The sequence below is a fragment of the Arthrobacter sp. D1-29 genome, assembly GCF_054130585.1.
The window spans coordinates 1,652,896-1,883,581 of record NZ_CP096383.1; the positions used below are offsets into that span (position 1 = coordinate 1,652,896).

At 64.2% G+C, this 230,686-nt stretch carries 214 protein-coding genes, 1 tRNA gene and 3 rRNA genes (1 of these 218 cut by a window edge); 156 read left to right on the forward strand and 62 right to left on the reverse strand.

What is annotated here, in order from left to right:
* Window positions 1–431: 431 nt before the first annotated feature.
* From M1E17_RS07665 to M1E17_RS07675, 3 genes are all read left to right on the forward strand, one after another.
* Complete coding sequence (locus M1E17_RS07665; protein WP_457966575.1) at window positions 432–2,243, forward strand: proline--tRNA ligase; 1,812 nt, start codon at window positions 432–434, stop codon at window positions 2,241–2,243.
* Between the two features lie 12 nt (window positions 2,244–2,255).
* Window positions 2,256–3,050: a sulfite exporter TauE/SafE family protein gene (locus M1E17_RS07670; RefSeq protein WP_457966576.1), complete on the forward strand. Its 795-nt coding sequence runs from the start codon at window positions 2,256–2,258 to the stop codon at window positions 3,048–3,050.
* Window positions 3,051–3,150: 100 nt separating this feature from the next.
* Complete coding sequence (locus tag M1E17_RS07675) at window positions 3,151–4,548, forward strand: pyridoxal phosphate-dependent decarboxylase family protein (RefSeq protein WP_457966577.1); 1,398 nt, start codon at window positions 3,151–3,153, stop codon at window positions 4,546–4,548.
* A 76-nt stretch (window positions 4,549–4,624) separates the two neighbouring features.
* On the opposite strand, the gene M1E17_RS07680 is transcribed toward M1E17_RS07675, so the two are convergent.
* From M1E17_RS07680 to M1E17_RS07690, 3 genes are all read right to left on the reverse strand, one after another.
* The gene (locus M1E17_RS07680) at window positions 4,625–5,722 is read right to left on the reverse strand and encodes an aminoglycoside phosphotransferase family protein (protein WP_457966578.1); all 1,098 of its coding nucleotides are present in this window, start codon (window positions 5,720–5,722) and stop codon (window positions 4,625–4,627) included.
* A 111-nt stretch (window positions 5,723–5,833) separates the two neighbouring features.
* A complete protein-coding gene (locus M1E17_RS07685; RefSeq protein ID WP_457966579.1) occupies window positions 5,834–6,607 on the reverse strand; it encodes a VIT1/CCC1 transporter family protein in 774 nt (257 codons plus the stop codon).
* 301 nt (window positions 6,608–6,908) lie between these two features.
* Window positions 6,909–8,177, reverse strand: a complete 1,269-nt coding sequence (locus tag M1E17_RS07690; protein WP_457966580.1) for a DUF4439 domain-containing protein — start codon at window positions 8,175–8,177, stop codon at window positions 6,909–6,911.
* A 106-nt stretch (window positions 8,178–8,283) separates the two neighbouring features.
* Here M1E17_RS07690 and M1E17_RS07695 point away from each other — a divergent pair, with 106 nt between their 5' ends.
* The 7 genes from M1E17_RS07695 to trxA all read left to right on the forward strand — a co-directional run bounded on the left by M1E17_RS07695 (window position 8,284) and on the right by trxA (window position 15,415).
* Window positions 8,284–8,901 carry a ribosome maturation factor RimP gene (locus tag M1E17_RS07695; RefSeq protein ID WP_457966581.1) on the forward strand — a complete coding sequence of 206 codons (618 nt, stop codon included), beginning with the start codon at window positions 8,284–8,286 and terminating at the stop codon, window positions 8,899–8,901.
* Window positions 8,901–9,881, forward strand: a complete 981-nt coding sequence (gene nusA, locus M1E17_RS07700; RefSeq protein WP_457966582.1) for a transcription termination factor NusA — start codon at window positions 8,901–8,903, stop codon at window positions 9,879–9,881. Before M1E17_RS07695 ends, nusA begins: the two co-directional genes overlap by 1 nt.
* Before the next feature lie 216 nt (window positions 9,882–10,097).
* The gene (locus M1E17_RS07705) at window positions 10,098–10,460 is read left to right on the forward strand and encodes a YlxR family protein (protein ID WP_457967633.1); all 363 of its coding nucleotides are present in this window, start codon (window positions 10,098–10,100) and stop codon (window positions 10,458–10,460) included.
* 152 nt (window positions 10,461–10,612) lie between these two features.
* A complete protein-coding gene (gene infB, locus M1E17_RS07710; protein WP_457966583.1) occupies window positions 10,613–13,576 on the forward strand; it encodes a translation initiation factor IF-2 in 2,964 nt (987 codons plus the stop codon).
* Window positions 13,577–13,823: 247 nt separating this feature from the next.
* Window positions 13,824–14,333, forward strand: coding sequence for a 30S ribosome-binding factor RbfA (rbfA, locus tag M1E17_RS07715; RefSeq protein WP_457966585.1), 510 nt, complete (start codon window positions 13,824–13,826; stop codon window positions 14,331–14,333).
* Between the two features lie 114 nt (window positions 14,334–14,447).
* A complete protein-coding gene (locus M1E17_RS07720) occupies window positions 14,448–14,969 on the forward strand; it encodes a nucleoside deaminase (RefSeq protein ID WP_457966587.1) in 522 nt (173 codons plus the stop codon).
* A gap of 2 nt (window positions 14,970–14,971) precedes the next feature.
* Window positions 14,972–15,415 carry a thioredoxin gene (trxA, locus tag M1E17_RS07725; protein WP_457966589.1) on the forward strand — a complete coding sequence of 148 codons (444 nt, stop codon included), beginning with the start codon at window positions 14,972–14,974 and terminating at the stop codon, window positions 15,413–15,415.
* Window positions 15,416–15,453: 38 nt separating this feature from the next.
* On the opposite strand, the gene M1E17_RS07730 is transcribed toward trxA, so the two are convergent.
* Window positions 15,454–16,656, reverse strand: coding sequence for a pyridoxal phosphate-dependent aminotransferase (locus tag M1E17_RS07730; protein WP_457966591.1), 1,203 nt, complete (start codon window positions 16,654–16,656; stop codon window positions 15,454–15,456).
* Window positions 16,657–16,735: 79 nt separating this feature from the next.
* Between M1E17_RS07730 and truB the strand changes: the two genes are divergently transcribed.
* The 10 genes from truB (at window position 16,736) to M1E17_RS07780 (ending at window position 26,842) form a co-directional block, all read left to right on the forward strand.
* The gene (truB, locus tag M1E17_RS07735) at window positions 16,736–17,677 is read left to right on the forward strand and encodes a tRNA pseudouridine(55) synthase TruB (protein ID WP_457966593.1); all 942 of its coding nucleotides are present in this window, start codon (window positions 16,736–16,738) and stop codon (window positions 17,675–17,677) included.
* A 2-nt stretch (window positions 17,678–17,679) separates the two neighbouring features.
* The gene (locus M1E17_RS07740; protein WP_457966594.1) at window positions 17,680–18,033 is read left to right on the forward strand and encodes a hypothetical protein; all 354 of its coding nucleotides are present in this window, start codon (window positions 17,680–17,682) and stop codon (window positions 18,031–18,033) included.
* A gap of 19 nt (window positions 18,034–18,052) precedes the next feature.
* Window positions 18,053–18,520 carry a hypothetical protein gene (locus M1E17_RS07745; RefSeq protein ID WP_457966595.1) on the forward strand — a complete coding sequence of 156 codons (468 nt, stop codon included), beginning with the start codon at window positions 18,053–18,055 and terminating at the stop codon, window positions 18,518–18,520.
* Between the two features lie 148 nt (window positions 18,521–18,668).
* Window positions 18,669–19,652, forward strand: coding sequence for a bifunctional riboflavin kinase/FAD synthetase (locus M1E17_RS07750; RefSeq protein ID WP_457967635.1), 984 nt, complete (start codon window positions 18,669–18,671; stop codon window positions 19,650–19,652).
* A gap of 48 nt (window positions 19,653–19,700) precedes the next feature.
* The gene (gene kynA / locus M1E17_RS07755; protein WP_457966596.1) at window positions 19,701–20,555 is read left to right on the forward strand and encodes a tryptophan 2,3-dioxygenase; all 855 of its coding nucleotides are present in this window, start codon (window positions 19,701–19,703) and stop codon (window positions 20,553–20,555) included.
* On the forward strand, window positions 20,552–21,811 hold the full coding sequence (kynU, locus tag M1E17_RS07760) for a kynureninase (RefSeq protein ID WP_457966597.1): 1,260 nt from the start codon (window positions 20,552–20,554) through the stop codon (window positions 21,809–21,811). The genes kynA and kynU overlap by 4 nt, the downstream gene beginning before the upstream one ends.
* A gap of 306 nt (window positions 21,812–22,117) precedes the next feature.
* On the forward strand, window positions 22,118–22,387 hold the full coding sequence (gene rpsO, locus M1E17_RS07765) for a 30S ribosomal protein S15 (protein WP_247048644.1): 270 nt from the start codon (window positions 22,118–22,120) through the stop codon (window positions 22,385–22,387).
* Window positions 22,388–22,634: 247 nt separating this feature from the next.
* Window positions 22,635–24,896: a polyribonucleotide nucleotidyltransferase gene (locus M1E17_RS07770; RefSeq protein ID WP_457967637.1), complete on the forward strand. Its 2,262-nt coding sequence runs from the start codon at window positions 22,635–22,637 to the stop codon at window positions 24,894–24,896.
* Window positions 24,897–25,000: 104 nt separating this feature from the next.
* Window positions 25,001–26,344, forward strand: a complete 1,344-nt coding sequence (locus M1E17_RS07775) for a M16 family metallopeptidase (protein WP_457966598.1) — start codon at window positions 25,001–25,003, stop codon at window positions 26,342–26,344.
* A gap of 33 nt (window positions 26,345–26,377) precedes the next feature.
* The gene (locus M1E17_RS07780) at window positions 26,378–26,842 is read left to right on the forward strand and encodes a DUF1579 family protein (protein WP_457966600.1); all 465 of its coding nucleotides are present in this window, start codon (window positions 26,378–26,380) and stop codon (window positions 26,840–26,842) included.
* A gap of 40 nt (window positions 26,843–26,882) precedes the next feature.
* On the opposite strand, the gene M1E17_RS07785 is transcribed toward M1E17_RS07780, so the two are convergent.
* The gene (locus M1E17_RS07785) at window positions 26,883–27,164 is read right to left on the reverse strand and encodes a hypothetical protein (protein WP_457966602.1); all 282 of its coding nucleotides are present in this window, start codon (window positions 27,162–27,164) and stop codon (window positions 26,883–26,885) included.
* 187 nt (window positions 27,165–27,351) lie between these two features.
* Here M1E17_RS07785 and M1E17_RS07790 point away from each other — a divergent pair, with 187 nt between their 5' ends.
* Window positions 27,352–28,506, forward strand: coding sequence for a helix-turn-helix transcriptional regulator (locus tag M1E17_RS07790; RefSeq protein WP_457966604.1), 1,155 nt, complete (start codon window positions 27,352–27,354; stop codon window positions 28,504–28,506).
* Between the two features lie 151 nt (window positions 28,507–28,657).
* On the opposite strand, the gene M1E17_RS07795 is transcribed toward M1E17_RS07790, so the two are convergent.
* The 8 genes from M1E17_RS07795 to moaA form a co-directional block, all read right to left on the reverse strand.
* Window positions 28,658–29,092 (reverse strand): DUF6896 domain-containing protein, encoded by a 435-nt coding sequence (locus M1E17_RS07795; RefSeq protein WP_457966606.1) that lies wholly within the window; start codon window positions 29,090–29,092, stop codon window positions 28,658–28,660.
* Window positions 29,093–29,148: 56 nt separating this feature from the next.
* Complete coding sequence (locus M1E17_RS07800) at window positions 29,149–29,775, reverse strand: transposase (protein ID WP_457966608.1); 627 nt, start codon at window positions 29,773–29,775, stop codon at window positions 29,149–29,151.
* A gap of 28 nt (window positions 29,776–29,803) precedes the next feature.
* Window positions 29,804–30,133, reverse strand: coding sequence for an IS110 family transposase (locus M1E17_RS07805; protein ID WP_457966610.1), 330 nt, complete (start codon window positions 30,131–30,133; stop codon window positions 29,804–29,806).
* A gap of 48 nt (window positions 30,134–30,181) precedes the next feature.
* The gene (locus tag M1E17_RS07810; RefSeq protein ID WP_457966612.1) at window positions 30,182–30,376 is read right to left on the reverse strand and encodes a hypothetical protein; all 195 of its coding nucleotides are present in this window, start codon (window positions 30,374–30,376) and stop codon (window positions 30,182–30,184) included.
* A gap of 263 nt (window positions 30,377–30,639) precedes the next feature.
* Entirely contained in the window at window positions 30,640–32,352 is a 1,713-nt protein-coding gene (locus M1E17_RS07815) for a DUF222 domain-containing protein (RefSeq protein ID WP_457966613.1), read from the reverse strand.
* A gap of 2 nt (window positions 32,353–32,354) precedes the next feature.
* Window positions 32,355–32,645 carry a hypothetical protein gene (locus M1E17_RS07820; RefSeq protein WP_457966615.1) on the reverse strand — a complete coding sequence of 97 codons (291 nt, stop codon included), beginning with the start codon at window positions 32,643–32,645 and terminating at the stop codon, window positions 32,355–32,357.
* A 193-nt stretch (window positions 32,646–32,838) separates the two neighbouring features.
* Window positions 32,839–33,105, reverse strand: coding sequence for a MoaD/ThiS family protein (locus M1E17_RS07825; protein ID WP_457966616.1), 267 nt, complete (start codon window positions 33,103–33,105; stop codon window positions 32,839–32,841).
* A gap of 5 nt (window positions 33,106–33,110) precedes the next feature.
* Window positions 33,111–34,238: a GTP 3',8-cyclase MoaA gene (moaA, locus tag M1E17_RS07830; RefSeq protein WP_457966617.1), complete on the reverse strand. Its 1,128-nt coding sequence runs from the start codon at window positions 34,236–34,238 to the stop codon at window positions 33,111–33,113.
* Window positions 34,239–34,370: 132 nt separating this feature from the next.
* Between moaA and M1E17_RS07835 the strand changes: the two genes are divergently transcribed.
* The 9 genes from M1E17_RS07835 (at window position 34,371) to M1E17_RS07875 (ending at window position 42,273) form a co-directional block, all read left to right on the forward strand.
* Window positions 34,371–35,120 (forward strand): response regulator transcription factor, encoded by a 750-nt coding sequence (locus M1E17_RS07835; protein ID WP_457966618.1) that lies wholly within the window; start codon window positions 34,371–34,373, stop codon window positions 35,118–35,120.
* Window positions 35,107–36,315 carry a sensor histidine kinase gene (locus M1E17_RS07840; protein WP_457966619.1) on the forward strand — a complete coding sequence of 403 codons (1,209 nt, stop codon included), beginning with the start codon at window positions 35,107–35,109 and terminating at the stop codon, window positions 36,313–36,315. The genes M1E17_RS07835 and M1E17_RS07840 overlap by 14 nt, the downstream gene beginning before the upstream one ends.
* A gap of 257 nt (window positions 36,316–36,572) precedes the next feature.
* Window positions 36,573–38,072 carry a molybdopterin-dependent oxidoreductase gene (locus M1E17_RS07845; RefSeq protein WP_457967639.1) on the forward strand — a complete coding sequence of 500 codons (1,500 nt, stop codon included), beginning with the start codon at window positions 36,573–36,575 and terminating at the stop codon, window positions 38,070–38,072.
* Entirely contained in the window at window positions 38,072–39,439 is a 1,368-nt protein-coding gene (locus tag M1E17_RS07850) for a molybdopterin molybdotransferase MoeA (RefSeq protein ID WP_457966620.1), read from the forward strand. The genes M1E17_RS07845 and M1E17_RS07850 overlap by 1 nt, the downstream gene beginning before the upstream one ends.
* Window positions 39,427–39,921 carry a cyclic pyranopterin monophosphate synthase MoaC gene (gene moaC / locus M1E17_RS07855; protein ID WP_457966621.1) on the forward strand — a complete coding sequence of 165 codons (495 nt, stop codon included), beginning with the start codon at window positions 39,427–39,429 and terminating at the stop codon, window positions 39,919–39,921. Before M1E17_RS07850 ends, moaC begins: the two co-directional genes overlap by 13 nt.
* On the forward strand, window positions 39,918–40,454 hold the full coding sequence (locus M1E17_RS07860; protein WP_457966622.1) for a MogA/MoaB family molybdenum cofactor biosynthesis protein: 537 nt from the start codon (window positions 39,918–39,920) through the stop codon (window positions 40,452–40,454). Before moaC ends, M1E17_RS07860 begins: the two co-directional genes overlap by 4 nt.
* Complete coding sequence (locus M1E17_RS07865) at window positions 40,444–40,908, forward strand: molybdenum cofactor biosynthesis protein MoaE (protein WP_457966623.1); 465 nt, start codon at window positions 40,444–40,446, stop codon at window positions 40,906–40,908. The genes M1E17_RS07860 and M1E17_RS07865 overlap by 11 nt, the downstream gene beginning before the upstream one ends.
* A gap of 111 nt (window positions 40,909–41,019) precedes the next feature.
* Window positions 41,020–41,790 (forward strand): 4-hydroxy-tetrahydrodipicolinate reductase, encoded by a 771-nt coding sequence (gene dapB / locus M1E17_RS07870; protein WP_457966624.1) that lies wholly within the window; start codon window positions 41,020–41,022, stop codon window positions 41,788–41,790.
* Between the two features lie 3 nt (window positions 41,791–41,793).
* Window positions 41,794–42,273 (forward strand): hypothetical protein, encoded by a 480-nt coding sequence (locus M1E17_RS07875; RefSeq protein WP_457966625.1) that lies wholly within the window; start codon window positions 41,794–41,796, stop codon window positions 42,271–42,273.
* 6 nt (window positions 42,274–42,279) lie between these two features.
* On the opposite strand, the gene M1E17_RS07880 is transcribed toward M1E17_RS07875, so the two are convergent.
* The gene (locus M1E17_RS07880; protein ID WP_457966626.1) at window positions 42,280–43,518 is read right to left on the reverse strand and encodes a heparan-alpha-glucosaminide N-acetyltransferase domain-containing protein; all 1,239 of its coding nucleotides are present in this window, start codon (window positions 43,516–43,518) and stop codon (window positions 42,280–42,282) included.
* 125 nt (window positions 43,519–43,643) lie between these two features.
* On the opposite strand from M1E17_RS07880, the gene M1E17_RS07885 reads away from it, so the two are divergent.
* From M1E17_RS07885 to M1E17_RS07920, 8 genes are all read left to right on the forward strand, one after another.
* Window positions 43,644–44,132, forward strand: coding sequence for a hypothetical protein (locus M1E17_RS07885; RefSeq protein ID WP_457966627.1), 489 nt, complete (start codon window positions 43,644–43,646; stop codon window positions 44,130–44,132).
* Window positions 44,133–44,141: 9 nt separating this feature from the next.
* Complete coding sequence (locus M1E17_RS07890; protein WP_457966628.1) at window positions 44,142–44,783, forward strand: carbon-nitrogen hydrolase family protein; 642 nt, start codon at window positions 44,142–44,144, stop codon at window positions 44,781–44,783.
* Window positions 44,784–45,034: 251 nt separating this feature from the next.
* Window positions 45,035–45,943, forward strand: coding sequence for a 4-hydroxy-tetrahydrodipicolinate synthase (gene dapA / locus M1E17_RS07895; protein ID WP_457966629.1), 909 nt, complete (start codon window positions 45,035–45,037; stop codon window positions 45,941–45,943).
* A gap of 41 nt (window positions 45,944–45,984) precedes the next feature.
* Complete coding sequence (locus tag M1E17_RS07900) at window positions 45,985–47,676, forward strand: ribonuclease J (protein ID WP_457966630.1); 1,692 nt, start codon at window positions 45,985–45,987, stop codon at window positions 47,674–47,676.
* Window positions 47,677–47,854: 178 nt separating this feature from the next.
* Window positions 47,855–50,797, forward strand: coding sequence for a DNA translocase FtsK (locus M1E17_RS07905; protein WP_457966631.1), 2,943 nt, complete (start codon window positions 47,855–47,857; stop codon window positions 50,795–50,797).
* Window positions 50,798–50,820: 23 nt separating this feature from the next.
* Window positions 50,821–51,459: a CDP-diacylglycerol--glycerol-3-phosphate 3-phosphatidyltransferase gene (gene pgsA / locus M1E17_RS07910; protein WP_457966632.1), complete on the forward strand. Its 639-nt coding sequence runs from the start codon at window positions 50,821–50,823 to the stop codon at window positions 51,457–51,459.
* Window positions 51,460–51,500: 41 nt separating this feature from the next.
* The gene (locus M1E17_RS07915) at window positions 51,501–51,995 is read left to right on the forward strand and encodes a CinA family protein (protein WP_457966633.1); all 495 of its coding nucleotides are present in this window, start codon (window positions 51,501–51,503) and stop codon (window positions 51,993–51,995) included.
* A 137-nt stretch (window positions 51,996–52,132) separates the two neighbouring features.
* Complete coding sequence (locus tag M1E17_RS07920; protein WP_267278475.1) at window positions 52,133–52,585, forward strand: helix-turn-helix domain-containing protein; 453 nt, start codon at window positions 52,133–52,135, stop codon at window positions 52,583–52,585.
* A 128-nt stretch (window positions 52,586–52,713) separates the two neighbouring features.
* On the opposite strand, the gene M1E17_RS07925 is transcribed toward M1E17_RS07920, so the two are convergent.
* Window positions 52,714–53,271 carry a MarR family winged helix-turn-helix transcriptional regulator gene (locus M1E17_RS07925; RefSeq protein WP_457966634.1) on the reverse strand — a complete coding sequence of 186 codons (558 nt, stop codon included), beginning with the start codon at window positions 53,269–53,271 and terminating at the stop codon, window positions 52,714–52,716.
* Window positions 53,272–53,312: 41 nt separating this feature from the next.
* Here M1E17_RS07925 and M1E17_RS07930 point away from each other — a divergent pair, with 41 nt between their 5' ends.
* From M1E17_RS07930 to dapF, 6 genes are all read left to right on the forward strand, one after another.
* Window positions 53,313–53,537, forward strand: a complete 225-nt coding sequence (locus M1E17_RS07930) for a DUF3046 domain-containing protein (protein ID WP_457966635.1) — start codon at window positions 53,313–53,315, stop codon at window positions 53,535–53,537.
* Window positions 53,538–53,728: 191 nt separating this feature from the next.
* The gene (gene recA, locus M1E17_RS07935) at window positions 53,729–54,787 is read left to right on the forward strand and encodes a recombinase RecA (protein ID WP_457966636.1); all 1,059 of its coding nucleotides are present in this window, start codon (window positions 53,729–53,731) and stop codon (window positions 54,785–54,787) included.
* Window positions 54,788–54,989: 202 nt separating this feature from the next.
* Complete coding sequence (locus M1E17_RS07940) at window positions 54,990–55,505, forward strand: regulatory protein RecX (protein ID WP_457967641.1); 516 nt, start codon at window positions 54,990–54,992, stop codon at window positions 55,503–55,505.
* A gap of 54 nt (window positions 55,506–55,559) precedes the next feature.
* Entirely contained in the window at window positions 55,560–57,119 is a 1,560-nt protein-coding gene (miaB, locus tag M1E17_RS07945; protein ID WP_457966637.1) for a tRNA (N6-isopentenyl adenosine(37)-C2)-methylthiotransferase MiaB, read from the forward strand.
* 3 nt (window positions 57,120–57,122) lie between these two features.
* On the forward strand, window positions 57,123–58,034 hold the full coding sequence (gene miaA / locus M1E17_RS07950; RefSeq protein WP_457966638.1) for a tRNA (adenosine(37)-N6)-dimethylallyltransferase MiaA: 912 nt from the start codon (window positions 57,123–57,125) through the stop codon (window positions 58,032–58,034).
* Between the two features lie 131 nt (window positions 58,035–58,165).
* A complete protein-coding gene (dapF, locus tag M1E17_RS07955; RefSeq protein WP_457966639.1) occupies window positions 58,166–59,110 on the forward strand; it encodes a diaminopimelate epimerase in 945 nt (314 codons plus the stop codon).
* Here dapF and M1E17_RS07960 read toward each other — a convergent pair.
* Complete coding sequence (locus tag M1E17_RS07960; RefSeq protein ID WP_457966640.1) at window positions 59,091–59,705, reverse strand: class I SAM-dependent methyltransferase; 615 nt, start codon at window positions 59,703–59,705, stop codon at window positions 59,091–59,093. The two genes, dapF and M1E17_RS07960, sit on opposite strands and share 20 nt — an antisense overlap.
* Before the next feature lie 433 nt (window positions 59,706–60,138).
* Here M1E17_RS07960 and hflX point away from each other — a divergent pair, with 433 nt between their 5' ends.
* Complete coding sequence (gene hflX, locus M1E17_RS07965; RefSeq protein ID WP_457966641.1) at window positions 60,139–61,707, forward strand: GTPase HflX; 1,569 nt, start codon at window positions 60,139–60,141, stop codon at window positions 61,705–61,707.
* Window positions 61,700–63,763, forward strand: a complete 2,064-nt coding sequence (locus M1E17_RS07970; RefSeq protein ID WP_457966642.1) for an ATP-dependent DNA helicase — start codon at window positions 61,700–61,702, stop codon at window positions 63,761–63,763. Before hflX ends, M1E17_RS07970 begins: the two co-directional genes overlap by 8 nt.
* A 166-nt stretch (window positions 63,764–63,929) precedes the next feature.
* On the opposite strand, the gene lexA is transcribed toward M1E17_RS07970, so the two are convergent.
* On the reverse strand, window positions 63,930–64,685 hold the full coding sequence (gene lexA / locus M1E17_RS07975; RefSeq protein WP_457966643.1) for a transcriptional repressor LexA: 756 nt from the start codon (window positions 64,683–64,685) through the stop codon (window positions 63,930–63,932).
* 332 nt (window positions 64,686–65,017) lie between these two features.
* Here lexA and M1E17_RS07980 point away from each other — a divergent pair, with 332 nt between their 5' ends.
* The 8 genes from M1E17_RS07980 to M1E17_RS08015 all read left to right on the forward strand — a co-directional run bounded on the left by M1E17_RS07980 (window position 65,018) and on the right by M1E17_RS08015 (window position 71,401).
* Entirely contained in the window at window positions 65,018–65,434 is a 417-nt protein-coding gene (locus tag M1E17_RS07980) for a LysM peptidoglycan-binding domain-containing protein (protein ID WP_457966644.1), read from the forward strand.
* A gap of 112 nt (window positions 65,435–65,546) precedes the next feature.
* Window positions 65,547–66,665: a histidinol-phosphate transaminase gene (locus M1E17_RS07985; protein ID WP_457966645.1), complete on the forward strand. Its 1,119-nt coding sequence runs from the start codon at window positions 65,547–65,549 to the stop codon at window positions 66,663–66,665.
* Window positions 66,666–66,733: 68 nt separating this feature from the next.
* On the forward strand, window positions 66,734–67,360 hold the full coding sequence (gene hisB, locus M1E17_RS07990) for an imidazoleglycerol-phosphate dehydratase HisB (protein ID WP_457966646.1): 627 nt from the start codon (window positions 66,734–66,736) through the stop codon (window positions 67,358–67,360).
* Window positions 67,357–68,109, forward strand: coding sequence for an imidazole glycerol phosphate synthase subunit HisH (gene hisH, locus M1E17_RS07995; protein WP_457966647.1), 753 nt, complete (start codon window positions 67,357–67,359; stop codon window positions 68,107–68,109). The genes hisB and hisH overlap by 4 nt, the downstream gene beginning before the upstream one ends.
* Window positions 68,110–68,268 (forward strand): hypothetical protein, encoded by a 159-nt coding sequence (locus M1E17_RS08000; RefSeq protein ID WP_457966648.1) that lies wholly within the window; start codon window positions 68,110–68,112, stop codon window positions 68,266–68,268.
* Between the two features lie 46 nt (window positions 68,269–68,314).
* The gene (priA, locus tag M1E17_RS08005) at window positions 68,315–69,061 is read left to right on the forward strand and encodes a bifunctional 1-(5-phosphoribosyl)-5-((5-phosphoribosylamino)methylideneamino)imidazole-4-carboxamide isomerase/phosphoribosylanthranilate isomerase PriA (protein ID WP_267278491.1); all 747 of its coding nucleotides are present in this window, start codon (window positions 68,315–68,317) and stop codon (window positions 69,059–69,061) included.
* 9 nt (window positions 69,062–69,070) lie between these two features.
* On the forward strand, window positions 69,071–69,967 hold the full coding sequence (locus M1E17_RS08010) for an SseB family protein (protein ID WP_457966649.1): 897 nt from the start codon (window positions 69,071–69,073) through the stop codon (window positions 69,965–69,967).
* Window positions 69,968–70,024: 57 nt separating this feature from the next.
* Window positions 70,025–71,401: an MFS transporter gene (locus M1E17_RS08015; protein ID WP_457966650.1), complete on the forward strand. Its 1,377-nt coding sequence runs from the start codon at window positions 70,025–70,027 to the stop codon at window positions 71,399–71,401.
* Window positions 71,402–71,559: 158 nt separating this feature from the next.
* Here the strand turns inward: M1E17_RS08015 and M1E17_RS08020 are convergent, their stop codons facing one another.
* Window positions 71,560–71,946, reverse strand: a complete 387-nt coding sequence (locus M1E17_RS08020; protein WP_267278494.1) for a DUF1844 domain-containing protein — start codon at window positions 71,944–71,946, stop codon at window positions 71,560–71,562.
* A gap of 383 nt (window positions 71,947–72,329) precedes the next feature.
* On the opposite strand from M1E17_RS08020, the gene infC reads away from it, so the two are divergent.
* From infC to M1E17_RS08040, 4 genes are all read left to right on the forward strand, one after another.
* Window positions 72,330–73,385: a translation initiation factor IF-3 gene (infC, locus tag M1E17_RS08025; RefSeq protein WP_457966651.1), complete on the forward strand. Its 1,056-nt coding sequence runs from the start codon at window positions 72,330–72,332 to the stop codon at window positions 73,383–73,385.
* 117 nt (window positions 73,386–73,502) lie between these two features.
* Window positions 73,503–73,697 carry a 50S ribosomal protein L35 gene (rpmI, locus tag M1E17_RS08030; RefSeq protein WP_009358635.1) on the forward strand — a complete coding sequence of 65 codons (195 nt, stop codon included), beginning with the start codon at window positions 73,503–73,505 and terminating at the stop codon, window positions 73,695–73,697.
* A 118-nt stretch (window positions 73,698–73,815) separates the two neighbouring features.
* Window positions 73,816–74,271 carry a 50S ribosomal protein L20 gene (gene rplT, locus M1E17_RS08035; protein ID WP_267278496.1) on the forward strand — a complete coding sequence of 152 codons (456 nt, stop codon included), beginning with the start codon at window positions 73,816–73,818 and terminating at the stop codon, window positions 74,269–74,271.
* 56 nt (window positions 74,272–74,327) lie between these two features.
* Complete coding sequence (locus M1E17_RS08040) at window positions 74,328–75,239, forward strand: TrmH family RNA methyltransferase (RefSeq protein ID WP_457966652.1); 912 nt, start codon at window positions 74,328–74,330, stop codon at window positions 75,237–75,239.
* A gap of 101 nt (window positions 75,240–75,340) precedes the next feature.
* Here the strand turns inward: M1E17_RS08040 and M1E17_RS08045 are convergent, their stop codons facing one another.
* Entirely contained in the window at window positions 75,341–75,616 is a 276-nt protein-coding gene (locus M1E17_RS08045; RefSeq protein WP_457966653.1) for a GlsB/YeaQ/YmgE family stress response membrane protein, read from the reverse strand.
* Between the two features lie 259 nt (window positions 75,617–75,875).
* On the opposite strand from M1E17_RS08045, the gene M1E17_RS08050 reads away from it, so the two are divergent.
* The 7 genes from M1E17_RS08050 to M1E17_RS08080 all read left to right on the forward strand — a co-directional run bounded on the left by M1E17_RS08050 (window position 75,876) and on the right by M1E17_RS08080 (window position 80,328).
* The gene (locus M1E17_RS08050; RefSeq protein WP_457966654.1) at window positions 75,876–76,634 is read left to right on the forward strand and encodes a prolipoprotein diacylglyceryl transferase; all 759 of its coding nucleotides are present in this window, start codon (window positions 75,876–75,878) and stop codon (window positions 76,632–76,634) included.
* Window positions 76,631–76,987: a hypothetical protein gene (locus M1E17_RS08055; protein ID WP_457966655.1), complete on the forward strand. Its 357-nt coding sequence runs from the start codon at window positions 76,631–76,633 to the stop codon at window positions 76,985–76,987. Before M1E17_RS08050 ends, M1E17_RS08055 begins: the two co-directional genes overlap by 4 nt.
* A 229-nt stretch (window positions 76,988–77,216) precedes the next feature.
* On the forward strand, window positions 77,217–77,570 hold the full coding sequence (locus M1E17_RS08060) for a hypothetical protein (protein ID WP_457966656.1): 354 nt from the start codon (window positions 77,217–77,219) through the stop codon (window positions 77,568–77,570).
* 1 nt (window position 77,571) lies between these two features.
* The gene (locus M1E17_RS08065) at window positions 77,572–78,513 is read left to right on the forward strand and encodes a radical SAM protein (RefSeq protein WP_457966657.1); all 942 of its coding nucleotides are present in this window, start codon (window positions 77,572–77,574) and stop codon (window positions 78,511–78,513) included.
* Window positions 78,514–78,641: 128 nt separating this feature from the next.
* Window positions 78,642–79,175 (forward strand): hypothetical protein, encoded by a 534-nt coding sequence (locus tag M1E17_RS08070; RefSeq protein WP_457966658.1) that lies wholly within the window; start codon window positions 78,642–78,644, stop codon window positions 79,173–79,175.
* Between the two features lie 19 nt (window positions 79,176–79,194).
* Window positions 79,195–79,569, forward strand: coding sequence for a hypothetical protein (locus M1E17_RS08075; RefSeq protein WP_457966659.1), 375 nt, complete (start codon window positions 79,195–79,197; stop codon window positions 79,567–79,569).
* Between the two features lie 51 nt (window positions 79,570–79,620).
* Window positions 79,621–80,328 carry a hypothetical protein gene (locus M1E17_RS08080; protein ID WP_457966660.1) on the forward strand — a complete coding sequence of 236 codons (708 nt, stop codon included), beginning with the start codon at window positions 79,621–79,623 and terminating at the stop codon, window positions 80,326–80,328.
* A gap of 19 nt (window positions 80,329–80,347) precedes the next feature.
* On the opposite strand, the gene M1E17_RS08085 is transcribed toward M1E17_RS08080, so the two are convergent.
* Window positions 80,348–81,553, reverse strand: coding sequence for an MFS transporter (locus M1E17_RS08085; RefSeq protein WP_457966661.1), 1,206 nt, complete (start codon window positions 81,551–81,553; stop codon window positions 80,348–80,350).
* Window positions 81,554–81,692: 139 nt separating this feature from the next.
* Between M1E17_RS08085 and M1E17_RS08090 the strand changes: the two genes are divergently transcribed.
* On the forward strand, window positions 81,693–82,145 hold the full coding sequence (locus M1E17_RS08090) for a (deoxy)nucleoside triphosphate pyrophosphohydrolase (protein ID WP_457966662.1): 453 nt from the start codon (window positions 81,693–81,695) through the stop codon (window positions 82,143–82,145).
* Between the two features lie 71 nt (window positions 82,146–82,216).
* On the opposite strand, the gene M1E17_RS08095 is transcribed toward M1E17_RS08090, so the two are convergent.
* Genes M1E17_RS08095 through M1E17_RS08105 form a run of 3 tightly spaced genes read right to left on the reverse strand, consistent with a single transcriptional unit; the run spans window position 82,217 to window position 84,464 of the window.
* The gene (locus M1E17_RS08095) at window positions 82,217–83,344 is read right to left on the reverse strand and encodes an Rv2578c family radical SAM protein (RefSeq protein ID WP_457966663.1); all 1,128 of its coding nucleotides are present in this window, start codon (window positions 83,342–83,344) and stop codon (window positions 82,217–82,219) included.
* Window positions 83,345–83,376: 32 nt separating this feature from the next.
* Window positions 83,377–84,012 carry an SIMPL domain-containing protein gene (locus M1E17_RS08100; protein WP_457966664.1) on the reverse strand — a complete coding sequence of 212 codons (636 nt, stop codon included), beginning with the start codon at window positions 84,010–84,012 and terminating at the stop codon, window positions 83,377–83,379.
* Entirely contained in the window at window positions 84,009–84,464 is a 456-nt protein-coding gene (locus M1E17_RS08105) for a hypothetical protein (protein ID WP_457967643.1), read from the reverse strand. The genes M1E17_RS08100 and M1E17_RS08105 overlap by 4 nt, the downstream gene beginning before the upstream one ends.
* 263 nt (window positions 84,465–84,727) lie before the next feature.
* Between M1E17_RS08105 and pheS the strand changes: the two genes are divergently transcribed.
* Both pheS and pheT read left to right on the forward strand, forming a co-directional pair.
* Entirely contained in the window at window positions 84,728–85,789 is a 1,062-nt protein-coding gene (gene pheS / locus M1E17_RS08110; RefSeq protein WP_267278508.1) for a phenylalanine--tRNA ligase subunit alpha, read from the forward strand.
* A 2-nt stretch (window positions 85,790–85,791) separates the two neighbouring features.
* On the forward strand, window positions 85,792–88,335 hold the full coding sequence (gene pheT, locus M1E17_RS08115; protein WP_457966665.1) for a phenylalanine--tRNA ligase subunit beta: 2,544 nt from the start codon (window positions 85,792–85,794) through the stop codon (window positions 88,333–88,335).
* A gap of 104 nt (window positions 88,336–88,439) precedes the next feature.
* Here the strand turns inward: pheT and M1E17_RS08120 are convergent, their stop codons facing one another.
* Together M1E17_RS08120 and M1E17_RS08125 are read right to left on the reverse strand one after the other, a co-directional pair.
* Window positions 88,440–89,405, reverse strand: coding sequence for a quinone oxidoreductase family protein (locus tag M1E17_RS08120; RefSeq protein ID WP_457966666.1), 966 nt, complete (start codon window positions 89,403–89,405; stop codon window positions 88,440–88,442).
* 140 nt (window positions 89,406–89,545) lie between these two features.
* Entirely contained in the window at window positions 89,546–90,640 is a 1,095-nt protein-coding gene (locus tag M1E17_RS08125) for a fatty acid desaturase family protein (protein WP_457966667.1), read from the reverse strand.
* Window positions 90,641–90,823: 183 nt separating this feature from the next.
* Between M1E17_RS08125 and argC the strand changes: the two genes are divergently transcribed.
* The 9 genes from argC to M1E17_RS08170 all read left to right on the forward strand — a co-directional run bounded on the left by argC (window position 90,824) and on the right by M1E17_RS08170 (window position 100,566).
* Window positions 90,824–91,855, forward strand: a complete 1,032-nt coding sequence (gene argC, locus M1E17_RS08130; RefSeq protein WP_457966668.1) for an N-acetyl-gamma-glutamyl-phosphate reductase — start codon at window positions 90,824–90,826, stop codon at window positions 91,853–91,855.
* Window positions 91,852–93,018 carry a bifunctional glutamate N-acetyltransferase/amino-acid acetyltransferase ArgJ gene (argJ, locus tag M1E17_RS08135; protein ID WP_457966669.1) on the forward strand — a complete coding sequence of 389 codons (1,167 nt, stop codon included), beginning with the start codon at window positions 91,852–91,854 and terminating at the stop codon, window positions 93,016–93,018. Before argC ends, argJ begins: the two co-directional genes overlap by 4 nt.
* A gap of 36 nt (window positions 93,019–93,054) precedes the next feature.
* A complete protein-coding gene (argB, locus tag M1E17_RS08140; protein ID WP_457966670.1) occupies window positions 93,055–94,032 on the forward strand; it encodes an acetylglutamate kinase in 978 nt (325 codons plus the stop codon).
* Window positions 94,029–95,333, forward strand: a complete 1,305-nt coding sequence (locus M1E17_RS08145; RefSeq protein ID WP_457966671.1) for an acetylornithine transaminase — start codon at window positions 94,029–94,031, stop codon at window positions 95,331–95,333. Before argB ends, M1E17_RS08145 begins: the two co-directional genes overlap by 4 nt.
* Window positions 95,330–96,355 (forward strand): ornithine carbamoyltransferase, encoded by a 1,026-nt coding sequence (gene argF / locus M1E17_RS08150; RefSeq protein ID WP_457966672.1) that lies wholly within the window; start codon window positions 95,330–95,332, stop codon window positions 96,353–96,355. The genes M1E17_RS08145 and argF overlap by 4 nt, the downstream gene beginning before the upstream one ends.
* Window positions 96,355–96,888 carry an arginine repressor gene (locus tag M1E17_RS08155; RefSeq protein ID WP_457966673.1) on the forward strand — a complete coding sequence of 178 codons (534 nt, stop codon included), beginning with the start codon at window positions 96,355–96,357 and terminating at the stop codon, window positions 96,886–96,888. The genes argF and M1E17_RS08155 overlap by 1 nt, the downstream gene beginning before the upstream one ends.
* Before the next feature lie 97 nt (window positions 96,889–96,985).
* On the forward strand, window positions 96,986–98,191 hold the full coding sequence (locus M1E17_RS08160) for an argininosuccinate synthase (RefSeq protein ID WP_457966674.1): 1,206 nt from the start codon (window positions 96,986–96,988) through the stop codon (window positions 98,189–98,191).
* A 5-nt stretch (window positions 98,192–98,196) separates the two neighbouring features.
* Entirely contained in the window at window positions 98,197–99,624 is a 1,428-nt protein-coding gene (argH, locus tag M1E17_RS08165; protein WP_457966675.1) for an argininosuccinate lyase, read from the forward strand.
* Window positions 99,625–99,762: 138 nt separating this feature from the next.
* Window positions 99,763–100,566 carry a maleylpyruvate isomerase family mycothiol-dependent enzyme gene (locus tag M1E17_RS08170; RefSeq protein ID WP_457966676.1) on the forward strand — a complete coding sequence of 268 codons (804 nt, stop codon included), beginning with the start codon at window positions 99,763–99,765 and terminating at the stop codon, window positions 100,564–100,566.
* Between the two features lie 30 nt (window positions 100,567–100,596).
* Here M1E17_RS08170 and M1E17_RS08175 read toward each other — a convergent pair whose 3' ends face one another.
* Both M1E17_RS08175 and M1E17_RS08180 read right to left on the reverse strand, forming a co-directional pair.
* On the reverse strand, window positions 100,597–101,091 hold the full coding sequence (locus tag M1E17_RS08175) for a methylated-DNA--[protein]-cysteine S-methyltransferase (RefSeq protein WP_457966677.1): 495 nt from the start codon (window positions 101,089–101,091) through the stop codon (window positions 100,597–100,599).
* Complete coding sequence (locus tag M1E17_RS08180; protein WP_457966678.1) at window positions 101,088–102,584, reverse strand: DNA-3-methyladenine glycosylase 2 family protein; 1,497 nt, start codon at window positions 102,582–102,584, stop codon at window positions 101,088–101,090. Before M1E17_RS08180 ends, M1E17_RS08175 begins: the two co-directional genes overlap by 4 nt.
* Window positions 102,585–102,711: 127 nt before the next feature.
* Between M1E17_RS08180 and M1E17_RS08185 the strand changes: the two genes are divergently transcribed.
* The 13 genes from M1E17_RS08185 to recN all read left to right on the forward strand — a co-directional run bounded on the left by M1E17_RS08185 (window position 102,712) and on the right by recN (window position 120,504).
* On the forward strand, window positions 102,712–103,356 hold the full coding sequence (locus M1E17_RS08185; RefSeq protein WP_457966679.1) for a DNA-3-methyladenine glycosylase: 645 nt from the start codon (window positions 102,712–102,714) through the stop codon (window positions 103,354–103,356).
* A 179-nt stretch (window positions 103,357–103,535) separates the two neighbouring features.
* On the forward strand, window positions 103,536–105,764 hold the full coding sequence (locus tag M1E17_RS08190; protein ID WP_457966680.1) for a HelD family protein: 2,229 nt from the start codon (window positions 103,536–103,538) through the stop codon (window positions 105,762–105,764).
* A gap of 120 nt (window positions 105,765–105,884) precedes the next feature.
* A complete protein-coding gene (gene tyrS / locus M1E17_RS08195; RefSeq protein ID WP_457966681.1) occupies window positions 105,885–107,198 on the forward strand; it encodes a tyrosine--tRNA ligase in 1,314 nt (437 codons plus the stop codon).
* A 60-nt stretch (window positions 107,199–107,258) separates the two neighbouring features.
* Window positions 107,259–107,429 carry a hypothetical protein gene (locus M1E17_RS08200; protein ID WP_267278527.1) on the forward strand — a complete coding sequence of 57 codons (171 nt, stop codon included), beginning with the start codon at window positions 107,259–107,261 and terminating at the stop codon, window positions 107,427–107,429.
* A gap of 267 nt (window positions 107,430–107,696) precedes the next feature.
* Window positions 107,697–109,220 (forward strand): 16S ribosomal RNA (locus M1E17_RS08205).
* Window positions 109,221–109,760: 540 nt separating this feature from the next.
* Window positions 109,761–112,885, forward strand: a 23S ribosomal RNA gene (locus M1E17_RS08210).
* Window positions 112,886–113,104: 219 nt separating this feature from the next.
* A 5S ribosomal RNA gene (gene rrf / locus M1E17_RS08215) occupies window positions 113,105–113,221 on the forward strand.
* Together the 16S, 23S and 5S rRNA genes form the textbook arrangement of a ribosomal RNA operon.
* Window positions 113,222–113,568: 347 nt before the next feature.
* Entirely contained in the window at window positions 113,569–115,677 is a 2,109-nt protein-coding gene (locus tag M1E17_RS08220) for a hypothetical protein (RefSeq protein ID WP_457966682.1), read from the forward strand.
* Window positions 115,678–115,682: 5 nt separating this feature from the next.
* Entirely contained in the window at window positions 115,683–116,672 is a 990-nt protein-coding gene (locus tag M1E17_RS08225) for an HAD-IIA family hydrolase (RefSeq protein WP_457966683.1), read from the forward strand.
* A gap of 9 nt (window positions 116,673–116,681) precedes the next feature.
* Window positions 116,682–116,906 carry a hypothetical protein gene (locus M1E17_RS08230; RefSeq protein ID WP_457966684.1) on the forward strand — a complete coding sequence of 75 codons (225 nt, stop codon included), beginning with the start codon at window positions 116,682–116,684 and terminating at the stop codon, window positions 116,904–116,906.
* Between the two features lie 2 nt (window positions 116,907–116,908).
* Window positions 116,909–117,721, forward strand: coding sequence for a TlyA family RNA methyltransferase (locus M1E17_RS08235; RefSeq protein ID WP_457966685.1), 813 nt, complete (start codon window positions 116,909–116,911; stop codon window positions 117,719–117,721).
* 14 nt (window positions 117,722–117,735) lie between these two features.
* Window positions 117,736–118,761: an NAD kinase gene (locus M1E17_RS08240; protein ID WP_457966686.1), complete on the forward strand. Its 1,026-nt coding sequence runs from the start codon at window positions 117,736–117,738 to the stop codon at window positions 118,759–118,761.
* Between the two features lie 3 nt (window positions 118,762–118,764).
* Window positions 118,765–120,504: a DNA repair protein RecN gene (recN, locus tag M1E17_RS08245; RefSeq protein ID WP_457966687.1), complete on the forward strand. Its 1,740-nt coding sequence runs from the start codon at window positions 118,765–118,767 to the stop codon at window positions 120,502–120,504.
* A gap of 31 nt (window positions 120,505–120,535) precedes the next feature.
* On the opposite strand, the gene M1E17_RS08250 is transcribed toward recN, so the two are convergent.
* Window positions 120,536–121,066 carry a DUF2867 domain-containing protein gene (locus M1E17_RS08250; protein WP_457966688.1) on the reverse strand — a complete coding sequence of 177 codons (531 nt, stop codon included), beginning with the start codon at window positions 121,064–121,066 and terminating at the stop codon, window positions 120,536–120,538.
* A gap of 78 nt (window positions 121,067–121,144) precedes the next feature.
* On the opposite strand from M1E17_RS08250, the gene M1E17_RS08255 reads away from it, so the two are divergent.
* The 9 genes from M1E17_RS08255 to M1E17_RS08295 all read left to right on the forward strand — a co-directional run bounded on the left by M1E17_RS08255 (window position 121,145) and on the right by M1E17_RS08295 (window position 128,229).
* A complete protein-coding gene (locus M1E17_RS08255; protein ID WP_457966689.1) occupies window positions 121,145–122,929 on the forward strand; it encodes a CTP synthase in 1,785 nt (594 codons plus the stop codon).
* Between the two features lie 28 nt (window positions 122,930–122,957).
* Window positions 122,958–123,620 carry an NUDIX domain-containing protein gene (locus M1E17_RS08260; protein ID WP_457966690.1) on the forward strand — a complete coding sequence of 221 codons (663 nt, stop codon included), beginning with the start codon at window positions 122,958–122,960 and terminating at the stop codon, window positions 123,618–123,620.
* Window positions 123,620–124,633, forward strand: coding sequence for a site-specific tyrosine recombinase XerD (gene xerD / locus M1E17_RS08265; RefSeq protein ID WP_457966691.1), 1,014 nt, complete (start codon window positions 123,620–123,622; stop codon window positions 124,631–124,633). The genes M1E17_RS08260 and xerD overlap by 1 nt, the downstream gene beginning before the upstream one ends.
* 150 nt (window positions 124,634–124,783) lie before the next feature.
* A complete protein-coding gene (locus M1E17_RS08270; protein WP_457966692.1) occupies window positions 124,784–125,029 on the forward strand; it encodes an RNA polymerase sigma factor in 246 nt (81 codons plus the stop codon).
* A 33-nt stretch (window positions 125,030–125,062) separates the two neighbouring features.
* Window positions 125,063–125,260, forward strand: a complete 198-nt coding sequence (locus tag M1E17_RS08275; protein ID WP_457966693.1) for an RNA polymerase sigma factor — start codon at window positions 125,063–125,065, stop codon at window positions 125,258–125,260.
* A 2-nt stretch (window positions 125,261–125,262) separates the two neighbouring features.
* Window positions 125,263–126,051: a hypothetical protein gene (locus M1E17_RS08280; RefSeq protein ID WP_457966694.1), complete on the forward strand. Its 789-nt coding sequence runs from the start codon at window positions 125,263–125,265 to the stop codon at window positions 126,049–126,051.
* A 47-nt stretch (window positions 126,052–126,098) separates the two neighbouring features.
* Window positions 126,099–126,584, forward strand: coding sequence for an 8-oxo-dGTP diphosphatase (locus M1E17_RS08285; RefSeq protein WP_457966695.1), 486 nt, complete (start codon window positions 126,099–126,101; stop codon window positions 126,582–126,584).
* Between the two features lie 134 nt (window positions 126,585–126,718).
* Window positions 126,719–127,228, forward strand: coding sequence for an RNA polymerase sigma factor (locus M1E17_RS08290; protein ID WP_457966696.1), 510 nt, complete (start codon window positions 126,719–126,721; stop codon window positions 127,226–127,228).
* A gap of 2 nt (window positions 127,229–127,230) precedes the next feature.
* Window positions 127,231–128,229, forward strand: a complete 999-nt coding sequence (locus M1E17_RS08295) for a hypothetical protein (protein ID WP_457966697.1) — start codon at window positions 127,231–127,233, stop codon at window positions 128,227–128,229.
* Window positions 128,230–128,382: 153 nt separating this feature from the next.
* Here M1E17_RS08295 and M1E17_RS08300 read toward each other — a convergent pair whose 3' ends face one another.
* The 6 genes from M1E17_RS08300 to M1E17_RS08325 all read right to left on the reverse strand — a co-directional run bounded on the left by M1E17_RS08300 (window position 128,383) and on the right by M1E17_RS08325 (window position 135,148).
* A complete protein-coding gene (locus tag M1E17_RS08300; protein ID WP_457966698.1) occupies window positions 128,383–129,522 on the reverse strand; it encodes a bifunctional 2-methylcitrate synthase/citrate synthase in 1,140 nt (379 codons plus the stop codon).
* 63 nt (window positions 129,523–129,585) lie between these two features.
* On the reverse strand, window positions 129,586–130,488 hold the full coding sequence (gene prpB / locus M1E17_RS08305; protein ID WP_457966699.1) for a methylisocitrate lyase: 903 nt from the start codon (window positions 130,486–130,488) through the stop codon (window positions 129,586–129,588).
* Window positions 130,489–132,009: an MmgE/PrpD family protein gene (locus M1E17_RS08310; protein WP_457966700.1), complete on the reverse strand. Its 1,521-nt coding sequence runs from the start codon at window positions 132,007–132,009 to the stop codon at window positions 130,489–130,491.
* A 10-nt stretch (window positions 132,010–132,019) separates the two neighbouring features.
* Entirely contained in the window at window positions 132,020–132,661 is a 642-nt protein-coding gene (locus tag M1E17_RS08315; RefSeq protein WP_457966701.1) for a GntR family transcriptional regulator, read from the reverse strand.
* A 130-nt stretch (window positions 132,662–132,791) separates the two neighbouring features.
* Entirely contained in the window at window positions 132,792–133,511 is a 720-nt protein-coding gene (locus M1E17_RS08320; RefSeq protein ID WP_457966702.1) for a response regulator, read from the reverse strand.
* Window positions 133,508–135,148 carry a sensor histidine kinase gene (locus tag M1E17_RS08325; protein WP_457966703.1) on the reverse strand — a complete coding sequence of 547 codons (1,641 nt, stop codon included), beginning with the start codon at window positions 135,146–135,148 and terminating at the stop codon, window positions 133,508–133,510. The genes M1E17_RS08320 and M1E17_RS08325 overlap by 4 nt, the downstream gene beginning before the upstream one ends.
* Before the next feature lie 141 nt (window positions 135,149–135,289).
* On the opposite strand from M1E17_RS08325, the gene M1E17_RS08330 reads away from it, so the two are divergent.
* From M1E17_RS08330 to M1E17_RS08375, 10 genes are all read left to right on the forward strand, one after another.
* On the forward strand, window positions 135,290–136,636 hold the full coding sequence (locus M1E17_RS08330) for a cation:dicarboxylate symporter family transporter (RefSeq protein WP_457966704.1): 1,347 nt from the start codon (window positions 135,290–135,292) through the stop codon (window positions 136,634–136,636).
* A gap of 246 nt (window positions 136,637–136,882) precedes the next feature.
* Complete coding sequence (locus M1E17_RS08335) at window positions 136,883–137,782, forward strand: ParA family protein (protein ID WP_267278549.1); 900 nt, start codon at window positions 136,883–136,885, stop codon at window positions 137,780–137,782.
* Between the two features lie 7 nt (window positions 137,783–137,789).
* Window positions 137,790–138,602, forward strand: a complete 813-nt coding sequence (locus tag M1E17_RS08340; protein WP_267278550.1) for a segregation and condensation protein A — start codon at window positions 137,790–137,792, stop codon at window positions 138,600–138,602.
* Window positions 138,603–138,763: 161 nt separating this feature from the next.
* Window positions 138,764–139,333 (forward strand): SMC-Scp complex subunit ScpB, encoded by a 570-nt coding sequence (gene scpB / locus M1E17_RS08345; RefSeq protein WP_457967645.1) that lies wholly within the window; start codon window positions 138,764–138,766, stop codon window positions 139,331–139,333.
* A 111-nt stretch (window positions 139,334–139,444) separates the two neighbouring features.
* Complete coding sequence (locus M1E17_RS08350) at window positions 139,445–140,701, forward strand: pseudouridine synthase (RefSeq protein ID WP_457966705.1); 1,257 nt, start codon at window positions 139,445–139,447, stop codon at window positions 140,699–140,701.
* 3 nt (window positions 140,702–140,704) lie between these two features.
* A complete protein-coding gene (locus tag M1E17_RS08355) occupies window positions 140,705–141,814 on the forward strand; it encodes a prephenate dehydrogenase (protein ID WP_457966706.1) in 1,110 nt (369 codons plus the stop codon).
* Window positions 141,814–142,527 (forward strand): (d)CMP kinase, encoded by a 714-nt coding sequence (cmk, locus tag M1E17_RS08360; protein ID WP_457966707.1) that lies wholly within the window; start codon window positions 141,814–141,816, stop codon window positions 142,525–142,527. Before M1E17_RS08355 ends, cmk begins: the two co-directional genes overlap by 1 nt.
* Before the next feature lie 31 nt (window positions 142,528–142,558).
* Entirely contained in the window at window positions 142,559–143,239 is a 681-nt protein-coding gene (locus tag M1E17_RS08365) for a lysophospholipid acyltransferase family protein (RefSeq protein WP_457967647.1), read from the forward strand.
* Between the two features lie 10 nt (window positions 143,240–143,249).
* A complete protein-coding gene (gene der / locus M1E17_RS08370; protein ID WP_457966708.1) occupies window positions 143,250–144,800 on the forward strand; it encodes a ribosome biogenesis GTPase Der in 1,551 nt (516 codons plus the stop codon).
* 147 nt (window positions 144,801–144,947) lie between these two features.
* Window positions 144,948–145,024: transfer RNA gene (locus M1E17_RS08375), tRNA-Pro, on the forward strand.
* Between the two features lie 161 nt (window positions 145,025–145,185).
* Here the strand turns inward: M1E17_RS08375 and M1E17_RS08380 are convergent.
* The 3 genes from M1E17_RS08380 to M1E17_RS08390 form a co-directional block, all read right to left on the reverse strand.
* A complete protein-coding gene (locus M1E17_RS08380) occupies window positions 145,186–146,805 on the reverse strand; it encodes an SLC13 family permease (RefSeq protein WP_457966709.1) in 1,620 nt (539 codons plus the stop codon).
* 111 nt (window positions 146,806–146,916) lie between these two features.
* A complete protein-coding gene (locus M1E17_RS08385) occupies window positions 146,917–147,786 on the reverse strand; it encodes an Fpg/Nei family DNA glycosylase (RefSeq protein ID WP_457966710.1) in 870 nt (289 codons plus the stop codon).
* A gap of 4 nt (window positions 147,787–147,790) precedes the next feature.
* On the reverse strand, window positions 147,791–148,438 hold the full coding sequence (locus M1E17_RS08390) for a hypothetical protein (RefSeq protein ID WP_457966711.1): 648 nt from the start codon (window positions 148,436–148,438) through the stop codon (window positions 147,791–147,793).
* A gap of 119 nt (window positions 148,439–148,557) precedes the next feature.
* Between M1E17_RS08390 and gcvH the strand changes: the two genes are divergently transcribed.
* From gcvH to M1E17_RS08415, 5 genes are all read left to right on the forward strand, one after another.
* Window positions 148,558–148,944: a glycine cleavage system protein GcvH gene (gene gcvH / locus M1E17_RS08395; RefSeq protein ID WP_457966712.1), complete on the forward strand. Its 387-nt coding sequence runs from the start codon at window positions 148,558–148,560 to the stop codon at window positions 148,942–148,944.
* A gap of 153 nt (window positions 148,945–149,097) precedes the next feature.
* On the forward strand, window positions 149,098–149,574 hold the full coding sequence (locus M1E17_RS08400) for an FHA domain-containing protein (RefSeq protein ID WP_267278561.1): 477 nt from the start codon (window positions 149,098–149,100) through the stop codon (window positions 149,572–149,574).
* 23 nt (window positions 149,575–149,597) lie between these two features.
* Complete coding sequence (ftsR, locus tag M1E17_RS08405) at window positions 149,598–150,314, forward strand: transcriptional regulator FtsR (protein ID WP_267278562.1); 717 nt, start codon at window positions 149,598–149,600, stop codon at window positions 150,312–150,314.
* The gene (locus M1E17_RS08410) at window positions 150,314–150,817 is read left to right on the forward strand and encodes a bifunctional nuclease family protein (protein ID WP_267278563.1); all 504 of its coding nucleotides are present in this window, start codon (window positions 150,314–150,316) and stop codon (window positions 150,815–150,817) included. Before ftsR ends, M1E17_RS08410 begins: the two co-directional genes overlap by 1 nt.
* A gap of 234 nt (window positions 150,818–151,051) precedes the next feature.
* Window positions 151,052–151,648 (forward strand): MerR family transcriptional regulator, encoded by a 597-nt coding sequence (locus tag M1E17_RS08415; protein ID WP_267278564.1) that lies wholly within the window; start codon window positions 151,052–151,054, stop codon window positions 151,646–151,648.
* A 116-nt stretch (window positions 151,649–151,764) separates the two neighbouring features.
* Here the strand turns inward: M1E17_RS08415 and M1E17_RS08420 are convergent, their stop codons facing one another.
* Window positions 151,765–152,586: a ParA family protein gene (locus tag M1E17_RS08420; RefSeq protein ID WP_457966713.1), complete on the reverse strand. Its 822-nt coding sequence runs from the start codon at window positions 152,584–152,586 to the stop codon at window positions 151,765–151,767.
* 300 nt (window positions 152,587–152,886) lie between these two features.
* Here M1E17_RS08420 and M1E17_RS08425 point away from each other — a divergent pair, with 300 nt between their 5' ends.
* On the forward strand, window positions 152,887–156,285 hold the full coding sequence (locus M1E17_RS08425) for a pyruvate carboxylase (protein ID WP_457966714.1): 3,399 nt from the start codon (window positions 152,887–152,889) through the stop codon (window positions 156,283–156,285).
* A gap of 102 nt (window positions 156,286–156,387) precedes the next feature.
* On the opposite strand, the gene M1E17_RS08430 is transcribed toward M1E17_RS08425, so the two are convergent.
* A complete protein-coding gene (locus tag M1E17_RS08430; RefSeq protein ID WP_457966715.1) occupies window positions 156,388–158,199 on the reverse strand; it encodes an AMP-dependent synthetase/ligase in 1,812 nt (603 codons plus the stop codon).
* 177 nt (window positions 158,200–158,376) lie between these two features.
* Here M1E17_RS08430 and M1E17_RS08435 point away from each other — a divergent pair, with 177 nt between their 5' ends.
* Window positions 158,377–159,468 (forward strand): ROK family glucokinase, encoded by a 1,092-nt coding sequence (locus M1E17_RS08435; protein WP_457966716.1) that lies wholly within the window; start codon window positions 158,377–158,379, stop codon window positions 159,466–159,468.
* A gap of 60 nt (window positions 159,469–159,528) precedes the next feature.
* On the opposite strand, the gene M1E17_RS08440 is transcribed toward M1E17_RS08435, so the two are convergent.
* From M1E17_RS08440 to M1E17_RS08450, 3 genes are read right to left on the reverse strand one after another with little or no spacing between them, the layout of a single operon-like run.
* Window positions 159,529–160,152 (reverse strand): hypothetical protein, encoded by a 624-nt coding sequence (locus tag M1E17_RS08440; RefSeq protein ID WP_457966717.1) that lies wholly within the window; start codon window positions 160,150–160,152, stop codon window positions 159,529–159,531.
* Complete coding sequence (locus M1E17_RS08445; RefSeq protein ID WP_457966718.1) at window positions 160,145–160,981, reverse strand: alpha/beta hydrolase; 837 nt, start codon at window positions 160,979–160,981, stop codon at window positions 160,145–160,147. The genes M1E17_RS08440 and M1E17_RS08445 overlap by 8 nt, the downstream gene beginning before the upstream one ends.
* On the reverse strand, window positions 160,978–161,781 hold the full coding sequence (locus M1E17_RS08450; RefSeq protein ID WP_457966719.1) for an alpha/beta hydrolase: 804 nt from the start codon (window positions 161,779–161,781) through the stop codon (window positions 160,978–160,980). The genes M1E17_RS08445 and M1E17_RS08450 overlap by 4 nt, the downstream gene beginning before the upstream one ends.
* A gap of 112 nt (window positions 161,782–161,893) precedes the next feature.
* Here M1E17_RS08450 and M1E17_RS08455 point away from each other — a divergent pair, with 112 nt between their 5' ends.
* Complete coding sequence (locus tag M1E17_RS08455; protein WP_457966720.1) at window positions 161,894–162,703, forward strand: lysophospholipid acyltransferase family protein; 810 nt, start codon at window positions 161,894–161,896, stop codon at window positions 162,701–162,703.
* A gap of 71 nt (window positions 162,704–162,774) precedes the next feature.
* On the forward strand, window positions 162,775–164,166 hold the full coding sequence (locus tag M1E17_RS08460) for a class II 3-deoxy-7-phosphoheptulonate synthase (protein ID WP_457966721.1): 1,392 nt from the start codon (window positions 162,775–162,777) through the stop codon (window positions 164,164–164,166).
* Window positions 164,167–164,227: 61 nt separating this feature from the next.
* Here M1E17_RS08460 and pknB read toward each other — a convergent pair whose 3' ends face one another.
* Window positions 164,228–166,294 carry a Stk1 family PASTA domain-containing Ser/Thr kinase gene (gene pknB / locus M1E17_RS08465; protein WP_457966722.1) on the reverse strand — a complete coding sequence of 689 codons (2,067 nt, stop codon included), beginning with the start codon at window positions 166,292–166,294 and terminating at the stop codon, window positions 164,228–164,230.
* 114 nt (window positions 166,295–166,408) lie between these two features.
* Window positions 166,409–167,821, reverse strand: a complete 1,413-nt coding sequence (locus M1E17_RS08470; RefSeq protein ID WP_457966723.1) for a LysM peptidoglycan-binding domain-containing protein — start codon at window positions 167,819–167,821, stop codon at window positions 166,409–166,411.
* 358 nt (window positions 167,822–168,179) lie between these two features.
* On the opposite strand from M1E17_RS08470, the gene M1E17_RS08475 reads away from it, so the two are divergent.
* On the forward strand, window positions 168,180–168,533 hold the full coding sequence (locus M1E17_RS08475) for an Rv2175c family DNA-binding protein (protein WP_457966724.1): 354 nt from the start codon (window positions 168,180–168,182) through the stop codon (window positions 168,531–168,533).
* 18 nt (window positions 168,534–168,551) lie between these two features.
* Here the strand turns inward: M1E17_RS08475 and M1E17_RS08480 are convergent, their stop codons facing one another.
* Entirely contained in the window at window positions 168,552–169,646 is a 1,095-nt protein-coding gene (locus M1E17_RS08480; protein ID WP_457966725.1) for a polyprenyl synthetase family protein, read from the reverse strand.
* The gene (locus tag M1E17_RS08485; protein WP_457966726.1) at window positions 169,643–170,170 is read right to left on the reverse strand and encodes a hypothetical protein; all 528 of its coding nucleotides are present in this window, start codon (window positions 170,168–170,170) and stop codon (window positions 169,643–169,645) included. Before M1E17_RS08485 ends, M1E17_RS08480 begins: the two co-directional genes overlap by 4 nt.
* Window positions 170,171–170,244: 74 nt before the next feature.
* On the opposite strand from M1E17_RS08485, the gene dinB reads away from it, so the two are divergent.
* The 23 genes from dinB to dnaE all read left to right on the forward strand — a co-directional run bounded on the left by dinB (window position 170,245) and on the right by dnaE (window position 197,189).
* Window positions 170,245–171,471, forward strand: a complete 1,227-nt coding sequence (gene dinB, locus M1E17_RS08490; RefSeq protein WP_457966727.1) for a DNA polymerase IV — start codon at window positions 170,245–170,247, stop codon at window positions 171,469–171,471.
* A 260-nt stretch (window positions 171,472–171,731) separates the two neighbouring features.
* Window positions 171,732–172,103, forward strand: a complete 372-nt coding sequence (locus M1E17_RS08495) for a DUF3040 domain-containing protein (RefSeq protein WP_457966728.1) — start codon at window positions 171,732–171,734, stop codon at window positions 172,101–172,103.
* A 412-nt stretch (window positions 172,104–172,515) separates the two neighbouring features.
* The gene (gene mraZ, locus M1E17_RS08500) at window positions 172,516–172,944 is read left to right on the forward strand and encodes a division/cell wall cluster transcriptional repressor MraZ (RefSeq protein ID WP_267278579.1); all 429 of its coding nucleotides are present in this window, start codon (window positions 172,516–172,518) and stop codon (window positions 172,942–172,944) included.
* Window positions 172,945–173,111: 167 nt separating this feature from the next.
* On the forward strand, window positions 173,112–174,104 hold the full coding sequence (gene rsmH, locus M1E17_RS08505; RefSeq protein ID WP_457966729.1) for a 16S rRNA (cytosine(1402)-N(4))-methyltransferase RsmH: 993 nt from the start codon (window positions 173,112–173,114) through the stop codon (window positions 174,102–174,104).
* Window positions 174,101–174,802, forward strand: a complete 702-nt coding sequence (locus tag M1E17_RS08510; protein WP_457966730.1) for a hypothetical protein — start codon at window positions 174,101–174,103, stop codon at window positions 174,800–174,802. Before rsmH ends, M1E17_RS08510 begins: the two co-directional genes overlap by 4 nt.
* Window positions 174,803–174,843: 41 nt before the next feature.
* Window positions 174,844–176,640: a peptidoglycan D,D-transpeptidase FtsI family protein gene (locus M1E17_RS08515; protein ID WP_457966731.1), complete on the forward strand. Its 1,797-nt coding sequence runs from the start codon at window positions 174,844–174,846 to the stop codon at window positions 176,638–176,640.
* A gap of 84 nt (window positions 176,641–176,724) precedes the next feature.
* Window positions 176,725–178,365 (forward strand): UDP-N-acetylmuramoyl-L-alanyl-D-glutamate--2,6-diaminopimelate ligase, encoded by a 1,641-nt coding sequence (locus M1E17_RS08520; protein ID WP_457966732.1) that lies wholly within the window; start codon window positions 176,725–176,727, stop codon window positions 178,363–178,365.
* Window positions 178,366–178,371: 6 nt separating this feature from the next.
* Window positions 178,372–179,838, forward strand: coding sequence for a UDP-N-acetylmuramoyl-tripeptide--D-alanyl-D-alanine ligase (locus tag M1E17_RS08525; RefSeq protein WP_457966733.1), 1,467 nt, complete (start codon window positions 178,372–178,374; stop codon window positions 179,836–179,838).
* On the forward strand, window positions 179,835–180,944 hold the full coding sequence (gene mraY / locus M1E17_RS08530; RefSeq protein ID WP_457966734.1) for a phospho-N-acetylmuramoyl-pentapeptide-transferase: 1,110 nt from the start codon (window positions 179,835–179,837) through the stop codon (window positions 180,942–180,944). Before M1E17_RS08525 ends, mraY begins: the two co-directional genes overlap by 4 nt.
* Window positions 180,926–182,503 (forward strand): UDP-N-acetylmuramoyl-L-alanine--D-glutamate ligase, encoded by a 1,578-nt coding sequence (gene murD, locus M1E17_RS08535; protein ID WP_457966735.1) that lies wholly within the window; start codon window positions 180,926–180,928, stop codon window positions 182,501–182,503. The genes mraY and murD overlap by 19 nt, the downstream gene beginning before the upstream one ends.
* Before the next feature lie 2 nt (window positions 182,504–182,505).
* Window positions 182,506–183,894: a putative lipid II flippase FtsW gene (gene ftsW, locus M1E17_RS08540; RefSeq protein ID WP_457966736.1), complete on the forward strand. Its 1,389-nt coding sequence runs from the start codon at window positions 182,506–182,508 to the stop codon at window positions 183,892–183,894.
* Window positions 183,895–183,900: 6 nt separating this feature from the next.
* Window positions 183,901–185,001, forward strand: coding sequence for an undecaprenyldiphospho-muramoylpentapeptide beta-N-acetylglucosaminyltransferase (gene murG, locus M1E17_RS08545; RefSeq protein WP_457966737.1), 1,101 nt, complete (start codon window positions 183,901–183,903; stop codon window positions 184,999–185,001).
* Window positions 184,998–186,374, forward strand: a complete 1,377-nt coding sequence (gene murC, locus M1E17_RS08550) for a UDP-N-acetylmuramate--L-alanine ligase (RefSeq protein ID WP_457966738.1) — start codon at window positions 184,998–185,000, stop codon at window positions 186,372–186,374. Before murG ends, murC begins: the two co-directional genes overlap by 4 nt.
* Window positions 186,367–187,251 (forward strand): cell division protein FtsQ/DivIB, encoded by an 885-nt coding sequence (locus tag M1E17_RS08555; RefSeq protein ID WP_457966739.1) that lies wholly within the window; start codon window positions 186,367–186,369, stop codon window positions 187,249–187,251. Before murC ends, M1E17_RS08555 begins: the two co-directional genes overlap by 8 nt.
* Window positions 187,252–187,439: 188 nt before the next feature.
* Window positions 187,440–188,681, forward strand: coding sequence for a cell division protein FtsZ (ftsZ, locus tag M1E17_RS08560; RefSeq protein ID WP_457966740.1), 1,242 nt, complete (start codon window positions 187,440–187,442; stop codon window positions 188,679–188,681).
* An 8-nt stretch (window positions 188,682–188,689) separates the two neighbouring features.
* Entirely contained in the window at window positions 188,690–189,379 is a 690-nt protein-coding gene (locus tag M1E17_RS08565) for a polyphenol oxidase family protein (protein ID WP_457966741.1), read from the forward strand.
* Between the two features lie 10 nt (window positions 189,380–189,389).
* Window positions 189,390–190,112, forward strand: a complete 723-nt coding sequence (locus tag M1E17_RS08570) for a YggS family pyridoxal phosphate-dependent enzyme (RefSeq protein ID WP_457966742.1) — start codon at window positions 189,390–189,392, stop codon at window positions 190,110–190,112.
* An 87-nt stretch (window positions 190,113–190,199) separates the two neighbouring features.
* Window positions 190,200–190,730: a cell division protein SepF gene (locus M1E17_RS08575; protein WP_457966743.1), complete on the forward strand. Its 531-nt coding sequence runs from the start codon at window positions 190,200–190,202 to the stop codon at window positions 190,728–190,730.
* Between the two features lie 123 nt (window positions 190,731–190,853).
* Window positions 190,854–191,141: a YggT family protein gene (locus M1E17_RS08580; RefSeq protein WP_267278594.1), complete on the forward strand. Its 288-nt coding sequence runs from the start codon at window positions 190,854–190,856 to the stop codon at window positions 191,139–191,141.
* A 176-nt stretch (window positions 191,142–191,317) separates the two neighbouring features.
* Entirely contained in the window at window positions 191,318–192,013 is a 696-nt protein-coding gene (locus M1E17_RS08585; protein ID WP_457966744.1) for a DivIVA domain-containing protein, read from the forward strand.
* 90 nt (window positions 192,014–192,103) lie between these two features.
* Window positions 192,104–192,676, forward strand: coding sequence for a signal peptidase II (gene lspA, locus M1E17_RS08590; RefSeq protein ID WP_457966745.1), 573 nt, complete (start codon window positions 192,104–192,106; stop codon window positions 192,674–192,676).
* On the forward strand, window positions 192,669–193,595 hold the full coding sequence (locus M1E17_RS08595) for an RluA family pseudouridine synthase (RefSeq protein WP_457966746.1): 927 nt from the start codon (window positions 192,669–192,671) through the stop codon (window positions 193,593–193,595). Before lspA ends, M1E17_RS08595 begins: the two co-directional genes overlap by 8 nt.
* 36 nt (window positions 193,596–193,631) lie before the next feature.
* Window positions 193,632–197,189: a DNA polymerase III subunit alpha gene (gene dnaE, locus M1E17_RS08600; RefSeq protein WP_457966747.1), complete on the forward strand. Its 3,558-nt coding sequence runs from the start codon at window positions 193,632–193,634 to the stop codon at window positions 197,187–197,189.
* 30 nt (window positions 197,190–197,219) lie between these two features.
* On the opposite strand, the gene M1E17_RS08605 is transcribed toward dnaE, so the two are convergent.
* Window positions 197,220–197,678 (reverse strand): flavin reductase family protein, encoded by a 459-nt coding sequence (locus tag M1E17_RS08605; RefSeq protein WP_457967649.1) that lies wholly within the window; start codon window positions 197,676–197,678, stop codon window positions 197,220–197,222.
* Window positions 197,679–197,857: 179 nt separating this feature from the next.
* Here M1E17_RS08605 and M1E17_RS08610 point away from each other — a divergent pair, with 179 nt between their 5' ends.
* From M1E17_RS08610 to nrdR, 3 genes are all read left to right on the forward strand, one after another.
* Window positions 197,858–198,421 (forward strand): hypothetical protein, encoded by a 564-nt coding sequence (locus M1E17_RS08610; protein ID WP_457966748.1) that lies wholly within the window; start codon window positions 197,858–197,860, stop codon window positions 198,419–198,421.
* A gap of 9 nt (window positions 198,422–198,430) precedes the next feature.
* Window positions 198,431–199,813 carry a histidinol dehydrogenase gene (hisD, locus tag M1E17_RS08615; protein ID WP_457966749.1) on the forward strand — a complete coding sequence of 461 codons (1,383 nt, stop codon included), beginning with the start codon at window positions 198,431–198,433 and terminating at the stop codon, window positions 199,811–199,813.
* 215 nt (window positions 199,814–200,028) lie between these two features.
* On the forward strand, window positions 200,029–200,544 hold the full coding sequence (gene nrdR / locus M1E17_RS08620) for a transcriptional regulator NrdR (protein WP_457966750.1): 516 nt from the start codon (window positions 200,029–200,031) through the stop codon (window positions 200,542–200,544).
* A gap of 153 nt (window positions 200,545–200,697) precedes the next feature.
* Here nrdR and M1E17_RS08625 read toward each other — a convergent pair whose 3' ends face one another.
* The 3 genes from M1E17_RS08625 to map all read right to left on the reverse strand — a co-directional run bounded on the left by M1E17_RS08625 (window position 200,698) and on the right by map (window position 203,218).
* On the reverse strand, window positions 200,698–201,450 hold the full coding sequence (locus tag M1E17_RS08625; RefSeq protein ID WP_457966751.1) for an SDR family oxidoreductase: 753 nt from the start codon (window positions 201,448–201,450) through the stop codon (window positions 200,698–200,700).
* Between the two features lie 17 nt (window positions 201,451–201,467).
* Entirely contained in the window at window positions 201,468–202,271 is an 804-nt protein-coding gene (ppgK, locus tag M1E17_RS08630; RefSeq protein WP_457966752.1) for a polyphosphate--glucose phosphotransferase, read from the reverse strand.
* A 68-nt stretch (window positions 202,272–202,339) separates the two neighbouring features.
* On the reverse strand, window positions 202,340–203,218 hold the full coding sequence (gene map / locus M1E17_RS08635) for a type I methionyl aminopeptidase (RefSeq protein WP_457966753.1): 879 nt from the start codon (window positions 203,216–203,218) through the stop codon (window positions 202,340–202,342).
* A 121-nt stretch (window positions 203,219–203,339) separates the two neighbouring features.
* Here map and M1E17_RS08640 point away from each other — a divergent pair, with 121 nt between their 5' ends.
* Complete coding sequence (locus M1E17_RS08640; RefSeq protein WP_267278606.1) at window positions 203,340–203,507, forward strand: SPOR domain-containing protein; 168 nt, start codon at window positions 203,340–203,342, stop codon at window positions 203,505–203,507.
* A gap of 17 nt (window positions 203,508–203,524) precedes the next feature.
* Here the strand turns inward: M1E17_RS08640 and panB are convergent, their stop codons facing one another.
* Window positions 203,525–204,430 (reverse strand): 3-methyl-2-oxobutanoate hydroxymethyltransferase, encoded by a 906-nt coding sequence (gene panB / locus M1E17_RS08645; RefSeq protein WP_457966754.1) that lies wholly within the window; start codon window positions 204,428–204,430, stop codon window positions 203,525–203,527.
* Between the two features lie 274 nt (window positions 204,431–204,704).
* On the opposite strand from panB, the gene glnA (M1E17_RS08650) reads away from it, so the two are divergent.
* From glnA (M1E17_RS08650) to M1E17_RS08670, 5 genes are all read left to right on the forward strand, one after another.
* Window positions 204,705–206,045: a type I glutamate--ammonia ligase gene (gene glnA, locus M1E17_RS08650; RefSeq protein ID WP_457966755.1), complete on the forward strand. Its 1,341-nt coding sequence runs from the start codon at window positions 204,705–204,707 to the stop codon at window positions 206,043–206,045.
* Window positions 206,046–206,054: 9 nt separating this feature from the next.
* Window positions 206,055–209,066 (forward strand): bifunctional [glutamine synthetase] adenylyltransferase/[glutamine synthetase]-adenylyl-L-tyrosine phosphorylase, encoded by a 3,012-nt coding sequence (locus tag M1E17_RS08655; protein ID WP_457966756.1) that lies wholly within the window; start codon window positions 206,055–206,057, stop codon window positions 209,064–209,066.
* Window positions 209,067–209,122: 56 nt separating this feature from the next.
* Window positions 209,123–209,566: a VOC family protein gene (locus tag M1E17_RS08660; RefSeq protein WP_457966757.1), complete on the forward strand. Its 444-nt coding sequence runs from the start codon at window positions 209,123–209,125 to the stop codon at window positions 209,564–209,566.
* A 6-nt stretch (window positions 209,567–209,572) separates the two neighbouring features.
* Window positions 209,573–210,109, forward strand: a complete 537-nt coding sequence (locus tag M1E17_RS08665) for a GNAT family N-acetyltransferase (RefSeq protein WP_457966758.1) — start codon at window positions 209,573–209,575, stop codon at window positions 210,107–210,109.
* Between the two features lie 378 nt (window positions 210,110–210,487).
* Window positions 210,488–210,673, forward strand: a complete 186-nt coding sequence (locus tag M1E17_RS08670) for a hypothetical protein (RefSeq protein ID WP_457966759.1) — start codon at window positions 210,488–210,490, stop codon at window positions 210,671–210,673.
* A 134-nt stretch (window positions 210,674–210,807) separates the two neighbouring features.
* Here the strand turns inward: M1E17_RS08670 and glnA (M1E17_RS08675) are convergent, their stop codons facing one another.
* Window positions 210,808–212,232, reverse strand: coding sequence for a type I glutamate--ammonia ligase (glnA, locus tag M1E17_RS08675; protein ID WP_267278615.1), 1,425 nt, complete (start codon window positions 212,230–212,232; stop codon window positions 210,808–210,810).
* A 261-nt stretch (window positions 212,233–212,493) separates the two neighbouring features.
* Between glnA (M1E17_RS08675) and M1E17_RS08680 the strand changes: the two genes are divergently transcribed.
* Complete coding sequence (locus tag M1E17_RS08680) at window positions 212,494–212,931, forward strand: RDD family protein (protein ID WP_457966760.1); 438 nt, start codon at window positions 212,494–212,496, stop codon at window positions 212,929–212,931.
* A gap of 115 nt (window positions 212,932–213,046) precedes the next feature.
* On the opposite strand, the gene M1E17_RS08685 is transcribed toward M1E17_RS08680, so the two are convergent.
* The 4 genes from M1E17_RS08685 to lipB form a co-directional block, all read right to left on the reverse strand.
* The gene (locus M1E17_RS08685) at window positions 213,047–213,397 is read right to left on the reverse strand and encodes a DUF3817 domain-containing protein (protein ID WP_457967651.1); all 351 of its coding nucleotides are present in this window, start codon (window positions 213,395–213,397) and stop codon (window positions 213,047–213,049) included.
* A gap of 131 nt (window positions 213,398–213,528) precedes the next feature.
* Window positions 213,529–214,281, reverse strand: a complete 753-nt coding sequence (locus M1E17_RS08690; RefSeq protein ID WP_457966761.1) for a DUF4191 domain-containing protein — start codon at window positions 214,279–214,281, stop codon at window positions 213,529–213,531.
* Window positions 214,282–214,368: 87 nt separating this feature from the next.
* Complete coding sequence (lipA, locus tag M1E17_RS08695) at window positions 214,369–215,376, reverse strand: lipoyl synthase (RefSeq protein ID WP_457966762.1); 1,008 nt, start codon at window positions 215,374–215,376, stop codon at window positions 214,369–214,371.
* Window positions 215,373–216,041: a lipoyl(octanoyl) transferase LipB gene (lipB, locus tag M1E17_RS08700; RefSeq protein WP_457966763.1), complete on the reverse strand. Its 669-nt coding sequence runs from the start codon at window positions 216,039–216,041 to the stop codon at window positions 215,373–215,375. Before lipB ends, lipA begins: the two co-directional genes overlap by 4 nt.
* 138 nt (window positions 216,042–216,179) lie before the next feature.
* On the opposite strand from lipB, the gene M1E17_RS08705 reads away from it, so the two are divergent.
* The gene (locus M1E17_RS08705) at window positions 216,180–218,135 is read left to right on the forward strand and encodes a protein kinase domain-containing protein (RefSeq protein ID WP_457966764.1); all 1,956 of its coding nucleotides are present in this window, start codon (window positions 216,180–216,182) and stop codon (window positions 218,133–218,135) included.
* 111 nt (window positions 218,136–218,246) lie between these two features.
* Here the strand turns inward: M1E17_RS08705 and M1E17_RS08710 are convergent, their stop codons facing one another.
* Window positions 218,247–219,140, reverse strand: coding sequence for a TIGR01777 family oxidoreductase (locus tag M1E17_RS08710; RefSeq protein WP_457966765.1), 894 nt, complete (start codon window positions 219,138–219,140; stop codon window positions 218,247–218,249).
* A gap of 73 nt (window positions 219,141–219,213) precedes the next feature.
* Here M1E17_RS08710 and M1E17_RS08715 point away from each other — a divergent pair, with 73 nt between their 5' ends.
* Window positions 219,214–222,711 carry a S41 family peptidase gene (locus M1E17_RS08715; RefSeq protein WP_457966766.1) on the forward strand — a complete coding sequence of 1,166 codons (3,498 nt, stop codon included), beginning with the start codon at window positions 219,214–219,216 and terminating at the stop codon, window positions 222,709–222,711.
* A 150-nt stretch (window positions 222,712–222,861) separates the two neighbouring features.
* Here M1E17_RS08715 and M1E17_RS08720 read toward each other — a convergent pair whose 3' ends face one another.
* The 5 genes from M1E17_RS08720 to M1E17_RS08740 form a co-directional block, all read right to left on the reverse strand.
* On the reverse strand, window positions 222,862–223,290 hold the full coding sequence (locus M1E17_RS08720) for an OsmC family protein (protein WP_457966767.1): 429 nt from the start codon (window positions 223,288–223,290) through the stop codon (window positions 222,862–222,864).
* A gap of 187 nt (window positions 223,291–223,477) precedes the next feature.
* Window positions 223,478–223,828 carry a hypothetical protein gene (locus M1E17_RS08725; RefSeq protein WP_457966768.1) on the reverse strand — a complete coding sequence of 117 codons (351 nt, stop codon included), beginning with the start codon at window positions 223,826–223,828 and terminating at the stop codon, window positions 223,478–223,480.
* Window positions 223,829–224,017: 189 nt separating this feature from the next.
* Window positions 224,018–225,811, reverse strand: a complete 1,794-nt coding sequence (gene sucB / locus M1E17_RS08730) for a 2-oxoglutarate dehydrogenase, E2 component, dihydrolipoamide succinyltransferase (RefSeq protein WP_457966769.1) — start codon at window positions 225,809–225,811, stop codon at window positions 224,018–224,020.
* Between the two features lie 126 nt (window positions 225,812–225,937).
* The gene (lpdA, locus tag M1E17_RS08735; RefSeq protein WP_457966770.1) at window positions 225,938–227,320 is read right to left on the reverse strand and encodes a dihydrolipoyl dehydrogenase; all 1,383 of its coding nucleotides are present in this window, start codon (window positions 227,318–227,320) and stop codon (window positions 225,938–225,940) included.
* Window positions 227,321–227,572: 252 nt separating this feature from the next.
* Entirely contained in the window at window positions 227,573–229,099 is a 1,527-nt protein-coding gene (locus tag M1E17_RS08740) for a leucyl aminopeptidase (protein ID WP_457966771.1), read from the reverse strand.
* Window positions 229,100–229,357: 258 nt separating this feature from the next.
* Here M1E17_RS08740 and M1E17_RS08745 point away from each other — a divergent pair, with 258 nt between their 5' ends.
* Both M1E17_RS08745 and M1E17_RS08750 read left to right on the forward strand, forming a co-directional pair.
* Entirely contained in the window at window positions 229,358–230,296 is a 939-nt protein-coding gene (locus M1E17_RS08745; RefSeq protein WP_457967653.1) for a proteasome assembly chaperone family protein, read from the forward strand.
* Window positions 230,297–230,367: 71 nt separating this feature from the next.
* On the forward strand, window positions 230,368–230,686 hold the start of the coding sequence (locus tag M1E17_RS08750) for an MFS transporter (RefSeq protein ID WP_457966772.1). It continues 1,031 nt past the right edge of the window; 319 of the gene's 1,350 nt are visible here — the first part of the coding sequence; the start codon lies at window positions 230,368–230,370; the stop codon falls past the right edge of the window.

Consider the following 230,686-nt stretch of genomic DNA (forward strand, 5'->3'; position numbering starts at 1 on the left):
CACCGAGTGGTGAATTAAAACTAAGCCCCCGGCGTCCGGTGGTCAACGGTTCACACGAGGAAAAAAGCTTGCCAACGTGTCGGCTATCACATAAGTTCGATCTAGCTGCGCTGGAGTGGAGTGGGCGGTCTCAGCGGTCCTCTCCGGTAGTCAAAGGCGTCAACGGCCGCAGAGTCACGCCCGGATGCAATGACCAGCCCTATGGGGGGCCAGGGGCTTTGCATCCCGGGCGTGGCTCTTCTGCTTCTTGACGGCCGTGCTTTTGGGGCGGCTCTGCTTTTGGCGGCCCTCCTTTGGGGTCGGTGCCCCAGTGTGTCCCGGCTGGAGCGCCACCGCCGCGGCCAATGGCCGTGCTTGCCGGTAGATTAGTACGCAGACGATTTGCCCCCTCTGCTTTCCAGCAGCATTTCCCCAGAAACGGATACAGACCCTTGGTCCTCAGACTGTCCCAGCTTTTCCTGCGCACTCTTCGCGAAGATCCCGTTGATGCCGAGGTGGCCAGCCACCGCCTCCTGGTGCGGGCAGGCTATATCCGCCGCGCCGCCCCTGGAATCTACACCTGGCTGCCGCTGGGCCTCAGTGTCCTGCGGAAGGTGGAGGCCGTGGTCCGCGAGGAGATGAATGCCATCGGCGCCCAGGAGGTCCACTTCCCGGCGCTGCTGCCGCGTGAACCCTATGAGGCCACCAACCGCTGGACCGAGTACGGCGAAGGGCTCTTCCGCCTGCAGGACCGCAAGGGCGCGGACTACCTGCTGGCTCCGACGCACGAGGAAATGTTCACCCTCCTGGTCAAGGATCTCTACTCGTCCTACAAGGACCTGCCGCTGAGCCTCTACCAGATCCAGAACAAGTACCGTGACGAGGCGCGCCCCCGCGCGGGCCTCCTGCGCGGCCGCGAGTTCATCATGAAGGACTCCTATTCCTTTGATGTGGACGACGCCGGCCTGGACGCCAGCTACATGGCTCACCGCGGCGCCTACCTGAGGATCTTCGAGCGCCTGGGCCTGGAGGTCATTCCGGTAACGGCAACCGCGGGAGCCATGGGCGGATCAAAGAGCGAGGAATTCCTGCACCCCACCGAGATCGGCGAAGATACGTTTGTGCGCTCGGCAGGCGGCTACGCCGCCAACGTCGAGGCCGTCACCACCGTTGTCCCGGCCGGGATCGACTTCACCGATGCCCCGGCAGCGGAAGTCCTGGATACCCCGAACACGCCCACCATCGACACACTGGTGGCCGCCTCCAACGAACTGGCTCCCCGCAGCGAGGCCGACGGCGGCGCCTGGACTGCCGCTGACACCCTCAAGAATGTGGTGCTCGCCGTTACCCTGCCCACCGGTGAACGCCAGCTTGTGGTGATCGGCCTGCCCGGTGACCGGGGCGTTGACCTGAAGCGCGTGGAAGCCAATATCGGTTCCTTCCTGCCCATCGCAGGCGAGATCGGACTCGAAGCAGCCAACGACGAAGACCTCAAGAAGCAGCCCCTCATCGTCAAGGGCTACCTTGGCCCCGGCCTGACGCTGGAGGAGCCCCTGCTGGGCAGCGAAAGCTCAACCAAGCTCCTCTACCTCGTGGATCCCCGCGTTGTCAGCGGCACTGCCTGGGTCACCGGAGCCAACGAGGCGGGCAAGCACGTGTACGGCCTGGTGGCGGGGCGCGACTTCACCTGGGACGGCGTCATCGAATGCACCGACGTCCGCGAAGGTGATCCCGCCCCGGACGGCTCCGGCCCGCTGGAGATCGCGCGTGGAATTGAGATGGGCCACATTTTCCAGCTTGGGCGCAAATATGCCGAAGCCCTCGAGCTGAAGGTCCTGGACCAGAACGGCAAGCAGGTGGTGGTCACCATGGGTTCCTACGGCGTGGGGGTCACCCGGGCGGTGGCTGCCCTGGCCGAATCCAACCACGACGAAAAGGGCCTGGCCTGGCCGCGCGCCGTCGCCCCGGCCGATGTCCATATCGTGGCAGTTGGCCGCGGGGAGGAAATTTTCGCCACGGCCGAGCAGCTGGCCCTGGATCTTGAAGCGGCCGGCCTGGAAGTCATCTACGACGACCGACCCAAGGTGTCCCCGGGAGTGAAATTCGGCGATGCCGAATTGGTGGGTGTCCCCACCATCCTGGCCGTCGGGCGCGGCCTGGTGGACGGCGTGGTGGAGATCAAGGACCGCCGCAGCGGTGACGCCGAAAACGTGGCAGTGGACAAGGCAGTTGACTATGTGGTCAATGCCGTCCGCAACAGCTGACCTTACCTTTCGGTGATTTCGGGTTTTGAGTCGATCGAGCTCACCACTCTCATCCTGATTGTGGTGGCTGGATTCGCTGCCGGCTGGGTGGACGCCGTGGTGGGCGGCGGCGGCCTGATCCAGCTTCCGGCGCTCCTGCTGGTGCCTGGCATCACGCCTGTCCAGGCCCTCGCCACGAACAAGATGGGGTCGATCTTCGGGACGTCCACCAGCGCCGTCACCTTTTACGGACGGGTGAAGCCGGACCTCTGGACCGCCGTCCCTATGGCTCTGATCGCCCTTGCCGGAAGCTTCGGAGGCGCTATCTTGGCGGCGAACCTGCCTTCAAGTGTCTTCAAGCCCATTATCGTGGTGGCGCTGGTCGCCGTCGCGCTCTTTACCGCCCTCAAGCCCAATGTCGGTGACATCACGCTGCTGCGGCACAACGGGCACAGGCACTACGTGGTGGCCTGCCTGATCGGGGGCGCCATCGGATTTTACGACGGCCTGATCGGGCCCGGCACCGGTTCGTTCCTGGTCATCGCGCTGGTCTCCGCCATGGGCTACGCCTTCCTCGAAGCCAGCGCGAAAGCCAAGATCGTGAACATGGCCACAAACGCCGGTGCGCTGCTGTTTTTCCTGCCGCACGGCTCCATCCTGTGGGGTGTTGGACTGGTGTTGGGTGCCGCTAACATGGCGGGCGGATACCTTGGAGCACGGGCTGCGGTGAAGCAGGGCAGCGGGTTCATCCGTGTTGTCTTCCTGCTGGTGGTGAGCGCCCTGATCCTCAAATTGGGGTACGACGTCTGGCAGGAAAACTTCGCCTGACTCCTTCTGCGGACGGCTTTCCCAGTGGACTCGTCCTCAGGCCCGTGTGGGGAACTGTTAAACGCTCGTCCCGGCGCCACGCCAGGCGTAGCATGCTGGTATGTCCGCAGGCGCTGAAACCTATTCGGAAGCATTGGCAGCAGCGGCGCGCCTCGCCGCGGAGTGGCTTAAGAGCCTTCCCGACAGGCATGTCGGTCCTACGTTGACCGCACATGACCTTGTTGCTGATTTCGGAGGCCCGCTTCTTGCCGAGGGTATGCCGCCCGTTGACGTGGTGGAGTACTTGGCCGCCAAGGCTGATCCAGGCCTGATGGCCATGCCTTCGGGCCGTTTCTTTGGCTGGGTGATTGGCGGGACCCTGCCCGCCGCCCTGGCCGCGGACTGGTTGGTAAGTGCGTGGGACCAGAATTCGGGCCTGCGCTATGCCACGCCGGCGATCGCGGCGATTGAGGAAGCGGCCGGGCATTGGCTGCTCCAGCTCCTGCGGCTGCCGGAAGAGTCCGACGTCGGCTTCACCACCGGCGCAACCATGGCCAACTTCACCGGCATGGCAGCTGCACGGTGGCGGCTGATGGCAGATGCAGGCTGGGATATGGACCGGAACGGGCTGGCCGGCGGCCCGCGGATCAGGTGTTTCGTCGGACAGGAACGCCACGAAACCATCGATCTGGGCCTGCGCTACCTCGGCCTGGGCCAACCCACGGCAGTCCCTGTCGATGCGCAGGGGAGGCTGATTACGGGCGAGCTGGACAGGCTGCTCGCGGAGGGTTCCGGCCCTGCCCTTGTATGCCTCCAGGCAGGGAACCTCCATTCAGGAGCCTTCGATCCCTTCGACGCTGCCATCCAGGTTGCCCACAGGCACGGGGCCTGGGTTCATGTCGACGGTGCTTTCGGACTGTGGGCCGCGGCAGTTCCCGAATTCGCCCACCTTACAGCAGGCATGGACCTGGCCGACTCCTGGGGAACCGATGCCCATAAGACCCTCAATGTGCCGTACGACTGCGGCGTCGCAGTGGTGAAGGACTCCCGGGCACTGCGCAGCGCCATGGGATTGCACACCAGCTATCTGGTCCACGACGCAGAAGGCCCCGGCGATCCCTTCGAGAAAGCGCCCGAGCTTTCCCGGCGTGGCCGCGGAGTCCCCGTGTGGGCAGCCCTCCGTTCCCTGGGCAGCGACGGTGTGTCTGACCAGGTCCGCGGTCTGGCGCAGGCAGCGTTACTGATCGCGGAGCGGCTGATTGAAGTGGATGGCATCGAAGTGCTGAATCCGGTGGACTATACCCAGGTTTCCCTCGCCTTCGGGGACGACGCCACCACCCGTGCGGTGACAGCCAGGGTCATCCAGGACGGAAAAGTCTGGATGTCCGGATCACGCTGGCAGGGCCGGGACGTGTTGCGCGTCTCGGTCAGCAACTGGAGCACAGACATGAACGACGTCGATACTGCGGTGGACGCTGTCAGTTCGGCCTTCGCCGCTGTCAATGCCCAAACCGGCTGACTGCTGCTGCGGGATTGCCGGTGACCTGACCGGTCGGGCCCACTGACGGCCACCGGCCGTTGTCACTCGGCCGCTGTCAGAGGGCCGACTGTTCCTCGCCGGGTTCTGGCAGCGAATGCGGGGCGGGAAGTCCGTCCAGCGTCCGTCCAGCCAAGGTACTGGCCACCCAGAGTGATCGCGCAAAATCGCCCTGATGGTACGGCCGGGCGGCGTATGAGAGGGCATTCTCCACCTCCCGTGCAATACCCCATTGCCGGGCAACGTCAGCATCCAGGCCGGCGGCGGAGCTGAAGTCCACGCAGCGCTGCCGCAGACCGGCCTCCGGGCCGCTCCTTGGAAGGTCCGCGATCCGGTTCCACAGCAGGGGCGCCACAGCAAACTCCGGCTCGCCAATCATGGGCTGGGGGTCGATCGCGGCGAACGCCCGGCCGTCCGTCAGGGCTGCGGCATCCTGTTCACCGGACTCGATGCCTGGCTCCGCAATAGACTCTACGATGCCTGCTCTGCCCGTTCCGGTTCTCGCCAGGATGTTCAGGAAATGGAAGTCGGTGTGCACCAGCACATCCCGTCCCGCGCGGCGGCCCACCGCGCCCCGGGTCTGGCAGACTTCAAGGGCCGCCTCCAGCAGCCAGCGCGGAAAAGGCCGGCCCATCTGCTCCCAGTCGGCCGGCAAGTCATCGCTCCACTGCTCGGCCCGTCCGGCAATATGATCGAACTCCTGCCACTGGGGCCTATCATCCGGTATCAGGCTCAGTTGGCGCATCAGTCCGCCCCACACCGTGACGGCATTGTCCATCGGAACTGTCTGCAGAGAGCAGCCCGCGTCCAGGCGTTCCAGCAGCATGGCGCAAGTTCCGGCGTCGGACTCCAGCAACCGCACCGCGCCGCGTCCGGCCCACAACGCCAATGCGTGGCGTTCAACGCGGGCCTCATCGTGCGGGAAGGCAATCTTGAGGGCGGCGGGGGTACCGTCCAGCCGCCGGACCGGAATGACGACGCCGCCATGCCCGTTCCACGGAAGCTCGCCGGGGGCAAGTTCTGCCTCCAGCTCCCAGTGATCCAGGCGCCCGTGCATCAGGCCCGGCAGGGACGCCAGCCACGCCCGGCCCGCACTGCTGCGGCTGTACCGCGCGGTGAGGTCTGGAGGGATCGGCACTCCGGTCTTTTGGCTCATCAGCTCCAGAGTAGTTGACCCGGCAGTAGTTCCGGCCGATCGGTGACTGCAGGGTCGGCGAAGCCGCTCGCATCCCGCCGCCTCTGCCGCGGGGCCACGGGCCGGGTAAACTCACACGACGCCGCTGGCCCCGAGCAGATTGCCGATGGAGAACGTCGCCGCAAGGGCCAAGGCGCCGCCAACCACAACCCTGGCCGCAGCCCGCCACTTCGACCCGCCCCCGATCCACGCGCCCACTGCCCCCGTGAGGGCCAGGGCAAGCAGGACTGCGGCAAACGTCGTCGGAACCCTGATGGCAGGCGGAGGCAGGAGGATGGCCAGCATCGGGAGGACAGCGCCGAGGGTAAAAGCGACGGCGGATGCGAAGGCGGCGGTCCAGGGGCTGACGATATCGGCTTCGTCGATGTTGAGTTCAGCGGATAGATGGGCCGCCAGGGCGTCGTGGTTTGTCAGTTCCACCGCTACAGCGCGGGCGGTTTCGGGGCTGAGGCCTTTGTCCCGGTAGATTGCGGTCAGCTCTGCGAGTTCTTCCTCCGGCTCTTCGGCAAGTTCCCGCCGTTCCTTGTCGATCAGGGCCTTTTGGCTGTCGCTTTGGCTGCTGACGGAAACGTATTCGCCCAATGCCATGGAAACTGCGCCGCCCACCAGTCCGGCTGCTCCGGCGGCGAGGATGGCGCCGGTAGCGGCGGTCGCCCCGGCGACCCCCACCACGATGGCCGCAACGGAGACGATGCCGTCATTCGCTCCAAGCACGCCAGCCCGCAGCCAGTTGAGGCGCTGGGCGATGTCGTTGTCGTGCGGCTCGGTTTCCAGATGGCGTTCCAATCCGGTGTTGTCCGCGCTGGGGGCTGCGTCGGGGGAGTCAGGCGGCTTATGGGCGTCCATGGATTCAGCAAACCACCACTTGCGGTCCGCGGCCAGCCGCCAGGGTTCTTTCGGAGCAACGGCCCCGGGCAACGTGGACGGTCCGGAGCCGCATAAGCGGTGTGGCCCAGCACCGCTTGTGCGGGCCGGGGCCGTTTATGCGCCTGGGTTCACGCCGGTAGCTGCGGCAGCTGGGACTCGTCCAGGGAAGGGCCGCCCGGGAAGGGGATACGGGGCCGCTCCCGCGTGGACGGTCCGGAGCCGCATAAGCGGTGTGGCCCCGCACCGTTCGTGCAGGCCAGGGCCGTTTATGTGCCTGGGTTCACGCCGGTAGCTGCGGCAGCTGGGATTCATCCAAGGAAAGGCCCGGAAGGGGACCCGGGTCAGCTCCCCACTGGACTGTCCTCCGCGCTGCATTCAGTAGGGCGGAGATGGCCCACTGGCGGGTGGCACCCTGGCTCATGGCCACCACGTCACCGTAGACCGGCAAAGTACTGGCCTCGATCCGCCCCAGCCCCGCCGCCGGTGCGTCAAGGAATGCCTGGCTGAGAACGTAGCCAGGCTGTGGGGGTGGAATCGTAGCGCAGTGGATCCTGCTGTAGTACACGCCCCGTTCGACCAGGTCGTGGTGCTGTTCCAGAAGGTCCGACGCCGCGGCCGCCAATGCCGGATCCAGCCGGGTGAGCGCTGCCTGATATCCGTACACCGCTTCCAGCTCGGCTTCCACAGCTGAGGTGAGGGCAGCCGCTAGCTCTGTCCCTGCCGATGGCTCCGCAGTTCCGCAATTGGCAGCCAGCCCCGCTGCACTGTCCCGGCCGGGCGTCCCTTCTTCATCAGGCTCTTCATCAGGCGCGCCTTCAGCTGCTCCCTCCGTTCCGCCGGCCCCCGGAAGTGCGGAAGGAGAAAGTTCGGAAGGAGGAAGTGCTGAGGGAGAAAGCTCAGAGGGAGAAGGTACAGAGTGTGGAACAGCGGACGGAAGTGCCGGGGCCGGAACGCCGGCGAACGCGGCAAGTTCCGTGGCGGCGAGGAGCTGTGCGGCACCGGTGCCGGCAAGAAGCCGGGCCATTCCGCCGTCGGCCATTCCCGCATCGCTGAGGCGCTTGGCCCCGCTGGCCGAGAGCGCGGCCACAAGTTCGGCAGGAGAAGGGGGCACCGGCGCGGCGGCAGTTGGGGAAGGTTCTGCTGACGCTGTCCCGGGTCCGGCTCCCTCTGCGGCTGTTGCTCCTGCCTCTGCAGAGGATCCGTCAGGAGGCAGCATCAGCGCCCTGGCCTGAAACGTCAGCAAAGTCACAACGCGGTCCAGGATCACGTGGCCGGAGGCTCGGCCGGATGCAGGGTCAGGAGTCCCGGAACCAGGGGTGCCGGGATCAGCGGCGGGGCCCGCCAGCTCCATGATTGATGACCGCAATGACACGGCATCAGCGAACGCCGCGGCCCTGGCCTGCTCGGAGAACGGCGGTTCCGGCGGCGGAGGCGGCTCATGGGGGATCAGGGCAATTCCCAGGCTGAGGACCAGAAGGGCTGTGAGCGACAAAACAGCGTAGCGGAAATAGCGCCCACGGGGCCTCTTTTCCTGACTGTCATCGTTCACAACAGACCATGGTGTCACGTCCAGTGCACCCCCGTGTGCACCAAGGCGCCCGGAAAATCGCTACGCTAGTACACACAACATCATCTATCGGGAGGCGGCCGGCATCGTGAGTAATGCAGAAGCCACGACTTCATCAGACCGTACCGGAACGGGTAGGGCTGAAGCTGTGCCTGCCTACAATCCGGAAGCTGCCCGGCTTCGGGCATTGCTTGAACCCGCTGTGCAGGCCAACCGCCTGTACCTGGAGGACGTCACTATTAATGTGGCCGGATCCCACCGAGTGGTCCACGTTGTGGTGGACCTGCCGCAAGAGGAAACCGGCGGCGTGAACCTGGACGTCATCTCGGACATCTCCAAGGTCCTCTCGGACGTTATGGACAACGACCCCGGTGACGACGGACGTCCCTACGATCTCGAGGTTTCCTCCCCGGGAGTTGGGCGCCCGCTGACCGAACCGCGGCACTGGCACCGCGCCAGGGGCCGGATGGTCAAGGTCAACGTCATCCAGGGCGAGAACGTCACCGGCAGGGTCCAGTCCGTGGATGACTCCGGTGTGACCATCGTCCCCGAAATCGCCGTCAAGAAGGGCATGAAGCCCAAGCAGGGCGAGCCCGTGAAACTTCCTTTCGACAGGATCCGCAATGGAAAAGTCGAGATCGAATTCAGCCACCTCGAAGAAGCTGGTCTGGAACCTGAGCACAATGGACCTTCTGAGGAGGCCTGATGGATATTGACATGAGCGCGCTGAGACTCCTGGAGCGTGAGCGCGAAATTCCGCTGGACCTCCTGATCCCTACCATCGAGCAGGCGCTTCTGGTGGCCTACCACAAGTCGCCGGGCGCCTTCGAGAAAGCCCGCGCCGAGTTGGACCGCAAGAGCGGTCACGTCACCATCTGGGCCGTGGAAATCGACGACGACGGTGCCCCCATCGGCGAGTTCGAGGACACCCCTGCCGGCTTTGGCCGCATTGCGGCGAGCACCGCCCGCCAGATCATCCTGCAGCGCCTGCGTGATGTTGAGGACGACAACGTCCTCGGCGAGTTCAAGGGCCGTGAGGGCGAGCTCGTTGCCGGCACCATCCAGCAGGGAAACAACCCCCACATGATCCAGGTCAACCTGGGCACTGTGGAGGCCCTGCTGCCGCCGCCGGAACAGGTGCCGGGGGAGAAGTACATCCACGGCAACCGGCTCCGCGCCTTCGTCATTGATGTTCACCGCGGCACCAAGGGTCCCTCCATCACGCTGTCCCGTTCGCACCCCGGCCTGGTCCGGAAACTGTTCGAACTGGAAGTGCCGGAAATCGCTGACCGCTCGGTGGAGATCGTTGCACTGGCACGCGAAGCCGGTCACCGTACCAAGATTGCGGTCAAGGCGAACACTCCGGGCATCAACGCCAAGGGCGCCTGCATCGGCGAAATGGGGTCCCGCGTCAGGGCGGTCATGACCGAGCTGAATGACGAAAAGATTGACATCGTGGACTACAGCGAGGATCCGGCGACGTTTATCGCCAGTGCCCTGTCTCCGTCCCGTGTGAATTCGGTCACCATCATCGATGAGGCCACCCGGTCTGCACGGGTTGTGGTTCCGGATTACCAGCTCTCGTTGGCCATCGGCAAAGAGGGGCAGAACGCCCGGCTTGCTGCCAAGCTCACCGGCTGGCGGATCGATATCGTCTCCGACGCCGCCGCGCAGCGCGACAGCTAAAGCGGCGGCAAACGAACCTGTAACAGCGTCAACGCGAAGCCCCTCGACCCGCCGTAGTGTCACGCCGGCGGGCAGGGTTTCGGGCAGAACGGCCCCGAGGGGCTAGAATAGACATGACCGCGCCTTACGGCCGGTATTCGTGCGCCCAGAGCGTGCCCGTTCCGCTGACATGCGGTAACAGGCCGGCCGGGGCCGGCAGTTATGAACGTCAGGAAGATGCTCACCGTGGCAGAAGTGCTTCACAGCGAGAATCAACCGCAGCGTACCTGCATCGGATGCCGGAAAAAAGGTTCGCGGTCAGAGTTACTCCGGCTCGTCGCCGAAGGCAGCGGTTCGTCCGCCGTCCTGGTGGATGGACGACGCCGGATGGCTGGCCGGGGTGCATGGCTGCACCCCAGCGAATCGTGCCTGGCCCTGGCGGTCAAGCGGCGAGCATTCGGACGTGCCCTCAACGGCGCAACCGGAATTGCCGCCGTCGAACGCCGGATCAAGCCAGGCACGAGCGCTGCAGGCACGCTGTGGATACCTCCGGTAGGCACAGCACAAACCGTCCAACCTGAAAGCGGGTCAGAAAACTGATGGAAACCCGATGAGTTCCCAGCGATGAGTGCGCAACGATGACAACTTTGTTGCGCTCTGCAATGGGCCCTTCAGCCGCATCCGCGGCGGGGGTCCGCAGTAAGAAGTAGACGGTTCGTGCCTGGCTCGGTGCGGACCGAGACAGGAGAAATGTGGCCAAGGTCCGCGTACATGAGCTTGCAAAAGAGCTCGGTATTACTTCCAAAGATGCAGTGACAAAACTGCAGGAACTGGGCGAATTTGTTCGCTCCGCCTCTTCCACCATTGAGGCTCCGGTGGTGCGGAAACTCCGCAACGCCTACCCCGACGCCGCTGCGAAGTCCGCAGCCCCGGCAGCAGCGCCCAAGGCGCCTGCCCCGTCGGCTGACACACGCTCCGCAGCGCCTGCCCCTTCGGCAGACTCGCGTCCCGCGGCACCCAAGGCTCCGGCTCCCCGGGCAGAAGCACCCGCTGCTGCCCCGGCGCCTGCCGCACCCGCTCCCGCAGCTGCCCCGGCACCTGCAGCGAGTGCCCCAACTGCTGCTCCTACTGCCGGTTCTCCCGCAGGTGGAAGTCCGTTCAGCGGAGCCAAGCCCGGTGCGCGTCCTGCGCCGAAGGCTGAGACTCCTGCCGCTCCCACCCGCTCTGGCGGATCAACACAGGGTGGATCCGGCCAGGGTGGCGCCCCGCGTCCGGGCGGTCCCCGTCCGGGCAACAACCCGTTTGCCACGTCGCAGGGCATGCCCCGCGGCCGCGGCGGCGACGGAGAACGTGCTCCGCGTCCGGGCAATAACCCGTTTGCTCCGTCGCAGGGTATGCCCCGCCCGGGTGGAAGCCGCACCGACGGCGACCGTCCCGGTGGTCCGCGTCCCGCAGCAGGTGCCGGTGGCCCCCGTCCGGGTGGTCCGCGTCCCGCAGCAGGTGCCGGTGGCCCCCGTCCCGGTGGTCCGCGTCCCGCCGCTGGCGCCGGCGCTGGTGGCCCCCGTCCCGCGGGTGGTGCCGGTGGAAACCGTCCTACTCCGGGCATGATGCCCAACCGCACGGAACGTCCCGCACCGGCTGGTGCCGGCGGACGTCCCGGCGGCGGTGGCCGTGGTCCGGGCCGTCCAGGCGGCGCACCGGGCACCGGCGGTGCCCCGGGTGCCGGTGGCGGAGCTCCCGCAGGGGGAGGCTTTGGCAAGGGTGGCCGCGGTCGCGGTGGTACCCAGGGTGCCTTCGGTAAGGGTGGCGCCGGGCGTGGCAAGCAGCGCAAGTCCAAGCGTGCCAAGCGCCAGGAACTTGAGCAGATGAGTGCTCCGTCGCTGGGTGGCGTGAGCGTACCCCGCGGCGACGGCAACACCGTAGTACGTCTTCGCCGTGGCTCGTCCATCACGGACTTCGCCGACAAGATCGAGGCAAACCCCGCCGCACTGGTGACCGTGCTGTTCCACCTTGGTGAAATGGCAACGGCTACCCAGTCGCTGGACGAGGAAACCTTTGCACTGTTGGGCGAAGAGCTCGGCTACAAGCTCCAGGTTGTGTCCCCGGAGGATGAGGAGCGCGAGCTGCTCTCCACCTTTGACATTGACTTCGAAGCAGAGCTCGAGGCCGAAGGCGACGAAGACCTCGAGGCTCGTCCTCCGGTTGTCACCGTTATGGGCCACGTCGACCACGGTAAAACCCGACTGCTCGATGCCATTCGTAAGTCCGACGTTATGGCGGGCGAGCACGGCGGCATCACGCAGCACATCGGTGCCTACCAGGTCACGCACACCCACGAGGGTGAAGACCGCAAGATCACGTTCATCGATACTCCGGGCCACGAGGCGTTCACCGCCATGCGTGCCCGTGGTGCCAAGGTGACTGACATTGCCATCCTGGTGGTCGCAGCGGACGACGGCGTGATGCCGCAGACCGTTGAGGCCCTCAACCACGCACAGGCAGCCAATGTGCCCATCGTGGTGGCCGTGAACAAGATCGACAAGGAAGGCGCCAACCCGGAGAAGGTCCGCGGCCAGCTGACCGAGTACGGACTGGTTCCCGAAGAGTACGGTGGCGACACCATGTTCGTTGAGGTCTCTGCACGCCAGAACCTGAACATCGACGAGCTGCTCGAGGCCGTCCTGCTGACCGCAGACGCTGCCCTGGACATGCGCGCCAACCCGAACAAGGACGCCCGCGGTATCGCTATCGAAGCCAACCTGGACAAGGGCCGCGGTTCCGTGGCCACCGTCCTGGTGCAGTCCGGTTCACTGCGTGTCGGTGACACGATCGTTGCCGGTACGGCCCACGGCCGCGTCCGCGCCATGTTCGACGACGACGGCAGCGCCCTGACCGAGGCCGGCCCGTCCCGCCCCGTGCAGGTACTGGGTCTGTCCAACGTGCCGCGCGCCGGCGACACCTTCTTCGTGACCGCCGACGAGCGCACCGCCCGTCAGATCGCCGAGAAGCGTGAAGCAGCAGACCGCAACGCAGCCCTGGCCAAGCGCCGCAAGCGCATCAGCCTGGAAGACTTCGACCAGGCCGTGGCAGATGGCAAGATCGACACCCTCAACCTCATCCTTAAGGGTGACGTGTCCGGTGCCGTGGAAGCCCTCGAAGACGCACTGCTCAAGATCGACGTCGGCGAAGGCGTGCAGCTGCGCGTCATCCACCGCGGCGTTGGTGCTATCACGCAGAACGACGTCAACCTGGCAACAGTGGACAGCGCCGTTATCATCGGGTTCAACGTCAAGCCGGCCGAGCGGGTTGCCGAACTGGCAGACCGCGAAGGCGTGGACATGCGCTTCTACTCCGTCATCTACGCAGCAATCGATGACATCGAGATGGCCCTCAAGGGCATGCTCAAGCCGGAGTACGAAGAGGTCCAGCTGGGCACCGCCGAGGTCCGTGAAGTGTTCCGTTCCTCCAAGTTCGGCAACATCGCCGGTTCCATCGTTCGCTCGGGTGTTATCCGACGCAACACGAAGGCCCGCATCAGCCGCGACGGCAAGATCATCGGTGACAACCTCACCGTTGAGACGCTCAAGCGCTTCAAGGACGACGCCACCGAGGTCCGCACGGACTTCGAGTGTGGTATCGGTCTTGGCTCGTTCAACGACATCACCGAAGGCGACATCATCGAGACCTTCGAGATGCGCGAGAAGCCTCGCGTCTAGTCTGAGCATTACAGGGTCGGGGGCGTCGGATTTTTCCCGGCGGCCCCGCCCCTACGCTGGGCGGCGAAGGATCTGCGATCCCTCGCCGCCCAGCTTCGGCAGGCCCGATGCCACTCCCAGGCCGCCGGAAAAAATCCAACGCGGGTCCGTCGTTGACTCGCCGTCGTGCGTGGCATCCAAACTTAAACGTGCGTACGTGAGCCGCTGGAGCGCCGTCGTACGTTCCAAATTTTTTTAGGAGTTGTTCATGGCTGATCCCGCACGGGCTGCCAAGTTGGCGCAGCGGATCAAGGTTGTTGTTGCTGAGGCTTTGGGCCGGAAGGTTAAGGATCCTCGGCTCGAAGGCATCACTGTTACCGATGCCCGCGTGACCAACGATCTGCAGCATGCCACCATCTACTACACCGTTTTCGGCGATCAGGCTGTCCAGGCTGATGCTGCCAAGGGCCTGGAGAAGGCCAAGGGTGTGCTTCGTCAGGAAGTGGGGCGCAACGTGACTGTCCGGCTGACTCCCAGTCTTGAATTCGTGGCCGACCAGATTCCCGTGGTTGCATCCAACCTTGAGGAGCTGCTTCGCGAAGCCAAGAAGCGCGACGCCGCTGTGGCCGCCCTGGCTGAAAACGCCAAGCACGCCGGAGACCCCGACCCGTACAAGAGCGACATTCCTGCCGACGTCGAGATCGACGAGGACGACTTCGACGAAGAGGACCTTGACCTCAGCGAAGACGGCGAATTTGAAGAAGACAGCAACAAGTAAGTGGAGGCCGGCGTTTAATAACTCCTGGCCGGAATTTTCAGGCTGAAGGACGGGGACCGAAATGGTTCCCGTCCTTCAGCCGTTTAAATGCCGGCGGCTGACTATGATCAGATCATGGCGGCGTCAGAGGCAGGGCCTGATCCTGTGGTGAATCCCGGTTTTGCCGGCAATCCCAGTCCCGAGGACTATCTCAACTTGGCTGTTCAGACTGCAGTCAGCAACGTGGCCGACGGCGGCGGTCCGTTCGGCGCCGTGGTTGTCACGCCCGACGGCGGGCTGCACTACGGCGTCAACAGGGTGACCCGCGACAACGATCCCACAGCCCACGCCGAGGTGGTGGCGATCCGCCGGGCCGCGGCTGACTCCGGGAACTTCGATCTCAAAGGCTCCGTGCTCTACACAAGCTGTGAGCCCTGCCCATTGTGCCTGGCCGCGGCACTCTGGGCACGCATTGACCGCGTCTACTATGCGGCGGACCGTCACGGCGCCGCCGCTGCCGGGTTCGACGACGCCCTGTTCTACGAATACTTCGGCGGAGCCCGGCCTGATCTCATGCCTGTCACCAGGGGTGATATTCCGACGTCGAACGCCCCGTTCCAGGCCTGGCGGGACTTCGGAGACCGGGTGGAGTACTGACAATGGCCCTGGAACCGACACTGATCACCTGCCCCAACTGCGGAAAGACCAACCGGATCCCCGCAGCGGCGTCCGGCCACCCGCGCTGTGGCAGTTGCCGTCAGGATCTCCCTTGGATTGTCAACGCCGGCGATGACGAGTTCGCGGTTGTCGCCGAGCAGTCGCCCGTTCCCGCCCTGATCGACTTCTGGGCTGCCTGGTGCGGTCCCTGCCGGATGGTCAGTCCCGTGCTGGACAAGTTGGCACGGGAAAAGGCGGGCCGCATCAAGCTGGTGAAGGTTGACGTGGACAGGTCCCCGGGCCTTTCCCGGCGGTTCGATGTGCAGGCGATTCCCACGCTGATGATCATTGTGGACGGCAAGGTGATCGCCCGCCAGGCCGGCGCCGCACCGGCCGGGGTGCTGCGTTCATGGCTGGATGACGCCTTGGCGGCCCATCGCACCTAGCAGACCGCGCCTAGCAGAACCCAGGTCCGGGGAGTACCTCAGGACCGCGCGGGCAGGCGGCCAACACCCTCCACGAGTTCCGGCTGTTTACCGCAGAGCGCAATGCGTACCCAGCCCTCGCCAATGGACCCAAAGGCGGTTCCCGGCGCAAACGACACCCCGGACTCGGCGAGGAACCGGCGGGTCCAGGCACGGACATCGCCGTCGGTGACGTGGCTGACATCCGCCCAAAGATAGAACGCACCCTGCGCGCTGAGGTAAGGGATCCCCTTGGCGTCCAGGACAGCGGAAGCGGCGTCCCTGTTGGCCCGGTAATGCTTATGTGCCTGCTCCACATAGTCCTGGGGACCCGTCAGCGCCGCCAGCGCGGCGTACTGGGACGGTGCGGCGACACAGGAAACGATCGCTTCCATCACATTGTTCATCTTCTGCTCCAGGCCCGGCGGACAGACGAGGGCGCCGATCCTGAGCCCTGTCAGGCCGTAGGTCTTGGAGAGGGTCAACGAGGTGAAGACCCTCGCCTCGCCCGGAACGTCGCTGTCGAACCGGGCGGCGCTGACGTGCGGAACATCGTAGGTAAAGGCTTCATAGCATTCGTCTGAGATGATCCAGAGATCGTGCCGGCGGGCCAGGTCAACGAGGTCGCGGGTCAGGTCCTCACGGAGGACTGCTCCGAGGGGGTTGGACGGGGAGTTCAGCATCAGCACCCTGGTGCGGTCCGTGATGAGGGCCTCCACGTCCTGGAGCCGGGGCTGGAAATTCTGGTCCGGATACAACGGGTACCCCACCGGAACAGCGTTCAGGAGCCGGCTGGTCATGGCGAAGGTGGGGTAACCGGGATTCGGGATCAGGATTTCATCGCCCGGCGCGAGGAGGAGGCTCATGGCAAGGTGCAGGCCCTGCTGGGCGCCGGCCACCACATAGACGCGGTCGGCGGCGATGCTGCTTTGGTTGCCCGCGCCGGTCAGGTGGCCCGCACCGGCCAGGTGGCCGGCACCTAGACCGGCACGGAACCGGTCAGCGAAGGCTTCCCGCAGCGCGGGAATACCGGCGTTTGGTGTGTAGTTGGTCTCGTCCCGGTCCAGGCATGCCATTCCGGCGTCCAGCACATGGCGGGGCAGCGGGAAACCGGGTTCACCGATGCTCAGGACGATCGCTTCAGGATGACGCCAGGCGGCCTCCGTGATTTCGCGGATCTGGTTGACGGGGACGTTCCGCACATGGGCAGCAAGCTCAGGCATGCCAGCCATCCTAGCCGCCCTGTTGGGTCCCGCGACGGGGTGGGCCGGCGGCGGGAGCAGCGCCGATATACTGGGAGGCGTGCTTTCTGGACTGGTGATAGTGGACAAACCGCAGGGATGGACCAGCCATGATGTGGTTGGCCGGATGCGGCGGCTCGCCGGTACCCGGAAAGTGGGGCATGCGGGAACCCTTGACCCCATGGCCACCGGTGTCCTGGTGGTGGGCATCAACAAGGCGACGCGGCTGCTCACCTACATCGTGGGCACGTCCAAGACGTACACGGCAACCATCCGTCTGGGCCAGTCCACCATTACCGACGACGCCGAAGGCGACGTGATCGCATCCATCAGCGCCGCCGCCGTCACCAATGAGGAAATCCACGACGGCGTGGCCGCCCTTACCGGGCAGATCCAGCAGGTGCCCAGCAGCGTCAGCGCCATCAAGGTCAACGGGGAACGGGCGTATGCACGCGTACGGTCCGGCGAAAACGTGAAACTCGCGGCGCGGCCCGTCACCATCCACCGGTTCGAAGTACACAGCATCCGGCGGGAGCCCGCGGGTGGCGTTGTGGACGTCGATGTCACGGTGGAGTGTTCCTCGGGTACCTACATCCGTGCCCTGGCACGGGACCTCGGCGATGCGCTGGGGGTGGGCGGGCATTTGACCGCGCTCCGGCGTACCCACGTGGGCCCGTATTCCCTGGACCAGGCCCGGACCCTGGAGCAGCTGGCCGAAGAACTTCAGGTACTCGAGATGTCCCAGGCCGCCCGCGCGCTGATGCCCAACAGGGAACTCACAGCGGACGAAACCACCGAGATCTCATTCGGCCGCCGGATCCCGGCCGGCTCACCGGCGGGAGATCCGCTGGCGGCAACAGTGGAGAACCCGGCCGCCGCCTTTGCTCCGGACGGGAGCCTGGTGGCGCTGTTGGCTGATTCCGGCAGCTTTGCCAAGCCAGTGCTGGTGTTCGCGCCAGGCAACGCCGCCGCGCCCGGCAATGCCACAAGCCAGGGGACATAGGCGTGGACGCATACTTTTACATCGTTCTTGTGGTCGGTCTTCTCTCGACCGGTATCTGCCTGGTGGCGGGGATCGCCAAAAAAGCCCCCAACGACATCACCATCCTGTCGGTGGCAGCAGTGGAAGCCGCCCTGGTGGTTTACCTCGTCGGATCCATCGTCAGGGTCATTGCGGGTGAGCCGATCGCGGGGGAGGCGTGGGAGTTCTGGGGCTACCTTGCCACCGCAATGCTCCTGCCGCCCGCCGCCGTCTACTGGTCCATCCTGGAACGGACCCGGTGGAGCAATTTTGTCCTGGCCGCCGTCGGCGTCACCGCCCTGGTGATGGCCGCCCGAATGAACCAGATCTGGTACTGAAGTGGAAGAAGCCCGTCCCGTGAAATCACAGCAGCAATCGACCCCGGGGAAAGTATCCGCAGCCGGCAAGGACACGCGCAACACCGGGCCCGGCCGCCTGCTGATTGCTGTCTACGCGGTGTTCGCCATTTCGGCCACCGCCCGCGCCGGCTACCAGATCCTGACGAAATTCTCTGAGGCTCCGCTGGCTTACCTGCTCTCTGCCTTCGCAGCCTTGGTGTACCTGGTGGCCACTGTGTCCCTGGCCAAGCCGGGCCGCACCTGGTTCAAAGTGTCCGTGGCGGCCGTCCTGGTGGAACTCGTGGGCGTGCTGGTGGTCGGCGCCCTGAGCCTCTTCGATCCCGTCCAGTTCCCGCACGAAACCGTCTGGTCCCTTTTCGGCCGCGGTTACGCCTTCATCCCGCTGCTGCTGCCCATCCTGGGCCTGGTATGGCTCTACCGGCGGCGGCCCGGCAGCCGCCCGTCCACAAGTCCCGTCCACCAGTAAGGGTTAGCATCAAAGGCCCGGAGGCGCAGTCCGGGCAGGTGCTGGACACAAGGACTGGCGCAGCGGGCTTTGCGGGTAATCTTAGAGAGTTCCGGCGCCGGCAGGCTTCCGGGACATGTCAATGTCAGGCAGTAAAAAGGCGAGGGTGATGGTCAACATCTGGAACGATCCGTCCGAGGTCCCGGCGGACTTCGGTCCCTCCGTTGTCACCTTCGGCAACTTCGATGGCGTCCACCGTGGCCACCAGCAGGTGCTGTCCCAGCTCATCCGCTCAGCCCGCCTGAACAGGACAAAAGCCGTCGCGGTGACGTTTGACCCGCACCCGGCAGTGGTTCACCGGCCTGAGTCTGCGCCGGAAATGATCATGGGCCTGGAGGACAAGCTGGAGGCGCTGGGGGAGCTGGGCCTTGACGCCATCCTGGTGATGAAATATTCGCTGGAACTCGCCAGCCTCACCCCCGAAGAGTTCGTACGCCAGGTGCTGGTGGACAGCCTTCACGCCAGCCACGTGGTCATCGGCCACGATGCCCGGTTCGGCCGTGGGAACTCCGGCGATCTTGACACCATGAAGAAGCTCGGCCAGCAGTTTGGCTTTGACGTCCAGGTCATCAGCGAATTCGGCTCCGAAGGCTTCCCACTGCACGACGACGACGGGACGGACAGGCGCTGCTCCTCCACCTGGGTGCGCGAGGCGCTGCGGGAGGGCGACGTGGCAACGGCCGGCGCCGTCCTGGGCCGACCGCACCGGATGCGCGGCGAAGTGGTGCACGGAGCTGCCCGCGGCCGTGCCCTGGGATTTCCCACAGCCAACCTGGCCCCGAACGCCAGCGGACTGATCCCCGCAGACGGGATTTACGCGGGCTGGCTTGTTGACCAGGCCGGCACCCGCTGGCCGGCTGCGATTTCCGTGGGGTCAAATCCCACGTTCGACGGCGTCAGCCGCCAGGTTGAGGCGCACGTGATCGACCGTCCGCATGAGGCCGTAGAGGACTTCGATCTGTACGGCCAGACAGTAGTTGTGGAGTTCGTGGCCCGGCTCCGTGGCATGGTGGCGTACCGTGGGCCTGAGGCGCTCGTTGACCAGATGCGCCTGGACGTGATCCAGGCGCACGATCTCCTGGTCCGGCGCTGACTGGCCTGACGGAGATCAACCGCAGCCATCAATGAGGAAGGCAGCACTGTGTCCGTAGAGAAGAACACCAGGAAACTGGATAAAGGCATCGTGCGGGATTTCAGTTCCCGGATGAGCTACGCCTCCTATCTACAGCTGCCCACCCTTCTCAGTGCGCAGCAACCTGTCAGCCGTCCTGAACACCATGACGAGCTGCTGTTCATCATCCAGCACCAGACCACCGAGCTCTGGCTGAAACTGGTGCTGCACGAGCTCAGGAGCGCGGCCGCGTGGCTGCGGGAGGACGATCTCGGCGCCGCGCTGAAGGGCATCGCCAGGGTCAAGCACATCCAGAAGACACTAACCGAGCAGTGGTCCGTCCTGGCAACCCTGACCCCCACCGAGTACTCCCAGTTCCGGGGTTTCCTCGGCAACTCATCGGGCTTCCAGTCCAGCCAATACCGTGCGGTGGAGTTTGTCCTGGGGAACAAAAACCGGAAGATGCTTCCCGTCTTTGAGTCTGACCCGGAAGCACATCAGATGCTGGAAGGGCTGCTCCATGCCCCCAGTATCTACGACGAGTTCCTGGCCTACCTCGCACGGCAGGGCCTGGACGTGCCGCCGGCGGTCCTGGAACGCGACGTCACCCGCGCCCACGAATTCACTCCCGAGCTGGTGCCGCTGTTCAAGCACATCTACGAGAACCCCGCGGAGAACTGGGGTGCCTACGAGGCGTGCGAAGAACTCGTTGACCTGGAGGACAACTTCCAGCTCTGGCGGTTCCGCCACCTGCGCACGGTGCAGCGCACCATCGGCATGAAGACGGGCACCGGAGGTTCCACCGGCGCCGCCTTCCTGCAAAAGGCACTGGAACTGACGTTCTTCCCTGAACTCTTCGCCGTCCGGACGGAGATCGGCCAATGAGCACTGAATCGCAGGCAACGGTGGAAAATTCCGACGCCGGTGCCCTCCTTCGGCGGGCCGGGCAACTGGATGCCCAGGACCCGCTGGCACACTACCGGGACCTGTTCATCGGAACGGACACCGACCTCTCCTACCTGGACGGCAATTCCCTGGGACGCCCGCTCAAGCGGACGCCGGAGGACATCAGCGACTTCATCCATAAAGGCTGGGGCGGCCGGCTGATCCGCGGCTGGGACGAGGAATGGCTGGAGCTGCCGCAGGCCATCGGGGACCAACTGGGCAGGGCAGTGCTGGGCGCCGCTCCCGGGCAGACCATCATCGCCGATTCCACCACCGTGGTCCTGTACAAGCTCATCCGCGCCGCGCTGGCCGCGGTGACCGATCCTGGCCGCAGGGCGATTGTCCTGGACACGGACAACTTTCCCACCGACCGCTATCTCGTGGAGGGCATCGCCCGCGAGGAAGGCCTCTTGCTGCGGTGGATCGAAGCCAATCCGTCGTCCGGCGTGACCCCCGAACAGGTGAGGGAAGCGGCAGGGCCGGATACCGCCGTCGTACTTTTGAGCCATGTGGCGTACAGATCAGGGTTCCTGGCCGATCTTCCGGCAATCACGGAGGCCGCCCACAATGCCGGGGCGCTGGTGGTGTGGGACCTGTGCCACTCCGCCGGTTCGGTGGAGCTGGATCTTGACGGGGCAAACGTAGACTTTGCCGCCGGCTGCACGTACAAGTACCTCAACGGCGGGCCGGGCTCACCGGCATTCGCCTACATCAACAGCCGCCATTTGGCGTCACTCCGGCAGCCAATCTGGGGCTGGATGGGACGCAAGGACGCCTTCGAAATGGGGCCGGGTTATGAACCCGCGGCCGGGGTCCGGGGATTCCTCAGCGGAACCCCGGCAATCTTTGGGATGCTGGCCATGCGCGGCACCCTGGACCTCATTGAAGAAGCCGGAATGGCAGCCGTCCGGGAGAAGTCGCTCAAACTCACCGCCTATGCAGTGGAGCTGTTCGAACAATGGCTTGAACCGCTGGGCGTGCAGCTGGCCTCGCCACGGAATCCGGAGCGTCGGGGCAGCCACATCACGCTGGACCACCCTGAGTTCCGGAATGTCACGGCCACGCTATGGGAGCAGGACGTCATTCCGGATTTCCGGGCTCCGCACGGCATCCGGATCGGACTGTCTCCGCTGAGTACCAGCTATGGCGAAGTCTTCCGTGGCATGGCGGCCATCCGGGAGCAGCTGCGTTCCTAGCGCCGCCCACGCTGCGCCGGCCACGCTCGAGACACGTGTCCTTTTGTGGCCGCCTTTTCCTAGGGCAAGGACCGTTTTCCGGTCAGTGTGGGGTTTTTTCCAGTCAGGGTGCCCTCCTGTTTCGACAAGATTGCAGCCCGGCCGGTAAACTAAACGTTGGATCCGGCTGCAGTCCGTGGCGGCTGGTTCCTGCCATGCGTGAAAAACCCTGGTTTTTGACGGAATTCTGCTTTCCGGGATTCCGCGCTGGCAGACCCGGCAGTGAGTTACTGACTCGGGCCTCACGGCACATCAATAGGAGTTATTGTGGCACTTGACGCCGCTGTAAAGCAGTCCATCATCAAGGATTTCGCAACATCCGAGGCCGACACCGGTTCGCCGGAGGTCCAGGTTGCAGTCCTGACCCAGCGGATCAAGGATCTGACTGAGCACATGAAGGAGCACAAGCACGATTACCACACCCAGCGCGGTCTGCTGGCCATGGTTGGTCGCCGCAAGCGCATGCTCACCTACCTCAAGAACACTGACATCGCCCGCTACCGTGCGCTCATCGAGCGCCTCGGCCTGCGCCGCTAGTCAGGCTTAAGGGGCGGCCCTTTCCTCCATGGAACGGGCCGCCTTCTTCAGAAGAAAACTAAACAGGAGGATCAACCGCATCACGCATTCGCGGTCCTCGGTAGTGATCCCCGGGAACGGCTTCGAAGACTGAAGCCCCGGCCCGTGGGTCTCGATCGATGACCGGGTGCAGTGCAGGCCAGTAGACAGATGCTGGGCTGGGTTGATGCGGCTGGACTTCCGTGAACCAGAAACGGAGGTGACTCTCTTGGAGGGTCCCGAAATCCAGTTCTCAGAAGCAGTCATTGATAATGGCCGCTTCGGCAAGCGTGTAATCCGCTTCGAAACAGGCCGTCTTGCCAAGCAGGCAGCCGGCGCAGCCATGGTGTACATCGATGACGACACCGCGCTGCTTTCCGCCACCACCGCGGGCAAGTACCCGCGTGAGGGCTTCGACTTCTTCCCGCTGACGGTTGACGTTGAAGAGCGTATGTATGCCGCAGGCCGCATCCCGGGCTCGTTCTTCCGCCGTGAAGGACGCCCGTCCACCGAAGCCATCCTGGCTTGCCGCCTGATGGACCGTCCGCTGCGTCCCGCCTTCGTTAAGGGCCTGCGCAACGAGGTCCAGATCGTGGTGACCGTCCTGGCCATCAACCCGGACGAGCTCTACGACGTGGTGGCCATCAACGCCTCCTCCATGTCCACCCAGCTCTCCGGCCTGCCCTTCTCCGGCCCCATCGGCGGCGTCCGCGTTGCCCTCGTTGCCGACGAGAACGGCTCCCAGTGGGTTGCCTTCCCGAAGCACTCCCAGCTGGAGAACTCGGTCTTCAACATGGTGGTGGCCGGCCGCATTGCAGGTGACGACGTCGCCATCATGATGGTTGAAGCCGAAGCCACAGACAACTCCTGGAACCTCATCAAGGAACAGGGCGCCACCGCACCCACCGAAGAGGTTGTCTCCGAGGGCCTCGAGGCTGCCAAGCCGTTCATCAAGGCACTCTGCGACGCACAGTCGGACCTCGCCGCACGCGCCGCGAAGCCCACCGTTGAGTTCCCCGTTTTCCTCGACTACGAGGACGACGTCTACGCAGCGGTTGAGTCCGCTGCCGCTGACAAGCTGGCTGCTGTCTTCCAGATCGCTGACAAGACCGAGCGCAACGACGCTTCCGACGCCCTGAAGGACGAGGTTGTTTCCTCCCTCGCCGGCCAGTTCGAAGGCCGCGAAAAGGAAGTTTCCGCAGCGTTCCGCTCGGTGACCAAGCAGGTTGTGCGCCAGCGCATCCTCAAGGACCAGATCCGCATTGACGGCCGTGGCCTGACGGACATCCGCCAGCTCACCGCCGAGGTTGAGGTTCTGCCCCGCGTGCACGGCTCGGCCATCTTCGAGCGCGGCGAGACCCAGATCATGGGTGTCACCACGCTGAACATGCTGAAGATGGAACAGCAGATCGACTCACTGTCTCCCGTAACGCGCAAGCGCTACATGCACAACTACAACTTCCCGCCGTACTCCACCGGTGAAACCGGCCGCGTGGGTTCGCCCAAGCGCCGCGAAATCGGCCACGGTGCCCTGGCAGAGCGCGCCCTCGTGCCGGTGCTGCCGTCCCGCGAGGAATTCCCCTACGCCATCCGCCAGGTGTCTGAAGCCCTCAGCTCCAACGGTTCGACGTCGATGGGTTCCGTTTGTGCCTCCACCCTCTCGATGCTGAACGCCGGTGTGCCCCTGAAGGCTGCCGTTGCCGGTATCGCCATGGGCCTGGTTTCTGACCAGGTTGACGGCCAGACCCGCTACGCGGCGCTGACCGACATCCTCGGCGCCGAAGATGCCTTTGGCGACATGGACTTCAAGGTTGCCGGTACGTCCGAGTTCGTCACGGCCATCCAGCTGGACACCAAGCTTGACGGCATCCCCGCCTCGGTGCTGGCAGCAGCACTGAAGCAGGCCCGCGAAGCCCGCCTGCACATCCTGGACGTCATCAACTCCGCGATCGACACCCCGGATGAGCTCTCCGAGTTCGCGCCGCGGGTCATCGCGGTCAAGATCCCGGTTGACAAGATCGGCGAGGTCATTGGGCCCAAGGGCAAGATGATCAACCAGATCCAGGAAGACACCGGCGCCGACATCTCCATCGAGGACGACGGCACGGTCTACATTGGCGCCACGAACGGTCCGTCTGCAGACGCAGCACGCTCCGCCATCAACGCCATTGCCAACCCGCAGGTTCCGGAAATCGGCGAGCGTTACCTGGGTACGGTCGTTAAGACCACCACCTTCGGTGCGTTCATTTCCCTGACTCCGGGCAAGGACGGCCTGCTGCACATCTCCGAGCTGCGCAAGCTGGCCAGCGGCAAGCGCGTGGACAACGTTGACGACGTTGTCTCCGTGGGCCAGAAGATCCAGGTGGAAATCACCAAGATCGATGACCGCGGAAAGCTGTCGCTGTCTCCCGTTGTGGCTGAAGAGGAAGGCGCCGGCGAACCCGAGCGCGTTCACGCTTCCGCCGGGGCAGAGGGCGCAGACTCCGAGTAATTCGGACCCTGCACCACAGCATGATCGGCGGGGCCGGTGGATGATCCACCGGCCCCGCCGCTGTTACGATGGCAGCCAGATCGCTGCCCCTTTGAAAGGCCTCAATGACTGTTGTACCCCTGCCGCTTGAGCAGAACCATGCCGGCGACACCCTGGTTCACGGATCCGAGGGCGGCTCCGTCGTCCGGCGGTCGGTGCTGCCCGGCGGCGTGCGTGTGCTCACCGAGGCCATGCCCGGGCAGCGCTCGGCCACCATCGGCTTCTGGGTAGGCGTGGGGTCCCGGGACGAAGCACCGGGCCAGCACGGTTCGACGCACTTCCTGGAGCACCTCCTGTTCAAGGGCACCAAACGGCGTACCGCACTGGAAATCGCTTCGGCATTCGACGAGGTGGGCGGGGAGTCCAACGCGGCCACTGCCAAGGAAAGCACCTGTTACTTCGCCCGGGTACTGGACACTGACCTGCCCATGGCGATCGACGTCATCGCCGACATGATCACCGGTGCCGTCCTGGACCCGACGGAGATGGAGCAGGAGCGCGATGTCATCCTGGAGGAAATCGCCATGGACAGCGATGACCCCACCGACGTCGCCCACGAAAAATTTGTGGCTGCCGTCCTGGGGACACATCCGCTGGGCCGCCCTATCGGCGGTACACCCGCCGCCATCAAGGCCGTGGCCAGGGATTCCGTCTGGGAGCATTACCGCCGCTACTACCGGCCGGATGAGCTTGTCATCACGGCCGCCGGAGGCTTGGAGCACGACGTCGTCTGCAACCTTGTGGTCGACGCTCTTAACGCAGCCGGCTGGTCGCTGGAGCCCGATGCGGCTCCCGTGGATCGCCGCTCGACGGAACGGGCTCAGATCACCGGCACAGCAGGATTGCACGTGGTCAAGCGGGCCGTGGAGCAGGCCAACATCATTATGGGCTGCCCCACGATCGTCGCCACGGATGAGCGGCGCTACGTCATGAGCGTGCTCAACGCTGTGTTGGGTGGGGGCATGTCCTCACGGCTGTTCCAGGAGATCCGTGAGAAGCGTGGACTGGTTTACTCCACGTACTCCTTTGCCTCCTCCTACGCTGACGCCGGCTATTTCGGTATGTATGCAGGCTGCACGCCCTCCAAGGTCCGCCAGGTTCTGGACCTGCTGGGTCTCGAGCTGGACAAGTTGGCCGAGGGCGGGATCTCCGACGACGAACTCCGCAAGGCGGTTGGCCAGCTCTGTGGCGGCATTGTGCTTGCACTTGAGGACACCGGTTCAAGGATGTCCCGTCTGGGCCGGGCCGAGCTGGTGTCCGGTGAATACCAGGACATCGACGAGACGCTGCGCCTGATCAAATCCGTCACGGCCCAGGAGGTCCAGGACCTTGCCAAGGAATTGGCAGCTGCACCGCGGACCGTGACAGTGGTGGGACCCTTTGAGGAATCCGAAACGTTCGGACTCTAATCCAGTGACTGACCAGGGGAGCGCGGAGAGAGCATGAACAATCCGTTGCCCGGCACCGTTCACACCGTGCTGGATAGCTTCCTGGGTCACTGGCGGGGCACCACACGCCTTGCCGCAGGTGCGTGGGGCCCGGAACACATCGCTGATGCCGAAGTGAGCTATACGAGGGCCGCGGGCGGCTACGCAGTAGTCCAAAGTTATCGGCATCAGGAAGCCGACGGTTCCCACTATGAAGGGCACGGCGTTTTTACTGTCGATCCCGATCATAAGGATGTTCTCTGGTACTACGTGGACAGCATGGCCGGCGCGTCACAAGGACCTCCCGCCCGCTGTACCTGCATTGACGGCGTCCTGCGCGTGGAACGGCACAGCGACCGGGGAACCGCCCGTCACGCTTTCCGCGTCGACGGCGGCATATTGACCCATACCGTCGAACTGCGCCTAGGCGATGCCGGCGGTTTTTCCCCTTTTATGTCCTCGGAGTTCCACCGCGCCTAACCGCAGCGCGAATGGACACCTGCGGGCCCTCGGCGCCCGGTCAGCCCGCTGATTCCATAATCCGGGTCTGGGGCGACCCGTTCAGGGCAGGGGCAGCCGTCGGAGAGTTCCACACCCTGTCCTTGAGATTCGCCAACAGTTTCTCGGCCTGCCCGCGTTCATTGAAATCCAGTTCAACCACCACGTAGTGGGAGTCGTCCACTGGCCGGTAGATCCGGTGCGAGAGCACACCTGAGGCGGCGCGGTTCACCGGATCCCGGTCGAAGGCTGCTTTCCACATGTCGAAGTCCCTGATGCCGTGCTCGATCTGCAGCGTATACATAGCTGATTCTCCTTAGATACTGGCCAGCTCTTGAACCGGAACCGTTCCGGTCGCTGTGCCCATTTGTACTGCCAACGTATGCACCCTGTTCTTCTGGCGGTATCCCAGATATCTGGAAGGGCAGTCGTGGACAGTCAGCCCTTTCGGGGCACGTGCTGCCGATCCGGCCGGAGCGCATACTGGGTGAATGACTACGGGCTGGGCAGTGCACCGGAGCCTCGAACGGGTTCGGCTTCTCGGCAATTCGTCACTGCATCATGCGCAGCTGCGCAGAGAGGTGCTCCGCGAGCTGGGCCGGATGTTGCCCTTCAGCGCCTGGGTTTGGCCCCTTTCCGATCCTGCAACGGCAACGGGTATTTCACCCATGGCATGGGTCCCGTGCCCGGAGGAATTGCCGCTCCTCATCCGGCTGAAGTATTTGACGCCTGTAGGCAGGTGGACCCAGTTGGCGGGGAGCGCGTCTCCGGTGGCTTCCTTGCTTGAGGTTAGCCAGGGAGACCCATCCAAGAGCGCGGTCTGGGATGGCGTGCTCAAGCGGTACGGTGTCTCCGATGTTCTGTTCACCGTGTTCGCGGACAAGCAAGGCTGCTGGGGTTGGCTTGACCTGTGGCGAAAACCCGACCAAGGTGCCTTCACTGCCAGTGAAGCGGCCTACCTCGAAGCTGTTACCCACAAAGTAACTCCGGCCCTGCGGCGGTCCATCGCCCGGCAGTTCGGGCTGGAAACATCAGCCGAAGCGGCCAGCCGGGCTGTACTACCGGAAATGCCGTCAGAAGAGCCAGTGCCTCGGAGGGTAGTGGAGAGCGGCAGGGCTGCAGTCATACTTCCACAGCAGGCCGTGCTCACGCTGGACGCGGACCTGGCGGTAGTGGGGGAGACGGCTTCTACACGGGACTGGCTTGAATTGTTGCAGCCCGGGCCGCGCCCGTATCAGGGGGTGCCTGCAGAGGTCCTGAACGTCGCTGCCCAGTTGTTGGCACGTGAGGCAGGCGTCGATGATCATCCCGCTGCCGCCCGGGTACATATTGGGTCTGGAAAGTGGGCGATGCTCCCGGCAAGCAGGATGGATTCGGCACCTTCCGGCGTTACCCCGCCGTTGGCCGTAACTATCCAGGAGTGTCCGCCCGAGGCGCGGCTGGACATCTTCGCCAGGAGCTTCGGATTGACGCCCCGCCAGCGGGAGTTGCTTGAGCTGGCCGCGAAGGGTGCGGACACGGCAGCGATGGCCGCGGCCCAGGGTGTGGCAGCCTATACCGTCCAGGATCAGTTCAAGCAGGTTTTCGACAACTGCGGTGTCCACAGTCGTGCGTCATTGCTGGCCATGGCATGGGGAACCGCGTAGCAACGATGCTCCTATAGGCGTCAAATCGCATATGGCTTCCTGGGACATGGGTCGATGCAACGCGCTTGAAGACTTGTGGCGTTCTGCCCGCTGAGCTACAAACGCGCGTGCAGTGATCACTCGCTTTCCGCTTACTGAGCTTCAGACCGCTTTAGGGGTCCGTCCATGTGAGGTCGTAACGTCGATGCGGCCACGTGAACTGGTCGGGAGCGATCTGAATAATTGACGACGTTTGGCCGGCCGCAGTTTCAAGGTCCTCTATTTTAGTCTTTTGGTCGCCTATCGACTTGGCAAACATGAGGATCCGCCATGAATCGAACACAGCGCGGCCACTGTCGTCCCAGTCAACGTCCAGTGCTTCTCCTGTGTGAAGTTCGAAGCGACAGCCCCGGCCGTGGAGAGCGAATGTTCCCAACCCGTTCAACTGGCCGGACCGAACGGGACCGCTTCCGTCTCGTGGAACCAAGAAAAGGCCGGTCCAGACGGTTGGGCGCTCCGTTCCCGCATGTCGGGTAATGAGAGTGTCCAGGCATCGGGCCGTTAGCCGAACAAACGATTCGACAATTTCATGGGGTGTGCTGCTCATTGGGACATCCTGTCAGAATCCAGCAGTGGAACATTTGGAGTCAGGCTGACTCATGATCAAATCGAGATTCTGACTGTTTGGTCGGTCAACCAATGGCGGTAGGTTGAAGCGAGCTCGTCATTTCGGATGTGGCCTCGTTCCAGTCTCGAAATGATGGAAACCCATTGGCCAAGTTCGCCGGCTACCGTCGTGATGGTGAGCTCGAGTTCGGTCCGCATGCGGCGGAGGTCGGAGTTGTTAGGTGCTGGCCGCGGGTTGGTGATTTGGCGGTAGATTTCGCGGGCTGCGTAGCGTTTGAGGCAGCGCATGATTTCGCGTTTGCCCTTGCCCTCGGAGGTACGTTTAGGCACGTAGTCCTTGGTCCGTTGGCACGAGGCCATGCGGACCAGGACTACCTGATGCAAGGCATTATTGGCGCTGCGGTCCCCGCCTCTGCTGAGCCGGTGGCGGGTTGTCTTGCCGGATGAGGCTGGTACCGGAGCGGCCCCGACGAGCGAAGCGAATTGGGCTTCGTTCCCCAGATGGTCTGGGTTGTCCCCGAAGGTGATCAACAGCTGGCTGGCTACTTCGGTCCCGACTCCTGGTAAATCGCAGAGCAACGGGGCATAGCTATCGAGGATTTCCTTGAGTGCCGTATCAGCAGCCTCGATTTCTGTTGTCAGCGCCTGGCATCGGGCTGCCAACGCCTTGAGGGTCAGGAGGGTTACGTACTCAGGGTCCGCCAGATGTCCCGAAGGGTCTCGTACGCTGCAGGGCAGTAACCAGCGCGGAAGTGCCCAGCGTCCGATATTTCGCCCGGATTTTGTCCTGGACCGAAACGAGGAGTGCCTTGATCTGGTTGATGGCCGCGGTGCGGGCCTTGATTGCTGATGCACGCCCGGAACGTAGGATCCGCAGGCATTCAACGGGGCCGTCCTTGGCCTTCGGGATCGCCTTCGTCCGTCCCTTGAGTACCGACTTGGCCGCCTGGTAGGCATCCAGCGGGTCGGATTTCTCCTTGAGTCGGCGGGCGGCCCGGTTTGGGCGGTTTACCTCCAGCACGGTTAGTCCTTCACCCCGAAGGGTTCTGGCGAGCTCGGCGCCGTAGGATCAGGTTCGTTCGACTCCGACGGCTATGACCGTCCCGTAGGAGGTGATGAAGTCGACGATTTTCCGGTATCCGGATCCCACGGCCAGGAATTCCCTGTCCTCTAGAGGTTTGCCGTGTTCGTTGATAACGGCTACGTGGTGTGTGTCGGCGTGGGTGTCGATACCCGCGATGACTTTTGGTGGTTCACTTGCCAAGATGGAAATTGCCCCTCAGTCGCGTCGAATACTGATTGATCGGGCGCGGGCCAGGTGGGCAGACAAAACGGAAATGGGACTGGTCGTATCAGGCTCCTATGTGGTCATGTCCGCCTGGCTCGACACCCCTTTTAACGGACCTTGAGCCAGCGGACAGATCGTCGGGAAGACGGTGCCGCCCGGCACGTCAATTTTTGGCTGGGTCACGCCGGCTCAAGGACTGTTCCAGTATTACCGTTTTTGGGTTCCGGATTTTTTGGATTTCAAGTCTTGGATTTCTGGTGTTGGAGTCCCAGTTCGTGGGTTTCAGATCCTCCGGAAGGGACTAGATGCCATGGGTGCGAGTCGTGGTCAGCCTCGGGCTCGCGCTCCAGTGTGAAGGCGGTGTCCTGGAGTTCATTCAGGACGTGGTCAGGCCAGGTGGGTGGTTCCCAGTCTTGGTGTTCGCTTTTGTAGTGTCGGCCGGTGGGTGAGGTCCAGCCGGGTGGTTCGTTTTTGCTGGCCGGGGTTGGTTGCCAGGTGGTGTTGTGTTTGAGGTGGTGGTGTTTGCGGCAGGGTTGGCCGAGGTTGTTGATGCCGGTGGTGCCGCCGTTTGCCCAGGCGAGGAGGTGGTCTGCTTCGTTGTCGAGGGAGTGGTTGTTGCAGCCGGGGAAGGGGCATTTGGCGTCGCGGAGTCTGAGCCAGCGGCGCATTGCTGTGGTGAGCCGGTAGCTGGTTCGGCCGATTTCCAGTGGTGCGCCGTCGCGGGGGTCGGTCAGGACGCGGTGGAAGGAGTGGGCTCCGTTGGTGACCAGGTTCCTTGCCATGGAGGCCGGGATGGGGCCGTGGCCGTCCAGGGTGGCAGGTTCGTCGGTCAGGCCCAGGAGCGAGAACACGGGCACGGTGACCAGCACCTGGGCCCGCGGCGGCCGGACCTGCCCGGCAGTGCCTCCTTCGCCGCCATCGCCGCCATCGCCGAGGCTATTTGCGCCCTTGATTCCGCCGCCGTTGATTCCTTCGCTGGCGCTTCCGCCGCCGTTGATCCCTCCGCTGCTGCTACGCCAGCTGGTGGTTTGGCCGCTGGTGCTTCCGGCGCCTATGAGAGTGCCGCTGTTAGTCCCACTATCAAGGAGTGCGCCGCTGGTGCCTCCGGCTCTGTCGCTGCCGGGGTTGCTGATCTCTCGGCAGAGGAGTGCGTTGGCGAGGGTGTCGGCGCGGAGTTGGGTGAGGGTGCGGGGCTCGGTGGGGCCTTGGAGTGCCCGGGCTGTGGTGGTGGTGTGTTCCCAGATGCCGGCGGCCTGGTCTGCGGGCAGGTAGGCGGAGAGCCAGGCCATTCCGTCGCGGTCCGGGGTGTATTCGACCCGGCGGTCCAGGACGCAGTTGGCGTGGCGGGTTTCGATCGAGACGGGGTGGTGGCGTTCGCGCCAGGTCCGGGCCCTGGCGCGGAACCTGGAGGGTGTGAGGTCCCCGGCGAGGCAGGCGCGGGCAGCATTGGCGGTGTCGGGGTCCAGGAAGTGGGTTTCCAGGGCGGCCGCACCGGCGGGGTCAAGGGCGCCTGTCTCGTCCACCATGCAGCGGGCGTGCTGCCAAGAAATCGACCCCGCCTGTAATGCCTGTAAGGTCAGCGGTAATGCCCTGGTGAGGGCATGGGATTCGGCGAGCAGGGCGCCTGCCGCGCGTTCACTGATGGTGAGGACACACGCGACCTCGGCGACGATGGACATCTCTATCGCCATTCGCTCCGGCAGGGATGCCACCGGAGGCGCCATAGCCCTTGTAGTGTCCGTGAATCCGGCTGCGGCCCGGACCGTCAGCGCTGCCGTCTTTGCTTGCAGCTGGGCAGCCTCTGCCAGAATATCCAGCCAGTCATCAGCCTCTTGCCGCATCGGATCAGTGACGGTACCACCCTCGAGTTCCCTACCGCGGACAATCCTGTTCAGCGCAGTTACGGAAGTCTTGATGGCCTCTATTACCTCTGTCGCTGCCGTCTTTTCCATGATCAAAGCATCCCAGGAGCGTCTGACATTAATGGGGCAGCAGATGGGTTATGTGGATATCCTGTGACCAGCCGCTTCTTCAGCGCAGCGACCTTGGCTTCCACCCGGACGATCTCGGCGAGCCCGGCCAAGCAGGCACCCTTTCGGGCCACCGCATCGACGTACGAGCCATATCCTGAAGCCGCCGGACCATTCAGGGGTGCTGCGAATTTCCATTTAATTACGGCGAGCGACGCAATAATCTGCGCCAGAGCTTTTCTGTTTTCAGCATCCCAGGCTGCTCTGCTTTCCATACCTCCAGCATCCCAACGCGGACTGATAGGAGGGAGGCAGCAGATGGCCTATGTGGATATCATCCGACCAACCAGCCTTCGGCCCAATCGTCCGCTCTCCGGAGGGGTGGGAGCCCAAGTGTCCGTTCGCGCCGTGCAGCAGGGCCCTAAGCGTCCGTTCGCGCTCCAACGCCCGCCCCAGTTGGAGGGTGTCTTAGCCCCCGGCAAAAGGCGGCAGCACGTCCACCACATCGCCGGGATTTAACACAGTGGTGCGGTCCCGCACGGCAACCTCGTTCAGCAGGAAGCTGCTCCGGGACAGGATGCGCGGCAGGGGAGGAGTGCCCGCAGGCGGCAGTGACCGTTCCACCCTCAGGACCGCGGCCAGCAGATCCTCCACGGTGGAGCCTGCCGGCAGGTCGAAGCGCTCCTCTTCCACACCCGCGGCGGCGCGTGCGGCAGCGAAGTAACGTACGTTCAAGAAATTCAGCCTCCGATAGCGCTCATGCTGCGGTCCGGCTGGACGAAATCCGGGGCGTCAAGTCCTACGTGGTCCATGCCGTGTGCTTTGGGTTTAACCCACATGGCATCCTGCCACCGTTCAGCAAGTGCCTGGTCGGTGACGCCTTCGCGCAGGAGTCCGAGCAGGTCGAACTCCTCCCGCGAGAACAGGCAGCTCATGATTTTGCCTTCCGCGGTGATGCGCGTCCGGCGGCAATCCGAACAGAACGGCTCCGTAACGGAGGCGATAATCCCCACGGTGCCCAGCACAGGTCCCTGCGGGTCCGCGGACCCGGCCACCCGGCGTCGTACTTCAAAGCGTTCCGCGGGTGCGCCGTCACGGGCCCGGGGGTCCGGGCTGAGGACGTAGTCCACGGAAAGCAGCCCGCGGATCTCGGCTGCAGTAATCATATTCCGGCGGGTCCAGCCGTGGTCCGCGTCCAGCGGCATCTGCTCAATGAACCGCAGTTCGTAGCCTCGGTCCAGCGCCCAGGCGAGAAGAGACGGCGATTCGGCATCATTGATGCCCCGCATTAGCACAGCATTGAGCTTCACCGGTCCCAGCCCCGCTGCCCAGGCGGCGTCAACCCCGGCCAGGACACGGTCGAGGAAGGGCCTCCGGGTCAGCTTGGCGAAGGTCTCCTCATGCAGGGAATCCAGCGAGACATTGATCCGGGTCAGGCCGGCGGCCTTGAGCGCCGCCGCCTTCTTGTCCAGGCCAACACCGTTGGTGGTCATGGAGATGGGGAGCTCCGGGTGGTTGCTCCGAATAGCCGCGATGATGCTTATCAGGTCTGCCCGGACAAGGGGTTCACCGCCGGTAAGGCGGAGTTCCCGAACACCGAGGAGGTCCACACCGATCCGTACGATCCGAACGATCTCCTCCGCGGACATCACTGCCTGCTTGGCCAGCCACTCCAGCCCTTCGGCAGGCATGCAATAAGTACACCGGAGGTTGCACTTGTCCGTGAGGGACAGCCGCATATCGGTGCCCCGGCGGCCGTAGCGGTCAAGGAGGCCAGGCGGTGTGCCGGCGGGCCGGATGGCAAGCTCCGGCTGTCCGGCGGGACCTGACCCCTCCCGCGGTTGCGGCATGCCTAGCTGAACACTCATGAATTCAGGCTACGCCACCTTCAGCCCCAATATCACGCCCGTGACGCGGGGGAATCTTACGGAAGTCCTACGGTTGTGCCCTGGGCCCGATCTTCCAGTGCCGCGGCGCCCCGGCGAACCTATGCTGGAGGAGTGAACAGGTCCCTACCGCCGCAGGACACAGCCGACGTCGGCAATCGCCGCATCCTGCTGGTCGAGGATGAGCAGATCATCGCTGGCGTGGTGCGTGATTACCTGCTTCAGGCCGGCTTCCAGGTGGACCTCGCCAAGGATGGATTCACCGCCCTGGACCTGGCCGCCGCCCGGCAACCCGACCTGGTCATCCTCGACCGGATGTTGCCCGGACTGGACGGAGTGGAGGTCTGCCGCAGGCTGCGGAAGAGCACGTCCGTGCCAGTGATCATGCTGACGGCGCTCGGCACCGAGGACGACAGGATCCTGGGGCTTGAGGTGGGCGCCGATGACTACATCACCAAGCCGTTCTCGCCCCGGGAGCTGGTGCTGCGGGTCCGGTCCGTGCTGCGCCGCAGCCTGCAGGAATTCAGCCCGGAACCACCCGTGGAAGTGGCTGGTTTCCTGCTGGACCCCGGTGCCCGCACGGTAACCCACCACGGCGTCCAGCTGTCCCTGACGGCCCGCGAATTCGATCTCCTGGCCTTCCTGCTCCGACATCCAAACCAGGCGTTCAGCCGGGAGGATCTCATTAAGGCGGTGTGGGGGTGGGATTTCGGTGATCTTTCCACTGTCACCGTCCATGTCCGGCGGTTGCGGGAGAAGATCGAGGCCGACCCCAGGCACCCGGACCTCCTCAAAACCGTCTGGGGCGTGGGGTACCGGCTGGACGTGCATGCACTGAGCGAGGCGGCCGATGCAAGTCAATGAGCTCGTTGTCATCGTTGGCCTGGCACTCCTCTGGGCGCTGGTCATCGGAGCGGGCGCCCTGCTGGTCCTCAAGGCCATGCAGCGTGCCACATTCGCTGTGCAGATCTGCGTCGTGGTCCTTGCCACGGTGGCCGTCCTGACCGCGGGGATGGTCAGCGCTTTCAACGCCATGGTCATTTCCGCCAGGGACCTTGAGGTCATGTGGTACATCCTGGCGATTGCCTCGGCAGTGGCGGTTGCCATCGCCTTGATCCTGGGAGCCAGAGTTTCCAGGAATGCCCGGGCGCTGGCCGAAGCCGCGCGCAGTATCGGCCGGGGCGAAACCTTGACGCTGACGGCCCCGCTGATGGGATCGGAACTCGCTGCCCTGGCGGACGAGCTGGAACTCAGCAGCCGCCGCCTGATGGAATCCCGGGAGCGGGAAGCCGCCGTCGAAAAGTCACGCCGCGAGTTGGTGTCCTGGATTTCACATGACCTGCGGACACCGCTGGCCAGCATGCGGGCGATGGCGGAAGCGTTGGAGGACGGCATGGCCGCTGATCCCTCCGCGTACCACCGCACCATCATTGCGCAGACGGAGCAGATGGCCGTGATGGTGAACGACCTGCTGGAACTCTCCAAAATCCAGGCCGGTACGCTGCACCTGAACGCCGAGCCGCTGGACCTTTACGATCTCGCCAGCGATGCCCTTACCGATCTGGCGCCCCTTGCCGCCCAAAGGAACATCAGGCTCGACGGCGGTGGGCACCGTGAGAGCCTGGCCATCGCCGATGGACCGTCTGTGGGCCGGGCGGTCCGAAACATGCTCCTGAACGCCATCCTCTACAGTCGCCCGGGATCGGACGTTATGGTCATGGTCGGCCGTGATGACGGGAGCGCCTCGGTCACCGTCACGGATGGCTGCGGCGGAATCCCGCCAGAGGACCTTCCGCATGTCTTCGAGACTGGCTGGCAGGGAAATCCGGCCCGCCTGCAGGCAGGGGACGGGGAGCACGCCGGAAGCTTCAGCTACAGCGGCGCGGGTGTGGGGTTGAGCATGGTGGCCGGGATAGCTCGCGCCCATGGCGGGGGCGTCAGCGTGGAAAACGTCGACGGCGGGTGCCGGTTTACACTCCGCCTCCCCGCTGAAGTGGCTCACTGGCTTGATTCGGATGGACCCGCACATTCTGCGAAGGGATCAGGGAACGCACCGTGACGGATAAGACACGCGATGGGCTGACAGAGGCAGCGTCGACGACAGCCGGGTCGACAGAGGCCGGGTCGACTGAGGCAGCGTCCACGAACGCCGGGTCGACAGAGGCAGCGTCCATCCAATCGCCATCGTCCACCCAGTCGCCGTCGAAAGCGCCAAGGAAAACATGGTGGGCTGCGGCCTCGGGGGTTACTGCCGCCGGAACCGGCGTGGTGCTGGGGGAACTGCTGGCAAGTCTTGTCAGCCCGTCAGTATCGCCGATGACAGCGGTGGGCGGGGCCGTGATCGACGCCGTTCCGCCGGCCGTGAAGGACTGGGCCATTGCCCTGTTCGGCACCGCGGACAAGATGGCTCTGCTGACGGGCATGGTGCTGGTCATCGGAGCCCTGGCCGCCCTGGCGGGAATAGTGGAACAGCGCAGGCGGTTTGCCGGCGTGGTGGTGATTGCCGTCTTTGCGCTTGCGGGACTGGCCGCGGTCCTGACCCGCGCACAGGTGACTCCGAACGCGATCGCCGTGCCTTTCGTGGCCGCATTGGTGGGGATGGTGCTGCTGCGCCTGCTGATCCGCCGGCTCCAGGCCTGGAACGCTTCGCCCTCTGACACAGGCGTATCTGACCCAGGCATACTTGACGCTGGCGTACCTGATGCAAACGAATCTGACGCACGTGGGATTCAGGGCGGCCACCCTCCTGCCAGACGGGCCTTCTTGCAGGTCTTTGCGGCCGGTGCCGCCGTTACCACCGTGGGAGGTGTCCTCGCGGCTCTGTGGCGAAGTGCTGCCGCAGGTATCAACGAGGCCCGTGAACGGCTGCGGCTTCCTGCCGCCCAATCGGCAGCGCCAGCCATTCCGGCCGGGGCTGAGGTTGGCCTCGACGGCATGCAGCCGCTCATCACCCCCAACCGCGACTTCTACCGTATCGACACAGCCCTCTCCGTTCCCGCCCTTGATCCGGGCTCCTGGGTTCTGCGGGTAACGGGCATGGTGGACCGGGAAATCGAGCTGGCCTTCGCTGAACTTTTGGCGAAACCCCTGATGGAGCGGCACATAACCATCGCGTGTGTTTCGAATGAGGTGGGCGGTGACCTGATAGGCAACGCCAGGTGGCTCGGCTGGCCGGTGCGGGAGCTGCTGGCGTTGGCAGGACCAAAACCCGGGGCGGACATGGTGCTCTCACGGAGCTCGGACGGCTGGACTGCCAGTACGCCGCTCGACGTCCTCACCGATACCAGGGACGCCTTACTTGCAGTGGGCATGAACGGGGAACCGCTGCCACTGGAACACGGGTTTCCCGTCCGGCTGGTTGTCCCGGGCCTCTACGGCTACGTCTCGGCCACCAAGTGGCTCACGGAGCTCAAGGTGACCACGTTTGCCGACGACACCGCCTACTGGACGCCGCGGGGCTGGTCGGCCCGCGGACCCATCAAGACGTCCTCACGGATCGACGTGCCCCGGAGCGGCCGTCCCGTAACGGCGGGAACTGTGATGTTCGGTGGTGTGGCCTGGGCCCAGCACACCGGGATCGGCACGGTGGAACTTCGGGTCAACCGCGGACCGTGGCAGGCGGCCGAGCTGGCCCCCGGGATCTCGTTGGATACGTGGTACCAGTGGAAGCTGGGCATCGACCTCACCCCCGGGCAGTACGAGGTCCAGGTCCGCGCCACAGATCTCGACGGCGAACCCCAGGACGAGGAACGCCGCCCCGTTGCACCCGACGGGGCTACAGGCTTCCACACGATTAGAGTTGACGTGAAACCCTGATGGCAGCAACCGAAGGCAGGACCATGCACAGCCCTCCGCACCAGCACGGCCACGCCCCGACCCACACTTCGGCCAACCCTGACCAGACTGAACAAACCCAGGCTGAAACAGCCCACCCAGCATCAGCCCAAGCCGAACATGCCCACGCAGCACCAGCCCACACGCCCCGTTCCGTAGCCGGGCACCGCGCCGCCGTGGCACGGCTGCTCGCCGGATTGCGCTCCGCTGACCGGACGGAAACCGTGACCCTGCAGGCGGCCCTGGGCCGGGGGCTTGCCTACGACGTCACTGCTCCCATCAGCCTCCCGCCGTTTGCCAACTCCCAGATGGACGGCTTTGCCGTCAACAGCTCAGACATTCCCGACGACGGGGCGGAGCTGCGCGTGGTGGCCCCCGTCCCCGCAGGTGCCACCCCGGCCGCCCTGGAGCCCGGCACAGCTGCCCCCATCATGACCGGCGCCATGATTCCCGACGGAGCGGACGCCGTCGTCCCCATCGAAAGGGCGGTGCCGGACCGCTTCCCCGCCCCCGGGCAGCGGTCCACAGTCAGGCTTCCGGCAACCGGGGCCGGGACGTTTGTCCGGGCCGTGGGAAGCGATCTCCTCGCCGGAGAACGGGCGCTGGCCGCCGGGACGCACCTGGGTCCTGCGCAGCTGGGGCTCCTGGCCGCGCTGGGCATTGACACCGTGACGGTTCACCGGCAGGTAACTGTCCTGCTTGCCGCAACAGGGGACGAAGTGGTGGAACCCGGCCAGGCGCTGCCCGCCGGCAAGATCTACGATGCCAACGGGACGCTGCTTGAAGGCGCCATGCGGCAGGCTGGCCTGAACGTCATCCGCACGGCTATCTCCGCTGACCGGCCCGAAGAGCTGGAGCTCCTGTTGCGTGAACACGCGCCGGCTGTCGATCTGGTCGTCACCACCGGTGGGGTCAGCAAGGGCGCCTACGAAGTGGTGCGCCAAGCCATGGAAGGGCAGCAGGCCCAATTCCTGCATGTGGCCATGCAGCCCGGCGGGCCCCAGGGGATCGGCACGTTCGATGCCGTCCCTTTCCTGGGCTTTCCGGGCAACCCCGTCAGCTGCCTGGTTTCCTTCGAGATGTTCCTCCGCCCCGTGCTGGCCGGGCTGTTCGGCTCACCGGCACCACGCGTCCCGGTCCGGGCCCGGCTTGCCCACGGACTCAGGTCCCCGGAACATAAGCATCAGGTCCGCCGCGGCACTCTCCACCCGGACGGGACCGTTGGACTTGAAGGCGGCGAAAGTTCGCATCTGATGCACGCCCTGGCGGGTTCAAATGTGCTGGTGCATGTCCCGGAAGGGGTCTCGGCGCTCGCCGAGGGCGATGAAGTGGAAGTATGGATGCTGTGAATGCAGAACAGAGCCCGCCTTCCCTCACCCACCTCCGGCAGGATGGCACCGCCCAGATGGTGGATGTTTCGGCAAAGGCCGAAACCACGCGCCAGGCCACCGCAACCGCCACCGTGACAAGCACCCGGGAGGTTCTGGACCTTCTGGGTTCCGGCGGCCTGCCCAAAGGGGATGCCCTGGCCGTGGCACGGGTGGCAGGCATTATGGCGGCTAAGAAGACTCCTGAACTGATCCCGCTGTGCCATCCACTGCCGCTGTCCAAAGTGACAGTGGACTTCGAACTGGCGGCAGATTCCGTAAACATCCTGGCCACGGTTAAGACGCGCGGCGTCACCGGCGTGGAAATGGAAGCCCTCACAGCGGTGTCCGTCGCCGCCCTGAGCGTGTACGACATGATCAAGGCCGTGGACAAGCACGCCGTGCTTACCGATATCAAAGTGCTGGCCAAAAGCGGCGGCAAGAGCGGGGACTGGACACTATGAGCAGCACCACCGAGAGCACACTGAACATGCCTGAACCGCACCGGCACGGGGAGGTACAGGGGCGGAAGGCCGGCGTGGTTATCGCCTCCACCCGGGCAGCAGCCGGTATTTACGACGACGAGACCGGTCCGGTGATCATCGACTGGCTCAAGGAGCACGGCTTTGAAGCCTTTCCGGCCATGGTGGTGCCGGACGGCGAACCCGTGGGCGCGGCCGTCCGGGCGCTGCTCACCCAGCACCCCGCCGTCGTCATCACCAGCGGCGGTACCGGGCTCAGCCCGGATGACCGCACACCAGAGGTCACGTTGCCCCTCCTTGATCGGGAAATTCCGGGCATCATGGAGGCTATCCGCCGTGCCGGAGCTGCCAAGACCCCGCTGGCAGCATTGAGCCGCGGTTATGCCGGGTCTTCCGGCAAGACTTTTATTGTTAACCTGCCCGGATCACCCAAAGGCGTCATGGACGGGCTGTCCGTCCTTGACCCGGTGATCGGGCACCTGTGCGACCAGTTGGAAGGCGGCCATGGACACTGAATCAGTTTTTGAGGTGGTACGTGCGGTGTTGAGTGCGGAGCCCATCTCCGTGGACCAGGCCATTGCGGCAGTGGAGTCGGACACCGCCGGGGCTGTGGTCAGCTTCAGCGGAGTGGTCCGGAACCACGACGGCGGCAAGGCAGTTGAGCGGCTCAGTTACAGTGCGCACCCCACGGCGCATCAGGTGATGGCCGACGTCGTCGCGCAACTGGTGGCCGAACAGGAGCCGGGGGACGCCGGCGCCGGTCAGCCCGTGCGCATTTGGGCCGCCCACCGGATTGGCATGCTGGAAATCGGGGATCCGGCGCTTGTTTGCGCTGTATCCGCCGCTCACCGTGGCCAGGCTTTTGCGGTGTGTTCGGAACTGGTGGACCGGATCAAGGAACAGGTGCCGATCTGGAAGGAACAGTTCTTTGCCGACGGCTCTGTTGAATGGGTCGGCGCGGGCGCCTGAGCCTGATCATGACTGTGAGCCGGGTCATGACCTTGAGCCGGGCAGCGACTGAGGGGTAACGCACAGCTTCACGTTCCGTACCTCAACGGGGCCGACGGTAGGGTTAACGGCATGACCGAACAACACCCCGCCCCACTGCGCGTCGCCGTGCTGGGCGCCAATGGGCGCATGGGCGCCGAAGCCGTCAAGGCCGTCGAAGCCGCCGCCGATCTCAAGCTGGTGGCCGCCCTGGGCCGCGCTGATTCATTGGATCAGCTGGCCTCTTCCGGAGCCGAATATGTTGTGGACCTGACGGTTCCCGAAAGCACCGAAGCCAACGTCCGGTTCGCCGTCGAACACGGCATGCACGCCGTCGTGGGAACCACCGGCTGGGATGCCGAGCGACTCTCACGCCTGGAGGCTCTGCTGGCGGCTCACCCGGGGCAGGGCGTTTTGATTGCCCCCAACTTTGCCCTCGGATCCGTGCTGGCCTCTGCCTTCGCCGCCAAGGCAGCACGGTACTTCGAGTCCGTTGAAATCATTGAGCTGCACCACCCGGACAAAGTGGACGCGCCCTCCGGCACTGCCATCCGCACGGCCCAGCTCATCGCCGCGGAACGAGCCGACGCGGATGTTCCCCGCAGTCCTGACGCCACCACAACCGAGCGGGCCGGTGCCCGTGGGTCCGACGTGGACGGCGTCCGCGTGCACAGCGTCCGGCTCCGTGGCCTGGTGGCCCATCAGGAAGTCCTGCTGGGAGGCCCGGGGGAGCAGCTGACCCTTCGCCATGACTCGTTCGACCGCGCTTCCTTTATGCCCGGCGTACTGCTGGGCGTGCGCAACGTCGCGGCGCATCCCGGGCTCACCGTGGGGTTGGACGGCTACCTGGACCTGGGGTTCTAGGCCATGGATAATTTCCTGGCCGCGTTCCGGAAGAACCGCACCAAAATCTGGGTGGGCGCCGTAACCCTCCTGCTGGTCTTCTACTTGGTGGTGTCCTTCCAGCGGTCCGTGTTGCTGCTTTTGGACAGCAACCTGACTGCCAAAGCCATCGGCGCGGCCTACCTGGTGCTGCCGGTTATCGGCGCCTGGGCCCTGATCCGCGAGCTGATGTTCGGCGCCCGCACCGAACAGATGGCAAAAGTCCTTGAAGCTGAGGGCGGCCTGCCCGTGGATGACCTGCCGCGCACCCCGGGCGGACGGATCGTTCGCTCTGCCGCGGATCAGGAATTCGAAAAATACCGTATCGAGGCTGAAGACGCCCCGGACGATTGGCGTTCATGGTTCCGGCTGAGCTGCGCCTACGACGCCGCAGGGGACCGCAAACGCGCACGCGCGTCCATGCGTGATGCCATCCGCCTTTTCCGTGGCAAGGTTCCGGCCTAGTCCTGCCTACGGCTTGGCCGTTATGACTCCATGGCGGCCCAGCTGGTTGGCCATGTGCCCGAGCCACTCAAGGGGGCCGCGCCACTTGAGCAGGACAAACACCATCCCCACAATGATCGCGGTTGCGGCGTGGGCAAAATACATCCCGTCCTCTGTCCAGCCGGCAGGCAATGGCTTCAGGTAGAAGCCGGCCACCACCCAGATGTGGACCGTGTACAGCGTCAGGGTCATGGCTCCCGCCCCGCGCAGGGGCAGCAACAGATCCAGGTTCAGCCAGTCGGCCAGTTTGCCGAGCAAAAGGCAGGCCCCCACAACGGCCGCCGCCACGGCAGACGTATGGGCCAGGTCCAGCGTCGTCGCAGAATGCGGCGCTGCGGACGCCAGCCACCACCAGGACCCTTCCTGGTTGATGCCCGTGAGGTTGACCTGCAGGACACTGTCCAAGGGGTAGTTCGGGGCGTTCAATACGTCCTGCAGGGCTTCCCTGCCACCCCAGTTCTCCATCGCGGCCGTGCCAAGGGCCTTGGTCAGGACGGCCACCACCGTTCCACCGACCAGCAGCACCACCGGAACCAAGGCCTTGGTAAGCGCCAGCCGGCCAATCGCCAGCCCCACCAGCAGGTAGGCCACCCACTGAAAAACGGGGTAGTAGCCAGTGAAGAATAAGTCTCCCAGCAGCCGCGAAGGCACCAACAGGTCTTCCCACTTTGGATTGTGGCCAAGCTTCAGGGGCGGGTTCGATGCCATCAGCCACGGGCGCAGCAGGTAGGCAAGCACCGGGGACGCCACGATCCAGCCGGCTGCCCACATGCACAACGCTTTCAGCTTCAGCCCCAGGAATGGCAGGACGCACAGGAACAGCACCGCGTAGTGAACCAGGATAATTGCCAGGTTCACTTCAAGGCCGCCAAGAGTCAGGCCGACGGCGGCAATCACCAGCGCCCGCAGCGCCACGCCGCGGCTGGCTGCACCGAGAGCCTTGCCTTCCAGCGGCACCTGCTTTCCCGTGGAGAGTGCCAGCCCAACTCCGGCCAGCACTGCAAACAGGGCGGCAGACCGGCCGGAGAACGTGAGGCCAATCCAGGTAGGGGTGAGGTTGGCGTTGGCCTCAAATGTAGGCAGCAGATGGGTGGCCATCATGCCCAACAGGGCCAGGCCTCGTGCCGCATCGATGCCCCTGAGCCGGTCCGGCCGCGATGCGCTGCGGGGCGCCCTGGAAGGTCTGGCGGTGGCACGGGAGGTCATGAGCAGATGTTCTCACACCTGACTTGGAACCGCCTGTCAAGCCGGCTTCCAGCCGCCGGACCCAGACAAAACGCAGGGCCAATCCGCCCTTGTATTCGAATATATGTTCGAATACGATGGGGCTCATGCACACTCCATCGCAGCATCCGCAGCCGGGAACACCAGCCGGGTCAGCGCCGCATGTCAGGCGCCCTGGGCTGCCGGACCAGTCCGCCGGGCTGATGAAGGCCATGAGTCCGGGAGTCGTTGACTACCTTTTCAGGCAGCTCGTCGCAGGAGAGCCGCCAGAGGACGTCCAATGGCAGCGGGAGGGCATCACGCTCGCGGCACAGCCCCCGGGAGCGGAGCTGGCACGGCGGCTCAGCGAAACGGACCTCGAGGCCCTCACGCCCACCGAGCTGTTCCACTACGTCAGGGCCGCCCAGCGGTTGGCATCCTGGGCGGAGGGGCTGCGGGAGGCTGCGGTGGCCAGGTACTGCCAGCCCATGGCCGCGCCGGTCGGGCCATATGAAGCAGTGGATAGTGGGAGCGTCCGGCCCGGGGACCAGAATTGTCCCGAGGTGCCGCAGTTTGCGGAGGCAAAACTTCCTGAAATCCGGCGTGAGCTTCCCTAGGATGGTGGGGTGAGTGATGCCCTGACTGTTTCCACCGTCCAGTACCAGGCGCTGGACGGCGGCGTCGCCACCAATGCCATGGAGCATGTGCGCCTGATCGAAGATGCCGAGTCCCACGGCTCCAGGCTGGTGGTTTTTCCCGAACTGTCCCTGACGGGGTATGACCTGCCGCTGCTAAAGGACCCCGGGCAGTGGCTCCAACCGGAGGATCCGCGGCTTGGTGATGTCCGCGAGATCTGCCGCCGGACCGGGATCACGGCAGTTGTCGGGGGCGCCTACCGGGAAGCCGATGGCACGCCCAGGCTCGCTGCACTGGCCATTCATCCTGAAGGCGTCACGGACGTCGCCTTCAAGACGCATCTTCATGGCCAGGAGAAGGACATCTTCGCCCCCGGCGGGGGTGCCGTCGTTCTGGAGCTGGATGGCTGGAAGATTGCGCTGGCCATATGCTTCGATGCCGCCGTCCCCTCCCATTCGGTGCTGGCAGCCGGGTCCGGGGCGGACGCCTATGCGCCGTATCCGCCCTCTACACCCGTGAGGAAGAACACCGGCTCGCTCTTCACCTGGGCGCCCGGGCCATGGACAATCGAATGTTCGGCATCCTGGCGAACCTCGGCGGAACCACCACCCTGGGCCCTTCGTGCGGCCTGAGCGGATTTTGGGGGCCTGACGGCCTGCTGATGAAAAAGGCGGCGGGAACAGGCACGGAGGTGGTCACAGCCATTCTGCAGCGCAGTGCGTTGCGAAAGTTTCGGTGAGGGCTCGCCGGATGAAGACTGGCTTCCCATGGAGGACGCGCGTCTTCTTCGCGGCAGTGACGCGGCGACATGTAGCTGACACTTGACGTTCATCACGCCTTGCCCATTGTCCTAACCAGCCGTGCACAGGGTAACGTTTTTGCCATGGCTGATACATCCGCGAACATCCCTGCTCTTGGTACCCTGCTGACCGCAATGGTCACGCCCTTCACCAAGGACGGCGCTGTGGATTACAAGCAGGCCGCGGAGTTGGCGGTCAAGCTGGTTGATGACGGCTGCGACGGCCTCGTAGTCACCGGAACCACTGGCGAAACCTCCACCCTCACGGACGAGGAAAACCTCGGCATGTTCCGCGCCGTTAAGGAAGCTGTGGGAGGCCGGGCCGCCATCATTGCCGGCACCGGCACCAACGACACTGCTCACTCAGTACACCTTTCCCAGCAGGCCGCAGCGGTGGGCGTGGACGGACTCCTGCTGGTCACGCCTTACTACAACAAGCCAAGCCAGGCCGGCGTCCGGGCGCACTTCGAGACCATCGCGTCATCCGTTGACGTGCCCGTGATGCTCTACGACATCCCCGGCCGGTCGTCTATCCCGATCGAGCCCGAAACCATGATCCGGCTGGCGCAGCACCCGAACATCGTCGCCGTCAAGGACGCCAAGGCCGACTTCGTCGCCGCCACCCGCGTCATGGCAGAGACTGATCTGCTCTTCTACTCCGGCGACGACGGCCTGACACTTCCATGGATGGCCCTGGGCGCAGTAGGGCTCGTAGGTGTGACAACGCACGTCGCTACCCGCCGCTTCAGGGAACTGATCGACGCCATCAACGCGAACGACCTCGGAACGGCCCGCAAGATCAACTTCGAGCTCCAGCCTGTCGTGCGGGCAACGATGACCCGCGTGCAGGGGGCCGTTGCGGCCAAACAAATTCTTAAATGGCAGGGAGTCCTGCCCAACTCGATTGTCCGTTTGCCCCTCGTGGAGCCGGACGAAGCCGAGATCGAAACCATCCGCGAGGACTTGGCGGAAGGAGGGCTGGTCTTTTCCTGAGGGCAAAGACCGGCACCCTTCCGCCTGGAAAGTAGTGCACTATGACCCAAATCGCCCTTCCTGGCCTTGTCACGCCTCCACGCCTGCCGCAAGGCACCCTTCGGATCGTTCCGCTGGGTGGCCTGGGGGAGATCGGCCGGAACATGGCTGTGTTCGAAATCGACGGCAAACTGCTCGTCGTTGACTGCGGTGTCCTCTTCCCCGAGGAAACACAGCCCGGCGTTGACCTGATCCTGCCCGATTTCTCCTATATCGAGGACAGGGTCAACGACATTGTTGCCGTCGTCCTGACGCACGGCCATGAGGACCACATCGGCGCCGTTCCTTACCTCCTGCGGCTCCGCAGCGATATCCCGCTGGTGGGTTCACAGCTCACCCTGGCTCTCATCGAGGCCAAGCTGCAGGAACACCGGATCCGTCCGTATACCCTGACGGTGGCCGAGGGCCAGGTGGAGAAGTTCGGTCCCTTCGAATGTGAGTTCGTTGCCGTCAACCACTCCATCCCGGACGCCTTGGCAGTGTTCATCCGGACAGCAGGCGGCACCGTCCTGCACACCGGCGACTTCAAGATGGACCAGCTCCCGCTGGACGGCCGCATCACGGATCTCCGTCACTTCGCCAAGCTGGGCGAAGAGGGCGTGGACCTCTTTATGTCCGATTCCACCAACGCGGACGTGCCTGGCTTCACCACCGCGGAAAAGGAGATCGGCCCCACGCTGGAACGGCTCTTCGGGCAGGCAACAAAACGCATCATCGTCGCGTCGTTCTCTTCGCACGTCCACCGGGTCCAGCAGGTGCTCGACGCCGCAGCCAAGCACAACCGAAAAGTGGCCTTTGTGGGCCGGTCCATGGTCCGGAACATGGCCATCGCCGACAAGCTGGGCTACCTTGATGTTCCCGAGGGTCTCCTGGTGGACATCAAGAACATCGACAACCTGCCGGACAACCGCGTCGTCCTGATGTCCACAGGTTCCCAGGGCGAGCCCATGGCTGCACTGTCCCGCATGGCCAACGGTGACCACCGGGTGGTGGTGGGGGACGGCGATACCGTCATCCTCGCTTCCAGCCTGATTCCCGGCAACGAGAACGCCGTATTCCGCATCATCAACGGCCTGCTCAAGCTCGGTGCGGACGTTATCCACAAGGGCAACGCCAAGGTCCATGTGTCGGGCCACGCTGCCGCCGGTGAGCTGCTGTACTGCTACAACATCCTGGAGCCTCTCAACGCCATGCCTGTGCACGGTGAGACCCGCCACCTGATTGCCAATGGCAAGATCGCCATCGAGTCCGGCGTCCCCACGGCCAGCGTCATTCTGGCGGACAACGGCACGGTGATCGACCTGAAGGACCACCGCGCCGACGTGGTGGGCCAGGTGGAAGTGGGCTTCGTGTACGTGGACGGCTCCAGTGTCGGAGAAATCACCGACGCCGACCTCAAAGACCGTCGCGTCCTCGGAGACGAAGGCTTCATCTCCATCATCACAGTCATCAACAAGGCCACGGGCAAGGTGGTTTCCGGACCCGAAATCCACGCCCGCGGTGTCGCCGAGGACGATTCAGTCTTCGACGACATCATCCCCAAGATCAACGCGGCGCTGGAAGAGGCAGTGCTGAACCATGCAGACCACACCAGCCACCAGCTCCAGCAGGTTGTCCGCCGTGTTGTCGGCACCTGGGTCAACCGCAAGCTGCGCCGCCGGCCCATGATCATTCCCGTGGTGCTCGAAGCGTAGGAGCCACAGGAACGGCAGGGCCCGGTTCTTCGGAACCGGGCCTGTCCTGTATCCGGCCAAGCAACCTGCCAGGCCTTTCCTGCCAGGCCTTTGAGTGGTGGCAGGGGCGGCAACATGGAGGCCCCTGAAAGCGCGGAAATCCGCGGAAATCAGGCCCGGTTCGGGTACCGTGGCAGGTATGGCCACTCGTACTACGTCCGCGTCCAGAGGCAATTCTGGCGGCACTTCCGGCAGCAAAGCCGGCTCTGCCGCGGGCCGCGGGGCCGGCTCTGCGGCGTCCAAGACCGGCCGGACCACAGGTTCCTCCGGAAGCCCGCGCACCCGCCGGCTTCCCGCCGTCGAACAGCGCGATCCCTGGCTCCTGCGCGTTGTAGGCGGCGCTTGGCTGGGAATCGGCCACCTCGTGGGCGGCGGGGTCCGCAGGATTGGCCACGACGTCAGTGACGTGCCCCCGGAGGAACGCCGCGACGGAGCAGCCCTGTTCAACCTCGCGCTGGGGATCTTCATCGCCACCTTCGCATGGTGGGGGTTGACCGGTTGGTTCCCCGATGCGGTCTACAGCGTGGTCAACGGCACGTTCGGCTGGATGTCCCTGCTCCTCCCGCTCATGCTGTTTGTCTGTGCCTTCCGCCTGTTCCGGCAGCCGGCGGACGGCCGAGGAAACAACCGCGTGGGGATCGGCTTCCTCATCATGACGTTCGCGGGCTGCGGCCTCGCCCATGTCCTGGGCGGACAACCCACCGTTGCCGAGGGCTTCGACGGACTCCGCCAGGCGGGCGGCATGCTTGGTTTCCTGGCTGCATCGCCCTTAGCCGCCATCCATCCGGGGGTGCCACTGGGAATCTACGGCCTGCTGGCATTTGTGTCCCTGCTGATCATCACCGCCACACCATTCACGGCGATTCCGCGGCGTATCCGCGGCGCCTACGAGCACCTCATGGGCATTGACCTGCAGGAACAGGACGAGTCAGGGGACGGCCACGACCGCAGCTACCTCTATGAAACGCCGGCCGCCGCTGCACCCCAGAAGAAGAAGCGCAGGCGATTCTTCGGCAAGGATGAAGAGCCCGACGCCGGTCTGGAGGGGTATGTCGGGGATGAAGCCTTCGAGCATGCCGTCATCGATGACGAGGATGCAGCAGACGCCGCCAAGGGAAGCAAGGCAGCGCGTCCCGCACCCGGGGTACGGCGCCCCACGCAGGCGGAAATCGCCGTCGAAAAGATCAAGGCAGCGCAGGGGCTGGGCAGTGCCGCAGCTTCGGTGGGGGAGAACGCCACCGAGGCCATTCCCCTGGTGACTCCCGGGATGGTGGCAGCCGGCTCGCTCAACCCCGCCCAAACCAGCGTGCCGGCCGCCGTGCCGCACGTACCGGCAAACCCGGTGAGCCCCGCGCCGCCGCCCACGCCCATTCCGCAGCGCACTGAACAGCTTTCCCTCGCCGGCGACGTGACGTACACGTTGCCGTCGTCGGACGTTTTGACCCCCGGCTCCATTCCGAAGGAGCGTACGGAGGCAAACGACGCCATCGTCGCTTCGCTGACGGAAACGCTGAACCAGTTCAACGTGGAGGCCCAGGTTACCGGTTTCAGCCGTGGTCCCACAGTGACCCGGTACGAAATCGAGCTGTCGCCCGGCACCAAGGTGGAGCGGGTCACCGCGCTGTCCAAGAACATCTCCTACGCCGTGGCCAGCTCCGACGTCCGGATCCTCAGCCCCATCCCGGGCAAGTCCGCCATCGGCATCGAGATCCCCAACACAGACCGCGAAACAGTCTCCCTGGGCGACGTGCTGCGCAGCCAGAACGCCCGCCGGACGGACCACCCCATGGTGATGGGAGTAGGCAAGGACGTTGAAGGCGGCTACGTGGTGGCCAACCTGGCCAAGATGCCCCACCTCCTGGTGGCCGGTGCCACCGGTGCCGGTAAGTCCTCGTTCGTGAACTCGATGATCACCTCGATCCTCATGCGGGCGACGCCGGATGAGGTCCGCATGGTGATGGTGGACCCCAAGCGCGTGGAACTGACCGCCTACGAGGGTGTCCCGCACCTGATCACGCCCATCATCACCAACCCCAAGAAGGCCGCAGAGGCGCTGCAGTGGGTGGTCCGCGAGATGGACGCCCGTTATGACGACCTTGCCAATTACGGCTTTAAGCACATCGACGACTTCAACAAGGCGGTGCGGGCCGGCAAGGTCCATCCGCCGGTGGATTCCAAGCGCGTCATCCGGCCCTACCCGTACCTGCTGGTGATCGTGGACGAGCTCGCCGACCTCATGATGGTGGCCCCGCGTGACGTCGAAGACTCCATTGTCCGCATCACCCAGCTAGCCCGGGCCGCCGGCATCCACCTCGTGCTCGCCACCCAGCGCCCGTCCGTGGACGTCGTTACGGGCCTGATCAAGGCCAACGTCCCCTCCCGGATGGCGTTTGCCACGTCCTCCGTAACGGACTCCCGCGTGGTCCTGGACCAGCCCGGCGCCGAGAAGCTCATTGGCCAGGGTGATGCACTCTTCCTGCCCATGGGCGCCTCCAAGGCCATGCGCGTGCAGGGCGCCTGGGTCACGGAGTCCGAAATCCACAAGGTCGTGGAGCACGTCAAGGGCCAGCTTCAGGCCGTCTACCGCGACGACGTCGCCCCCGAGGCACAAAAGAAGCAGATCGACGACGACATTGGAGACGATCTCGAGGTCCTGCTGCAGGCCACTGAGCTGGTGGTCACCACCCAGTTCGGCTCCACGTCGATGCTGCAGCGCAAGCTGCGGGTCGGCTTCGCCAAGGCGGGGCGCCTGATGGACCTGCTGGAATCCCGCGGTGTGGTGGGCCCCTCGGAAGGATCCAAGGCCCGGGATGTGTTGGTGAAGCCTGATGACCTGGCGGCCGTGCTGGCTGCCATGAAGGGCCAGGAGGCGCCGTTGGTCGCTGATTCGCAGACCGCTGCCCTGAGCGAGAATGCCAACGCCAACATTGGGCAGGGCGGCTATGCCGAAGACCTGGTGGCGGCGGATCTTGAAAAGCGTACGCAGAACGTTGAATATTACGACGGCGCCGATTCGCCCCCAGGCTCCTATGGGGACGATGAAGACGGTTCCGAAGACGCCTGGTCGCTCACCGGGCGCTAGCCCAAAGAATGTAGCCTTGGAGGGTGACTAGCACCGAAGCAACCGCCGCCGGCTCCAGCAGTTCCAGGATCTGGAATCTTCCCAACGTCCTGACCATGCTGCGCATCGCGCTGGTGCCTTTCTTCGTCTGGTTCCTTCTTGCGGACGCCCCCGGGCTGCAGAGTGAAGCGGGGCTGTGGCGCTGGGCAGCGGTACTGGCCTTCGCCGTCGCGATTTACACAGACAAGCTCGACGGCGATATCGCCAGGAGCCGTGGCCTTGTCACTGATTTCGGTAAAATCGCCGACCCCATCGCCGACAAACTGCTGATTGGCTCGGCGCTGGTCATGCTGTCCGTCCTGAATGAACTGCCCTGGTGGGTGACAATTCTCATCCTCGTCAGAGAATGGGGCATCACCGGCCTGCGTTTCTTTGTCATCCGCTACGGTGTCATTCCCGCATCGCGTGGCGGCAAGCTCAAGACCGTGGTGCAGACCGCAGCCATCTTCCTGTATCTCCTGCCGCTGGGGGCACTGGCGCCCTGGCTGGTATGGCTGGCCTTCACCGTCATGATGGCGGCGGTGCTGATTACCGTGTGGACCGGGGTGGAGTACGTGGTGGAGGCACTGCGGCTGCGGGCGCAGGGCAAGCGCGCCGGAACGAAAACCATCAACAACCAGTAACTGACCCCCAGTGCGGAACAAACCAGGCAAAAGGAGCCGACGTGACAAACCTCCATCACCTCGCCGAACAGGCCGTTAAGACTGCACTGGATGGGGGAGTCACCGTAGCCACTGCCGAATCGTTGACCGCAGGGATGGTTTCCGCTGTTCTGGCCGACACTGCCGGTGCATCGGGAATGCTTCAGGGCGGGGTGGTCGCGTACCAGAACTCGGTAAAAATGGAGGTGCTGGGGGTTTCGCCTGAACTGCTCGAGGCCGCCGGTTCAGTAGACGGCGATGTGGCCGCGGCCATGGCAGCGGGGGCCCGCAGGCTGTGTGGTTCCGACGTCGGTGTGGCCACCACAGGCGTGGCCGGACCGGAGGAACACGACGGAAAAGCCGTAGGTACTGTCTACATTGGCATTGCGACTCCGGAAGGATCCGGTTCCTTCGAGTATGGCTTTACCGGCAGCCGGGCAGACATCCGCGGCCAGGCCTGCGGGGCTGCCTTGGAAAGACTGCTTGCTGCCCTGGCTTCCGGAAGCTACCGGGCGTAAAGTTGCCGGGAACAAATCCCGATACCCAACAGTTATTACATTGTGTCGCTTCCGGCTAGCGGAGGCGCCTAGGATGAATACACCACCACGGTTCGCTCCAGGGCGGACCGGAACCATGAGGGAGCAAGGCGATACAGATGGTAAAGCAGCCCGTATCCGTAAACGGCGTTGTCCGCTGGAAGGATGTGGGCCTCGCCGATCAGGGCAAGAGTGAACAGAAGGAGCGCAAAATGGTTGTACTTCGTCACGAAATTGGTGATGTCCTGCGCGATGTCCGCCAGCGCCAGGGCCGTACGCTCCGCGAAGTTTCGCACAGCGCCCGTGTTTCCTTGGGATACCTCAGTGAAGTCGAGCGGGGCCAGAAGGAGGCTTCCTCAGAGCTTCTGTCGTCCATCTGCTCTGCTTTGGATGTTCCGTTGTCCAGCATGCTCCGTGAAGTCAGTGACCGTGTTGCTGTCGCCGAGGGCGTTGCCGTTCCGGACACCGTGCCCCAGGAATTCTCCCAGCGTTATGGCCGTGACCTCGACCGCGACCTCAACGCTGAACTCAACAACGAACTCTCGAAGGGCCTGCTCTCCGGCGCACGCTAGCCGCTTGCAGCACCCTGCCAAGTACAAAAGCCTCCGGCCTGTCGCCGGAGGCTTTTTGCTGCCTTGCTGCTTCCCGCCCTGCTGGTTCCCGCCCTGCTAGGTCCCGCGGTTGCTACTTCCCGCCGTTGCTACTTCCCGCCGTTGGCCGGAACGGCGTCAGCCTGAGCGGCATTTGTTGGGGCGGCATCGTCTTTGGGGAAGCCGTCCCGCTCGTAGATCGCATTCAGTTTTGCCATGTATTCGGCGAGCGTCTGCAGCTCCTCAAGTGGCCATTCACCCAGCCGCTCCCTGAAAACCTGCCTCCGCGCGTCCTGGACCAGGTGCATCTTTTCCTCGCCCTTTTCTGTCAGGCGGATGGATTGGGCCCGCCCGTCCAGGGGATCGGCTTCCTTGGACACCAGGCCAACGCTTTCGAGGAAGGCGATCTGCCGGCTAATGGACGGCTTACCCACGCCGATGCTGAGCGCGAGGTCAGTGAGCCTGATGGGTCCCTCCCTGCGGATTACTGTCAGCAGGCCATAGGCGGCCGGTTCCATGTCTGGATGGACCTGGCGGGACAACTGATGCGATACAGACCGCGCGCGACGCCAGAACAGGCTGATCTGATGCTCCACGGTCTTCAGTGCCGCATCTACGGTGTCGTCTGCAGGACCTGCAGCAACAGGAACGTCAGGGGAGTTGCTCATAGCAACAATTCTAGGCTCCGCTGCCGTGAGAGAATCTATTGGTGCGAATTAGTGACTACTGGCGGCTCATGGACGACGAATTTGGCGCAGGCTATTCCAGGGTTCTGAGCAGCACGCTCGTGCTCGCCGGCGTCGGCGGACGCACCGCCGATCAGGCGTTGGCCGCTGGAATAAGTCCCAGGGCCGTGTGGCTGGCCATCTGCGACGTGCAGGATGTGCCGCCGGAGCGCCGCCTGGGACGCGACATCAAACCTCACCGCGACTAAGTCTTCGGACCTTGACACGCCGCAGGATTGTTCGAATATCTGTTCGGGTAAAGCTATGCTTTTCCCAGCGGGTTATCCACATGGCCAATGTCATCCGGCCATAATGTCAGTGGGTGCCATTAGCGTCATTGATGACCAGTTAGCGGCCGCTGAGGCCACTCCACAGCGAGAAAACATTAGAGGTGTGAACCATGGCGGCAGCCCCGGATCGTGAAAAAGCGTTGGAAGCAGCGCTGGCCCAGATTGACAAGCAGTTCGGTAAGGGCTCGGTCATGCGGCTGGGCGATGAAGTCCGGGCCCCCATCGAGGTCATTCCCACCGGATCCATCGCCCTGGATGTTGCCTTGGGCATTGGTGGCCTGCCCCGTGGCCGTGTCGTCGAGATTTACGGCCCGGAATCCTCGGGTAAGACAACCGTTGCGCTGCACGCTGTGGCCAATGCCCAGCGCCAGGGTGGCATCGCGGCGTTTATCGACGCCGAGCACGCCCTGGATCCTGAATACGCCGCAAAGCTGGGGGTGGACACCGACGCACTCCTGGTTTCCCAGCCGGACACAGGCGAGCAGGCCCTCGAAATCATGGACATGCTGATCGGCTCGGGCTCCCTTGACGTTATCGTCATTGACTCTGTGGCTGCCTTGGTTCCCCGGGCGGAAATCGAAGGTGACATGGGAGACAGCCACGTTGGTCTCCAGGCCCGCCTGATGAGCCAGGCCCTGCGTAAGATCACCGGCCGCCTGAGCCAGACCAAAACCACCGCAATCTTCATCAACCAGCTCCGTGAAAAGATCGGCGTCTTCTTCGGCTCGCCGGAAACCACCACCGGTGGTAAGGCACTGAAGTTCTACGCCTCCATCCGCATCGACGTCCGCCGCATTCAGACTCTCAAAGAGGGCGCAGACTCCGTGGGTAACCGGACCAAGGCCAAGATCGTCAAGAACAAGATGGCACCGCCCTTCAAAATCGCCGAGTTCGACATCATCTACGGCCAGGGGATCTCCCGCGAGGGCGGCATTATCGACATGGGCGTCGAGCACGGCATCATCAAGAAGTCCGGTTCCTGGTTTACCTACGACGGCGATCAGCTCGGACAGGGTATGGAGAACTCCCGCAGGTTCCTTCGCGACAATCCTGAACTCGCAGCCGAACTTGAACGTTTGATCAAGGAAAAGCTCGGCGTGGGGGTCCCCAAGCCTGCGGCCGATGAATCCAAAGACACTCCGAAGCTGAAGGCCGTTGACGGGTTCTAGCAGCGAGGCGGGTTCTGGCAGTGCGGCGGGTTGTGACAGCGCCGCGGGGTTCGACAGCGAGGCGGGTTTCAGCAGCGAGGCAGGGTTCAATGGGGGAGCGAGTCACGGGGGCGCTGTAGGTCGCCGGAGTTCGGCACGTTCCCGCGCCGGGGGTGCGGGGCGCCGCCGTCCCCGGCAGGACGGTCCGGATCCGAAGTCATCCATTGCAGGGGACGCAGAGCCGGATCCGGCGTCGGTTGCCCGTGCCATCGTGCTCCGGCAACTGACCAGCTCGGCGAAGAGCCGGCTGCAGCTGGCCCGGAAACTTGCCGAGCGGAACATCCCGGAGGATGTGGCCGAGGCTGTGCTGGACCGCTTCCAGGAAGTCCGTCTCATTGACGACGCCGAGTTCGCGGATATGTGGGTGCGCAGCCGTTCGCATTCACGCAAGCTGGCCAAAGGGGCTCTGCGCCGGGAACTTGAGGACAAGGGCGTCGCTCCGGAGACGGCAGCTGCCGCCTTGGAGCAACTCTCCGATGCCGACGAGGAAACGGCTGCCCGCCAACTCGTGGAGCGGAAACTTCGGCCGGGGACGGACCTCTCAGACCGTGCGGAACGAGACAAGGTCACGCGGCGTCTGGCTTCGATGCTGGCCCGGAAGGGTTACCAGCCGTCCCAGGCTTTCCGGATCGTCAGTGAAGTACTGGACGCCACTGCTGGCGGCCGGCAGGGCGGGTAACCTGGCCGGGCAGCACCAACACCGCCGGCCGTGGGAACCCGGTACCCTTAACAGGTGAGTTTGACCATTCCTTCCCCCGCATCCGGTGTTGCCCCTTCCGCCATCTCTGCTGCTGCGCGCCCACGTACTTATCAGGTACGTACCTTTGGCTGCCAGATGAACGTCCATGATTCGGAGCGGATGGCCGGCATGCTGGAATCTGCCGGTTACGTGCCGGCCGACGGTGAGCAGGCAGACGTGGTGGTGTTTAACACCTGCGCAGTCCGGGAAAATGCCGACAACAAGCTTTACGGCAACCTGGGGATGCTCGCACCCGTTAAGGCCGCCAACCCTGGGATGCAGATCGCCGTCGGTGGCTGCCTTGCCCAGAAGGACCGGGAGACCATCCTGAAGAAGGCGCCGTGGGTGGACGCCGTGTTTGGTACGCACAACGTCGGCGCACTCCCTGCGCTGCTGGACAGGGCGCGCCACAACAACGAAGCCCAGCTGGAGATCCTCGAATCGCTCGATGTCTTCCCGTCCACGCTGCCTACAAAGAGGGACTCTGTCTACTCGGGCTGGGTGTCGATCTCCGTGGGGTGCAACAACACCTGCACGTTCTGCATCGTGCCTGCCCTGCGGGGCAAGGAAAAGGACCGTCGGCCCGGCGACATCCTCGCCGAAATCCAGGCGCTGGTGGATGACGGTGCCATCGAAGTGACGCTCCTCGGGCAGAATGTCAACTCGTACGGTGTGGAGTTCGGGGACAGGCAGGCATTCTCCAAACTGCTCCGCGCGTGCGGCGAGATAGAAGGCCTGGAACGGGTTCGGTTTACCAGCCCGCATCCAGCGGCCTTCACCGATGATGTTATTGATGCCATGGCCGAAACGCCTAACGTGATGCCCCAGCTGCATATGCCACTGCAGTCAGGTTCAGACAAAGTTCTCAAGGACATGAAACGGTCCTACCGGTCCACCAAATTCCTTGGCATTCTGGACAAGGTCCGGGACAAGATCCCACATGCCGCCATCTCCACGGACATCATTGTCGGCTTCCCCGGCGAAACCGAAGAGGATTTCCAGGCCACGCTGGACGTTGTGGAGAAATCACGGTTCGCCACCGCGTTTACCTTCCAGTACTCGAAGCGGCCAGGCACTCCGGCCGCTGATCTTCCTGACCAGCTGCCCAAGGCCGTGGTGCAGGAGCGCTTCGAACGCCTCACCGCGCTCCAGGACAGGATCGCAGCAGAGGAGAACGCCAAACAGCTCGGCCGCCGCGTGGAAGTAATGGTGACAGCCCAGTCAGGCCGTAAAGCCGAAGAAACCCACCGGCTCTCCGGACGTTCCCAGGACCAGCGGCTGGTGCACTTCTCCGTACCTGTTGGTGCCCCGGCGCCCCGCCCTGGTGATCTCGTCACCGTCACCATTACCGAAGCCGCAGCTTTCCACCTTGTGGCCGATCCCGCTGCCGGTGACTACGTCCTTCGCCGGTCCCGTGCCGGCGACGCCTGGGACAGGTCGCAGGCAGATTCCTGCGGTGCCCCTGCACCAGGATCGATCGGGGGACAAGGCAACGGCGCCGGCCGCACGGGCGTTTCGCTGGGGATGCCGACGCTGCCGGTACGCAGCCGCTGACCGGTGGTTCACCCACCCGTTATCGCCGTCGTCGGTCCAACAGGGTCAGGGAAATCTGATCTTGCCGTCAGCCTTGCCCTCGAGCTGGACGGGGAGGTCATCAATGCCGACGCCATGCAGTTCTACCGCGGTATGGACATCGGGACTGCGAAGATCAGCATGGCGGAGCGCCGGGGCGTACCCCATCACCTCCTGGACACGATGGACGTCACTGAGGAAGCCAGCGTCTCTGACTTTCAGCGGCTCGCCCGGCAGCTCATTGAAAGCATCCATTCCCGCGGTAAACGGGCCATCCTGGCCGGCGGTTCCGGGCTCTACATCCGTGCTGCACTGGACATCCTGGAGTTCCCCGGCACCGATCCGCATATCCGGAAACAGCTGGAAGCCGAGCTCGAAGAGGAAGGCAGCGAGGCCCTTCTGGCACGCCTTCGCGAAGTGGATCCCGTGTCTGCCGCCCGCCTGTCCGACGCCCGCAGGATCGTCAGGGCACTTGAGGTCCACCAACTGACGGGCAGGCCCTTCAGCTCGTTTATGCCCCAGCGCGAGTACTTCCAGCCGGCTGTCCAGATCGGACTGGCTGTGGACAGGGAGGTGCTTCGTGACAGGCTTGCCCGGCGGGTCCACGGAATGGTGGAGGGAGGGCTGCTCGACGAGGTGCGCCGGCTCGATGCGGCTGGCCTGCGCCGCGGAAAGACCGCTCCTCGGGCATTGGGATACTCCCAGTTCCTCAAGGTGCTCGACGACGAAGCCACCGTGGAGGAGGCAACGGAGGAAACCATCGTGGCCACCCGGCAGTTCGCCAGGCGCCAACTCACGTGGTTCCGGGCCGATCCCCGGATCAGCTGGCTGGACTGGCAGGATCCTGAGCTTCTGCCCAAGGCCGTCCACATCGTCAAGACACAACCGGGCACCTGACCCCTGACGTGCTCGGAGTTTTTGTCCATTTACGGCGGGTTGCAGTCGCGCGAAGTCGCCACATCTGGACAAAAACTCAGCGGCGGGGGCTGGATTGTCTGGGGTCCCTCCGTGGCCGGTAACCTTGGACTATGGACGCAACCCTTTCCGAGACCACTCAGCCCGCCCTCAGCTCACTGGGCGGACTGCGGTTCTCCAAGGGCCATGGCACCGGCAACGACTTTGTACTGATCGCCGATCCCGAGGGCGTCCAAGCAATCGATCCGGACCAGGTGGCCACCCTGTGCGACAGGCACCGTGGCATCGGGGGCGACGGACTGATCCGGGCCGTGCCCTCACGGTTCCTCCCCGAAGGCAGGGAACTGCTGGCCCAAGCCCCTGACGCCGAGTGGTTCATGGATTACCGCAACGGCGACGGTTCGCTGTCCGAGATGTGCGGCAACGGGGTCCGTGTCTTTGTGCACTTCCTCCTGGCCGAGGGCCTGGTGGACCTGCCCGAAGGCGGCGCACTGACCATCGGAACACGCGGTGGCGTCAAGACCGTGGTCCGGACGGGAAATGGCTACGCCGTTGACATGGGCCCGTGGGAGTTCATTTTTCCGGGGGATGCCACCGCCAAGGCCATGGATTCCCTGGTCAGCGCCGACGGCCTCGATGTACCCCGGCCTGCCCTCTCAGTCAGCATGGGCAACCCGCATACTGTCGTTGCGCTTGCTGAATTCTCGGAGCTTGAGGCAACCCGGCTTTTCACGCCTCCCCGCGTTGATCCGGTGCCTGCAAACGGGACCAACGTTGAGTTCGTCGTCCCCGCCGAACCCCTGGTTCATAACGGCGTGGGCATGGTGACCATGCGCGTCCACGAACGGGGTGTAGGCGAAACACAATCCTGCGGCACTGGCGCCTGCGCCGCCGCGGTGGCCATCAGGCACTGGGCCGGAGCCGAGGCGCCTGACACCTGGAACGTCAAGGTGCCCGGGGGCGTCGTCGGCGTTAAGTTCTTTATCGGACCGGGCGGGCACGAGCACGTAGAACTCAGCGGACCGGCCGTGATCGTAGCTAGCGGGACGCTTTCCTGACACGCAGGATCCGGAAGGACTTGGACGTGGACTCACGGCTGACCGTGAACGATTCATCAAGCTCTGTGGACAGCCAGCGCTGAAGGGAGTCCGAGCCCAGGTTTTTCTGGACCACCAGCCAGGCCGAGCCGCCTGGCGCCAGCCGCGGGAGCCAGAGCTTCAGCAGCGAATGGAGTTCGTCTTTACCAATGCGGATGGGCGGATTGGACCAGATTGTATCGAAGCGCACATCGGCGTCCACGCCTTCCGGCGTGGTGGCAGTGACATTGTCCAGGCCAAGGATCCGGGCGTTTTCGTTCGTCAGGGTGATGCAGCGTTCATTCACGTCCACTGCATAAACGTGCGCGTGCGGGGCACGGAGAGCCATTGTGAGTGCTATCGGGCCCCATCCGCAGCCGATGTCCAGGAGATTGCCTGTGGGCGAGGGAGCCGGAACTTCGGCGAGCAGCACGGCAGTTCCCTTATCGATACCCTCCGGGCTGAAAATCCCCGCGGAAGTCTGCAGCCTGCGCGTCTCCCCGGCGAGTTCCACAGTAAGCGGTTTGCGGGTGAAAGGCCCGGCGGGCGATGCGCTGAAATAGTGTGCGGACTCCATAACTGGCCAGATTAGTTGGCCGCAGGGGCGTATGGGAAACCGCTGCCGCAAGGTTCTGCTAATCTGGAACGCATGTTCTTGATCTTCGAGTAGCCGGCACGGGTTTCATCCCGTCCCGCAGCCAAGTCCCGCAGCGATGCAGGTGTCAGCCTTCCGCAACTGCGCAACACGCAGGCCTGCCGTGCCTGTTTAAACGCCGGGCATTACTCGAAAGAATCAGCCTTCCTGCTGGTCCAATCCTGTCGTTGCCGGCGTCCTTCCCATAACGCCCACGTTCACGGACGTGGAACCCACGCTGTGCGCGGCCGCTTTGCCAGGCAGCGCAGCAGACCAGGAGGCAAGGATGACTGTATGCCGTCAGCCCAGCGCGAATACTTCACCACTCACCAGTGATCGGCACTATTCTGGAAATGCCGAATCTTCAAAGGAGAACATGACCAGCCAGCCCAACACCGGATCCGATCCAGCAGCCCAGGACATGAGTCCTGAGGAAATACAAGCTGTCATCGACCGGATTCTCTCCAAGGATGTACCGGCCAGGAACGCCGCTCCCGCAGACGGCGACACGAAGGCCGTTTTTGGCAAAGCCCAGGCAATATCGCGTCTGGACGAAGAGCACACCAGCTACGACGGCGACCAGCAGGACCTCGAGGAACGCCGGGCGCTCCGGCGTGTGGCGGGCCTGTCGACAGAACTCGAAGACGTCACCGAGGTCGAGTACCGGCAGCTCCGGCTGGAGCGGGTGGTACTGGCCGGGCTCTGGACGGAAGGGACCCTGGCTGATGCCGAGAATTCCCTCCGTGAACTTGCCGCGTTGGCTGAAACCGCCGGCTCGGAGGTCTTGGATGGCCTGGTGCAGCGCCGTGCCAAACCAGATCCAGGGACTTTCCTGGGCTCCGGAAAGGCGCTTGAGCTCAAGGACGTCGTGATGGCCACCGGCGCGGACACTGTGGTGGTGGACGCCGAGCTGGCCCCGTCACAGCGCCGTGGCCTGGAAGACATCGTCAAGGTTAAGGTCATTGACCGTACGGCGCTGATCCTGGACATCTTCGCCCAACATGCGAAGAGCCGCGAGGGCAAAGCCCAGGTGGAACTCGCCCAGCTCGAATACCTCCTGCCGCGCCTGCGTGGCTGGGGCGAATCGATGTCCCGCCAGGCCGGTGGCCAGGTGGGTGGGGCCGGTGCCGGCATGGGCTCGCGCGGTCCCGGCGAGACGAAGATCGAACTGGACCGCCGCCGAATCAGGACCCGCATGGCCAAACTGCGGCGTGAGATCAGCGCCATGAAGCCTGCGCGGGAAACCAAACGGGCCAACCGGCGTCGGAATTCTGTCCCGTCCGTTGCTATCGCCGGGTACACCAATGCCGGAAAGTCATCCCTGCTGAACAGGCTGACCGATGCCGGCGTCCTCGTGGAAAATGCTCTCTTCGCCACGCTGGATCCCACGGTGCGCAAGGCCGAAACCGCAGACGGGCTGGGCTACACCCTGGCCGATACTGTCGGCTTCGTCCGCTCGCTTCCGACTCAGCTGGTGGAGGCGTTCCGTTCCACGCTGGAGGAGGTGGCGGACGCAGACCTGATCCTGCACGTTGTGGACGTCTCGCACCCGGATCCGGAAGGCCAGATCGCGGCGGTCCGGAAGGTCTTCAGCGAGGTGGATGCCCGCAAGGTACCTGAAATCATCGTGCTCAATAAGGCCGACGCCGCCGATCCCTTTGTGGTGGAGCGCCTTAAACAGCGTGAACCCCGCCATGTGGTTGTCTCTGCGCGGACCGGCGAGGGGATCGCTGAGCTGCTCAAAGCCATCAGTGACGCCATTCCGCGCCCCAGCGTCAAGCTGGAGCTCCTCATCCCGTACAACCGGGGTGACCTGATCAGCAAACTGCACGAGACCGACGCCGAGATCCTGAGCCTGGATCACGGTGAGGACGGCACCCGTGCTGTGGTGATGGTCCGTGAAGGCCTCGCGGCTGAACTGGAATCATTCACCAGCAATGACTGAGCTGGTGGCGGGGGATATTTCGGAAACGGCCGGCGAGGAGTTCGTGATAGAACTCCTCGACCGCGCCGTTGCCGGCATGGGAGGGCAAAGCCGGACAGGCCAGCATGAGATGGCCCGTCAGGTGGCACGGGCCATCGAAACCGGCGACCATCTCCTGGTCCAGGCCGGAACCGGCACCGGGAAGTCGCTGGCGTACCTCATCCCGCTCATCGCGCATTCCCTGGTGAGTAGCAAGCCCACCCTGGTCTCCACCGCAACCCTGGCACTGCAGACCCAGATCGTGGGCCGTGACCTGCCCCGCCTGCTCAAGACCATCACGCCCGCCCTGGACCGCCCGGTCAAGGTGGCGTTGGTCAAGGGACGTTCCAACTACGTGTGCCGGCACAAGCTCGAAGGTGGGTTCCCTTCGGAAGAGCCCGCCGAAGGCCAGCTCTTCTCCCTCGGCGAGGACACCAGTGTGCCGCACTTCGCCGCAGCCCTGGGCGGTCCGGCATCCCAGCTGGGCAAGGAAGTGGTGCGCCTGCGTGAGTGGGCGGAAAAGACTGCCACGGGTGACCGTGACGAGCTGCTTCCCGGCGTCACCGATCGCGCCTGGCGTCAGGTGTCCGTCACCTCGATGGAGTGCCTGGGGGCGCAGAAATGCCCCCTGGCAGCGGAGTGCTTCAGCGAACTGGCGCGCCAGGACGCTGCCGAGGCCGACGTCGTGGTGACGAATCACGCCATGTTGGCAGTCAGTGCTTTCGAAGGACTGGCCGTCCTGCCCGAATACGACGTGGTGGTGGTGGATGAGGCCCACGAACTCCAGGACCGCGTTACCGGCGCAGTATCGGGGCAGCTTTCCGTTGCCATGGTTCACGCTGCCGCAGCCGGTGCCCGTAAGCACACTGCCATCACTGTCGATGCCCTGAATGCGGCGGCCGCCAATCTTGAAGTTGCCCTGGCCGGCGTCCCCAACGGGCTGCTCCCGAACGGCCTGAACGATGAACAGCTGGACTGCGTTGACCAGCTCCGTGAGGCTTGCCGGGCAGCCCTGTCGGATTCAAAAGGGGACAGCAGTACAACGGCCGACGGCGGGCGGCAGCTTGCCCGGTCCCGGCTCCTGCTGATTCTTGAACTTTGCGAACGGCTCATTGCGGCGAAGGACAACCGTGAAGTGGTGTGGTTTTCGCGCGCCAGCTCGTTTGATCCCCAGCAGGGCTATTCACAGCCTGATGAAAGTGCACCGGTTTTGGTCAACATCGCCCCGCTCAGTGTTGCCGGCAAGCTGCGCGAAGGACTCTTTGCCGGCCATACCGTTGTGCTCACGTCAGCCACGCTCGCCATCGGGTCCGCCTTCGAGCCGACGGCCGGGGGACTGGGGCTGATAGGGGAGGGTGCTCCCAGCTGGACAGGAGTGGACGTAGGGTCCCCCTTTGACTATCCAAAACAGGGGATCCTCTACGTTGCCGGGCACCTGCCCAAACCGGGCCGGGGTGCCGCGCCGGAGGCGCTGGATGAACTCGAAGCGCTGATCCGCGCTTCCGGAGGCGGCGCCCTCTGCCTCTTCTCATCACGCCGCGCGGCCGAAGAGGCCGCAGAAGCGTTGAGGCCACGGCTCGGCCTCAGCATCCTCTGCCAGGGTGATTCCACCATGACAGCCCTGGTTAAGCAGTTCGCCGACGAGCCCGATACCTGCCTCTTCGGAACGATGTCCCTGTGGCAGGGAGTTGATGTCCCGGGCGGATCCTGCCGGCTCGTGGTTATTGACCGGATACCGTTCCCGCGGCCGGACGATCCGCTGATGACGGCACGTTCACGTGCCGTAGCCCAGGCGGGCGGAAACGGATTTATGGCTGTCTCCGCGACACACGCCGCCATCCGCCTGGCCCAGGGGGCCGGCAGGTTGATCCGATCCACGGGAGACAAGGGTGTGGTGGCGGTGCTCGATTCCCGGCTGGCAACCGAGCGTTATGCCGGTTTCCTTCGGGCTGCGCTGCCCCCCTTCTGGCCGACGACAGACCGCAAGATAGCTTTCGCCGCCCTTGAAAGACTGGCCAAGGAAAGCCCACGGACCTGACCGAAGCCCGGGATGGTATCTGGCGCGTTTGGAGGCCGGCCCAGATGACGGGCGAGCCGCTGGGGCCGGCCGGTTGCCCGCCCTGCCAGGCGGGCGCAAGGACTAGCGGGGTCTCCTCCAAGCGGCCCGCCCCGACCAGGACGGGCGGCTGCTCAGGGATGCGCTGCTACAGAGAGCGCAAAACTGAGACGACCTTGCCCATGATGGTGGCGTGGTCTCCGAGAATGGGCTCGTACTGGGTGTTCTGTGGGAGAAGCCACGTGTGGCCGTCCCGCTGGCGGAAAGTCTTCACCGTGGCTTCGTCGTCCAGCAGGGCTGCGACAATATCGCCGTTGGCGGCGTCCGCCTGGCGCCGGACAACTACCCAATCGCCGTCGCAGATCGCAGCGTCAACCATTGAGTCCCCGGCAACCCGCAGCATGAACAGTTCGCCCTGGCCCACCAGCTGACGCGGCAGCGGCATGACGTCCTCAACCAGCTGGTCGGCAAGAATCGGGCCACCGGCTGCGATCCGGCCTACAAGGGGCACCATGGCGGTGTCCATGGCAGTGGGCAGATCCATAACCGTCCCGCCATCAACGCTGCGCAAAACCGGAGGCTTGGCCGATGCTGATCCCGCCGGTTTGGCCGTGCCGCCGTCCAGGGTGAGCGGCATCAGGACCTCCATGGCCCGTGGCCGCTTGGGATCGCGCCGCAGGTAGCCCAGTTTCTCGAGCTGCGACAACTGGTGCGTGACGCTGGACAGGCTTGCCAGGCCCACGGTGTCGCCGATCTCGCGCATGGATGGCGGATACCCGTTGTCATTGACCGAGCGCTGAATTGTTTCCAGGATCTTTTTCTGGCGTGCTGTAAGCCCCTTCGGGACCCTCTGGGGCTGCCGACCCCTCTGGGTCGCCCTGCCGTCGGCGGCTGGTGCTGCCATATTCGCCAATGCCTTTCCGTTGCCCCGGGTGTCCGGCCGCGGGTGCCGGAACCTCCGGCCTGGATTGTCAGACCCTGCTGATCAACTACAGGAGTGGTTGTTCTTTGATCCAAACGTAGGGCAGCCGCAACGCTTTTTCAAACATTTGTTCTAGCGAGTCTCGACAATGTTCGTTGATAAGTGCTAAAACTGAGAAGGCAAAGTTCGAACATGTGTTCTATTCGTTGCCTGCGGTATTCGAATACTCGGATCGGCAGATGACGGCCCACCCGGGCCGCAGGAACGAATAGAACACTCCGGGCAGCACAGTATGGTCCAGGAGGGCTCATTTCATGTCAGCTATATCCGCTTCACAGGCTCGCCATCCGCAGCTCGTCTCCGTCCAGCAGCTCACGTCCCTGCTGGATGCGGAATCGCAGCCCCGTAAGGAACCCCTGCCGCCGCTCCGGCTCACGCGCCGGGGGCGGATCGTGCTCATTGGTATTCCCCTCATCCTCCTGGCTGCGCTGCTGCTGTCCCTGGTGGGCTTTCTTAACGCCCCGGCGAAGGCGGCAGACTCCACCGCCGGCCTGGCCCTGACGCCCACGGTGTCAGTTACCGTTCAGGGCGGGGAGTCGTTGTGGGGTATCGCCGCCACAGTTGCGCCGGATCGTGATCCCCGGGATGTCATCGCGGATATCGTTCAACTCAACAACCTCAGCGCGGGGACCGTTGTGCCGGGGCAGCAGCTGTTCGTCCCTACCAAATAGCAGGATCCACAGCTCATGACGTCCCTCGGCAGCCAGTGCCTTCCCCTGAATTGCGGACAGCCGGCAGGCTGTCACATTTTCCGGGCACCAGCATGGGCACTAAACTGTTCAGGTGAATGACCAGCTAGAGCGTCTGAACCGTCTTCCCCTCCGGAGCAACCTCCGCGGGCTGACCCCTTACGGTGCCCCGCAACTGGATGTGCCCATCCTGCTGAACGTGAACGAAAACACCCATGGTGTTCCCGCGGACGTGCGCGCCGCCATCACTGAAGCCGTGACGGAAGCCGCTGCCGGTTTGAACCGCTACCCGGACCGCGAATTCAGCGAACTCCGGGAGGCCCTGGCTGAATACCTGGGCCACGGCCTGAACTCCACCAACATCTGGGCGGCGAACGGCTCGAATGAAGTGCTCCAGCAGGTCCTTCAGGCCTTCGGTGGCCCGGGACGCAAGGCCCTCGGGTTCCCGCCCACGTATTCCATGTACCCGCTGCTGGCCAGCGGTACTGACACTGAGTACATTGTGGGCCAGCGCGCTGAAGGCTATGGGCTGAGCGCGGAATCGGCCGCCCTGCAGGTCAAGGAACTCCAGCCAAACATTGTTTTCCTCTGCTCACCCAACAACCCCACCGGCACCGGCCTTGGCCTGGATGTGGTGGAGGCGGTGTACTCCGCGGGTGAGGCCAGCCAGACCATAGTTATCGTTGACGAGGCCTACCACGAGTTTGCCCATGACGGTACTCCCAGTGCCCTGACGCTGCTGCCCGGCCGGGAACGCCTTATTGTCACCAGGACCATGAGCAAGGCCTTTGCACTGGCAGGCGCTCGCCTGGGCTACATGGCCGCGGCGCCCGAAGTGACAGATGCCCTCCGGCTGGTGCGGTTGCCGTACCACCTGTCGGCCGTCACCCAGGCCACCGCCCTCGCAGCCCTCCGCCACCGCGAGGCACTTATGGCAGACGTTGAGGACATCAAGAAACAGCGGGACCGGATCGTCGCCGAGCTGACCAGGATGGGCCTGACGCCGGCCGCCTCTGATTCCAACTACGTCTTTTTCGGGGGACTGGAACGGCCCCATGCTGTCTGGCAGGAACTGCTGGACGCCGGCGTGCTGATCAGGGACGTCGGCATCCCCGGCCATCTGCGTGTCACCGCAGGCACTGAGAGCGAGACCACAGCGTTCCTGACCTCCCTGGAAAGCATCCTGGCCAGCCAGGCCAAACTCCCCGCCTAAACTTGATATAGAGGCGCTTTAGTCGCCTGCAAGAATTCCCGTACTCCTTCCGAAAAGGACATATGACCATGAGTTCCACCGGATCGAACGCTGCCCAGGGCCGGACCGCCAGCATGGAGCGCGCCACCAGTGAATCGTCAGTGCTCGTGGAGATCAACCTTGACGGAACCGGCGTTTCGGACATCGACACATCGGTCCCGTTCTATGACCACATGCTGACGGCGCTGTGCAAGCACTCCCTCATCGACATGACAGTCAAGGCAACCGGTGACATCCACATCGACGTGCACCACACGGTAGAGGACGTGGCCATCACTTTCGGCGAGGTCCTTCGCACGGCACTGGGCAACAAGGCCGGGATCCGCCGCTTTGGTGAAGCCACGGTGCCGCTGGATGAGGCGCTGGCGCACGCGGTGGTGGACGTTTCCGGACGTCCGTACCTGGTGCACGGCGGTGAGCCGGCGGGACAGGAATATCACCTGATCGGCGGCCACTTCACCGGCTCGCTCACACGCCACGTGTTTGAGGCGATCACGCTTCACGCCGGCATTTGCCTCCACATGAACGTCATTGCCGGCCGGGACCCGCACCACATCGTGGAAGCGCAGTTCAAGGCATTCGCCCGGGCGCTGCGCGCAGCTGTCGAGCCTGATCCGCGCGTGGAGGGAATTCCTTCCACCAAGGGTGCGCTGTGAGCGGGCAGATTCTTCGTGACGGTGCCGTGATCGATCCGGAGTTGTTGATCAAGCCCGCGTCGCCCGAAGGCAAGCCCACCGTTACGGTGCTGGACTACGGCTCCGGGAACATCCGCTCTGCGGTGCGCGCGCTCGAACGCGCAGGAGCAGAGGTCATCCTCAGCGCCAAACCGCAGGACGTGCTCAATGCCGACGGCCTGGTGGTGCCCGGCGTCGGCGCCTTTGAGACCGTCATGCGGGAATTGAAGGCCGTTGATGGCATCCGCCTGATTGGCAGGCGTGTCGCCGGTGGCCGGCCCGTCCTGGGCATTTGCGTGGGCCTGCAGGTCCTGTTCGAAGCCGGCGTTGAGCATGGAACTGAAGCTGAAGGCATGGGGGAGTGGCCGGGGAAAGTGGAGCTCCTCCCCGCCGACGTGGTGCCGCACATGGGCTGGAATACCGTGAAGGTTCCGGAAGGATCGAGGCTCTTCGCCGGTGTGGAGGAGGAGCGCTTCTACTTTGTCCACTCGTACGGCGTCCAGGAATGGAACTTCGACGTGGTGCAGCCGCGGATGGCGGCGCCGCTGGTGACGTGGTCCGAGCACGGTGCCCCCTTCATCGCCGCGGTGGAGAACGGGCCGCTCTGTGCCACCCAGTTCCACCCGGAAAAGTCCGGCGACGCCGGGGCACGTCTCCTGCGCAACTGGGTGGACGGACTCCGCAAGCCTGCGCGGCAAGACGGACCAGCACAACAAGACGGATCAGCCTAAATGTGGTCCATCCTCCTGATGGGCCTCGCGGGGCTCCTCGTGGGCGGAGCCCTGTCCTTCAGGCAGCAGCACAAACCCCTCTGGACCCAGATCTGCTTCTACATCCTTGCGGGCATGTCACTTCTGACCGCCTACCTCCTTTCCCTGCCCGCCACCTAGCACCACTGCCAAACCCCTTTCCTGCCCCCCACACTGAGGACTTGAGATGACCACCGCACATGATCTGCCGGTTCTTGAACTGCTGCCAGCCGTCGACGTCGTAAACGGCCAGGCCGTCCGGTTGGTGCAAGGCGAGGCAGGCAGCGAAACCAGTTACGGCACACCGCTGGAGGCGGCCCTGAACTGGCAGGAGCAAGGCGCCGAATGGGTGCACCTCGTGGACCTCGACGCGGCGTTCGGCCGTGGTTCGAATGCAGAACTGCTCCGCGAGGTGGTGGGCCGGCTGGACATCCATGTGGAGCTCTCAGGCGGACTTCGGGACGACGAGTCACTGGAGGCGGCCCTGGACCTGGGTGTGGCACGGGTGAACCTTGGTACTGCGGCGTTGGAAAACCCTGACTGGACCCGCCGGGCCATTGACCGCTTCGGCGACCGGATCGCCGTCGGCCTTGATGTCCGCGGGACCACCCTGGCAGGCAGGGGCTGGACAAAGGAAGGCGGGGACCTTTGGGAGGTCCTGGGCAGGCTTGAAGAGGCTGGGTGCTCACGCTACGTCGTGACGGATGTTACGAAGGATGGCACGCTGCAGGGGCCCAATGTTGAGCTGTTGCGCCAGATGGTGGAAAAGACGGGTAAGCCTGTGGTGGCATCCGGCGGCATCTCCAGCCTGGACGACCTGAAGGTCCTTCGCTCGCTGGTTCCGCTGGGCGTGGAAGGGGCCATCGTTGGCAAGGCCCTGTACGCGGGGGCCTTCACCCTGCCCGAGGCACTCGACGTCGCCGGCCGCCGCTAGGCAAACCCCGTGGACTCCAGCAGCAACGGTCAGACCGCTGGCAGCAGTCCGGCACAGCGCCACCTCCCCGGGCACATAGCCGCAGCCCTTGCCGGCGCGGGCGGATCCACCGATTCCGCCGGCCAGCCCTGGGAGGGCCGGAGCCTGGCTGGGGACGATGCCAAGATCCACAGCTTCGAGGACGACGACGGAGCTCCCGACGCCGGCTACGTCGCCGCGGTCCGGGGACTCCTGGACGGCAGCGGCGATGAAGCGTCAGTGGTGGCTTCCCTTGCCACCGCCAGGGTCTTTATCCCCATCATTGCCCAGCTCGCTGAAGAAGCGCAGGCAGTGGATGGTTTGTCGGCAGACAAGCAGGCCGACATGGCGCTGGTAACTCTCAGGGCTGCCGACGGCAGGACGGCCCTGCCGGCTTTTACGTCGGCGCAAGCACTGGCCGCCTGGCACCCGGAGGCGCGGCCCGTGGCCGTATATGCGGCCCGTGCTGCCCTGTCCGCAGTGGCGGAAGGTGCCGAACTCCTGGTCCTTGACCCGGGCTCGGACGTCACCTTTGTGGTGCGCCGGCCGGCGGTGTGGGCACTGGCGCAGCAGCGTGACTGGGTTCCTTCCTACGCTGACGAAGCCCTCGCCGCGGAACTTTCCGAGGCCGCGGCCGCCTTTCCTGCTGTGCGCCGTGTGGGGCTCCTGCCAGGGGCAGGCATCGCCACAACCACACGCGCGGGAGCCGAACTGTCCGGCGGAGGGTCCGGGCCAGAGCTGCAGGTGGTGCTGTACCTCGAGGATGGCCTTGACGCTGCGGCCGTGCGGGAGCTGGTGGCGGACCTCCAGGCGGCGTGGTCCCGGAATGTATTGTTTGGTGAGCGGGTTGACTCCATCGAAATCAAGTTAAGGCGCGCAGCACACTAGCTGACGGTCAGCGGGGAGATCCCCTGGCTGCCGTCGGCAGACCAAAAGGATTTTTTCGTGAATTTCGCTCTGTACCGGGATCTGTTGGCGGTGCGGCCCATCAGGCGGCTGCTGCTGGTCGGCATGATTGCCCGTATACCCCATTCAGCCGCAGGCGTGCTGCTGACCCTGCACATTGTCCTCACCCTGGATAAAGGCTATGCCGCGGCCGGAGCTGCGGCGGCGGTGATGACCATCGGCATCGCCGTGGGAGCCCCGTGGCGCGGCCGCCGCGTTGACATCGTGGGCCTGCGTAAAGCCCTCATCCCTTCCGTGGTGTCTGAAACTGTGATCTGGTCAGTTGTTCCCCATGTTTCCTATGAGTGGTTGCTGCCGCTGGTTTTCGTCGGAGGACTGCTCACCCTTCCGATCTTCAGTGTGGTGCGTCAGTCACTCGGAATCCTGGCCGACGGCGACCAGCGCCGCACAGCCTTTGCCCTGGATGCGATCACCACTGAAATGGTGTTTATGATCGGCCCGGCCGCCGGAGCCGTGGTGGCAACCAGCGGCTTCACTGTACTGGGGCTCACCGTCGTGGGCATATCAACATCCTTGGCCGGGTTGTTCCTGATGTGGTTCAACCCACCCACGCGAACCCCCGTCGGCACCCGGGAGGCCGATCAGCACCGTGCAGCTGATCAGCAACGCGCGGCCGATCAGCAACGCGCGGCCGAAGCTGCAGTGGTGGCAGCAGCCCCTGCCCACCTTCAGAAAGCAGCTCCAGATCTGGCACCGGCCGAACGGGCCGGAGTCAGTGGCGGATCCAAGGGAACGGCCGGAAAGCAGCCGGCGGCCGGGGGGCAGTCAGGGCTCCGGCACAAGGTGGCGCACAACTTCACCTGGTTTACGGCCACGGTAGCCTCGCTCTTCGCCGTGGCTGCCGGCGCCGGCATGGTCCTGAGCGGCACTGACGTTGGGATCGTGGCAGCCCTTGAAATCGGCGGCCACCAGGCGGAGATCGGGATCGTTTTCCTGTTCTGGTGCGCGGCCTCGGTGGTGGGCGGGGTGATCTATGGTGCCATGCACCGCCCTGTCTCTCCCATCGTGCTGTTGCTTGGGATGGCTGCCCTGACCATTCCGCTGGGATTCGCCCATGACACCTGGACCCTGGCCCTCCTGTCCATCCTGCCGGGCCTCCTCTGCGCCCCGGTCCTGTCCGCGGCCTCCGAAAAGGTGGCAGAGCTGGTGGACGAGCGGCGCCGGGGCGAGGCGATGGGCTGGTACGGCTCCGCCCTGACCGCAGGCGTTGCGCTGGGCGCGCCCCTTGCAGGGGTCTTTATCGACGGCGTGGGTTCATCAGGAGGGTTTGTATCAGTCGGCGTGGCCGGAGTGGCGCTGTGCCTCATCGGAATGCTCCTGCAGGCACGCAGGCGGCGCCGGGTGGCTTCCGCCTGACCCAGGGACCGCACCGGAGCCGCACTGGAGGAACATACAGCGTTGCCAGCATCCGATCTTCAGCGCTGCACTCAGTTGTTTACTTAACGACGACGGCGGGTGGACCGTCATGGTCCGCCCGCCGCCGCCGTCGTGATTGGCTATTGAATTGGAACCGTTTAGTTGACGGCGCCGGTGTATTTCTCGCCCGGGCCTTTGCCCGGGGCGTCCGGGATGATGGATTCCTCGCGGAACGCGAGCTGCAGGGACCGGAGGCCGTCGCGCAAGGGACCGGCATGCTGGGAGCCGATCTCGGGTGCTGCCGCCGTCACCAGTCCAGCGAGAGCCGTGATGAGCTTCCGGGCCTCGTCCAGGTCCTTGAGTTCCTCGGCGTTGTCCTCCGCAGCCAGCCCCAGCTTCACGGCAGCAGCACTCATGAGGTGAACTGCGGCTGTGGTGATGACCTCGATGGCGGGCACTTCGGAGATGTCCCGGATTTGCTGGCTCACGTCGTCGGCGGCGTCGGCGGGGGCGAAAACGTATGAATTACTGTCTGGGGTGCTCATACTGGTAAGCTTGTCACAGACCGACTGAATGTCGTTATTTTGCTATGTAAGGTCCCACCGGCGCCAAGATGCGTTGGTCGGGATTTTTTCTGTAGAATGGCATGCAGTTTGCAAGCGGAGTTCTCTCCCACCCGCGCCAGCCGATTTCCCGTCAAGCAGTTTCTGGGAAGCAAGGTTGCCGGGTACTTGGTCGGGCATCAACCCAGGCATACGCCCGGGGACATGCGTGCAGTCTCAGGAGAGGCTGTCACATCCGATCTTCGAGGCCTTCGATTGCTCCGGCAGTTGGGGGCCTTCTCTATTTGCCGGTGGAATACCACAACAATCACAGGAGCTTTAACATTAGCGAGCCAAGAATCAATGAGCGTATCCGCGTCCCCGAGGTGCGGCTGGTCGGCCCTGCAGGTGAACAGGTAGGAATCGTCCGTATTGATGATGCCCTGCGTTTGGCTGCCGAGTCCGATCTTGATCTCGTTGAAGTAGCACCTCAGGCAAAGCCTCCGGTGTGCAAGCTGATGGACTTCGGCAAGTACAAGTACGAGGCCGCCGTCAAGGCACGTGAAGCCCGGAAGAACCAGACCAACACGGTTCTGAAGGAAATCCGCTTCCGCCTGAAGATCGACACCCATGACTACGAGACCAAGCGCGGGCATGCACTGCGCTTCCTCGGCGCCGGTGACAAGGTCAAGGCCATGATCCAGTTCCGCGGCCGTGAGCAGCAGCGTCCGGAGATGGGCATCCGCCTGCTCCAGCGCTTTGCGGATGACGTCGCCGAGGTTGGCGTTGTTGAATCCAGCCCGCGCATCGATGGCCGCAACATGGTGATGGTTGTGGGGCCGCTCAAGAACAAGGCCGAAGCCAAGGCAGAGGCACGCCGGGCAACCCAGCGTGCCGAAGCGAAGGCGCAGAACGAAGTCAGGGCATCGGGCGGACGAATCGACGTTTCCGGCGACGACCAGGCACCCCTGACGCAGTCGCTGGCAGATCTTCTGCCGGAAGGTTTCGCCATCACGACGGAACCGGAAACCGAAGCGCCGGAGACCGAGGCTGCAGCCGCCGCTGAGGCCGCCCCCGCTGAGGCCCCTGTTGCGGAGGTTCCCGTCAAGGAAGCCGCCACGCAGGACGCGCCCCGGCAGGAAACGTCACGGCAGGAAGCGCCCCAGCAGGCGGCTCCCAAGGCCGCCGCTCCCAGGCGCGAGGCTCCCAAGGCTGCGCCGGCCGCCGCCAAGGCACCGGCCCCTGCGGCCAAGCCTGCGGAAGCAGCAAAGCCCGCTGCGGCCGCTGAGACGCCCGCGTCGGCAGCTCCGGCCCCCGCTGCACCGAAGCCAGCCGCAGTTCCCTCGCCGCCGAAGCCGGTTGCCAGGCCTGCAGCCCCGAAGCCTGCAGCCAGGCCCGCCCCTAAAGCGGGTCCGAAGCCGGCCGGCAAGAAGACCACCTAGTTCAAAGCTGCAGGAGGTTTGTCCTCCCGCAGTAAGCAACCAGCATGCCGCCCGCAGGGGCGGCTGCACGAAAGAGCTGCAGACAATGTCTGTGGATACGTAAGGAGATCGGTTCCCATGCCGAAGATGAAGACCCACAGTGGTGCTAAGAAGCGCTTCAAGCTGACAGGCAGCGGCAAGCTGCGCCGTCAGCAGGCCAACCGCCGCCACTACCTCGAGCACAAGTCCTCCAGGCTGACCCGTCGCCTTGCCGGCGACAAGATCGTCTTCAAGGGCGACGCCAAGGTCATCCGGAAGATGCTCGGCATCTAATTTCCAAGTTTTCTGACTGCTTGCCACCTGGCGGCAGTCAACTACCAAAAAGGCTTCTCAGGCCGGCCGGGTTACCGGCAGTAGACGCTTGGGATCAGAATTCTGAAGGAGTACGCACGTGGCACGTGTGAAGAGGGCGGTCAACGCCCACAAGAAGCGCAGGGTTATCCTCGAACGCGCAAAGGGCTACCGTGGACAGCGTTCACGCCTGTACCGCAAGGCCAAAGAGCAGCTGCTGCACTCGTTTGTGTACAGCTACGGTGACCGCAAGAAGAAGAAGGGCGACTTCCGCCGCCTGTGGATCCAGCGCATCAACGCTGCATCCCGCGCCAACGGCCTCACCTACAACCGACTGATCCAGGGCCTGAAGGCCGCTGAGGTTGAGGTTGACCGCCGTATGCTCGCCGAGCTGGCCGTTTCCGACGCCAACGCCTTCGCCGCGCTGGTGAAGATCGCCAAGGATTCCCTGCCTGCCGACACGTCCGCTCCGGCTGTCCAGGCTGAAGCCCCCAAGGCCAAGGCTCCCAAGGCAAAGGCCGCAAAGAAGCCTGCTGCTGACGAGGCCACTGTCTAGCAGCACCCGTTCTGGGTAGTTCGAGAACCTGGTTGAACAGCAACTAAGGTTCTTATATGAACGAAACCGGGCGCCCGCAAGATTTTCCACTCTCCAATCCCCGAGCCGATCGGGTCAGGGAAGTGGCAAAACTTGCAGGGCGCCCGGCCCGTTTAAAGCGGGAACAGTTCCTCGTCGAGGGGCCACAGGCGGTACGCGAGGCCCTCAAGCTGCACCAGCAGAGGCTGGCAGCCGGGGCTCCTGGGGTTGTGCACGAGGTGTTCGCAAGCGAAGCATGCCTGGACCGCTACCCGGAATTTGATGATCTGGCTGCGGGGACCAACGCCCGGCTTGCCACCGAGGACGTGTTGGCAGCAATGGCCGATACCGTCAATCCCCAGGGCATCATCGCCGTGTGCGGCTTTGTGGACATCAGCCTGGAGGAAGTGCTCGACGCCGGTCCACGGCTGATCGCGGTCCTCTGCCAGGTCAGGGACCCAGGAAACGCAGGGACGGTACTGCGTGCCGCAGACGCCGCCGGTGCTGACGCCGTTGTTCTAACCGGCTCCAGCGTTGACATCTATAACCCCAAGGCAGTCCGTTCCACCGCCGGATCCCTGTTCCACCTTCCCGTGGTCCTGGGGGCGGACATCGAGGAACTGGCAGCCTCCTGCCGGGCCCGGGGGATCGGCGTCCTGGCAGCGGACGGCTATGGGGACCTCAACCTCGACACTTTGCAGGATGAAAACGCCGCCCGGCGAATGTCCGGGTCCAGCACGGCGTCCGCCTATCAGCTGGAGGGCCCAACTGCCTGGCTCTTCGGAAACGAAGCCCAGGGGCTCTCGGAAGCTGAACTCGCCCTGGCTGACCATCGGGTGGCAGTTCCCGTTTACGGCGCGGCGGAAAGCCTCAACCTTGGTACCGCAGCCACAGTGTGCCTATATGCCAGCGCCCGGTCCCAGCAGGGGAGCTCTCCGGCTTCCGTATAAATGGCGGCAGTGGCTTGAATGGGCAGGACGGCTTAAATGGGCAGGACCCCGGATACATGTCCGGGGTCCTTATTATATGAAATTCAGTAATGAATCAGGAATCAGGGCGCACGTGTGGTTTTGCTGCGTCCCGTAATGGCGCCGTAGATGCCAGCCACCAGCAGGCCGCCGATGATCGCCAGGATCCACGTTCCCAGATCGAAGAAAGCAAGCTCGCCTCTGGCGAAGAGAAGGCTTCCGATCCAGCCGCCTACGATTGCACCAACCACTCCGAGAACCAGGCTGGTGACCCAGCCGCCGCCTACTCTGCCGGGCATGACGGCCTTAACAATTGCCCCTACGATGAGGCCCAGAATAATCCAAGCAAGAAAACCCATGTCTCCTCCTTCATATTCGTCGGGATATTCGTCCCGATTGAGTTCAAGCTAACACACAGCCCCCCTATTGTCAGCAGGCTTACTGCCTGTCAGAAGTGCATGGCGGGCCCCGCGGCGAGTACCGTATTCATGGGCGGATCCGCGGCCGGCTCCGCATTTTCTTGCTGCTTATCGGCAACGCTGGTGTCCAGTAATCCTGGCGTGGTGAAGCCCACGCGGCTGCAATGGCGGCGTCAACGGGCACTGCTACACTCTGCTCATGATCGGGCTTCCCTTCGCGGGAGACGGGCCGGTGCACGCCGGCCTGTTAGGGCTGGGAATCCTCGCAGCCTTACTGTTCTACGCGTATGAGAAGCGCCGGCGTGGCCTGTCCGATCCACGGTTGTGGCCCATTGCCGGTTTCGCTGTCGCCTTCGGGGCCATCGGCTCAAGAGTGCTCACCTGGGATTTTTCCAGGCAGGTCTCCTTGGCGGACTGGTGGAGCGAAGGCGACCGCAGTATCCTCGCCGGCCTTGTGGGAGCGTGGCTGGGCGTCCACTTGGGTAAACGGCTGACAGGTTACCGCGAATCCACCGGCGATCTGCTTGCCCCCGCTGTGGCCCTGGCGCTGGTGATCGGGCGGGTGGGCTGTCTCCTCACGGAACTGCCCGGAACTCCCACCGGGGGAGCATGGGGGATATCGCTCACGCCCGGCGAGGCTGCGTTGTTGGGCGGACCGTCCGGGGTAGGGCTCCATCCGTCCTTCGCCTATGAAATTGTGTTCCATGCCGCCGCACTCGCGCTCTTGTGTCGCTACCGGGACCGACTGCCCCGTCCTGGCGACCTCTTCATCTGCTACGTGACTTCCTACGCCTTGTTCAGGTTCGGCGTCGAATTCGTCCGCGGCAACGAGGTGCTCTGGTTGGGTATGAGCCGTCCCCAATGGTTCCTCCTGATGATTCTCCCCCTGCTGTTCTGGCGGATGCTGCGGGTCTTCGGGAAACCACTCCGCCCGAAGGTGGAAGGAATAGTGGCATGAGCGAGGACAACCCACCGCCCCAAGAAGAAGAGGAGGAGCCGCCTGAACCAGCGCTTGGCCGCATGGGGGTCGGAATCCTGGTAGGGGCGAGTGCCCTCTACGCCCTCTATCTCTTGGGACCCAGTGCTTTCGGTCGTCTGCAGGCCGAGGCTGATCCAGGACCCACTTCCATGAGTTTCCTGACCGGGCCGTCCGCGTTCATTCCAATCGCCGTCTATCTGGCGATAGCCGTTCTGCTGGCGGTCCGGCCAAGCACATCGCGATGGGGTGCCGGGTTGCTGATTGGCCTGGGAATCTTCACCCTGCTCGGCGGCGGGCTCTGCGTCGGATACCTCGCGCAGGTGAGGGCCTGAAATGAATCCGTCACGGGTCGCTTCGCGGCAGGCGCTGGCCGGTCCCGGCCAGCCGCTGCGCGGGGACCGCATTCCGCTTCGGCATCGAATTCGTCCGGGGCAAGGATGTGCTCTGGCTGGGGATGAGCCGTCCCCAGTGGTTCCCCATAATGATTCTCCCCCTGCTGTCCTGGCGGATGCTGCGGGTCTTCGGGAAACCACTCCGCCCGAGGTTGGAAGGAAGAGTGGCATGAGCAAGGACAACCCACCGCCCCAAAAAGAAGGGGAGAACCCTGAACCAGGGCTCCGCCCCATGGGGTTCGGAATCCTGTTGGGAACGGCTGCCCTTTACGCCCTCTATATCTTGGGACCGGGTGCTTTCGGTCTTCTGCAAACACGGGCTGATCCAGGACCCTCTTCCATACGTTTCCTGACCGGGCCGGTTGCCTTCGTTCCAATCGCCGGATATCTAGCGATAGCTATTCTGCTGGCGGTCTGGCCACCCACATCCCGGTGGGGTGCGGGGCTGCTGATTGGCCTGGGGATCTTCACCCTGCTCGGCGGCGGGGTCTGCGTCGGAGCCCTCGCGCAGATGGGAGGTTGAGATGAATCCGTCACCGTTCTCTTCACGGCAGGTGCTGCCCGGTCCCGGCCAGCCGCTGCGCGGGGACCGCATCCACCGCTACGTCACAGCTTTCTGTCCCCATTGCCACGAGACCAACCCACCGCTCGCGCAGGTGCGGCGCCTCTCCGGCGTGCTGCTAATCCGCGATGACCAGGTCTGGCTCGAACGCGGCTGCCCGGATCACGGACTCGTCAGCACCTTGTACGACCAATCTCCGGAAATCCTGCGCTACCTGGAGAAGTGGCAGGCGCCCACCAAGCAACACATCCCGGACCAGGCCGGCAATTACCGCCAGGTACCGGAGGCTTACGCCTACGGATTGCCCGCCATGCAGACGCAGCACACGTGCATCCTCCTGCAGGACATCATCGAGCACTGCAACCTGCGCTGCCCCACCTGCTTTACTGCCTCCGGCCCCCAGTTGCAGGGCGTGGCGCCGCTGAGCGAGGTGCTCGCGAATATCGACACCAGACTTGCCCGGGAGAACGGGCGGCTGGACGTGCTGATGCTCTCCGGCGGCGAACCGACGCTATATCCGTACCTGGCCGAACTTCTGGATGAGCTCGTCGCCCGGCCCATCGTCCGGATCATGGTGAACAGCAACGGCATGCTCATAGCCTCCGACGACGAACTCCTCGGGCTGCTGGCCCGGCACCGGGACCGGGTGGAGGTGTACCTCCAATACGATGGCCCGTCCAAAGAAGCGTCCATCCACCACCGGGGCGGTGACCTGACCCGCTACAAAGACCTGGCCATCTCGCGCCTGTCTGAGGCAGGTGTTTTCACCACCCTGACCATGACAGCGACACTCGGCGTCAACGACGGTGAGGTGGGCGCCGTCGTCATGAGGGCTTTGGAAACCCCGTTTGTGGGTGGGGTTGCGCTTCAGCCGGTGTTCGGTTCAGGGCGCGGCCACGCATAGACCCCACGGACAGGCTCACCCACACAGGCGTGCTGGAACGGCTCGCGGAGCAAACCGGAGGGGTGGTCTCATGGCACGACCTGACAGCACTGCCGTGTTCACATCCGCATTGCGCGTCAGTGGGTTACATGCTGAAGGACGACTCAGGGATTTGGCGTTCGCTGACAGCCCTCATCGGGCACGATCAGCTGCTCGCCTGGCTGGAACTCAATCCTGACAGCATCGCCAACCGCATCGCCGACAGCGCGATCCCGCTCGAGCTGCGCAACCTGATGAAGTCCTCGCTGCTGGACCTGCTGAGCGAGCAGTCCTCGCTGTCCCACCCCCGCACAATGGATCTTTGGAAGAACATCTGCACCCAATGCGACCTCGGCATCGGCACACTCACCACATTGGCAGCCGGCAAGCTTCCGGGGCAGCAACAGCGGCTGCGCAGGCTCCTCGGCGAACGGATCACCCGCATCATGGTCAAACCCTTTATGGACATCTCCACCATGATCGAGGAACGGCTCACGCAATGCTGCGTCCACGTGGGCACAAAGAGCGACGCCGGTGATCACCAGTGTGCCCCGTTCTGCGCTGTGCAGGCGTGGCCGGCCCTGGCCAGGCAACGAATGAGCACAGCTACGGGCACACGGCTACTCCCAGTCCGCCAGGTCTGAGTCAGGGAAGGGAGGAATGATGAGTTCCGCTTCTGATGCCCGCCGTATCGCAGCCGGGCCATTGCCGTCGCAGCTGGTGCGCTCCAAGCAGGCGGGCCGGCACGGACACAGGCCTGACCCTGAAACGGATCCGCAGTCCCCGCCGCCCTTCGACCCGTTGCGGCTCTGCATCTTCGCGACCGTTGCCCTCCTCGGCTGGGCCGCCGGTCCGGTGGCACTGGCCGTGTTCGCTGCAGTCGGATTCGCAGGCTATTGGAAAGCGCGACGGCGGGGCCTGACAAGGTCGAAGTGTTACCTCCGGGATACGAGGCTGGTCTTGGCCTACCTGGGCATCCTGTTTGCGGCCGGGCTGTGGGGGATATATTCGATGGCCGCTCAACTGTTCGGCTTCTAACCCCGGGCCCCTTCTTCCCTGATGTGGCCGGGACTACAATGAGCCATGCCCGTGACCGGCCGAGTCGTTTCCGCCGCGGTGCTGCTCGTCATTGGGGCAGGACTGGCGCTGCTGGCGGTGCTGGTCCACTACGGTTTTATGGCAATGTACGGCGGTGTCACCGATACCGCGTTCGAGGCGCTTGTCTGGGGGTTGACGGCCGGTCCCTCCGGATTGGGGCTTGCTCTGGTCGCGGTGTTTGCCGGGCTCGGCTTGATGCTCGCGACACGCAGGTGGATGCGGCTGACGGCCGTGGCCATCCCGGTCCTCATGCTGATCGGGATGTTCGCTGTCACCCCCTTGGCGCTGGGTCAGAAGATGGAGAAACAATTTGTTTCCGCTCCGCAATGCGTGATGGAGGGCACCGACGAGCCGACGGCCACTGCAGACCGTGAGTCCCAGCTGGCGTTCGATTCCATCGAGCACATCGGCCATTTCAAGGGTGGCGGCATGAGTGGTGTGGCCGGCTGTACGCGCTGGTTTGTGCTCCCGGAAGACGTCGATGTGTTGCAGCACTATCGTGGAGCGCTGCCAGCGGCGGGCTGGGAAGTGGTGGAGGATGACGGGCGCCACCTGCGGGCGCACCTTGATGGCCGGGCGTTCGATGTGATGACCTGCCCCGGAGGCGGAGTCATCTGGGCCGGAAGCGACGACGACCGCTCATACGGACAGGGAAGGCCTGAGCTGGCGGGCACTGAAATTTGCCCACACGACCTCTGAAACGACCCCAACCCAAAGATCAGGCGGCCAGGGGCTTTTTCCGTTCCAATAGTCCGCTGACGACGGCGACCGCCAGTCCCAGCACGGCCAGCACGGCACCCACGAGGGCGGGAGCCGTATAGCCCCAGCCCCAGGCGATCACCACGCCGCCAAGGAACGCGCCCAGTGCATTTGCCACGTTAAGCGCAGCATGGTTCAGCGAGGACGCCAGCGACGGAGCGTCCGGGGAGGCATCCAGCAGGCGGGTCTGCAGGGCCGGTACCAGCATGGAACCGGCCGCGCCCACCACAAACACCATGACCAACGCCGACCACGGCCAATGCACGGCAACGGCATAAACCACCAGGGCAACTGCGATGCCCGGCAGAATGCGGTAGATGGTTCCCATTACGGATTTGTCAGCGATCCTGCCGCCCACGATATTGCCCGCCACCATGCCCAGGCCATACAGCGCCACCACGATCGGAAGCAGCTGGGAAGGTATTCCGGCCACCAGTGTCATGGTGTGGGCAATGTAGGTATACGTGGCGAAGAAACCGCCGAAGCCGACGATGCCTATGAGGATCGCAAGCCAAACCTGCAGGCGTTTGAGGGCGCCAAGCTCACGCCGGATACTCGCATCCGGGTGGGCTTCCTGGAAAGGGACAAACCGCCATAAGAGCCCCACGGTGAGCAGCCCGATGGCACCCACCAGGAGGAACAGCAGGCGCCAGCCGTAGGCCTGGCCAACCCAGGTGGCAAGCGGGACACCAATAACGTTGGAAACCGTCAGGCCGGCCATCACCATCGAAATGGCACGTCCGCGCCGTGTCGGTGGCACCAGGGAGGCAGCAATCACAGCGGCGACGCCGAAGAACGCCCCATGCGGAAGCCCGGCTGCGAAGCGGGAAACCAGCATGCTGCCGTAGTCGGGAGCGATGAACGAGGTCAGGTTGGCAAGGCTGAAGAACAGCATCAGTCCCAGGGCGAGGTACTTGCGGGGCAGCCTGGCTCCGACCGCGGCCAGCAAGGGCGCGCCCACCACGACGCCGAGGGCGTAGGCCGAGATCAGGTTTCCGGCCTCCGGGGTGCTGATGCCAAGTCCCTGCTCCACCTCCTTCAGGAGGCCCATCATGGTGAACTCCGTCACGCCGATGCCGAAGCCGCCCATCGCAAGGGCAACAATGGCCCGCCCGACGTGCGCAGTCCGGGCCTTAGGTGGGGTTTTCTGGAGGACGCTGCTCATATGCCTGCTTCTCGGGAAATCCGGGGACCGATGCTGCGGCCCCCGGAAGCTGTTTTCTGTGGGAAGATCCCCGCGGCAGTGGAGGGTATCCGGTACGGCCGGAAGGCCGCCCCACCATTGTCCCCCATAGACTGGGGCGGTGACTGGACACATACTCGTAGTCGGCGGAGCCGTCCTTGACTCCCTTGAAGAGCCCACGAAGCTGCTGGTGGCGCGCCGGACAGCACCGGAACAGTTCGCCGGGCTTTGGGAATTTCCGGGGGGAAAGGTAGACGCGGGCGAGGCTCCCGAGGCCGCATTGCACCGGGAACTCAGGGAGGAACTGGGGATTGGCGTCCGGCTGGGGACCGAACTTGAGGCTCTCACAGCCGGCGGCTGGCCCCTGAATGAGCGGGCATCCATGCGGGTCTGGACGGCAGAAATTACAGAAGGGCACCCGCGCCCGCTTGAAGATCATGACGAATTGAAGTGGATCAGCGTGGCGGACAGTGATGAAGCTCTCAGCCTTCCCTGGATTCCTGCAGACTTCCCAATCGTCCGCGCGCTCCTGCAATCCCTCGCCGCCCACGCGGGCTCGCTCAGCGGCAACTGACCGCGGACATCACCGCCTGACGGCCGCTTTTCGGGCAGCCGGAGCCGGAACAGGGCGCGCCTGACAGCCCGTTAGAACAGGGTGGGCTGCTCTGGCTGTCCGCTGGGACCGGGGCCGGTGTTTCCGTCCCGCCGTCCCGGACTGCCGGCTTTGCCTACAGGGATGATGCCGGCCGGGTACTGTGCTTCTTCGCTCCGGGGATCATCTTCAAGATCGCGGTGGCTGAAGCCGTGGGAACCGGAGAAGCCATGCCGTTCCTTGAAATAGCGCACCCTTCCCGCCAGCCAGGTCCGGTACTCCTTGGGAGCGTACGAACCAGTGCCGTACAGCCCCTGATAGCGGCCTGTCAGATCGGGATGGTTAGCCGTGAGCCACTGCATAAACCACTCACGGGTGCCGGGCTTCAGGTACAGGGCACCGGCGGTGACGCCCGTGGCTCCGGCTGAGGCCAGTGAACCGAACAGGGCGTCCAGTGCTTCGTCGCTGTCGGTGAGCCACGGCATGATCGGCATGGCCATGACTCCGCACGGCAGGCCTGCTTCGCGGAGCCGGGAAATGAGTTTCAGCCTGGCCCTTGGCCCGGGAGTCCCCGGTTCCACGGCTTCTGAAAGGGCCTCATCCGTCATCGCGAGGGATATTCCCACCCCAACGGGCACCTGCCGCGCCGCTTCCTTCAGCAGGGGGATGTCCCGTGCCAGCAGGGTTCCCTTCGTGAGGATGGACAGGGGAGTGCCGGATTCTGCCAGCGCCGAGATGATTCCCGGCATCAGCTTGTAACGGCCTTCGGCGCGCTGATAGGGATCGGTGTTGGTGCCCAGTGCCACCTGATGGTGGGCCCAGGACGGTTTGGCAAGTTCTTTCCGCAATACTTCCGCCACATTGACCTTGACCACGATCTGGTTGTCGAAATCCCTCCCGGCGTCAAACTCCAGGTAGGTGTGGCTCTTCCGCGCAAAGCAGTAGACGCAGGCATGGCTGCAGCCCCTGTACGGGTTGATGGTCCATTCGAATGGCATGCGTGAACCGCCGGGCACCTTGTTCAGCACAGTCTTTGCGGTGACTTCGTGGAACGTGATGCCGGCGAACTCGGGGGTGGTCACGGACCTGACCAGGCCGGTGAGCGGCAGGAGTGCAGGAGTCGAACCACTCGCGGCTGCTTCTGTGGGGCGCTCCAACAGTGCTTGTGCATCCCATCTCATACATCCCATTCGAATGTATGTTCTAACTTAAGTCAAGGCCGGGCAAGCTCCCACACCACAATGATCCTGCCGGCAATGCTTGTTTGGCCCGGCTCCACGCTGAACGCGTCAGAGGAAACGGCCCGTTCGATCCTGGGCAGCGGAACCGGCATGCCAGGGTTGGACTCTTCCTCCAGCGAGACCACCCGGCCCAGCCGGGCAGAAGCCAGGGCAGCAAACTGTTCCGCCGATCGGAGCGCATCCTGCCAGGCAGCTTCACGGGCACGTGCCCGCACCGCGGCCTCATCTGAAAATCCGAGGTCAAGGCCGTTGAGCCTGACGTTGTTGCCGCCTGCTTCGACGGCGGCGGAGATGGCCGAGGAGGCAGCAGCCACATCCCTAAGACGGACAGTGAGGCTGCTGGTGGCGACATACCCTGCCACCTTCTGGCCCTCACCCTCGCGCCAGACAAGGTCTGCCCGGACGTTCAGTCCTGATGTCCGGATGTCCGCGTTTGTCACGCCGTGTTGGCGGAGCGCAGCAGAGACAGCGGACGATGTTGTCCCCGCTTCTGCGTAAGCTGCGCCCACGTTGCCGCTCCGGCACTCCACGCCTACGGACAGGGTCAACAGGTCCGGGGCGGCCTCGGCTACCCCTGTCCCAGTGACGGTGATTCTTCGTGATGTCATGCCTTGGCCTCCGTTCCGCCGCCGCCGCTGGGGGCGGCGGGCTTTCGCTGACTGCGTACTCTATATCCGCCTGCTTCCAGACCCGCCCGGCGTTCAAAAAAGTTCCCCGATGCGGGGTCGCCGGTACGCAGTTGCGACCAGCCGGCGGCCAGGAAATAGAGCGGGAGGAACGGCAGCCCCAAGCACCAGGCATACTGGCTGGCGTGTCTTTCTTCATGGCCCAGCAGTGCGGGAGTGGATATCAGGGCATTCGCATCGCTGCGGCAAACCACCACGTTGCCCAGGACGAACGCTCCGGCGAAGGGGAGCCGCCACCGGTAGTTGGCTGCAATGATCAACCCCCGCGGGCCGCGGCTGAGGGCGGTGCCCGCCGACACAGCCACGGCCAGGCCCAGGACCGTGCTGCCATTAGCCAGGTTTGCCAGCTGCCGCAACCGCTGTCCCGCCGTCAATACGCCCGCCGTCAGTGCCTTCCCGGCTTTTCCTTCTGCCTTCGGCAGGCCCGGCCGTTGTGTCATGAGGCCATGGTAGCGGGAGCGTTCAATTAGACTGGGGGATAGTGGCCGCCGGACTGTGTCGGGCGTGCCCTGACCTGATCACTGGATGAATTCACCCCTTGATCTGCCAGTGACGGACGCGCTGCCGGGAAACCGTGCACGCCTGCACTGGTCTTTGTGGAAATTTGTTAGCCCCGACTCGTAGCTAAGAACAGTAGATGACTGAAACTTTGCCGGGCGCCGCCATCCCTAACCCTACGGATGAAGCCGCCATTAATGCCGCTGTAGACCAGGCCATCACCGCCATTGCCGGTGCTGCCACCCTTGACGAGCTAAAGGCGGTGAGGCTCGCGCACACGGGGGAGAAGTCCCCGCTGAGCCTGGCCAACCGTGAGATCGGCAAGCTGCCGAAAGACCAGAAGGCGCTCGCCGGAAAACTGATGGGCGCATCGCGCGGCCGGGTCAACCAGGCGCTCGCCGCCCGCACGGCAGAGCTTGAAGCGGAGAACGACGCACGGATCCTGATTGAGGAGACGGTGGACGTCACGGCCGCACCGCGCCGCCGTCGTGCCGGTGCCCGGCACCCGCTCTCCACCCTGCAGGACCGCGTCGCGGACATCTTCGTGGGCATGGGCTGGGAAATCGCCGAAGGCCCCGAGGTTGAATCCGAATGGTTCAACTTTGATGCCCTGAACTTCAAGCCGGACCACCCGGCCCGCGAAATGCAGGACACATTCTTCGTGGAGCCGCCCGAGGCCCATCTGCTGATGCGCACGCACACGTCCCCGGTCCAGGTCCGTTCCATGCTGGAACGCGAACTGCCTATCTACGTCCTGTGCCCGGGCAAGGTATTCCGCACTGACGAGCTGGACGCCACCCATACCCCGGTGTTCCACCAGTTTGAAGGCCTCGCCATCGACAAGCACCTGAGCATGGCGGACCTGCGGGGCACGCTGGAGCACTTCGCCCGGCAAATGTTCGGCGACGAAGCCCAGATCCGGCTGCGGCCCAACTATTTCCCCTTCACCGAACCGTCGGCGGAGCTGGATATCTGGCACCCTGGCGCCAAGGGCGGCCCGCGCTGGATCGAATGGGGCGGCTGCGGAATGGTCAACCCCAATGTCCTCCGGGCCGCCGGCATTGATCCGGATGTCTATTCAGGTTTTGCCTTCGGCATGGGCATCGAACGCACCCTTATGTTCCGCAACGAGGTGGGCGACATGCGCGACATGATCGAAGGCGATGTACGTTTCAGCGAGCACTTCGGGATGGAGATCTAACAGTGCGTATCCCACTTTCCTGGCTGCGGGAATTCGCAGCAGTACCGGCCGGTGCCACGGCCGAAGACGTTATGGCCGAACTGGTTAAGGTCGGTTTTGAAGAAGAGGACGTCCACCGTCCCACTGACACCCTCAAGGGTCCGATTGTGGTGGGCCAGGTCCTGAGCCTGGTCAAGGAACCCCAGTCCAACGGCAAGACCATCAACTGGTGCCAGGTCCGTGTTGTCCCGGAAGGGCAGCCGCAGACCCTCACCGGTGACGGCATCGATCCCTCAGGTGTGCAGGGCATTATCTGCGGGGCCCACAACTTTGTTGAGGGTGACAAAGTGGTGGTCACCCTTCCCGGGGCAGTCCTGCCGGGCGACTTCCGCATCTCTGCACGCAAGACCTACGGCCACCTGTCTGCCGGCATGATCGCCTCGGTCCGTGAACTTGGCATCGGCGAGGACCACGACGGCATCCTGGTTCTGTCCCGGATCGGCCTGGATCCGGAAATCGGCACCGACGCCATGGACCTGCTGGGTCTCTACGACGAGGCCGCCGAGATCAATGTGACCCCGGACCGCGGCTACGCCTTCTCCATCCGCGGTGTCGCCCGCGAATACGCCCACGCCACCGGAACCTCCTTCACCGACCCGGCCTCCAAGGTCCAGGCTCCGGCTGAGCTTTCCGGCGGCTACGGCGTCAAACTCAACGACGACGCGCCCATCTACGGCAAGCCGGGCTGCGACCGCTTTGTGGCGCGCACCGTGCGCGGCGTGGACGCCACCCGGCCCACCCCGCCGTGGATGGTTTCCCGGCTGCGGCTGGCCGGCGTCCGTTCCATCTCGCTGCCGGTGGATATCTCCAACTACGTCATGTTCGAGCTGGGCCAGCCCACGCACTGCTATGACCTGGACAAGCTGTCCGGTGACATTGTGGTGCGCCGTGCCGTTCCCGCGGAGACAATCACCACACTGGACGGCAAGGAGCGCGCGCTCGACGTCGAAGACCTCCTGATCACCGACGGCTCAGGTGCGATCGGCATCGCCGGCGTCATGGGCGGCGCTGCCACCGAGGTGAGCGATTCGACGTCGAACGTCCTGGTGGAGGCGGCACACTTCGACGAGGTGTCCATTTCCCGGTCCCGCCGGCGCCACAAGCTGCCGTCGGAGGCGTCCAAGCGCTTCGAGCGCGGCGTGGACTGGCAGGTGGCGGGCGTCGCCGCGCAGCGTGTCGTGGACCTTCTGGTGGAACTGGCAGGAGGCGTCGCTGACGAGGCGGGGACCGACGTCGGGACCGCCCCTGACGCCGTCTCCATCCAGCTCCCGGCAGCGTTTGCCGCACAGCGGATAGGGATCGACTTCACTGACGAGCAGATCATCACCTCCCTGGAGGATCTGGGCGCCGTGGTGGAGCAGAATGACGGCGGCTGGACAGTGACCGCTCCGAGCTGGCGGCATGACCTGGAAACAAAAGAGGACCTTTCCGAGGAAATCGCCCGGCTGGTGGGGTATGACAACATCCCCGCCACCCTCCCGGTGGCCCCTCCCGGACGGGGACTGACGCGCACGCAGCAGCAGCGCCGTCGGCTCATCCAGGCACTGGCTGATGCCGGCCTGACCGAAGTCCTGGCCTACCCCTTTGTCTCCAAGGCTTCCAATGACACCTTCGGCGTGGCGGAGCAGGGGGCTCCGAGGCTTGCGGTCAAGCTGGCCAACCCCATCAGTGAGGAACACGGCTTCCTGCGCACCTCGATCCTTCCGGGGCTCATCGAGGTGGCGAAGCGCAACCATTCCCGCGGCTTCAGGGACCTGGCGCTTTTCGAGTCAGGGCTCGTTTTCCTGCCCAATGACACCTTGGGAACTGCCTCCATTCCGCCGCTGGGCGTCAAGCCCTCCGATGAGGTGCTGGATGCGCTGTACGACGGCGTCCCGGACCAGCCCCTGCATGTCGCCGCCATCCTGACGGGCCATGATTCACCGGCCGCCGCCGGACACACTCCGCGTTTCTGGGACTGGTCCGATGCGCTGGACATCGCCCGCCTGGCCGGTGACGTCCTGGGCGTGGAAGTGGTTGTCAGCCAAGGCGCCCACCAGGCGTTCCACCCGGGGCGTGCAGCACAGCTTTCGCTGCGTACCGGCGAAATCGTGGGCTATGCGGGCGAGCTCCACCCGAAGCTCCTGGCTGCGCAGGACATGCCGGCCCGGTCGGTCGCACTGGAGTTCAACGCGGACGCCCTGTTCGACGCCGCCGCCGACGTCATTGTTGCCAGGCACATCTCCACGTTCCCGGTGGCAACCCAGGACGTGGCGTTGGTGGTACCCGCGGAGATCCCGGCGGACGCCGTCCTCACCGCACTCCGCGAAGGCGCAGGCGAGCTCCTGGAGGACGTGGCACTCTTCGACGTGTACGCCGGCAAGGGCATCGAGGAGGGCAAGAAGTCCCTGGCGTTCGGGCTTCGGTTCCGGGCCAACGACCGCACTCTGACCGCGGATGAGGCAACGGCTGCCCGCGAAAGTGCCGTCGCGCTGGCAGCTGAACGGTTTGGTGCCGTCCAGCGCTAGTTCAACACCGGCAAAAATCCCCGCAGCCACCAGGTTGCGGGGATTTTTTGCACTCATTCCGGAAAGTTCCGTTAGCGGTTTCCGTGAGGGGAGGAAAGTTCCCTTTAGGGGACCAGCAGGACCTTGCCAGTGGTGCGGCGGCCCTCCAGGTCTTCATGGGCCTGGCGCGCCTTGGCCAAGGGGTAGTTGCCGCCGATCCGAACCTTGAGGCTTCCCTTCGCTGCGGCGTCAAATACTTCGGTAGAGCGCCAGCGGCGTTCCTGCGGGTTGCCGAGGAAATGCGCCAGGGACGGCCGCGTCAGCGTAAGCGAGCCGCCCGCGTTGAGCCGCTGCGGGTCGAAGGGTGGAACGGGGCCCGACGCTGCGCCGAAAAGGACAAGCGCACCCCTGGTGCGCAGGCAGGACAGCGAGCCGTCGAAGGTGTTGCGGCCGACGCCGTCGTAGACCACGTCCACGCCTTTGCCGCCGGTCAGGTCACGGACATGATGGGGAAAGCCGGCGTACCGGAGGACATGGTCCGCTCCAGCTTCCGTGGCGAGTTCTTCCTTTTCATCGGAGGAGACCGTGGTGATGACGCGGGCGCCGCGCTCCTTCAGAAGCTGGATCAGCAGCAGTCCCACGCCGCCGGCTCCTGCATGCGTCAGCACGGTGTGGCCCGGTTCCACCCTGAACGAGGAGTTGATCAGGTAGTGGGCCGTCATGCCCTGCAGGGGAAGGGCGGCAGCCGTCAGATCGTCAACGCCGTCCGGCACCGGGAGGGCTTTGGCAGCATCAAGCACGATGTAGCCCGCATAGCATTTCTTACCCTCTGCGGTGGCCACCCTGCTGCCTGCCGCGAAATCCTCCACGCCCTCGCCGACTTCCTCGACCGTTCCTGATGCTTCCGAGCCGGGTGTGAAGGGAAATTCGACTTTGTACGTGCCGCTGCGCTGGTAAGTGTCGATGAAATTGACCCCGGCCGCTGCCACCTTGATGAGCAGCTGGCCCGGCCCCGGTGCGGGACGCTCGGCATCCGCAAGCTCCAGGACTTCGGGTCCGCCGGGCTGGCCGGCGACGATTGCATCCATCATGGATCTCCTTTCCTGGGCTGGGATTTCCTGGCCCGGATCCTGAACCATCCTAGGGATAGGGGACGCAGACGACGAAGTGACGGCCGGTAGACCGGCCGTCACTTCGTCAAAGATGGGGGCGAGGCGCCCGGTACCAGCTCTTAGTAGCGCCGCGTGACAGTTGCCATCGGGCACTCGAAGTGGCGCCCTGCGGCCAGCCCCACGTCGTTGAGGTAGCGGACGATGATGCCGTAGGACTGCAGCAGGGTGGTCTCCGTGTAGGGCACCTGATGCTTGTGGCAGTACTCACGGACGATCTTTGCAGCCTTGTCCAGCTGCGGCCGGGCCATGTCCGGGAAGAGGTGGTGCTCGGCCTGGCGGTTCAGGCCGCCCAGGAGGATGTCCATAAAAAAGCCGCCCGAGATGTTCCGGGACGTCAGCACCTGACGGCTGAAGAAATCCACCCGGCTGTCGGCGGGAATGACAGGCATGCCCTTGTGGTTCGGGGCAAACGAGGCACCCATGTAGAAACCAAAAACGGCGAGCTGCACGGCGATGAAGGCGAAGGCCATGCCGAGCGGCAGGAATGAAAAGGCGAGGATGGGCAAGATGCTGAGCCGGACGACGAGGATGGGCAGCTCAACCCAGCGATGCGTGACCTTGGCGCGGCGGAAGACGAACTTCACGGAATCGATCTGAAGGCCCAGGCCTACGCCCAGGAGGAGCGGGAAGAAGAACCAGCCCTGCTTTCGCGTCAGGAGGGACGAGAGCCATCCTTGACGGGCGGCCGCGGTTTCGGTGTGGAAGGCGATGGGGCTGTCCATGATGTCCGGGTCCTTGGAGATCACGTTCGGGTGGTTGTGGTGGGCTCCGTGCTTCTGCTCCCACCACGAGAAACTCATCCCGGCCACTGACGTTGCCAGCAGCCGTGCCGACCAGTCGTTGGCGCGTCGGGAAGCGAAAATCTGGCGGTGACCGGCCTCATGGGCCAGGAAGCTCAGCTGGGTGCAAAGGACTCCCAGGGCCGCAGCGATCAGCAGCTGGAACCAGCTGTCACCGATCAGGGCGAAACCGAACCATGTGGCCGCCATCAGGAGCACCAGGCTGGCAAAGACAGTGACGTAGAAACCGACCCGGCGTTCCAGCAAACCCGCGGCCTTGACGGTTTTGAGCAGTTCCGAATAGCTCAGGACCACTGTGTTGGGCTGGCGGACTCGCGATTTAGGGCGCTCAGGCGTAAGGAGGGTGGCGGTCATGTAACGGGGCCTCGTAACTGTTACGGGCAACGCTGCAGCCGACACTCGGACTGCATGGTTTCAGGATCACCCTCTATCCAGCATACGGCAGGGGCCGTGCCATGATTTTTCCAGCAGTTTCCAGGGGTATGCATAAATATCGGACAGCATGAATACTTTTGCTGTTTGCTGTATGATTCAGGCATGACTATTTCTGTTGCAGTCTCCGGGGCCAGCGGCTACGCCGGGGGAGAAGTGCTTCGCCTTCTCGCAAGCCACCCTGACGTGACCATTGGCGCCATCACAGCGCACAGCAATGCCGGATCCAGGCTCGGTGAACTGCAGCCCCACCTGCATGGGTTGGCCAGCAGGATCCTGGAAGAAACCACTGTGGAGAACCTCGCGGGCCACGACGTCGTGTTCCTGGCCCTCCCGCATGGCGCTTCCGCGGAGATCGCCGCACAGCTTCCCGAAGGCACCGTGGTGATCGACGCCGGTGCCGATCACCGGTTGGAGGACGCTGCGGCCTGGGAAAAGTTCTACGGCTCCGCCCACGCCGGAACCTGGCCCTACGGCCTGCCGGAACTTCCCGGGCAGCGCGAGGCCCTGAAGGGCGCCACGCGCATCGCCGTTCCCGGCTGCTACCCGACGTCGGCCCTGCTGGCTTTGACGCCTGGCTTCACCGCCCAGCTGCTTCAGTCCGAAGATGTGGTGATTGTGTCCGCCTCCGGTACGTCCGGGGCGGGCAAAGCCGCGAAGGTCAACCTGATTGGATCCGAAGTGATGGGTTCCATGAGCCCCTACGGGGTGGGGGGCGGACACCGCCACACCCCGGAAATCGAGCAGGGCCTGTCCAATGCCGCGGGCGAACGCGTGACTGTTTCCTTTACGCCCACGCTGGCACCCATGAGCCGCGGCATCCTGACCACGGCAACAGCCAGGGTGAAAGCCGGAACCACAGTAGCCGAGGTCCGCCAGACGTGGGCCGACGCGTACGACGACGAACCGTTTGTCCACCTCCTGCCCGAAGGGCAATGGCCCACCACCAAGTCCGTTGTTGGATCCAACCACGCCGCCATGCAGGTGGCATTGGACGAACACACTGGCCGTGTCATTGTCACGTGTGTCCTGGATAACCTCACCAAGGGCACAGCCGGCGGAGCCGTCCAATCCATGAATATTGCGCTCGGGCTGGCAGAAACCGCCGGCCTCAACCTGCAGGGAGTTGCCCCGTGACCGTTACCGCCCCGCTGGGATTCCGAGCCTCCGGCATCACCGCAGGCCTGAAGGCTTCAGGCAACCCCGACCTCGCCCTGGTGGTCAACGACGGACCGTCCAAGTCCGCCGCCGCCGTCTTCACAAGCAACCGGGTGGCGGCCGCTCCCGTCCACTGGTCACGCCAGGTTGTCTCCGACGGCCGGGTGGACGCCGTTGTGCTCAATTCCGGTGGCGCCAACGCCTGCACCGGGCCCGAAGGATTCCAGAACACGCACAACACCGCCGAGAAAGTGGCCAAGGTGCTGGGGATTTCGGCGACCGACGTTTTTGTCTGCTCAACCGGCCTTATCGGCGAGCAGTTGCCGATGGACAAGATCCTGCCAGGCATCGAGGCAGCCTCAACGGCGCTCAGCACGGATGGCGGCCCCGAGGCGGCCCTTGCCATCATGACCACTGACTCCGTACCCAAGGCGGCCCTCTTCATCGGCACGGATACCGACGGCCAGGAGTTCAGCATCGGCGGCATCGCAAAGGGTGCAGGCATGCTGGCCCCCGGCCTGGCCACCATGCTGGTTGTGCTCACCACAGACGCCGAGGTGGCTCCTGAACTGCTCGACCTCGCCCTCCGGGACGCCGCTCGGGTCACCTTTGACCGTGCTGACTCTGACGGCTGCATGTCAACCAACGACACCGTTGTGCTGCTGGCTTCCGGTGCGTCCGGCTCTGTGCCCTCTGCCGAGGCTTTCGGTGCCGGCCTTACCCAGGTTTGTGCCGAACTGGCGCGCAAACTGATCGGCGACGCCGAAGGTGCCAGCCACGACATTGCCATCCGTACGTTCAACGCGGCAAGCGAGCGGGACGCCGAAATAGTCAGCCGTTCCGTGGCGCGGTCCAACCTCTTCAAGGCGGCAATCTTCGGCAAGGACCCCAACTGGGGCCGGGTTCTGTCGGCGGTAGGAACAACTGACGCCGCCTTTGACCCGGACAAACTTAACGTGGCCATGAACGGTGTCCAGATCTGCCGCAACGGCAGCATCGGCGATGACCGCAACCTGGTGGACCTGGAACCGCGGGAAGTGCATGTGGAGATAGACCTTCAGGCCGGCGACGCTGAGGCCACCATCTGGACCAACGATTTGACCCACGATTACGTGCACGAAAACAGCGCCTACTCCAGTTAGCCCACGGCCCTAGATCCTTCCAAGGGGAGCAGCTTAATGAATGCCCAGACGCGTGAAAACACGTCCATGCTCGACGCCCAAAGCAAGGCCGGAACCCTGATCGAGGCGCTGCCCTGGATCCAGCGCTTCGCGGGCACCACCATGGTGATCAAGTACGGCGGCAATGCCATGGTCAACGACGAACTGCGCCGCGCGTTCGCCGAGGACGTGGTGTTCCTGCACCATGTAGGCATCCATCCTGTGGTGGTCCACGGCGGCGGCCCCCAGATCAATTCGATGCTGGCCAGGCTTGGCATCGAGTCCGAATTCAAAGGCGGCCTGCGGGTCACCACTCCGGAAGCCATGGACGTGGTCCGTATGGTCCTCACCGGCCAGGTAGGCCGCGAGCTCGTGGGGCTGATCAATTCCCACGGACCCTATGCGGTGGGCATGTCCGGCGAAGACGGTGGGCTGCTGCGCGCCGTCCGGACGGGCACCGTGATCGACGGCGAGGAAGTTGACCTCGGCCTGGTGGGCGAAGTGGTGGGAGTGAACCCGGAAGGCATCCTGGACATCCTGGCGGCCGGGCGCATTCCCGTGATCTCCACCGTGGCGCCGGAGATCGAGGATGACGGCAGCGGCACAACCGGCCAGCGCGTACAGACAACCGGGCAGGTCCTGAATGTCAACGCGGACACCGCCGCCGCCGCACTGGCCGAGGCCCTCAGTGCCTCCAAGCTGGTCATCCTCACCGACGTGGAAGGCCTGTATGCCAACTGGCCGGACAGGTCCTCACTGATCTCGTCCATCACGGCGTCCGATCTTCGCCACCTGCTGCCATCGCTTGAATCCGGCATGATTCCCAAAATGGAAGCGTGCCTCAAGGCCGTTGACGGCGGAGTGGAACGCGCACACATTGTGGACGGCAGGCTGCCGCACTCCATGCTCCTGGAAACATTCACGACGGCGGGAATCGGCACCCAGGTGGTGCCCGACGAGGACCTGGATATTGACGTAAAGGAAGTAACCGCATGAACCAGGTAGACACCGGGAACCAGGGTGGCCCCGCCTACAATTCGGCCCCCAGCACTGCGGCCGTTGAGAAGGCATCCGTTGGCGAACTCGTCGACGGGAAGGGCCACACCACGGGAGCTGACTGGCTTGCCCGCTATTCCAGTTCGCTGATGGGCGTCTTCGGAACGCCGCAGCGGGTGCTGGTCCGTGGCGCAGGATGCCTGGTCTGGGATGCCGACGGCAAGGAGTACCTTGACCTGCTCGGCGGGATCGCGGTCAACGCCCTGGGCCATGCCAACCCGTTTGTCACTTCGGTCATTTCCAGCCAGCTGGCCACCCTGGGGCACGTCTCAAACTTCTTCACCAGCCCCACACAAATAGCGCTCGCGGAAAAACTGCTCACCCTGGCAGGCGCGCCCGCCGCCTCCAAGGTGTTCTTTACCAACTCCGGCACGGAAGCGAATGAGGCAGCGTTTAAGCTCGCCCGGCGCAACTCCAGCGGTGCCCGGACCAAAATCATTGCCCTCGAGGGTGCCTTCCACGGCCGCACCATGGGAGCCCTTGCCCTCACGGCGAAGGAAGCGTACCGTGCTCCGTTCGAGCCGCTGCCCGGCGGTGTTGTGCACGTCCCCTTCGGCGACGTCGATGCCCTGGAAGCCGCCATTGACGAAACGGTGGCCGCGGTGTTCCTCGAGCCGATCCAAGGCGAAGCAGGCGTCCGGCCGCTGCCGCCGGGTTACCTGAGGGCCGCCCGCGAGGCGACCATCAGGGCCGGGGCCCTGCTCATCCTGGACGAGGTCCAGACCGGGATCGGCCGGACGGGGAAGTGGCTCGCCAGCGAGGACTCGGGAATTGCTCCGGACGCCGTCACCCTGGCCAAGGGACTCGGCGGCGGATTCCCCATTGGTGCGCTGATCACCTTCGGCGCCCAGACGTCGTCGCTGCTGAGTGCTGGCCAGCACGGCACCACTTTCGGCGGAAACCCGGTGGCCACGGCCGCCGCCCTGGCCACGCTGCACGCCATCGAGACCCAGCGTGTCCTGGAGAACGTGGCAGGCGTGGGAGAGCACCTGCGCGCCGGGCTGGCCGCCATCGAGGGTGTCACCGAGGTCCGTGGTGAAGGCCTCCTGATCGGCTTTGACCTCGATGCCGACGTCGCGCCTGCTGTTGTTACTGCGGGCCTTGATGCCGGTTTCATCGTCAACAGCCCCGGGCCCCGCACCATTCGGCTTGCCCCGCCGCTGGTACTCACTACCAGCCAGGCCGATACTTTCCTCGCCGCCTTCCCGGCAATCCTCTCCACAGCTAAGGACGCCCAGTGACTCCCGCAAGCAACTCAGCTTCAGCCGGCACCACCCGTCACTTCCTCAAGGACACTGACCTCAGCCCTGTTGAGCAGGCAGAGGTCCTGGAGCTGGCGCTCCGCCTCAAGGCGGAACCGTACAGCGTCCAGCCGTTCGCGGCGGAGGGGAGTGGCCGCAAGACGGTGGCAGTCATCTTCGACAAGACATCAACGCGCACCCGGGTGTCCTTTGCCACCGGCGTGGCTGACATGGGCGGCAACGCCCTGATCATCAACCCGGGTGAAGCGCAGATCGGCCACAAGGAATCGGTCGAGGACACCGCAAAGGTCCTCGAACGCATGGTCTCCACCATTGTTTGGCGGACCGGGGCACATGCAGGGCTGGTGGCCATGGCCGAAAACTCCAGGGTTCCGGTGATCAACGCCCTCTGCGACGACTACCACCCGTGCCAGCTGCTGGCAGACCTGCTGGCGGTCAAGGAGCACAAGGGCGAGCTCAAGGGACTCACCATGAGCTACCTGGGCGACGCTGCCAACAACATGGCCAACTCCTACCTGCTGGCCGGGGTGACAGCAGGCATGCACGTCCGCATCGCGGGGCCCGAAGGCTACCTGCCCGCGGAGGAAATCGTTGCCGCCGCCGAGGAACGTGCGGCCGAAACAGGCGGCTCGGTGCTGGTCACCACCGATGCGGCCGAGGCCCTCAAAGGTGCCGACGTCGTGGCCACTGACACGTGGGTGTCCATGGGACAGGAAGCCGAAAAGGAAGCCCGGATGCAACTGTTCCGGGACTATTCCGTCGATGAGGCGGCCATGGCACACGCGGCGGATGACGCCGTCGTCCTCCACTGCCTGCCCGCCTACCGTGGCTATGAGATCTCGGCAGGCGTCATCGACGGCCCGCAGTCGATCGTGTGGGACGAGGCCGAAAACAGGTTGCATGCCCAGAAAGCCCTGATGGCCTGGCTGATGCACCGCTCCGGGCTGGCATTCGTCGACGGTCTTGCTCCCGTCGAAGGCACCGGGGAGAGCACGTTCTAGTGTCCAACAACGCGTCGGTGCCGGGCTCCAGCCCGGCCACCAAAACCGCCCGGCAGGCGCGTATCATCGCGATCCTGACGGGGGAGTCGGTGCGCTCCCAGGCGGAGCTCGCCGCGCTGCTGGCTGACGACGGCGTCCAGGTCACCCAGGCCACGCTGTCCAGGGACCTGGTGGAACTCGGCGCCGTCCGGGTTCGGGGCAAGGAAGGCGTCCTGGTCTACGCCGTTCCCGGCGAGGGCGGGGAACGGGCGGCCAAAAGCGGTGTCAGCCAGGAAATCCTGGACGCGAGGCTTGCCCGGCTGTGCAGCGAACTCCTGGTGACAGCGGAGGCGTCAGCCAACATCGCAGTCCTCAGAACACCCCCCGGCGCCGCGAACTTCCTGGCGCTGGCCATCGACCACTCGGTGATGCCCTCCATCCTGGGCACCATCGCCGGGGACGACACCGTACTCCTGGTCTCCCGGGACCCCCAGGGCGGCCAGGACCTCGCCGCCCGGTTCCTGCAGCTGGCAGAGGAAGCCGGCGGGCAGTAAAAGCCTGCCCGGGTGTGTGACAGGCTTTCCCTAGAAGATTTTTCGCAACGAATTTCCAGACGAATCATCACCAACAAAAACAAGAGGAGCATTTTCCGTGACTGAGCGCATTGTTCTGGCCTACTCCGGTGGCCTTGATACTTCCGTAGCCATCGGCTGGATCGGCGAAGCAACCGGGGCCGAGGTCATCGCCGTGGCCGTTGACGTCGGGCAGGGCGGCGAGTCGCTGGAGACCATCCGCCAGCGTGCACTGGGCTGCGGCGCAGTGGAGGCATACGTGGCAGACGCCAGCGACGAATTCGCCAACGAGTACTGCGTCCCCACGCTGAAGGCCAATGCCCTGTACCAGGGTCACTACCCGCTGGTGTCCGCCATCTCCCGGCCCGTCATCGTCAAGCACCTGGTCAAGGCCGCCCGCGAGTTCGGCGCCACCACCGTGGCCCACGGCTGCACCGGCAAGGGCAACGACCAGGTCCGCTTCGAAGTGGGCATCCAGACCCTCGGCCCGGACCTGAAGTGCATCGCCCCGGTCCGCGACCTCGCCCTGACCCGCGACAAGGCCATCGCCTTCGCCGAGGAAAAGGGACTGCCGATCGAAACCACCAAGAAGAACCCGTACTCCATCGACCAGAACGTCTGGGGCCGGGCCGTCGAAACCGGCTACCTCGAGGACATCTGGAACGCCCCCACCAAGGACATTTACGACTACACCGCCACCCCGGAGTTCCCCCCGGCCCCGGATGAGGTCACCATCTCCTTCGAAGCGGGAGTCCCGGTAGCCATCGACGGCATCAAGGTCACGCCGCTCCAGGCCATCAAGGAACTGAACCGCCGCGCCGGCGCCCAGGGCGTGGGCCGCATTGACGTCGTCGAGGACCGGCTCGTGGGCATCAAGTCCCGCGAAATCTACGAGGCCCCCGGCGCCATGGCGCTGATCACCGCCCACAAGCACCTCGAGGACATCACCATCGAGCGCGAGCAGGCCCGCTTCAAGGCAACGGTTGGCCAGCGCTGGGCCGAGCTGGTCTACGACGGCCAGTGGTTCTCCCCGCTCAAGCGCTCCCTGGACGCCTTTATCGAGGACACCCAGCGCTACGTCTCCGGCGACATCCGGATGGTCCTGCACGGCGGCCAGGCGATTGTTAACGGCCGCCGCTCCGACACCTCGCTGTACGACTTCGACCTCGCCACCTACGACACCGGGGACACCTTCGACCAGTCCATGGCGCGCGGCTTTATCGAGCTGTGGGGCATGTCCGCCAAGGTTGCCTCCGGCCGCGATATCCGCGTCGCAGGAAAGTAGCCCCTGTGGCTGAGCCTAAGTCTGAAGCGACAAATACTGGAGCACTGTGGGGCGGCCGCTTTGCCGGCGGCCCCGCAGATGCCCTCGCCGCACTCAGCAAGTCCACCCACTTCGACTGGCGGCTGGCCCGCTACGACATTGCAGGCTCCGTGGCCCACGCCCGCGTCCTGCACAAAGCGGGGCTGCTGGATGACGCCGAGCTCAAAGGCATGCTGGCCGCCCTCGGCCAGCTGGATGACGATGTAGCCTCCGGCGCCTACCTGCCTGCTGAATCCGACGAGGACGTGCACGGCTCGCTGGAACGCGGCCTGATCGAACGCGCCGGCACCCAGCTCGGCGGCAAGCTCAGGGCGGGACGTTCGCGCAACGACCAGGTGGCTACGCTGGGCCGGATGTTCCTCCGGGACCATGCCCGCATCATCGCGCGCGGCGTTCTCGCCACGATCGAATCGCTGGTGGAGCAGGCCAAGGCCCATCAGGGGGTGGCCATGCCCGGCCGCACCCACCTGCAGCACGCCCAGCCGGTGCTGCTGAGCCATCATCTGCTGGCCCACGCCTGGGCGCTGCTCCGTGACGTGCAGCGGCTCCAGGACTGGGACAAGCGCGCCGGTGTATCGCCGTATGGCTCGGGTGCTTTGGCCGGATCCTCGCTTGGCCTGGATCCGGAAGCGGTGGCAGCGGAGCTTGGCTTCTTCTCCGCCACCCACAACTCCATCGACGGTACGGCTTCCCGCGACGTCTTCGCCGAGTTCGCCTGGGTGTGTTCCATGATCGGAGTGGACCTGTCCCGCGTCTCCGAGGAGGTCATCCTGTGGGCCACCAAGGAGTTCTCCTTTGTGACCCTGCACGATTCCTACTCCACGGGTTCGTCCATCATGCCGCAGAAGAAGAACCCCGACGTGGCCGAACTGGCGCGCGGCAAGGCGGGCCGTCTGATCGGGAACCTGACCGGCCTGCTGGCGACGCTCAAGGGCCTGCCGCTTGCCTACAACCGCGATCTGCAGGAGGACAAGGAACCGGTCTTTGATGCCGCCGACACCCTGGAGCTGCTGCTTCCGGCTGTCTCCGGCATGATCGCCACCCTGAAGTTCAACACGGAGCGGATGGAGTCCCTGGCGCCCCAGGGCTTCGCGCTGGCCACTGACATTGCCGAGTGGCTGGTACGCCAGGGTGTTCCGTTCCGGGAGGCCCACGAGCTGTCCGGTGCCGCCGTCAAGCAGGCCGAATCACGCGGCGTCGAGCTGTGGGACCTGACGGACGGGGAATATGCCGCCATCTCCGAGCACCTGACACCGGAAGTCCGCACGGTCCTGAGCACGGAGGGATCGCTCAACAGCCGCAACTCCCAGGGCGGCACCGCACCGGCCGCCGTCGAACGCCAGCTGGTGGCCCTCGAAAGCGAGCTCGCCGGAGTACGGGAGTACGCGGGGTAGACGGCCATCAGTACGTGCGAGATGGCACTTCGCAGCAATGATTCTTGAAAACACTGTCGTGAAGTGCCATCTCGCGTTTGCCCGCCAAAGACCTGGCCCATCCAGCATGGAGGAAGCACCCTCCGTTAGGATGGCGCCATGACAGCTCCCGCACCGGATACCCTTCTCACCGAACTTCATAAAGCCGCCGACGCCGCCGCCTCGGCCGCCGGGAAGCTCACGGATGAGGACGTGCTGGCCCCGTCCACCCTTCCCGGCTGGACGCGCGGCCATGTGCTGGCGCACATTACCGGGATCTCCCATGCCATGGCCAGGCAACTGGAATACGCTGCCCGCGGCGAGACCGTTGAACTGTACGACGGCGGCCAGGATGGCCGGAACAACGCGATCAACACGGCAGCCGGCCATGATGCTGCCACCCACCGGAAAGACCTGCAGGCAGCCCTTGACCGGGTGCTGAAGGCCTTTGACTCCGTGGCTGGCCCGGAAGCCCCCGGAGCAGCAGGCCCCGGCAGTGACACGCCGGCATCCGGAACGGGAGAATCAGGCGTCACCTGGCAGACACCCATCGCCTACCGAGGGGGAGTGGTCCTGGACGGCGGCCTGGCCCTGTGGCGCGAACTGGTCATCCACACCTCGGACCTGGGAACAGGGCCCGGTCCGGAAGCCTGGAGCCGGCTCTTTTGCGAGCACCTGTTCGGCTTCCTGGCAGCCCGGGTTCCGCCTGGCGACAAGCTGGTGCTGCAGCCCCTGGGGTTGCCGCCGGTAACCATTGGCAGCGGCGGCCGCTCCATTGTCATCAGTGGAATGATCACCGACATTGCAGCCTGGCTTGCCGGCCGCGAACCATCCCTGGGCAGCCTGCGGGCCTCCGCGGCCGCCGACGGCGTGGACCTGCCGACTCTGCTGCCCTGGCCCTCCGGGGTGCCTGCGGCCAAGTAGCCGGGTTCCGGGACTTGCGGCGAAAACCGCTCAGCCTGCCTCGCGGTCCAGCAGACTCCTCTTGATGGCCAGGCCCCAGCGGAAGCCGCCCAGGGTGCCGTCCGTCCGGATCACGCGGTGGCACGGCACAAAAAGGGCCGCGGCGTTGAAGGCGCAGGCACTTGCGGCCGCCCTGACGGCCTTCGGATTGCCGGACAACTCGGCGTACTCCGTGTACGTTACCGGGAAGCCCGGCCGGACTGTCCGGAGCATATCCCAGGCATGGCTGCGGAACGGGCCTGACCTTTGCTGCACGGCCACGCTCATCGCAGGGCCGGGATCTCCAAGGTAGAACGCCTCCACGGCCAGAGAGATAGGACCCAGCTCCGTTACTGTCTCCACCCCGGCAGGTCGAAGCGCTGGGTGGATCTGGCCGGTGAGCTCGCCGGGCTCCGCGGTCCAGCCTGAGGCCAGCACTGCTCCATCCCGGGCAAGGATGGTGAAGGGTCCATCCGGGGTGGACATCGTTAACAGCTGGGCTTTCATCGCATCGCTTTCTCTGGAGCTGATTTCTCAGAACGGTGGGAACCTTGCGTGGTGGCCGCGCGCCACAAGTGCATGGTGGCGTAGGACCGCCAGGGACTGACTTCGCGGAAATCGGGACTGGCCGCGCCCGTCGGGCACTCCAGGGCAAGCGCCCGGATCCCATTGCGTACAGCTGCGTCGTTCGCCAGGAAAACATCGGGCGCTCCAAGCACGCGCATGGCCACGTAACCCACCGTCCAGGGACCGACGCCGGCAAGTGGCAGCAGTTTCGCGGCCAGGCCGGGAAGGTCGTCGCCGTAGCCAAAGTCCAGTTCTCCGGCGGCGAGGGCTGCTGCCGCCGTGCGGAGGGAGTCGATTCGGCGCTGTGGGCCGCGCAGCAGCGTGTATCCGTGGTCGGCGATCTCGGCAGCGGTGGGAAACAGCCGGTCCAGCCCGTTGCCGGGCAGCAGCGTGGGGCTCCCGGCAGCCGACAGCTGGGTCAAAGCCGTGCGGGCCGCAGCCACGGTGATCTGCTGGCCCATCATGGCCCTGATGAGCAGTTCCTGCGGATCAAGGGCGCCGGGCATCCTTATGCCGGGGGCGCCGGTCACGGCGGAGGCCAACCTTGCATCCGCGGCAAGGGCGTTGTCGATCGCTACGGGATCGGCGTCGAGGTCAAACAGGCGGCGAACGCGGCTCAGTAGCGCTGCCAAATCACGGAGGTCCACCGCGCCGATGGTGAGGGTCAGGGGCCGTCCGGGGGTGCCGGCGTCGTACTCGACGCTGAAGCGGGCATCACCGTGGGGGAGCCGCAAGGTGCGGGAGTAGGACGTGGCAGTCCCGGCTTCGATGCCGGGAATGGCCCTGACTGCCAGGAACGAAAAGACGCCCGGATCGAACGGCTCGCGGTAGGGCAGGCTCAACGTCAGGGCGGTAGTGGCGGTGGCTGGCCCATGGTGCCTCGCCGTAGCGCGCAGGGCCGTAGGTGTCATCGCGAAGACTTCCACCATGGTGTCGTTGAACTGTCGGACACTGCTGAAGCCTGACGCGAAGGCGATGTCGGCAAGCTTCATGGAGGTGGATACCAGCAGCGTCCGGGCCGTCTGGGCGCGGCTGGCGCGGGCCAGGGAGAGCGGCCCGGCGCCCAGCTCCTGGCTGAGGATCCGGTTGAGCTGCCGGGAGGAGTAGCCCAGCCGCGCCGCCAGGCCTCCCACACCGTCCCGGTTAATGACGCCGTCATTGATCAGGCGCATGGCCCGGCCCGCAAGGTCCTGCCGTATGTTCCAGGCGGGTGTGCCGGGTACGGCTTCGGGGAGGCAGCGCTTGCAGGCGCGGTAACCGGCTTCATGGGCGGCGGCGGAGGTCTCGTAGAACGTCACGTTGCCGGCTTTGGGGGTCCTGGCCGGGCAGGAGGGGCGGCAGTAGATGCCCGTGGTGCGGACAGCGGTGTAAAACTGTCCGTCGAACCGGGGGTCCCGCGCGTCGATCGCACGGTAGCGCTGCCAGAAGTCCATGCCTCCATCCTGCCAGCCCCGGAGGGCCTCTGCTAGCGGAAATCGGACACTGCCGTGGGGGCCGGCCGCTCATCCCCACGGCGCTAAAATCCGCCTGGTGCCGGCCAGCCATGGATAGAGTCGGAGCATGAGCACCAACCCACGGGCGGAGGAAGACAAGCTCCGGGAGCTCCTGTCGGGCGACGCACGTGATGTTGCGCCCCTGCTCCTGGGTGCAGTCCTGACCCATGATTCCCGGGACGGCGCGGTGTCGGTCCGGCTGACGGAAATAGAGGCTTATCTGGGCCCGGAGGATTCGCTGCACCCGGACCCGGGTTCACACACGTACCGCGGCCCCACCGCCAGAAATGCGCCGATGTTCGGCCCGGCAGGTCACCTCTACGTCTATTTCACCTACGGGATGCATCACTGCGCCAATATCGTGTGCGGCCCAGCGGGAGTCGCGTCCGCGGTCCTGCTGCGGGCCGGAGAAGTAACGGCTGGGCACCAGCTTGCCCAGCGGCGCCGGCCTACGTCCCAGTCCACAGCCGATCTGGCCAGCGGGCCGGCGAGGCTGGCCAAAGCGCTGGGGCTGACCACCGCAGACAGTGGCCGTGACGCCCTGGCCGTTCCGTTTCGCCTGGAGCTGCCCGTAGAGCCTGTAGCCGCGATCAGTTCCGGCCCACGGGTGGGCGTGTCCGGCGCCGGCGGGTCAGACAGGTATGCGTGGCGGTTCTGGATCACGGGCGATCCCACGGTGTCGCGGTACAAGGCAGCAAAAGCGAGAAGGTGACGTTGGTGGCCGGAAGCAGGAGGGCACAGGAGGGTGAAGTAAGTGCGTGACGGGGACGGTGAAGCAAAAGACAGTGGTGAAGAAAATGACAGTGGAGTAACAGTCCCGCCGTCATACATGCCTTAACCGAAATGGTTGTAGAATGGACGGTCTGTCTTTTGCGATAGGGGAACGTTTAAATGCTCGACGCCGATTTGGCCCACGAACGGGACTATGTTGCCGGCCTGTATGCGCGGCTTGAAGAGCTCCGCGAGGAAAAGCGCAAGCAACTGGCGCAGGTCCGGCGTGCCGGTGCCGTGGGCACCATGCAGAATGTTTCCGAACGTGACGCATTCGCTGCCCTCTATGAGGACCGCCTGGCCCAGCTGGATGCCGTGGACGACCGCCTCGTCTTTGGCCGCCTTGACCTGGACTCCGGCGAAGCCCAGTACATCGGGCGTATCGGCCTGACCACCGAGGATCTGCAGCGCCTGATGGTGGACTGGCGCGCGCCCGAAGCAGGCCATTTCTACCAGGCAACGGCATTCGACCGGCAGGGGGTCCGCCGCCGCCGCCACCTGATCCTGCAGGGCCGGGAAGTCAAGGCCATCGAGGATGATGTGCTGGACGCCGGCATGTTGGCGGACAATGCGTCCCTGCAGGGCGAAGGCGCCCTGCTGGCCGCGCTGGACTCCAAGCGGACCGGCCGGATGTCCGACATTGTCGGAACCATCCAGTCCGAGCAGGACCGCATCATCCGGTCCTCCATCTCCGGCGCCGTTGTGGTGCAGGGCGGCCCAGGCACCGGCAAGACCGCGGTTGCGCTGCATCGCGCCGCCTATCTGCTCTATACCCACCGGGACCGGCTTAAGACCGCCGGCGTACTGTTGGTGGGCCCGTCGTCGTCGTTCATGAAGTACATCGAACGGGTGTTGCCTTCCTTGGGCGAAACCGGTGTGGTGATGGCAAGCGTGGGGCGGCTGATGCCCGGTATCAACGCTGTTGCGGAGCCTGAAGCGGACGTCGCCGCCATCAAGGGCAGGCTGGACATGGCAGACGTCGTGGCCAACGCAGTGGCCAACCGGCAGCGGATTCCGGCAGAGAACCGCGTCCTGGAAGTTGACGGCCGCAAGCTGCTGCTGACGCCGCGGCAGGTCCGCCGCGCCCGCGAGCGTGCCCGTTCCACTGGTAAGCCACACAACGAGGCACGCCTCACCTTTGTGAAGATCCTGCTCCGGGAACTGACCGAACAGATGACGGAACTCGTGGAGGCCGGAAGCATCGGCAACAACGCCGACCGCTCCTATCTGGCTGAAGACGTCCGCACCGCCCGGGATGTGCGGATCGCACTGAACCTTTGCTGGATGCCCATGACTCCGGAGAAGCTGATCAACGAGCTCCTGAGCAAGCCCGCCGTGCTGGAGGCCTGCACCCCGCACCTCAGCCCGGCCGAGCGGGCCCTGCTGCTTCGTCCCGCGGGTGCCCCGTGGACGGAGGCCGATGTCCCTCTGCTTGACGAGGCTGCAGAGCTGCTCGGCGAGCTTGATCCGGCCGCGGGCAGGGGGCTGGCCCAGCAGGAGCACGACCGCGCCCGCGACCTCGCCAACGCCAAGCAGACCCTGGTCAACATGGAAACCGCAGGCGTGGACGTCCTGGTGTCCGCCGAGGAACTGGTGGACCAGAACCAGGAACGCGAAGGCAGGCTGACGGCTGCCGAGCGTGCCACCAGTGACAGGACCTGGGCGTTCGGGCACATTGTGGTGGACGAGGCCCAGGAGCTTTCCCCCATGCAATGGCGCCTGTTGGTCCGCCGGTGCCCGGTGAAGTCCTTCACCATTGTTGGCGACATCGCCCAGACCAGTTCCGTGGCGGGCGCCAACTCGTGGCAGGCCGCACTTGGTCCCATGTTCGGGGACCGCTGGCAACTCGAAGAGCTGACGGTCAACTACCGCACGCCCTCGCAGATCGCAGAAGCCGCAGCGCGGATGGCCAATGCCGCCGGGCTTGTGGTCTCGGCACCCAAGGCAGTCCGGGAGGGGCGCTGGTCGCCAATCATTGACCGCGTGGAGACAGGCAAAGTCGTCAGCCGGCTCGTTGAGGTCCTGCCAGAGGAACTGGAAGCGCTCGACGGCGGCCTGCTGGCCGTTATCGCCGACGGCCACTTGCTGCCGGAAGCCACAGCAGCCCTGCGCGCCATCTACGGCAGGCGCATTGGCAACGGTGCCGGAAGCTACGAACAGGACATTGTTGTCATCAGCCCCCGCGAGGCCAAGGGGCTGGAGTTCGATGGAGTAGTGGTGCTGGAACCGGCCATGATGCTTAACCACGAGCATGGCCGGGTCGGGGACCTCTACGTCGCCATGACGCGTCCCACGCAGCGGCTCAGACTGATCGCGGCAGGGACCGTTCCGGCGGGCATCGAACGCTGAGCTGACAAACGGGCTTGTTTTGCCGGCGCCGCCGGTCTGTGCCGTTCCGGCCATTTGCTGCCGGTGAACGGTGCTGTGGATTCGGCGCCGGCGGCCTGCAATCCTGCTAACTTAGAAGGCGTGTCAGAACTCAACGATCTCGAATCCCAGCAGAACGACCCCTCCTTCGCCAATGTTTGGCAGGAGCTCAAATGGCGCGGCCTGGTCCATGTCTCCACTGATGAAGCGGAACTGGAAAAGCTCCTCGCCGGCGAGCCGGTCACCTATTACTGCGGCTTCGACCCCACTGCACCAAGCCTGCACCTGGGGAACCTTGTTCAGCTGCTGCTGATGCGGCGGCTGCAGCTTGCCGGCCACAAGCCGCTTGGCCTGGTGGGCGGTTCCACCGGCCTGATTGGTGATCCGCGGCCCACGGCCGAGCGCACGCTCAACACCAAGGACACCGTGACCGAGTGGGTGGGCTACCTGCAGGCACAGGTCCGCCGCTTCCTGAGCTTTGAAGGGGCCAATTCTGCCCGAATGGTCAACAACCTTGACTGGACAGCGCCGCTGAGTGCCATTGATTTCCTGCGCGAGATCGGCAAGCACTACCGGGTGGGGACCATGCTCCGCAAGGATGCCGTCGCCTCCAGGCTCAACTCCGAGGAAGGCATCAGCTACACGGAGTTCAGCTACCAGATCCTGCAGGGTATGGATTACCTCCAGCTTTTCCGTGACTACGGCTGCGTCCTGCAGACGGGTGGCTCGGACCAGTGGGGCAACCTCACCAGCGGCACGGAGCTGATCCGCAAGGTGGAGGGCAAGACCGTCCATGCCCTGGGCACGCCGCTGATCACCAATTCCGATGGCACCAAGTTCGGCAAGAGCGAAGGCAACGCGATCTGGCTCGACGCCGGCATGTGCAGCCCTTACGCCTTCTACCAGTTCTGGCTGAATACTGCCGACGCCGACGTTGTGGACAGGCTTAAAGTCTTCACGTTCCTGAGCAGGGCCGAGATCGAAGCCCTCGGTGCGGCAGTTGCGGAGCGCCCGTTCGCTCGCGAAGGCCAGCGGAAACTGGCGTTTGAGGTGACTTCGCTGGTCCACGGCGTGGAGGCGACCGAGAAGGTTATTGCCGCTTCCGCCGCTCTCTTCGGAAACGGGGACCTTACTGCGCTGGACAGGCAGACCCTCGAAGCGGCCACCTCTGAGCTTCCTTCCGCCAGGATCCAGGTGGACGGCATGGGCATCGTGGATCTGCTGGTTGCCTCAGGCCTTTCCGAGAGCAAGTCCGCAGCCCGCCGCACAGTGGGGGAAGGCGGAGCATATGTGAACAACGAGAAAGTCTCCGATCCGGAAGCTGTGATTTCCGAATCGGAACTGCTTCATGGCCAGTACCTGTTGCTGCGCCGGGGGAAGAAGAACCTGGCAACCGTGGAAGTCCTGGTTCCCTAGTTTTTTCCCTGCTTGCACGCTCCTCCGCAGCCGATTTGCACGGCCGCGGGGGAGCGTGTAATGTCTTCTGAGTCGCCGCCGCTGAGTGGTGACAACCCCCTTCACAAGAGAAGCAATTCTTCATGTGCACAGCACGGAAATGATGAAAAGCTTCACTTTCTGATGGGCGGATTCATTCCACAAAGTGAACATCGGGAAAATAACCCGGATTTGCAAAGTGAATATGAATGAAATAAGCTAGAAACATCGCAGCGAAGAAATACGAAATAACAATTCATTGAATATGAATTGATTCGGGAATATTCGAATGTGTCTGTTGTTTGAGAACTCAATAGTGTGCCAAGTTTGTTGATACCGGTTTATTTTATATGAATTGGTTGAATTTGCCGGACTGACCACCCCGTGGTTGGTTTGGTTTTTACAGCTGGTTTCAAATTTTGTGCAGCCGTTTTATCCCGTTTTCCCGGGGTTGGTGGTTGTGTCTGTTTTTGTTTTACTTCAACGGAGAGTTTGATCCTGGCTCAGGATGAACGCTGGCGGCGTGCTTAACACATGCAAGTCGAACGATGAAGCCCACTTGTGGGTGGATTAGTGGCGAACGGGTGAGTAACACGTGAGTAACCTGCCCTTAACTCTGGGATAAGCCTGGGAAACTGGGTCTAATACCGGATATGACTCCTCATCGCATGGTGGGGGGTGGAAAGCTTTTTGTGGTTTTGGATGGACTCGCGGCCTATCAGCTTGTTGGTGAGGTAATGGCTCACCAAGGCGACGACGGGTAGCCGGCCTGAGAGGGTGACCGGCCACACTGGGACTGAGACACGGCCCAGACTCCTACGGGAGGCAGCAGTGGGGAATATTGCACAATGGGCGAAAGCCTGATGCAGCGACGCCGCGTGAGGGATGACGGCCTTCGGGTTGTAAACCTCTTTCAGTAGGGAAGAAGCGAAAGTGACGGTACCTGCAGAAGAAGCGCCGGCTAACTACGTGCCAGCAGCCGCGGTAATACGTAGGGCGCAAGCGTTATCCGGAATTATTGGGCGTAAAGAGCTCGTAGGCGGTTTGTCGCGTCTGCCGTGAAAGTCCGGGGCTCAACTCCGGATCTGCGGTGGGTACGGGCAGACTAGAGTGATGTAGGGGAGACTGGAATTCCTGGTGTAGCGGTGAAATGCGCAGATATCAGGAGGAACACCGATGGCGAAGGCAGGTCTCTGGGCATTAACTGACGCTGAGGAGCGAAAGCATGGGGAGCGAACAGGATTAGATACCCTGGTAGTCCATGCCGTAAACGTTGGGCACTAGGTGTGGGGGACATTCCACGTTTTCCGCGCCGTAGCTAACGCATTAAGTGCCCCGCCTGGGGAGTACGGCCGCAAGGCTAAAACTCAAAGGAATTGACGGGGGCCCGCACAAGCGGCGGAGCATGCGGATTAATTCGATGCAACGCGAAGAACCTTACCAAGGCTTGACATGGACCGGATCGCCGCAGAAATGTGGTTTCCCCTTTGGGGCCGGTTCACAGGTGGTGCATGGTTGTCGTCAGCTCGTGTCGTGAGATGTTGGGTTAAGTCCCGCAACGAGCGCAACCCTCGTTCTATGTTGCCAGCGCGTGATGGCGGGGACTCATAGGAGACTGCCGGGGTCAACTCGGAGGAAGGTGGGGACGACGTCAAATCATCATGCCCCTTATGTCTTGGGCTTCACGCATGCTACAATGGCCGGTACAAAGGGTTGCGATACTGTGAGGTGGAGCTAATCCCAAAAAGCCGGTCTCAGTTCGGATTGGGGTCTGCAACTCGACCCCATGAAGTCGGAGTCGCTAGTAATCGCAGATCAGCAACGCTGCGGTGAATACGTTCCCGGGCCTTGTACACACCGCCCGTCAAGTCACGAAAGTTGGTAACACCCGAAGCCGGTGGCCTAACCCCTTGTGGGAGGGAGCTGTCGAAGGTGGGACTGGCGATTGGGACTAAGTCGTAACAAGGTAGCCGTACCGGAAGGTGCGGCTGGATCACCTCCTTTCTAAGGAGCACCTACAAACCATTGCCGCGTGTATGCGTGGTGGGGGTTTGTCAGGAGTATATGCCCGTTGCGCAGACGCAAGTTCTGCGGCGGGTGCTCATGGGTGGAATATCAACAAATAGGTGCCTGGTGGCACGGACCGTTTGCTAGTACGGATGCTTTGTTTTTCCTTTGGGGAGAGCGGGTGTCCTGGAACGCGGATGGATCGGGTTGCTGGGTAGTGTTTGGCACACTGTTGGGTCCTGAGGCAACAGGGCCGGGGAAAAGATCATGGTTTTGGCTGTGGTGTGTTTTTTCCGGGTTTGTTTGTTTCTGGTTTCCTGGCTGCACCGATCGCACGGTTGCCCTTTTGGGGGTGTGTGTGGGGTGTGTGGTTTGGGGTTGTTGTTTGAGAACTACATAGTGGACGCGAGCATCTTTTATAAGAAGCAATTTCCAAGAATATGAACCTGGATCTGGCTGCGCTGTTGATGCCCTTTGGGGTGTTGGGGTGTGGTTGGTTTTCATGGTTCTCTCGTAAATTACTGATTGATCTTTTGTGGTCAAGTTTTTAAGAGCACACGGTGGATGCCTTGGCATTAGGAGCCGAAGAAGGACGTAGGAATCTGCGATAAGCCTGGGGGAGTCGATAACCGGACTGTGATCCCAGGGTGTCCGAATGGGGAAACCCCGCCAGACGCGCGAGTGATCTGGTGACCCGCATCTGAACACATAGGGTGCGTGGAGGGAACGCGGGGAAGTGAAACATCTCAGTACCCGCAGGAAGAGAAAACAATAGTGATTCCGTGAGTAGTGGCGAGCGAAAGCGGATCAGGCTAAACCGTTCCATGTGTGATAGCCGGCGGGCGTTGCATGGTCGGGGTTGTGGGACTTTCCGTTCTGTCTCTGCCGGGACAGTGGGGTGTGATGTGCAGGCATAGGTGAACGGTCTTGAAAGGCCGGCCAGAGAGGGTGGGAGCCCCGTAACCGAAATGTTTTGTACCGCCTGGAGAGTATCCCAAGTAGCACGGGGCCCGAGAAATCCCGTGCGAATCTGTCAGGACCACCTGATAAGCCTAAATACTCCCTAATGACCGATAGCGGACCAGTACCGTGAGGGAAAGGTGAAAAGTACCCCGGGAGGGGAGTGAAACAGTACCTGAAACCGTGTGCTTACAATCCGTCGGAGCAGCCTTGTAGCTGTGACGGCGTGCCTTTTGAAGAATGAGCCTGCGAGTTAGTGTTACGTCGCGAGGTTAACCCGTGTGGGGAAGCCGTAGCGAAAGCGAGTCTGAATAGGGCGTTGCAGTGGCGTGATCTAGACCCGAAGCGAAGTGATCTACCCATGGCCAGGTTGAAGCGACGGTAAGACGTCGTGGAGGACCGAACCCACTTCAGTTGAAAATGGAGGGGATGAGCTGTGGGTAGGGGTGAAAGGCCAATCAAACTTCGTGATAGCTGGTTCTCCCCGAAATGCATTTAGGTGCAGCGTTGCGTGTTTCTTACCGGAGGTAGAGCTACTGGATGGCTAATGGGCCCTACAAGGTTACTGACGTCAGCCAAACTCCGAATGCCGGTAAGTGAGAGCGCAGCAGTGAGACTGTGGGGGATAAGCTTCATAGTCGAGAGGGAAACAGCCCAGACCACCAACTAAGGCCCCTAAGCGTGTGCTAAGTGGGAAAGGATGTGGAGTTGCGAAGACAACCAGGAGGTTGGCTTAGAAGCAGCCATCCTTAAAAGAGTGCGTAATAGCTCACTGGTCAAGTGATTCCGCGCCGACAATGTAGCGGGGCTCAAGTACACCGCCGAAGTTGTGGCATTCAGATATTAGCTAAGCCCTTGTGGTTCAGGCGTCTGGATGGGTAGGGGAGCGTCGTGTGGGCAGTGAAGTCGCGGTGTAAACCAGCGGTGGAGCCTACACGAGTGAGAATGCAGGCATGAGTAGCGAAAGACGGGTGAGAAACCCGTCCGCCGAATGATCAAGGGTTCCAGGGTCAAGCTAATCTGCCCTGGGTAAGTCGGGACCTAAGGCGAGGCCGACAGGCGTAGTCGATGGACAACGGGTTGATATTCCCGTACCGGCGAAAAACCGTCCATGCTGAACAGGGGATACTAACTGCCCGAGACCTGCCCGATCACCCTTGTGGTGTGAGGGTTTTGGTGGAGCGCGGGACCTGATCCTGGGAGGTAAGCGTATTAACAGGTGTGACGCAGGAAGGTAGCCAAGCCGGGCGATGGTTGTCCCGGTCTAAGGATGTAGGGCGAACGGTAGGCAAATCCGCTGTTCATGATGCCTGAGATCTGATGGGACCCCCTCACGGGGGGATTTGGTGATCCTATGCTGCCGAGAAAAGCATCGACGCGAGGTTTTAGCCGCCCGTACCCCAAACCGACACAGGTGATCAGGTAGAGAATACTAAGGCGATCGAGAGAATTATGGTTAAGGAACTCGGCAAAATGCCCCCGTAACTTCGGGAGAAGGGGGGCCCCAACCTTGATGGACACATGCTGTCCGGAGGGGATCGGGGCCGCAGAGACCAGGGGGAAGCGACTGTTTACTAAAAACACAGGTCCGTGCGAAGTCGCAAGACGATGTATACGGACTGACTCCTGCCCGGTGCTGGAAGGTTAAGAGGACCGGTTAGCCTCACGGCGAAGCTGAGAATTCAAGCCCCAGTAAACGGCGGTGGTAACTATAACCATCCTAAGGTAGCGAAATTCCTTGTCGGGTAAGTTCCGACCTGCACGAATGGAGTAACGACTTCCCCGCTGTCTCAACCATAAACTCGGCGAAATTGCAGTACGAGTAAAGATGCTCGTTACGCGCAGCAGGACGGAAAGACCCCGAGACCTTTACTATAGTTTGGTATTGGTGTTCGGAGTGGCTTGTGTAGGATAGGTGGGAGACGTTGAAGCCCGGACGCCAGTTCGGGTGGAGTCATCGTTGAAATACCACTCTGGTCACTTTGGACATCTAACTTCGGCCCGTAATCCGGGTCAGGGACAGTGCCTGATGGGTAGTTTAACTGGGGCGGTTGCCTCCTAAAAAGTAACGGAGGCGCCCAAAGGTTCCCTCAGCCTGGTTGGCAATCAGGTGTCGAGTGTAAGTGCACAAGGGAGCTTGACTGTGAGAGAGACATCTCGAGCAGGGACGAAAGTCGGGACTAGTGATCCGGCGGTACATTGTGGAATGGCCGTCGCTCAACGGATAAAAGGTACCTCGGGGATAACAGGCTGATCTTGCCCAAGAGTCCATATCGACGGCATGGTTTGGCACCTCGATGTCGGCTCGTCGCATCCTGGGGCTGGAGTAGGTCCCAAGGGTTGGGCTGTTCGCCCATTAAAGCGGTACGCGAGCTGGGTTTAGAACGTCGTGAGACAGTTCGGTCCCTATCCGCTGCGCGCGCAGGAAATTTGAGAAGGGCTGTCCTTAGTACGAGAGGACCGGGACGGACGAACCTCTGGTGTGTCAGTTGTACTGCCAAGTGCACCGCTGATTAGCTACGTTCGGATGGGATAACCGCTGAAAGCATCTAAGCGGGAAGCTCGCTTCGAGATGAGATTTCCATACACCTTGTGTGTGAGAGGCCCCCAGCCAGACCACTGGGTTGATAGGCCGGATGTGGAAGCGAGGACTAACGACTCGTGAAGCTGACCGGTACTAATAGGCCGATAACTTACACCACACACCAATGCGTGAACGGCATTCAAAAGACGTTCACACCAAGCATCGGTAAAAAGATAACAAGACTGCTTGCGTCCACTATGTGGTTCCCAAACAACAAACCAAACCGGTTACGTTGCTTGAGGAACAAAACTAAATAACAACACCACAACTGCCTTAACCGGCAGAGCATGTTGTAACCAGACTTCCCACCCCCACACAGGGGGACGGGTACAAGGGTTACGGCGGTCATAGCGTGGGGGAAACGCCCGGTCCCATTCCGAACCCGGAAGCTAAGACCCACAGCGCCGATGGTACTGCACCCGGGAGGGTGTGGGAGAGTAGGACACCGCCGGACAATCATTAGGCTCAGGCCCCGACACACACATGTCGGGGCCTGACCCATTTAACACACGAAACCGGATATCCGCGTGAACCGGGTCGCGAACGGGGCCGGCAGCCCACCGGGGCCGCCGTGCGGCTGGGAAACAGCAGCAGACGAGGATCGTCCTGCCGAGTGTGAAGATTCCCACGACGGCAGGCATATCGTCATCTCTGTCCTGGGGGGTTGGGCGCCTCGCCTAGAATTGATTCAGATGTACGGACCTGGAAGCGCTTTATTTTCGGGTTGCGTAGGACAACGAAATACGGAAAAGAGCGGCTGCGATTGCGCCAGTGGTCGGCTCATAACAGGAGGAATCCCACATGGCTGAGCACAATGGCGGCAACCGCGGCGGAAATGACCGCGGTCCCTTCCGCGGCACGAACAACTCCGGCGGAGAACCGCGGGGATTCCGTTCCAGGGAAAACCGCGAAAGCACAGATGGTCCACGGCGCGGTGCCGGTTCCGGAGAGCGTAAGCCGTTCAGCGGTGGCGGCGACCGGAAGCCGTACGGTGACCGTGACAACAAGCCTTATGGTGACCGTCCGCGACGTGAGGGCGATGGTGAACGCAGCAGCTTCGGTGGCGGAGAGCGTAAGCCCTTCAGTGGTGGCGGCGAGCGGAAGCCGTACGGTGACCGTGACAACAAGCCTTATGGTGACCGTCCGCGCCGTGAAGGTGATGGTGAACGCCGCAGCTTCGGCGCCGGCGAGCGTAAGCCTTACGGCGGTGGCGCCGGTGGCGAACGCAAGCCTTACGGCGAGCGGAAGCCGTACGGTGACCGTGACAACAAGCCTTATGGTGACCGTCCGCGCCGCGAGGGCGATGGCGAACGCCGCAGCTTCGGTGGCGGCGAGCGTAAGCCCTTCAGCGGTGGCGGCGAGCGTAAGCCCTACGGTGACCGTGACAACAAGCCTTATGGTGACCGTCCGCGCCGCGAGGGCGATGGCGAACGCCGCAGCTTCGGCGCCGGCGACCGTAAGCCCTACGGCGGAGGCGCCGGCGGCGAACGCAAGCCCTACGGCGAGCGGAAGCCCTACGGTGACCGTGACAACAAGCCGTACGGTGACCGTCCGCGCCGCGAAGGTGATGGCGAACGCCGCAGCTATTCGGGGGGCGAAAACCGGAAGCCCTTTGGTGACCGCCAGGACAGGGCACCGCGCACTTTCGACCGCAGCGATTCAGGCCCGCGCCAGTTTGGACGCGACCGTCCGGAAGACCGTCCGGCACGTGTGCCCAACGCGCGCGACCTCCGCAGCGCCAACCGGCCGGACCGCGAACGCTCTCCGGAGATCGACGAGGACGTCACGGGCAAGGAGCTTGACCGCGCCACCCAGCATCAGATTAAGACCCTCGAAGACAAGAGCGCGGAGTGGGTGGCCCGTCACCTGGTGATGGCCGGCCGGCTGATCGACGACGAGCCGGAGCTTGCTTTCCAGCACGCCCTGGCCGCGAGCCGTCGTGGCGGCAGGCTTGCCGCCGTCCGCGAGGCTGTTGGCCTCACGGCCTATGCCGCAGGACACTACGGTGAAGCGTTGAGGGAATTCAGGACCTACCGCCGCATCAGCGGCTCAAACGTCCACTTGCCGGTGATGGCAGACTGTGAACGCGGCCTGGGCCGCCCGGACCGTGCCCTCGACGTGGTCCGATCCGAGGAAGCCAAGGACCTGGACGCTCCGGGTAAGGCTGAGCTGGCCATCGTGGCTGCCGGAGCACGCACCGATCTTGGCCAGCTGGATGCCGCCGTTGCTGAGCTGGAGATCCCGCAGCTTGATATCAACCGCGCTTTCTCGTACAGCCCCCGCCTGTTCCGTGCCTACGCCAATGCTCTGTCCGCAGTAGGCCGCGAGGCCGAGGCGGCCAAATGGGAGAAGCAGGCCGTTGTGGCCGAAAACGCCTTGGGCCTGGGCGCAGAGGAAGAGCCGGACATCCTGGACCTGGGCTGGGACGAGGAAGAAGAAGCCCGCGAGGATGCGGACCGCCGTCGCCTGATGGAACGCACTTCAAGCGAATCCAGCAGATCAACCGAATCCAGCAGATCAACCGAATCCAGCAGATCAACCGAATCCAGCACATCAACCGCAGCCGCCACGTCAACCGCAGCCGCCACCCTGTCCGAGGCAGTGGGGCCCGCTTCCGCTCCCGAAACAACCGGCGTGGACTCATCGGTTGATGACGCCGAATCAGACTTCTTCGAGTCGGATGACGCGGAATCGGATGAGGATTCCCTTGAACCAGACGAATTCGAGTCCGATGAACTCGAGTCCGATGAACTCGAGTCCGATGAACTCGAATCAGACGAACTCGAATCAGGTGAACCCAAGTCGGATGAACCTGCATTCGAGGGATCGGGATCTGACGAAGCTGAATCCATTGACGCCGGACAGGCCGACGACGAGGCTGCAGGTGACACCGAGAGCCGGGAACACTAGTCCGGATGGCTGCCGCTTCTCTGATTTCCCGGTTCGACGCCTTGCTGGCCGACCTGGACGGGGTAGTCTACGCCGGTCCGCACGCGGTTCCGGGAGCTGTTGATTCGCTTCAGCAGCTGGCCGGACTGGGCGTGGGCCTGGGCTATGTCACCAACAACGCCTCGCGTACGCCTGCCCAGGTTGCCGCCCATCTCAGGGAGCTGGGCGCGCCTGCCGAAGACGAGCAGGTGGTCAGTTCCTCGCAGGCCGCCGCGGAATTGCTTGCCTCGGTGCTTGCCCCCGCTTCCCGCGTCCTGATCACGGGAAGCCCGGCGCTTGCCCAGGAAATTGAACTCGTGGGCCTGACCCCTGTCTGGAGCCAGGATGAGGACCCGGTGGCGGTGGTCCAGGGCTTCAACCCCGCGATCGGCTGGAAGGACCTCGCCGAGGCCGCCTACGTGGTTGCCGCCGGCGCCCTCTGGGTGGCGACCAACACTGACATGTCCATCCCGCAGGCACGCGGCATAGCTCCCGGAAACGGCACGCTGGTAGCCGCGGTAGCCGCTGCAACCGGACAGAAGCCAAGAGTCGCCGGAAAACCGGAGGCTCCGCTGTTCCACACCGCCGCGAAGCGGCTTGCCTCTGACCGCCCGCTGGTGGTGGGCGACCGGCTGGACACCGACATCCTGGGCGGGAACAACGCCGGCTTTGCCACGGTGGCCGTCCTGACCGGCGTCGATACCAGGGAGACCATCCTGGCCGCCAGGACTGCCGAACGCCCCAACTACCTGATCAACTCGCTTTCGGACCTGCACCAGCCTTATCCGGCGATCGAAAACGCCGATGGGGTCTACCGCTGCGGCGCCTCCAGCGCGGTGGCCCTCGACGGCACCGTGAGGGTTGAGGGTAACGAGGATGACCTGGACTCCTGGCGGGCCGCCTGCGCCGCCTGGTGGGCCGCCGTGCCGGAGACAGCAGAGGCATACGCGCCCAGGCTTGAGTGGCTGGGTCACTAGACTGGTGCCATGACTGAGCTGAACGAAGAGCACCAGGCAGCCCAGCCCACTCCGGAATGGCCCGAAACCACGCCGGGGGACATTGGGGATCCTTCCGTCGAAGCCATCGTGGCTCCGCTGGACAGCCTCAGGGACCAGCCGGTGGCCGATCATGACGCTGTCTACGCTGAACTCCATGATGCCCTGCTGGAATCCCTGAACGAGGATGCCCCGTCAGCGAATGGTGGACAGTGACCATGGCACGGCTCGACCAGGCACTGGTGGCCCGGGGCCTGGCAAGGTCACGCACGCACGCCGCCGCTTTGATCGCTGAAGGAAAAGTCAGTTCCGCCGGGCAGGTGTTGTCCAAGGCATCAGTGCAGGTCTCCGAGGACAAGGACCTGGCGGTGGAGCACAGCGAAGAGGACACCTATGTGAGCAGGGCCGGGCACAAACTTGCCGGGGCACTGGATGCGTTCCCCGCGATCACTGTTGCAGGCAAGAGGTGCCTTGACGCCGGCGCCTCCACCGGCGGTTTCACGGAGGTCCTGCTTAGGCGCGGTGCAGCCCATGTAGTGGCCGTCGACGTCGGGCACGGGCAGTTGGTGCCGCAGCTCAGAAGCGACCCCCGGGTAGCAGTCCACGAGGGACTCAACGTCCGCTACATGTCTCCGGCGGATATCGGTGGGCCCGCCGCACTGACCGTCGCTGACCTCTCCTTCATTTCGTTGACCCTGGTGGTTCTCCCGCTGGCCCTGTGCACCGAGCCGGGCGGAGACCTGGTACTGATGGTCAAGCCCCAGTTCGAGATCGGCAAGGACCGCCTGGCCCGCACCGGGGTAGTGAATTCTGAACGTGAACGCCGGATGGCGGTGGAGAAAGTCGCCATCGCCGCGCTCGACGCCGGACTCGATTTATGCGGCTTGGCGGCCAGTCCCTTGCCGGGTCAGGACGGAAACGTCGAGTACTTCCTGTGGATAAGACGCAGGATCGGCCAAGACTTGCCTAAGATCGAAGAGCGCGACGCAGCCATTGCTGCTTTGCTTGGACGTCTTTGGCCGAACCACTAGAAAGCGGAATCCCGATGAGCAGGCGAGTACTTGTCCTTGCCCACACTGGCCGCGAGGAATCACTGAAGGCCGCCTGGGAAGCCTGCGCCCAGCTGCACGCCTCGGGAATTGTGCCAGTGATGCAGGAGTCCGAGCACGGCGACATGGAACGCTTTTTCGGGCACCTGAGCCAACCGGTGGAAATCCTGCACGACCATGTGCAACTGCCTGATGTCGAGCTGGTCATGGTCCTCGGTGGTGACGGCACCATCCTGCGTGCCGCCGAACTGGTGCGGGAAGTGGATGTGCCCCTCCTGGGCGTTAACCTGGGCCACGTCGGATTCCTGGCCGAAAGCGAGCGTGCGGACCTCGCACAGACCGTTGAATGGATCGCGCGCCGGGATTACACGGTGGAAGAACGCATGACCATCGATGTGCAGGTCTGGGTCAGGGGTCAAAAGATTTGGCACACGTGGGCCCTGAACGAAGCCGCGATCGAAAAGGGAAACCGCGAACGCATGCTGGAGGTGGTCACGGAGGTGGACGAGCGCCCGCTGACTTCCTTTGGCTGTGACGGCGTGGTCATGGCCACCCCCACCGGCTCCACGGCCTATGCGTTCTCAGCCGGCGGCCCGGTGGTCTGGCCGGAGGTCGAAGCCTTGGTCATCGTTCCCATCAGTGCGCACGCCCTGTTCGCCAAACCGCTGGTGGTGTCGCCGCGGTCCAGGCTGGCGGTCGAGGTCCTCAACCGCACCGACGCGCAGGGGGTTCTGTGGTGCGACGGCCGCCGTTCCGTGGACCTGCCTCCCGGAGCACGCGTGGAAGTGACAAAATCGGCCACCCCGGTCCGTTTGGCCCGGACCCACCGCACGCCCTTCTCCGCAAGGCTGGTCCGGAAGTTCGAGCTTCCCATCCACGGCTGGCGGGGTCCCGTTCCACGGGCTGAAGCCATCCACACCGGGCCCATTCCCATCATCAGGACGCCCCGCCCCATGGCACCGCTCCAGGTTTCCCATGGGGAGCGCCCTGATGAAGAAACCGATCCGTCAACCGCAAAGTGAATCATGCTTGAAGAACTGAGAATCCGCGATCTGGGCGTCATCACCGACGCCACGCTGCCGCTGGGCCCCGGTCTGAGCGTAGTGACCGGCGAGACAGGTGCCGGAAAAACAATGGTGGTCACCGCCGTCGGACTCCTGCTGGGGGCACGGTCCGACGCCGGTGCGGTCCGGAGCGGGGCGAAAAGTGCCACCGCCGAAGCAGTCATCAGGCTGGAATCCGGCCATCCGGCCGTTGCGCGTGCGGTCGACGCCGGCGCCGACGTCGAGGAGTTCGACGGCGGTGCTGAACTTCTCCTCGCCCGGCGCCTGGGCTCGGACGGCCGGAGCCGGGCATTCCTTGGCGGACGCGCCGCCCCGGTGGGCGTCCTGGCGGAGATAGGCGAAACCCTTGTGGTGGTCCATGGCCAGTCGGACCAGATCCGGCTGAAGGGCGCAGCCGCCCAACGGGGCGCCCTGGACAAGTTTGCCGGCCCGGGCCTCGCCGCGGAGCTGGGCACCTACCAAAGCCTGTACAGCCACTGGAAGTCCATCCAGGCGGAGCTGGACACGTTGCGCAGCGCCGCCCGCGACAGGCTCCGTGAAGCCGAATCCCTGGAGATCGCGCTGGTCGAAATTGACGAGGTGGACCCGCAGCCGGGGGAGGACGAGTCACTCAAGGCAGAGGCCGTGAAGCTGGCGAACGTGGAAGAGCTGAGGATCGCTGCAAGCACGGCCCACCAGGCCCTGATCGCCGAGGACTTTGGCGATGCCGGCGACGCCACCACCATGGTGGACGCCGCGAAACGCACCCTGGAGCACGTGGCTGAGCACGACGGTGAACTGGGCGCGGCCGCTGCCCGGCTGGCGGAAGTCGGCTTCCTGCTCAACGACATCGCCACGGAGCTGGCCAGCTATCAGGCCGGCCTGGATTCGGAGGGGCCCGAGCGGCTCGCCGAGATCGAGGACCGCCGGGCGGCCTTGGCCAAGCTGGTCCGCAAATACGCGCCCAGCATCGACGAAGTGCTGGTCTGGGCGGAAAACGCGCGGGTCCGGTTTGATGAGCTGCAGGACGACTCCACGCGGATCGAATCTCTCGACGCCGACGTTGTCCGGACTGAGGCGGACCTGCGGAAGCAGGCTGCAGCCATCAGCAAAATCCGGGCCAGGGCGGCAAAGGAACTCTCCGCCCGCGTCAGTTCAGAGCTGAAAGCGCTGGCCATGGCCGATGCCACCCTGGTGATCACCTTGGAAGCCACCGGTCAGCTGGGGCCGCACGGCGTTGATGAGATTTCGTTCCTGCTCCAGCCACACGCCGGAGCCCCCGCAAGGCCGCTCGGCAAGGGTGCCTCCGGCGGTGAACTTTCCCGCGTGATGCTTGCCATTGAAGTGGTCCTGGCGGCCGTGGACCCCGTCCCCACCTTCGTGTTCGACGAGGTGGACGCCGGTGTCGGCGGACGGGCCGCCGTCGAAATCGGCCGCCGGCTGGCCATGCTGGCACAGCACGTGCAGGTCCTGGTGGTCACCCACCTGCCGCAGGTGGCAGCCTTCGCCGACCAGCACATCACCGTCACCAAAACGTCCGTCCGGGGAGCCGACGGCGGCACGGCCTCCGGTTTCACCTCCAGTGACGTCAAACTCCTGGACGGCCCGGAACGGGTCCGCGAGCTCGCCCGGATGCTGGCTGGCCAGGAGGACTCCGAATCGGCCCAGGCGCACGCGCAGGAACTTCTCGACGACGCAAAACTGCTTCCACAGCGCGCCTAGCTGCCTCTGACTGCCGTGGGGGCAGGTCCGGTCAGGGACCAGATGTAAGGCGGCGGATGGCCCGCGCCATCATCGCGTGCACCACCAGCGGATGGAGCAGCCGCACCGGCAGAAAGTACAGGCGGCCCCGCCAGCCTTTCAGGTGCACGGCCGTTGTCACCCGCAGAAGGCGCGCGCCGGCGTCGTAGGCCACCCCGCAGCGGAAGTCCAGGTGCGTGTCATCCGCGCTGATCAGGGCCTCCTCGCCTTGAACCTTCGAGACGGCAAAGACGCCGGCGGGGGCCCTGTTGATACCCACCAGCCCGACGACGGCCTGCCGCACGCCCAGGAGGGCTGTCACCCATGCGGGCATGGATTTCAACGAGAACAGTGTTTCCGCCCACGTTCGGGGATCGGACGGGCATTCCCGTTGTCCAACAGGGACTGGGAGAACAATCACATCCGCGTAGTCCGGTGCAGGGATGGAGCTGAACGCCATCGAGCGGAAGACCGGATTCATTTCGACGCCGTTGCGGCCTGGCTCAGGCGCCGGCGCGTTTTTCGGGTCAGGGAGGTTGGTCACCCCTTGATCGTAGGGCCTTCCGCCCGGCACACTTGATCATTTGGGGAAACAGTTCCCGACCCGTGGAAGGCGCATTTGATGATAGGCTCGAATTCCGTGGTGCAGCGATCAAATTCCCGTGTAAATTCCCGGTTCCCGGGCTCGTCCAAGACGACCAAACACATCTTCGTAACCGGTGGTGTGGCGTCCTCGCTCGGTAAGGGACTGACGGCCTCGAGCCTCGGTCACCTCCTGCGGGCACGCGGTTTGTCTGTAACTATGCAGAAGCTGGATCCCTACCTGAACGTGGATCCGGGCACGATGAACCCCTTCCAGCACGGCGAAGTCTTCGTCACGGACGACGGCGCCGAGACAGACCTGGACATCGGACACTACGAACGTTTCCTTGACGAAAACCTCGAGGGCTCGGCCAACGTAACTACCGGTCAAATCTATTCCACCGTCATCGCCAAGGAACGCCGCGGCGAATACCTGGGCGACACCGTTCAGGTCATCCCGCACATCACCGATGAAATCAAGCGCCGGATGCGGCTGCCCGCGGAGGGCAAGAATGCCCCGGACGTCATCATCACCGAGATCGGCGGCACGGTGGGAGACATCGAGTCCCAGCCGTTCCTCGAATCAGCCCGCCAGGTCCGCCAGGACGTGGGCCGCGGCAACGTCTTTTTCCTCCATGTCTCTCTGGTTCCCTACATCGGACCCTCCCAGGAGCTCAAGACCAAGCCCACGCAGCACTCCGTGGCGGCCCTGCGTTCCATCGGCATCCAGCCTGAAGCAATCGTGATCCGTTCGGACCGTGAAGTGCCCGACGCCATGCGCGAAAAGATCGGCCGCATGTGCGATGTTGACATCGACGCCGTGGTGAACGCTGCGGACGCGCCCAGCATCTACGACATCCCCAAGACCCTGCACTCCCAGGGCCTGGATTCCTACATCGTCCGGGCCCTGGACCTGCCGTTCAAGGACGTCGACTGGACCAGCTGGGACAAGCTGCTCGAGGCCGTGCACAATCCGAAACACCACGTGGAAATAGCGCTGGTGGGCAAGTACATCGACCTCCCGGACGCCTACCTCTCGGTGACGGAAGCCCTCCGTGCCGGCGGTTTTGCCAACGACACCAAAGTCAAGATCCGTTGGGTCCCGTCGGACGAGTGCGAAACGCACGAAGGTGCCATCGCCTCCCTGGGCGGTGTGGACGCCATCTGCGTGCCCGGCGGCTTCGGCATCCGTGGACTTGAAGGCAAACTCGGTGCCCTGAAATTCGCACGCGAAACCAAGCTGCCGGTCCTGGGCCTCTGCCTCGGCCTGCAGTGCATGGTGATCGAATATGCCCGGAACGTGGTGGGCCTGGACGGCGCATCCTCCAGCGAATTCGAACCCGACTCCAAGTACCCCGTGATTGCCACCATGGAGGAGCAGCTGGACATCGTCGAGGGCAAGGGTGACCTGGGCGGCACCATGCGCCTGGGGCTGTACGAGGCCAAACTCGACGCCGGTTCCGTGATCGCGGAGACCTACGGAAAGACCACCGTCAGCGAGCGGCACCGCCACCGCTACGAGGTCAACAACAAGTACCGCGACCAGATCGCCGCGGAGGGTCTGGTCTTCTCGGGGACGTCTCCCGATGGCAAGCTCGTTGAATACGTAGAGCTGCCCCGCGAGGTACACCCGTACTATGTGGCAACCCAGGCCCATCCTGAGCTGAGCTCGCGCCCCACCAGGCCGCATCCGCTCTTCTCCGGCCTGGTCAAGGCGGCGCTTGCCCACCAGGAGGGCCCGGACCTCACGGCCGCCACGCAGGCCACCGGGGCAGGCATTGACGCGCCTCCGGCCAAACCGTCACGTACGGTTGCTGCACAGTAGTTTTTTCGCATAGCAGGAGGACGGCGCGATGCCCGGTAAGTCTGAAACCACCCATGCTGCACGGCAGGTTTCGGATGCACCGAGCCCGCGCCGTCTTCTGTCTACCGAGAAGGTCTACGAAGGCCGGATCTGGGACGTGGTCAGCGACAGCTTCCAGCTGAGCGAGAGCGGTGAGGCTCTGACCCGGGACTACATCGAGCATCCCGGCGCCGTGGCGGTACTGCCGATGAACGAAGCGGGCGAGATCCTGCTGCTGAAGCAGTACCGGCATCCTGTCGGGATGGATCTCTGGGAAATTCCGGCCGGCCTGCTGGACGTCGAGGGGGAGGACTTCGTGGTGGGGGCCGCCCGGGAGCTTGCGGAAGAAGCGGACCTCGCGGCCGGAACCTGGAACGTCCTTGCTGATTTCTTCAATTCGCCCGGTTCCTCCAGTGAAGCCATCAGGATCTACCTTGCCCGCGACCTTATCGAGGTGCCTCACCATGAGCGCCACGAGCGGATGGACGAGGAAGCGGAAATTGAGTTCCACTGGATCGCCCTCGACGACGCCGTGGCCGCAGTCCTGGCAGGGCAGCTCCATAACCCGTCCGCCGTCGTGGGCATCCTTGCAGCAGCGGCAGCGCGTGCTGCCGGCTTTGCCCGGCTCCGCCCCGCTGATTCACCCTGGCCTGCCCACCCCAGCCAGCGTTGATGCCGCAAAGCATCGCGGCGGACGCCGCCGCACCAGTCTCCCCGGTAGCTGATAAGGCGCCTGCACCGTCCAATCCGCAGACCGCCATCGACCGTGCCATCACGGAGTACCTGCAGCATATGAGCGTCGAACGGGGACTGGCGTCCAACACCCTTTCCGCCTACCGCCGGGACCTCACCCGGTACTCCCGCTACCTGGCGGGGGCGGGCTGCCAGAGCCCGGACCAGGTCACCCGGCATCATGTCACGGGGTATGTCCAGGCCCTCTCTGACGGTTCCGACGGCGGGACTGCCCTGGGCGTCAGGTCCGCCGCCAGGACAGTAGTGGCGGTTCGCGGCCTGCATAAGTTCTGGGCCCTGGAAGGACTGACCACCACGGACCCCGCGAGTGATGTCCATCCGCCCATGCCCGGCAAGAGGCTGCCCAAGGCGATCAGCGTGGATGAGGTCACCCGGATCCTTGAAGCAGCCGGCACGGACACCGCCACCGGCCTCCGGGACCGTGCCCTGCTGGAATTCCTGTACTCCACCGGGGCAAGGATCAGCGAGGCAGTTGGCCTTGATGTGGACGACATCTCACTCCAGGAGGCAGAGGCCGGCCCCGCGATCGTCCGGCTCTTTGGCAAGGGCTCGAAGGAACGGCTGGTGCCGCTGGGATCCTACGGCGCGCGAGCCCTGGACGCCTACCTGGTACGAGGCCGTCCGCTGCTGGCAGCAAAAGGCAAAGGCACACCGGCGCTGTTCCTGAACGCCCGGGGTGGAAGGATCAGCCGCCAGAGCGCCTGGACCATCCTCAAGGCAGCCGCGGACAAAGCCAACATCACCAAGGCTGTCTCGCCGCACACTCTCCGCCACTCGTTTGCCACCCACCTCCTGGAAGGCGGCGCGGATGTCAGGGTTGTCCAGGAACTGCTGGGCCACGCTTCAGTGACCACCACGCAGGTCTACACCCTGGTCACCGCCGATACGCTCCGCGAAATCTATGCGGCAGCGCACCCCCGCGCTTTGGGGTGACCACAGGATTTTGCAGCACCCCTGGGTCCCGCGAAAGTTTTTCCGCAGGGGTGTAATAAACACTGCACCTCGGGACACTTAGTGGTTTAACAACCATCGTCATCCGATGCCGGGGGGAACATTATGTTGGCAGCCAGTGAACATGACTTCATGGATCTGCACACTCAGCATTTCACGCGCGTCTACCGCTACATTGCCTACCGCATCAATGACCTGCCGCGCGCCGAGGAACTGGCGGCAGACGTCTTCAGGATCGCCTGGGAGAAGCAGCCGGTGGAACCGCCCGGCATCGGCTGGCTGCTCGCCACCGCCCGGAGAGTCCTCAGCAACGAGTACAAGGGCCGCCGTCGCCGCCTTGAACTCATCGATCGGCTGAAGGACCAGGCCCGCATCTAGGCTCCGGGCTCCGAGGATGACCAGCAGGCCGCTGTGGCCGAGGTCCTGTTACAGCTCAAGGACCGGGACCGGGAGGTCCTGATGCTCAGCTACTGGGACGATCTGAGCACCGCCGAACTGGCCCAGACGCTGGGCTGTTCCCCCTCGGCGGCTGCCGTCCGCCTTCACCGGGCCCGCCGGGCATTCGCCAGCGCAGCCCCAGCGCAACTCATGACAGAACGGAAGGGCTAGCCATGGACCGGATCGAACAGCTCATGAAGGATGCCAAGCCACTGGTGGGGGAGCCACGAACCGCTGCGGCAGCTGCAGCCGCCCGCTCCGCCGTCTTCACTGATGACCCCAATGTGGTTCCGCTGTCAGGGCACAGGGCCGCCCGCCGGGCAGGTATCCGCGCGGCAGTTGTCGCAGTCGCGGCCGCGTCGGTGGTCGGAGCCGTTGTCCTTGCCGGCGGAATGGGGGCGCCGCAGCCGGGCCCCGCGCCCGCAGCCACCACCAACGCCATAACTGCTCCAAGCACCGCCACCCCGCCCCCGTCGAGTCCCACCGCCACGGCCACAGCACCTCCTCCTGCCACAGCACTTCCGGGCGTTACAGCCCAGCCAGCGCTGACCACCGGCGGCGTCCCGTGCGTCGTTGCCAACATTGACCAGCCCGCGAATACGCCGGCCAGGACCATCGGGCCGATCGCCGAAACGGAGCAGGGCTATTACACCGTGCTGGGCTGCGCCGAAGGTTGGCTGGCCTACTCGGTTTCAGACGACGGCACCAGGGCACTTCAGCTCGACGGCGGAAACGCCTGGTACCGCATCGCCAAGCTGCAAAATGGCAGGTTTGTCTTTGACGTTCAGGCGCCCTGGTCCACGGTTTTCAGCTGGGAATTCCACGCCCTCAACAATGATGTCTCGCAAAACGGTCAACGGGTGACTGCGCAGGAAGCGATGGACCAGGAATTCGCTCAGAAAGGCATCCCCGTTGAGCTCCGCCCGCAACTTGTGGGACAAGGCCCGGCCGACGCCTCCTGAGCAGCACTTTCGCCGTGCACTGAGGCGCCACGCTATAGGGTTAGGGGATGACAGCAGTAGCCGTAACGCTGTGCTTCCTGACCCGGGATGTTGCCGGCGTGCCCCAGGTCCTGCTGGGTACCAAGAAGACCGGCTTTGGGCGGGGAAAGATCGTGGGCCTGGGCGGCCACGTTGAACCTGGCGAGACCGACGCCGAAGCCGCATGCCGGGAAGTGCACGAGGAATCCGGCGTTGTGGTCCTGCAGGAGGATCTGCGCGACGCCGGCGTGGTGGTGTTCGACTTCCCTGCGCGCCCGGAGTGGAACATGACCACCAGGCTGTTCGTTGCAGCCCGGTGGGCGGGGGAGCCGGCCGAAAGCGCCGAAATCCTGCCCGAATGGTTCGACGTCGGGTCCCTTCCCGTGGACAGGATGTGGCAGGATGCATCCCATTGGCTCCCATTGGCCCTTAACGGCTCGGTGCTGCACCTCGTGGTGGTGCTGAACGAGGACAACGAGACTGTGCGTGAAGTGCTCGATTACACAACCCGCTGACAAACGGCCGACCTGGCTGCTCAGGCCGCGGCGCCCGTAAAAGATTCTTCCGGCCAGCCTGTAACCATTCGCCGGCAGCCGGAAACTACACGGTCAGCCTGCAAGTCAGGACACAACGCATTTCAGGGGGAAAGGTGCTTTCAGAGCGCGAGTTGGCGTTTATCGCCTTGTACAAGGACAGCTATCCACGGATCCACACGTTCGTACAACGGCGCGTGAATGATCCCGAACTGGCCCAGGAACTGGCGGCAGACGTCTTCCGGATCGCCTGGCAAAAGTGGGACGGCACTTCCGGGATCGAGATTGCGTGGCTGTTCACCGTTGCCCGCAACCTGATCGGCAACGCCTACCGGGGCCGGGACCGCCAGCGTGCGCTGCAGGAACGCCTGGTGGCGTCCGCAGCTGATGGGCCTGGATCGGTCAGCGACAACATGTCAGTGGAGCAAGCGCTGATGGCGCTGCGGGAAAAGGACCGGGACGTTCTCCAGCTGGCCTACTGGGACGGGCTGTCGGTGGTTGAGATCGCCCAGGTACTGCAGTGCACGCAGACTTCGGCCAAGGTGCGCCTGCACCGCGCCAGGGAAGCTTTCCGCAAGCTCCTGCCGGCTCTTTGTGAACCAATCGACCAGAAAGTGGGGGCCTAATCATGGATATCATCAGGAATCTCGTTTCAGACGCTGACCCCGTTGCCAGCAAACCCGTTGCTTCGGACGGCGAAGAGGCCCTTCGCGCAATGTTTTCCCGGCCGGAGGTCTTCGCCGACAGGGTGTCCCCGAACGTTCCCACCCTGGCAGAGCGGAGGCAGCGCCGTCACAGGATCGCAGGACTGCTGAGCGTTGCCGCGGCCGCGGTTACGGCAGGGGTCCTGGTGTCGCTCAACCTTGGACCTCTTACCTCCGCACCGGCGCCGGCGGGCACCTCCACCGCCACTGCCTCACCCACCGTGAGCAGCAGCATCTCACCAACGCCAACGCCAACGCCAACGCCAACGCCTACTCCCAGCCCGGTCCCCTCTACCGGGGCTTCCGCTGCTGCGCCGGCGGCGCCTCCCGTGACCGCTTCCGCGCCGCCTGCGCAAGCGTGGAAGACGTACCTCAGTGCCGACGGCAGGATCTCCTTTGAGTATCCCGCCGACTGGAGCGTGCAGCAGCCCCACACGATCAACCCGGACTATCCTGCCGTGGACGCCGTGGTCAGGGACCAGGCCGGGAAGGAGATGGCCGCCCTTCACTACGGGGCCTCCGGTGGCATCGGTGGCGTTTGCTCAACGCCGCCCGTGCCCTATTCCGTCCTTGATTCGGTAGAACTCGCCCTGCCGTACAACCCGGCGGCGTCCAACGTCATCACACCCCGGTTTACCTTCCGCGCCCTGGTCGAGGGGGACAAAGTCACTGCCTCCTACGGGATCACCAGCAGCGCTGCCGGTGTGGATGGAAAGAGCTGCATGTTCTACAACGTGGTCAACGGCCCTGCGGAAGCCCCAATGTACTCCTTCGCCGACAACGTCCAGGTGAACGCCGGCGCGGCAGGCACCGCGAACAGCAAGACGTTCCGTTCGCTGGAGGAGGCACGCGCCTACATGCAGACTCCGGAGTACCTCAACGTCAAACGAATGATCACGTCGCTGGCAATCAAGGCGGACTAGGCGCCAAGGACGGCGCATACGAGGGCATACGACGGCGCCAACACGACGGCGGCCCGGTCACCTTTGAAAGGTGACCGGGCCGCCGTCGTGGTTTTAGATGGTGGGGCTGAGCTGGTGGTACCGACTTGTGTTGTTGGTCCGGCAAGCCGACGGCTACGGGACGTGCCGCTCTTCGGCGCCGTTGTATTCGCTCAGCGGACGGATCAGGGAGTTCGAGTCCAGCTGCTCCATGATGTGGGCCGTCCAGCCGGTGATCCGGCTGGCGACGAACAGGGGAGTGAAGGTGGGGGTGTCGAACCCCATCAGGTGGTACGTGGGCCCGGCCGGATAGTCGAGGTTGGGCTTGATGGCCTTTGCCTCCTCCATGGCGGATTCCAGGCCGTTGTACAGGCCCAGGAGCTCGGGCCGCCCGTAGTGCGCGATCATCTTATCCAGGGCGGCCTTCATGGTGGGCACGCGGGAATCGCCGTGCTTGTAGACGCGGTGGCCGAATCCCATGACCTTCTTTTTCTTGGCCAGGGCGTCCTCCATCCAGGTCCTGGCCCTCGCGGCTGCCTCCTCCATTGACTCTTCAGGCCGGATGCCGATTTCGTCGAAGGTGTGCATCACGGCCTCGTTGGCTCCGCCATGCAGTGCTCCCTTGAGCGCCCCGATGGCTCCGGTGACAGCGGAGTGCAGGTCTGAAAGCGTTGAGGTGATGACCCGTGCCGTGAACGTCGAGGCATTGAAGGAGTGCTCGGCGTACAGGATCATTGAGACGTTGAAGGCCTCCACCACCTCCGGGACCTGCTCCTCGCCGAAGGCCATCCACAGGAAGTTGGCCGAATAGCCCAGGTCATCGCGGGGTTCAACTGCTCCCTGACCGTGACGGCGTCGTTGGTCGTAGGCCACCACGGCAGGCATGGCGGCGAAGAGATCCACCGCCTTGGCCATGTTGGCCTCCCGGGAGGAGTCTTCGGTAAGTGGGTGCCGTGCACCCATAACGGAAGCCGCCGTCCGGCAGACGTCCATCGGGTGCGAGGTCACGGGCAGCGCATCGATGACCTGTTTGACCACCGGATCCAGGGCACGGCCGGCGCGCTCCCGCGCGGTGAATTCGGCCAGCTGCTCCGCGTTGGGGAGCTCACCGTTCCACAGCAGGTAGGCCACTTCCTCAAAACTGCACCTGGCAGCCAGCTCCTGCACCGGATAGCCCCGGTACAGCAGCGAATTGGTATCCGGGTTGACCTTCGAGACGGAGGTGTAATCCACCACGACGCCGGCGAGGCCCTTTTTGATGTCCTGTTCAGCCACGCTGAATCTCCTTTGTTCCTGTCGCCTGTTGTGCCGGCCTGCGGCCGGAAACTGTTTGAGGGATCACTTACCGGGTATCTGGAAGTTAAAGATTCCGGTATCGAAGCGGTTGTAGGCCTCGTAGTCAACGAGGTCATACAAGCGCGCACGCGTCAGCATGGTTCCGACCTGCGCCTCCTGGGTTCCGTCAGCCTTGATCGATTCCAGCGTACGCTCCGCGGCGCCCATGGCACTACGGAGGAGCGTCACCGGATAAATGATCATGTTGACGCCGGCAGCAGCGAGCTGGTCCACCGTGAAGAGCGCGCTTTGGCCAAACTCCGTCATGTTGGCCAGTATGGGAACGTCCACCGCATCCCTGATCGCCTGGAATTCGGCAAGGTCCTTCATGGCTTCGGGGAAGATCGCGTCCGCTCCGGCGTCCACCAGGGCCTTGGCCCTGTCCTGCGCGGCTTCCAGCCCGTCGGTTGCCCGGATGTCGGTCCTGGCCATGATGAGGAAGTTCGGGTCGCGGCGCGAGTCCACGGCAGCCCGGATCCGCTTGGTGGCGGTGTCAAGGTCCACCACGTTCTTCCCGTCCAGGTGGCCGCAGCGTTTGGGATTGAACTGGTCCTCGATGTGCAGGCCCGCCAGGCCGGCATTTTCGAGTTCCTGGACTGTGCGGGCCACATTCATCGGTTCACCGAAGCCCGTGTCGGCGTCCACCAGGCAGGGCAGGTCGGTCATGCGGGCGATCTGCCCGGCGCGGGTGGCTACCTCGGTCAGGGTGGTCAGGCCGATGTCCGGCAGCCCCAGGTCGTTGGCGAGCACTGCGCCGGAGATGTAGACACCGGCGAAGCCCTTCTCCCCGATGAGCCGGGCGGAGAGCGGATTGAACGCCCCGGGGAACTGCTGGATGGTTCCGGAGGCGAGGAGTTCGCGCAGGGTGATCCGCTTCTGCTCGGGGGTGACGGCCGAGTACAGCATTTAGAACAGCCCCTTGGGGGCGGCACCGAAATCAATGACTCCGGCCGCGGCCGTGACGTTCAACTGGTCCAGTTCCCCGGCGGCCAGTTCGGGGAGGCGTTCGACGGCGGCGAGGAACCGTTCGATTTCGGCCTCCTCCACGAGGCCGGCGGCGAGGGTACGGAACTTGTGAATGTACTGCTCGCGGGCGAACGGGCGGGCGCCCAGCGGGTGGGCATCGGCGACGGCGATTTCGTCGGTGACGACGGTGCCGTCGGCGAGGGTGATTTCCACCGAGCCGCCAAACGCCTTTTCGTTGATGTCAAGGGAGTGGTACCGGCGGGTCCACTCGGCGTCTTCCTCGGTGGTGACCTTATGCCACAGTTCCACGGTGTCCGGCCGCGCTGCCCGTTCCGGTGAGTACGAGTCCACATGGTGCCAGGCGCCGTCCTGCAGGGCGACAGCAAAAATGTACGGGATCGAGTGATCAAGGGTCTCGCGGCTGGCTGTCGGGCTGTACTTCTGGGGGTCGTTGGCTCCGGATCCGATGACGTAGTGGGTGTGGTGGCTGGTCTTGATCAACACGGACTGTACGTTCGCCGGGTCGGTGGCCTCAGGATGGTCCTTATGCAGTTTCCGGGCCAGGTCGATCCATGCCTGAGCCTGGTACTCCGCGGAGTGCTCCTTGGTGTAGGTGTCCAGGATGGCGCGCTTGGCCTCGCCGGGGGTGGGCAGCGGAACGGTGTAGGAGGCGTCAGGGCCGTCAAGCATCCACGCGATCACGCCGTCTTCGCCTTCATAGATCGGCACCGGGGAGGTCTGGCCACGCATGGCGCGGTCGGCAGCTTCCACGGCCATTTTTCCTGCGAACGCGGGGGCGTGGGCCTTCCACGTCGAGATTTCACCCTTGCGCGACTGACGGGTGGCGGTTGTCGTGTGCAGTGCCTGGCCTACAGACTGGAAGATCGTTTCGACGTCGAGCCCCAGGAGCGTGCCGATGCCGGCGGCGGCAGATGGTCCCAGGTGGGCGACGTGGTCGATTTTGTGCTTGTGCAGGCAGATGGCCTTCACCAGGTTGACCTGGATTTCATACCCGGTGGCAATGGCGCGCACCAGATCCCTGCCGCTGGAGCCCTTGTGCTGCGCTGCCGCCAGGATGGGCGGGATATTGTCCCCGGGGTGGGAGTAGTCCGCTGCCAGGAACGTGTCGTGGTAGTCCAGCTCCCGGACGGCCACACAGTTTGCCCAGGCTGCCCACTCGGGGGAGACGCGCTCGCTGATGCCAAAGACCTTGGCGCCTTTGCCGCCGGTGCTGGGGCCATGGCTAAGCGCCTGCGCCCGGGCGGCGATGATGGGGGCACGGTTGAGGGAAGCGACAGCTACCGAAGCGTTGTCGATGATCCGGTTAATCACCATCTCGGTGACGTCATCGCCCACCTCGACGGGATCCGCCGCGACAACGGCGATCTTGTGCGCCAACTGGTCCTCCCGGGCCAGGTTTTCCTCGCTTTTATAGACACGGACGTGGTGTTCCTTGACCATGGGGCTCCTTCTATTGAGGTGTATGCGTTGCTTTGAGGTGGGAAAGACTGCGGTGCAGGTGCACGGTGGTGGCGGCCTCGGCCAGGCGGGGATTGCGTTCGGCAATCGCCTCGGCAATGGCGGCGTGTTCGGACGCTGCCGCGGCAAGGCGTGGAGCGTCGTTGGCTGCCAGCCGGCGGACCCGGACCAGGTGGACCCTGAGGCTGCCCATGGCCTGGGCCAGGTAGGAGTTCGAAATTGCAGCATCGATGGCCGCGTCAAGGCGCGCCACGAGCCCGTAGTATTCATGCTTTGCAGGATCGTCGCTGCGGATCAGGTCCTTGCCCGCCAGCAGTTCCCGGTGCAGTTGCCTGAACTCTTCAGGATCGCCCCGTTCCGCAGCCAGCGCCGCAGCCCTGCCTTCAAGGGTTTCACGGAGCTCGAACAGTTCGTCGATGTCCGCCAGGGAAATGTCGGTGACGACGACGCCGCGGCCGCCCGCCGCCGTCGTAAGTCCTTCTGCGGTGAGCCGGCCCAGCGCCTCCCGCAGCGGAGTGCGCGAGACGCCCAGGCGCTCGGACTGCTCCACTTCCGCAAGAAGCGTGCCGGGACGAAGGCGCCACTCCACAATGTCCTCACGGAGGGCGGCGTAGGCCCTGTCGCTGGCACGCATCTTCGCTCCTTTTTCGCCGCGGTCCAGTCCAGTGTATACATGGAGCGCGGATTTAAGTGAGAAATCAGGATAAAAGTAAGAAAAGCGTCACGGGCAAGCTATTCTTGTATACAGAAAAGGAGATCCGGCGTTAGCGCCCACTCCACTTGTATTCATTCTCCGGCCGCCCCGGTGTCCCGTACCGGGCCGTTCGGGAGACTGTTCCGGCATCGGCCAAATACTCCAGGTAGCGCCGCGCGGTGACGCGGGACATGCCCAGCGCATCCATGACCTCCGCGGCTGAGACTGCCTCGGAATGTTGCTTCATGTAGTCCTGCACGGACTCCAGTGTTGAGACGGAGAGTCCTTTGGGCAAAGGCATCTCAGATGGCGCCCGGAGGCTTGCGAAGGCCTGGTCCACTTCGCTCTGTGAGGCACCGGTCCTTCGCGAACCAGAGCCGGGTTCGGGGGAGGCGAGCTGTTGCCGGAAGAGGCGGTAGCTGGCCAGTTTGTCGGCGAAGGTGGCGTAGGTGAAGGGCTTGATGAGGTACTGGACAACGCCGATGGCCACGGCGCTCCGGACGATGGCCAGTTCCCTGACAGCCGTGATGGCAATGATGTCGGCGAGTATTCCGGCCGCGCGCATCCGCCGGGCGATGTCCAGGCCATGAAGATCGGGAAGGTTCATGTCCAGCAGGACGAGTTCCACAGGGTCACCGGAGGCTGCAAAGTCGGAGAGCAGGCGGAGCGCGGACTGTCCGTCCGGAGCGGTGCCGGCCAGGGTGAATCCCTCGAGCCTGCCCACATATGCAGCATGCGCGGCTGAGGCAACCGGCTCGTCCTCCACTACGAGGACGCGGATTTCGCTCACTGGTACTGCTCCTCTTTGTCGGCGCCGGGCGCCATGGCCGGCAGGAAGACATGGAACTGCGCTCCGTCCGTCCCTGTGATGGTCATCGTACCGTCCAGGCGCTGCACGGCCTGCCGGACCAGGGCCAGGCCCACGCCGCGTCCGAAGGGGCCTGCCTTTTTGGTGCTGAAGCCGTGCTTGAAGATATGGTCCACCGCTTCGGGATCAACCCCGGAGCCGGAATCCCGCACGGTGATGTCCAGGCCCTCGGCGTCGGACTCCACTGTTAGTTCCACCTCCCGGGGCGCCTCGCCGTCGGCAGCCGCGTCAATGGCATTGTCCAGGAGGTTGCCCAGGATGGTGACGAGGTCCTGGACTGCCAATCCCGTGAGGGAGGCGGAGCCCAGGGTCCTCAGCGACAGCTTCACACCCCGTTCGTTGGCTTCGGACGCCTTGCCCATGATGAGGGCACTGAGGACGGGTTCATCCACGGAGCTGATCATTTCGTCGGTGAGCTGCTGGCTGAGCTCCAGATCCTTTGTGGCGAACTCCAGGGCCTCGCGGGTCCTGCCCAGTTCAAGGAGGGACACCATGGTGTGCAGCCGGTTCGCATGTTCGTGTGTTTGGGCCCGAAGGGCGTCAGAGAGCGTCTTCATGGTCTGGAGCTCGCTGCCCAGGGATTCAATTTCCGTCCGGTCGCGGATGGTGGCCACCGTGCCGAACACGGCAGGGCGGCGCCCGCCCGGTGCCTCGGGACCAAGGGCGGGGCCCTGGTTCACCACCACAATGCGCGGTCCTGTCAGATGGATTTCATCGAGGGCGGTGCGCCCCGATTCAAAAAGTTCCTTCAGGCTGTCGGCAAGGGGGAGGTCGGCCAGTGACGGCGGCTGGGACGGATCATCGCCGGATCCCCGCGGCTCGAGTCCCAGCAGTTCAGCAGCCTGGTCGTTATACATGACCACCCTGCCTTTGGTGTCGATCAGGATGAGCCCTTCCCGGACGGAGTGCAGGACGGATTCGTAGTAGGCAAAGAGCTGAGCGAGCTGTTCCGGTCCCCAGCCCCGGGTGACCCTGCGGAGGTAACGGCCCAACAGCCACGAAGCAACCGATCCGCCCACGAGCAAGGCCAGCCCGATGCCCAGCAGCGCCGGCAGCCTGCTGGACAGGGCCACATCGACGGTCCGGACCGTGACGCCTGCCGCCACCAGCGCCTTCACGTTGCCGCCCGCGTCCTTGACGGGCACGATGGTCCGCACCGACGGTCCCAAGGTGCCTGCCGTGACCTCTGTCAGGACGCCGCCCTGGAGTGCGGCATCGATGGAACCAATGTACGGCCTGCCGATCTCCTCGTCCCGTGGATGGGTCCAGCGGGTGCGGTCCGGGGCCATGATCGTGACAAAGTCCACGCCCGCTCCCGCCATCACATCGAGCGCATATGGCTGCAGTACCGCCGTCGGATCAGGCGCATCCGCTGCCTGGAGCACCAGGGGATTCGCGGCGATGGCGGCAGCCACCCCCGTCATGCGGCGCCCGGCTTCCTCGTAGGCGCGGTCCCTGGCGTCGGTGAACGTTGCGGTGCCCACGATCGCGAGGAAGGCCAGCACAATCAGCAGGTTGGCCACAAACAGCCGGCGGGCGATACTCCAGCGGTGGATCATTTCGTACCTCCCATGACCAATATGAACGCAACGGTGAGCTAAGTCACGGTGTACCTAATGATGGATATCACACCGGACCGACGTGAAGGGCCCAGAGACTGAGCCGAAGCGTCTACCAGATTATCCATAAGGAGACACATCATGGCTTCTCAACGAGGAGAGTCAGCAGCGCCTGCAAAGGCCGCCCGCAAGGGGCTGGACAAATCCCACTACCTCTACATTGCCGTCATCGCCGCCGTGATCCTGGGCGCCCTTGTCGGTCTGATATTCCCCGAGGTCGGCAAATCGCTGAAACCGCTCGGCGACGGCTTCATCAAGCTCATCAAGATGATGATTGCACCGATCATCTTCTGCACCATCGTCCTGGGCATTGGCTCCATCGCCAAGGCAGCAACCGTTGGCAAGGTGGGCGGCCTGGCCCTGGGCTACTTCGTGCTCATGTCCACCTTCGCCCTGGGCATCGGCCTTGTGGTTGGTAACCTGATCCACCCGGGTGAAGGTTTGAAGCTGGCAGCATACGATCCCAACAAGAAGGCAGAAGTAGACAGCACCGTTGCCTTCCTCCTGGGCATCATTCCGGGCGACATTCCGGTTCTGCCCACACTCTTCGCCGCCATCCTCGTAGGCTTTGCCCTCCAGAAGATGGGCCCGCAGGGTGCTCCTGTCCTGAAGGCCATCAGCCACGGCCAGGTGCTGGTATTCCGGATCCTCATCATGATCATGTGGCTTGCTCCGGTGGGCGCCTTCGGTGCCATCGCCGCCGTCGTCGGTGCGACTGGTGTCGCTGCAATCGTCAGCATGTTCACCCTGATGGCCGCCTTCTACATCACCTGCGCCCTGTTCATCGTGGTGATCCTCGGTGGCCTGCTCCAGGTAGTGACCGGCGTGAACATCTTCAAGCTGATGAAGTACCTGGCCCGCGAATACCTCCTGATCTTCTCCACCTCTTCCTCCGAGGCAGCACTGCCCCGCCTCATCGCCAAGATGGAGCACCTGGGTGTGTCCAAGCCGGTTGTTGGCGTCACCGTACCCACCGGTTACTCCTTCAACCTGGACGGCACCGCCATCTACCTGACCATGGCGTCACTCTTCGTGGCCAACGCCATGGGAACCCCGCTGGATCTCGGCGCCCAGGTATCCCTGCTGATCTTCATGATCATCGCCTCCAAGGGTGCAGCCGGTGTCACCGGTGCAGGCCTGGCCACACTGGCCGCCGGCCTGCAGGCACACAAGCCGGAACTGCTCGGCGGCGTGGGCATGATCGTCGGAATCGACCGGTTCATGTCTGAAGCCCGCGCTCTGACCAACTTCACCGGCAACGCCGTAGCCACCCTCCTGATCGGTACCTGGGTCAAGGAAATCGACGGAGCGCAGGTCACCCGTGTCCTGTCCGGCGAGGAGCCCTTCGACGAGACGACCATGATCGCCGGCCACCATGAGGTCCAGGAAAGCCCGGCCCCCGGCAAGGCTGTTCCCGCCACCGTCTAGATCCGGTGAAAAGCAGGCGCCCCGGCGCCAGGAAACCACCCGCACAGGCCAGCCTGTGCGGGTGGTTTCCTGTTCGGCGGAAGGACCAACCTTCGACCTCAGGTAAAAGGTAAAGGCTCAAACGCCGTCAAATGTCAAGTTCCATGGAATGCCGTGTCGGCGCTGTAGCCTTGGGTGGAAAGAAGCATGGGCGCTGGAGAGTCAGCGGCAGAAAAAATCACCGTCATCGAAAGTGTGGATAGATACGTGAGCAGCGAACAGGGTTCAGCAACTCTGGAAGGCACGGAACTGGATCTGGAAGACGCCGTAATGGGTCCCACCGGGCGCCCGTACCGCGAATTCCCGGAACCTGCCCCTCTGTCGTCCCATGGTCCGGCCCGTGTCATCGCCATGGTCAACCAAAAAGGCGGCGTCGGCAAAACCACGTCCACCATCAACCTGGCCGCGGCCTTGGCAGAATACGGCCGCAGGGTCCTGCTGGTGGACTTCGACCCCCAGGGCGCTTTGTCCGCAGGCCTGGGCATCAATCCCCACGAACTCGACCTCACGATCTACAACGTCCTGATGGACCGCAAAGTGGACATCCGCGATGCCATTCACCAAACGGGCGTGGAGAATGTGGACCTGCTTCCGGCGAATATCGATCTGTCCGCTGCCGAAGTGCAGCTGGTCAACGAGGTAGCCAGGGAACAGGTCCTGGACCGTGCGCTGAAGAAGGTGGAGGACGACTACGACGTCGTGCTCATCGACTGCCAGCCTTCGCTGGGACTCCTGACAGTCAATGCCCTGACCGCCGCCCACGGCGTCATCATTCCCCTGATCTGCGAGTTCTTTGCGCTCCGCGCCGTCGCCCTGCTGGTGGAGACCATCGACAAAGTCCAGGACAGGCTGAACCCCCGCCTGCAGGTGGACGGCGTGCTTGCCACCATGTACGACGCCCGTACCCTGCACAGCCGTGAGGTCATCACCCGCCTGGTGGAGGCTTTCGGAGACAAGGTCTTCGAGACCGTCATCAAGCGCTCCATCAAGTTTGCCGACGCCACCGTCGCCGCGGAACCCATCACCAGCTATGCCGGCAACCACATCGGTGCCGATGCCTACCGCCGCCTGGCCAAAGAGCTGATCTCCCGCGGTGGCGCACCCTAGCCAGGCCGTGCCTGAAACGAAACCCGGCTTTGAGGTCCGGCTGGCCAACTTCACCGGGCCTTTTGACCTCCTGCTTGGCCTGATCGCGAAGCACCAGCTGGACATCACCGAGGTGGCCATCGCAACGGTCACCGATGAATTCATTAAGTACATCAGGAAGCTCCAGAAGCTCGGCGAGGAATGGGCCCTGGATGAAGCCAGCGAGTTCCTGGTCATCGCCGCCACCCTTCTTGACCTGAAGGCCGCCCGGCTGCTTCCCGCCGGCGAAGTGGAGGACGATGAAGACATCGCACTGCTTGAGGCCCGCGATCTCCTTTTCGCCCGCCTGCTCCAATACAAGGCGTTCAAGCAGGTGGCGGGCCTGATCGGCGCCACGCTCGAGCAGGAGGCGCAGAGGTTCCCCCGCCAGGTGGCCCTCGAGGAGCACTTCGCCGCCATGCTTCCCGAACTGGTCTGGAAGCACACGCCGGACCAATTTGCCAGGCTGGCCGAGGCCGCCCTGAAGCCCAAGACGCCCAGGCCAACCGAGGTGGGCCTGGCGCATCTGCACGGCAGCACGGTCAGCGTCAGGGAACAGGCCGAAATCCTTGGCCTCCGGCTGCAGCTGGGGAAGCCGCTGTCCTTCCGGGCCCTGATTGCAGATGCAGACTCAACCCTGGTGGTGGTGGCCAGGTTCCTCGCCCTGCTGGAGATGTTCCGGGACAAGGTGGTGTCCTTCGACCAGCTTTCCCCGCTGGGGGACCTCACTGTGCATTGGACCGCTGACGGCCAGGACTGGTCCACGGAAAACCTGAGCGAAGAATATGAGGAGCAGCAGTGAACGAGGACTTTCCGGATGCCGATTCACCTGTCAGTACCGATTCACCTGTCAGTACCGATTCAGCTGTCGGTACCGATCCGGCTGCCGGGTCCGGCGCGGAGCCAGGTACGGACGTTCGAAACCTGCCCGGCGGGGCCAAGGCCGCCATCGAAGCGGTACTGATGGTTCTTGATCAGCCGGCCACCGCCACCGAACTGGCAACGGGCCTGAACCTGACCGTCGCCGTCGTCGAACAGTTCCTGGCGGAACTGCAGCAGGAGTATAGCGGCTATACTGTTAAAGCCCCGGACACGGACGTTGCCAGCGACGCTGGCTTCAGCTCCAGCCCCCGGGGTTTTGAATTGCGGAATATCGCCGGTGGCTGGCGGATCTACTCACGCACGGAATTTGCCGACGTCGTTGGCAGGTTCGTGCTGGAAGGTCAGACAGCCAGGCTCACGCAGGCGGCGCTGGAAACACTTGCCGTCATCGCGTACCGGCAGCCCGTTTCCAGGGCAAGGGTGTCTGCAATTCGAGGAGTCAATGTTGATTCTGTCGTACGGACACTGACACAGCGCGGGCTGATCGAAGACTCGGGAACAGACCCCGAGTCGGGCGCCATCCTCTACCGGACCACGTCGTATTTCCTGGAACGGATGGGGATCGGCTCTGTGGCAGACCTGCCTCAGCTTTCCCCCCATCTTCCGGGGCTGGAAGGCATCGAGGAGTTCTACGACGCCGAAAGAATGTAGGCGGGAATTCCCACCTGCGCACAAGAGTATTCATTAGGGCAGATAAATTCTGCATGGCTGGTTAGGGTTGTCCTTGGACAACTTGCCGGCCGACATATCGAAGGACGGGTCATGACACAGGCGGGACGCCAGGGTTCACCACGTAACAGTTCGGGACGCAACAGTTCAGAACGCAACTCACCAGAGGGCGGCGCGAGCCGCAACACCGCCCAGGGCGGCGGGAGCCGCGGAGGTGCACAAGGCGGCGGGTTCCGCGGTGGTGCCGGCAAGCGCGGCGGCGGCTTCGGCGGTGCCGGCTTCAGCGGCGGCGACCGGCCCTTCAAGGCACCCAGGCCGCGCGAGGAGCGCTTCATTGATCCGGATGAAGCCCCGGCAGCCCAGGACGGGCGAGCTTCCTCGGATTGGAAGCCCAGCGCCAAGCCATCCTCGCGCAAACCGGCTGCCCGGAAGCCGGGCGCCAAAAAGGCCCCCGGAACGCCCGGGGCCCTCAAGCCGAAGCCGCGTACCGGTGCCCCTGGCGCTGCAGCATCCCGGGCCTTCGGCAGCGAACGTTTTGGCCAGAACCTGGGCCCCGTCCGCAAGCCGGCGCGCAAGCGCGGCCCCCGCGGCGCTGTTCCACAGTCCGAACTGCACGATGCCGACGGCGTCCGCCTGCAGAAGGTCATGGCCCAGGCCGGTGTGGCTTCCCGCCGCGTCTGTGAAGAAATGATCGCTGAAGGCCGGGTGGAAGTTGACGGCCAGGTGGTCACCGAACTCGGTGTGCGCGTGGACCCCAAAACTGCTGTTATCCACGTCGACGGCCTCCGTATCCAGCTCGATGACAACCTGGTCTACATGGTCTTCAACAAGCCCAAGGGCGTGGTGTCCACCATGGAGGACCCCGACGGACGTCCCTGCATCAGCGACTTCGTGCGGAAGACCCACCAGGGCGAACGCCTGTTCCATGTGGGCCGGCTGGACGTCGCCACCGAGGGCCTGCTGCTGCTGACGAACGACGGCGAACTGGCCAACCGGCTGACGCACCCTTCCTACGAGGTGCCCAAGACGTACCTCGTCCAGGTCCGAGGCCCCTTCCCCCAGGGTGTCGGCGCCCAGCTGAAGGCAGGTGTGGAGCTGGAGGACGGCATCGCATCCGTTGACTCCTTTAAACTGGTGGACTCCACCCCTGGCCACGTGCTGATCGAAGTGGTCCTGCACTCCGGCAAGAACCGCATTGTCCGGCGCCTCTTTGACGAGGTGGGCTTCCCGGTCCTGCGCCTGGTGCGCGTCAAGGTTGGACCCATCGGCCTGGGCGACCAGCGCCAGGGCAGCATCCGGAACCTCGGCAAGCAGGAAGTCGGTCACCTGCTGGCATCCGTAGGACTCTGAGGCATGTCCGCATTTCGCACGCACGGCCGCGGACACCTTAACGGGCCGGTAGTGGTGATTGGCACCGGGCTGCTCGGTGCCAGCATCGGGCTTGGCCTGCGTGGCCGCGGTGTGCCGGTGTTCCTGTCGGACACCTCTCCCACCAATCAGGCCGTCGCCGTTGATATCGGCGCCGGCCTGCCCCTGGGGGAGCTCGACGACGGGAAGCCGGAGCTTGTGGTGGTGGCTGCCCCGCCCGACGTGACTGCCGATGTGGTGGCAAAGGCGCTGGCTGACTACCCCGATTCCGTGGTGGTTGATATCGCCAGCGTTAAGGGTGCCATCCTGGACGAACTGCGCAGCCGCGGGGTGGACCTTGCCCGCTACGTGGGTACCCATCCCATGGCGGGCCGAGAGAAATCGGGGCCCGTCGCTGCCCGCGGCGAGCTCTTTACGTCCATGCCCTGGGTGCTCTGCCCGTCCGAGGAAACGTCAGCCGCCGCCGTGCAGACGGCGCATGCGCTGGCGACGGATCTTGGTGCGGTGGTATCCCAGTTCACCCCGGACGAGCACGACGAAGCGGTGGCACTGGTCTCGCACCTGCCCCAGGTGATGTCCTCTTTGCTGGCCAGCCGCCTGCAGGGCACGCCGCTCCACGCCCTCTCACTGGCCGGCAACGGCCTGCGCGACGTCACCAGGATCGCGGCCAGTGATCCCACCCTGTGGGTCCAGATCCTGGGCGGAAACGCACCGAAGGTTGTGGAGATCCTGTACAGCGTCCGCGAAGACCTCAACCGTCTCATCGGCACGCTGGAAGCACCCGCGGCGCCCGGTGCCAGGCTTGACCTTGCCCAGCTGATCAGTGAAGGCAACGCCGGCCAGGCCCGGATACCAGGCAAGCACGGCGGCCCTCCGCAGGCTTACTCCTGGCTCACAGTCCTGGTGGATGACAAGCCGGGGCAGATCGCGCTGCTCCTTACCGAAATCGGCGAGATCGGCGTGAACGTGGAGGACCTTCGGCTCGATCATTCTTCCGGCCAGAATGTTGGCATGGTGGAGCTTTCAGTACTGCCGAACAAGCATGACCACCTGATCGAAGCACTCAACGACCGCGGATGGCGGGTACTCCAGTAATGACACAGGAACTTCTTGATACCTTGCCTGCGCTGCGCGTCGGCAGGCCGCTCGTCGTTGCGATTGACGGTCCCTCCGGCTCCGGCAAGTCCAGCGTCAGCAAGGAAGTTGCCCGGCGGCTGCGGCTGGCGTACCTCGATACCGGTGCCATGTACCGTGCACTGACCTGGTTTTGCCTCAACGGCGGGATCGACCTTAATGAGGCAGCTGCCGTGGAGCAGGCCGCCAGGGACCTTGTCCTGGACGTGAGCACCAGCCCGCTGGAGGAATTCGTGCGGGTGGATGGCGTCGACGTCACCGAGGCCATCCGCGAACCGGAGATTTCCTCGGCGGTAAGCATTGTCGCCACGACGCTTGGCGCCAGGACCGAGCTGATCCGTCGCCAACGCGAACTGATCGAAAAGCATCACCGCCGGATGGTGGTGGAAGGACGGGACATTACCACCGTCGTCGCCCCCGGTGCGGAAGTCAGGATGCTGCTGACGGCGAGCGAAGAGGCCCGGCTCCGCCGCCGGGGCATCCAGCTGGGCGGGACCCAGAACGCGGACCAGTTGGCGGCCCAGGTGACCGGGCGCGACGCCAAGGATTCCACGGTGGTGAACTTCACCCAGGCTGCCGACGGCGTGGTCACTCTCGATTCCTCGGAGCTGGATTTCGCTGAAACGGTGGATGCCGCCCTTGTCATCGTCACAAAGGTCCTGAACCGTGACTGACCGCTGCGCACCAGTGCCCTCCCGCTGGACCATGACCTGGAGCCGGCCTGTGGGCTGGATTCTGGATCACCTGGTGTACAGGACGTCCGTCACGGGCAGGGACAACGTACCCACCGGTGGGCCCGTTATCTTCGCCGCGAACCACATCAGCTTCCTGGACGGCCCGGTGATGTTCGGCGCTTCACCGCGGCCCATGCACATCCTGGTTAAAAAGGAGATGTTCAACGGTTTCCTCGGACGGGTGCTTCATGCCTCCGGGCAGCTCCCGGTGGACCGCTCCGGGGACCGGGCGGCGCTGCTGCTGAGCAAGGACGTGCTCGACGCCGGCCGTTGCGTGGGCATCCTCCCTGAGGGAACGCGGGGGAGCGGGCAGGCAACGGACATCAGCAACGGTGTCGCGTGGCTGGCGCTGAACTCGGGAGCTCCCGTGGTGCCGGTCGCCATCCTGGGCACCCGGATAGAAGACGAACACCTCGACTCGGTCCCCAAACCCGGGCGGCGGTTCCACGTCAGTTTCGGCAATGCCCTGACGCTGAGCCGCAATACCGGCGAAACAGGCCGTGCTTCAATGGACAGGGCGGGAATGGAAATCCGCGCTGCGCTGGCAGGGCATGTCCTGGACACCATTCAATTCAGTGGGCAGCCTTTGCCCCACGCGGATATTCCGCAAGAACTTCACGCAGTAGCCGGGACGCCGGCAGATGACCACTAAGGAACGTGCAATGAGCGATACGACTCAAACCTCCGGCCACTCCGGCACCGGCGAAGACGAATACACGCCCACCGGCACCGACCAGGTGGCCGAACGGCTTGCTGCCCTGGACGACGACGAAGCGGAGATGCGCGCGGCGTCACTCCGTGCCGGCCTGGACGACTATGACCTTGATGCCGAGGATGCTGCCCTGCTCAGCGGGGAGTACGGCGACGAGGACTTCGACGGTCCCGTCAAGCTCGACCCGGTGCTTGCCATTATCGGCCGTCCCAATGTTGGCAAATCCACCCTGGTAAACAGGATCCTCGGCCGCCGTGAAGCCGTGGTGGAGGATACCCCCGGCGTTACCCGCGACCGCGTGATGTATTCGGCACACTGGAACGGGCGCAACTTCACCCTGGTGGACACCGGCGGCTGGGAGCACGATGCCCGCGGAATTCACGCGCGCGTTGCCGAACAGGCCGAAATGGCCGTGGAAATGGCTGACGCTGTGCTTTTTGTTGTTGACTCGGCCGTTGGCGCTACCGCCACGGATGAGGGCGTCATGAAGATGCTCCGCAAGAGCAAAAAGCCGGTCATCATGGTGGCCAACAAGGTGGACGACTTCGCCCAGGAAGCCGACTCAGCCACGCTCTGGGGCCTTGGCTTCGGTGAGCCCTACCCCGTCTCGGCGCTGCATGGCCGCGGCGTGGCGGATCTCCTGGACCACGTGATGGATACCCTCCCCGAGTTCTCCACCATCGAGGGCCTGGAGCGATCCGGTGGGCCGCGGCGCATCGCGCTGATCGGACGTCCGAACGTGGGCAAGTCCTCACTGCTGAACAAGCTGGCCGGCTCCGAGCGGGTTGTCGTTGACAACACCGCCGGCACCACCCGCGATCCCGTGGACGAATTCATCGAACTCGGTGGCCGGACCTGGCGCTTTGTTGACACCGCCGGTATCCGGCGCCGCCAGCACATGGCGCAGGGCGCAGACTACTACGCCTCCCTCCGTACCCAGGCCGCGCTGGAAAAGGCCGAGGTTGCCGTAGTGCTCCTGGCCGTTGACGAGGTACTGAGCGAGCAGGACGTCCGGATTCTTCAGCTGGCCATCGAATCCGGCCGGGCCCTGGTCCTGGCCTTCAACAAGTGGGACCTGCTGGACGACGAACGCCGCACCTACCTGGAGCGCGAAATCGAGCAGGACCTGGCCCACGTGGCCTGGGCCCCGCGGGTCAACATTTCGGCGCTGACGGGTTGGCACAAGGACCGCCTGGTTCCTGCCTTGGACCTGGCCCTGGAGAACTGGGACAAGCGTATTCCCACCGGCAGGCTCAACGCCTTCCTCGGCGAGCTCGTGGCTGCGCACCCGCACCCGGTCCGCGGCGGAAAGCAGCCGCGCATCCTCTTCGGCACCCAGGCATCAAGCCGGCCGCCTAAGTTTGTGCTCTTCACCACGGGTTTCCTGGACCCCGGCTACCGCCGGTTCATTACGCGCCGGCTTCGCGAGACCTTCGGTTTCGAGGGCACGCCCATCGAGGTCAACATGCGCGTACGTGAAAAGCGCGGCAAGAAGCGTTAATTAGGACACACCAGTCCTGTGGCGGTTCGTAAATGTCACAGGCACCCTCCGGAATCGTGTAAGCTTTTGGAGGTGGTTCGGCCGGACTGCTGAGTGGAAAACGTTGGACATCCAGCGCTGACACGCAGCGGAGAACGGCGGAACTGACGGGCTGTAGCGCAGCTTGGTAGCGCACTTGACTGGGGGTCAAGGGGTCGCAGGTTCAAATCCTGTCAGCCCGACCAAAGAAGGAAGCAGAGGCCGTCTCCGGAGAAATCCGGAGGCGGCCTCTGCTGTTTAGCGGCGGTATATGGCTGGTCGGCGAATCCCCGGTTCAGAAACCGTTGCCGGGAAAAGCTTTGGTCACCCTATTGGGTCCTACGCACTGCCGGCAGAACAGCCCGGGTCAAATCACCAGGCCCAACGCGAAGGGGCCGATCAGTACCGTGAAAATCGTAATCAGAAGGACGCCGACGACATTGAGCACCATGCCGCCGCGAACCATTTCGGTGATCTTCACGTTGCCGGTGGCGAAGACGATGGCGTTGGGAGGTGTTCCCACGGGCAGCATAAAAGCACACGTGGCTGCCAATGCCGCGGGAATAAGCAGGGTCATGGGGTCGATCCCTATGCCGATGGCAACCCCGCCCAGAATGGGGATGAAGGTCGCCGCCGTCGCGGTATTGCTGGTGATCTCGGTGAGGAACAGGACGATGAGGACAACCGTGGCCAGCAGCAATATGATCGGCAGCGCTCCGAGGCCGCTGACCCGCTCGCCGAACCATGCGTCCAGACCCGTGCCCGCCACTGCTGACGCCAGCGAGAGCCCACCACCGAACAGCAGCAGGACACCCCAGGGCAATCCCTCCTCGGCGTCCTTCCAGTTGAGGGTCATATGCCCCTGCTTGTCACCCGGGATAATAAAGAGCACCGCACCGGCTGCGATCGCGATCACGGTGTCATCAAAAAGGTCTAGCCAGGGCAGCTGCTGACCGAGATCGCCGATATTGGACAGCAGGCCAGGCACGATCCAGAAGAATGCGGCGCCCGCGAAGACAGCGCGCACTATCTTTTCCCCATGGCTCATTGGGCCGAGGGCAGCGATTTCGTCGTTGATCAACTGCTCACCACCGGGGACCTCATCCAGGTTGACACGGAAGATAAGCCTGGTGAGGATCAGCCATGCGAGCGCGAGGAAGACGATAACGATAGGGACGCCGAGCATCATCCACTGGGCGAACCCGACAGTTTCTCCGAGTTCATCGCTGATGTAGCCGGCTACGATGGCATTCGGCGGGCTGCCCAGCAAGGTTCCCAGTCCGCCAATGGTGGCGGACCAAGCGATGGCCAGGACCAGGGCAACGCCGAAAACGCGCACCTCGCGGTTCTCCACCAGGTCGCTGATTGCCCTGCCGGACCGAAGTCCCTCACCCAGGTCCTTTGAGTCGGCGCCGCCAGCGGATTTGACACTGTTTTCCGCCACGAGGGCCAACACGCTCAGCGCGATCGGCAGCATCATCAGCGTCGTCGCTGTGTTGGACACCCACATTGAAAGGAAGGCGGTAGAGATCATCAGCCCAAGGATGATTCGGCGTGGGTGAGTACCGACACGTCGCAAGGTCAACAGCGCGATCCTCCGGTGCAGGTTCCATTTCTGCATGGCAATCGCGATCAGGAAGCCACCCAGGAACAGGAAAACTATCGGATTCGCGTACGGAGCAGTGGTCTCTGCGATTGTACGTTCCGTCAGCACAGGCATCAGCGCGATCGGCAGCAGCGAAGTCACTGACAAGGGCACGGCCTCCGTCATCCACCAGACCGCCATGAGGGTGCCGACGCCACCCACCACACGCGCGTCATTGTTAAGATCCGACATGCCGAGAAGGAAGTAGACGACTATGGCCAGCGCTACTCCCAGGCCCCGGACCAGCCAGGTGCGGCGTAGTGGGCGGGAAGGCCGGCGGTCCTCGGGTTCCTGGTCGAACTCACCCTGTTCCGGCACAATTCTCCTGGACTGCTCGCTCATTTCCTGCCTCCGCACTGCATCGGGGTGGTTAGGTGGTGAAAACGTAACAGCTGGGGGGTCTGGCAACAACCCATTTTTCGCACTGCGGCAGCAGTCGGGGGACAGGGAAGATTACTTCAGAAACTTCGAGGTTCTGCGGTCGGCCAGAATCTTGCCCTTGGTCTGGCAGGTGGGGCAGTACTGAAGGGCAGTATCAGCGAAGGAGACTTCACGGACAGTGTCGCCGCACACCGGGCACGCCTGCCCGGTCCGGGCGTGGACCCTCATGTGACTCCGTTTCACATCCTTGAGTTCGTTCGGCGGCTTGCCTTCTGCTTCCGCCATGGCGGTGCCCAGGATGCTGTGTATGGCGTCGTAAAGGACCTGTACGGCATCCCGGTCCAAGGACTTGGCGATCGCAAAGGGGGAGATCTTGGCCGCGTGAAGGATCTCGTCGCTGTACGCATTCCCTATTCCGGCGATCACGCTCTGGCTGCGCAGGAGGCCCTTGATCTGCTGTGAGCTGGATCCGATGATCTCTGCCAGCATGCCGACGTCGAACGCCGGACTGAACGGATCAGGACCCAGGGCTGCAATCCCCGGTACGTCCAGGGGGTCTCGGACCACGTATACAGCCAGGCTCTTTTTCGTTCCTGCCTCAGTCAGATCCATCCCCAGGGGACCGTCTGTACCGGCGAAGGCAAGCCGCGCGGCGATGTGGCCCTTGCCCATCCGCAGTTGGGTATCAGTGGGGGAGTCCGTGAAACGGACCCATCCAGCCCTGGCCAGATGGAACACAAAGGACGGGCCCTCCGTATCAAGGCTCACGAATTTTCCAAAGCGCCGCACGCCGGTCACAGCCCTGTCCTGCAGTGCGGTGTACGGCGGATCCGCTGTCTTCAGCACGGCAAACGAAACGATCTGGACTTTACGCACAGTCGCTCCGCGCAGTTGCTCATCAAGGAAACCGGCCAGGCCTGCGACTTCAGGAAGCTCCGGCATAGCCTTACCTGCGGTTGGCCCGGTCGGCTGGGGCGGCCGATGTACCCGCATCGGTCCTGGTCCCGGCAGGCTTGCCGGCCGCAGCCTCCGCCGTGGAGTCCACAGCGGCGGAGGCCGCGGCACGTGACCGTTCGGAGTCGGCCTTTTTGAAGGCCTTCACTTTCCTGCCGCGCTGACGCCAGTTGCTCCACAGCAGGCCGCCGGCGGTAAAGACTACGACGGCGGCCACAGCCGAGAGCTGCGTCCACAGCGGAAACCATGTGGCGTCGGTGCCCAGGATGCGCTGGCCGTTGTGGGCTGCGGGTGAGTTGCTGATCATGATGGCGGCGGTCAGGAGGTTCGGGGTGGCAAGCGCCACGGCAACAAGGAGCAACGCGAGCTTCCAGGGCCAGCGGACCGCCTTGCGGGTCGCCTGCCAGGCGACAATCACCGGGATAAGCGTGAAGGTGAATCCATAGAACATTCCCAGCAGGATCCCGGCTCCCAGATTGCCGCGGACCTGGTCCCTGATCACGTTTGCCCACCAGACCGGCAGAATGGCGGCCAGAGCGAAGTAGGCGATAACCAGGACCAGCACAGCCACCCCGGCGAGGATGATCCTGGCAGCCCAGTTGCCCTTTTTCCGGAGTGTTGCCTGCGCTTGTTCTGTCATGGGTCCCATCATGTCAGAACCACCTCGAACGCCGGGGGACTTGTGCCTATACTTTCAAGCGGCGGCTTGTTTTCCAGGCCCCGATCGACCCTGGTGCTTGACCCGATGAAAGGCCCGAGATGAGCAACATTCCCGAAGACCTGTCCTACACGGCCGAACACGAGTGGGTCACCACCCCCAACTCCGATGGCGTGGTTCGGGTGGGCATCACCGATTTTGCCCAGGACGCCCTGGGGGACGTTGTCTATGCACAGATGCCCGAGGTGGGCACAAAGATCACGGCAAACGAAGTGGTAGGCGAGGTCGAATCCACCAAAAGCGTGAGTGACATCTACGCACCGGTTAGCGGGGAAGTGGTGGCCCGGAACGATTCGCTGGACACCGATTCCGCCCTGATCAACAGTGATCCCTATGGCGACGGATGGCTCATTGAGGTCAAACTGGCAGAAGCTGACGCGGTGGAGTCATTGCTCAGTGCATCCGAGTACGAACAGCAGGTAGGCTAAAGCTAGCCGTTCCAACCGGTCCGGCCTGAGGGTGGACGTCATGTCTTCGCACGTCAGGCCCGGATTGGGGTTCGGCTGCTGGATAGGCGAGGCTTATCCGGAGGGCAAATGGTGATTGCAGGCGTAGCAGCTGCAGCGGAAGAGGAGGAATCCATGGTTGGCCACAAAAAGAAACCTGCCGACAGGGATTACGGCGCTGGTGAGGCCAAGTCATCGGAGACCACCTCGATCCACCTCACACCCGTCACCGACGAACCCACCATTACGCCCAGGCTGTCGCCGGAAGAACGCTCCTCAGTGGAAGCTCTTCCCGCCGGATCAGCGCTCCTGATTGCCCACACCGGCCCGAACGCCGGCGCCCGCTTCCTGCTGGACTCGGACGTCACCACCGCCGGCCGGCACCCCGACGCCGATATCTTCCTGGACGATGTCACCGTTTCCCGCCGCCACGTGGAGTTCCGGCGCACCGAACGTGGCTTTGAAGTGGTGGACACCGGCAGCCTCAACGGCACCTACGTCAACCATGACCGCGTTGACAGCGTCGAGTTGAGGTCCGGCAGCGAAGTCCAGATCGGAAAATTCCGACTCACCTTCTACCTGAGCCCTGCCCGCGCTGCAGGCCGCGGCTGACCCCGGGACAATTGCCTGTGGCAATGGCACAACCGGAACGCCGCGGACCGCAGGTCCTGAACATCGGGGAAGTCCTCGCGCAGCTGAGCAGCGACTTTCCCGGAATGACTGCGTCCAAAATCAGGTTCCTCGAAGAAAAGGGACTGATTAACCCGCGCCGCACCCCGGCAGGCTACCGGCAGTACTCCGACGGGGATGTTGAACGCCTCCGTTTTGTGCTCGCCCTCCAGCGGGACCAATACCTGCCACTGAAAGTCATCAAGGACTACCTGGACGCCATCGACAGGGGCGAGCGCCCGGAGAACCTGCCTCCCGGCGTCGTGGTTTCCCCGCGCATTGTTTCCGATGAACTCGCGGCCGAACTCCAGAACCGCGGGCGGAAGCTGAGCGAAGAACAGCTGCGCACTGAATCAGGGGCAAGCGTGCCGCTGCTCCAGTCGCTGCTGAGCTTCGGGCTGATCAGCCACAGCAACGGCGCGTTTGACGAGCACGCCCTGCAGGTGGCCCGTGCCTGCGTCCAGCTGGAAAGCCACGGCCTGGAGCCCCGGCACTTCCGTCCGTTCCAGGCAGCGGCGGAACGCGAGTTCGGGCTGGTGGAGCGGGCGGTGGCACCCCTGGCTTCACGGAAGGATTCCGCGTCCCAGGCCCGGGCCGCCGAGGCCGCCCGGGAAATCAGCGACCTCTGCCTTACGCTGCACCGGGCCCTGGTGCAGGACCACATCTCACGCATGGACATCTGATGATCGAAGTAGAGATCGTAGGCGTTCGGATCGAACTGCCTTCCAACCAGCCCCTGGTTCTTCTCCGCGAGATCCGCGGCGAACGCCACGTGCCAATCTGGATCGGAACCCCGGAGGCCAGCGCCATTGCCCTGGCCCAGCAGGGGGTGGTGCCGCCCAGGCCCATGACCCATGATCTCCTCGTGGACGTCGTCGAATCGCTGGGCCACTCGGTGGTCAGCGTCAATATCGTGGCGGTGGAAGACAACATCTTCTACGGCCAGCTCCAGTTCGAGAACGGCACCACTGTCAGCTCACGGGCGTCTGACGCCCTGGCCATCGCCCTGCGGGCCAAGTGCCGGATCTGGTGTGCCGACTCCGTGATGGATGAGGCTGGTGTGCGCATCACCGAGCACGACGAAGGCGAGGACACCGAGCCCGGGCCTACCGTGGACGAAGAGCGTGAACTGCGCCGCTTCCGGGAATTCCTCGACGACGTGGAGCCGGAAGACTTCGACGGCTGAGGTCACGTTAAGGTTAATGTTAAGCCTGAAACTTTCGACACGCCCCTCGAAAGCCCCTTACATCTTTGACCTTGGGACCCAGCAGGCCTAACGTCGAAGGTATCAAGCTCCCATTGCTTACGGCAGCCGCGCAAGTCACACTGTAAGTGCGACCCGCGAAATTACATGCATGGACTTCATGCCGGTGAAATGCTGCTGCAGTTGTCCCGGGAGCTAAAGACAAGGAGGATCCAGGTGAGTCCCAAAGGCGAAGCAGGCGAGCTGAAACAGCCCACAACGGCTGGTGCTGCTGTCCCCGCCAGCGGTGCCCAGGGCCTCCTGTTCACCGAAGACCTTCCCGTCCTGGACGAGGACGCCGGCTACCGCGGCCCCACTGCCTGCAAGGCCGCCGGAATTACCTACCGCCAGTTGGATTACTGGGCAAGGACCGGTCTGGTTGAACCGGCCGTCCGTGGTGCAGCCGGTTCAGGTTCCCAGCGGCTCTACGGGTTCCGGGACATCCTGGTCCTCAAGGTCGTCAAGAGGCTCCTGGATACCGGCGTTTCGCTGCAGCAGATCCGTTCGGCAGTTGAGCACCTCCGCGAACGCGGAGTGGAGGACCTGGCACAGATCACCCTCATGAGCGACGGCGCCAGTGTGTACGAATGCACCTCCGCTGACGAGGTCATCGACCTCGTCCAGGGCGGCCAGGGTGTGTTTGGCATTGCGGTGGGACGTGTCTGGCGCGAAGTTGAAGGCAGCCTCGCCTCCCTTCCCAGTGAGCACGCGGCGGTGCAGTCCTTTCCCGACGACGAGTTGAGCAAACGGCGGGCGGCCCGCAAGACCGGCTGAGTACCGCCCTCGCTGCCCGCGGCTGGACAGCATATTGAACTGTTAAGGTGGAGGCCACCTTCCCTGCTGGGGAAGGTGGCCTCCACTGTTCTGCCTGTAGATTGCACATCCGGCCGCTATCGCTGGCTGCGGCTCCGTAAACCGATGCCGACGGCGAGAAGGTTGGCCAGGAGGGTGTCGAACAGGGCCGCGGCTGATTTGGCGGAATCCCCGGGCCAATGGTGGACGGGGTGGGCGGCGCCCTGGATCTGCTGCCAGTTTGCCTGCTCCGGGATCCTGGGGCTCAAGAGGAGTTCACCAAACATCGACTCCATTTCGGCCAGCCGGTACGTGTGCTCGGACGAGCCGCTGCGGACGCGGTTGGCCACAATGCCTGCCGGGGAAAGGTTGGGTGCGAATTCCTGCCGGAAAAGCTGGATGGCGCGCATGGTCCGTTCGGTTCCTGCCACGGAGAAGAGCCCTGGCTCTGCGACGAGGGCAACTTTGTCGCTGGCGGACCAGGCCATCCTTGTCAGCCCGTTAAGGGAGGGAGGGCAGTCGATCAGGACCAGCTGGTATTTATCGGCGCCGGCCAGGACAGCTGACAACCGGCGGAGATCGCGCCGGCCAAGATCAGGGCGGTCGTAGATTCCGGTATAGGCGGAGCCGACGGCGACGTCCAGGACCGCGGGCCCGGAGCCGTTCGAATGGGCATGGGCGGTCCAGCTGCTGCCGACGACGTTCTCGGCGAGCTTCGCCCGTCGCGGGCTCTTCAGCATCCGGCCGATGTCCAGCTGATCACCTGGCTGCACGCCCATGGCTGTGGTCGCGTCCGCGTGGGGATCCAGGTCCACCACCAGTGTGGGGATGCCTGCGGCCAGCGCCGCAGACGCCAATCCTGTGGTGACGGAAGTCTTGCCGACCCCGCCCTTGAGGCTGCTGATGCTGACTACTTGCACTTGAGAGACCAAAACCTAACGACGGCTGCCATGTTGGGGGTAGTGTTTGCTTCGGCAGTGCCGAAGCCGGCGGCTCCTGCCGCCCTACTCATCATATGTTGATGCACTGGCGAATCCCGCCTTATCGGGCGTCGGCATGGCACCGCTGACGATGTGTGCGGCCGTTGCCGTTGGCACAGCTTGTAGGACGGGTGATGACGGACGGATTTGTGACAGTCGCCACAATGATTTGTATTTCTAAGCGCGGGTCTTAGACACTGTGACCACTTACCGATACACCCGCAATGATGCAGGAGAAGTATGTTTTCCAAGATTCTGGTGGCCAACCGCGGCGAAATCGCGATCAGGGCATTCCGCGCCAGCTACGAGCTGGGCGCCAAGACCGTTGCTGTTTTTCCGAACGAGGACCGTAACTCGATACACCGCCAGAAGGCCGATGAGGCTTATCTGATTGGTGAGGAAGGCCATCCGGTCAGGGCTTACCTTGACGTGGCCGAGGTGGTCCGGGTGGCCAAGGAGTCCGGTGCAGACGCCATCTACCCTGGCTACGGATTCCTCTCGGAGAACCCGGACCTGGCCCGTGCTGCGAAAGAAGCGGGCATCACGTTCGTTGGTCCGCCGGCTGAGGTCCTGGAGCTGGCGGGCAACAAGGTTGCCGCTTTGGAAGCTGCCCGAAAGGCCGGCGTCCCTGTCCTGAAGTCCAGCCAGCCGTCTAAGGACCTCGATGAGCTCATCGCTGCGGCTGACGAAATCGGGTTCCCAATCTTTGCCAAGGCGGTCGCCGGCGGCGGCGGGCGCGGCATGCGACGGGTGGACACCCGCGATGCCCTTCCGGAAGCCCTGCAGTCTGCCATGCGCGAAGCGGATGCGGCGTTCGGTGATCCCACCATGTTCCTGGAGCAGGCCGTGCTCCGCCCGCGGCACATCGAGGTCCAGATCCTCGCAGATGCCGAAGGCAACGTCATGCACCTCTTTGAGCGTGACTGTTCCATTCAGCGCCGCCACCAGAAGGTTATTGAGATCGCCCCCGCGCCCAACCTTGATGAGGGAATCCGCCAGTCGCTGTACCGGGATGCGGTCAAGTTCGCGAAGGCACTGAACTACGTCAACGCCGGTACGGTTGAGTTCCTGGTCGATACAGTCGGCGAACGGGCCGGCCAGCACGTGTTCATCGAAATGAATCCGCGCATCCAGGTGGAACACACTGTTACCGAAGAAGTCACGGACGTGGACCTGGTGCAGGCCCAGCTGCGGATCGCCGCCGGCGAAACGCTAGCGGACCTGGGGCTCTCCCAGGAGTCGGTCCAGCTCAAGGGCGCAGCCCTGCAGTGCCGCATCACCACCGAGGACCCTGCAAACGGGTTCCGCCCCGACGTCGGGAAGATCACCGGTTACCGTTCCGCTGGCGGCGCCGGTGTTAGGCTCGACGGCGGCACCGTGTACTCAGGTGCCGAAATCAGCCCCCACTTCGACTCCATGCTGGTGAAGCTCAGCTGCCGTGGCCGCGATTACCCTGCCGCCGTGGCCCGCGCCCGCCGTGCCCTCGCCGAGTTCCGAATCCGTGGCGTCTCCACCAACATTTCGTTCCTGCAGGCCGTCCTGGACGATCCCGATTTCATTGCCGGCAACGTGGCGACCAACTTCATCGACGAGCGTCCCCAGCTCCTGAAAGCCCGGGTTTCCGCTGACCGCGGCACCAAGCTGCTGACCTGGCTGGCCGAGGTCACGGTGAACAAGCCCAACGGCGAGCTCACCGTCCATTCCAACCCCGCAGCCAAGCTGCCTTCGGTTGCGGGCACGCAACCGAAGCCGGGATCCCGCCAACGGCTCCTGGAACTGGGCCCGGAGGGCTTCGCCAAGGCTCTTCGCGAGCAGACAGCCGTGGCTGTCACGGACACCACCTTCCGCGACGCCCACCAGTCCCTGCTCGCTACCCGGGTCCGGACCCGCGACCTGGTAGCTGCGGGCCCGGCCGTCACGGCCCTGCTCCCGGAACTGCTCTCCGTTGAGGCCTGGGGCGGCGCCACCTACGACGTCGCCCTGCGCTTCCTCGGCGAGGACCCGTGGGACCGCCTTGCCGCGCTCCGGAAGGCGCTGCCGAACGTGTGCATCCAGATGCTGCTCCGCGGCCGGAACACCGTGGGGTACACGCCGTACCCCGAGGAAGTCACGGAGGCCTTCGTCAACGAAGCAGCCGCCACGGGCATCGACATTTTCCGGATCTTCGATGCGCTCAACGACGTCAACCAGATGGCGCCTGCCATCCGTGCAGTCCGGGCCACCGGCACCGCTGTGGCCGAGGTGGCCCTCTGCTACACGGGCGACCTTCTGAACCCCGACGAGAAGCTGTACACGCTCGACTACTACCTTGAGCTGGCACAGAGGATTGTGGATGCCGGCGCGCACATCCTTGCCATCAAGGACATGGCGGGCCTGCTTCGTCCCGCTGCCGCCGCCAAGCTGGTTGCCGCGCTCCGTGAGCGCTTCGACCTTCCGGTCCACCTGCACACCCATGACACCGCAGGCGGCCAGCTGGCCACCCTGTTGGCTGCTGTGGACGCAGGCGTGGACGCGGTAGACGCAGCGTCTGCATCGCTGGCCGGAACCACCAGCCAGCCCTCGGCGTCGGCCCTCGTCGCGGCGTTGGCGCACACTCCGCGTGACACCGGGCTTAGCCTGGCTGCCGTGAGCTCCCTGGAGCCCTACTGGGAGGCCGTGCGGCGGGTCTACGCGCCGTTCGAGTCCGGCCTGCCGGGACCAACAGGCCGGGTTTACCAGCACGAAATCCCGGGCGGCCAGCTCTCCAACCTCCGTCAGCAGGCCATGGCGCTGGGCCTGGGAGAGCGCTTCGAAGCCATTGAGGACATGTACACCGCGGCAGACCGCATCCTGGGCCGGCTGGTGAAGGTCACCCCCTCCTCCAAGGTGGTAGGCGACCTCGCGCTCCACCTCGTGGGACTCAACGCGGACCCCGCGGACTTCAACGAAAACCCGCAGAACTACGACATCCCCGACTCCGTCATCGGCTTCCTCTCCGGTGAACTAGGCGACCCGCCCGGAGGCTGGCCGGAACCGTTCCGGACCAAGGCTCTCCAGGGCCGCAGCGTCAAGGTCCGCGACGTTGAGCTCAGCCCAGAGGACAGCGCCGCACTGCAGGGCGATTCCAAGACCCGCCAGCACACGCTGAACAGGCTGCTCTTCGACGGTCCCACCAAGGACTACCTCAAGAGCGTCGAAACCTACGGGAACATTTCTGTGCTTGACACCCGCGACTACCTTTACGGTCTTCAGCGGGGAGAAGAGCACGAGATCCAGCTGGAGAAGGGCGTCAGGCTGATCGCTTCCCTCGAGGCTGTCTCGGAGCCGGACGAAAAGGGAATGCGTACGGTGATGTGTACGCTGAACGGCCAATCCCGGCCTGTGGTGGTGCGGGACCGGTCGGTGGTCAGCAACGTCAAGGCCGCTGAGAAGGCTGATCCTGCCCAGCCGGGGCACGTGGCTGCGCCGTTCGCCGGTGCCGTCTCGGTCACCGTCGCCGTGGGTGACACCGTCAACGCGGGCGATACCGTAGCCACCATTGAGGCGATGAAGATGGAAGCGTCCATTACGACGCCGGTGGGCGGCAAAGTATCGCGGCTTGCCATCTCCTCGGTGGAACAGGTCCAGGGCGGGGACCTGCTCCTGGTCGTGGAGCAATAGCCTCAAGGCATAGACAACAAAAAGGTCCTCCCGGTGGGAGGACCTTTTTGTTGTCCGTCGCACGGGGCCTGCCGGGATAACGTCAGGCGGCCCTTGTGGTGATCAGGACCTGGGCGCCGCGTACATCTCTTCGATGACAGTTTCGAAGTCCTTCATCACTTGGGCCCGCTTCACCTTCATGGAGGGGGTCAGGTGTCCGGAAGTTTCGGTGAAGTCAGCCGGCACGATCCGGAACGACTTGATGGCTTCCGCCTGGGAAACAGACCCATTGGCGGCGGTGATCAGATCCTGGACCGCTGCCTTGACCACCGGGTTGGCGGCGGCGTCGGCCAGGGAGGTGCTGGACGGGAGGCCATGGCGCTGGAGCCAGCCCGGCAGGGCCTCCTGGTCCAGCGTGACCAGGGCGCCGATGAACGGCCGGTTGTCGCCCACCACCAGGACCTGTGACACGAGGGCATCGGCCCGGATCTGGTCTTCGAGCAGGGCGGGAATCACGTTCTTTCCGCCGGCAGTAACGATGATTTCCTTCTTCCGGCCGGTGATCCACAGGAAGCCGTCCTCGTCCAGCCGGCCGATGTCACCCGTACGGAACCAGCCGTCGTCGGAGAACGTCTCCGCCGTCAGGTCCTCCCGCTTGTAGTAGCCGCGCATGACGCAGGCTCCCTTGGCGAGGATCTCGCCGTCGTCGGCAATTTTGACTGCATTGCCGGGCAGCGGCTTGCCGACTGAACCAATCTTGATCAGGGACGGCGTATTGACGGATATGGGAGCCGTGGTTTCGGTCAGCCCATAGCCTTCCAGCACCTGCAGCCCGATGCCCTGGAAGAAGTGGCCCAGCCGTTCGCCCAGGGGACCGCCGCCGGATACTGCATGCGCAACATGGCCGCCCATGGCGGCACGCAGCTTGCCGTACACCAGCCGGTCGAACAGGGCATGCCGGAGTTTCAATCCCAGCCCCACGCGTCCCTCCTGGCGTGCCTTGGAGAAGGCGATGGCGGTATCGGCGGCCTTGTGGAAGATGGCGCCCTTGCCGCCGTCCTCTGCCTTGGTCAGGGCCGAGTTGTAGACCTTCTCGAAGACACGAGGCACGGCAAGGATAAAGGTGGGCTCGTAGCTCTGCAGGTCCGAGAGCAGGTTCTTGATGTCAGGAGTGTGCGCCACCGTTGTTCCGGCCGCCATGGCCAGGACGGAGATGAACCGCGCAAAGACGTGCGCCAAGGGCAGGAACATGATGGTCTTGGCGTTCTCGTGAACGATCTCGCCGATGATGGCAAGTGCGTTGTCCGACAGTTCGACGAAGTTGCCGTGGGTCAGTTCGCAGCCCTTGGGGCGGCCCGTGGTTCCGGAGGTGTAGATGATCGTGGCGAGGTCCGTGAGCTTTGCCGACGTACGGCGGGACTCCAGTTCGTCGTCGCTGACGGCGCGGCCGGCTTCGCGAAGGGTGTCCAGTCCTGCGCCCTCCAGCTGCCAGACGTGCTGGAGCGCGGTCAGGCCCTCGGCAGTGGCGGCCTGGCGGATGACATCCTCATGATGGGCTGCTTCGCCAAAGGCTGCAACGGCACCGGAGTCCCCCAGGTTCCAGGCTACCTGTGACGGCGATGAGGTTTCGTAGATGGGGACGGAGATGCCGCCGGCGAACCAGATGGCGAAGTCCACCAGGGCCCACTCGTAGCGGGTGCGGGACATGATTCCCACCCGGTCGCCGGCGCCTACGCCGCTGGCCATCAGCCCCTTTGCCAGGGCCGTGACGTCTGCCAGGAAGTCGGTGGCGGACACGTTCTGCCACGTGCCTGAGGAATCCAGCCGCGAGAACAGGGACGGATTGCTGGGCTTCGCTGCCTGGCGCAGCACCAGATCGGTGATGTTGGTTTCAGGTGGGACAACAACCAGCGGCGGAACACTGAATTCGCGCACTATAGCTCCTTTGATATCCATAGACCCGCACAGGGTATGTCTAAGACTAGTACTCCTGTACGCGGCCGTGCAGTTATAAATCTACTGATGAGTAACTTAGCAGTCAACGAGTCAGCGCGCTGCCTCCGCCGAGTGCCTGCCGGAGCGCGCCGCCGGCCGCGCCTAGAATGGGAAATTATGTACGCACCGCCCCCCGGCGAACAGGCCGGTCCGCTCAGACGCCCTGCACCGTGGAGGCGGCGGCCACCCACCCTGCGGGCACGGTCCCGGCACGGGGAGGGCTTCCGGGAACACCTCCGGCTCGGCCGGAAAGGGCTGGCCATCGGCATAGACATCGGCGGAACGAAGGTCGCCGCCGGCGTGGTGGACGCGGACGGCAGGATTCTCAATGAAGCGCGGCGTTCCACGCCCGGGAACGATCCACGCGCCGTCGAACGCGTCATTGTCGAACTGGTCCAAGAGCTGGGCGCCGGTCACCGGGTGTGGTCAGTGGGCATCGGCGCTGCCGGGTGGATGGACCTGGAGGGCGGCACCGTGCTGTTCAGCCCGCACCTGGCCTGGCGCAACGAACCGCTGCGGGCCAACCTGCAACGGTTGCTGCGGCGGCCGGTACTCCTCACGAACGACGCCGATGCGGCGGCCTGGGCGGAATGGCGCTTCGGTGCGGGGCACGGTCAGGACAGGCTTGTCTGTATCACCCTGGGGACGGGCATAGGCGGTGCCATGGTGATGGATGGCCGCGTTGAACGCGGACGCTATGGCGTCGCCGGCGAATTCGGTCATCAGATCATCATGCCGGGCGGACACCGCTGCGAGTGCGGGAACAGGGGATGCTGGGAGCAGTACGCCTCCGGAAACGCGTTGGGACGGGAAGCGCGGATCCTGGCGCAGGCCAACTCGCCGGTTGCCCAGGATCTCCTGGCGGCCGTGGAAGGACAAACCGAAGCCATTACTGGAGCCATTGTGACCGAACTTGCCCTCGCAGGCGATCCGGCATCCCGGGAACTCCTGGTTGAGGTGGGCGAATGGCTGGGCCTGGGACTCGCCAACCTTGCCGCTGCCCTGGACCCCGGAATGTTTGTCATTGGCGGTGGGCTGTGCTCCGCCGGCGACCTGCTGGTGGAACCTGCGCGGAATGCGTTCGCCCGGAACCTGACAGGGCGTGGCTTCCGCCCGGCCGCAGGCATCGAGCTCGCCGCTTTGGGGCCAAGCGCCGGACTGATCGGGGCTGCGGACCTTTCCCGGGTCAGCAGCCGAATGCGCAGCTGAGCAGCACGTAGCTTCAGGACCGCCCCGGAAGCTGCGCTGCAGTTAGCCGGGGTGCGTCACTCAGACGCGGGCGCCGTCGTCGTTCTCATCCTTTTCCTGCGGGAGCTTCATAATGAGGTACACCACGGCAAGGATAAATACCGCAAGGATTCCCAGTATGGCCAACAGGGGAGCGGACCGCCAGAACATTGCCGACAGCAGGAGGGCCACGGGCCCGCCAACTGCGCCAAGCCACGCGAGCATGGTGAGCGGGTCTGTTCCCGCCAGGCTCGGCGGCTCGTCCGGAACGAAACCGTCGTCGTCGTCCTCCACCCCATAGTCCCGGGGGCCGCCTGCTGCGTCGCCATCTGTTGGGGCAGCATGCTTTGGCGGAGCCGGCGAAGCGGCGGCCTGGCGCTCCGACGCAGACATTTCTGTAGGTGCGGCCAGGCCAAGGGGATCAAAGTCACGGAATCCTACGTGCCTGCCTGTGCCAGCGGGGTTATCGGAGGAATCCGTGGACGCCCGTGGATCTGTGCTTGGGGTGGGGGTGGTTCCGGAAATATCCGCTGTGTCTGTAGTCCCCGTCTCCTGACCGCTCTGATTGTCGGAGGTGGATCCTTCCAGACGTGCCACCAGGTCCAGCCAGACGGCATCATCCTGGTTTGCGCTTTGGTCCGCTGAGCCCGAGTCTGGCCTAGGCATTGGCTGTTCCCTCCCTGTCTGCCAGGACTGCTGGACGCTCTGCGGGAGTCTGTCCGCTTGGGGGCGGAGCTAACGCCGAAACCACAGAGCGGATGAATTCGGATGAGCCCTGGAAAATTTCCTCTGCATCGTTGTCCAGCGTGGCCACATGGTAGCTGTTGCTCAGGCTTGTCAGGTGGAGGGGCGCATGGGTCAGGCCGCGGCGCAGGGCCACTATGCTCGAGTCCGACACAACGTGGTCCACAGTCGAGCGGAAGACCCGCACCGGTGCCGTCACCCGGGGGAGCAGCCGGATGGTGTCCTTGAACATTTTGTTCAATTCGTGGGCGGCCGCCACAGGGGTACGTGCGTAGGCGGCTTCGTCCATTCCCGGCTTAAGAATGTCATTTGCAATCGCCGGCGTGCTTTTGAGCACCAGCTTGAGGATTCCGGCCAGCGGAGCGCGGGGATCGTCGATGACCAGGCCCGGATTCACCAGGATGACACCGGCAACGGGCCTGGTGGCGGCGATCCTGAGGGCCAGCGCGCCTCCCATGCTGAGCCCCGCGGCAAAAACGTAGTCGCAGGATCCGTCAAGTTCCAGGTATGCGTTGTCCAGCTCGGTGTGCCATTGCGTCCACCGGGTGCGGGCGAGTTCCTGCCAGCTGGTGCCATGGCCAGGGAGTAACGGCATCCGGACCGCGAAGCCCGCGTCGGCGAGGGACTGGGCCCAGGCCCGGAGCCCGTGCGGGCTGCCGGTGAAGCCGTGCGAGAGGACCACCCCGATCCTGGGGCCATCGCCGCCGTGGAAGGTGCTGCTGAACGGGCTGTGGTCCGGGAGGGTGGTCATGATGTCTCCGACGTGATGTTGTGGGACGGGTTGTTGGGGGCAGCATGCTGAAGGAAGAACATGGTGGATCGGGCAAAAATCTCAGGAGCGTCAACGTCAAGAGTAGCCACGTGGCCGCTGTTGTGGAGATCCACGACTTCCACGAGGCGCGGGCCCAAGCGCCGTCTCAGTACGGCCAGGGACGTGGGAGGCACCACGGCATCTGCCCTGGACTTGAAGACCTGCACGGGAGCCGCCACCCGGGGGAGGCCCCGGGCAGCCGCACCGAACAGCTTCTTGAGCTCGTGCACCGAGGCGAGCGGAGTCCTTGAATAGTCACCGTCCTCGGTGGCCTCCGCGGTGGGTTCGTCCTCCTGGATGGGCAGGGTTGTGTGCTGGAAATATTTGAGGACTCCGACCACCCTCACGCGCCGGTCATAGAAGCTCAGGCCCGGGTTGACCACCGACACGCCGGCCACAGGATGCCTGGATGCCGTGAGCAAGGCGATGGCCCCGCCCATGGACAGGCCAGCCACAAAGCATTGGTCTGTGCGCGCCGCGAGGTCCAGGTATGCGGCCTCAAAGGTCCCGTGCCAGTCGCGCCAGTTCGTGCGTGCGAGTTCCTTCCAGTGCGTGCCGTGCCCGGGAAGCAGCGGCACCGATACGGCAAATCCCTGGGCGGCAAGGTGCTCAGCCCACGGCAGGACGCTGAGCGGACTGCCGGTAAAACCGTGGCTAATGGCTATTCCGGTCCTTGCATTGGGTCCGTGGCCGGGGTAGCTGAAAGCAGCAGGCCGGGAGGGGATGCTGCTTTCTGTCATGAGACCATCGTGTCACTGTTCGGGACAAATCTCACTAGAGTAGGGTTGCATTGGAGTGCCCGGACAGGCCCGACGAAGGGCCGGCCCGCCGCCTTCAGGAGAGGTTCATCACGTGTTCTATTGGGTCATGAAAAGGATCTTCCTGGGTCCGGTTTTGCGGCTGCTTTTCCGTCCCTGGGTCAAGGGTTTGGACAACGTTCCGTCGGAGGGCGCGGCGATCATCGCCTCCAACCACCTTTCCTTCTCGGATTCGATTTTTATGCCACTGATGGTGTCCAGGCCGGTTGTCTTCCTTGCCAAGTCTGAGTACTTCACCGGCACGGGACTCAAAGGCAGGCTCACCGCACTCTTCTTCAGGCTTACCAACCAGCTCCCCATGGACAGGTCCGGCGGTGCGGCTTCGGCTGTCTCACTAAGCGCCGGCATGGACGTGCTGACCTCCGGCGGCCTGTTGGGAATCTATCCGGAAGGCACACGGAGCCCCGATGGAAAGCTCTACCGGGGCAAGGTGGGGGTGGCACGGCTGGCCCTTCAGGCCGGGGTGCCTGTGATTCCCGTTGCAATGATCGGCACGGACAAAGTACAACCCATCGGCAAACGGATGCCCAATATCCGTCGGATCGGGATGATATTCGGTGAACCGCTCGACTTCAGCAAATATCAGGACCAGGCCGAGGACCGGTTGGTCCAGCGGAAGGTGACTGACGAGATTATGTTCGAGCTGATGCGGCTCTCCGGCCAGGAGTACGTGGACGAGTATGCGGCCGTGGTGAAGCTCCGGCTCGATGGAAAGCAAACGGAGCCGGCGCCCGAAGCGGATAGCGCCATGGCAAAGGAACCCCGGCAGGAACCCCGGCAGGACCTCGACCAGCAACGTACCGCGGAGCCGGAAGGCAATGGCGAGGCTTCCGCAACCGGATAACTGTGACGACGCTCTCAGGTCGCGTGACGGCCCGGTGCCATCATGGGCCCCGGGCAGATTAGGCTTAGAGGGTGATTGAGCTATCCGCAAAACCTGCCTTCTCGCTTTCCAGCACCGCCCAGAGCGGAGCAGCCAACTATCCGGGCCTTGATGATTGGCGCGATCTTCCCGTATCACAGCAGCCCAGCTGGCAGGACAGTGATGTCTTCGACGCCTCAGTGAAGGAACTCTCCGTCCTTCCGCCGCTTGTTTTCGCTGGTGAGGTGGACATCCTGCGTGAGCGGCTTGCTGCCGCAGCGCAGGGCAAGGCGTTCCTGCTGCAGGGCGGTGACTGTGCCGAGACGTTCGAAGCCGCTACTGCGGACCGAATCAGCGCCCGCGTCAGGACCATCCTCCAGATGGCAGTGGTGCTCACCTATGGTGCAGCGATGCCGGTCATCAAAATGGGCCGGATGGCCGGCCAGTTCGCCAAGCCGCGTTCTTCCAATGACGAAACCCGCGACGGCGTGACCCTCCCCGCATACCGCGGCGACATCGTTAACGGCTACGACTTCACGCCCGAATCACGCGGGCACGATGCCTCCAGGATGCTCAAGGCGTACCACACCTCGGCTTCCACACTGAACCTGATCAGGGCGTTCACCCAGGGCGGCTTTGCCGATCTCCGCCTGGTGCACCACTGGAACAAGGGGTTCACCGAAAATCCCGCCCATGCCCGCTACGAGTCCCTCGCCCGGGACATTGACCGCGCAATCCAGTTCATGGCGTCCTGCGGTGCGGACTTCGAAGCCCTCAAGCGCGTGGAGTTCTTCGCCAGCCACGAGGCGCTGCTGCTGGACTACGAGCGTGCGCTGACCCGCATCGACTCACGGACGGGCTTTCCCTATGACACGTCGGCGCACTTCCTCTGGATCGGGGAGCGCACCCGCGAGCTTGACCACGCGCATGTCGATTTCCTCTCAAGGGTGCGGAATCCCATTGGCGTAAAGCTCGGCCCGTCCACCACAGGGGACGACGCCCTCCGCCTCATCGACAAGCTGGACCCCGAGCGGGAACCCGGCCGCCTGACCTTCATCACCCGCATGGGGGCCGGAAACATCCGTGAGAAACTGCCTGCCGTTGTGGAGAAGGTCACCGCCTCCGGCGCCCAGGTCCTCTGGGTCACCGACCCGATGCACGGCAACACGGTCACCTCGCCCAATGGCTACAAAACCCGCAATTTCGACGACGTCATTGACGAGGTGCGCGGATTCTTCGAGGTGCACCACGGCCTGGGAACAGTTCCGGGCGGACTGCACGTCGAGATGACCGGCGACGACGTCGCTGAGTGCCTCGGTGGTGCCGATCCGGTGGACCAGGAAGCCTTCCTGGACAGGTACGAGTCGGTCTGCGACCCGCGCCTGAACCACATGCAGTCCCTGGAAATGGCCTTCCTGGTGGCCGGCGCCCTCGCCAAGAACTGATCGCCGGGAGGAACTAGTCACATCACCCTGACCAGCCGGTGGTGTGGCCGGCACCAGCCGGCTACACCACCGTCAGGGTGATGACCGAGCCTTCAGGTACTTCCGTGTTGACCGGGTCCTGGCTGCGGACCGTTCCGAAGAAGCCGCCCAGGATTTCGTTGACCCTGACCTCAAACCCGAGCTCTTCCAGTGCGTCCTGTGCGTCATCTGCCTGCTTGCCGATGTAGCTGGGTACTTTGACAAGCTTGGGGCCCTTGGACACGGTCAGCGTCACGGTGCCGCCCCTGGTGAGCGTTCCGGACGCCGGCGACTGGCTGGACACTGCCCCCTTGGGCACGTTCCTGTCGTTTACCTCTTCCGGTGCAATGACGGCCTTGAGTCCTGCCGCTTCAATCGCGGCCACCGCGTCCTCGGCGTCCTCGCCGACGACTACCGGTACCGGGATGGGCTGGGGGCCTTTGGATACAGTCAGGCTCACCGGCGTGCCGTGCCGGCTTGGTGTCCCGGGGGCAGGGTCCTGTGCCAGGACCACTCCCGCGGCCACCGCCTCATCAAACTGCTCGACGACGGTGCCCAGCGCCATTTCAGCCTGGTTGAGTTCTTCCTTGGCCTGCTCCAATGTCTTTGCCGTGAGGTTCGGCAAATCAAACAGCTGGGGTCCCTTGGAGACGAATAACGCGACAGGCTGGAACTTCCTGATTTCGGTTCCGGCCCCGGGCTCGGAACCCACCACCAGCCCGGACGGGACATCATCATGGAACACGTCACTGGTGCGTGACTGGAAGCCTGCCTCGCTGAGCAGCTGCTGGGCCTGCGCCACCGTTTTGTTGGCCACCTGTGGAACGGTTCCGGGGGAGCCGGGTCCCATGCCGAAGAACCAGCCGGCCCCGGTTGCCAGAAGGGCGGCGATGATGACGATGACTGCCCAGAGGACACCCCGGCGGCGGGGATTGCCTTCCCTCAATGTCTTCAGCGGCGTGGCGGCGGCACGGGACCTGGCTTTCTCGTCCTCCCTGTCGGCTTTGCGCTGGGCTCGCTTGCTCAGCCGTGCCGGCGTCTGGGGAGTCAAGGGTCCGTACTCCGCAGGAGGCCTCTGTGGCGGAGGCATTGTGGGATAGACCGAGGTGGCTGGAGAGTCCGAGGGGTGGGAGTCGGCGGGGTGCTGTGGCTGGGGCCGGCCGAACGGCGACATCACCGTCGTGGGGTTGCTGCTGCGGGTAATGATTTCGGTAGGGTTTTGCTGGCCGGGGCCAATGGCCGCAGGCGGCTGGAGGTCCAGCTCGAAGTCTGTGAGGTTGGTCCGGATATGGCGGAGCTCCTGGAGCAGCGCATTGCCGTCCACTGGGCGGTTCTCCGGATCATTGGCCGTGCACCACTGCACCAGTTCGTCCACCTCGGCTGCAAGGCCTGGCACCACGGCGGAGGGCGGTCTCACCGTGCCGTTCACGTGCTGGTAGGCAACCTGGATGGGCACGTCGCCGTTGAACGGCTGCTGGCCTGTGAGCATCTCGTAAAGCATGATCCCCACGGAATAGATGTCGCTGCGGGCGTCAGCCTGCTTCCCGAGCACCAGCTCGGGGGAGAGGTAGGCGACGGTGCCGATGAGAGCGCCGGTGCTGGTGGACGTGGTAACTGCGCGCGCCAGGCCGAAGTCGCCGATCTTGATCCGCCCGTCGTCGGCAATGAGGACGTTTTCAGGCTTGACGTCCCGGTGGATCATCCCGGCGGCATGCGCGGCTCCAAGCCCCTCCACCACTGGGTCGATGAGCGCAAGGGCAAGACGGGGAGGGAGCGCACCCTTGGCGTTGATGACGTCCCGGAGTGTGTGTCCCTTGATGTACTCCATAACCAGGTAGGCGGTGTGACCGTCGTTTCCCTGGTCGAGCACGCTCACAACGTGGGCATGCGAGAGCCTCGCCGCAGACTTCGCTTCACGTCCCAGCCTGCCCAGGAAGGTATCATCATCGGCCAGGTGCGGGTGCAGTACCTTGAGCGCCACATCCCGTTCCAGCCGCTGGTCCGTGGCCAGGTAAACGGTGGACATACCGCCGCGCGCCAGCTTGGACTGGACGGCGTAGCGGTTATCCACCAGCGTTCCAACAAGTCGGTCAGACACGTATTCCTGCACCCTACGATCCTAATCCCGCAATGAAACGGGTCCGAATCACCAGGGGGATCCGGACCCGTATCGTTACGCCTTGGACGGTTTCCGGCGACGCCCTCGGCGGGGAGTTGGGAAGGCTCAGCCGAAGTTCTTCTGGTGGGCTTTGATAGCTGCCACGTAGGCTTTGGTGTCATCGTACATTCCGTACTTGCTCACAGAGTACTGGCCCTGGTAGTAGCCGGCGATCGCGGTGTCCATGTCCTTGCTTGTGGCGATCAGACGGCTGATGATTGCCACGCCGGCGGTCGCGTTGTCATAGGGATCCAGCAAGTTGAGTTTGCGTCCCACGAGGTCTGAGGCCCACTGCCCGGAGGCGGGAATGACCTGCATGGTCCCGATGGCATTCGCCGGGGACACCGCACGCTGGTCAAACCCCGATTCCTGGTGGGCGAAGGCGAGGGCCAGCGACGGTTCCACCCCCATTTGACGGGCGGTGTCTGCCACGATGGTCCGCATCTGTTCGCGGGACGGCACGGGGGACGCGTTCAACAGCGCCTTGTTCTCATTGGCGGAGCTGACAACTGCCGCAGGATAGGTGAAGCCAAGAAAGGTGCTGGGCACCAGCGGAGTCACGCTGGCGGCGGGCTGGCTCGAAGCCGGCTGCAGCGAGGATCCGGCACCGGCGCCCGGGATAACGAGCTTGTTGCCGGGGTAGATGACGCTGGTCATGCTGAGCTGGTTTGCTGAGAGGACGTCGGACAGTTTGACACCGTGCCGTGAGGCGATGGCGGACAAGGTGTCGCCGGCCTTGACGGTGTAGCTGCCTGCCGGGGCGGAAACAGGAGCTGAAGCAGGAGCCGGGGCAGGGGCCGGGGCCGCCGGAGCTGCGGCCGGCTGCGGGGCGCTTGCGGGCGCCGGCGCACCACCGCCGGCCGTCACCTTGATCTTCTGGCCCGGGTAGATGATGGAGCGCATGTTCAAGCCATTCCAGCTGAGCACCTCGGACAGGCCCACGCCATGCCGGAACGCTATGGCGCCGAGAGTGTCGCCGGGCTTGACCGTATAGCTGCCTCCACCATTCGCAGGAGCCGCCGGGGCGGCTGGAGCAGGGGCCGCGGCGGGCGCCGCCGGTGCGGATCCGGAGCCTGAGAGTTTGATCTTTTGGCCCGGGTAAATGATGGTATTCGGCTGGAGGTTATTCAGCTTCAGGATCTCGTACGTGTCGAGTCCATACTTCCCTGCGATTCCGCTGATCGTATCCCCGCGGGCAATGGTGTATTCAGCAGGGGCTGAGGGCTGGGCCGGCCGGAAGGCTGCCGGAACTGTAGTGGATACTGATGCCGCCGGAATGACAGCTGCCGTCGCTGCAGCGACCTGTGCCTTCATGGCGGCGGACAGGGTGGCCGGGATGGCGCGGGGACGCGGCTCCGCGGCAGCAGGCTGGGCGAGGGCAAGAGAGGACAGAACGACCGCAGGCAACGCTGCCGTGGTGGCGGCAATCATGGGCAGGCTTGGCCTGGTGTGCTGCTTCGGCGAGCGGGACGTCGTCATGGAAAGAATCCTCTTCTCAACTGCGGGGATGCGTGATGCCTGGCGATCGGTGATACTACTGTTACTTAAGTTATTGATGTTACGAATGTGATCTATGTGAATCTCTCACGAAATTCCGATTAGCACAAGAAATCACGGATATCAGGCAAGGCACTTTTTGGAGTGTCGCTTCCGCACGCGTCCGGCTGGCATCCCGTCAGGCATTCCCTCTGGCCATTCCCACTGGTATTCCCTTTGCATTCCGGCATTCCCTGCGCTTTCCTCCGCTCCCTGGGCTCTCCCTCTGGGGGAGGGGCGAAAAGCATCCGGAATTGGGGAGGACTAGGCTCAAAGGCGCCCCTCATGGCAACCTTGATCCGTGAGTAATGTAGAAAGCCTTGTGGGCGAATGGTTGCCCTTGCCCGATGTAGCAAAGTTGTTGGACGTTTCCATCACGAGAGTTCACAGCCTGATTGATGACCGCGCCTTGGCCGCGCTGCGCGTGGGAGAACGCCGGATACGGTCAGTTCCGGCCGAGTTCATCCAGGACGGACATGTAGTCGAAAGCCTTAAGGGCACCATCGTGGTCCTGGCGGACGCGGGCTATTCGGACGAGGACCTGATTGTCTGGCTGTTCACGGCAGACGAGTCGTTGCGGGGACGTCCCATAGATGCGCTGCGCGAAGGCCGGAAAACCGAAATTCGGCGCCGGGCTCAGACCCTGGCCTGGTAAGGCCCTATTTATTGAGAGTCAGGAAGCGCGGCTGACTGTTGCTTCAGCAAGCCTGCGAAGAGCTGTTTTAGGCAATTCTTCCAGCGGGAGCATGTCCAGGGCATGAAAGGCAGCCGCGCCGAATTCCCCGATGAGCACCTCGGTTGCCTGAAGGGCTCCGGATTCCTCGATAATGCGGCGAATTTCAGCTACGTCCTCATCGTCAAGATCCGGGCTGCCGAGTTTGGCGTCAATAAAAGCCGACTCGTCGGGAGAGGCCTGATCCAGGGCCAATGCCACCAGCACCGTCCTTTTACCTTCCCGGAGATCATCTCCGGCGGGCTTGCCTGTGGTGACGGGATCGCCGAATACCCCCAGGATGTCGTCGCGCAGCTGGAATGCTTCGCCCAGTGGCAGCGCAAAGGCGGAATATCCCCTGAGCAGGTCGTCCGAGGCTCCGGCCAGCGCTCCGCCCAGGGCCAGGGGGTGTTCTGTTGAGTACTTGGCCGACTTGAACCTGATGATTGACTGGGCCCGGCTAACCGCCCCGGCCCTGTCCCTGACCGGTCCCGCCACTTCCTCGAGGATGTCCAGGTATTGGCCGGCCATGACTTCGGCGCGCATGAGGTTGAAGATCAGCCGGGCGCGGCTCCCGGACGCCGCCTGTTCACCGATGTCGGTGAAGGCTTCTTCGCTGAATGACAGGCAGAGATCACCCGTCAGGATGGCGGCCGCATGCCCGAACCTCTCGCTGTCCAGTGCCCATCCCTGGGCATGATGCAGCTGGCTGAAGCGCCGGTGGACGCTCGGGCCGCCCCGCCTGGTGTCGGAGCGGTCGATGATGTCGTCGTGGATCAGTGCCGCAGCCTGGAACAGCTCAAGTGCTGATCCGGCCGTCACGATGTTGTGGGCCTCGGGGTCCCCGCCCGCGCCCCGCCAGCCCCAGTAACACATCAGGGCACGCAGCCTTTTGCCTCCCGTCACCAGGTTTGAGATGGAGCCCATGATCGGGTCGATATCGGGAGAAATGCCGGCCATGACTGCCTGCCGGGTGGAGAGGAAATCGGTCAGCTCACCGGCAACGGCAGCCACGAACGCTGTCTGTTCCAGCCGCAGCTGCTCGGCGACCGTCACTGGGCCGACTCGGCTGCCACATTTGCGCCGATGGTAAAGGTGGAAACCCCGGCGGCCTCCACTACTGCGAGATTGACTGTCTCGTTGTCGCCCCTGACGAAATCCTTGGACGCGACGGTGCCCACGGCCTCGCCCGGCACTGCCTTGAAGCCCTGGGCCTCCAGCTCCTTCGTGTAAAAATCGACGACGGCGGGAGTAGGGGACGCGACGGTTGCCACCAGTGCGACGGTGGCCGGTGTTGCTGACTTGTCAAAGCTGCTGGAAACCACCGTTGCCCCGGGCATCAGGGGCAGGAGCTTCCCGGGAAAACCTTCGACGAGTGCCCCCACTGTGGCCGAGGTCCCCGGCGAAGCCGAGGGGCTTGGGGAGGCGGTGGCAGTGGGCTGGCTGGTTGTCTGCGACGTGGTGCCGGAGGATGCCGTGGTCACTCCCGGGCCCGCAGGACTGCAGGCGGCGAGTCCCAGCGCAGCGCCTGCCACCAAGGCGGCCAACGCTGCCGGCTTAAGATTTCCAATGACCGTCACAGAGACATTCCTCCTGGTGTTGATGCCGGATGCAGCCTCCAGTTTAGTCAGTACCAGCGGCTAGGATTGCAGGTGTGGGCCCGGAGCGGAACAACGATGAAAGCGAAGTGAGCCTTCGGGAGCTTCGACGCAGCTCTATTCTGCATGTGGACATGGACGCATTCTTTGTCTCCGTCGAGCTGCGGACCCGCCCGGAGCTCCGGGGCAGGCCCGTCATTGTCGGCTACCCGGCAGACCGGTCCGTGGTCCTCTCGGCGTCGTACGAAGCCAGGGCCTTCGGCGTAAAATCTGCCATGCCCATGGTGATGGCGGCCAGGATCTGTCCCAAGGCAGTCATCATAGAACCGCGGCACAGGCTGTACTACGAGGTCTCCGCGCAGATCATGGCTATTTTTGAATCCATCACCGAACTGGTGGAGCCCCTCAGCGTAGACGAGGCGTTCCTTGATGTTGGCGGTGCCATCCGCCGGCTGGGGGCTCCCCGGGAGATCGGGGAGCTGGTCCGCCGCCGGGTCTCGAATGAACTGGGGATCACGGCCTCTGTGGGTATCGCTGCCAGCAAGTTCGTAGCCAAGATCGCCTCAACACGCTGCAAGCCGGACGGGTTGCTGCTGATCACTCCGGAAGAGACTGTCCCGTATCTTCACAGCCTGCCTGTCGGTGCGTTGTGGGGGGTCGGAGCCAAAACGGCGGACGTGTTGGCCCGAATGGGCATCAGGACGGTCGCGGATGTTGCTGCCACTCCGGTGTCCTCCCTCAAGAAAGTCCTGGGCGCCACCGGTCAACATGTTTACCAGCTCTCGTGGGGGATTGATCCGCGTCCCGTTACGCCCGTCAGGCTTGAAAAGAGCATCGGGGCAGAAGAAACCTTCGCAGTGGATACCGGGGACGACGCCATTCTTCACCGCGAACTGCTGCGCCTCGCCCACCGGACAGCGGAGCGCCTTCGCAGTTCCGGGATGGTGGCCAGGACGGTCGCTTTGAAACTCCGCTACGCAGACTTTTCCACCATCACCCGGAGCCGTACAGTCCACACTCCGGTTGACAGCGCCCAGTTGATCTACGCGGTGGCCCTGCAGCTTCTGGAGTCGATCGGAAACCGGACAATGACGGTGCGCCTGGTGGGGATCCGCGCGGAGCAACTGGAGGATGCCGGGCAAACGTCCCTGCAGCTGAGCCTTGATCGCAGGGACGATAACTGGCGTGCAGCCGAGCAGGCACTGGACAGGGTGAGCCGGAAATTCGGGAGTAAATCCGTCCTTCCGGCCCGGTTGCTGGATTCCGGAAACGGGTCCGGGTAAGCCGGGGCAGGGGACGAAAGGCAGGGTCCGGAAAGTCATTGCCGTCTTTCAGATCGGCCCCTGACAAACTATCCTTAGATGTACATAGTTTTCAGATACTGCCGGATCTCCTGGACATGCTGCCACTCCCGCGGCCACATGCCGTGGCTCCCATTCCGCTACCGTCGGCGGAGCGGGAACCTCCACGGCATGCCGGTCGTTATCGGAGCAGAAGTACTGGCTGGGACCAGCCGGACGTTGGCCTACTTAAGGAGGTCGTGATGCCCCTCTCGGAGCACGAACAGAAGCTGCTTGAGCAGTTGGAGAAGCAACTGCACGAGGACGATCCAAAGTTCGCTAATTCCATGGGTTCGGACCCGGGCCGTTCATGGTCCACCCGGCACGTGGTGATTGGAGTCCTGGGCGCGTTGGCGGGCATCTTCCTTCTGCTGGTCGGCGTCACGATGCAGAGCATACTTGTTGGCGTGCTTGGCTTCATCGTCATGGGCGGCGGGGTTTACTTCGCCACGATGCGCAGCTCCGGAGGCGGTAAGCAGCGCTCCGGCAGCCCCGCGAAGCCTGGCAAGTCAAGAAGTTCGTTCATGAGCAGCCTGGAAGAGCGCTGGGATGAAAGGCGCCGCGGAGAGTCCTGACGGAGAGCCCCGGCGCCTGGCCGGTTTCAGCAAAGCCTCCACTTTCCTCCCTCGTTTCACTCCAGCCGGTCCACGGACCGCAGCAGAAGACCCGCCACGGCGGGTCTTCTGCTTTTAACCCGGCAAAAGAGGCATTTTTGTCGGTAAATCCGATGGGCCGCCGGCCTTAGCAACGTCCTGCCGATGACCGGGGGCGAGGACCGCCGTCGCCTCTCCCTGACGCCCACCGGTTTCCTCCACTCACCACCACCGCTAGCATCCTCGGATTTCCGGGCCCGTATTCCTCCAAATGGGGGACAAATGGGGGAATCTGCGTTGACTGTGGGGGAAAGTGGAGTAATGTGGAGGACATAAGAGGGTAGTTGCAACACAGGGGATGTGCAGTTCCTGACGGCAGACGGGCGGTGGGCCAGTGTTTTTGGGCACCCACTCACCACGTTTGGATGAAAAGGGCCGGATTATCCTCCCCGCCAAGTTTCGTGAGGAACTTGCCGGCGGGCTGGTGCTCACAAGGGGCCAAGAGCGTTGCATCTACGTCTTCAGTGAGCAGGAATTTGCGCGGGTCCACGAGCAAATGCGGGAGGCACCTATTTCCTCCAAGCAGGCGCGCGACTACATCCGTGTCTTTCTCTCTGGAGCCTCCGACGAGGTACCTGACAAGCAGGGGCGCGTGACGATTCCGCCGGCGCTCCGGGAGTATGCAGGCCTCGGCAGGGAACTGGCCGTTATCGGTGCAGGAACCCGTGCCGAGATCTGGGACGCCCAAGCCTGGAACGAGTACCTGGCAGAGAAGGAGACCGCCTTCTCTGAAACCGACGACGCCATTCCGGGGATCCTTTGATCAACGGGACGGGACGGCGGACCGCTTCTTGAATCAGATCTCCAGCCGCCCATCGGACGGCCAACCTGGCTCACTTCCCCGGAGCCAGGCGGGCACAACGATAGGCGCGGATGGGGATCTGGCCCAAGAAGCAACAACCGAGCAATCACGGCAAGAAAGGACGAGGCATGAACGACCATCCCAAGCCGACGTCCGAACGCCATGTGCCGGTCCTGAGGGACCGGTGCATCAATTTGCTGGCCCCTGGTTTTGAAGCCGCACGCCTGCGGGGCGAAACCCCCGTGGCGATCGACGCCACACTCGGCATGGGAGGCCACTCGGAGGCCATGCTGCAGCGCTTTCCCGATCTGCACCTGATCGGCATCGACCGCGATGAAGAGGCCCTGGCCCTCTCCGGCGAACGGCTCGCTCCCTTCGCTGCCCGTACCGACCTGGTGCATGCCGTTTATGACGAAATCGGCGATGTCCTCGAGGACCTCGGCGTCAGTGAGGTCCACGGCATCCTGATGGACCTGGGGGTGTCATCGCTGCAGCTGGACGAGCGTGAGCGCGGCTTCGCCTACTCCTTTGATGCCCCGCTGGACATGCGGATGGACACCAGCCGCGGCCAGACCGCTGCTGACGTGGTGAACAACTACAGCGAAGAGGAACTCGTCAGGATCATCCGGAAATGGGGCGAAGAAAAGTTCGCCGGCCGAATCGCTAACAGGATCGTGGCAGCCAGGGCCGTCAAGCCGTTCACCACCACAGGGGAGCTTGTCGAACAGATCCGCTCGGTGGTTCCGGCCGGAGCTGCCAAGACTGGCGGGCATCCAGCCAAGCGGACATTCCAGGCCCTGCGGATCGAAGTCAACGAGGAACTGGACGTGCTGGAGCGAGCTGTACCCGGCGCCGTGGACGCTATAGCCCTGGGCGGACGCATAGTGGTGATGTCCTACCACTCCCTTGAGGACAAGATCGTCAAGAGCGTGTTCCAGGCCCGCTCCAAATCGTCCGCACCCCTCGGCTTCCCCGTGGAACTTGAAGAACACAAGGCCGAACTGAAAACCCTGACTAAAGGCACCGAGGTGCCCACCGCCGTCGAGATCGCTGAAAATCCGCGGGCAGCTTCCGCCAGGCTGCGTGCCGTGGAACGAATCAGAGCCAGGAGAGCAGCATGAGCACCGCCGCCGTCAAGAACTTTCCGCTCGTCGCAGGCAGCTCTGCTCCGGCCCTTGGCACCAATCCGGCAGGGGCTCCCGGCGATGGCCGGAAGGTCCGCACTCCTCTGTCCGTGGTGCGCTCCGCGCCCAGGAAGCGCCGCGCGCCTTTTGTGGTGATGTGCTTTGCCTTGCTCGCCGTAGCCCTGGTGGCGGTGCTGGTGCTGAACATCTCGGTTTCCACAGCGCAATACCAGCTCGTGGAACTCAGGAGCAAGCAGAGTACCCTCACCAAGCAGAACCAGGATCTGGCCCAGCAAGTCCAGAACTTCCAGGCTCCACAGAACCTGGCTGCGAAGGCGTCGGACCTGGGCATGGTGGCTTCCACTGTCAAGGGGCAGATCGATCTCTCCACTCTTGCCGTTTCCGGGAAGGCAACTCCTGCCGTGAAGGGCGATGCGGCGGCAGGTGCCGTCATCCCTGCGCCTGCAGTTGCAGGCGTGATGACTGTTGTTCCGCCGGCAAGCACGGGCGAACCGCTCGCCAGCCGAAAGCCGGCTGAGGACTCGGCGGCGCCTCCTGCCGCACGGGCGGAAGCGCAGGCTCCCGCAGCAGCGGCAGCAGCCCCCGCCCCGGCGGCTCAGGCAGCTGCTCCGGCCGTGGAACTTCACGGTGGTTCCGTGCCGGCTCCCCAGCAGAAGGCGCCGGGCCGTAACTGACAGGATCGTTCAGCAGCAAGGCGAACAGCAAGGAATTCAGCGTGGCGCAAAGGACCGGCAAGGCGAAGATCGGCAAGGTGCCCAACGCCAGGCGGCGATTGCGGCTGGGCCTGGGGATCATGCTGACGCTCCTCCTGGTGGTGGGCGGAAAACTTTTCCTGGTCCAGGGCCTGGACGTCGGGGGAATGGCTGAGGCCGCACTGGACAAGCGAATGCGCGCAACAGTCCTCCCCGCTGAACGTGGCAGCATCCTCGACTCCGGCGGAACAGTCCTCGCCAACAGTGTCATCCGCTACAACGTGGTGGTGGACCAGACCGTGAACACCAAGACGGAGAAGTTCAAGCGCCTCGTAGAGGGCCAGGACAAACTGGAGGACGTCACCCGCGACCAGGCCATCAAAGAATTGGCCGCCGTCCTGGGGATGGAGACCGACGAACTCCGGAAAGCTGTTACAGGCGAATCGAAGTACCACATCATCGCCAAAGACCTCAAGCCCGACATGGAAGACGTGGTTTCAAGGCTTCAGGTACCGGGAATCGTCACTCAAGGCGTCAGCAAACGGGTCTACCCGAATGGCTCCGTTGCAGGCGGGATCATCGGCTTCCTTCACGACGGCACCACGGGCCAGGCCGGAATTGAGCAGACCCAGGATGAAATCCTCAGGGGGACGGACGGCAGGCGGCTCTTCGAAATCGGTGCCGACGGTCTCCGAATCCCCGTGGGTGTGGATGAACTGACGCCGCCGCAGGACGGCAAGGACGTCAAGCTCACCCTTAATTCCGACCTTCAGTATTTTGCCCAGCAGGCCATCCAAAGCCAGTCGGACAAGCTGGGAGCCGAGTGGGGCGTCATCATCGTGATGGACGCCAAGACGGGCGACCTGATCGCCATGGCCGACACAAATTCCCCGGACCCAAACGATCCTGGCAGGGTCGCTGCGAAGGACCGGGGCGTGCGGTCAGTCACGGCAGCCTACGAACCGGGGTCGGTGGAGAAGATGATTACCGCCGCGGCGCTGATCGAGGAAGGAAAGTCCAGCCCCCTGGACACCTTTACCCTCCCGCCGTCCTACACTGTGAATGGCCAGACCTTCAGTGATTCGTTTGCGCACGGGACCGAAGAGCGGACCCTCGCCGGTATCCTCGGCTGGTCAATGAACACCGGAACGGTGATGGCCGGGCAGCGCCTGACCAAGGATCAGCGCTACGACTGGCTGCAGAAGTTCGGCATTGGCGAGGCGCCGGATATCGGCCTGCCTGCCACAGCTTCGGGCATTCTGACTCCTCCGGAGCAATGGGACGGGCGGCAGGAGTACACGGTCCTGTTCGGACAGGGTGTGTCACAATCCACCCTGCAGACTGTGCGGGCGTTCCAGGCGGTGGCCAACAACGGCGTTATGCTCCAGCCCCGCCTTATTGACGCTTACGTCGCCCCGGACGGAACCGAGGAAAAGGTGGAGCCGAAGCCGTCCCGGCAGGTGGTGTCGGACAACACTGCACAGCAGGTCCAGGACATCCTCGAAAGTGCGGTAACGGAAGGCCAGATCAAGGACGCCGCCATTGACGGTTACCGCGTCGGCGCCAAGACCGGAACGTCCGAATCACCGTGCGACGACGGCAAATCGGGCTTCTGCGGCTACACCGCCTCCATCGTCGGCATGGCACCCATGGATGATCCGCGGTTTATTGTGGAGGTGGTACTGCAGCGGCCCAAGGGCAGCATCTATGGCATTACGCAGGGTCCTGTCTTCCGCTCGGTCATGAGCCAGGCCCTGCGGAGCTACAACGTTCAGCCGTCCACCGGTGAACCCGCCAGGTTGCCGCAGTACGCAAAATAGCGGCAGCAGCCAGCAGTACCCAGCAGCGCCCGCGAACGAAGCAATTCGCCGCGGGCATGATCCACTAGCACCATCGGAGATCCCTTGTCAGAGCACCATGTACCCGGCCCGCACTCTGCCCAGGCCGGGGGATCGGCCAACGGCCGCTTCCGCCCGGAAACGGTAGCCGCGGTCCGCCTGGACGCCATTGGTGAAGCAGTAGGGGTACCCGTTCCCGGCCATTCCGCCGCCGTCGATGTCACCGGAATTTCGCTGAACTCGCGGACGGTGGAACCGGGCGATCTGTACGTCGCCCTGCCGGGCGCTGCCCGTCATGGCGTGGATTTCGCGGAACAGGCCATTGCCGCCGGGGCAGTGGCGGTCCTGACTGACGACGCCGGGGCGCGCACCCTGGCACTGTCGGCAGAAACTGCCGTACCCGTGCTGGTGGTCGACCGGCCCCGGAACGTTGTGGGGCCCCTTTCTGCCCTGATCTTCCAAAGCCAGTCTTCAGCCGAGGGAAGTTTCCGGCTGTTCGGCGTCACCGGCACAAACGGCAAGACCACCACCACGTACTTCATCAACGCGCTGCTGCGTTCGCTGGGCATGAAGACCGGCCTGATCGGGACCATCGAGATTCTGGCAGGCGGCGAAGCGATTCCCAGCCTGCTGACCACCCCCGAGTCACCAGACGTCCACGGGCTGCTGGCCCTCATGCGGGAGCGGGGGCTGGATGCGGCCTCGATGGAGGTCTCCTCGCACGCCATTTCCTTCCAGCGCGTGGATGGCGTCGTTTTCGACGTTGCCGGCTTCTCCAACCTGACCCAGGACCATCTGGACCTGCACGGGACCATGGATGAATACTTCGACACCAAGGCCGCGCTTTTCACTCCGGCCCGTGCCCGGGCAGCAGTGGTGACTGTCGATGATTCATGGGGACGCCGGCTTGCCGGCACTGCTGACGTGCCCGTCACGACGCTCGCCACAGCTCCTTCCGCTGCACAGGCCGACTGGATGGTCACCTACACCACTGCCCGCGGCCTGGGAACCGACTTCACACTGCAGGGCCCCGATGGTGTGTCCCTGAATGTGCACACGGGCCTGCCCGGCAGCTTCAACGTTGCCAATGCAGCCCTTGCTGTTGTGATGGTGCTGACCAGCGGGGTGGCAGCAGACGTTGTTCAGTCGGCCCTGGACACTCATGATCCCTTCACCGTGCCGGTTCCCGGGCGGATGCAGCTTGTGTCGGAAGAGCCGGCAGCTGTGGTGGACTTTGCCCACAACACTGACGCGCTGGCGCGCGCCCTGGAGGCAGTACGGCCGCCGGTCCCGGGAGCGAAGCTGATTGTGGTGTTTGGCGCCACCGGGCAGCGGGATGAGGGTAAGCGCCCGGCCATGGGAGCCGTCGCAGCACGGCTCGCCGACACAGTGATCGTCACAGATGACGACCCCCACGACGAGGATGCAGCAGCCATCCGGGCAGACGTTCTTGCCGGCGCCAGGGCAGCCCAGGAACAGGACTCGCTGGAGTGCAGCATTGTGGAGGTGTTCCCGCGTGACGCCGCCATCCGGCATGCCGTGGAACTCGCCGGTACCCGGGACACCATCCTGGTGGCAGGCCGTGGCCATGAGGTCTGGCAGGAAGTCAAAGGCGTGAACCTGGCACTTGATGACCGGGTGGAGCTGAGGAATGCCTTGACAGCCAGGGGATTCACCGTTCTCCAAGACGACCGGATAGAGTCCTAAACCGAGATGATTGCATTTACTGCGGCGGAAATCGCCGAAATCACACACGGCCGCCTGGACGCCGATCCCGGCATTACACCCCTTTCGGTGGTCACGGATTCGCGCGAAGCAACAACCGGGTCGCTCTACGTTGCGAAGCCGGGTGAGCACGCCGACGGCCACGACTTCGTTGGGGCTGCCTTCGACAGGGGCGCATCACTGGTACTTGCTGAGCGCCCTGTCGCGAACCCGAATGGAGCCGGGTACCCGGCCGTGGTGGTCAAGGACGCAGTCCTGGCCATGGGGGCACTGGCCGCGGAGGCGGTTCGCCGGATCCGTGCCGCCAGGCACGCCGAAGGCGAAGAGCTGACGGTCATCGGGATCACCGGCTCCGCCGGCAAAACCACCACCAAAGACCTGCTCGCCGGAATCCTGGAACAGCAGGGAACCACCATTGCGCCGCAAGGCTCGTACAACGGTGAAGTAGGTGTGCCCCTGACCGTATTCCGCGCCGATTCCACCACGCGCTTCCTGGTGATCGAAATGGGAGCCACCGGAATCGGACACATCCGTTACCTGGCCGACATGGTGAAACCCGACATTGGTGTGGTCCTTGGGGTCGGAACCGCCCATGCCGGTGAGTTCGGCGGGGTGGACAACATCGCCCGGGCCAAGGGGGAACTGCTGGAGGCGCTTCCCGCAACCGGCACCGCGATCGTTAATCTCGACGACCACCGGGTGGCGGCCATGCGTTCGCGGACCAGCGCCCCTGTCCTGGGCTTCACGGCCACCGGCCACAGCGACGCTGCCGTACTTGCTGCTTCTGCGGACACCAATGGCGCAGGCAATCCGGAATTCGACCTCATTCTCCCCAGCGGCGAACCCGGCCTGCATGTCAGCAGCCGGCTCATCGGTGCCCACCATCTCGGCAACCTGCTGGCCGCCGCGGCCGCAGCCTTTGCCGCGGGAGTGCCAGGCCGCGATATCGCAGCCTCACTGAGCACGCAGTCGGCGGCGAGCCGCTGGCGGATGGAACGCACTGAACGCCCCGACGGCGTCACTGTGATCAACGATGCCTACAACGCCAACCCGGAATCCATGCGCGCGGCGCTCCGCACCCTGGCGGACCTGGGCCGCGGCCGCCGTACCTGGGCAGTCCTGGGCGCCATGCTGGAACTTGGGCCCGATTCCATCCGGGAGCACACAGCCGTGGGCACCCAGGTGGTACGCCTGAACATCTCCAGGCTGCTGGTTGTGGGCCGAGAGGCCCGTGCCTTGTATGTTTCCGCCGTCCAGGAAGGCTCCTGGGGCGATGAATGCCTGTTCGCTGAAACCGCCGACGAAGCTTATGAACTGCTGAATGCCGAACTTGCACCGGGCGACCTGGTGCTCTTCAAGTCCTCCAACAGCGTTGGACTGCGCCATTTGGGCGATCGGATAGCATTACCCCCACACCCCCCGGTACCCGCCCATGAAAGGAGCGAGCAGCTGTGATTGCACTTCTTATCGGCGCCGGACTGGCCCTGCTGTGCGCCCTGGTGGGAACCCCGTTGTTTATCCGCCTGCTCGTCCGCAGGAGTTACGGACAGTTCATCCGGGATGACGGACCAACCTCACACCACACCAAGCGCGGGACCCCCACCATGGGCGGAACCGTAGTGGTGGCTGCCGTACTGCTGAGCTACGGACTGACCCACCTGATCATGTGGATGATGAACCCGGAGTCCGCCGGTCCGTCGGCATCTGCCCTGATCCTGCTGTTCCTCATGGTGGGGATGGGCCTGGTGGGATTCCTGGACGACTACATCAAGATCTCCCGGCAGCGAAGCCTGGGCCTGAATGTCAAGGCCAAGCTTTTCGGTCAGGGCGCCGTGGGCGTGATCTTTGCCATCCTGGCCCTGAATTTTCCTGACGAAGACGGCCTCACACCAGCCTCCACCAAAGTCTCCCTGGTCCGCGACCTGCCCTGGCTGGACCTGGCGTTTGCCGGGACCGTGGTGGGCGCCATCCTCTTTGTCCTGTGGTCGAACCTGATCGTGACAGCTGCTACCAACGGCGTGAACCTCACTGACGGCCTTGACGGGCTGGCGGCCGGGGCTTCCATCATGGTGTTCGGGGCGTACACGCTGATGGGTATCTGGCAAAACAACCAGGCCTGCGGATCACCTCGGGAGGCCGGAAGCGGCTGCTACATGGTCCGCGATCCCCTCGACCTGGCACTGCTGGCTGCCATCATGAGCGCTGCCCTGGTGGGATTCCTTTGGTGGAACACATCGCCGGCCAAAATCTTTATGGGCGATACCGGCTCCCTCGCCATCGGCGGTGCCATTGCCGGTTTCGCAATCCTGTCCCGGACCGAGCTGCTCCTGGGCGCCATCGGCGGCCTTTTTGTGCTGATCACGTTGTCCGTGCTGATCCAGGTTGGCTACTTCAAAGCCACCGGTGGCAAACGCTTCTTCAAAATGGCACCGCTCCAGCATCACTTCGAGCTCAAGGGCTGGGCTGAAGTGACAGTCGTTGTCCGGTTCTGGATCCTGGGCGGGCTCTGCGTGGCCATGGGCCTGGGAGTTTTCTACGCTGAATGGGTTGTGCTGCTGTGACTGTTTCCCCCCGCCTCGCGGGCCTCGTCAGCTGGGACTCGGACTGGGCGGGTTTACGCGTTGTTGTCACCGGCATCGGTGTTTCCGGCTTCGCCGCGGCGGACACACTGATAGAACTTGGCGCGCGGGTGGTGGTGGTTGACGCTGCCACCAGCGACAAAGCAAAAGCCCAGGCGGACACGCTGAAGATTGTCGGGGCCGTGGACGTCCTCCTGGGAGAAGCCGCCGTGCGGAATATCCCCAGGTTCGACGGCGCCCTGCCGGAACTCATCGTCACCTCGCCCGGCTGGCGGCCCGACCAGGCGTTGTTGGCAGCCGCAGCCCGCGCCCACATTCCGGTCTGGGGCGACGTCGAACTGGCGTGGCGCCTCCGGCAGCGCGCGGGACGGAAGACCGCCGACTGGCTGACGATCACGGGCACCAACGGCAAGACCACCACCGTGGGCCTCACCGAGGCCATGCTCCAGGCCGCCGGCCTGAAAGCCATTGCCGTGGGGAACGTAGGCACGCCCATCCTGGATGCCCTCCGTGACCCCGTCGACTACGACGTCTTCGCTGTTGAGCTTTCCAGCTTCCAGCTCCACTGGTCTGAGTCGATCTCACCTGTGGCCAGCGTCTGCCTGAACGTGGCCGAAGACCACGTGGACTGGCACGGCTCGTACAATTCCTACCTCGCGGACAAGGCAAAGGTTTACGCGGGAACCCAGAAGGCGTGCATCTACAACGCAGAGCAGATTGAAACCGAGCGGATGGTGGAAAACGCCGACGTGGTGGAAGGCTGCCGCGCAGTGGGCTTTACCACCCTTACGCCGGCCATCAGCATGCTCGGCGTGGTGGAAGGGCTGCTGGTGGACCGCGCGTTCATCGAAGAGCGGAAGGACAGCGCGGCCGAACTGGCGTCCATGGCAGACTTGGGGCCCTTCGCCCCACGCCACATGGTGGCCAACGCCCTGGCCGCAGCCGCCCTGGTACGCGCCTACGGCGTGGAAGCCAAAGCCGTACGCCGTGGAATCCAGGACTACGTGCCGGGAAACCACCGCATCCAGCCCGTTGCCCGGCAGGACGGCGTGCTCTGGGTGAACGATTCCAAGGCCACCAACCCGCATGCGGCAGCGGCGTCGCTGGCCACGTTCGAGAACGTGATCTGGATTGCCGGGGGCCTGTCCAAGGGTGTCAGCTACGACGACCTCGTCCGTGACCATGCCGCCAGGCTCAAGGCCGTGGTGCTGATTGGCAGTGACACCGCACCCCTGGCCGAGGCGCTCCGGCGACACGCACCGGATGTCCCGGTGATCCCGGCGGGGGAGGGCGACACTGAGAATATGCAGACTGCCGCAACGGGCGGAACCATTGCAGGAAGCCCTTCTGATTCCGGCGAGGCAGTAATGTTCCGGGCCGTAGCGTCGGCGGCACAGGTGGCCGCACCAGGCGACACTGTGCTGATGGCTCCGGCAGCTGCATCCATGGATCAGTTCTCCTCCTACGCTCACCGTGGCGACGCCTTCATCGAAGCTGTCCGCGAGCTGGTGGAAGGACAGGCCAAGACCGGCGAGGAGTAACAATGGCCAGCACGCCCACCCGGTCCCCGGCTTCCGGGCCGAGCCGCGGGAATCCGGCCGCTTCGAATTCCGCCTCGTCGAAGCGGGATTCGTCGAATTCCCCCTCGTCGAATCCGGCCTCATCCTCAACGCCAAAACCTCCGCTGCCTGCCAGGGTCCGCGGCTGGTACCGCGGCTTCTGGTCAGCACTGGAAGGCACGGGAACCTCCCGAAACGGTTCCACGTACTACCTCATCCTGGGCTCTACCCTGGCACTGACGGCCATTGGCATCATGATGGTGCTCTCCGCTTCCAGCGTGGAGTCGATCGCGGCAGGGAAGTCACCGTACGGGGATGCCCTGAAGCAGGGGATGTTCGCGGCGATCGGAATCTTCACCATGTTTGTGCTCTCCCGCATCAACGTGGTCTGGCTCAAACGCCTGGCCTGGCCGGGGCTGGGTGTGGCACTGGTTCTGCTGGTCCTGGTCCAGGTTATTGGTGACGAGGTCAACGGCAACAAGAACTGGATCGACCTGGGCGGCATCACCTTCCAGCCGTCGGAGGCCTCCAAGCTTGCACTGGCGCTCTGGATGGCCACAGTCCTGTCAGTCAAGGGGAAACTGCTTCGCCGCTGGCAGCACGCCCTGATCCCTGCGGTCCCCTTGGCGGGGGCGGTGATCGGGCTTGTTTTGCTTGGCAATGACCTCGGGACTGCCATGATCATCATGATGATCACGGCCGCCGCACTCTTCTTTGCAGGCGTACCTCTGTACCTTTTCGGATTTGCCGCCATTGTGGCCGCGGCCGGAACCGCCGTCATGGCCATCTCCAGTTCAAACCGGGTCTGCCGCATCACGTCCTGGTGGACGGGCCAATCCTGCGCCGACGGCGTTGATGCCAACTACCAGGCCACCCACGGACTCTACGGGCTGGCCTCCGGTGGCTGGTTTGGCGTTGGCCTTGGCCAAAGCCGGCAGAAGTACAGCTGGATTCCGGAAGCCCACAACGACTTCATTTTTGCCATCATCGGTGAGGAACTCGGCCTGGTGGGCACCGTCGTCGTCCTGATACTCTTCGCCATCCTCGGCGCTGCCATCTACCGCGTAGTGGTGGCGCAGGAGGCCATGTTCCACCGGGTCCTGGCCGGCACCATCATGGTGTGGCTGCTGGGGCAGGCCACCGTCAACATGGCCGTCGTCACGGGGCTGATGCCCGTGATCGGCGTCCCGTTGCCCTTTATCTCCTACGGCGGTTCCGCACTGCTGATGTCATTGTGTGCCGTTGGCGTGGTGTTATCCCTCGCCCGGGAGCAGATGGCCCCTGCCATGCGCCCCAAACGGATGCTGAAGTTTGGCTCCCGAAAACGCCGCAAATCAACCGGCGCCAAGAAAACCGCAAGAAAGCGTACCTAGCACCAGATGACTTCCAAGAACCTTTCCATTGTCCTTGCGGGCGGCGGAACCGCAGGACACATCAGCCCCCTCCTGGCAATTGCGGCGGCGCTTCGCGCGGCTGCCCCGGAGGCGAGGCTCCTGGCCGTGGGCACGCCGTCGGGCATGGAGACCGCGCTGGTCCCCGCCGCCGGCGTGGAGCTGGCCACTATCGACCGCGTCCCGTTTCCCCGACGGCCCTCCCTGGACCTGGTGCGGCTGCCTGTCCGGCTGGCCGGCGCCGTGAGCCAGGCCGGCCGGATCCTGGACGAAGCCTCCGCAGATGTCCTGGTGGGAGTCGGAGGTTACGTCTGCACTCCCATGTACCTGGCAGCGCGGCGCCGGCGGATCCCCATCGTGATCCATGAAGCCAATGCCAGGCCAGGCCTGGCCAACCGGCTGGGGGCCCTGCTGACCCGGCACGTCGCAGTTGCTTTTGAGTCCACACGGCTGCGGCATGCCCGCCACGTGGGAATGCCCATGCGCGTGCAGATCTCCGCCTTGGACAGGGCAGCCGCACGCGCTGCTGCCCGCGAGGCCCTGGGCCTTGATGCCGCCAAGCCCACATTGGTGGTTACGGGCGGTTCCTCCGGTGCCCAGAGCATCAACCGCACCATTGCCGCCACTGTCCAGGACCTGGCGTCCGCCGGGATCCAGACGCTGCACATCACCGGCCGCGGGAAGTCGGTACCAGGCACGGACGGAGAACCGCTCGCCGCCGCCGGATACCGGCAGCTTGAGTATGTGGACGGCATGGAACTGGTCTACGCTGCGGCGGACGTGCTGCTGGCGAGGTCGGGGGCGGCCACGGTCTGTGAGGTGGCTGCTGTGGGGGTTCCCGCCGTTTTCGTCCCCCTGCCGATTGGCAACGGGGAACAGGCGCTCAATGCCGCCGGTGTTGTCAACGCGGGCGGCGCCGTCCTGGTCAGGGATGGCAGCTTTACCCCTGACTGGGTCCGGGCAGAGCTCATTCCCCTGGTGACCGACAGCGCCCGATTGGAAACGATGGCGGCCAACTCCCGTCGCCTTGGCATCAGAAACGCCGATCAGCGCATGGCTGGTCTTGTCCTGGAAGCGGTAACCGCATGACCTCCGTCAACAGCCCAAGCCAGGACTCCCTGGGCCGAGTCCATTTCATCGGCATCGGCGGGGTGGGAATGTCCGCCGTCGCCCGCATCATGGTTGCCCGCGGAGTTCCCGTCAGTGGCTCGGACGTCAAAGACCTTCCGGTGATGGCCGATCTCGCCGCGGCCGGCGCCGCCATTTCAGTGGGATACTCCGCTGAAAACCTCGCCGATGCCCAGACCGTAGTGGCCGGATCCGCGATCCGGGAGGACAACCCGGAACTGGTTGCGGCGCGCGCGGCAGGGCTGCCGGTGCTGCACCGTTCGCAGGCGCTTGCGGCCACCATGGGGGGGGACCTGGTGGTCACCGTGGCCGGTACCCACGGCAAGTCCACCACGACGTCGATGATCACCGTCCTGCTGCAGGGCGCCGGGCTGGATCCCTCCTTCGCCATCGGCGCCAACGTTCCTGCCCTGGGCGTCAACGCCGCCCATGGAACCTCAGGGGTATTTGTTGCCGAAGCTGACGAGTCTGACGGCTCCTTCCTGAACTACCGGCCGCGGATTGCCGTGGTCACCAACGTCGAACCTGACCATCTGGACCATTACGGCACCGCCGAAGCCGTCTATGAATCCTTCGACCGGTTCACTGCGCTGCTTCCGTCCGACGGTGTGCTGATTGCCTGTGCCGACGACGCCGGTGCCCTGGCCCTCGCCGACCGTACACGGGCGCGTGGAAACACCCGGGTGGTTCTGTACGGCACCTCTGACCGTTCAGACCTGGTGCTCCACGACGGCGGCCCCGGGGACGTTGCCATTTCCTCGCCGGCGGGGCGTTTCGGCCTTGCGCTCCAGGTTCCGGGCCGGCACAACGCCCTGAACGCGGCCGCTGCTTTTGCTGTTGCCCTGGAACTGGGGGTTGATCCTGACGCTGCTGCCCGGGCATTGGCCAACTTCTCGGGCGCCTCGAGGCGTTTTGAACTCAAGGGCGAAGCCCGCGGGGTCAGGGTCTTTGATGACTACGCCCACCATCCGACAGAGGTCCGGGCCGCCCTGGCTGCGGCCCGGTCCGTTGCGGGCGACCACAAGGTCCATGTCCTTTTCCAGCCTCACCTTTTTTCCCGCACCCGGGAATTCGCCGCAGAATTCGCGGACGCCCTGAACCAGGCCGACACCGCCCTGGTGCTGGACATCTACCCCGCCCGCGAGGACCCCATCCCGGGAGTCAGCAGCGATCTGATTGCACGCCACCTGAATCCCGGCGGCAGGCTCGTAGCCAGCGGCGAGGCCGTGGCGGCCATCACGGCCGCCGCGTCCGACGGCGACATTGTGCTGACAGCCGGAGCCGGTGACGTCACTGCCTTCGGACCACGGATCGTGGAGGCTCTGGGTGGCTAGCACCCGGCGTCCCACCTACACCGGGACGGGGCGCCGGCCGGCCACGGCCGACAAAGAGCCCGTTGTCATCACTGCCTCCAAGAGCGTGCCGGATCCAGAACCTGCCGAGCCCGGCGGCCGGAAGAAGCGGAAGGACCGGGAGTCCGCACCAGGCGGCAATGTGCTGGCCTTTCCCGAGCCCCGGGGACGGCGGCTCAAAAGAAACATTGTCATCGCAGCATGCATTACCGCCGCCATGGTGGCCGGGCTGCTGGCGGCCGCCATTTTCTCGCCGGTACTTGCTGTTGGCACCATCACTGTTTCGGGAACAAAAATCCTGACCGACGATCAGGTCAAGAGCGCCCTGGAGCCGCTGCGGGGCAAGCCGCTTCCGCAAATCAGTGACGAAGAGGTGGGGCGGCTCCTGGAACCACTGGTCCAGGTCAAGTCGGTCTCCAGTGAGGCGCGGCCGCCGTCGGAACTGGTGGTGAAGGTGCTGGAACGGGCACCGGTTGCCCTGGTAAAGCAGGGGGAACAGTATCAACTGGTGGACGTTGAGGGCGTGCAACTGGCTGCCACGGACGATCCTTCATCCGTTTCACTGCCGGTGATCGACGGCGGGGCCGGAGCCATCGGCAAGGATCTGTTCCAGGCCACCGCGGCCGTCCTGGGCGCCCTTCCTCCGGATGTCCTGGCAAAGCTGTCGAACGCCTCCGCGCAGTCCGTGGACGCCGTGGAACTGAAGCTGGTTGATGGCCAGACCATCGTCTGGGGCAACGCGGGGGAGCGGGAACTGAAGGCAAAGGTCCTTGAAGCGCTCCTGAAGGCTCCGGCAGATCCCAAGAACCCCGTGCGGGTGTACGACGTCAGCGTGCCGCGGCACCCCGTAACACGCTGAATCACCCTATTTACCCGGTATTCCCACGACACGCGGCGCCGGTCATTGAATGTCTGAACCAGAGGAAATAGCGTCACAGCATGAGTTACTTGACATAACTATAACCTTCAACTCGAAGGTTAAGGTTGCAGGCTTCAAGCTCGACTCCATCAGTTTTCGCAATAGAACACGAACAAGGGACACGTAACGTGGCAGCTCCGCAGAATTACTTGGCCGTCATCAAGGTCGTCGGCATCGGCGGCGGTGGCGTGAACGCAGTCAACCGCATGATCGAGGTGGGCCTTCGGGGCGTTGAATTCATCGCCATCAACACCGACGCCCAGGCCCTGCTGATGAGTGATGCGGACGTCAAGCTTGACGTCGGGCGTGAGCTGACCCGCGGGCTGGGTGCCGGTGCCAACCCTGAAGTTGGCAAGCAGGCTGCCGAGGATCACGCTGACGAGATCGAAGAGGTCATCCGTGGCGCGGACATGGTGTTCGTGACTGCCGGTGAAGGTGGCGGAACCGGCACCGGCGGCGCCCCGGTGGTGGCGCGCATCGCCCGGTCCCTGGGTGCGCTGACCATCGGCGTGGTCACCAGGCCTTTCACTTTCGAAGGCCGCCGCCGCGCCGGCTCCGCCGAGGCGGGCATCGACGCCCTCCGCGACGAAGTGGACACCCTGATTGTCATTCCCAACGACCGGCTGCTGTCCATCAGCGACCGCAACGTCTCCGTTCTCGACGCCTTCCGCTCCGCGGACCAGGTCCTGCTGTCCGGTGTCCAGGGCATCACCGACCTCATCACCACGCCCGGCCTGATCAACCTTGACTTTGCGGACGTCAAGTCAGTCATGCAGGGCGCGGGCTCGGCCCTGATGGGCATCGGTTCGGCGCGGGGCGAGGACCGTGCCGTGAAGGCCGCGGAGCTGGCCATTGCCTCACCCCTTCTGGAAGCCTCCATCGACGGCGCCCACGGCGTGCTGCTTTCCATTCAGGGCGGATCGGATCTTGGCCTCTTCGAGATCAACGAAGCGGCCCGCCTTGTTCAGGAAGTCGCCCACCCGGAGGCAAACATCATCTTCGGCGCCGTTATCGACGATGCCCTCGGCGACGAGGCCCGCGTGACGGTCATCGCGGCGGGTTTCGACGACGTCAAGGCCACCTCGCCCTCCATGGACCAGTCCCAGCCGCAGGTTGCCCCGCAGCGTCCTGCCGCGCCGTCGGCTGCTCCTGCCCCCACCCAGGCGCCCTCGGCAGGCGGCAGCCACCAGATGAACGTACAGCCCGTCCACGCCGGGGTTGGCGCTTCGGGACTGAGCAACTGGGGCCAGCAGCGCCAGTCCACAGTCCCGGCGGATTCAGGCTTCGACGTCGACCTGCCCTCAGTGGTGGAACCCGATCTTTCCGGTCAGCACTCAGATGACCTGGATGTCCCCGATTTCCTGAAGTAGGCCACGGATTGTTCCATTGGCGTGCCGAGGTCCTTCCGGGGGTGTCGGTGGCATTCACCGACACCCATGCCGGAAACCTGGCGCTGCATGTGGGGGACAAACCCTCACAGGTGCTGCTGCGGCGTGAAGCCCTGGAGCGGGCAGCCGGCATAACGCCTGGTTCACTGCGGTTCATGGACCAGGTTCACGGCACGGCCGTGACCGTTATGGAACCGGGCAGCCCCGCGCCACAGTCCGATGCCATGGTCTCCACCGGCCTTCCGCTGGCGGTCATGGTTGCAGACTGCGTGCCGGCGATGCTGGTGGGCGAAGCTGCCGGCGGGCCCGTCCTGGCTGCGGTACACGCCGGACGCCCGGGAATAGCGGCGGGAATCATCCCGGCCGCGGTGGACAGGATGCGCTCCCTGGGCGCCTCCGGCATCCGGGCCTGGCTGGGACCGTCAATCTGTGGCGCCTGCTACGAAGTTCCGGCATCGCTGCGGGCAGAAGTGGCCGCCGACGTGCCGGCAACCTGGGCTACAACATCATGGGGGACGCCCGCGCTTGATCTTCCGGCCGGCGCCCGAAGCCAGCTGGAAGCCGCTGGGGTCGGCGTCGACTACGCCGGACCGTGCACCCTTGAAAATGCTGCCCTCTTTTCCCACCGCCGAAACAACCGCAGCGGCAGGTTTGCCGGATTGGTATGGCAGCATGGATGAGCGCCGGTCCATGGACGAGTCAGAACGCATGGCAGAGCTGACCGGGCGCCTCGCTGCTGTGCGCAAGCGCATAGCGTCCGCCGCAGAGGCGTCGGGCCGGACTGGGCAGCTGCCCACCCTGATTGTGGTCACCAAGTTCCATCCCGCCGAGGACATCAGGCGCCTTTCAGTGCTGGGCGTCAGGGATGTGGGGGAGAACCGGGACCAGGAGGCAGCGGCAAAATCCGCGGAACTGGAAGGGCTGGGCCTCAGATGGCACTTTGTCGGCCAGCTTCAAGGCAAAAAGGCCAAATCGGTGGTCCGCTACGCCCACTCTGTCCATTCGGTGGACCGTCTGCAGCTCGCGGACGGCCTGGCAAAGGCGATTGCCACCGAGCAGGACAGGACAGGACGCGGCCCCCTGGAGTGCTTCATCCAGGTCAGCCTGGACGACGACGCCGCCGCCCACCGCGGGGGCGCGGCGCCTGAGGAAATCCCGGCCTTGGCAGAACGCCTTGCTGCAACTGAGGGGCTGGTACTCGCAGGGGTGATGGCAGTGGCACCGCTGGGCACGGTGCCCGGGGAAGCCTTTGAAAAACTGGCATTAATTTCTGCCCGTCTCGTCCAGGATCACCCGTCCGCGACAGCCATTTCTGCCGGCATGAGCCAGGACCTGGAGGCGGCCATCCAGTTTGGTGCGACACACCTGCGAATCGGCTCGGATATTCTCGGATCGCGTCCAGCCGTGGGGTAGCGTCAAACTATTGGAAGCGAATGGCGGGGGATTCCAGTGCTGTCAAGTCATATGGCGCCCGCCTACGGACACGATTAGGAGTCGACCATGGCCGGCGCTCTGCGCAAGACAATGATCTATCTTGGGCTCGCCGATGGCGATGAACATTATGAGTCCGAGCACCACATCACACGTAAGGACGAGGACCATTCCATGGAATTTGACCGCGAGGAACGCCGTGCACCCGCACCCGTCCGCGAGGTTGGCCGCGACTCGTCCTACGCCCCTGAAGAGGAATATCGCGCACCAGTGACCCCCATCAAGCGTGCGGCCTCAAGCCGCGAAGAATCCACAGGGCTTCGGCAGATCACCACGATCCACCCACGCTCCTACAATGACGCGAAACTCATCGGCGAGAGCTTCCGGGACGGCATCCCCGTGATCATGAACGTCACTGACATGGGTGAGGCCGATGCCAAGCGCCTGGTCGATTTCTCCGCCGGCCTCGTTTTTGGGCTTCGGGGGAGCATTGAGCGGGTCACCAACAAGGTTTTCCTCCTGTCGCCGTCGTACGTTGAGGTCATCGGTGATGACAAAAAGGTCAGCGAGACGCAGGCCAGCTTCTTCAACCAAAGCTAGCCACTAAGCTTGTAGCGGATGCCAGACAGGTACACCTGTCTGGCATCTGTGCTGAAATAGAGAAGAAAGCCCGTCAGGACACTGCGGTATCCGTCAAATGGACATGGAGATATGAGTTAAGTCATGGGAATTGTTTTCGGACTTGTCTATATCGCCCTTTTACTGTTCCTGGTGGCCCTGATTGTCCGGCTGGTCTTTGACTGGGTCCAGATGTTTGCCAGGGAGTGGCGGCCCCGCGGGGCTGCCCTCGTGACCGCGCATGCTGTGTACTCCATCAGCGATCCGCCACTCAGGGTACTGCGCAGGCTGGTCCCGCCCCTCAGGCTGGGCGGCATCACACTGGACCTGGGCTTCCTGATCTTGTTCATCGCCGTCAGCGTGGCGATGATGATCACCAGGGGCTTCGCATAATTTTCGATTAGACCCAGCAGGGCAGGCACAGATCCGAAGGGAACTGTTGCCCGCACACCGAAGAAATCTTCTGTTTGACACCACAGTGTTGAATTAGAGGAACCAGACCATATTTAGGTACCGTAGTTTTGACGGCCGGAAGGCCTACTGACTAACTAGACCAATGAGGTGACCAGATGGCTTTGACGCCAGAAGACGTTGTCAACAAGCGCTTTCAGCCGACCAAGTTCCGCGAAGGCTACGACCAGGATGAAGTTGATGACTTCCTGGACGAAATCGTCGTCGAGCTCCGGCGCCTGAACCAGGAGAACGACGAGCTCCGCAAGAAGCTTGCAGAAGCCGGTTCCGGCGTTCCTGCAAGCTCCGCGGCAGCGGCCCCTGTGGTCGAGAAGGTCCCCGCGCCCGTCAAGGCGGACAAGGACGAGGCCCGCGCCAAGGCTGAGGCCGAGGCAAAAGCCGCCGAGGCAAGCAAGAAGAAGGAAGCGGAGCAGGCTGCGCCGGTCGCGACCGTTCCTGCTGCTGCTCCGGCTCCGGCCGCCAGCACCACCTCTGCTGAATCCGCTGCCGGCCTGCTCGCCATGGCCCAGCAGATGCACGACCGCCACGTAGCCGAGGGCCAGGCGCAGAAGGACAAGATCATCGCCGAGGCCCAGATCGAAGCCAGCAGCCTGGTCAACGATGCCCAGGAGAAGTCGCGCAAGATCCTGGGCGCACTGGAGCAGCAGCGTTCGGTCCTGGAGCGCAAGGTGGAGCAGCTCCGCGGCTTCGAGCGCGACTACCGCTCACGTCTGAAGGCCTACATCGAAGGCCAGCTGCGCGACCTTGACGCCCGTGGTTCTGTTGCCGCTCCGGAAGTCGAAGCCAACAGCTAGTCTGTCAAACACGTATTCTGAAAGCCGGTGGCTGAGGATTCCTCGGCCGCCGGCTTTTGAGATTAACATCGGTTCCTGAACGAAAGCACCATGACTGACGAACTCGCCCCTGACGCCGCACGCCCGGTCCCGTCTGCACCACGGACCCGCCGCGCCGTCCTGCTGTCCCTCTTCGCAGGTTTTGCGGTCTTTGCCTATGTGTTCGACCAGCTGACTAAACTCTGGGTCACGTCCACCATGGTGGAAGGCGAACGGATCCCGGTTCTGCCGCCTCTGCTGCACTGGTACTTCATCCGTAACTCCGGCGCCGCGTTCTCCATCGGGGAAAATGTCACGTGGGTGTTCTCCATCATCATGGCCGGGGTGGCCATTGCCATTCTGTTCCAGGTACGGAAACTGGGCTCCGCCTGGTGGTCCCTGGCGCTTGGCCTGCTGCTGGGCGGGGCGCTGGGGAACCTGACGGACAGGCTGTTCCGTGAGCCCTCGTTCGGAATGGGCCATGTGGTGGATTTTATCCAGCTGCCAAATTTCGCGATCTTCAATATCGCCGATTCCGCGGTGGTGTCCGCCGTGGCAATCATCTGCATCCTGACACTGCGCGGTATTTCCCTCGACGGATCCCGGCATGTCGGAGCCCACCGTGAGAAGACCAGGGATGCCTGAGCGCCTTGTAGTGGCCGATGAACTCGGCGGGGTACGGGCCGACGCCGGACTGGCCAGGCTGATGGGGATCTCCCGGTCGCTTGCTGCCACCCTGATCGCCGAAGGCAATGTCGTGAGCCGGGGCAAGGCAGTGGGCAAGTCCGCGCGGCTGGTGGCCGGCGACGTCCTGGACGTCACGGTGCCTGAACGCCGGGACCCCCTTGAAGTGGTGGAGGAAGTTGTGGAAGGCCTGAAAATCCTGCTCGACGACGACGATTTTGTGGTCGTCGATAAGCCGGTGGGCGTCGCTGCGCATCCGTCGCCGGGCTGGGTGGGCCCCACCGTGGTGGGCGGCCTTGCCGGCGCCGGATACCGGATCTCGACGTCAGGCTCACCCGAACGGGCCGGCATCGTGCACAGGCTGGACGTCGGCACCTCCGGGGTGATGGTGGTGGCTAAAACCGAGCGTGCCTACACGGCCCTGAAGCGCGCCTTCAAGGAGCGCAGCGTGGACAAGGTCTACCACGCGGTGGTCCAGGGCCTCCCTGACCCGCTGGAAGGCACCATCGACGCCCCCATCGGCCGTCACCCCGGACACGATTGGCGCTTTGCCGTGATCGAGGACGGACGGCCGTCCATAACGCACTACGAGGTCCTTGAAGCATTCGGCAAGGCGACGCTCGTTGAGGTCCACCTCGAAACGGGGCGGACACACCAAATCCGCGTGCATTTCTCGGCGCTGCGGCACCCGTGCGCCGGCGACCTTACCTATGGGGCGGACCCCCGGCTGGCGGCAACACTGGGCCTCACCCGGCAATGGCTGCATGCGCGCGAGCTCGGTTTCGATCACCCGGTGACCGGCGAGCGTGTCACTGTCACCAGTGACTACCCGCAGGACCTGGCTTACGCCCTGGAAGTCCTCGAATCCGGACAGGCCTGACCACTCCGGCACCGGGGGAGCGCATAGAATAGTGCGGTGACTTCCAGCAATGCCTCGTTCGTCCACCTGCACAACCACACCGAATACTCCATGTTGGACGGCGCCGCCCGTCTGGGGGAGCTTTTCGACGAGACCGAACGCCTGGGCATGCCGGCACTCGCCACCACTGACCACGGGTACCTGTTCGGCGCCTTCGACTTTTGGAAACGCGCCACGGACCAGGGCATTAAGCCCATCATCGGCGTCGAAGCCTATGTCACGCCCGGTACGGCACGGACGGACAAAGGCCGTGTCCGCTGGGGCGAGGAACACCAGCGCAAGGACGACATCTCCGGCGGTGGTTCCTACACGCACATGACGCTGCTGAGCTACAACAACGCCGGCATGCGCAACCTCTTTCGGGCCTCGTCCATCGCGTCCCTGGACGCTGTCTTCGGCAAGTGGCCGCGGCTGGACCGCGAGCTGCTGAACACGTACTCGGAAGGGCTGATCGCCACCACCGGGTGCCCGTCAGGGGAAGTCCAGACCCGGCTGCGGCTGGGCCAGTACCGTGAGGCGCTGGAAGCGGCCTCAGAGTTCCGCGACATTTTCGGTGCCGAAAACTACTTCTGCGAACTGATGGACCACGGCCTGGACATCGAACGCCGGGTCACCGGGGACCTGCTGCGGCTCGCCAAGGAACTGAAGCTGCCGCTGGTGGCCACCAACGACCTCCACTACACGCACGAGCACGACGCCAAGGCGCACGAGGCCCTGTTGGCCATCCAGTCAGGTTCCACCCTGCTGGAGCCAACCTACGACAACGGCGGTTCCCGCTTCGCGTTCTCCGGCAGCGGCTACTACCTCAAGTCGCCGCAGGAGATGCGCGAGCTCTTCCGGGACCACCCCGACGCGTGCGATAACACACTGCTGATCGCGGAGCGCTGTGAAGTTTCCTTCAATACAGGGGCCAACTACATGCCGCGCTTTCCCTGCCCGCCGGGGGAGGACGAAACGTCCTGGCTGGTGAAGGAAGTTGCTGCCGGCCTCGAATACCGATACCCGGGCGGTGTTCCGGACAAAGTCCGCACCCAGGCTGACTACGAGCTGGAAGTCATCACCTCCATGGGGTTCCCCGGGTACTTCCTGGTGGTGGCCGACTTCATCAACTGGGCGAAGAACAACGGCATCCGGGTCGGACCCGGCCGTGGCTCGGGCGCCGGTTCCATGGTGGCCTACGCCATGCGCATCACCGACCTTGATCCGCTGCACCACGGCCTGATCTTCGAGCGCTTCCTCAACCCGGACCGCGTCTCCATGCCTGACTTCGACGTCGACTTCGATGACCGGCGCCGCTCCGAGGTGATCGACTATGTGACCCGCAAATACGGCGACGAGCGCGTCGCCATGATCGTCACCTACGGCACCATCAAGACCAAGCAGGCGCTCAAGGACTCGTCACGCGTGCTGGGCTATCCGTTCAGCATGGGCGAACAACTGACCAAGGCCCTGCCACCGGCGGTCATGGCCAAGGACATTCCGCTGGCGGACATCCAGAACAAGGACTCCAAGCGCTACAGCGAAGCCGGCGACTTCCGCCAGCTGATCGCCACGGACCCCGAAGCCGCCAAGGTCTTCGAGACGGCGCTGGGCATCGAAGGGCTGAAGCGCCAGTGGGGTGTACATGCCGCCGGCGTCATCATGTCATCGGACCCGATCATCGATGTCATCCCCATCATGCGGCGCATCCAGGACGGGCAGGTAATCACGCAGTTCGATTACCCCACCTGCGAGGGCCTGGGCCTGATCAAGATGGACTTCCTGGGGCTGCGGAACCTGACGATCATCTCTGACGCCCTGGAGAACATCAAGCTCAACCGTGGCCATGACCTGGACCTGGACAGCCTGGCCCTGGACGACGCCGCCTCCTACGAACTGCTGGCCCGGGGTGACACCCTGGGCGTCTTCCAGCTCGACGGCGGGCCCATGCGCTCCCTGCTCAAGCTGATGAAGCCTGACAACTTCGAAGACATCTCCGCCGTCCTGGCCCTCTACCGCCCGGGTCCGATGGGCGCCAACGCCCACACCGACTACGCCCTGCGCAAGAACGGGATCCAGGAAGTCATCCCGATCCACCCGGAGCTGAAGGAACCGCTCGCCGAAATCCTCGGCGGCACGTACGGCCTGATCGTGTACCAGGAACAGGTGATGGCCGTCGCGCAGAAGCTCGCCGGGTACTCCCTCGGGCAGGCGGACATCCTCCGCCGTGCCATGGGCAAAAAGAAGAAGTCAGAGCTGGACAAGCAGTTCGCCGGCTTCTCGCAGGGCATGCAGGACAACGGCTACTCCATGGAGGCCGTCAAGACCCTCTGGGACATCCTGCTGCCGTTCTCTGACTACGCGTTCAACAAGGCACACTCGGCCGCCTACGGCGTGATTTCGTATTGGACCGCTTACCTTAAGGCCCACTACGCACCGGAGTACATGGCGGCGCTGCTGACCTCCGTAGGCGACGACAAGGACAAGTCAGCGATTTACCTGAACGAGTGCCGCCGCATGGGCATCACGGTGCTCCCGCCGGACGTCAACGAATCCTCGCTGAACTTCACGCCGGTGGGGACGGACATCCGCTTCGGCATGGGCGCCATCCGGAACGTTGGTTCCAACGTGGTCCAGGCGATGGTGGCTGCCCGGGAGAGCGAGGGGGCCTACACGTCGTTCAAGGACTTCCTCATGAAGGTCCCGGCGGTTGTCTGCAACAAGCGGACCATCGAATCCCTGATCAAGGCCGGGGCCTTCGACTCGCTTAACCACCACCGCCGCGCCCTGGTCATGGTCCACGAGGAGGCCATCGACTCGGTCATTACCCTCAAGCGGAACGAGGCAATTGGCCAGTTCGACCTCTTCGCCGGATTTGAGGAGGCCGAGTCCGAGGCCTCCCTGAGCATCGAGATCCCCGAGCTTCCCGAGTGGGAGAAGAAGGACAAGCTGTCCTTCGAACGGGACATGCTGGGACTCTATGTCTCGGACCATCCCCTGCAGGGCCTGGAGGGGATACTCAGCCAGCACGCGGACCAGTCCATCACCTCCATCATTGCCGAAGACGGCCCGCACGACGGCGCCATCATCACCATCTCCGGAATGATCACCTCCTTGAGCCGCCGCATCGCCAAAGCCAGCGGCAACGCCTACGCCCGCGCCGAAATCGAAGACCTTGGCGGCTCCATGGAGGTCATGTTCTTTGGACAGGTGTACGGCCCCATCGCGTCGGTCCTGGCCGAGGACCTGATCGTGGTTGTCAAAGGCAGGCTGCAGCGGCGCGATGACGGCGCCGTGACATTGAACTGCATGGAGCTGTCCGTTCCAGACCTCAGTGAGGGAACCAACGGGCCGGTGCTCATTTCGATGCCCACGCACAAGGCCACCGAGGCCGTGGTCACCGAACTGGGGGACGTGCTGCGGAACCACCGGGGAAACTCGGAGGTCCGCTTGCACCTGCAGGGCGACACCAGGACCGAGGTCATGGGGCTGCCTGTCCACCTCAGGGTGAACCCCAGCCCGTCACTCTTCGGCGACCTCAAAGTGCTCCTCGGGCCTACCTGCCTGGACAACTGACAGCACGGCGGCAACCGGATCCTGGGTCTGCTAAATCTCGTAGTCCAGCGGAACTGGCTGGCTGTAGCCGCCGGCGTGATAGAGGAGCGGCGAGCCGTCTTCACCCACCAGACCGTCCACCACTTCAACAACCACCACCGCATTATTCTCGAACGACAAGCGCATCTGGATCTTGCCTATCAGCCAGCCGGCAACATCCTTAAGCACGGGAACTTCGTGCGGACCCAGTTCCCAGTGGTCACCGCCGAACCGGTCCTTGGTACGGGCGAAGCGTTCGGCCAGGGCCTGGTTCTCGAGGCCCAGCATGTGGAGGCCGATATGGGTGGTGTTGGCTATGGCGGGCCATGAACTGGAACTGCGGGCCATGTTGAAGGTAAACCGTGGCGGCTGGGCCGACAGCGACGCCACCGAGGTGGCGGTGAAACCGTAGGGCTCGCCCTGGTAGTTCACGGTGATAATGGCCACGCCTGCGGCATGGCGCCGGAACATTTCCCTGAACGTACGCTCGAACGGTGCATGGTCTGCGGTCACGGTAAACGAACTCCCTGCGGTAACTTAATGCGACTGGACTCTATCTCAAGGGTATGGCCGTGTTGTCGCAGCAAGGAATCGCTTTACCCGCTACGTCAGTGGATTGAGAGGCATAAACATTTGTTAAGGTTTGTTTCATGACACGACGCACCCATGGGCGCTCCTCCCGCCCGGCCTGGACCTGGTTTGCCGTGGCGTCCGCGGCTGGAATCCCCGTGGGCATGCTGTGGTGGATCCTGGCTCCCGGCGGCCTGAATCTGATGACCCGAAACCCTTCACTAGCGGAAGGGACAAATCCCGAGGTCTGGCTGCTGCGCGATCTGACCCTTGCCGGCCTCTTCGTTTTTGCCGGCTGCCTGGTGGGTGTTTTCCTGGCGGATAAAACCCGCAGGAATGGACAAAAGGACCTGCTTTTTGCCCTTGCCGGTGGCCTTATCGGAGCATTGATGGCGTGGCAGGCCGGTATCTTCGCTGGCAAGGTATGGGGTACCCCCGCAGACCCCTCGCTCCACGCGAATGTTGCCTTCTCACTCCGGTCCATGTCGGTGCTTCTGCTGTGGCCGGCGGCCACAGCGGTGGCTGTCTTTGCCATCAGCCTGCTGAACCTGCTGAAGCAGAAACCCTACCTTGAGGACGATGGCTACGAGGACAGGGACAGATACAGCGGACCTTTCGCGGGAAGCAAAGCCGCCGACGCGTAAAATGATCCGGTGACCATTTCTCCTGACCTCCCTGCCGCCACACGTGCCCCAGCCGTAGACTTCCGAACGGTTGATCTCCGGGGCCGCCGCCTGACACTCGCCGGCTTGCGTGCCGCCGTCCCCAGGGCGCAGCACCACACGGTGGCGGATGCTGAGCAAAAGGTCCTGGACATCATCGCCGACGTCCGGTCACGGGGATTCCGTGCGCTCGGCGACCTTGCGTTGCGGCTGGACGGCGTGCAGCAGGAACACCCCCGGGTGCCTCCCGAGGCGCTCGCCCAGGCCCTGGAGGGTCTTGACCCGGCAGTACGCAGCGCCCTTGAAGAGTCCATCAGCCGTGCCCGGCGTTTCGCCGACGGGCAGCGCCCGCGGAATATCGACGTCGAACTTGGCGACGGCGCTCTGGTGAGCCAGAACTGGGTACCCGTCGCACGGGTGGGGCTGTATGTCCCGGGCGGACTGGCCGTCTATCCTTCCTCGGTGATCATGAACGTTGTGCCTGCACTGGCGGCAGGAGTGGAATCAATTGCCCTCGCCTCGCCGCCACAAAAGGATTTCGGTGGACTGCCGCACCCCACCATCCTCGCGGCGGCCGCACTCCTGGGCATAGAAGAGGTGTACGCCGTTGGCGGCGCCCAGGCGATTGCTGCCTTTGCCTATGGAATCGATGCAACAGACGCCGGACCTGCACTGGAACCCGTGGACGTGGTCACGGGCCCGGGAAACATCTTCGTGGCCACAGCCAAGCGGCTCGTCAAGGGTGTGGTGGGAATCGACTCGGAAGCGGGCACCACTGAGATAGCCATCCTGGCTGACGGCTCCGCCCAGCCCGCCCTGGTAGCCGCGGACCTGATCAGCCAGGCTGAGCACGATCCCAACGCTGCTTCGGTCCTCATCACCGACTCCGAGGAACTCGCCGCCGCGGTACGCATTGAACTCGACCGGCAGGCGGCGGCCACCAAACACTCCCAGCGGGTCCGCGAGGCGCTTTCCGGTCCCCAGTCGGGCGTAGTCCTGGTGGAGGACCTTGAACAGGGCATCGCCGCCTGTGACGCGTACGCCGCCGAACACCTGGAGATCATGACGGCGGACGCGGCCACCGTGGCGTCGCGGATACGCAACGCCGGAGCCATCTTTGTCGGAGACTACAGCCCGGTCAGCCTGGGGGATTACTGCGCAGGTTCAAACCACGTGCTGCCCACCAGCGGGACGGCGGCATTTTCCTCCGGCCTGAATGTCACTACCTTCCTTCGGGCCATCCAGGTGGTGAACTACAGCAGGGCCGCACTGCAGGAGGTCAGCGGACACATCGTCAGCCTGGCCGGGGCAGAGGACCTGCCGGCCCACGGCCAGGCGGTAACGGCACGCTTCGCGAACCCCGGAGCCCACTGACGCCAGCGGCGGGACCGGGGCGGCCCGTTCAGCAACGGCTGCAGTAATTACTACAGGCTGTGGCTGTGACTACTACATGTAGTAATTACAGGCTTGTTATTCCGCTACATCTAGTCATAGACTAATAGCGAAAGATCCGGCATATCCGTCCTGCAAGAACGCCGTGTAAGTACACCGTGCAAGAAAGTTGTGCAAGAGAGCGAGAGAGGGACACCATGTACTGTCCGTTCTGCCGCAATCCGGATTCCCGCGTTGTTGACAGCCGGATGGCTGACGACGGTTCCGCCATCAGGCGCCGCAGGCAATGCCCTGAATGCGGCCGCAGGTTCACCACCGTGGAAACCACCAGCCTCTCCGTTATCAAGCGTTCCGGTGTGGGGGAGCCCTTCAGCCGGAGCAAGGTCATCAACGGTGTGCGCAAAGCCTGCCAGGGCCGCCCGGTCAGCGAGGACGACCTTGCGCTCCTCGCCCAGGAAGTCGAGGAACAGATCCGGGCTTCGGGAGCAGCCGAAATCGACGCCCACGAGGTTGGCCTGGCCATCCTGGGGCCCCTTCAGAAGCTGGACAAGGTTGCCTATCTTCGCTTCGCGAGCGTCTACCAGGCCTTCGAGTCGCTGGAAGACTTCGAGACGGCCATTTCGCTGCTCCGCCATGAGTCCGAAGAGGAAGCCAAGAACCTCGTGGAAAAGGGCGCCAAGGGCGCCAAAAGCTCCGAAAAGAGCCCACTGTAAGCTCCGGTGGTGGCAGCGGAGGGGAAGCCGCAGCCACCACCGGCACCAGGTGCCTGTTGTCCCCGGCTCCCTTGCCGTCAGATCCCGATGCAGGCATCGGCTGCCAGAGCTGCTGCCGCTTGCCCTTGCCGCAGCCTGCCCATGGCCTGCGGGCTAACGCCCGCCCGAGACAGGGAGAATGGCGCCGGTGATGTAGCCGGCCTCGGCCGACATCAGCCACAGAACAGCCGCGGCCACTTCATCCGGTTCAGCCCCGCGTCCCATCGGAATGGTGGCATTCAGCCGCTCGACTCGGTCCGGCATGCCCGCGGCTGCATGCAGGCCTGTATTCGTGCTGCCCGGAGCGACGCAGTTGACGCGTATTCCCTGGTCTGCCACCTCTGCAGCCAGCCCCACAGTGAGGACGTCCACCGCGCCCTTGGACGCGGCATAGTGGGCCCAGGTTCCCGGGGAACCGGCTTTGGTGGCCGTGGAGGAGATGTTGATGATGGAACCGCCGGTGCCGCCGCCGTCCGTGCACAGCCTGCGGACGGCCTCCTGGCAGACAAAGATCAGGCCAGACACGTTGACGTCCATCACGCGGCGGACTGTCTCGGCCGGAACGTCGGCAAGTTTGCCGATCAGGTTGCCCGTAATGCCGGCATTGTTCACCACCGCAGAGAGCCGGCCCAGACGCGTCGCGGCATCGAACAGGGCTGTCACTGCGGCAGCATCGCTGACATCCGCTTCAATGGCGACGGCGGTGCCGCCGTCGTTCATGATGTCCTGCGCCACCGAGCGCGCACCCTCTGCATCCACTGAATAGTTCAGAACCACGCTGTATCCAGCTACGGCGGCCCGCCGGGCTATGGCCGCACCGATCCCGCGGCTGGCACCCGTCACGACCATCACGCCGGGGGTGCCCACGGCAGCACTCTCCATGGTTACTTGACGAGCTTGTGCTTCACGGCGATCTCGAGGGCGGCGCCGACAATCCCCGCCTCATTCTTCAACTCCGCCGGGACGATTGGCGTCCGGAGCTTGAGGTTGGGCAGGTATTCGTCAGCGCGCTTGGAGATGCCGCCGCCCACGATGAACAGCTCAGGGGAGAAGAGGAACTCCACATGGGAGAAGTAGCGCTGCAGCAGCACGCTGTACTCCTCCCAGCTGAGTCCGTCACGCTCACGGGCAACTGCCGAGGCTTTGGTCTCGGCATCGAAGCCGTCGATTTCCAGGTGGCCGAGTTCGGCGTTGGGCACCAGCCTGCCGTCGAAGATAAAAGCTGAGCCAATTCCGGTGCCCAGCGTGATGACCAGGACCGTGCCGTTCACGCCCTCACCGGCACCGTAGCGTGCCTCAGCCAGCCCCGCGGCGTCGGCGTCGTTAATGACCTCAACCGGCCGGCCCAGCCGATGCGTGAGCAGCGCATCCAGGTCAGTGTTCAGCCAGCTCTTGTCAACGTTGGCCGCGGAAAGGACCACGCCGTGCTGGATGATGCCGGGGAACGTGACACCAACGGGCGAGTCCGGCTCCGGGGCCTCCGGCCTGGCGGACAGCTCTGCCACAACCTGCGCCACCACTTCGGCGACGGCCGCCGGAGTGGCCGGCTGCGGCGTGGGCACACGGAACCGTTCGCCCAGGAGCTTGCCCTTTTTCAGGTCGACAATGCCGCCCTTGATTCCCGTGCCGCCGATGTCGATGCCGATCAGCGGGGCGTTCTTGTGCGACTTCTCGTCCTTCTTGGCCAATGTACTTCCGTTCGTGGCAGTGGGCGGGCAGGGCAGGTCGCCCTAGGGGCTGACCGGTTACAGGGTTGTCAGGGCAGGGTCAGGACTTCGGCGCCGGACTCGGTCACGAGCAGGGTGTGCTCGAACTGTGCTGTCCGCTTGCGGTCCCTGGTGACAACCGTCCAGTCATCCGGCCACATATCCCATTCCACGGTCCCGAGGGTCAGCATCGGCTCGATGGTGAAAACCATGCCTGCCTCAATGACGGTGTTGTAGGCCGGAGCGGCGTCGTAATGGGGGATGATGAGGCCGGTGTGGAATGCTTCACCCACGCCGTGGCCGGTGAAGTCCCGCACCACACCGTAGCCGAAACGCTTGGCGTAGGACTCGATGGCGCGCCCGATCACATTGATCTCCCTGCCGGGCGCCACGGCTTTGATGGCCCTGTTGAGGGATTCCCGGGTGCGTTCAACCAGCAGGCGCGATTCCTCGTCGACGCCGCCGACGAGGAAGGTGTAGTTGGTGTCACCGTGCACCCCATTGATGAACGCGGTGATGTCGATATTGATGATGTCGCCGTCCTGGACCACCGTGCTGTCCGGAATGCCGTGGCAGATGACCTCGTTCAGGGAAGAGCACAGGGACTTCGGGAATCCGCGGTAGCCAAGGGTGGACGGATAGGCATGGTGGTCCAGCAGGAACTCGTGGCCCACCTTGTCCAGCTGGTCCGTGGTAACGCCCGGAGCTATGTGCTTGCCCACCTCAACAATTGCCTGCGCCGCAATCCTGCTGGCCACCCGGATCTTCTCGATGGTTTCCGCAGTCTTGACCTCGGAGCCCGTAAATTTAGCCGGACCCGGCTTACCCACGTACTCCGGCCGCGGGATAGAAGCGGGAACGGGGAGCTGCGGGCTGACGGTTCCCCGGGTTAGGGTGCCGGTGGGTGCAGTCGAGGCTAGGGAAGGCATAGATTGATCATATAAGGCAGCGCAGAACGCCAAGTAACTGGAGGCCGCAACCTGCCCGCGTAGGGGTAAACGTTACGTGGGTCACGTGGGGGTCCCCTGCCGGCCGGAACGAGGAGCAACGATGACTGAGTACTGGTACAACGTAAACACCCACGAGGTGGAAGAGGACAAACTCTCCGACTGGAGCCAGCTGATCGGCCCGTACAAAACACGGGAAGAGGCCGAGCACGCCCTGGAGAAGGTGCGGGCGCGCAACGAGGCCTGGGAAAAGGGCGAGGAAGACGACTAGGCCACCGGAAACCGGCCTTAGAAGGAGTGCTCCGGGCCGGGGAAGGTGCCTGAACGGACGTCGTCGCCGTAGGCTTTTGCTGCATCGCCGAGGCTGGTGCGAAGGTCCGCGTATTGCTTGACGAATTTCGCCATTCGCCCGCCGCGCAGTCCCGCCATGTCCTGCCAGACCAGCACCTGCCCCGTGGTGGAATTGCCCGCGCCTATTCCGACGGTGGGCACGCTTACCGCGGCGTCAACGGCGGCGGCGGTCTCCGCCGGGACCATCTCCATGAGTACGCAGAACGCGCCGGCGTCTGCCAGGGCCACTGCGTCTTCGATCAGCCGCTGGGCATCATCTCCGCGGCCCTGTACCCGATAGCCGCCCAGCGAGTGCTCGCTCTGAGGGGTGAAGCCGATGTGCGCGATAACCGGAATCCCGGCCTGCACCATGGCGCGCACAGTTTCGGCGTAGTACTTGCCGCCCTCGATCTTGACGGCGTGCGCCAGTCCTTCCTTGAGGAAGCGGACGCCGGTGGCGACACCCTGCTCCGGCGACACCTCATAACTGCCGAAGGGCAGGTCCGCGACTACAAGGGCACGCTTCGCGGCGCGCGCCACGGCCCGGCAGAGCGGGAGGAGCTCGTCCACCGTGACGGGAAGGCTGGTTTCATTGCCAAAGACATTGTTCGACGCCGAATCGCCCACCAGGAGCACCTCGATGCCGGCCTGGTCGAAGATCTCAGCGGTGTACTGCTCATAGGCCGTCAGCATGGCAAAGCGGGTGCCGTCCCGCTTGGCCTGCTGCAGATGGTGGATGCGGACTTTCGCTGCCGGCTTGGCAGCCGATTCCGACGACGCCGAGGGAACGGAGGCAGGGCCGTTTCCATAGGGTGCGGGTACTTCAGCGGACGCGCGGGAGTCGGAACTATTGCTTGAGGCCATGGCAAGAGCGTAGTGCGGCACCCGCAGTCCGAGCTACCGGCTTTGGGCCCGGGTCAGGTGATTCGCGTCATATTCGCCGGCTCCGGAGCTCCGCCGGCAAGCTTGTCCTGCCCCTCAGCGGCTGTGTTGAGTGCCGAGGGGTTGTTAACGCTGTGTTACGGGGGGTGCCGCCGCCCGCATTGGTGGCAATTGCTTAGTAAGGTGATGGTGAACTGCTTCCGGCTTCCCCCTGTGCGGACCCGGAGTGTGAACGTTTGACCGGAGAAGAGGCTTCATGGACCGCCAGCAAGAGTTTGTCCTGCGCACAATCGAAGAGCGCGACGTACGGTTCGTACGCCTGTGGTTCACCGACGTCGTGGGTTCGCTCAAATCGGTGGCTCTGGCACCGGCAGAGGTGGAGGGGGCCTTCGAGGAAGGCCTCGGCTTTGACGGCTCCGCCATTGAGGGTCTTGCGCGGGTCTTTGAGTCGGACATGCTGGCCCAGCCCGACCCCTCCACGTTCCAGATTTTGCCCTGGCGCGGTGAGACGGAGCAGACGTCCCGGATGTTCTGCGACATCCTGACGCCCGACGGCGAGCCCTCCGCGGCCGACCCCCGAAACGTCCTCAAGCGCACCCTGGCCAAGGCCGCGGACATGGGCTTTACCTGCTACACACACCCCGAAATCGAGTTTTACCTCCTCAAATCCCAGGAACCCGGCCCCGACGGCTCGCCGGTCCCGGTTGACGAGGGCGGCTACTTCGACCATGTGCCCGGCGGCGTAGCCCAGGATTTCCGCCGCACGGCAGTGACCATGCTGGAATCAGTCGGTATTTCGGTGGAGTTCAGCCACCATGAAGCCGGTCCGGGGCAAAACGAGATCGACCTTCGGTATGCGGATGCCCTCCAGACAGCGGACAACATCATGACGTTCCGCACGGTCATCAAGGAAGTTGCTTTGCAGCAGGGCACCTACGCAACGTTTATGCCCAAGCCCTTCACGGCGCACCCGGGCTCAGGGATGCACACGCATTTTTCGTTGTTCGAGGGGGACACCAACGCGTTCTACGAGGCCGGCGCCGAATTCCAATTGTCCAAAACCGCCCGCCAGTTCATCGCCGGTATCCTCAAGCACGCCCCGGAGTTCACGGCCGTGACGAACCAGTTCGTCAACTCCTACAAGCGACTCTGGGGCGGCGGTGAAGCGCCCAGTTACCTGAGCTGGGGACACAACAACCGCTCGGCGCTGGTCCGTGTGCCGCTGTACAAGCCAGGCAAGGGGCAGTCCGCGCGCATCGAATACCGCGGCATTGATTCCGCCGCCAACCCGTACCTCGCCTACGCCGTCCTGCTCGGCGCCGGCCTGAAGGGGATCGAGGAAGGGTATGAGCTGCCCGCCGCCGCCGAAGACGACGTCTGGTCATTGAGCTCAGCCGAACGCCGGGCCATGGGGCATGACCCGCTGCCAGCGAGCCTCCACGATGCCATCCGGTCCATGGAAGAGTCCGAGCTGCTGCCCCAGATTCTGGGGGAACAGGTCTTTGAGCACTTCCTGCGCAACAAACGGGCCGAATGGCAGGACTACCGGCTCCAGGTGACGCCGTACGAACTGCAGCGCAACCTGGGAATCCTTTAGGCGGCAACGGTGAGCCTTGCCCGCCGTCTCATTTCGGCCGGCTTCAGTGACCTGGAGAAGGGCGAGCGGTTTCTGGCTGCCCGCGAACTGGATGGCCTGGACCAGGACAAGCTGTTCGCGGGCCTGCAGATGGCGGCGAATCCGGACACAGCCCTCCAGTCGTTGGTGCGGCTGATCGAAAAACATCCGGCCCTGCGGGACCTGGCCGGGGCAGATCCTGAAACAAGCGAGCCGCTTTACCGTGTCCTGGGGGCTTCGGAGGCGCTTGGCGAGTTCCTCATCCGGCATCCGGAGCATCTTGACGCGTTCGACGTGACCGCCAGCCCCGAGCCGCTCGGCGCGGACGCGGAACAGCTCCGCGCTGCCCTCCTGAGGTCCGTGCGGGCCGATCCCCGGGCAGCAAGGCCGGTGGCCGGACTGACCGGTACGGATGCCTACGTTGCGCTTCGGACGGCGTACCGCCGGGGAGTGGTGGATCTCGCCGTCAAGGATCTGTGCGCCGCGGACCCCCTGGACTTCATGCCGGCCGTCGGCGCCGAACTGGCTGATCTGGCCGGTGCCGCCATCGAAGCGGCCCTGGCAGTTTCGCGGGCGGAGGCGGCAGCGCAGTTCAGCGCAAGCGAGGTGGCTGACGTTGGCCTGGCAGTGATCGGCATGGGCAAATGCGGAGCGCGCGAGCTTAACTACATTTCCGACGTCGATGTCATCTACGTCATGGATGGCGGTGAACTGGACGATGCGCGCGGCAACACCATTGGAACGGCGCTGGCCACCGGAATCTCGCGGGCCATTTCCTCCATCGCCAGGGAACCCGGGCTCTGGGAGGTGGACGCGAACCTCCGGCCGGAAGGCAAGTCCGGCCCACTGGTGCGGACCCTGGCCTCACACGAGAGCTACTACGCGCGCTGGGCCGAAAGCTGGGAGTTCCAGGCGCTTCTGAAGGCCCGCACCATCGCGGGAGATACCGGACTGGGTGAACGCTACGAAAAGGCGGTGGCCCCGCTGATCTGGAGTTCGGCAGGTCGGGACGGCTTCGTTGAGTCGGTCCAGGCGATGCGGCGCAGGGTGACCGAACACATCCCCGCCACCGAGGAGCAGCGGCAGATCAAACTCGGCCGCGGCGGCCTCCGTGACGTTGAATTCACGGTTCAGCTGCTGCAATTGGTGCACGGAAAATCGGACGAGTCGCTTCGTTGCCGGGATACCACCTCAGCCATCGCGGCGCTGTCCGCAGGAGGCTACATTGGCCGCTCAGACGCCGCAGGGTTTGACCAGGCTTACCGGTACCTGAGGCTGCTGGAGCATCGGATCCAGCTGTTCCAGCTGCGGCGCACCCACCTGATGCCCGTCAGCGAGGCGGCCCTGCGCTCCCTGGCCAAGGCAGTCCTGGGTCCGTTCTCCAACGAGCGGCCCCATCCTGAATCCCTGCTGGCAGCATGGCAGAAGACGAAACGCTCCGTCCGTGAGCTGCACGAGCGGATCTTCTACCGTCCGCTGCTGAATACCGCGGCCAGGCTCAGCACCGAGGATGCACGGCTGACGCCGGAAGCCGCCCAGGGGCGCCTCGCCGCGCTGGGCTACCGTGATCCGCAGGGCGCCATGCGACACATTGAAGCGCTCACGGCAGGCGTCAGCAGGCGGGCGGCACTGCAGCGGCAGCTGCTGCCCATCCTCCTGGACTGGCTTGCCGAGGGCGTTGATCCCGACGCCGGGCTGCTGGCTTTCCGGCGCGTCAGTGAAACCCTTGGAACCACGCACTGGTACCTTGGCATGCTCCGCGATTCGACGGCGGCGGCGGAGCGGCTGTGCCATGTGCTCTCCAACTCGAGGCTGATAGCGGACCTGCTGGAAGTGTCGCCTGAATCTGTCAAATGGCTGGGCGACGACAAGGAGCTTGCGCCGCTGAGCTTTGAGGCGCAGTGGCAGGAAATAACGTCCAAGATGTCCCGGCACGCCAATCCGGAGAGCGCCATGCGGCTAATCCGGCTGATTCGGCGCCGGGAGATCCTCCGGATTGCCATCGCCGATTCGGCCGGGTTGCTGGGCCAGGAGCAGGTGGGTGCCGCCCTTGCCGACACTGACCGGGCCGCGGTGCTGGGCGCACTCCGGGTGGCTGAGGGAATCGTCTCCGCCAAGGAACCGCTGAAGACAGCCGTGCTGGTGGTGGCCATGGGGCGCCAGGGCGGACGGGAGATCGGGTACGGCTCCGACGCGGACGTGATGTACGTCCACCGTGCAGTGCCCGGTTACACCGAGGAGGAAGCCCAGCAACAGGCAGCCCGGATTGTGGCCAAAGTGTCCAGCCTGCTCACCCAGCCGCTCAAGCCTGCCATCATGGCCGAGCGGGTGCTGCAGGTGGATGCCGATCTGCGGCCGGAAGGAAAGAGCGGCGCCATGGTCCGCTCGCTGGATTCCTTCGCGGAGTATTACCGGCGATGGTCCCTCATTTGGGAGGCACAGGCCCTGCTGAGGGCACGGCCCATGGCCGGGGATGACCGGCTGGCCCAGGACTTCATTGACCTCATCGACCCGATCCGGTATCCGGAGTCGATTTCCGAGCAGGATGTCCGGGAGATCCGCAGGGTCAAGGCGCGGGTGGAAGCCGAACGGCTGCCGCGCGGAGCCGATCCGGCGCGGCACCTGAAACTGGGACGCGGAGGACTGAGCGACGTCGAATGGCTGGTGCAGCTCCTCCAGCTTCAGCACGCAGGAAAACACCCGGCCCTGCGGACAACGTCGACGGTGGAGGCACTTGAGGCGGCGGCTTCCCTGGACCTGCTTGCCAAGGCCGATGCCCGGCTGCTGGCGGACGCCTGGCGGCTGGCCAGCAGGATCAGGTCCGCCAACGTCATCTGGAGTGGCAGGGCTTCTGACCTGCTGCCGTCGTCCCGGCGGGATCTCGAAGCCGTAGCACGCTGGTGTGGCTACGAACCTGGCCAGGCGGCCGCCCTCGAGGAAGACTATCTTCGCCTTAGCCGGCGGGCCCGGGCCGTTTTCGAGAAGGTTTTCTACGGCCATTAGCATGACGCCAGGCCCCGGAGGCTGACACCCACGGCGGCCGGTGCTACGTTGAGCCCATGGCTACTCAAATCTACTTCAACCTGCCCGTGAAGGACCTTAAGAGGTCGGTGGATTTCTTCACCACCCTCGGCTTTTCCTTCAACCCGGACTACACGGACGAGAACGCAACGTGCATGATCGTCAACGACAATGCGTTCGTGATGCTTCTGGTGGAAGGATTCTTCAAGACCTTCACGTCCAAGGAGATCGCAGACGCCGCCACCTCCACCGAGGCGATCATGGCCTTCTCCGTTGACAGCAAGGAAGCTGTAGACGAGACAGTCCGGAAGGCGCTGGCCGCCGGGGGCACACCGTCCCAGGAAGTCCAGGACTATGGCTTTATGTACAACCACAGCTTCCAGGACCCGGACGGGCACCTCTGGGAGGTCATGTGGATGGACCCCGCCGGTCCGCCTCCCGAAAGCGCGCCTGCGGAAGACACCGCCGGCCCGCAGTCCTGAACGCCGGTGCAGCAGCCTGTCTGGCTGATTTCACTCCAGGACCTTGACGCTGACGCCCGCGCCATCCAGCTGGGTGCCGTCGCGGGCCTGGAACTCGCCGCAGGGCAGAACGATTTTGTTGGTGATCCCCTCCGCATGATGCTGGCTGGCCTGGCCGAGGATTCCCGGCGGCCCTATGTCATTGAGGCAGGAGGGGAAGCCGTCGGTGTTCTGACCCTGCAGTCCGGCGCGGCCCGGCTGGCCGGGTGGCCGGACGACGCGTCCGCCTGGCTGCTGCGGGGGTTCCTCATCGACAGAAGGTGGCAGGGACAGGGGCTGGGGCCTCTGGCTGCCGCCAAGGCCGTGGAAACCGCAGCAAAACTGACGGCGCGGCTGGAAGGCGGCGAGGCCGGCGTCGTACTCTCCGTCAACGTCCGCAATGCGGCAGGGCTTGCGGCCTACCGCCGGGCCGGGTTCGTGGACCACGGCGAGTATCTTGGCGGCGGGTCCGGGCCACAGCGGACCATGTACCGGAGTTTCGATTACCCGGGCAGCGCTGGATAACCGGAACGTAACGCTCCGGTGAGAGGCATTGCCTGCGGCGCGGGATTGCCCGATTATGTGGATGGTGGTGTTCTTCAAACCTTGTTGGGGGGAAGGCTTGCAAAGTCTTCGTCTCGGGGAGCATCGCTAGGGGGCTGGCTCCCGGTCTCAGCACGTCTGGAGTCAGCTCCCACCTTCGAGTCAGCACCCACCGCCTGCACGGCAGGCGGTGGGTGCGCAAAAGTCCGTACAGACTGTCGAACTGGCAGTCTGTACGGACTTTTTGTGGGCGAAACGGAGGCCGTCAGCCAAAGGGTTGTGCCGGGTCTTTCTACGTGCGGGGGTCATTCTCAAGGCGGGGTCTTTCTTAAGGCCTGCCGGTGTTCTACGGTTGCGACTATGAAACTGAACGTGACCTACCAAGGCGGCGACAAGGACGGGACGTCCGATCTCCGCGAAACGCCTGATTTCCCGATCGAACTTCCTGGGGGGAGATACGTGTTGACCTTCAGGCACGCACTGCGGGAAGCGGGCCCAACGGAGGCACTGGCAACGTGGATGCCCCATGAGGATTCCCAGAACTAAGATCCTGCTGCTGCTGTAGCTGTTCCTGAACGCAGAAAAGGCCGGTCCCCCTTATTGCCAGGGACCGGCCACATCTTTGTTTCAGTTCTTGCGGGCTGTCTGCGTACTAAGCGCCGTGCTGCCGCATGAGCTGACTAGACGCCGTAGTACAGCTCGAACTCGTACGGGTTCGGGCGCAGGGAGAGCGGACGGATCTCGTTCTCGTACTTGTACTCGATCCAGGTGTCGATCAGGTCCTGGGTGAAGACGCCGCCGGCCTGGAGGAACTCGTTGTCCTCTGCCAGTGCAGTCAGCGCTTCCTCAAGCGTGCCCGGAGCCTTCGGAATGTCCTTGGCTTCTTCGGCCGGGAGCTCGTAGAGGTCCTTGTCGATCGGAGCCGGGGGTTCGATGCGGTTGCGGATACCGTCGATGCCGGCCATCAGCTGGGCAGCGAACGCCAGGTACGGGTTGGAGGACGGGTCCGGAGCGCGGAACTCGATGCGCTTGGCCTTGGGGTTGGTGCCCGTGATGGGGATACGGATACCGGCGGAGCGGTTGCCCTGCGAGTAGACCATGTTGACCGGAGCTTCGAAGCCCTTGACCAGGCGGCGGTAGGAGTTCACCGTCGGGTTGGTGAAGGCGAGTACGGCGGAGGAGTGCTTGAGCAGGCCACCGATGTACCAGCGGGCCATGTCAGAGAGGCCGGCGTAGCCCTTCTCGTCGTAGAACAGCGGCTCGCCACCGTTCCACAGCGACTGGTGGCAGTGCATGCCGGAACCGTTGTCAGCGAAGACCGGCTTCGGCATGAAGGTTACGGACTTGCCCCAGGCGTCGGCCGTGTTCTTGACGACGTACTTGAACTTCTGCAGGTCATCGGCCGCGTGGGTCAGCGTGGTGAACTTGTAGTTGATTTCAGCCTGGCCGGCGGAGCCCACCTCGTGGTGGCTGCGCTCGACCTCAAGGCCGGCCTCGTCCAGGGCGACACACATCGCGTCGCGGAGGTCCGCCTGCTTGTCGGTGGGGGAAACCGGGAAGTAACCGCCCTTGACGGGGGTCTTGTAGCCGAGGTTTCCGCCTTCTTCTTCGCGGCCGGTGTTCCAGTGTGCTTCTTCAGAGTCGATCTTGTAGAAGCTGCCCTGCGGGGTGGACTGGTACTGGACGTTGTCGAAGACGAAGAATTCGGCCTCGGGAGCGAAGAACGCTGTGTCCGCGATGCCTGTGGACGCGAGGTAGGCTTCAGCCTTCTCGGCCACACCGCGGGGGTCGCGGTGGTAGGGGTCCCCGGTGCGGGGGTTCACGATGGAGAAGTTCAGCGCAAGGGTCTTTTCCATACGGAAGGTGTCCAGGAATGCGGTGGTGACGTCCGGGATGAGCTGCATGTCGGATTCGGCGATGCCCTGGAAACCACGGATGGAGGATCCGTCGAAGAGCTGTCCGTTGACGAAGAAGTCTGCGTCAACGCTCTTGGCCGGCACGTTGAAGTGCTGCTGGACGCCCGGAAGGTCCGTGAAGCGGATATCGACGAATTTAATATCTTCGTCCTGGATGAACTTGAGGACTTCGTCCGCAGTCTTGAACATCTATGCTCCTTACGCATATGTAAAATCTGGCTGGCAAGCCATCTGATCCAGCGCAATCGTAAAGCAGGGAAACGCAGAGTTTCCCTGCTTTGAAGGATTGCTTGAAACTGCTACCACCCTATGGATGCGGCATTTCCCGTCCGTGTCCACATTGTTTCGGGGAGGTTACAGAAAGCCCTGATATGCAACGCTATCGAATGTCCAGATGGTGGTCTAACGGGTTCCACACTGTGAACCTTAGTGAGTCGCTAAGCTGGGACGGTGGTAGATCGTAAAGACATTGGCTCCTGGCTCACCGGACCGGACACTTCAGGCATCTCCAAATACCCGGGGGAGCGGTTGGGCCTTCCCGAATCGGGACCGGGATCGATTGCCAGGGCAGGACGGCGCATCGTTGCCATCTTTATTGACTGGGGTGTGGCGCTGCTGATCAGCAACTTCGTCTTTGGCGGGGACTCGTGGGCAACCCTTGCCGTCTTTGCCGCGGAACAGATGCTGCTGGTGGGAACCCTCGGCTACACCATCGGACACCGCGTGGCCGGCATCCATGTGGTGCGTCTCGGCGGCGGAACGCCGGGGCCGCTGGCTGGCGTGGTCCGCGCTTTGCTGCTGTGTCTTGTGATCCCGGCCGTCATCTTCGATCCCGATCAGCGCGGCCTGCATGACAAGGCGATGAACACCGTCCTCATCCGGATGTAGCATTTGCCTGCTTGACCCCTGCTTGACCCCTGCTTGGCCCCTGCTTGCCTGTGCCAGCGCTTGCCTGCCGCCGCGCGCGCGTGGGCAGCCCGGCTAGTAGAGGGACTGCCTGGGCCTAGACGCCGGCCGTTTCCAGCGAGTCTTCCGCAACTGTCTCGTTTTCGCTGAGGTGTCCGCGTTTTCCGGCCCAGCGCTCAAAAACCACTGTGGCGAACGGGAAAACAGCCGAGAGCCCGGCGAACAGGGCCACGGGGAAGGACCAGCGCTGGAGCCGCCAGAGGGCGAGAGCGGCGATGCCATAGCCCACGAACAGTGCACCGTGGACAGGGCCGGCAATCTCTACCCCAAGCTCGCTGGTCTTGGCGATCCATTTGAACCACATGCCCACCAGCAGGGCCGCCCAACTGACTGCCTCTGCGATGGCCAGAATGCGGAACGCGCGGATTACTGCAGTCTTCAGGGGCATCTTCATGTGGTGTCCAATCTCAAAATGGGTTTGTTCAGGGCTTGGCCGGCTGGAACCGTCATACAGACAAAAACCGCCCCGGTGGCCGGTTTGAGCCGGAAACCGGGGCGGTTCGTAGATCCAGGTGCCTGCTAGCGTCCGCGGTTGGGACGCGCTTTGTAGGGGTCGATGCCCTTGGGGATGGGGAGGCGGCTGCCCAGCGAGGAAATGCGCTTGGAGACGGCGTTGACCTCGAGCTTGGTGAGTTCCTTGTTCAGCTTGCCCATTTTCTTGGCTACCTGGCTGATGGGGACCTGTCCCTCGCCACGGCCGCTTTCGATCACATGGATGGTGACGTTGGGGAGGATCCGCGCGAGGCGCTTGCGTTCCGCCTCAATGAGCGGCTTGACCCGGTGGCTGGGCCCTTCGCTGACCAGGACAACTCCCGGGCGGCCGATGGCGCGGAACACGGCATCCTGGGTGCGCGGGTTCACCGATACGGGCTGATCCTCAGTGATCCAGCCGCGCTTCAGCGTGCCGAGGGCGGCACCGGAGGCGCCGGGCTGGTTCTCGATTTGGGCAAACGCGGCACGTTCGGCCCGCCTGGACAGGATCAGCGTGGCGCCGAGCAGGCCCAGCGGGATGCCGATGATGAGGCCGGTGATCCAGTTCTCCAGCCAGAAACCCACCAGGAAGCTGACGGCCACAACGCCGAGGAACACCAGCAGCATCAGCCACGGGACCATGGGATCGTGGCGGCGGGTCATGTTGAAGACTTCGCCGATCTGCTTTAGCCGGCTTGGCTTCTTGACTTTTGCTTCTTTTGGCTTGCGCGAGAAAAGGCCACGCTTCGGGGCGTCACTTGCCGCGGGAGTGCTGCTGCTGGAATCAGGGGATTTCGCCATAGTGCCTTAATTCTACGTGATTGATGCCTGAGGGCCGGACGCCGAAGATTCTCCGGCACCGGCCCTCGGCACCACTAAATGGGCGGGTCAGGAGTGCGCTGCGAGCAGTGAGCTGGCTTCCTGGCGGGTGCTGCCCGAGGATTCGATGTGCGCCAGTTCGGCCGGGACTTCCCAGCCTTTCTTGCGCATCGCTGTGGCCCAGAGCCGGCCGGCACGGTAGGAGGAGCGGACCAGCGGCCCGGACATCACACCCAGGAAGCCCATCTCGATCGCTTCGTCCTGGAGGTCCACGAATTCCTGCGGCTTGACCCAGCGGTCCACCGGAAGGTGCCGTTCACTCGGGCGCAGGTACTGGGTGATGGTGATCAGGTCACAGCCTGCCTCGTGCAGGTCAAGGAGGGCTTCGGAGATTTCCTCACGGGTTTCACCCATGCCAAGGATCAGGTTGGACTTGGTGACCATGCCCAGGTTCCGGCCCTGCGTGATGACATCCAGGGACCGGTCATAGCGGAAGGCCGGGCGGATGCGCTTGAAGATCCGCGGCACGGTTTCGACGTTGTGCGCGAACACCTCAGGCTTTGAATCGCAGATCGCCTCGATGTGCTCGGGCTTGCCGGAGAAGTCCGGGATCAAAAGCTCGACGCCGGTGCCCGGGTTCAGTTCGTGGATCTTGCGGACCGTCTCGGCGTACAGCCAGACGCCTTCGTCGGCGAGGTCATCCCGGGCCACGCCGGTGACGGTGGCGTAGCGCAGTTGCATGGCCTGCACGGACCGGGCCACCTTGGTGGGTTCGAACATGTCCACCGGCGAGGGCTTGCCGGTGTCGATCTGGCAGAAGTCACAGCGCCTGGTGCACTCGGACCCGCCGATCAGGAACGTGGCTTCCTTGTCTTCCCAGCACTCAAAAATGTTCGGGCAGCCGGCCTCCTCACACACGGTGTGCAGGCCTTCCTTCTTGACCAGGTTCTTCAGCTGGACGAACTCGGGACCCATCTGGACCTTGGCCTTGATCCAGTCCGGCTTCCGTTCCACCGGGGTGGCCGCGTTGCGCTGTTCGATGCGCAGCATCTTCCGGCCTTCTGGTGCCAGTGTCACAGTAGAGCTCCTTCGGGGCTTGAAACGAGTGCTTCTTCATGCTTGCGGAATTCTTCGACGAGCCGGTCCGCGATATCGCCCGGGGAGATGTTCCTGCCGGCTTCGATGGACATCGTGGTGACGCCGGCGTCGGTGATGCCACAGGCGATGATCTGGGCATAAGGTGCCAGATCATTGTTGCAGTTGATGGCAATTCCGTGCATTGTGACCCCGTCCAGGACGCGGATGCCAATGGCGGCGATCTTCCGGTCCGGGCCCTTGCTGTCAGCCTTAATCCACACGCCTGCGCGCCCCTTGATGCGCTCTGCGTTGATGCCGTAATCAGCCATGACGGCGATCATCATGGCTTCCAGCCGCTCAACGTAGTCACGGATGCCGGACCGGTTTTTCAGCTTGAGGATTGGATAGGCCACCAGCTGGCCAGGCCCGTGCCAGGTGAGTTTGCCGCCACGGTCAACGGCCACCACGGGCGTCCCGTCAAATGGACGTTCGTGCTCTTCTGTCAGCTTCCCGGCTGTATAGACGGCGGCATGTTCAAGGATGAGGACTGTGCTGGGCGCCCCGGCTGCGACGACTTTGTCATGGAGTTCGCGCTGGATGTCCCAGCCCTTCATGTAATCAACGAAATCCGGTGCAAGACCCAGCGTGGAAAACTCAAGAGTCATGGCATCCAGCTTAGACCCCGGCCAGCATCGTTCCGGATTAAGTGTGCAACCTCTCATCCGAACCGACGGCCTCTTTCCCGCCGGGACAGCCTGTGGATAACTTCTGCAGGAATGGCCGGATTCCGCTAGACATAGGACATGGATGATTTCAGTGTCCCCGATGTACCCGGCTTTACCGTGGGGCGGGAACTGGGCCGGGGCGCGAGTTCCAGTGTTTGGCTGGTTACCGAAGCACGCTCCGGCCGGGATTTTGCGCTGAAATGCCTGCTGGCAGAATCGCCCCCCGATGGCCTCTCCGAGGTTGCCACCCAGGAGGAGGCAGTCCGTCGTGAAATCCGCATCCTCTCCGTGCTCGATCACCAGCACCTCATCAAGGCCCACGACGTTGTGAGCCTTTCGCTGGAGCGCCCGCGCCCTGCTGCTCCGGCCACCCCTGGGGCTCCCGGCACTCCCGCTGCTCCTGACACTCCTGCTGGTCCCGGTGCAGGCGGCCCCGGCCCGGGCCTGGGACTGCTAATGGAATATGCCCCGGGGGGCTCCCTGGGCCAACTGGTGAGCAGCCGCGGAAAGCTCACAGTAGGCGAAACGGTGACGGTATTGACGCCCATTGCCCAGGCTCTTGGATATCTTCACGGCAGGGGTTTTACGCACTCCGATGTCTCACCCGGAAACGTGCTTTTCACAGGCCACGGCAAACCCATGCTCGCCGACTTGGGGGTTGCCCGGCTGGTGGGGGATGCCGCGGCCGTTGCCTGGGACGGAACGGACGGGTTTATGGATCCGGCCCCCATCGATACCATGCGGGCAGGTCTCCAGCCGGAGCGTGACGTGTATTCGGTGGCTGCGCTGGGGTGGTTTTGCCTCACCGGCGAGCCGCCCAGGAGAACTGCGGACCGGCCGCCACTGCCCCTCCTGCGCCCCGACGTCCCGGCAGAGCTTGCCGCGGCGTTGGAGTCCGGCCTCAGCGACGACCGGCGGCTGCGGCCCACGGCCTTTGAACTGGCCACGTCCATTTACCGCAGTGCCGCACCGCTGCCGGTTGACCTCGCCGGGTCGGTCCATGCGACCGTCATTCCTGAGCTGTTGACCAGGCGCCGCATCCCTGACCGTCCTGGCAGCGCGGCAGGCAAAACTCTCCGCTCCTGGCATCGAAGGCTCTCAACGTCGCGATGGTCCGGCCTGCTTGGTGCCCGGCAGGTCCTGCCCTTTCCCGTGGGAACCGAGCCTGCAGCCGCTCCTCCCATGGGAAAGGAACGGGTCGCTACTCGTCCAACAGACGAGCCGGCCGCCACTCCTCCAGCACGGGACGAGCCGGCCGGCACTCCTCGAACACGGGACGAGCCGGCCACCACTCCGCCGCAGCATGACCGAACTGCTCCGGCTGTGCGGGGAAGGCATTCCACGCGGGGAACCCAGAGCCGCCAGGAGTTTCAGGTGAGGACGGCTTTGCAGAACCGGTCGGTGATGCCCCGGGAAGGCCGCCCCCGGGGGATCCTGCAGCCGGCGGGGGCAGCCGTGGCGGTATTGGCGGGCGCCATTTGGGCCGCTGGTGCCTTTGGACCCGCCGGCGCAGGGCCATCGCTTACCGCCGGCAACAGTGCGCCCTCTGCGCGCCCGCAGCCAGCCGCGGATGGGTCCGATCCCACGGGGAGGACCGGAACCTCTGGGGACCTGGATATACCGGAAGACGTCGCCGCCCAGCTTCATTCGGCCAACCCGGCCGAAGCTGTGCATGCGCTTGCGTGGATCAGGGCCCGGGCCTTCAGTTCCGGGCGCCTGGAGCTTCTCGACCAGGTTAATGCCCCCGGTTCGGCCGCCTTTGCCGCAGATGAGCGGGTCAGGGTGCGGCTGAGGGATTCGGGCCATGTCCTGGCCGGTTTCACCAGCACGATCTCCCGTTCAGATGTCCAGCCGGGGCACTCGTCCAGCCGTGCCGTGGTTACTGTCACCTCCGCAACGTCCTCCTATCAGGAAACGGACGGAACGGGGGCGATCGTGGCCGCGGCGCCGGCGGGGGCGGCCCAGGAGCTACGGTTGGTGCTTGTATCCGCCAATGGGCGCTGGCGTCTTGCGGAAATTCTGCCCGGGCCCTGAATCAGCTCCCCTTTCCCGACAGGACTTCCCGACAGAACTTCCCGACAGAACTTCCCGACAGAACTTCCCCCGGAAGTTCCCGACACTCCCGACAGAACGTCCAGAACGGAATCAGTCCTTGGCCGCCACCCAGGCAGCGGCTTGCTGGAGCGTCGGATGCTGCCACTTGAAGCCGGCGTCCGACAGGACCCGGGGTTCCATCCGCTGGCTCGGCAGCAGCAGTTCGTCCGCGAGCTTTCCCATGACAAGGCGCAGCGCGGGTGCCGGCACCCGGAGAGCGGCGGGCCGGTGCAGGGCCTGTGCAAGTGAAGCCACCAGAGAATTTACATCAGCCGTTTCCGGTGCACAGACGTTGACCGGGCCGTGCAGCGTGGAGCGGATCAGGAACAGGAAGGCGGCCGCGACATCCGGGAGGGTAATCCAGGGCCAGAACTGCCTGCCGGGTCCCAGCGGGCCGCCCAGCCCCAGCCGGAGCAGCGGCAGAAGCCTGCCCAGAGCTCCGCCTGACGGGCTGAGAACCACACCGGTGCGGGGAGTCAGGACGCGCACTCCTGTCGGTGCCGAGTGTGCAGTTGCCTCCCACTCGAGGCACAACCGGGCCAGGATGCCTGCACCGGGGGATGACCCTTCGCCAAGAAGTGCCGTACCCGCGTCACCGTAGTAGCCGGATGCCGATTGGCTCACGAAAACCCGCGGCGGATCATCCAGACTTTTCATCGCCCCGGTCAGGGTCCGGGTAGCCTGCAGCCGTGAACTGAACAGGTCCTCTACCCGGCGGCGCGTCCACGGTCGGTCGCCGATGCCGGCACCCGCGAGGTTGATCACCGCATCGGAAGCGGCCAATACGCTGGGATCCAGCCGGCCGGCGTCGGGATCCCAGCGGACCTCCGATGCCGAGGACGGCGCCCGCCGGACAAGCGGCACGACGTCGTGGCCGGCCTCACGCAGGGAGACGGACAACTGGGTCCCGATCAGCCCGGAGGCGCCGGCAATCACGATTCGCATAAACCATCTCACCATGCGGGGCGCCACCCCGGCACCTCCCTCGGGGCCTTCGCGAGTTGACTATGATCGAACGATGACCTCTTCGAGTTACCTCCGCTTTCCGCATGTCCACGGCGATCTGGTTACTTTCGTGGCCGAGGACGACGTCTGGATTGCGCCCCTGGGCGGCGGCCGTGCCTGGCGGGTTTCCTCGCTCCAGCTCCCCGCCCGCAACCCCCGTTTCACACCTGACGGCAAGCGGCTCGTCTGGACCGTGGTCCAGGGCACGGCGCCTGAAGTGGTCACGGCGGAGGTCGACGGCGGCGGTTACCGGCAGCTGACCTATTTCGGGCACAGCAGCACCCGGGTCAAGGGCTTCACCGCCAACGGCTCCGTTATCGTGACCAGCGCCTTCCGCCAGGCTGAAAGCCGGCATACCTATGCCTACAGCCTCCCGGTGGATGGCGGATGGGCTGAGGAGCTTCCTTTTGGCCCCGTTGAATCCGTCGCCTTTGGACCGGAAGTCGGCGACGAGCGCCCCGTAGTCCTGGGCAGCGTTCTCTCCCGCGAACCTGCCTGGTGGAAGCGCTACCGCGGCGGCACAGCCGGCAAGCTGTGGATCGACACCGACGGCAACGGGGAGTTTGAGCGCCTCGTTCCGGAACTGGACGGAAACCTCACGGACCCCATGTGGGTGGACGGCCGGATCGCGTTCCTCTCCGACCATGAAGGGTACGGAAACCTGTACTCCGTCAAGCCAGGCGGAGGGGACCTGCGCCGGCACACTGACCATGAGGACTTCTACGTCCGGCATGCCTCCACCGACGGCCAGCGGGTCATTTTCGAATCGGCCGGCGAGCTGTGGCTCCTCAACGACCTTGAGTCAGAAGCCGTACGGCTGGACATCTCACTGGGTTCGGCCTCCCAGTCCCGGCGGCCGGGCCTCCTGAAGGCCTCGCAGCATCTCGGTGCGGTGGTTCCGGATGCCACCGGGTCCGCCAGTGCCGTAGAGGCCCACGGGACGATCCACTGGATCAGGCACAAGGACGGCCCGTCCCGCATCGTGGAGGCCACCCCCGGTGTCCGGGCCAGGCTTCCCCGGCCGCTCGACGGCGGCCGGCTCGCCTATATAGCCGACCACGACGGCGTGGAGGCCCTCTACATCAGGGAGATCGCCGCCCGGCTCCCCGGCGTCGCAGCCCCTGCCGGGGCGCAGGCTCCCGCGCCGGTTACACCAGCAGCTCCGCCGCAGAGTACGGACGCTGCGCTTCCCCGTCCGGTCCCTGCGGCCGGCGGCACGGGCCAGGTCCACGCCAGCGCAGTTGCTCCCGTCCCTGACGATTCAAGGGCCGATGTCGCCCCCGACCCGGCAGAATCACCGGCGGATGCGCAGGAGGCGCCCGCGGCCGCCCGCATCGACTTTCCGAAGCCCTCACGAGCCAGCGCCATGGAATCCAGCCCGGATGGCCGTTGGCTTGCCGTGGGCACGTCCTTTGGCGACGTGTATGTTGCCGATACCGCTTCCGGAAAGCTGTCCCTGGTAGCCAGCATCGGCGAAGGCACCATTGCGGAACTGGGCTGGTCGCCGGACTCCTGCTGGCTGGCCTGGTCCGAGCCGGTAACGTCCTTCGGCTCCAGGAGCAGGCTGCGCCTTGTCAACGTCTCCGACGCCGACGGCGGCGTAGTTGACGTTACCGACGGCCGCTTCTGCGACACATCCCCGGCCTTCACCCCGGACGGAAAGTTCCTGGCCTTCCTGTCCAACAGAAGCTTCGATCCGGTTTACGACGGACATTCATTCGACCTGTCCTTCCCCAGTCCCATCAAGCCCTATCTGGTGGCCCTGGCAACAGACACTCCATCCCCGTTCGGTCCGGCCGTAGACCTGGACGAGTCTGAGAACGGTCCTGGCAACAGCGGGAGTGCTGACAGCAGTGAAGCGGAAACGGAAGCCGGGGAGGCCGCCGCAGTGCGGGTCGATCCTGAAGGCCTGGCCCACCGCGTGATCGGCGTCCCGGTGCCGCAGGGCAACTACACGGCGCTGAAGACCACTGAGGGTGCACTGCTCTGGCTGGACTGGGCGCTGGCCGGGGTGACGGGTGACGGCAAGGCAAGCCAGGACGACAAGGACGCCCGCCCCAGCCTGGTCCGGTTCGACCTCGCCCGGCGCAAGTCATCCACCTTGGTGGAGGCGTTGGCCAGCTACCGGCTGTCAGGGGACCGCAGGAAGGTGGTGCTGGTCCACGACAAGCAGGTGATTGTGGTGCCTGCCGACGCGAAAGCCGATGAAGACTCAGGTCAGGTGGTCAAGGTGGACCTTGGCCGGATCAGGGTGATGATGGAGCCGCTCAGTGTCTGGGGCCAGGCATTTGACGAGGCCTGGCGCCTGCAGCGGGACTTCTTCTGGGCTGAGGACATGGCCGGCCAGGACTGGGAGTCAGTACACAAGCGCTACAGGCCCCTGGTGGACCGCCTCGGATCCCACGACGACCTCATCGACCTTCTGTGGGAACTCCACGGCGAGCTGGGGACTTCACACGCCTACGTCAAGCCTGCGCCGGTCACTGAAAATGGCAGCAACGGCCAGGGCAGGCTCGGTGCTGACCTCGCCTTGACGCCGGCAGGCTGGGAAATCACCCGCATCCTGGCCGGTGAATCCTCCGATCCGCTGGCAACCTCACCCTTGACCCGCCCGGGGGCGGGGGCCAAAGCCGGTGACGTGGTGCTGGCCATCGACGGAGTGCCCCTCTCGGATTCCGTCACCCCGGCGATGTTGCTCGTGGGCGCGGCCGGCCGTGCCGTGGAGCTCACCCTCAGCAACGGAGCCGGGCATGGAACAGAGGCAGGCAGGCAACGGCGCATCGCTGTTGTCCCCATCAAGGATGAAGAACGCCTGCGCTACCAGGAGTGGGTTGCCGGCAACCGCCGCACGGTCCGGGAAGCATCACACGGAACGTTTGGATACCTGCACATCCCTGACATGATGGCCAACGGCTGGGCGCAGCTCCACCGGGACCTGGACACGGAGACGGCCCTGGATGGACTGATTGTCGATGTCCGGCGGAACCGTGGCGGACACACCTCGCAGCTGGTGGCCGAACTGATTGGCCGGAAAGTGACGGGCTGGAGCATGCCCCGCGGAGAACGGCCCAGGACGTATCCGCATCACGCTCCCCGTGGCCCCGTAGTCATCCTCGCCGATGAGTTTGCCGGGTCCGACGGCGACATCATCACCCAGGTATCCAAGCTGCGGGGAATCGGACCCGTCATTGGTACCCGCACCTGGGGCGGTGTGGTGGGCATCGACAACCGGTTCTCGCTCGCTGACGGTACAGGGGTCACCCAGCCGAGGTACGCGAACTGGTTCACCGGCGGCGTTGGATGGAGCGTGGAGAACTATGGCGTGGACCCGGACATCGAGGTGACGTACCCGCCCCATGCGTACGCCGCCGGCCGTGACCCGCAGCTCGAATACGGGATCGGCGCACTCAAGGAAATGATCCAGGAACTGCCCACCGACAGGCCACCGGTCCGTGAGGGTTACCGCAGCCTCCGGCCCGCCCCGCTCCCGGCCCGCAAGCCAGTGGTCTAAGGCCGGAAAGTTATAGCCGAAGCACAGGAAAGGCCCCGTTTCTGCCCCGAATATCAGGGGAGAAACGGGGCCTTCGTGCTGCCCTGGCGCTATTGCCGTGGCGTCAGCGGCGGCATGCCCGCTGACGCCGACGCATCACGCCTTCGCTGATCAGGACTGCAGTGTTGCGTCCAGGGTGATGTCGATGCTCGCGAGTGCTCCCGAAACAGGGCAGCCGGTCTTCGCCTCACCGGCGATCTTCTGGAATTCGTCTTCGCCGATGCCGGGGATCCGCGCGGACACGGTCAGGTGGCTGCCCGTAATACCGGTTCCGGGAACGAACGTGACGTCAGCCTTGGTGTTGACCTCTTCCGGTGCGTGGCCGGCCTGGGCCAGCATGTTGCTGAACGCCATGGAGTAGCAGCTGGCATGCGCAGCGGCGATCAGTTCCTCCGGGCTGGTCTTTCCTTCGGCGGCTTCGGTGCGTGCCTTCCAGGTGACGTCAAAGGTGCCGAGGCCTGAGCTGTCCAGCGTGGTCTGGCCGGAACCCTTCATCAGGTCGCCGTTCCATACTGTGTGTGCGGTGCGTGTTGCTGCCATGTCCACTCCTCAAGGTCGATTCAATCCGGGGCCGGCCGCAGCCTCACCCCGCCGGTTTCAATCCTAGGGAGTTCACCGCGCACTCGCACGGGTTGTCCGCTCTCAGTGGATTGTGACTGCACGGGATGTCTCCCTGCGCCGTCGGCATATCTGAATGCGCCGTCGGCACCGGGCAAGAGGCGGGGAATTAGTTCCAGAGCGTGGCAATGGCCACGTTGAGGAGGGCAAGGCCGCCTACACTGTGGGCGAGGCCCTTGCTGATGGGTTCACCCTTCTTGTACTTGCGGCTGCCGATAAAGGCCAATACCGCAACGGCAAGGCCAATGGCCAACTTGATCCCCAGCTTCGTGTAATTGGCGTCCATGGCCAGGGCCGGGATCAGTCCCATCATCGCGCCGCCCGTGATGACTTGGGTTGCCGCGCCGTCGAACTGGCGTGGGTGGACTGTGGGCTTCTTCATGTTGCCGATCCAGATCCCCACAACCATGGCAGCGCCGACAATGTGGAGGAAGACCATGACGTTATACAGGATGTCCATGGACCTCAGTCTAGCCAGACGTTCTACGTCATGTAGTAAGACCCGCGTTGCCGGCAGGCGTTTCTTCCTCTTCGGCCGCAAGCATCATGAGGAACACCATTAAATAACGACGGCGGCGCAGTCGTTCCGGTGGTTTCCCACCGGCGTCTGCACCGCCGTCGTTCACTTTTTTGTTAGGTAAAACGTGAGCTAGAGGCCCAGGTCGCTTTCGAAGGCACCTTCTTCAAGGCGGGCCTTCAGCGTCTGGAGGAAGCGGCCTGCATCGGCCCCGTCCACCAGGCGGTGGTCGTAGGTCAGGGAGAGGTACATCATGGACCGGATGGCGAGGGAATCGTCACCGTTTTCGTCGGAAACAACGACGGCTCGCTTGACGATGGCGCCGGTGCCCAGGATCCCCACCTGTGGCTGGTTGATGATCGGGGTGTCGAACAGTGCCCCGACTGAGCCGATGTTGGTGATGCTGAACGTTCCGCCGGACAGTTCGTCCGGTCCGATCTTCCCGCCGCGGGTGCGGCCGGCAACGTCCGCGATCTTCCCGGCCAGGCCGGCCAGGTTCAGGCTTCCGGCATCCGCGATCACGGGCACCAGGAGTCCCTTGTCCGTGTCCACAGCGATCGCCAGGTGCTCGGCGTTGTGGTACGTGATCTCCTGCTTGTCCTCGTCGTAGGCGGCGTTAAGCTTCGGGTGCTGCTTCAATGCCTCGGCAACGGCCTTGGCAATAAACGGCAGGAAGGTGAGCTTGACGCCGTTCTGGGCCTGGAACGAGTTCTTGGCCTTGAGGCGCAGCTTGGCGATCTTGGTCATGTCCACCTCGTGCACCTGCGTCAGCTGCGTCGAGATTTCAAGGGATTCGCGCATCCGTCGGGCGATGACCTGGCGGATGCGCGGGGCCTTCTGCACGGTGCCGCGCAGGGATGAAGCGGCGGGAGCGGCGGCGGCAGGAGCAGCGGGTGCCGACGGAGCAGCAGGGGCAGCGGCTGCAGCGGGCGCAGCCTTTGCTTCTGCGGCTGCGAGGACGTCCTGCTTGCGGATGCGTCCACCCACACCGGTGCCGGTCAGGGAGGAGATATCCACACCCTGCTGGTTGGCCAGCTTGCGGACCAGGGGAGTGACGTAACCGGAGTCGGAGCCATTGGCAGCAGGTGCGCCGGCAGGTGCCGGAGCAGCAGCAGGTGCCGGAGCGGCTGCCGGAGCGGGAGCAGCAGCCGGTGCGGCTTCCTGCTTCGGTGCCTCCTGCTGGGGTGCTTCGGCCTCAGTTGCTGCAGCCGGGGCTGCGGGAGCCGCGGGCGCCTCCTGCTGCGCTTCCGGAGCGGGGGCGGGTGCGGCGGCGGGGGCTGAGGCACCGGAGCCGATAACGGCGAGAACGGCGCCCACCTCGGCGGTTTCGTCCTCGTTGACTCGGATTTCCTGGAGCGTTCCGGCCACGGGGGACGGGATCTCGGTGTCTACTTTGTCAGTTGATACCTCAAGCAGCGGCTCATCAACCTCAACGGAGTCGCCAACGGCCTTGAGCCAGCGGGTCACGGTGCCTTCCGTGACGCTCTCACCGAGAGCGGGCAAGGTGACCTCGTGGCTGTCGCCACCGGCTGCGGGTGCCTGCGCTGCTTCTTCGGCAGGCGCGGCGGGGGCAGCTGCTTCAGCCGGAGCAGTCGGGGCTGCCTCCTCTGCAGGAGCAGCTGGAGCTTCTTCTTCCGCCGGAGCAGCAGGGGCTGCTGCAGCAGCAGGGCTGGTGCCGTTGGATCCGGAACCGTCGCCGATGCGGACCAGGGGAGCGCCCACTTCGGCGGTCTCGTCTTCGGCAACGAGGATTTCCTCGATGACGCCGGCTATCGGAGAGGGGATTTCGGTGTCTACTTTGTCGGTGGAAACCTCGAGCAGCGGCTCGTCCACTTCTACCCGGTCACCTACCTGCTTGAGCCAGCGGGTGACGGTTCCTTCGGTGACGCTCTCACCGAGGGCGGGCAAGTTAACGGATTCAGACATGTCGTCCCCGTTCTCCTTATTGATCTTTAGTGCGGATGATTGCTGCCTTGTTGAGCTTAGTCCACCCGGCAGATCGTGCCGGGTGGACCAAGCTCTGATGTCTTGCGGTAATACTGCGGCGGAAAATTAGCCGTGGAGGGCTTTGCCCGCGAGTGCCAGGTGGGCTTCGCCCAGGGCCTCGTTCTGCGTGGGGTGCGCGTGGACCAGCTGGGCCACGTCCTCCGGGTAGGCTTCCCAGTTCACGATGAGCTGGGCTTCACCGATCTGCTCGCCCATGCGGGAACCGATCATGTGCACACCCACCACGGGGCCGTCCTTCTGGCGGACCAGCTTGACCAGGCCGCCGGTGCCCAGGATGGAGCTCTTGCCGTTGCCGGCCAGGTTGTATTCCTGGATCTGGATCTGGTCGTCGCCGAACTTTTCCTTTGCGGCCTTCTCCGTATAGCCCACCGTCGCGATTTCAGGTTCGCAGTAGGTGACCTTGGGGATGTTGACGTCTTCAACGATGACGGGCTTAAGGCCCGCGATCTCCTCGGCAACAAAGATGCCCTGCTGGTAGCCGCGGTGCGCGAGCTGGACGCCGGGGACGATGTCACCCACGGCGTAGATGTTCCCCACGCCGGTGTGCAGGCGCTCGTTGGTGATGACGAAGCCGCGGTCAATGGTGACGCCGGCCTCTTCGTAACCGAGGTTGGCCGTGACGGGGCCGCGGCCAACAGCTACCAAGAGGAGTTCGGCGTCGAACGTCTGCCCGTCCACCAGGGTGACCTTGACTCCGGAGTCGTTCTGCTCGACGCCCTGGAAGAAGATACCGGTGGAGAACTTGATGCCGCGCTTCTTGAAGGCGCGCTCCAGGTTCTTCACGATGGCGGTGTCCTCGTTGGGAACCAGTGAGGGCAGGCCCTCGACGATGGTGACGTCTACGCCGAAGGACTTCCATACTGAGGCGAATTCGACGCCGATGACGCCGCCGCCGAGCACGATTGCGCTCTTGGGGATGTAGTCCATGACGAGGGCTTCGTCGGAGGTGATGACGCGTCCGCCGATTTCCAGGCCGGGGAGGGACCGGGAGTAGGAGCCGGTGGCGAGGACGATGTTCTTGCCCTTGTAGGCGGTGCCGTTCACTACAACGGTGTCGGTGCCCTGAAGCTTGCCTTCACCTTCGATGACGGTGATGCCCTTGGACTTGATGAGTCCCTGCAAGCCCTTGAACTTGCCGGCGACGATGCCGTCTTTGTACGCGTTGACGGCGTTGATGTCGATGCCGTCGAGGGTGACGTTCACGCCATACTTGGCGGAGTCACGGGCGTGGTCGGCCAGTTCGGCCGAGTGAAGCAGGGCCTTGGTGGGGATACAGCCGTTGTGGAGGCAGGTGCCACCGAGTTTGCCCTTCTCCACGAGGCCCACGGTGAAGCCAAGCTGTACGGCCCGCAGGGCGGTGGCGTATCCGCCGCTGCCGCCACCGAGTACCAGGATGTCGAATTCTTGCGCAGTTGCCTGATCGGCCACTTAAACGCTCCCTCGCGTGAACGATGACACGAGCGTGCACGCATCATCTGGTCTTGGAACTTGTACTGCCGAGATTATGCCAGCAGGCAGGTTCTCTTTCATTTGTGACTACCGGGTTCACCTTAGCGAACCACTTATCCATGCTCCACCTTGCAACCATGTTTTGTGGAGCGCTTGTGTCCAGTGTCACGCGGCTTTGTGTCCAACGGATCATTGGGGTGTCACAAAGCCGCACAACACTCGACAAACACGTCAGGCGGCAGCGCCCAGGAGGTCTTCCACGTAGGCCACCAGGGTGCGGACTGTGCTGCCCGTTCCCTGCTTGTGGGTGTAGCCGTAGGGGCTGCCGTTGTTGAAGGACGGGCCGGCAATGTCTATGTGTGCCCAGGGGATCTGCTCCCCGTCCTTGCCCTTGCCCACAAACTCGCGCAGGAAAACGGCTGCGGTCATCATGCCGCCGTGGCGTTCCCCGATGTTGGCGAGGTCGGCCACCTGGGAGTCAAGGCTGGGACGCAGTTCCTCCGGCAGGGGCATGGGCCACACCAGCTCACCGGCCCGGTCTGCCGCGGCCTTGAGCGGACCCGTGACGCTGTCAGACCCCATCACTCCGGCCGTCCGGTTACCCAGGGCAATAAGCTGCGCTCCGGTCAGGGTGGCGACGTCGATGATCGCGTCCGGGTATTCCCTGCTCGCTGCCACCAGGCCGTCGGCCATCACCAGGCGTCCCTCGGCGTCGGTGTTCAGGACCTCGACGGTCTTGCCGCCGAACATGGTCAGCACATCGGCCGGCCGGGAGGCGGCACCTGAGGGCATGTTTTCGGCGATGCACAGCCAGGCGGTGGCCTTGACCGGCAGTCCCAGGCCCGCGAGCGCCAGCACAGTGTTGAGGACGACGGCGGCGCCCGCCATATCGCTCTTCATGTCACCCATGTTCAGGGCCGGCTTGATGGAGATGCCTCCGGTGTCGAAGGTGATGCCCTTTCCGACCAAAGCGATCTTTGCCGTTGCCTTGGCCGGGGCGTATTCCACCTTGACCAGGCGGGGCTGGCGGGTGGAACCCTTGCCCACGCCCATGATCCCGCCGAAGCCTTCCTTCTCGAGGCGCCGTTCATCCCACACGGTGACCTTCACGGGGAGGCCTTTGGCCAGTTCCTTGGCGGCCTCGGCAAATGACTCCGGGTAGAGATGGCTCGGCGGCTGGTTGACCAGGGACCGGGTGGCATTGACGGCCTTGCCGATCAGTCCCGCGCGGGTCAGGGCGGCATTGAGTTCCTTGTCCCCGGCAACCTCGGTAAAGATCACCGCGTTCCGTACGGGGTCCTTCATGCCGTTCTTGGACGTCCGGTATTCCGTAAACGAATAGGCGCCCAGCGCGGCACCTTCGGCGAGCGCCGCGACGTCGGCGACTCCCGCCGTCGGAAGCGCAATGACAACCGTGGCCAGGCCGGCCAGCTGGCGCACTGCGGAACCTGCGGCCCGGCGGAGTGCTTCCTCTTCCAGCGTGCCGTCCGTGCCCACTTTGCCCACGCCGGCCAGAACCAGGACGCCGGCGCCGGTCTCCGGCAGGCCGGGAAGCCTGACGATCTGGTCCGCTGCGCCCGTGACACCGAGTGCCTTCAGCGAATCAGCAAGCGCTTCGGCAGACTTGGCTGCCAGGGGATTGTCGAGGAGGACGGGTCCATCGGGTCCCTGTCCGACGCCGATGACAACGGCGTCGGACGACGCCTTCCTGAGGTCCCGTGAGAGGGTACTAAGGTTAATTTCGGTATTCTTGACCACCGGGTCAGTCCTCAATTCTCGAAAGATTGTTCGGGCAGGAAGCATGTTAGGCGCACTGCCATGGAAACCCGGCTGCCGTCGGCTTCGGACGCCGCCGGGATGTCTGCGAAGCCCGTTGCCGGGCCAGTTTCGATCGTAGCCGGTATGCGTGGCGGCGGGGGAATCTTTGGAGACCTGCGCCACACCACCACACGGAATGCCCGGGCGCCCGGCAACGTTGTAAAAGGTATCCACCCGAATCCACGAAAGGAACATCCCGTGCTTGAACGGATTTCCGGCTCCCTGCTGGACCCCGATGCGCTCTACGCGAGCAACATCGAGTTGTTCCACAGCCCGGCGCTCCGCGGGCTGAACCTGGTGATGGGCTTCACCGGGTTTGCCGATGCCGGCCATGTGGTCAAGCAGATCAATGCCGAGCTGCTGGACACCCTCGACGCCGAGCCGGTGGCGGTGTTCGATGCCGACCAGCTGATTGACTACCGGTCCAGGCGGCCCCACGTCTCCTTTGTGGAGGACCACCTGCAGGACTACCAGGCGCCCCGGCTGGCGCTGTATCGGCTGATCGACGGCCTCGGAAATCCGTTCCTTCTGCTGGCCGGGTTCGAACCGGACCTTCAATGGGAGCGGTTTGCCCGCGCTGTTGTGGGGATTGTGGAAAAGCTCGACGTGAACCTCGTGACCTGGATCCACTCCATTCCCATGCCTGTTCCGCATACCCGCCCGGTAGGCGTCACCGTCCACGGCAACAGGCCGGAACTGATCGAAGGCATCTCGGTGTGGAAGCCCACGGTGGAGGTCCCGGCGGCTGTCGGCCACATCCTGGAACTCCGGCTGGTTGAGGCCGGACGCAACGTCGCGGGCTACGTGATCCACGTTCCGCACTACCTGGCCGAGGCGGAATACCCCACGGCCGCAGTGGCGGGCCTGGAATACCTTGGTGCCGCAACGTCCCTGATGCTGCCGACTGACAGGCTCCGGGAAGCGGGCCGGGAAGTGGGACGCCAAATCGCTGAACAGATTGACGCCTCCGAAGACGTGCAGCAGGTGGTATCACGGCTCGAGTCCCGCTACGACGAGAAGGCTGAGGGCACGGTCCGGAGGTCGCTCCTTGCTGATGAAAACGACCAGCTGCCCAATGGGGACGTGCTGGGGGCTGCGGTTGAGGCATACCTCGCCAGGGAAAATCCTGCCCAGTAGCCTGCGGTCGGCGCACCGCCACCCCTCAGGCGCATGCCCGGGCCGCCGCGCGGCCCGGGCATAATAAGGGAGTGACTGCACCCCGGGCCTGGCTGATTTGGACCATCGGCATCTTCGCGTATCTGGTGGCCGTCACGCAGCGGACCTCGTTCGGTGTTGTAGGTCTTGAAGCCACCGAGCGGTTCCATGCCGGTGCGTCAGCGATCTCCTTCTTCACTGTTCTGCAGCTCCTGGTGTACGCCGGGCTGCAAATCCCGGTTGGCCTCCTGGTGGACAGGTTCGGCTCCCGGGCGATGATCGCCGGCGGCGCACTCCTCATGGGACTCGGCCAGCTCCAGCTTGCCTTTGCGGACAGTATCCCGGGCGGCGTTGCGGGGCGCGTACTGGTGG

Excerpts from the sequence above, each read along its gene's own strand:
- prpB (WP_457966699.1), bottom strand. The coding sequence starts at position 130,488 with ATGCTGTACTCGGCCGTCACCCCCGAGCAGAAGCGGATCACCCTGCGC.
- M1E17_RS08095 (WP_457966663.1), bottom strand. The coding sequence starts at position 83,344 with ATGAGATGGGATGCACAAGCACTGTTGGAGCGCCCCACAGAAGCAGCC.
- M1E17_RS08640 (WP_267278606.1), top strand. The coding sequence starts at position 203,340 with ATGACTGAGTACTGGTACAACGTAAACACCCACGAGGTGGAAGAGGAC.
- M1E17_RS08190 (WP_457966680.1), top strand. The coding sequence starts at position 103,536 with ATGCTCGACGCCGATTTGGCCCACGAACGGGACTATGTTGCCGGCCTG.
- der (WP_457966708.1), top strand. The coding sequence starts at position 143,250 with ATGAGCGATACGACTCAAACCTCCGGCCACTCCGGCACCGGCGAAGAC.
- M1E17_RS08330 (WP_457966704.1), top strand. The coding sequence starts at position 135,290 with ATGGCTTCTCAACGAGGAGAGTCAGCAGCGCCTGCAAAGGCCGCCCGC.
- M1E17_RS08175 (WP_457966677.1), bottom strand. The coding sequence starts at position 101,091 with ATGAAAGCCCAGCTGTTAACGATGTCCACCCCGGATGGACCCTTCACC.
- dapB (WP_457966624.1), top strand. The coding sequence starts at position 41,020 with ATGACCGAACAACACCCCGCCCCACTGCGCGTCGCCGTGCTGGGCGCC.
- M1E17_RS08060 (WP_457966656.1), top strand. The coding sequence starts at position 77,217 with ATGAGCAAGGACAACCCACCGCCCCAAAAAGAAGGGGAGAACCCTGAA.
- M1E17_RS08350 (WP_457966705.1), top strand. The coding sequence starts at position 139,445 with ATGACACAGGCGGGACGCCAGGGTTCACCACGTAACAGTTCGGGACGC.
- M1E17_RS07920 (WP_267278475.1), top strand. The coding sequence starts at position 52,133 with ATGGTAAAGCAGCCCGTATCCGTAAACGGCGTTGTCCGCTGGAAGGAT.
- nusA (WP_457966582.1), top strand. The coding sequence starts at position 8,901 with ATGGATATTGACATGAGCGCGCTGAGACTCCTGGAGCGTGAGCGCGAA.
- rbfA (WP_457966585.1), top strand. The coding sequence starts at position 13,824 with ATGGCTGATCCCGCACGGGCTGCCAAGTTGGCGCAGCGGATCAAGGTT.
- dapF (WP_457966639.1), top strand. The coding sequence starts at position 58,166 with ATGGACGCAACCCTTTCCGAGACCACTCAGCCCGCCCTCAGCTCACTG.
- gcvH (WP_457966712.1), top strand. The coding sequence starts at position 148,558 with ATGAGCAACATTCCCGAAGACCTGTCCTACACGGCCGAACACGAGTGG.
- map (WP_457966753.1), bottom strand. The coding sequence starts at position 203,218 with ATGCCTTCCCTAGCCTCGACTGCACCCACCGGCACCCTAACCCGGGGA.
- M1E17_RS08280 (WP_457966694.1), top strand. The coding sequence starts at position 125,263 with ATGGACCGGATCGAACAGCTCATGAAGGATGCCAAGCCACTGGTGGGG.
- M1E17_RS07705 (WP_457967633.1), top strand. The coding sequence starts at position 10,098 with ATGCTCACCGTGGCAGAAGTGCTTCACAGCGAGAATCAACCGCAGCGT.
- M1E17_RS08720 (WP_457966767.1), bottom strand. The coding sequence starts at position 223,290 with ATGGCAGCAACACGCACCGCACACACAGTATGGAACGGCGACCTGATG.
- M1E17_RS08200 (WP_267278527.1), top strand. The coding sequence starts at position 107,259 with ATGTCTTCTGAGTCGCCGCCGCTGAGTGGTGACAACCCCCTTCACAAG.
- ftsW (WP_457966736.1), top strand. The coding sequence starts at position 182,506 with ATGGCCAGCACGCCCACCCGGTCCCCGGCTTCCGGGCCGAGCCGCGGG.
- M1E17_RS07880 (WP_457966626.1), bottom strand. The coding sequence starts at position 43,518 with ATGACCTCCCGTGCCACCGCCAGACCTTCCAGGGCGCCCCGCAGCGCA.
- lipB (WP_457966763.1), bottom strand. The coding sequence starts at position 216,041 with ATGACTCTTGAGTTTTCCACGCTGGGTCTTGCACCGGATTTCGTTGAT.
- M1E17_RS08220 (WP_457966682.1), top strand. The coding sequence starts at position 113,569 with ATGGCTGAGCACAATGGCGGCAACCGCGGCGGAAATGACCGCGGTCCC.
- M1E17_RS08000 (WP_457966648.1), top strand. The coding sequence starts at position 68,110 with ATGTGGTCCATCCTCCTGATGGGCCTCGCGGGGCTCCTCGTGGGCGGA.
- M1E17_RS08595 (WP_457966746.1), top strand. The coding sequence starts at position 192,669 with ATGCCTGAGCGCCTTGTAGTGGCCGATGAACTCGGCGGGGTACGGGCC.
- M1E17_RS07840 (WP_457966619.1), top strand. The coding sequence starts at position 35,107 with ATGCAAGTCAATGAGCTCGTTGTCATCGTTGGCCTGGCACTCCTCTGG.
- M1E17_RS07680 (WP_457966578.1), bottom strand. The coding sequence starts at position 5,722 with ATGAGCCAAAAGACCGGAGTGCCGATCCCTCCAGACCTCACCGCGCGG.
- hisB (WP_457966646.1), top strand. The coding sequence starts at position 66,734 with ATGAGTTCCACCGGATCGAACGCTGCCCAGGGCCGGACCGCCAGCATG.
- M1E17_RS07795 (WP_457966606.1), bottom strand. The coding sequence starts at position 29,092 with ATGAGCAGCACACCCCATGAAATTGTCGAATCGTTTGTTCGGCTAACG.
- M1E17_RS07970 (WP_457966642.1), top strand. The coding sequence starts at position 61,700 with ATGACTGAGCTGGTGGCGGGGGATATTTCGGAAACGGCCGGCGAGGAG.
- M1E17_RS08385 (WP_457966710.1), bottom strand. The coding sequence starts at position 147,786 with ATGCCGGAGCTTCCTGAAGTCGCAGGCCTGGCCGGTTTCCTTGATGAG.
- M1E17_RS07875 (WP_457966625.1), top strand. The coding sequence starts at position 41,794 with ATGGATAATTTCCTGGCCGCGTTCCGGAAGAACCGCACCAAAATCTGG.
- M1E17_RS07820 (WP_457966615.1), bottom strand. The coding sequence starts at position 32,645 with ATGGAAAGCAGAGCAGCCTGGGATGCTGAAAACAGAAAAGCTCTGGCG.
- M1E17_RS07790 (WP_457966604.1), top strand. The coding sequence starts at position 27,352 with ATGACTACGGGCTGGGCAGTGCACCGGAGCCTCGAACGGGTTCGGCTT.
- M1E17_RS08470 (WP_457966723.1), bottom strand. The coding sequence starts at position 167,821 with ATGACGACGTCCCGCTCGCCGAAGCAGCACACCAGGCCAAGCCTGCCC.
- M1E17_RS08710 (WP_457966765.1), bottom strand. The coding sequence starts at position 219,140 with ATGCGAATCGTGATTGCCGGCGCCTCCGGGCTGATCGGGACCCAGTTG.
- M1E17_RS08225 (WP_457966683.1), top strand. The coding sequence starts at position 115,683 with ATGGCTGCCGCTTCTCTGATTTCCCGGTTCGACGCCTTGCTGGCCGAC.
- lexA (WP_457966643.1), bottom strand. The coding sequence starts at position 64,685 with ATGGCAGCACCAGCCGCCGACGGCAGGGCGACCCAGAGGGGTCGGCAG.
- M1E17_RS07900 (WP_457966630.1), top strand. The coding sequence starts at position 45,985 with ATGACCCAAATCGCCCTTCCTGGCCTTGTCACGCCTCCACGCCTGCCG.
- M1E17_RS08445 (WP_457966718.1), bottom strand. The coding sequence starts at position 160,981 with ATGACCACCCTCCCGGACCACAGCCCGTTCAGCAGCACCTTCCACGGC.
- M1E17_RS08610 (WP_457966748.1), top strand. The coding sequence starts at position 197,858 with ATGACACGACGCACCCATGGGCGCTCCTCCCGCCCGGCCTGGACCTGG.
- M1E17_RS08125 (WP_457966667.1), bottom strand. The coding sequence starts at position 90,640 with ATGACCGCCACCCTCCTTACGCCTGAGCGCCCTAAATCGCGAGTCCGC.
- sucB (WP_457966769.1), bottom strand. The coding sequence starts at position 225,811 with ATGTCTGAATCCGTTAACTTGCCCGCCCTCGGTGAGAGCGTCACCGAA.
- M1E17_RS08580 (WP_267278594.1), top strand. The coding sequence starts at position 190,854 with ATGGGAATTGTTTTCGGACTTGTCTATATCGCCCTTTTACTGTTCCTG.
- ftsR (WP_267278562.1), top strand. The coding sequence starts at position 149,598 with ATGGCACAACCGGAACGCCGCGGACCGCAGGTCCTGAACATCGGGGAA.
- M1E17_RS07960 (WP_457966640.1), bottom strand. The coding sequence starts at position 59,705 with ATGGAGTCCGCACACTATTTCAGCGCATCGCCCGCCGGGCCTTTCACC.
- M1E17_RS08715 (WP_457966766.1), top strand. The coding sequence starts at position 219,214 with ATGACCTCTTCGAGTTACCTCCGCTTTCCGCATGTCCACGGCGATCTG.
- M1E17_RS08055 (WP_457966655.1), top strand. The coding sequence starts at position 76,631 with ATGAGCGAGGACAACCCACCGCCCCAAGAAGAAGAGGAGGAGCCGCCT.
- M1E17_RS08050 (WP_457966654.1), top strand. The coding sequence starts at position 75,876 with ATGATCGGGCTTCCCTTCGCGGGAGACGGGCCGGTGCACGCCGGCCTG.
- M1E17_RS08310 (WP_457966700.1), bottom strand. The coding sequence starts at position 132,009 with ATGGTCAAGGAACACCACGTCCGTGTCTATAAAAGCGAGGAAAACCTG.
- M1E17_RS08525 (WP_457966733.1), top strand. The coding sequence starts at position 178,372 with ATGATTGCATTTACTGCGGCGGAAATCGCCGAAATCACACACGGCCGC.
- moaA (WP_457966617.1), bottom strand. The coding sequence starts at position 34,238 with ATGAGTGTTCAGCTAGGCATGCCGCAACCGCGGGAGGGGTCAGGTCCC.
- M1E17_RS08690 (WP_457966761.1), bottom strand. The coding sequence starts at position 214,281 with ATGGCGAAATCCCCTGATTCCAGCAGCAGCACTCCCGCGGCAAGTGAC.
- M1E17_RS08120 (WP_457966666.1), bottom strand. The coding sequence starts at position 89,405 with ATGATGGATGCAATCGTCGCCGGCCAGCCCGGCGGACCCGAAGTCCTG.
- M1E17_RS08605 (WP_457967649.1), bottom strand. The coding sequence starts at position 197,678 with ATGTTCCGGCGCCATGCCGCAGGCGTGGCCATTATCACCGTGAACTAC.
- M1E17_RS08435 (WP_457966716.1), top strand. The coding sequence starts at position 158,377 with ATGTACGCACCGCCCCCCGGCGAACAGGCCGGTCCGCTCAGACGCCCT.
- M1E17_RS08570 (WP_457966742.1), top strand. The coding sequence starts at position 189,390 with ATGGACGAGTCAGAACGCATGGCAGAGCTGACCGGGCGCCTCGCTGCT.
- M1E17_RS08285 (WP_457966695.1), top strand. The coding sequence starts at position 126,099 with ATGACAGCAGTAGCCGTAACGCTGTGCTTCCTGACCCGGGATGTTGCC.
- M1E17_RS07815 (WP_457966613.1), bottom strand. The coding sequence starts at position 32,352 with ATGGAAAAGACGGCAGCGACAGAGGTAATAGAGGCCATCAAGACTTCC.
- M1E17_RS07730 (WP_457966591.1), bottom strand. The coding sequence starts at position 16,656 with ATGCCTGAGCTTGCTGCCCATGTGCGGAACGTCCCCGTCAACCAGATC.
- M1E17_RS07925 (WP_457966634.1), bottom strand. The coding sequence starts at position 53,271 with ATGAGCAACTCCCCTGACGTTCCTGTTGCTGCAGGTCCTGCAGACGAC.
- M1E17_RS08365 (WP_457967647.1), top strand. The coding sequence starts at position 142,559 with ATGACCTGGAGCCGGCCTGTGGGCTGGATTCTGGATCACCTGGTGTAC.
- M1E17_RS08085 (WP_457966661.1), bottom strand. The coding sequence starts at position 81,553 with ATGAGCAGCGTCCTCCAGAAAACCCCACCTAAGGCCCGGACTGCGCAC.
- M1E17_RS07750 (WP_457967635.1), top strand. The coding sequence starts at position 18,669 with ATGGTCAACATCTGGAACGATCCGTCCGAGGTCCCGGCGGACTTCGGT.
- M1E17_RS08235 (WP_457966685.1), top strand. The coding sequence starts at position 116,909 with ATGGCACGGCTCGACCAGGCACTGGTGGCCCGGGGCCTGGCAAGGTCA.
- M1E17_RS08170 (WP_457966676.1), top strand. The coding sequence starts at position 99,763 with ATGACAGCTCCCGCACCGGATACCCTTCTCACCGAACTTCATAAAGCC.
- M1E17_RS08270 (WP_457966692.1), top strand. The coding sequence starts at position 124,784 with ATGGATCTGCACACTCAGCATTTCACGCGCGTCTACCGCTACATTGCC.
- M1E17_RS08685 (WP_457967651.1), bottom strand. The coding sequence starts at position 213,397 with ATGCCCCTGAAGACTGCAGTAATCCGCGCGTTCCGCATTCTGGCCATC.
- scpB (WP_457967645.1), top strand. The coding sequence starts at position 138,764 with ATGGTTCTTGATCAGCCGGCCACCGCCACCGAACTGGCAACGGGCCTG.
- M1E17_RS08315 (WP_457966701.1), bottom strand. The coding sequence starts at position 132,661 with ATGCGTGCCAGCGACAGGGCCTACGCCGCCCTCCGTGAGGACATTGTG.
- M1E17_RS08295 (WP_457966697.1), top strand. The coding sequence starts at position 127,231 with ATGGATATCATCAGGAATCTCGTTTCAGACGCTGACCCCGTTGCCAGC.
- M1E17_RS07845 (WP_457967639.1), top strand. The coding sequence starts at position 36,573 with ATGACAGCGGTGGGCGGGGCCGTGATCGACGCCGTTCCGCCGGCCGTG.
- M1E17_RS08660 (WP_457966757.1), top strand. The coding sequence starts at position 209,123 with ATGGCTACTCAAATCTACTTCAACCTGCCCGTGAAGGACCTTAAGAGG.
- nrdR (WP_457966750.1), top strand. The coding sequence starts at position 200,029 with ATGTACTGTCCGTTCTGCCGCAATCCGGATTCCCGCGTTGTTGACAGC.
- recA (WP_457966636.1), top strand. The coding sequence starts at position 53,729 with ATGGCGGCAGCCCCGGATCGTGAAAAAGCGTTGGAAGCAGCGCTGGCC.
- glnA (WP_267278615.1), bottom strand. The coding sequence starts at position 212,232 with ATGTTCAAGACTGCGGACGAAGTCCTCAAGTTCATCCAGGACGAAGAT.
- cmk (WP_457966707.1), top strand. The coding sequence starts at position 141,814 with ATGACACAGGAACTTCTTGATACCTTGCCTGCGCTGCGCGTCGGCAGG.
- M1E17_RS08425 (WP_457966714.1), top strand. The coding sequence starts at position 152,887 with ATGTTTTCCAAGATTCTGGTGGCCAACCGCGGCGAAATCGCGATCAGG.
- M1E17_RS07865 (WP_457966623.1), top strand. The coding sequence starts at position 40,444 with ATGGACACTGAATCAGTTTTTGAGGTGGTACGTGCGGTGTTGAGTGCG.
- M1E17_RS07675 (WP_457966577.1), top strand. The coding sequence starts at position 3,151 with ATGTCCGCAGGCGCTGAAACCTATTCGGAAGCATTGGCAGCAGCGGCG.
- hflX (WP_457966641.1), top strand. The coding sequence starts at position 60,139 with ATGACCAGCCAGCCCAACACCGGATCCGATCCAGCAGCCCAGGACATG.
- M1E17_RS08495 (WP_457966728.1), top strand. The coding sequence starts at position 171,732 with ATGCCCCTCTCGGAGCACGAACAGAAGCTGCTTGAGCAGTTGGAGAAG.
- argC (WP_457966668.1), top strand. The coding sequence starts at position 90,824 with ATGACTATTTCTGTTGCAGTCTCCGGGGCCAGCGGCTACGCCGGGGGA.
- M1E17_RS08670 (WP_457966759.1), top strand. The coding sequence starts at position 210,488 with ATGAAACTGAACGTGACCTACCAAGGCGGCGACAAGGACGGGACGTCC.
- M1E17_RS08180 (WP_457966678.1), bottom strand. The coding sequence starts at position 102,584 with ATGGACTTCTGGCAGCGCTACCGTGCGATCGACGCGCGGGACCCCCGG.
- M1E17_RS08325 (WP_457966703.1), bottom strand. The coding sequence starts at position 135,148 with ATGATCCACCGCTGGAGTATCGCCCGCCGGCTGTTTGTGGCCAACCTG.
- murC (WP_457966738.1), top strand. The coding sequence starts at position 184,998 with ATGACCTCCGTCAACAGCCCAAGCCAGGACTCCCTGGGCCGAGTCCAT.
- M1E17_RS08230 (WP_457966684.1), top strand. The coding sequence starts at position 116,682 with ATGACTGAGCTGAACGAAGAGCACCAGGCAGCCCAGCCCACTCCGGAA.
- M1E17_RS08100 (WP_457966664.1), bottom strand. The coding sequence starts at position 84,012 with ATGACATCACGAAGAATCACCGTCACTGGGACAGGGGTAGCCGAGGCC.
- M1E17_RS08450 (WP_457966719.1), bottom strand. The coding sequence starts at position 161,781 with ATGACAGAAAGCAGCATCCCCTCCCGGCCTGCTGCTTTCAGCTACCCC.
- M1E17_RS07685 (WP_457966579.1), bottom strand. The coding sequence starts at position 6,607 with ATGGACGCCCATAAGCCGCCTGACTCCCCCGACGCAGCCCCCAGCGCG.
- M1E17_RS07720 (WP_457966587.1), top strand. The coding sequence starts at position 14,448 with ATGGCGGCGTCAGAGGCAGGGCCTGATCCTGTGGTGAATCCCGGTTTT.
- M1E17_RS08390 (WP_457966711.1), bottom strand. The coding sequence starts at position 148,438 with ATGACAGAACAAGCGCAGGCAACACTCCGGAAAAAGGGCAACTGGGCT.
- priA (WP_267278491.1), top strand. The coding sequence starts at position 68,315 with ATGACCACCGCACATGATCTGCCGGTTCTTGAACTGCTGCCAGCCGTC.
- M1E17_RS08705 (WP_457966764.1), top strand. The coding sequence starts at position 216,180 with ATGGATGATTTCAGTGTCCCCGATGTACCCGGCTTTACCGTGGGGCGG.
- M1E17_RS08240 (WP_457966686.1), top strand. The coding sequence starts at position 117,736 with ATGAGCAGGCGAGTACTTGTCCTTGCCCACACTGGCCGCGAGGAATCA.
- M1E17_RS08075 (WP_457966659.1), top strand. The coding sequence starts at position 79,195 with ATGAGTTCCGCTTCTGATGCCCGCCGTATCGCAGCCGGGCCATTGCCG.
- M1E17_RS08400 (WP_267278561.1), top strand. The coding sequence starts at position 149,098 with ATGGTTGGCCACAAAAAGAAACCTGCCGACAGGGATTACGGCGCTGGT.
- trxA (WP_457966589.1), top strand. The coding sequence starts at position 14,972 with ATGGCCCTGGAACCGACACTGATCACCTGCCCCAACTGCGGAAAGACC.
- rpmI (WP_009358635.1), top strand. The coding sequence starts at position 73,503 with ATGCCGAAGATGAAGACCCACAGTGGTGCTAAGAAGCGCTTCAAGCTG.
- M1E17_RS07775 (WP_457966598.1), top strand. The coding sequence starts at position 25,001 with ATGACTGTTGTACCCCTGCCGCTTGAGCAGAACCATGCCGGCGACACC.
- M1E17_RS07780 (WP_457966600.1), top strand. The coding sequence starts at position 26,378 with ATGAACAATCCGTTGCCCGGCACCGTTCACACCGTGCTGGATAGCTTC.
- lspA (WP_457966745.1), top strand. The coding sequence starts at position 192,104 with ATGACTGACGAACTCGCCCCTGACGCCGCACGCCCGGTCCCGTCTGCA.
- M1E17_RS08260 (WP_457966690.1), top strand. The coding sequence starts at position 122,958 with ATGCCCGGTAAGTCTGAAACCACCCATGCTGCACGGCAGGTTTCGGAT.
- M1E17_RS07850 (WP_457966620.1), top strand. The coding sequence starts at position 38,072 with ATGGCAGCAACCGAAGGCAGGACCATGCACAGCCCTCCGCACCAGCAC.
- rsmH (WP_457966729.1), top strand. The coding sequence starts at position 173,112 with ATGAACGACCATCCCAAGCCGACGTCCGAACGCCATGTGCCGGTCCTG.
- M1E17_RS07885 (WP_457966627.1), top strand. The coding sequence starts at position 43,644 with ATGCACACTCCATCGCAGCATCCGCAGCCGGGAACACCAGCCGGGTCA.
- argB (WP_457966670.1), top strand. The coding sequence starts at position 93,055 with ATGAATGCCCAGACGCGTGAAAACACGTCCATGCTCGACGCCCAAAGC.
- pheS (WP_267278508.1), top strand. The coding sequence starts at position 84,728 with ATGACTGAAACTTTGCCGGGCGCCGCCATCCCTAACCCTACGGATGAA.
- M1E17_RS08575 (WP_457966743.1), top strand. The coding sequence starts at position 190,200 with ATGGCCGGCGCTCTGCGCAAGACAATGATCTATCTTGGGCTCGCCGAT.
- M1E17_RS07980 (WP_457966644.1), top strand. The coding sequence starts at position 65,018 with ATGTCAGCTATATCCGCTTCACAGGCTCGCCATCCGCAGCTCGTCTCC.
- murG (WP_457966737.1), top strand. The coding sequence starts at position 183,901 with ATGACTTCCAAGAACCTTTCCATTGTCCTTGCGGGCGGCGGAACCGCA.
- M1E17_RS08065 (WP_457966657.1), top strand. The coding sequence starts at position 77,572 with ATGAATCCGTCACCGTTCTCTTCACGGCAGGTGCTGCCCGGTCCCGGC.
- M1E17_RS08410 (WP_267278563.1), top strand. The coding sequence starts at position 150,314 with ATGATCGAAGTAGAGATCGTAGGCGTTCGGATCGAACTGCCTTCCAAC.
- M1E17_RS07860 (WP_457966622.1), top strand. The coding sequence starts at position 39,918 with ATGAGCAGCACCACCGAGAGCACACTGAACATGCCTGAACCGCACCGG.
- M1E17_RS08040 (WP_457966652.1), top strand. The coding sequence starts at position 74,328 with ATGAACGAAACCGGGCGCCCGCAAGATTTTCCACTCTCCAATCCCCGA.
- M1E17_RS08440 (WP_457966717.1), bottom strand. The coding sequence starts at position 160,152 with ATGCCTAGGCCAGACTCGGGCTCAGCGGACCAAAGCGCAAACCAGGAT.
- kynU (WP_457966597.1), top strand. The coding sequence starts at position 20,552 with ATGAGCACTGAATCGCAGGCAACGGTGGAAAATTCCGACGCCGGTGCC.
- murD (WP_457966735.1), top strand. The coding sequence starts at position 180,926 with ATGGGTTGTGCTGCTGTGACTGTTTCCCCCCGCCTCGCGGGCCTCGTC.
- M1E17_RS08070 (WP_457966658.1), top strand. The coding sequence starts at position 78,642 with ATGCTGAAGGACGACTCAGGGATTTGGCGTTCGCTGACAGCCCTCATC.
- M1E17_RS07905 (WP_457966631.1), top strand. The coding sequence starts at position 47,855 with ATGGCCACTCGTACTACGTCCGCGTCCAGAGGCAATTCTGGCGGCACT.
- M1E17_RS08255 (WP_457966689.1), top strand. The coding sequence starts at position 121,145 with ATGATAGGCTCGAATTCCGTGGTGCAGCGATCAAATTCCCGTGTAAAT.
- M1E17_RS08185 (WP_457966679.1), top strand. The coding sequence starts at position 102,712 with ATGAGCACCAACCCACGGGCGGAGGAAGACAAGCTCCGGGAGCTCCTG.
- M1E17_RS08045 (WP_457966653.1), bottom strand. The coding sequence starts at position 75,616 with ATGGGTTTTCTTGCTTGGATTATTCTGGGCCTCATCGTAGGGGCAATT.
- dapA (WP_457966629.1), top strand. The coding sequence starts at position 45,035 with ATGGCTGATACATCCGCGAACATCCCTGCTCTTGGTACCCTGCTGACC.
- recN (WP_457966687.1), top strand. The coding sequence starts at position 118,765 with ATGCTTGAAGAACTGAGAATCCGCGATCTGGGCGTCATCACCGACGCC.
- M1E17_RS08510 (WP_457966730.1), top strand. The coding sequence starts at position 174,101 with ATGAGCACCGCCGCCGTCAAGAACTTTCCGCTCGTCGCAGGCAGCTCT.
- moaC (WP_457966621.1), top strand. The coding sequence starts at position 39,427 with ATGGATGCTGTGAATGCAGAACAGAGCCCGCCTTCCCTCACCCACCTC.
- M1E17_RS07785 (WP_457966602.1), bottom strand. The coding sequence starts at position 27,164 with ATGTATACGCTGCAGATCGAGCACGGCATCAGGGACTTCGACATGTGG.
- glnA (WP_457966755.1), top strand. The coding sequence starts at position 204,705 with ATGGACCGCCAGCAAGAGTTTGTCCTGCGCACAATCGAAGAGCGCGAC.
- M1E17_RS08585 (WP_457966744.1), top strand. The coding sequence starts at position 191,318 with ATGGCTTTGACGCCAGAAGACGTTGTCAACAAGCGCTTTCAGCCGACC.
- xerD (WP_457966691.1), top strand. The coding sequence starts at position 123,620 with ATGCCGCAAAGCATCGCGGCGGACGCCGCCGCACCAGTCTCCCCGGTA.
- panB (WP_457966754.1), bottom strand. The coding sequence starts at position 204,430 with ATGGCCTCAAGCAATAGTTCCGACTCCCGCGCGTCCGCTGAAGTACCC.
- M1E17_RS08355 (WP_457966706.1), top strand. The coding sequence starts at position 140,705 with ATGTCCGCATTTCGCACGCACGGCCGCGGACACCTTAACGGGCCGGTA.
- M1E17_RS08725 (WP_457966768.1), bottom strand. The coding sequence starts at position 223,828 with ATGGACATCCTGTATAACGTCATGGTCTTCCTCCACATTGTCGGCGCT.
- M1E17_RS08145 (WP_457966671.1), top strand. The coding sequence starts at position 94,029 with ATGAACCAGGTAGACACCGGGAACCAGGGTGGCCCCGCCTACAATTCG.
- M1E17_RS08020 (WP_267278494.1), bottom strand. The coding sequence starts at position 71,946 with ATGAGCACCCCAGACAGTAATTCATACGTTTTCGCCCCCGCCGACGCC.
- M1E17_RS08380 (WP_457966709.1), bottom strand. The coding sequence starts at position 146,805 with ATGAGCGAGCAGTCCAGGAGAATTGTGCCGGAACAGGGTGAGTTCGAC.